The organism is Rhizobium sp. GCM10022189 (assembly GCF_042656325.1).
Classification (GTDB): Bacteria; Pseudomonadota; Alphaproteobacteria; order Rhizobiales; family Rhizobiaceae; genus Rhizobium.
In genome coordinates, this window is the sequence record NZ_JBHSOR010000004.1 from 115,344 (window position 1) to 342,439 (window position 227,096).

Below are 227,096 nucleotides of genomic sequence, written 5' to 3' on the forward strand. Positions count from 1 at the left end.
GATCAAGGCCGCCATTACCGGCCATCAAGTGAACGGTTTGATCACCGACGAAGAGACCGCTGAGTTTTTGCTCAGTAACTGAGCAAAAATATTTCCCTTTATAATCAATGTTATAGAATGCCTTTTCGGCATCGCAGCAACGATTGCCGATTGACAAATTTTCGCCATTGATGAGTAATTGCCCATGAGCAAAGCGAATGCTCACTACTCATCTTCTGGGAGGAAGATATGACATTGAGAACTCTCCTGCTGGGCGCCTGCTCGGCAATGGCGTTTGCCGGCATGGCTTCGGCCGAGACGCTGACAATCGCGACCGTCAACAACGGCGACATGATCCGGATGCAGAAGCTGACGGATGACTTCAAGGCGAAGAATCCCGGCATCGACCTTGAATGGGTAACGCTCGAAGAAAACGTTCTGCGCCAGAAGGTCACGACCGATATCGCGACCAAGGGCGGCCAGTACGACGTTCTGACGATCGGCACCTACGAAGTTCCGATCTGGGCAAAGCAGGGCTGGCTGCTGCCGCTCGACAATCTCGGCGCCAGCTATGACGTGGACGATCTGCTGCCGGCCATCCGCAGCGGCATCAGCCAGGACGGCAAGCTCTATGCGGCTCCGTTCTACGGCGAAAGCTCCATGGTCATGTACCGCAAGGACCTGTTCGACGCTGCCGGCCTGAAGATGCCCGACGCGCCGACCTGGGACTTCATCGCGGATGCCGCGAAGAAGATCACCAACAAGGACAAGGAAATCTACGGCATCTGCCTGCGCGGCAAGGCCGGCTGGGGTGAAAACATGGCCTTCCTGACGGCCATGTCGAACTCCTTCGGCGCCCGCTGGTTCGATGAACAGTGGAAGCCGCAGTTCGATCAGCCCGAGTGGAAGGACACGCTGAACTTCTACGTCAACCTGATGAAGGAAGCCGGCCCTCCCGGCGCTTCTTCCAACGGCTTCAACGAAAACCTGGCGCTCTTCCAGACCGGCAAGTGCGGCATGTGGATCGACGCAACGGTTGCCGCGTCCTTTGTCAGCAACCCGAAGGAATCCACCGTGGCCGACAAGGTCGGCTTCGCGCTGGCTCCGGACAAGGGGCTGGGCAAGCGCGGCAACTGGCTCTGGGCCTGGAACCTCGCCATCCCGGCAGGCTCGCAGAAGTCTGAAGCCGCCGAGAAGTTCATCGCCTGGGCAACGAGCAAGGACTACACCAACCTCGTCGCCGAGAAGGAAGGCTGGCTGAACGCACCTCCCGGCACGCGCAGCTCGCTCTATGCGAATGCCGACTATCAGAAGGCTGCTCCGTTCGCGAAGATGACGCTCGACAGCATCAACTCCGCCGACCCGACCAAGCCGACCGTCAAGCCGGTTCCCTATGTGGGTGTCCAGTTCGTGGCGATCCCGGAATTCCAAGGCATCGGCACGGCCGTCGGCCAGCAGTTCTCCGCAGCCCTTGCCGGCCAGATCTCGGTCGACCAGGCCCTGCAGAGCGCACAGCAGCTGACCACCCGCGAAATGACCAAGGCGGGCTACATCAAGTAAAACCTCCTGAGAATGGACGGAATGCTTGACATTCCGCACCTCTGGGCCGCCGATTGCCCGAACTGCATCGGCGGCCTCTTTTTTCAAAACGTCCTGCAGCCGTTCCCGCTTCAGATCAGACCGGTGATTTGCCATGGCAACGTTACACACCCGCTCCGCAGCCCGCTTGATGATGGCACCCTCCGTGGTGCTGCTCTTTGCGTGGATGATCGTCCCGCTGGCGATGACGATTTACTTCTCCCTGCTGAACTACAATCTGCTCAGCCCGGGCATGGAGAATTTCGTCGGTCTCCTGAATTACGAATATTTCCTCACCGACCCGGCCTTCTTCGCCGCGCTCGTCAATACGCTGGTGCTGGTCGCCGGCGTGCTGCTGATCACCGTCGTCGGCGGCATTCTCTTCGCGCTCCTGCTCGATCAGCCGATCTACGGCCAGGGCATCGTGCGCATTCTGGTCATTGCGCCCTTTTTCGTCATGCCGACGGTGGCGGCCCTTGTCTGGAAGAACATGTTCATGAACCCGGTCAACGGCCTCTTCGCCTATATGGCAAAGGCCGTCGGCCTGCAGCCGATCGACTGGCTGGCGACCGTGCCGCTGTTTTCGGTCATCCTGATCGTCGCCTGGCAGTGGCTGCCGTTTGCCACGCTCATCCTGCTCACCGCGCTGCAGTCGCTTGACGAAGAGCAGAAGGAAGCCGCCGAAATGGACGGCGCCGGCGCGATCTCGAAATTCATCTATATCATCCTGCCGCACATGGCCCGCGCCATCACCGTGGTGATCCTCATCCAGACGATCTTCCTGCTGTCGGTCTTTGCCGAAATCCTCGTCACCACCAATGGCGGGCCGGGCACGCAGAGCACGAACCTCACCTACCTCGTCTATGCGCAGGCTCTGCTGCAGTTCGATATCGGCGGCGCATCGGCGGGCGGTATCGTCGCGGTCGTGCTTGCCAATATCGTTGCGATCTTCCTCGTGCGCCTCGTCGGCAAGAATCTGGAGGCTTGAGATGGCTAGAAAGGTCACTACCCAACGCAAGGTCGTCATGACCGCGATCGCCTGGGCGCTCGGCATCCTGATCTTCTTCCCGATCCTGTGGACGTTCCTGACGAGCTTCAAGTCGGAAGCCGATGCCATCGCCTCGCCGCCGCAGTTCCTGTTCTTCCACTGGACGACGGAAAACTATTCCGAAGTGCAGAGCCGGTCTGACTATCTCAGCCACTTCATGAATTCGGTGGTGATCTCCTTCGGCTCGACGCTGATCGGCCTCATCATCGCCATTCCCGCCGCCTGGGCCATGGCCTTTGCGCCGACCAAGCGGACCAAGGACGTCCTGATGTGGATGCTGTCGACGAAGATGATGCCGCCGGTCGGCGCGCTCATCCCGATCTACCTGATGTTCCGCAATTCCGGCCTGCTCGATACGCGCACCGGCCTCGTCATCGTGCTGACGCTGATCAACCTGCCGATCATCGTGTGGATGCTCTACACCTATTTCAAGGAAATTCCCGGCGAGATCCTGGAGGCCGCCCGCATGGACGGCGCCTCGCTCGTCAAGGAAATCATCTACGTGCTGACGCCGATGGCTGTGCCCGGCATTGCCTCGACGCTTCTCTTGAACATTATCCTCGCCTGGAACGAAGCCTTCTGGACGCTGAACCTGACGGCCTCCAAGGCGGCGCCGCTGACAGCCTTCATCGCCTCCTATTCGAGCCCGGAAGGCCTGTTCTACGCCAAGCTTTCGGCCGCTTCGACCATGGCGATCGCGCCGATCCTCATCCTCGGCTGGTTCAGCCAGAAACAACTTGTCCGCGGCCTGACCTTCGGCGCGGTGAAATAAGATCACAGGGAGAGAAACATGGGCAGCATTACCCTTCAGCAGGTTTCGAAGGTCTTCGGCGAAGCCAAGGTCATCCCTTCGATCGATCTCGATATCAAGGACGGCGAATTCGTCGTCTTCGTCGGCCCGTCCGGCTGCGGCAAGTCCACGCTCTTGCGCCTGATCGCCGGCCTTGAGGATGTCTCCGGCGGCAAGATCGTCATCGACGGCAAGGATGCCACCGAAAAGGCGCCGTCCGAGCGCGGTCTGGCGATGGTGTTCCAGTCCTACGCGCTCTATCCGCATATGAGCGTGCGCAACAACATCGCCTTCCCGCTGAAGATGGCGGGCATGGACAAGGCGGAGATCGACCGCAAGGTCAATGATGCGGCCCGCGTGCTGAACCTCGGCGATTATCTCGACCGCAAGCCGCGCCAGCTTTCGGGCGGCCAGCGCCAGCGTGTCGCGATCGGCCGCGCCATCGTGCGCCAGCCGTCGGCCTTCCTGTTCGATGAGCCGCTGTCGAACCTCGATGCGGCGCTGCGCGTCAACATGCGCATCGAGATCAGCGAGCTGCACCAGCAACTGAAAACGACGATGATCTACGTCACCCACGACCAGGTGGAAGCCATGACCATGGCGGACAAGATCGTCGTGCTGAACAGGGGCAATATCGAGCAGGTCGGCTCGCCGCTGGAACTCTACCGCAGCCCGCGCAACCTCTTCGTCGCAGGCTTCATCGGTTCGCCGCGCATGAATTTCATCAAGGGGCAGAATGCCGCGCAGCTCAATGCGCACACGATCGGCATTCGTCCGGAACATGTGCTGCTGTCGACCGAGAGCGGCGACTGGAAGGGCAGGGTCACCGTCGCCGAGCATCTCGGCTCGGATACGTTCCTGCACGTCGATGTCGAGGGCATCGGCATGGTGACGGCGCGCAGCAACGGCGACTTCGCCTCCAAGGCAGGCGACATCGTCTACCTGACGCCGGACAGGATGCGCATCCATAAATTCAACGAGGGCGGCCTGGCGATCTAGGGCGACCGCCGGCTGGGGGCAGATATGCGGACCGGGCGATCTCGTCCGGCCCGCGCTACCGGAAGGGCCGAAAGCCCTTTCGCAAGACCTTCAAGAGGACTGAAACATGACGTGCAAACTATCGCTGGCAACGCTCGCCGAGGCGGCAAAGACCGCGGCCATTCCGGCTTATGACCGGGCGTCGCTGAAAGCCGGCATCGTGCACTTCGGCGTCGGCAATTTCCATCGCGCCCATCAGGCGATCTATCTCGACGATCTGTTCAACGCTGGCAGCGACCATGACTGGGCCATCATCGGCGCCGGCGTGCTGCCGTCCGACGCTGCGATGCGCGACAAGCTTGCCGCGCAGGATTTCCTGACGACCGTCGTCGAGCAGGACAACAACAGGACGGCGGCGCGCGTCACGGCGCCGATGATCGATATCCTGCCGGTCGGCAATGCTGATGTCATCATCGCCAAGCTTGCCGATCCCGCCATCCGCATCGTCTCGATGACGATCACCGAAGGCGGCTACTTCATCGACGCTTCGGGCAAGTTCAACCCGGCGCATCCGGCGATTGCCGCCGACGGCCAGAATCCGGCTGCGCCGAAGACGGTCTTCGGCCTGATCGTTGCCGGCCTCAAGGCGCGCAAGGAGAAGGGCATCGCGCCCTTCACCGTCATGTCCTGCGACAACATTCCCCACAATGGCGTGGTGACCGCGAATGCCGTCGTCGGCACGGCGAAGCTTTCCGATCCTGCCTTTGCCGACTGGATCAAGGCAAACGTCTCCTTCCCGAACGGCATGGTGGACCGCATCACGCCGGCGACCAGCCAGCGCGAGATCGATTTTCTCAAAGAGAATTTCGATATCGAGGACAATTGGCCGGTCTATTGCGAAGAGTTCAAGCAGTGGGTGCTCGAAGACAAATTCCCGATGGGGCGCCCGGCGCTCGAAAAGGTCGGCGTCACCTTCGTGCCCGATGTCACGCCCTATGAGCACATGAAGATCCGCATCCTCAATGGCGGCCATGCGGCGATCGCCTATCCGGCGGCGCTGATGGACATTCATTTCGTGCATGAGGCGATGGAAAACGATCTGATCCGCGCCTTCCTCGCCAAGCTCGAGAACGAGGAAATCATTCCGATCGTGCCGCCGGTGCCGAACACGTCGCTCGCCGACTATTTCAAGCTGATCGAGCGGCGCTTCCTCAATCCAAAGATCGCCGACACGATCCCGCGGCTGGCACAGGACGGTTCCAACCGTCAGCCGAAATTCATCCTGCCCTCGACGCTCGACAATCTCAGCCAGGGCAAGGATGTCGTCGGTCTCGCGCTCGTCTCCGCGCTCTGGTGCCGCTACTTCTTCGGCAAGAGCGACAGCGGCAAGGATATCGTCTTCAACGATGCCAGCGCCGACCGTCTGCATGCGGCAGCGGTGAAGGCCAAGGACGATCCGGCGGCGTTTCTGGTCTTCGACGATATTTTCGGCGAAGTGGCGAAATCCGAGCTTTTCCGCAAGCGTTTCGCCCATGCGCTGAAAACCCTGTGGGAAAAGGGCACCAGGGAAACCTTGCAGCTCTATCTCGACGGCAAGCTCGCAGTGTAAGAAATTCCGATGGCGGCGTTTCAGCCGCCATTCCGGCCTTGCGGACAAAGCGGGACGGTCTCGTCCGAACTGAACTCAGGTTGGGTCTTCCATGGCTGATGCTGAACCACGGCTGGTCATTTTCGATTGTGACGGCGTACTTGTCGACAGCGAGCCTATTTCGATCAGCGTTCTCGTCAGGGCGATGGCCGATCTCGGCGTGACGATCACTGAAGACGAGGCCTATGAGCGCTTCCTCGGCAAAAGCCTCGCAACGCTGATCGACATTTTGGAGACGGAGTTCAACGTGCATGCCAACGAGGAATTCCTCGAAGGCATCCGCACCAATCTCTATGCCCGTTTCCGCACCGAGCTGAAGGCGATGCCGGGCATCGGCGCGACGATCGACGCGCTCGGCGTTCCCTGTTGCGTCGCTTCGTCCAGCCAGGTCGAGCGGATCAGGCTGTCGCTTTCCGTCACCGGACTTCTGCCGAAGCTGCCGAACATCTTCAGCGCCAGCATGGTCAAGCGCGGCAAACCGGCGCCCGATCTCTTTCTCTACGCGGCCGACCAGATGCATGTGGAACCGCGCGATTGCATCGTGATCGAGGACAGTCCGGCGGGTATTGCGGCGGCAAAAGCGGCGGGCATGACGGTCTTCGCCTTCACCGGCGGTTCGCACGCCAATTTCGCCGGATACCGCGAAGAACTCGACCGGCTTTCGCCGGAAGTCGTGTTTGACGCCATGCCGGAATTGATACACCTTGTCCGCAAACAAAAGCTGGACGGGACTCAGCATTGATGCGTGATCATGTGGTTGCGGTGGATGTCGGCACGAGCAGCGCACGCGCCGGCGTCTTCGATACGCATGGGCGCCTGCTTGCCAAGGCCGAACATCCGATCGTCATGAACCGGCCGCGCGAAAACCATGCCGAGCATGATTCCGAAGATATCTGGGCGGCCGTCTGCATTGCGGTGCGCGCGGCGATGGGCCAGTCCGGCATCGCTGCGGCGGCAGTGGGGGCGATCGGTTTCGACGCGACCTGTTCTCTCGTCGTGCGCGACACCGAAGGCCGGCAGATCAGCGTTTCCACCGGCGGCGAGACGCGGTTCGATACGATCGTCTGGCTCGATCATCGGGCGCTGAGGGAGGCCGATTTCTGCACGGCGACGAAACATGAGGTGCTGGAACATTCCGGCAATGTCATGTCGCCGGAAATGGAAATGCCGAAGCTGATGTGGCTGAAGAAGAACCTGCCGGCGACCTGGGAGAAGGCCGGTTATTTCTTCGACCTTGCCGACTTCCTGACCTGGAAGGCAAGCGGCTCGCTTGCCCGGTCCCGCTGCACGCTGACGGCCAAATGGAACTATCTCGCGCACAGGGAGAGGGGCTGGCGGCAGGATTTCCTGCAGCAGGTCGGTCTTGAGGATCTGTTCGTGCGCGGCAGCCTGCCGGAGGAGACGGCAGCCGTCGGGGAAAGCATCGACAGGCTGACGCCGCAGGCGGCCGAAGCACTGGGCCTGACCGCCGATTGCCACGTTTCGGCCGGGATGATCGATGCCTATGCCGGCGCGCTCGGCACGCTCAGCGGGTATGCCGGCGATCCGGCAGGGCTCGAGCAGCAGCTTGCGCTGATTGCGGGGACATCGAGCTGCATCGTCGCCTTTTCCCGTGAGCGAAAGCCGAGCCAGGGAATGTGGGGCCCTTATTACGAGGCGGTTTTCCCGCAATCGTGGCTCGTCGAGGCCGGCCAATCGGCGGCCGGCGGGCTGCTCGACCATATCGTGCGCATGCACGCGGCCGGTGGCGAACCGAGCGCGGCGCAGCATCAGCGGATCGTCGCCCGTATCGCCGAACTCAGGGCGCAACAGGGGGAAGCGCTCGGTGCGCGGATCTTCGTTCTTCCGGATTTCCACGGCAACCGGTCGCCGCTGGCCGATCCGCATGCGGTCGGCGTCGTAAGCGGGCTGACGCTCGATACGTCCTTCGACGGGCTGTGCGCGCTCTACTGGCGCACTGCGGTCGGGATCGCGCTCGGCATTCGTCACATCCTCGAAAAGATGCGAGATCATGGCTATGTGCCGGATACGCTGCATGTGGCCGGCGGCCATGTGAAGAACCCCATTCTCATGGAGCTTTATTCGGATGTGACGGGCTGCAAGGTCATCGTGCCCGACATGAACGAGGCGGTCCTGCTCGGTACCGCGATCGCCGCGTCGGTTGCCTGCGGTTTGCACAGGGATCTGGCGGCGGCGGGCGCGGCGATGTATCCCGGCGGCTCCGAGCGGCTTCCCGACAGGAGCAGGCAGGCGCTTTACGACCGCGACTATCGCCGCTTCCTTGCCATGTATCGCCATCGGGCCGAGCTGGAAGCGGTGGAATAGTTCAGCGGTTTGCCGTCTCGCCGAGGATCGTTGCAAATTCCACCATGCGCCGCCGGCGCTGGCTCGCCTCCTCGCCGGCGCCCAGAATGACCGCCTCGGAGAGACAATCGAGCAAGGCGATCAGCGGCGGCAGGTTATCGACGTCGGGCGCGCGAGCCGGCGGCAAAGGCAGGACGACGTTCGACTGTTCGGGCAGCCAGTCCGCATGCTGGGCGGAAATCAGGATCACCTTGTACCCGTAGCGGCGGGCAGTGCGCGCAAGCAGCCGCGACCTGGCGAAGCGCCGGCAATCGATGATGACGAGTACGGCGTCCTCGACGAGTGAGCGGGCGAATAGCTCAGCAAAACGGCTGCCGGCGCCGTCGATCGCGCGCACGCCGTCCCGGGCGAGCGTCAGTCGCTGACAGAAATGGTTGGAGAGGCCGGCAAGCCTGGCATGGGTGGCGACGAAGACCTCCTTGGAGGCGCCGATCATCGAGACGGCCTCGCCCCAATGCGGCTGCGCGGTCAGATGATAGATGTGGTGCAGCGCCTGTATCTGCTCGGCCACGAGAACGGCAAGCGGCTTGCCCTCCGACGCGTCCGTCTGCAGCTCCGTCATTGCGCTCTGGAACTGGACGGGCGAGGTCGTTGCCGTCTCCCGGATTTCCACCTTCACGCTGTCCAGGCCCTGGTAGCCGAGCGCCCGCAGGAAACGGCCGACCGTCATCGGCGAAAGATCAAGCCGGTCGGCAACCGATGCGGCGGTTTCGAACGGCAGATCGTTCAGATGTTCGGTGAAATATTTCGCGATGCGTCGTTCGGCCGGCGTGCCGGACTTCGCGTATTGCCTAAGCTTCTCTACAAAGTCTTCCACGTCGCAGCCTCCCCCATTTCCTCAGAGGCCTTCCGTGGATTCCTGTGGAGCCGAATCCCTGTTTTTTAATATTGTCCGGAAGCTCTTCTTAGGCCCATACGTATTTCCAACATCACGAACTATATATTAGCATGTAATTTTCGACAAGTTTTCTATTCAAGCATGTAATTTTCAACCGACTTGCCGGAGGACGGCGGGCTACCTACATCACGCCGCGTAACGGAGACGCCATAGAATGATCCTTGACGCCGCTCGACTTTCGCTTGCCAATCTGTTCGCGCCGGAGACCCGCTCGGCCTTCTGGAAAGTTCTGGGGCTGACGGTGCTGGTGCTGATCGGCTTATGGTTCGCGCTGCGCGGCCTGTTCATCAGTTTCGTATTTCCCTGGGTGGCCGGGTTCTTTCCCGAAATGCCCGACTGGGCCGGCTGGCTCAGCTTCGTTTTTCTTATTGCTGCCGGTATCGGCCTTGCGCTGGCGCTGGCGCTGCTGCTTTCCCCGGTCACGGCGCTGATTGCCGGCCTCTTTCTCGACGATGTCGCCGAGGTGATCGAAAAGCGGGACTATCCGCAGGACGCCGCCGGCAAGGCCATGCCGCTCGGCCCCGCCATGGCGAGCTCGATCAAGTTCCTCGGCGTCGTGATCGTCGGCAATATTGTCGCGCTCCTTCTGCTCTTCATTCCCGGCGTCAATCTCGTGGCCTTCTTCCTGGTGAACGGCTATCTGCTCGGGCGGGAATTCTTCGAGTTCGCGGCCATGCGCTTCCGTTCGCCGCCGCAGGCGCGGCTGTTTCGAGCCAAGCATGGTCCGACCGTCTTTCTTGGCGGGTTGGTAATCGCGCTTTTCCTGGCGATCCCGATCGTCAACCTGCTCACGCCGCTCTTTGCCGCAGGCATGATGGTGCATCTGCACAAGCTGGTCTCGGCACGCGATCCCGAATTCCGAGCCTAGCTTTTCACGCAATTCCCGTAGAGACGACGAGCAGGCGCTCGCCGCCTTATTCGACGGCCTCGCCGATCACCTGGGGCGGTAATTCGACCAGTGGTGCCGGAATATCGCTGCTCTTTTCCGGCGACTTGCAGATATCGGCAATCACGCAGCGTTCGCATTCCGGGCGGCGGGCCTTGCAGGTGTAGCGGCCATGCAGGATGAGCCAGTGATGCGCGTGATAGAGGTAGTGCTTCGGCACGACTTTCATCAGCCGCTCTTCCACCTCGTCGGGCGTCTTGCCGGGTGCGAGCCTGATGCGGTTGGCGATACGGAAGATGTGGGTGTCGACCGCCATCGTGGCCTGGCCGAAGGCCATTGACAGGACGACATTGGCCGTCTTGCGGCCGACGCCCGGCAGGCGCACCAGTTCCTCGCGCGTCTGCGGCACCTTGCCGGCGAAGTCGTCCACCAGCATCTGCGAGAGCGCGATGACGTTCTTCGCCTTGTTGCGGTAGAGACCAATGGTCTTGATGTAGTCGCGCAATCTCTCCTCGCCGAGATCGAGCATTTTCTGCGGCGTATCGGCGACCTTGAAGAGCGCCCGTGTCGCCTTGTTGACGCCGGCATCGGTCGCCTGCGCAGAAAGCGCCACCGCCACGACGAGGGTGAAGGGATTGGTGTGTTCCAGCTCACCCCGCGGCTCGGGCCGCTGGACCGAGAAACGGCGGAAGATCTCTTCGCGTTCGGCAAGCGAATAGGCTGATTTGACCGCTGCCGGCTTGCGGCGGGCGATCACATTCGAGTTTTGCGACGATTGGACAACGGATTTGAGTTTCGGATTCGCCATGGAAAATCTATACTCACCGGCCATGACGGAAAGCAACGCCGACAGCCACGACGATCAGCCTGTTTTCGCAGCCGAGCTCTTTCCCTATCGCTCGCTCGGCCGGAGAGGCTTCAAGGTGATGCTCGCCGTTTCCGGCGCCGTCTGCCTTTTCTACGGCATGTTTTTCATCGTCACCGGCGCCTGGCCGATCGGTTTCTTTTTCGGCCTGGATTTCCTGCTGCTTTACGGCGCCTTCTGGCTGAACTACCGGTCCGGCAGGGTGCGGGAAGAAGTGACCGTTTCGCGCACGGATGTCTCCGTGCGCAAATTCTCTCCATCCGGCCGTATGATCGAGCACCATTTCAACCCGTTCTGGACGCGTTTTCTCGTGCGCAGGCATCAGGAAATCGGCATTCTCTCCATGCATATTTTCGGGCAGGGCAAGCGCACGGATGTCGGCTCCTTCCTCAATCCCGACGACCGCGAGAGTTTCGCCAAGGCCTTCAAGGGCGCGCTGGCAACGGTCAAGCAGCGGATCTGAGAATAACGCAAGAAACGGGTGGTTTGGCCGGCCGCCCTTGATTATCTCCTTGGCAAAGGAGAAAAACGATGAACATGATCGCCAAGCTCGACACAGATATCACCCCTCAGGGCTCGGACTACGATACCGTCCGTCAGGTCATCGAACTCATCAGCGAGGAATATCGCGACCAGCCGTCGCTGGAGGCGATTGCCACAAGGCTGCACCAGTCGCCCACCCAGCTGCAGAAGACCTTTACCCGTTGGGCCGGCCTGTCCCCCAAAGCGTTCCTGCAGGCGGTGACGCTCGACCACGCCAAGCGGCTGCTGCGCCAGGAAGAGATGCCGTTGCTCGAAACGTCCATCGAGGTCGGCCTTTCCGGCCCGAGCCGCCTGCACGACCTGTTCGTGACACATGAAGCCATGTCACCCGGCGAATGGAAGGCAAAGGGGGGCGGGCTCACGATCCGCTACGGGTTCCATGTCTGCCCCTTCGGAACGGCCCTCGTCATGGTAACGGACCGCGGCCTTGCCGGCCTCGCCTTCAGCGATTCCGGCGATGAAAAGGCCTGCCTGGAGGATATGACCTGCCGTTGGCCGAATGCCGAATACGTGGAGGACCATCAGGCGACGGCGCCCTATGCCGAGCGTATCTTCCAGCCGGGCCGCTGGACGTCCGACCAGCCGCTGCGGGTTGTGCTGATCGGGACGGATTTTCAGGTCAGCGTCTGGCAAAGCCTGCTGAAGATTCCGTTCGGCAAGGCCGTGACCTATAGCGACATCGCCAAGGATATCGGCCGGCCGACCGCCATGCGCGCCGTCGGCGCGGCCGTCGGGGCCAACCCGATTTCCTTCGTCGTGCCCTGCCATCGTGCGCTTGGGAAAGACGGCGCACTGACCGGCTACCATTGGGGCCTGACCCGCAAGCGTGCAATGCTTGGCTGGGAATCGGCACATGCCTGACCGTTGGGAGCAGCTGAAGCCGTTCAGGCGGCTTCGGCGAGTTCCAGCAAGGCCCTCGCCGCGCTCTCGTCCGTTATCAGCGTATTGCAGCCGATGCGCCTGATCGTTGCGCGGATCGCGACGGCGCGATGGGCGCCGCCGGAGGACAAAACGATGTGCCGCGCCTTCTTCAGCGTATCGAGATCCACCGACATCACCCGCTGATTGATCGAGTGGTCGACGGAATTGCCGTCCTTGTCCAGAAAATTGAACATGGTGTCGCAGACGCAGCCGGCGTCGATCAGCTGCTGCAGCTCGGCCTTCGAAATCCATCCTTCGGATAGCGAGGTCGAATGCGGGCCGATATCGCCGCAGCTGACGATTGCCAGATCAAGATTTTCCGCCAGCCGGTAGATCGTATCCAGTCCGCATTTTTCGATGAGGTTGCGCTTGGTTTCGGTCGAGTCGACAAGCAGCGGGGCCAGGAACATGTAACATTCCGCTCCGAGCTGGTTTGCAAGCCGCCAAGTATAGTCGATCGGGTTTGTCTGGTGGACGGCGACGATGCCGCCGAGCAGGGAGACGATCTTGCAATTGTCGCGCCGCGGCGGCCGGAAGCTTGCGAGCGAGGCCGTCATGGTGCGGCCCCAGCCGACGCCGATCGTATAATCGTCGGGAATGGCCTCCGACAGGAACTGGCCGAGCGCCAGGCCGACATTTTTTGCCAGTGAATTCGCGTCGCAACTGGCAGGTTCCGGCACGACGATCGCCTCGTCGAGCCCGTAGGCGCGCTCCAGCTTGACCGAAAGCTCGACGCAGTCGCCGATCGAGTCGTTGATCCAGATCTGCACTTCACTGCGTTTCATCGCCTCGTCGAGCAGGCGGATGACGGTCGTGCGGCTAATGCCGAGCTGTTCGGCGACATCCTTCTGGGTCAGGCCTTCGTTGTAATAGAGCCATGCGGCCCGCAGCCGGAGCGAGGAGGCTTCGGAATAGGCCGTATGCGTGCCGCGTTTCAGCTTGACCACATCTCCTCCCGCGCCGATTTCGCCCTGAAGCGTATCGCGATCCTTCAGATTCGCGCGCCACGCTCCAGGCTCTTGTTTTCGCATGTCGTACCGCAAAACCGCTGCACACTTTTGCGCGACATGCCCTATATCTTTGCTGTCGATAGCATAAGCTTGTGGCATCGGCTTTGTTCCCGCGATAATGCCGGGTGTGACACTTATGTCAATTGAAATGCACAAATGTCCTTGACTTTTCGTTGCCGGAGCGGCGATAGTCATGGTCGACAACGTCGTTCTTGTCCGTCCGAGGAGGACAATGTGCGGGCATGCGGAAAGTCACGACCGGCCGATCAGCCGCAGGCGGCAGCGCTTGGAGTGCGCTCGTCGTTCTCCGGCACCTGGAGCAGAGCCCTTGGGAACAGTGCCAATGTCTCTTACGTTTATGAACCAGCCGTGACGGAAGCGCGTCTTTTCGCCTGCAGCATGAAGCCATTCGATCCTTCGATCACCTCTTTGCCGGGCGGAACTCGCGCCGGTCCGCAGCCCAAGTTCAAAAAGGATTTTGACTATGACATCCAAGCTTGACCAACTCCGCGAGATCACAACCGTCGTCGCCGACACCGGCGATATCCAGGCTGTCGCTCGTCTGAAGCCGGTCGATTGCACGACCAACCCTTCCATCGTTCTCAAGGCACTCGGCACGGAGATGTTTGCTGATGACATGAAGGAAGCAATCGCCTGGGGCAAGAAGCTCGGCGGTGATGCCGATGTCGCGGCCGCAGCCGTTGCCGACCGCCTTGCCATTTCCGTCGGTGCGGCGCTCGTAAAGCTCGTTCCCGGCCGCGTTTCGACCGAAGTCGATGCCGACCTGTCCTTCGATACCGAAGCCTCGCTTAAGAAGGCGCGCAGCATCATCGCCGCCTACAAGGAGCGCGGCATCGAGAAGGATCGCATCCTCATCAAGCTCGCTTCCACGTGGGAAGGCATTCGCGCTGCCGAAATCCTGCAGAAGGAAGGCATCGACTGCAACCTGACGCTGCTCTTCTCCAAAGCCCAGGCGATTGCCTGCGCCGATGCCGGCGTGTTCCTGATTTCGCCTTTCGTCGGCCGTATTCTCGACTGGTACAAGAAGTCGACCGGCAAGGATTTCACCGCCGAGGAAGATCCGGGCGTGCTCTCCGTTCGTGACATCTACAATTACTACAAGGCCAACGACATCAAGACGGTGGTCATGGGCGCCTCCTTCCGCAACACCGGCGAAATCGAAGCGCTGGCCGGTTGCGACCGCCTGACGATCGCTCCGAATCTGCTTGACGAGCTGTCGAACGACCAGGGCAAGCTCGAGCGCAAGCTGTCGCCCGTAACCGTCAAGCCGGTTGCGAAGATCGCGGTCGACGAAAAGACCTTCCGCTGGATGATGAACGAAGACGCCATGGCGACCGAAAAGCTTGCCGAAGGCATTCGCGCATTTGCAAAGGATCTCGGTACGCTGCGCAGCCAGGTCCGCAAGGAACTGCAGCTCGCTGCTGCCTGAGGCAGGGCAGGCCGCACATTCACGAAGGGCGCGGGTGCCGCTGGCATCCGCGCCTTTTTCATGTTGATATCAAGAGCATAAGGCGGAGGAAAAGCGGTGGCTGACGAAGACGATGGAAATTCGCTGGTCTCGTTCGCCTATAAGCATGCGAGCTTTATCCTTTCGGCGCTCGGCGGTCTTGTCGTCTTTCTGCTTCTGACCTCGCGGGAGGTCAGCGCCAGCAATATCCTGTTCGGCTGGAATGCCTCGGCGATCGTCTTCATCGGGCTCAGCTGGCGAAAAATGCTGCGGGCCACCGTCGAAAGCATCCGGAAGCGATCCGCCGATCTCGATTTCTCCGACACTTTCCTGCTTTTCCTGTCGATTGCCGCAGCCCTTGCCAGCATTGCCGGCATCGGCATCGAACTTCATTCGATCAAGGATGCGCCGGCCAATATCGCGCTCTGGCGCGCGGCTGCGGCGATCCTGACCATCCTGATCTCCTGGGTTTTCCTGCACACGCTTTTCACCATCCACTACGCCCATTATTTCTATGGCAGCGCGGACAAGTGCGAAGGGCTGAAATTCCCCGATGGAATCGAGGAGCCGGCTTATTGGGATTTCCTCTATTTCTCCTTCACGATCGGCGTGGCGGCGCAGACGGCCGATGTCGCGGTCACTTCGACGACGATGCGCAAATTTACCCTGCTGCATGCGCTGCTCTCGTTCCTGTTCAACACGACCATTCTGGCACTTGCGATCAACGTCGGGGCGAGCCTGCTTTAAAGTCTGGCCGCAGAGCGGAAGAGGCTCTCGAAATCGGCAAGGTCGCCCGCGGCGACATCCGAAATTGCCCAGAAGGTCAATCCGCCCTCCGACCATTGCACCATGTTGTAGCCGTCGTGTTCCGTCGTGGTGTGGCCCGCCGAAGCCGCGGGCCAGACGAACAGCTTGATGACATGGCCGTGGCGTCTGTAGACGAGGGCGGCGACGGTGAGGCCGCCGATATAATCGACGCGTCCGCCCACCAGCGGGAAGCCGTCTTTGGCGAGATCGCTCACCGGCGGCGAACATCGGTGCGGGCCAAGATCGACGCGAAGGACTATGCTGGCGCGCTTGCCGAACTTCGCGATCTTGCGGAAGATAATCAGCAGGCAGACGTCTATAATCTGATGGGCTTCACGCTGCGCAAGACCGGCGACTACCGGACGTCGCTGACCTATTACACCAAGGCGCTGGAACTGCAGCCGGATCACAACGCGGCGCGTGAATATCTCGGCGAACTCTACATCGACACCGGCGACATGGCGAAAGCCGAAGAGCAGGTGTCCGTGCTGAAGCAGCTTTGCCCCGCTGGCTGTGAGGAACTGCAAGACCTTCAGGAAGCGATTGCCGCAAAAGGCGGCAGATAACGGGCGCGTCGACTGCAGGGGCAGGCGGGTTTGCCGCCTGCTTCAAAAAAGGTGGAGGATATGATGGAAAATGCAGCAAGCCGGCCCTCTTTGGCCGATCTCGTTCTTCTTGCGGGCAGGCTTCTCCTGACCCTGATCTTTCTGCATGAAGGTTTTACGCTCGTCGCAGACATTGCCGCGACGCTTGCGATCTTCGAAAAGCTCGGCCTGCCTGCGCTGGTGACATTCTGCGTGATTGCCCTGCAGATCGGCGCCGGCCTTGCCATTGCCGTCGGTTTCCTCAGCCGGATCGGTGCGGTGGCCCTGGGGCTGTTCTGCCTGGCAACCGCCTTTCTGTTTCACACCGATCTTTCAAACCAGAACGAGCTGCTGCATTTCGAGAAGGATCTCGCGATCGCCGGTGGCATGTTCGTCCTGGCGGTCGCCGGCGCAGGGTCGATATCTCTCGGCGGTCTCGTGAAACGGCAGGTCAAGGGACTGCATCCGTGGCTGATGGCCGTGCTGTAGCGCAGCCGCTCAGCAGGGCTCGGCTGCTAGAAGATCGCCTGCCCGGCCATCAGGGCCAGGATAAGGAAGATCAGGAAGACGACGAGGAATATGCCGAAGAGTACGCGGGCAATTGTTGCGGTTGCCGCGGAAATGCCGGAGAAGCCGAAAAAGCCGGCGACGATCGAAATGACCAGAAAAATCAGAGCCCATTTCAGCATGGATATCTTCCTTCCGTGATTGCTGGAAGAAGACGCGCCAAGGCCGATTTGGTTCCAAATCGTTTAAAATGGAACGGCGTTCCTTGAAAGCGTACTGCTTTGGCCCGCAAGGGCTTTTCAAAGGCGTTTCGATCTGTTTCAAGGGATCGTCATCGATTTGCCCCATCGACGAAAGCCCTTCTCCATGCACGCTTTTCTGGACCCCCAGGTCATTTCCGCCTATCTCGAAGTCATCATGATCAACATTATCCTTTCAGGGGATAATGTGATCGTCATCGGCATGGCCGCCGCCGGCCTTTCCACCGATCTGCGGGGGAAGGCAATCGTCACCGGCATTGCCGCTGCCGCAGTCATCCGCATCGTTTTCGCCGTCATTGCCGCTCAACTGCTCGTCATCAAAGGCATCAATCTCGTCGGAGGCCTGCTGCTTCTATGGATCTGCTGGACGATGTTCAAGGAGTTGCGCGAGGCGGAGGAAGAAGAGGCCGGCGACGAAACCAGCCAGCACGCCCACAAGCCGAAGCTTTTCCGCCAGGCGATCGGCCAGATCATCTTTGCGGATCTTTCCATGTCGCTCGACAATGTCCTGGCCGTTGCCGGCGCGGCGAAGTCGAACATGAATGCCTTGATCTTCGGCCTTATCCTGTCCGTCATCCTCATGGGTGTCGCATCAAATTTCGTGGCAAGGCTGCTCAACCGGTTCAAATGGATCGGCTGGATCGGCCTTGCCATCATCGTCTACGTGGCGCTCGAAATGGTATGGGAAGGCGGCTGGGAGCTGCTGGCGCTCTATAATCAGGCCTAGATTTTCAGGCTGGAGAGCAGCGAGATAAGCTGGAACTGGCGCTGCGTGCCGGTCTTGGCGAGAACCTTCTTTACGTAGCCGCGCGTCGTCTCGTAGGTGAGGCCGGATATTTCGGCGATCTGGCGGGGCGACGAGCCTTCCATCAGCAGGCGCGCGACCGCCGTTTCCTGGGGCGTGAGCGAAAAGCGCCGGCGCAGCAGATCGCCGCTCGGGGCTGCGCGTTCGGAGAGGTCCGTGACGATGGCGACGGCGGCGGAATGCGAGAAAAGCTCGGCCGGCGCTCCGTTCAGCCGCTGGGCGCGGATGATCAGCGGCGCCTTTCCGGGGCGTGAAAACAGAACCGGTGTTGAGACGGCCGCATCGGCAAACGGCTCCTTTGAGAGGACCGCCTGCAGATGGCGGCGCAGCAAGCCCGTCTCTTCCTGGCTGAGAGCCGTGAGCTCCCGGTCGACAATCCGGATGTTGCCGTCGAGCAGCTTTTCCGCCCGCTGGTTCAGCCGGGTAATGTGCCCGGCCCGGTCGAAGAAGACGACCGCGGTGCCGGCAAGCTCGAAAGCCTCGCTCATGCTGTCGATCCTGGCGACGTGCAGCGCGCGGACGATCTCTGCTGCGACGGTCAGTTTCGACTGCATCTTAATGAGCAGCTGCTCGTCGTCGCGATCGAAAGGCTGGTCCTGGATGCGGCGCTGCAGGTTGAGGCTCAGCATCGTGTCGCCGGCGGTGAAACCGACCATGGCAGAGTAGCGGAAACCGAAGCGGGCCAGGAATTCCGTATAGAAGACGTGGTGATTGAATTCCTCATCGCCGGCAATGTCGTGTTCGATGATGACACCCTTGGCCATCGCAACGGCCAGGCCGCGTTCGCGAAAGTCGCGCTTGTACCATTCCTCGGCAAAATAGACCTGAAAGGCTTCCAGCAGATTGGGCGTGGTCATGAAGCCGGCGGGGAATTTCCCGCGCACCGGCATGATATGCGTGCCGGTGGCACCGGTGGCGCGGCTGATATGCTCCAGCGTGCGCTCCCAGCTCCCCGGCACCAGCGCAGATTCCAGCAACCCGTCCAGCGCCGTTTCGAGCTCGGAGATATCAATGCCGGTCGCCATGAATAAGTAATGCCTGACTGCTGTCTTTTATTCGATAAGGAATCACACGTATCGCGAGCTGCCATGGAGAGTGAAATGGCAATTCAACGTTTAGAAATAGTATTTGCAGTTGTATTATGACAAGCTGACAAAAGTCACTGATGGCGACAGCGACTTTTGTGGCAGATCAGGCGGTCAGCGTTCAACTATCCGTGATTGATCATCACGTGACGGACGGCGGTATAGTCTTCCAGGGCGTAGACGGACATGTCCTTGCCGTAGCCCGATTGCTTGAGGCCGCCATGCGGCATCTCGTTCACCAGCATGAAATGCGTGTTGATCCAGGTGCAACCGTATTGCAGGCGGGCGGCCGTCTTCATGCCGCGGCCGATATCCTTGGTCCAGACGGAAGAGGCAAGGCCATAATCGCTGTCGTTCGCCCAGGTCACGGCATCGGCCACGTCGGTGAAGCGGGTGACGGAGACGACGGGGCCGAAGACTTCCCGCCGGACGATCTCATCGTCCTGCGTGGCGCCGGCCACGACCGTCGGCGCGTAGAAGAAGCCCTTGTCGCCCGAGACCTTGCCGCCGGTGGTGATCTGCATGTGCTTGTGTTCGGAGGCGCGGGTGACGAAGCTTTCGACGCGGTCGCGCTGGCGCCTGGAAATCAGCGGGCCGATTTCGTTCTCCGTGTCGTCGGCCCGGTTGAAGCGGATGCTGGAGACGGCGGAGGTCAGGTCAGCGACGAAATTGTCGTAAACTTTCGCATCGGCATAGATGCGGCAGGCGGCGGTGCAGTCCTGGCCGGCATTGTAATAGCCGAAGGTGCGGATGCCGGCGACCACGGCCTCGATATCGGCATCGTCGAAGACGATGACGGGCGCCTTGCCGCCGAGTTCCAGATGGGTGCGCTTGACGGTCCTGGCGGCTGCCTGCAGCACCTTCTTGCCGGTCGCGACATCGCCCGTTATCGACACCATGCTGATTTTCGGATGGTTGATCAGTGCGTTGCCGACGCTTTCGCCACGGCCGAGGATGACGTTGACGACGCCCTCGGGAAGGATTTCCGACAGCAGTCTCGCCATCTTCAGGGCCGTCAGCGGCGTCTGTTCGGAGGGCTTGAAGACGACGGTATTGCCGCCGGCGATGGCCGGCGCCAGCTTCCAGGCCATCATCATCAGCGGGTAGTTCCACGGCGCGATCGAGCCGACGATGCCGATCGGGTCACGACGGATCATCGAGGTGTGGCCGGGCAGGTATTCTCCGGCGGCCGGTCCGTGCAGGTTGCGCACGGCGCCGGCAAAGAAGCGGTAGCAGTCGACGATGGCGGGGATTTCGTCGTTCAGCACCGCATTGATCGGCTTGCCGCAGTTCAGCGCCTCAAGCGTCGCAAAGCCCTGTGCGTCCCTTTCGATCGCATCGGCGATTTTCAGGAGATAGGCCGAGCGCTCGGACGGGGTCGTCTGCGACCAGGCGGAGAAGGCCTTTTCGGCGGCGCTGACGGCGGCATCGATCTGGCCGAGCGAGGCTTCGGCAAGGTTCAGCACCGTCTCGCCCGTCTTCGGGTTCAGGATGTGCTCTTCCGTTTCCGTGCCGGTCTCGAAGCGGGAACCGATCAGCATTTGCGTATCCATGGGCGTTCTCCCTTGTGGTTGGTCGAGTGGATGCGAGGGGCTCCGCGTCCGCTCCGGGTTATTTGCCGGCACCGGCGATCTGATCGCCGTCGCGCGTGAGGTAATAGGCTGCCAGGATCGGCAGGAAGGTGACGAGCACGACGGCCATGGCGACCACATTTGTGACCGGGCGCTGGCGCGGGCGGATCAGCTCTTCGAGCATCCAGATGGGCAGGGTGGATTGCTGGCCGCCGGTGAATGTGGTGACGATGACTTCGTCGAAGGACAGGGCGAAGGCGAGCATGCCGCCGGCAAGAAGGGCGGTGCCGATATTCGGCAGGATGACATGGCGGAAGGTCTGGAAGCCGTCGGCGCCGAGATCCATCGAGGCTTCGATCAGCGAGCCCGAGGTGCGGCGGAAGCGGGCGACGGCGTTGTTGTAGACGACAACGACACAGAAGGTGGCATGGCCGAGCACGATCGTCCAGACCGAGAAGGGGATGTCGAACAGGCTGAAGGCGGAACGCAGGGCAATGCCGGTGATGACGCCCGGAAGCGCGATCGGCAGGATGACGAGCAGCGAGATCGCCTCGCGTCCGAAGAATTTCGTCTGGCTGACGGCGGCCGCGCAAAGCGTGCCGAGGATGAGCGCGATCACCGTTGCGATACAGGCAACCTGCAGGGAGAGGCCAAGGGCTGCCCAGACATCCGGGCGGTTCCAGGCAATGGCGAACCATTGCAGCGTCAGGCCCGGCGGCGGCCATTGGTAACTCTTCTCCTCCGTCGTGAAGGCATAGACGAAAATCAGCAGGATCGGCAGATGCAGGAAGAGCAGGCCGCCGGCGGCTGCGATCTTCAGGAAGAACGGCGATTTCTGTCCGCGATCAGAGCGCATCGAAGGCTCCCATGCGTTTGGCGAGCCAGAGATAGATCGCCATGATGACGATCGGCACGACCGAGAAGGCGGCTGCGAGCGGCACGTTGCCGGCCGTTCCCTGCTGCGTATAGACGGCTTGCCCGATGAACAGGCGCGACGAGCCGATGATCTGCGGGATGATATAGTCGCCCAATGTCAGCGAGAAGGTGAAGATCGATCCGGCGACGATTCCGGGCAGGGCGAGCGGGAAAAGCACGGTTCGGAAGGTCTGGCTCGGCGTGGCGCCGAGATCGGCGGAAGCCTCGATCAGGTTGCCGGGTACGCGCTCGAGGGCTGCCTGCGTCGGCAGGATCATGTAGGGCAGCCAGATATAGACGAAGACGATGAAGGTGCCGAGATAGCTGACGGAGAGCGAATTGCCGCCGACGACCGGCAGGGCGAGCACGCCGTCTAGCAGCCAGGAGAGGCGGAGCTTTGCGAAGAACCAGGTGAGGATGCCTTCCTTGGCGAGGATCAGCTTCCAGGCATAGATCTTGACGAGATAGCTCGACCAGAGCGGCAGCATGACGCCGAGATAAAAGAGCGCCTTCCATTTTCCCTGCGCGTAACGGGCGGCGTAATAGGCGATCGGAAAGGCGACGATGGCCGAGGCGACGGTGACGAGCGCCGCCATCAGGACCGTCCTGACAATGATGTCGAAATTGCTCGGGTTCAGGAGCTGGGCATAGGTATCGAGAGTGAACTCGTAATTCACCAGGCCCGAGAAATCGTCGATCGAAAAAAAGCTCTGCAGCAGAAGCGCGATCAGCGAACCGATATAGATGATGCCGAGCCAGAGCAGCGGCGGCGTCAGCATCAGGAAGAGCAGCAGCTTCGGATGTCGCCAGAAACTGTCGGAGAGACGGCCGGAGAAGCCGCCGCGCCGGGGCAGGATCGAGCTTTCCGGTTTGGTCATCGCCAGCGCCGTCATGCCGCGTCATCCATGTAATGGACGTCGCCAGGCTGCCAGGCAAGCCGGACGGGCGTTCCGATGTCGGGGATGTCGCTGCTGGCCGGCAGCATGACATGCAGGCGCGACCCTCTGATGTCGACGGTCAGGCGGGTCGCGGCGCCCAGGAAGCTGGCATTTTCGACCCTGGCTTCGATGCCGTCGGCTGTCAGACGGATTGCCTCCGGCCGCAAGCTCGCCCAGCGCTTCTGGCCGCCGAGGGCTGCCATGATATCGGGGGAGATGACGTTGGACGAACCGACGAAATCGGCGACGAAACGCGTCTTCGGGCAGCGGTAGATATCCTGCGGCGTGCCGTGCTGGACGATCCCGCCATTGTTGAAGACCGCCACGCGGTCGGCCATCGAGAGCGCTTCGCCCTGATCGTGGGTGACGAAGATGAAGGTGATGCCGAGGGCGCGCTGCAGGCTTTTCAGCTCTTCCTGCATCTGCTCGCGCAGCTTCAGGTCCAGCGCGCCGAGCGGTTCGTCGAGCAGGAGCACGCGGGGCTTGTTGACCAGCGCCCGGGCGAGCGCCACGCGCTGCCGCTGGCCGCCGGAGAGCTGGCCAGGGCGGCGGCTGCCATAGCCCGGCAACTTCACCAGCTCCAGCGCTTTCTCGGCCTCCTTGATCCGCTCCGCCTTGCCGACGCCCTTGACCATCAGTCCGTAGGCGACGTTCTCGACAATATCGAGATGCGGGAAAAGCGCGTAATCCTGAAAGACGGTGTTGACGTTGCGGCGATAGGGCGGAACGCCTTCGGCCGTTTCGCCGAAAATCTCGATATGTCCGGAGGACGGCTGTTCGAAGCCGGCGATTAGCCGCAGGCAGGTGGTTTTGCCGGAGCCGGAGGGGCCGAGCATGGCAAAAAACTCGCCGGGCGCGATCTCGAGATCGACGCCGTCGACCGCGCGCACGGCGCCGAAGTGGCGAGAGACCTTCTGGAAACGGACGGCTGATGTCATGGAAGCTCCGGTTCTATTTTGTCTAAGAGCGGTCCTGGGTCTGGTTCAAGGAGCCCGCCCCAAACCCCTCCCCACAAGGGGGAGGGGCTTAATCTGCCGCGCCCACGCTCAAACCCTTCGGCGTTTCGACAGAAATGCGGCGTTGCCGCTCTCGCCCCTCCCCTTGTGGGGAGGGGTTTGGGGAAAGGAATCCGACCGCGCCGGCGAGCGTGGCCCGGCGTCAGCGGCCGCCGATCACGCCGATATAATCCGATACCCAGCGATGATAGGGCACGCATTCGCTCTCGCTTGCGCATTTGGCGACCGGCGTCTTCCAGAACTTGATCTTGTCGAAGTGATCGTAGCCGTTGGTGTTGCAGCCGGCGTCGGTCAGGAGTTCGTTGCCCTTGCAGGCGGCCGGAACCGAGGGGACGGCACCGAACCAGGCGGCGGCATCGCCTTGCACCTTCGCCTTCAGCGAATGTTCCATCCACATGTAGGCGCAGTTCGGATGTTCGCTATCGACATGCAGCATGGTCGTGTCGGCCCATCCGGTCACGCCTTCCTCGGGGAAGGTCGAGGCGATCTTCTGCTTGTCGGCCTGCAGCAGGTTGACTTGGAACGGCCACGAGCCGGAGGCCACGACACCTTCGTTCTTGAAGTCGTCGATCTGGATCATCGCATCGTGCCAGTAGCGCGAGACGATCTTGCGCTGGCCGCGCAGCAGGTCGAGAGTGGCCTTGTACTGGTCCTCGTTGAGTTCGTAGGGATCCTTGATGCCGAGATCGGGCTTGTGCGCCATCAGGTACATGGCCGCATCGGCAATGTAGATCGGGCCGTCATAGGCCTGCACGCGGCCCTTGTTGGACTTGCCGTCCGGCAGGTTCTGTTCCTCGAAGACGATGTTCCAGCTGGTCGGTGCCTTGTCCTTGAACGTGTCGGTATTATACATCAGCACGTTCGGCCCCCAGAGATAGGGTACGCCGTAATGGACGCCGTTCACCGTGTGCCAGGGCGCGTTCTGCAGGCGCTCGTCAACGGTCTTGAAGCTCGGGATAAGGTCGGTATTGATCGGCTGGACGCGCTTGCCGGCGACCAGACGCAGCGAAGCGTCGCCGGAAGCGGTGACGAGGTCGAAACCGCCTTCGTTCATCAGCGCCACCATCTCGTCCGAAGTGGCGGCCGTCTTGACCGAAACCTTGCAGCCGGTTTCCTTCTCGAAGTCCGTCACCCAGTCGTAATTCTTGTCGGTCTCGCCGCGCTCGATATAGCCGGCCCAGGCGACGATGCTGACGGCTCCTTCGCCCTTGCCCAATTCCTTCAGCGGTTCGGCAGCGACAACTTGTGTTGCAAAGCTCAGGCTCGCGAGCGCAGCAGTGCACGATTTCAGAAGATGCTTCATCGTCTGTCTCCCGGTTCGGTGCCGCTTTTGCGGCGTTTTGTTCCCGGAAGAAAGGGTGACGCGGAATTCCCGGTTTCGCAAATTCATTTATCAGAACGGCGATATCGGAAATTCCGATAGTCAACGGGACCGCCCCGAGCGCATGTTCTCGGCGATGGCGACGAAATCGCGTGCCGCCTGCGGCAGGCTGGAACCCTTTCGCCAGACCATGCCGACCTGAACGACGGGCAGGGAGCCGGAGACATCGCGGCTTTCGATGCGGTCGCCTTCCAGCGACCAGGGGCGGTAGACGAGATCGGGCAGCAGCGCGATGCCGGCGCCGGTCGCCACCAGGCTGCGCACAGCCTCCACCGACCGGGTCCTGAATGCGACATGCGGACGGGCGCCGAGCGCGGTCAGCAGTTTGCCGGTATTCTCCTCGATTTCGTCCACAGTCAACATGATCAACGGCTCGCGGGCGATATCGGCAATGGAAATAATGTCGGCCGAGACCAGCGGGTGGCCCATCGGCAGCCAGAGGCGATAGGGCGAGGTTTCCAGAATTTCGGCCTGCAGGGCCATGCGATCACGCATATTTGAAATGACCATGACGGCGACATCCAACTCGCCGCCGACGAGCAGATGTTCGAGATAGCCGCCATTGTCTTCGATGGCGCTGACTTCGACGCCGGGGCAGGCGCGGCGGTAGCGGGCCAGGAGATCGGAGAGAACGTAACCTGCGACAAGCGAGGTGACGCCGATATTCAGCGTGCCGGAGGGAACGTTCTGCTGATCGGAAAAACTGGTGCGCGCGTCGGAGACGGTCGCCAGGATTTTCGTGGCATGACGCAGGAACTGGTGGCCGTTATGGGTAATCGAGAGCCCTCGCGGGTGACGTTCGAACAGAACGACGCCGAGGTCGTTTTCGAGTTCTTTCAGCGCCTCGGTGATCGAGGATTGGGAAATCGACAGATTCTGTGCGGCACGCGTGACCGAGCCCTGTTCGGCAACGGCGACGAAATATTGGATCTGGCGAAGCGTGAAGGCCATGGCATTTTAGAGCATGTGCCCGAGCGGTCTGGCAAGCGCACAAGCGGCCGGACCTTTTTTGGTATTTTGCCAATTCGGGACAAAGTCGGACGGCCCATTTAAAGATTCGGAAACGTCATTTCCCTTAGTTTCACAGTCACTTGTATTGCGTTGGAGTTTTCAGATGGCGGAGCAGTTGGCGTGAAGGCCTTACTGCGCATATTCCGGCCTTCCCGGAAATTGGCTTTGATCATCGGTGGCAGCGCCCTGTTGGCGGGCGTTTCCGGCGGTGCTGCGGTTTATGTCGGCAAGGACAGGCTGCTGGGTGACGAGGAATCCGCCGATGGCGTTGCCTGCACCGACGTCAATCTGGTGACGATCAAGAAGCAGGATCATGTCTGGGTCCGCAAATACATCAAGACCGAACCTGTCGACGGCATGACGCGCATCAAGACGGCGCTGCGCGTCGCCCAGGCGGTCTATGAGGCGCAGAAGCCCGACCTCGTGCAGGTGGTCGTCCTCGACGAGAACGGTCCGACCCTGCGCTCGGATATTCGCGGTCGGGCGATCGGCGCCGACGTCGTCTATATCGCCCATCCCGACAAGATGGTCGAGGGTCTGAACGACAAGCCCTATACGGCCCGTTACTACGACGGCAAGGCGAGCGAGCGCGGCCTCTTTTACGGCGAGCGCATCGAATTGCCGGACGACCAGATCGCGGCACTGAACGCGAGCCTCAAGGATCCGGCCGATTGCATCGACCCGGTTGCCGTTGCCTCCACCAAGGGTGAGGCAAAGCCGGCTGGCGGACATGGCGCCGCGCCGAAGGAGCCCGAGGAACCGTCCGCCGAAGAGCAGGCGGCCAAGGATGCGGCAGCGTCCGCAGAGGCCGCCCCTGCAGAAGAACCACCGGCCAAAAGCGGCCACTGAAGCCAGAAATCTCCAGCCCGCCGGCGATCGCCTGATCTCGGGGGCGTTTACGACAAAACAAAACGGAGCGTCCTTTCGGGCGCTCCGTTTTTAGGTTCAGGCGATGCGTTTCTCAGTCAGCCTTGTTGCGGCGGGCCGGGAAGAGGATGACGTCGCGGATCGACGGCGCGTTGGTGAGCAGCATGATGAGACGGTCGACGCCGATGCCGAGCCCGCCGGCCGGCGGCATGCCCTGGTCGATCGCATCGAGGAATTCCTCGTCGAGCTGCTTTTCCTTCTCGCCGCGGGCATGCGCCTGCTCGAGCTGCTCGACCATGCGGCGGCGCTGCTCTTCCGGGTCGTTGAGTTCGGAGAAGGCATTGCCGAGTTCCCAGGCGTTGCAATAGGTCTCGAAACGCTCGACGAGGCGCGGCTCGCCCGGCACTTCCTTGGCGAAGGGCGAAATGTCCTTCGGGAAATGCGTGACGTGCGAGGGCTGGATCAGCGTCTGCTCGACCTTCTCTTCGAAGATGAAGGCGAGGCATTCGCCCCAGGTCCAATCCTTTTCCACTTCGAAGCCGGCAGCCTTGGCGGCGGCGCGGGCTTCCTCGTCGGTCTTGATCGCCAGGAAGTCGATGCCGGTGACTTCCTTGACGGCGTCAGGCATGGGCACGCGCTTGAACGGTCCCTTGAAGGACATGGTCTTGTCGCCGAAGGGGAATTCCGTCGTGCCGTGGATGGAGAGCGCCAGGGTCTCGAACAGCCGCTCGACGAGGTCCATGATGTCCTCGTAATCGGCATAGGCCCAGTAGCACTCCATCATGGTGAATTCCGGATTGTGCCGGGTGGAGACGCCTTCGTTGCGGAAGTTGCGGTTGATCTCGAAGACCTTGTCGGTGAGGCCCGAGACCAGTGTGCGCTTCAGGAACAGTTCCGGCGCGATGCGCAGGTACATGTCGAGCTTCAGCGTGTTGTGATGCGTCTTGAACGGCTCGGCGGTCGCACCGCCGTAGACCGAATGCAGCATCGGCGTTTCGACTTCCATGAAGCCGTCATTTTCCATGAAGCGGCGGATGCCGGAGAGGATCTTCGAGCGCTGCTGGAAGCGCAGCTTGGATTCCTCGTTGGTCATGATGTCGAGATGGCGCTTGCGGTAGCGCAGCTCGATGTCGGAGAGGCCGTGCCACTTTTCGGGCATCGGCAGCAGCGACTTGGTCAGCATCTCGATCTTCTGGGCATTGATCGTCAGCTCACCACGCTTGGTGCGGCGCACGATGCCGGTCACGCCGATGATGTCGCCGATATCGATCATCGGCAGCAGGGCGCGGGCTTCCTCGCTCGTCACGTCCTTGTGCGAGAAGATCTGGATCTTGCCGGAGGCGTCATGGATATCCATGAACATGCCGGAATTGCGCGAGGAATAGACGCGGCCGGCGACGGTCACGACATCCTGCGTCTCGACATCGGGCTCCAGGCTCTCGTATTTCGCGGCAAGTTCCGCATTGTTCATCGTGCGGTGGAAATGCGCCGGATAGACCTCGCCGATCTGTTCGCGCAGCAGCCTCAGCTTCTGGGCGCGCACTTCCGTTGCGTCGGAAGAAAGGGTGCTTTCTGTCTTGTTGTCAGCCATTGCCGGAATCCTCTGACTGTTCTTACTTTGCGCCGACGAGGGCGGCGACCGCCTGCGAGGCGAGTTTCAGGCGCTGGCGAACGACCGAGCGGCCGAGGATCGCCATGGAATCAAAGAGCGGCAGCGAGCGCGACGAGCCGGAAACGGCAACGAAGAGCGGTGCGACGACGACCTTCAGCTTCTTGCCCATGCGGTCGGCGATGGCGCGCAGCTCGGCTTCGATCGTCTCGACATTCCACTCCAGGATCTTTTCGAGATCCGGCTGGACGGTGTTGAGGATCTCCAGAATCTCTTCCGGCGGCGACTTGATCTTGGCGAAATCGGACGGCTGCAGGCCGAGATCGGACTTCAGCAGGAAGCCGGCGAGATCGGGCAGTTCGCCCAGCTTGGAAATGCGCGTCTGCGACAGGCGCAGGCCAGCCATCAGGCGGTCGTTCTCCATGGCCCAGTTGAACACACGAGAGCGGAATTCCTCTTCCGACAGCTTTTCGCGGATCCAGCGGCCGTTCAGCCAGTCGAGCTTCTGGATGTCGAAGATCGCGCCGGCCTTGGACAGGTTTTCCGGATCGAACTTTTCGGAGAGTTCGTCCATCGTCAGGAGTTCTTCGCCTTCGGCGATCTGGATGAAGAACAGGCCGAGGAAGTTCATCAGCGCTTCGGGGATATAGCCGAGCGCGGAATAGTAAGAGATCGAGGTCGGGTTCTTGCGCTTCGACAGCTTGGACTTGTCGGCATTGCGCATCAGCGACAGATGCATGAACACCGGCTGGTCCCAGCCGAAATAGCGATAGAGCAGGATGTGCTTCGGCACGGAGGCCAGCCATTCCTCGCCGCGCGCGACATGGGTGATCTTCATCAGATGGTCGTCGATGACGTTCGCCATATGATAGGTCGGCATGCCGTCGCCCTTGATGAGCACCTGCATGTCGACGGAATCCCACGGGATCGACACGTCGCCATAAACGCCGTCGGTGAAATCGCAGGAGCCTTCCGTCGGGATCTTCATGCGGATCACAGAGCTTTCGCCGGCGCCCATCTTGGCCGTGACTTCTTCAGCCGTGAGGCTCAGGCAGAGACCGTCATATTTCGGCTGCTTGCCGGCGGCACGCTGGGTCTCGCGCATCTGCTCCAGCCGCTCGGGCGTGCAAAAACAGCGGAAGGCATGGCCCTTGTCCAGGAGTTCCTGGGCATAGGGCTGATACATGTCCTTGCGGTCGGACTGGCGATAGGGGCCGTAGGGGCCGCCGATATCGGGGCCTTCCTTCCATTCCAGCCCGCACCATTTCAGCGCATCCAGCACCTTGGTTTCGAATTCGGGGGTCGAGCGCGTCGCATCGGTGTCCTCGATGCGCAGGATGAACTCGCCGCCGTGCTTCTTGGCAAAGAGATAGTTGAAAAGAGCGATGTAAGCGGTGCCGACATGCGGCTCGCCGGTCGGCGAGGGAGCGATGCGGACGCGGACGCCGGAAGCTGTCATTTTTATGTGCCCGTCAATGAGTGCCGAGCGGCTTTTCGATGAAAGCGACGTCCGGCCTGGAGAATGCAGATATCTTGCAGAAATCGGCTGGAGCAAGGCATATGCCCGCGTAATCGGCCAATTATCCGTGTGGCTGCGCTTAGGCCATATTCAAAAGGGCGCGTCAAGAAAAACCGCTTCCGGCGGGCCTCTTGCGGGTTCTCGGATCGTCCGCTCGTCAGGAATGACGGGCAGGCCCGCAGAAGAACCTCCGCCCTAGCGAGCAGGGCGGGGGCAACAATCAGCTTCTTATGGGTCGGCGGCCTTAGTGGCTGCCCTCACGCTTTCGACGGCGGGCGTTCCTGGCGAACATGTTCAGCACTTCGACCAAGGCCGAGAAGGCCATCGCGGCGTAGACATAGCCCTTCGGCACGTGGAAGCCCATGCCGTCGGCGATCAGCGTCGTGCCGATCATCAGCAGGAAGGCGAGCGCCAGCATGACGATCGTCGGGTTGCGCTCGATGAAATTGGCGAGCGGCGTTGCGGCCACAAGCATGACCGTGACGGCGGCGATGACGGCGATCACCATGATCGGGAGATGCGGCGTCATGCCGACAGCGGTGATGATGCTGTCGACCGAGAAGACGAGATCGAGCAGCAGGATCTGGCCGATCGCGGAGGCGAAGCTCGTGCCTGTCGCGCCTGCGATGAAATTCTCCTGGTGATCCTCCGGATCGACATTGTGGTGGATTTCCTTGGTGGCCTTCCAGACGAGGAAGAGACCACCGGCGATCAGGATCAGGTCCTTCCAGGAGAAGCCGTGGCCGAAAAGCTCGAAAAGAGGTTCGGTCAGCTGGACGATCCAGGCGACCGTGCCGAGCAGGGCAAGACGCATGATGAGGGCAAGGGCGATACCGGTCCTGCGGGCTCTTTCCCGATGCTCCGGCGGCAGCTTGTTGGTGAGGATGGAGATGAAGATCAGGTTGTCGATCCCGAGGACCACTTCCATCACCACGAGCGTAACAAGCGCCACCCAGGCAGCCGGGTCCTGAATGAGCGTCATGATATCCTGCATCGGCGTATTTCCCCCTTGCGTCGCTTACGGACGCGGACAATGTATCGTTGCGGCCCTGCCGGGCAAGCGCCGCAAGGGGGTATACGAAAACGATCAGGCTTTTATTCCTTGATCGGCAGCCAGATTTCCGTCACCCCCATTCCGGTATAGGGATCGAAGCGGTCGTCGTAGCGCTCGAACATGTCGGGCATGCTGCCATGTTCAAGGCCGGACGTCGGCCACCAGTTGCCGAAGATCAGGTCCATCGTGGCCGCTATTCCGGAAACGTGACCGTGGTGGGAGAAGACGGCGTAGCGCTGGGCAGGCAGCTTCAATGTCGCAAAACCTGCCGGGAGATCGTCGGCGTCGGCCACTTCGGCGGCGGCCATATAGCGGAATTTCTCGGCCTCGCCGTCGATATGGGTGCAGATCCCGTAGGCGACGTTGCCTTTCTGGTTGGCGATATGGCCGAAATGCTGGTTGAACCTCTGCCGGAGAGAGGGGATCGCGGCGTTGCCGCCATAGGCATAGGTTTCCTGCAGGCCGGCGAACAGCATCGGCGGCAAGGTTTCGAAACGCGGCGGTTCCATATCGGTGAGGTTTGCGGTTTTCATCCTGGTCGGCTCCATCAAAGCAAGGTTGCGAATGTGCCCCTGTCGCCGCACCGCCTCCGGTGTCATGCCGAACTGGTCGCGGAAGGCACGGGTGAAAGCCTCGTGCGAGCCGTAGCCCGCGCCGAGGGCAACCTCGAGAATGCTGGACGAGCCTGAGATGAGGGATGGCGCGGCATTGCTGAGGCGCCTTGCCCGGATATAGGTGCTGATCGAATGGCCAGTCACCAGACCGAAGACGCGCGAAAGATGGTAGCGCGACAATCCGGCAGCTTCGGCGATGTCGTCGAGGCTTATGTCGGTTTCGAAATGGCTCTCGATGAACCATATCGCCCGTCCGATGGCGCTCATCTCTTCTCCCCTGGTTGCCGCCCTATTCGTAGAGCAAATGCGGCGGCCGGATTTGATCGCTATTGCGCAAATCCGGCGGAAAACCGATCGGGGTTGGGATGCGGATCAGGCGAGTTCGTTCTTGCGGACGCCGTAGGCGGCCATGAAGACATGGATCGCGCCGCGGATGACACGCTCCATCTCGCTGCGCGGCGGCGGGCCGTCGATATTGCCGAAGAGACGCAGCTTGAAGAAGCTGCCGCTTGCAAGATCGAGGAACTGACCGGCGGCGAGATCGATATCGTCGATCTTCAGGGTGCCGGCCTGGACGTGCCGCTCCAGAAAGTCGTGCATGATGGTGCGCAGGTTCTGCGGCCCCTTGAAGAAGCGCTGACAGAGAAGCGGCATGCGTTCGCGCACGCCGAGCACGGTGCGCATGGCGTCGATGACCTTGTCTTCCGTCATGTGCGTGATGAAGGTCATCCCGAATTCGTACAGGCCGGCCTCGACGTCATCATGTTCTGCGAGCACCGAACGTACGGCTGCGACGAAGGCAGCGCGTTCGGTCTCGATCATGGCGTGGAAAAGCTCTTCCTTATTGGCGAAGTAGACATAAAGCGTTCCCTTGGAAACGCCGGCCTCGCGGGTCACGTCGTTCATGCTGGCCGCATCGAAGCCCATCTTCATGAAGACGCGCCGGGCACCGTCCAGGATCTGCTGGCGCTTGGCCGGATCCTCGCCCGCAGCAAAGCGGCCTCCCGGATTGGGTGGGCTGAATACGACGGTGTCCTCGGGCTTCAGTGTCATGTCTCCTTAACCGTCTTTGCGAATTCGGGCTTTCTTTTAAAGAAAGCGAACCGATTGGTTCTATCCATCTTGATATGAAGTCAAAAACCATTTATGTCAACTGAACCGAACCGTTCAGTTCGATTATTTTACTCCAGATCGGTAGCCCTGTTTATGTCGACCAACCAGAAAAGCAACGTCGCGCGCATCGTCAGCGAAAATGCCGGCGCCGAAGAGGTGAAAGCGGAAGCAGCTGCTCCCGCCGAAGCTCCGAAGGCAGAGGCACCGAAGACGGCGCCTGCACAGTCCGCGCCTGCTGTCGCGCCGGCTGCCGCCGCTCCGAAGAAGCGCCGCAGCCTCGTGCTGCCCGTCGTCGTGCTGGCGCTTCTGGCCGGTGCCGGCTGGTACGGATACGACTGGTGGACCAACGGCCGGTTCCTCGTCTCGACCGACGACGCCTATATCGAGGGCGATATCGCGACGATCTCGCCGAAGGTCACCGGCTATGTCGCGAAGGTGAACGTTGTCGCCAACCAGGAAGTCAAGGCGGGCGAGGTTCTCGCGATCCTTGATAACGGCGACTACCAGAACGCCCTCGACCAGGCGAACGCCCAGATCGCGACCGAGCAACTGTCGCTCAGCCGCATCGACGCGCAGATCGAAGGCGCCAAGGCGAGCCTCGTGCAGGCGCAGGCGCAGAAGACTGCGCTTGAAGCCACGGTGCGCGGCGCCGAGATCAAGCAGAAGCGCCAGAGCGACCTGCAGGCGAAGTCGGTCGGCACCACCGCAGACCTCGACGACGCCAATACGGCTCTCGATCAGGCGAAGGCAAACCTTGCCGGCGGCGACGCCAATATCGTCGCAGCCCAGGCCAATATCGCCATCCTCGAGGCACAGCGCAAGGAAGCGGAAGGTTCCGTCCGCACGCTGGAAATCCAGCGCGACAAGGCCGCCCGCGACCTTTCCTTCACGGTGCTGAAGGCTCCCTATGACGGCGTCGTCGGCAACCGGTCGGTTCAGGAAGGCGATCTGGTTTCGCCCGGCCAGCGGCTGATGGCGCTCGTGCCGACCCGCCAGCTCTATATCGACGCCAATTTCAAGGAAACGCAGATCCAGCATCTCGTTCCCGGTTCGAAGGTAAACATCCAGGTGGATGCCTATAGCGATTATCCGATCGTCGGCACCGTCGAATCGATCTCGCCGGCCTCGGGTTCGGTCTTCTCGATGCTGCCGCCGGAAAATGCCACCGGCAACTTCACCAAGATCATCCAGCGCGTGCCGGTTCGCATCGCCCTGCCGCAGGATGCGCTTGACAGCGGCCGCCTGCGCGCCGGTCTCAGCGTCGTCGTCGACGTCGATACCCGCACGGCGCCGGTAAAGTAAGCGCTCGAGGGCGGAGGTAGTTCCATGGCGGGGAGTGCGACAGCAACGGCAGGTTCGATCCCGGCAGCGCCCGCGCATGCCGCCGATCGCATGGACCCGAGAAAGCTCATCGCCTTCTTCGCGATGGTGCTCGGCATGTTCATGTCGATCCTCGACATCCAGATCGTTTCTGCCTCGCTTGCGGAAATCCAGGCCGGCCTTTCCGCCGGCACGGACGAAATCGGCTGGGTGCAGACGGCCTATCTGATCGCCGAAGTCATCATGATCCCGCTGTCGGGCACGCTCGCGCGCATCATTTCGACGCGTTACCTCTTTGCGATTTCGGCCGCCGGCTTCACCATGTCGAGCGCGCTGGCCGCGACGGCGACGAATATCGACCAGATGATCGTCTATCGCGCCATTCAAGGCTTTATCGGCGGCGGCATGATCCCCTCCGTCTTTGCCGCGGCCTTCACGATCTTCCCGCCGTCGAAGCGCGCGATCGTCTCGCCGATCATCGGCCTTATCGCGACGCTGGCGCCGACCATCGGCCCGACGGTCGGCGGTTATCTCAGCCACGCCTTCTCCTGGCACTGGCTGTTCCTGGTCAATATCGTGCCCGGTATCATCGTCACGCTCGTCACCTGGAACTTCATCGATTTCGACAAGCCGGAACTGTCGCTCTTCAGGAAGTTCGACTGGTACGGGCTGCTTGCCATGGGTGTCTTCCTCGGCGCGCTGGAATATGTACTGGAAGAGGGCAATTCGAACGACTGGTTCAACGACAGCTATATTGTCGCGGGCGCCGTCGCATCGACCGTCGCTTGTGTCATCTTCTTCTACAGGGCCTTCACCGTGGAGTTCCCGGTCGTCGACCTGACGGCATTCTCGAACCGGAATTTTTCCTTCGGATCGGTCTTTTCCTTCGTCATGGGCATCGGCCTCTACGGGCTCACCTATATCTATCCCGTCTATCTCGGCCGCATCCGCGGCTACGATTCGCAGATGATCGGCGAGACGATGTTCGTATCGGGCCTTGCGATGTTCTTCACCGCGCCGATCGCCGGCCGGCTGTCGACCAAGCTCGACCTGCGCCTCATGATGGCGATCGGTTTCGTCAGCTTTGCGTCCGGCACCTACATCATGACGCATCTGACGCAGGACTGGGACTTCTACGAGCTTTTCATCCCGCAGATCCTGCGCGGCTTCGGCCTGATGATGTGCATGGTGCCGATCAACAATATCGCGCTTGGCACCCTGCCGCCGGCGCGTATTCGCGGCGCATCCGGCCTCTTCAACCTGACGCGCAACCTCGGCGGCGCTGTCGGCCTTGCGATCATCAATACGGTGCTGACCAGCCGCCAGGACGTGCATTACGAGCGCCTGCGCGAGAATGTGCACTGGGGCAATACCGCCGCGATCGATCAGATGAACAACATGACCGCGAACTTCAACAGCTGGGGCCTGGACGGTGCCAATGTCGCCGTCAAGCAGATGGTTGGCCTGGCTACCAAGCAGGCGATGATCCTTTCCTTCGGTGACATCTTCCTGATGCTCACCGTCCTCTTCCTGGCGATGGTCCTTGGCGTCGTCATGATCAAGAAACCCGCGCCGCAAGGCGGCGGGGGCGGTGGCGGCCACTGACCTCCGGCCGTCATTCGCAAGAAAGGCCCTCTTCGGGGGGCCTTTTTGCTTTTCTGCACGGGCCGGTTTCCGATCCTTGAACGAGGGGTCGTTCAGCTTCCGCATTTTTTGATTTACGTACATCAAAATTGGCGCTAATGGTCTCGTCCAGGAGGAGTGATGAGGCCAACCGTTCATGATATCGCCGCTGCGGCGGGCGTCAGTCTTGCGACTGTGGACCGGGTCCTGAACCAGCGGCCGGGTGTGCGGCATGTGACGCGGGAGAAGGTCGAAACCGCGATCCGCGATCTCGGCTACGTGCGCGACGTGGCCGCCGCCAACCTCGCCAAGGGGCGCGTTTACCCGCTGACCTTCATCCTGCCCGCCAGCGACAATTCCTTCATGCACGGCCTCAACGCGGAAATCCGCGCGGCAATTGCGCGCTCGGCAGCCGAGCGCACCGATATCCGCATCGTCGAAGTGCCGGCTTTCGATCCGCAGGCGCTGGTGCGCGAGCTGGAGACGGTCGCCGCCGAAAAGCCTTCAGGTGTCGCGCTCGTGGCCACCGACGCACCCGATGTGCGCGCGGCTGTGGACCGGCTGGTCCATGACGGCATTCCGGTCGTCACGCTCGTTTCCGATCTGACGGGATCGCTGCGCCATCATTATGCCGGCGTCGACAATATCGCGGCAGGGCGAACTGCCGCGCGCCTGCTCGGCCGGTTCCTCGGCAGTGCCGCGGGCGAGATCGTCGTGCTGGCCGGTTCCATGCTCGTGCGCGACCATCGCGAACGCCTGGAAGGCTTTGCCTCCGTCATGGCGCAGGAGTTTCCGGCGCTGCATCTGCTGCCGGTGCTCGAGGGGCGCGACGACCCTGAAGTCGCCCATATGCTGATTGCGGATGCGCTTCGGAAAAACGGCGGCATCATCGGTATCTACAGCCTTGGCGCCGGCAATCGCGGTCTGATCCGGGCACTGAAGGAGAAGGCAGCCGACAGGACGCTGACGGTGGTCGCCCATGAATTGACGGCGCACACGCGGGCAGCGCTCATCGACGGCACGATCGACGCAATCCTCAATCAGGATGCCGGCCACGAGGTGCGCAGCGCGATCCGTGTTCTCAAGGCAAAAGCAGACGGGCTTGCGGTGATCGACGCGCAGGAGCGCATCCGCCTCGACATATTCCTGAAAGACAACCTGCCGTAACGGCAAAGGGAGAAACATCACATGTATCTGGGTCTCGATCTCGGCACCTCGGGCGTCAAGGCGATGCTGATCGACGGCGATCAGAAGATCGTCGGTTCCGCCAACGGTTCGCTCGACGTTTCGCGTCCGCATTCCGGCTGGTCCGAACAGGAGCCGGCTCATTGGGTGCGCGCCACGGAGGAGGCTGTCGCCGGCCTCAAGGCCAAACATCCGAAGGAGCTTGCCGCGGTCCGGGGTATCGGCCTTTCCGGGCAGATGCACGGCGCAACATTGCTGGACGCTTCCGACAAGGTGCTGCGCCCCTGCATCCTCTGGAACGATACGCGTTCCCATGTCGAGGCTGCGGCACTCGACGCCGATCCGCGCTTCCGCAAGCTGACCGGCAATATCGTTTTCCCCGGCTTTACCGCGCCGAAGCTTGCCTGGGTTGCCAAGAACGAGCCCGCGATCTTCGCCAAGGTCGCCAAGGTTCTGCTGCCGAAGGACTATCTGCGCCTCTGGCTGACCGGCGAGCATATTTCGGAAATGTCGGATTCGGCCGGCACGTCCTGGCTCGATACCGGCAAGCGCGCCTGGTCGTCCGAGCTGCTGGCCGCCACCAATCTCGACGAAAAGCAGATGCCGACACTGATCGAAGGTACGGAGCAGGGCGGCAAGCTGCGCGCCGAACTCGCCTCCGCCTGGGGCATTTCCGGCGAGGCCGTCGTTGCCGGCGGCGCCGGCGACAATGCGGCTTCGGCCTGCGGCATGGGCACGGTCAGCGATGGCGCCGCCTTCGTTTCGCTCGGCACGTCGGGTGTGCTCTTTGCCGCCAACGCCGCCTATCTGCCGAAGCCGGAAAGCGCCGTCCATGCCTTCTGCCATGCACTGCCGAATACCTGGCATCAGATGGGCGTCATCCTGTCGGCCACCGACGCGCTGAACTGGCATTCGTCCGTCACCGGCAAGTCGGCCGCCGATCTGACCGGCGAGCTTGGGGAAAGCCTGAAGGCGCCGACCGGCGTTACCTTCCTGCCCTATCTCTCGGGCGAGCGCACGCCGCATAATGATGCCGTCATTCGCGGCGCCTTCATCGGCCTCGAACATGAAAGCAGCCGTGTGGTGCTCACGCAGGCGGTGCTGGAAGGTGTGTCCTTCGCGATCCGCGACAATCTCGAAGCGCTGCGCTCGGCCGGCACGGATATTTCCCGCGTGACCGCGATCGGCGGCGGTTCGCGTTCGCGCTACTGGCTGGCTTCGATTGCGACCGCGCTCGGCGTTCCGGTCGACCTGCCGGCCGACGGCGATTTCGGTGCGGCCTTCGGTGCCGCCCGCCTCGGCCTGATTGCGGCAACGGGTGCCGATCCGGTTGCCGTCTGCACGCCGCCGGTCACGGCCGGCACGATCGAACCGGTCGCTGCGCTGAGCGGCGCCTATGAAGAAGCCTACAAGCGCTACCGCGCGACCTACCCGGCGATCAAGTCGCTGGCGCATTGATCCATTCATAAGAGCTGAACCCAAGGAGAACCCAAATGAGCACCGGATTTTTCGGCGACATCCAGAAAGTGAAGTACGAAGGCCCAGACAGCACCAACCCGCTGGCCTTCCGCTACTACCAGCCGGACGAAATCGTTCTCGGCAAGCGCATGGAAGACCATCTGCGCTTTGCCGTCGCCTACTGGCACACGTTCACCTGGCCGGGCGGCGACCCCTTCGGCGGCCAGACCTTCCTGCGTCCGTGGTTCGAAGACACGATGAAGGCTGCAAAGCTCAAGGCTGACGTGGCCTTCGAATTCTTCTCGCTGCTCGGCGCGCCCTACTACTGCTTCCATGACGCCGATGTGCGCCCGGAAGGCAAGAATTTTGCCGAGAACACCAGGAACCTGAACGAGATCGTCGATTATTTCGCCGAGAAGCAGGCTGCCACCGGCACCAAGCTGCTCTGGGGTACGGCGAACCTCTTCTCGAACCGCCGCTACATGTCGGGTGCTGCGACCAACCCCGATCCGGATGTCTTTGCCTTCGCCGCCGCGACGGTCAAGACCTGCATCGACGCCACGCAGAAGCTCGGCGGCGAAAACTACGTTCTGTGGGGCGGCCGCGAAGGCTATGAAACCCTGCTCAACACCGATCTCGGCCGCGAGCTCGACCAGCTCGGCCGCTTCCTCAACCTCGTCGTCGAGTACAAGCACAAGATCGGCTTCAAGGGCACGATCCTCATCGAGCCGAAGCCGCAGGAGCCGACCAAGCACCAGTACGACTACGACGTCGCGACCGTCTACGGCTTCCTCAAGAAGCACGGCCTCGAAAACGAAGTGAAGCTCAACATCGAGCAGGGCCACGCAATCCTCGCCGGCCATTCCTTCGAGCACGAGCTGGCGCTTGCAAACGCGCTCGGCATTTTCGGCTCGATCGACATGAACCGCAACGACTACCAGTCCGGTTGGGATACGGACCAGTTCCCGAACAACGTTCCGGAAATGGCGCTTGCCTATTACCACGTCCTGGCGGGCGGCGGCTTCAAGACCGGCGGCACCAACTTCGACGCCAAGCTGCGCCGCCAGTCGCTCGATCCGGCAGACCTGCTCATCGGTCACATCGGCGGCATGGATTGCTGCGCCCGCGGCCTGAAGGCTGCCGCAAAGATGATCGAGGACAAGGCTCTCTCCAAGCCGCTCGCAGACCGCTATGCCGGCTGGGATTCGGCCGAAGGCCAGAAACTCTTCCGCGGCGAATACTCGCTGGAGGAAATCACGCAGTGGGTCGAGAGCAAGGACGTCAACCCGCAGCCGAAGTCCGGCAAGCAGGAACTGCTCGAAAACATCGTCAACCGCTACGTCTGATACGGGTTTGATTTCCGATGGGCCGGGGAACGACAGTTCCCCGGCTTTTTTATGTGCGGGTCGACATTGTTTGGTGCTTTCACCGTCCTAAATTCCAGCCGACGACCTACGGACGGGGATCGTTTCCATGACGGATACCGAGCTTTCAGATCTCTATCGCGGCTATATTGCTTGCCTGAACAGCCAGGACTGGCCGAATCTCAGCAATTTCGTGCATGAGGATGTCAGTTATAACGACAAGCGTATCGGGCTCTCCGGCTATCGTCAGATGCTCGAAGGCGATTTCCGGGCTATCCCGGACCTGTCCTTCGATATCGGCATGCTGGTCTGCGAGCCGCCGCGCGTCGCGAGCCGCCTGCTTTTCGACTGCACGCCGAAAGGGATGCTGTTCGGTCTGCCGGTCAACGGCAAAAGGGTGCGCTTTGCCGAGAATGTCGTCTATGCGTTCATGGACGGCCGGATATTCGAGGTCTGGTCGGTCATCGACAAGGCGGCCATCGAGGCTCAGCTTTAGAAACCAGCCCGGTTATCGCTTCTGCCAGTTGCGTGGCGGCGCCGAGACCGAGTTGCGCACGACGAGATCCGGCCTGAGCAGGATTTCCGTTTCGGCGGGCCGGCCGTCGGAGAGAAGTTCCAGGAGCAGCGCCATGGCCTGTTTGCCGATCGCCGTGCGCGGCTGGCGGATCGTCGTCAGCGACGGGCTCATGAAGACGGCCTGCGGCACGTCGTCGAAGCCGGTGACGGAGAAATCCTGCGGGATGTTGTAGCCACGCGCATTGAGGCCGATCATGACGCCGATCGCCGTCTGGTCGTTGACGCACATGAAGGCGGTGGGCAGCGTATCGCGCATGAAGAGCTGCTCCACCGCATGGCGGCCGCTCTCGATCGTGCCGTCGCCTTCCAGCACGATACGCATGTCCTTCGGAACCTCGGCGGCGTCGAGACCGGCGTCATAGCCTTGCCGGCGACGGCTATAGGCAAGGCGCGTGCGGGAATCGCCGATGAAGGCGATCTTGCGATGGCCTTCCGCCAGAAGCAGGTCGACAGCCTTCCTCGCACCCTCGATATCGTCGACGCCGACATAGGGGATGCCGCCGTTGAAGACAGGTTCGAACACGCCGACGCTCGGCGGCAGCTGCGCCGTCACCATCTGATGGCCGAAGGGCAGGATGCCGGTAAAGAGGATGAGGCCAGCCGCCTGGTTGGAGCTGAAGAATTTCAGATATTCGAGGCCGCGCTGCGCATCGTTCTGCGTATGGCCGATCAGCACGCCATAGCCATGGGCGCGGGCCTCGTTTTCCAGTCCGATCAGGATGTTAGAAAAATTGGGGTCGCCGATATCGGGCGCCACGACCAGAATCATGTTGGAACGGCCAAGCCGCAGGCTGCGCGCCATGGCGTTGGTCGTATAACCGGTGATGGCGATCGCCTGGTTGACCTTCAGCCGCGTGGAATTGGCCACCTTTTCGGGCGTGTGGATTGCCCGCGAAACCGTCGCGATGGAAACCTCGGCGATCCGGGCGACGTCTTCGATCGTTGCGGGCGTGGAATTCGACACGGGGGCTCTGCCTTGGGCTGTCTTCGCCGCACACTACACAGACTCGCCGGGAGGTCAAAGGCAGCCGCCAACAAGTCTGTGTAAATCAATCATGTAAACCTTTACATGCCCCATGTAAAGGTTTACATATGCTTGGCGTAAGCGGATGGGAGCCGCAGGAGGAAGTTATGACCGAGACCGCAGAGGCTGCGCCAGTGGTGTTGTCCGCCAGGCGCATATGCAAGTCTTTCAGCGGCGTGCAGGTTCTTTTCAGCGTCAATTTCGATCTTCGCGCCGGTGAAATCCACGCGCTGATGGGTGAAAACGGCGCCGGCAAGTCGACCCTCGTCAAGATCCTTTCCGGTTTCGAGCAGCCCACATCGGGCGAGATCCTGCTTGACGGCAAGCCCGTGGTTCTGCCGCCGAACGGCGCGGCCGAGGCGCTCGGGATCGTCATCATCCATCAGGAGTTCAATCTTGCCGAACATCTGACGGTGACAGAGAGCCTGTTCCTCGGTCGCGAGGTGACGCATTTCGGCGTGCTCGACCGCAAGTACATGCGGGCGGAAACCCGTCGCGTGCTGGATATGCTCGGCTCCCATGTCGACGAGAATGCGATGATCAGCTCGCTCTCGATCGCCGAGAAGCAGATGGTCGAGATTGCCAAGGCGATCAGCCGCGATGCGCGCGTCGTCTTCATGGACGAGCCGACGGCGGTGCTGTCGCGCGAGGAAACCAACATCCTCTTCAAGCAGGTGCGCAAGCTGCGCGACCAGGGGACGAGCTTCGTCTTCGTTTCCCACAAGCTCGACGAGGTCATGGAGCTGACCGACAAGGTCACTGTCCTGCGCGACGGTCAGTGGGTGAAGACGGCGCCGACCTCCATGCTGGACGGAGAGTCCATCGCGCAGCTGATGGTCGGCCGTGAACTTTCGAGCCTCTATCCCGCCAAGGTGGAGCCCGATGTCGACGAGGAGATCGTTCTTCGCGTCAGCGGGGTGTCGACCGGCTATGTGCAGGATGCGAGCTTCGATGTGCGCAAGGGCGAGGTCATCGGCTTTTCCGGCCTCATCGGATCGGGGCGTACGGAATTGATGGAGGCGATCGCCGGGCTGCGCTCGCGGCTTTCGGGTGAGGTCGTCATCCACGGGGAAAGCGTACATTCGGGCGATGCGCGCGCGGCCAATCGCGCCGGCCTTGCCTATATGACCAAGGATCGCAAGTCGAAGGGACTGCTGCTCGGTTCGGGCATGATCGCCAACCTGACGCTCCAGTCTCTGGAACGGCATGTCAGCCATGGCTATCTAAGCCCGAGCAGCGAGGCGGCGGCCCTTGCCAAGGCCAGGCGGCGTTTCGATATCCGCGTGCGCGACGGCAATATCGTTGCCGGGCGTATGTCCGGCGGCAACCAGCAGAAGCTGCTTCTCGCCAAGGTGATGGAAACCGAGCCGCAGATCATCATCATCGACGAACCGACGCGCGGCATCGATGTCGGCACCAAGCAGCAGATCTACCATTTCATCTCCGCACTCGCCCGCGACGGGCGGTCGATCATCGTCGTGTCTTCGGAAATGCCCGAGGTGATCGGGCTCTGCACGCGGGTCGCCGTCATGCGCGAAGGACGGATCGTCGGCATCCTCGAAGGGGATGAAATTTCGGAACAGGAAATCATGCGTTACGCCGCAGGGCTGAAGCGTCAGGCGGCTGCCTGACGCCGGCAAGGCACGCCAAGGGCTGGGTGCGCAACAGACAAGATGCCCAGCAATAATGGGACGGGAGGTTCGTTTTGGACATGAGTGTTAACGAGGAGACCAGGGAAATCCGGCGCAGATCCTGGCGTGACGTCGATCTGCGCGCGATTGCGCCCTTTGCCGCGCTGGTCTTGCTCCTCATCGTGGGCGCACTGGTCAATCCGAATTTCATCGGCATCACCAACCTGACCAATGTCGCGACGCGTTGCGCCTTCATCGCCATCATCGCCGTCGGCGCAACCTTCGTGATCTCGGCCGGCGACCTCGACCTCTCCGTCGGCTCGATGGTCGCCTTCGTCGCCAGCCTTATGATCCTGCTCATCAATTCCGGCGTCATCGCCGATCCGGTGCTGATGCTGACGGCTGCCGTCGTCTTCGCCGTGGTCGCCGGCGCGCTCTGCGGTCTCGCAAACGGCCTTATCACGACGGTCGGCAAGATCGAGCCTTTCATTGCAACGCTCGGTACGATGGGCATCTATCGCGGCCTGACGACTTGGTTGTCGCAGGGCGGTGCGATCACGCTGCGTTCGGCCGATATCCAGACGCTTTATCGCCCGGCCTATTTCGGCAATATCCTCGGCATCCCCGTGCCGATCGTCGTTATCCTTGTCGTCACCGCCGTTGCGGCCTTCATTCTCTACCGCACGCGCTACGGCCGTCATGTCGTGGCGGTCGGCTCCAACAGCGACGTTGCCCGCTATTCCGGCATTGCGGTCAACCGCGTGCGCACGATCGCCTTCGTCATCCAGGGTCTCTGCGTGGCGATCGCCGTGCTTCTCTACGTTCCGCGCCTTGGCTCGACCTCGGCAACGACCGGCATCCTGTGGGAGCTGCAGGCGATCACGGCTGTGGTCGTCGGCGGTACGGCGCTGAAGGGCGGTGCGGGCCGCGTCTGGGGCACGATCTGCGGCGCCTTCATTCTCGAGCTCGTCGGCAACATCATGCTGCTTTCGAACTTCATCAGCGAATACCTCATCGGCGCGATCCAGGGTGCGATCATCATCATCGCCATGCTGGTCCAGCGGTCGCTGGTGCGCAAATCGTAAGGCGGAGCTGCTTTTGGGATTGGCCGGGTATCCAGGGCACCCGGCCCGGATTGAACAAGTCCCTGATATTTTTGGGAGGAAATAGCATGCGCAAGCTCATGTTGGGTCTGGCGGTTGCGGGGGTGGCTTTTGCCGGCGCAGCCTACGCCCAGGACAAGAACTACACGATCGGCGTGTCCATTCCGGCCGCCGACCACGGCTGGACGTCGGGCGTCGTGTTCCATGCCGAGCGCGTTGCCAAGAAGCTGATGGCCGAACATCCGGGCCTGAACGTGATCGTCAAGACCTCGCCGGATGCGGCGACGCAGGCAAATGCCGTGCAGGACCTCGATACGCAGGGCATCGACGCTCTGGTCATCCTGCCGTCGGATCCGGATCCGCTCGTCAACGCCATCAAGGAAGTCAAGGACAAGGGCAAGTTCGTGGCGCTTGTCGACCGCGCGCCGTCGAACAACGACAATTCCGTGCGTGACCTCTACGTCGCCGGCAACAACCCGGCGCTCGGCGAAGTCGCCGGCAAGTACATTGCCGAAAAGACGCCGGAGGCTCAGGTCGTCGTCATCCGCGGCCTGCCGATCCCGATCGACCAGCAGCGCCAGGACGGTTTCGACAAGGGCATTGCCGGCTCGAAGGTCAAGGTTCTCGATCGCCAGTACGGCAACTGGAACCGCGACGATGCCTTCAAGGTCATGCAGGACTACCTGACCAAGTACCCGAAGATCGACGTCGTATGGTGCCAGGACGACGACATGGCTGTCGGCGTTCTCCAGGCCATCGAGCAGGCCAAGCGCACCGACATCCAGTATGTCGTTGCCGGCGCCGGTTCCAAGGACATGATCAAGAAGGTCATGGACGGCGACAAGCTGATCCCGGTCGACGTTCTCTATCCGCCGGCAATGGTCGGCACGGCCATGGAACTGACGGCTGCCTCGCTCTACGATCAGGTTCCGGTTCACGGCAACTACATCCTCGATGCGACGCTCGTCACCAAGGAGAACGCCAAGAACTTCTACTTCCCGGATTCTCCGTTCTGATATCTGCTTTCATCGATGCGCCCATTCGAAAGGATGGGCGCATTTTTCATGCCTTCAGACAAGTTGCAGCCAAAATGCGCTACGTACCTCTTGCCGATCCGCGGCGAGCGTGATTAGGTCCAGACCGCGTTGATTTTCGGCTCACCCGCTCAAATCCATCGCATTGGCGGGGAGGCGCCTTTTCTTTACCGGACGGCGCACTAAGATTTCTCGAAAACGTTTACGATCGATATTCAGGGAGGAAACTGACATGAAGACGATCAAGGGACCCGGCCTGTTCCTCGGGCAGTTCGCGGGCGATACCGCGCCTTTCAATTCCTGGGACGCGATCACCAAGTGGGCGGCCGATATCGGCTACAAAGGCGTGCAGGTTCCGACCTGGGCAAGCCAGCTCATCGATCTCAAGAAGGCGGCGACTTCTAAGGATTACTGCGACGAGTTCGCAGGCAAGGCGCGCGAAAACGGTGTCGAGATCACCGAGCTTTCCACCCACCTGCAGGGGCAGCTCGTTGCCGTTCATCCTGCCTATGACGAAGCCTTCGACGGTTTTGCCGCACCGGAAGTGCGCGGCAACCCGAAGGCACGTCAGGAATGGGCCGTGCAGCAGGTCAAGTATGCGCTGACGGCTTCCAAGAACCTCGGCCTCAAGGCCCATGCGACCTTCTCGGGTGCGCTTGCCTGGCCCTTCATCTATCCGTGGCCACAGCGTCCAGCCGGTCTCGTCGAGACCGCTTTCGACGAGCTGGCCCGCCGCTGGAAGCCGATCCTCGATCATGCCGATGAAAACGGCATCGATGTCTGCTACGAAATCCATCCGGGCGAAGACCTGCACGATGGCATCACCTACGAGATGTTCCTGGAACGCGTCGGCAACCATCCGCGCGCCAACATGCTCTATGACCCGTCGCACTACGTGCTGCAGTGCCTCGACTATCTCGACAATATCGACATCTACAAAGACCGGATCAAGATGTTCCACGTCAAGGATGCCGAGTTCAACCCGACCGGACGCCAGGGCGTCTATGGCGGCTATCAGGGCTGGGTCGAGCGTGCCGGCCGCTTCCGTTCGCTGGGCGACGGCCAGGTCGATTTCGGCGCCGTCTTCTCCAAGATGACCGCCAACAATTTCGACGGCTGGGCCGTGGTCGAATGGGAATGCGCGCTGAAGCATCCGGAAGACGGTGCCCGTGAAGGCGCCGAATTCGTTGCGGCGCACATCATCCGCGTCACCGAAAAGGCCTTCGACGATTTTGCTGCCGGCGGCACCGATCAGGCCGCCAACCGGCGCATGCTGGGTCTGGCATAAGCCGGTTTCGAGAATCGAGGAGTATACTATGGCAATCGAAGCATCATCCGAACAGACCCGCGAGCCACGCATCCGGCTCGGCATGGTGGGCGGCGGGGCAGGGGCCTTCATCGGCGCCGTTCATCGCATCGCGGCGCGTATCGACGACCAGTACGATCTGATCGCCGGTGCGCTGTCGTCCACGCCGGAAAAGGCCGTTCAGTCTGGTCGCGATCTCGGCCTTGATCCGTCGCGCACCTATTCCAGCTACCGGGAAATGGCGATCCGCGAAGCCAAGCTGAAGAACGGTATCGAAGCCGTTTCCATCGTCACGCCGAACCATGTGCATTATGACGCGGCCAAGGAATTCCTGCGCCGCGGCATCCATGTCATCTGCGACAAGCCGCTGACATCAAACCTTGCCGACGCCAAGAAGCTGAAGAAGGTTGCCGACGAGAGCGGCGCGCTGTTCATCCTGACGCACAACTACACCGGCTATCCGATGGTTCGTCAGGCGCGCGAAATGGTCGCCAACGGCGAACTCGGCGATATCCGCATCGTCCAGGCCGAATATCCGCAGGACTGGCTGACGGAAGCGATCGAACAGTCCGGCCAGAAACAGGCGGCATGGCGCACCGACCCGGCCCAGTCGGGTGTCGGCGGTTCGACCGGCGATATCGGCACGCATGCCTATAACCTGGCTTCGTTCATCACCGGCCTCGAACTCGACAGCCTTGCTGCCGATCTCGACAGTTTCGTGCCGGGCCGTCGTCTTGACGACAACGCCCATGTGATGCTTCGCTTCAAGGCCAAGGGTTCGGAAAAGCCGGCCAAGGGCATGCTCTGGTGCAGCCAGGTAGCACCCGGCCACGAGAACGGCCTCAAGGTGCGCATCTATGGCACCAAGGGCGGTATCGAATGGGTCCAGGCCGATCCAAACTATCTCTGGTACACGCCGTTCGGCGAGCCGAAGCGGCTGATTACCCGCAACGGCGCCGGCTCCGGCGCGGCCGCGGCCCGCGTTTCGCGCATCCCGTCCGGTCATCCGGAAGGCTATCTGGAAGCTTTTGCGACGATCTATACGGAAGCCGCACACGCCATCAACGCCCACAAGAAGGGCAAGGCGGTTGACAAGGCTGTGGTCTACCCGACCGTCGATGACGGTGTGAAGGGCGTGGCTTTCGTCGAGGCTTGCGTCGCCTCGTCCAAGCGCAACGGCGCCTGGGTCAAGGTCTGAGTTTCCGCGCCGAGAGGCATCCATTGCCTGAAACGCCGGGGTGGTCGATATCGCCCCGGCGTTTTCATTTGCGGCGATCAGGCTGCGGCCGGTGTGCGGCCGCGCTTCAGCAGGTTATCGAGGCTGAACGGGCCTGCGCCGGCAGCAAAGATATAGAGGAAGACGAAGCAGAACAGGATTGCGGCAACGCCGCCATTTTGCGCCGGGTAGAGGCTCTTCGACGCATGGCCGATGAAATAGGCGAAGGCCATCAGGCCCGAAAGCACGAAAGCTGCGAGGCGGGTCTGGAAACCGATGAGAACCAGGAAGCCGAGCGTGAGCTCAAGAAGGCCGGCGACCCAGGGCAGCGAGCCGACGGGCGGTACGCTGGCTGCGGCCGGGAAATGCAGGATCTTCTGCGTTCCGTAGCTGAAAAGCACGAGGGACGAGACGATGCGCAGCAGGCTCAGGAAATGCGGCTGCAGCAGATGGATCGAAGAGAGCATTCGGTTCCTTTCATATTGTGATGCTCTTTCCGGTGTAAGGATCGACGTTGTGACCGCAAATCACGACTGCTGACATTGGCGTTACGAGATCGGCCAGGCAGCCGCATGTGGCAGGCTTGCTGCTTTCCAAGGTTTCTTCCTGCAACGTTGCAGTTTTTGGGTTGGCCGGCCTGTACTTTGAGCGCGGGCTTGGCTAAACCCCGCGCAAACGGTCAGTCCACAAGCTGAGAGATGGGATTTACAGATGATCGATCCGAAAACGCTTGCCGAGCGCTTCCCCGGCGATTTCACCTTCGGCGTCGCCACCGCCGCCTTCCAGATCGAAGGCGCCAGCAAGGCCGACGGCCGCAAGCCGTCCATCTGGGACGCCTTCTGCAACATGCCTGGCCGCGTCTACAATCGCGACAACGGTGACGTGGCGTGCGACCACTATAACCGGCTGGAGCAGGATCTCGACCTCATCAAGGAGATGGGCGTCGATGCCTATCGCTTCTCGATCGCCTGGCCGCGCATCATTCCCGACGGCACGGGTCCCGTGAACGAAGCCGGCCTCGACTTCTACGACCGGCTCGTCGACGGCTGCAAGGCGCGCGGCATCAAGACCTTCGCGACGCTCTATCACTGGGACCTGCCGCTGCTGCTCGCCGGCGACGGCGGCTGGACGGCGCGCTCGACGGCTTACGCCTATCAGCGTTATGCCAAGACGGTGATGAACCGCCTCGGCGATCGTCTCGACAGCGTTGCCACCTTCAACGAGCCCTGGTGCATCGTGTGGCTCAGCCACCTCTACGGCATCCATGCGCCGGGCGAGCGCAATATGCAGGCCGCCCTTCACGCCATGCACTACATGAACCTGGCGCACGGTCTCGGCGTCGAGGCGATCCGTTCGGAAGCGCCCAATGTGCCTGTCGGTCTGGTACTCAACGCCTCGTCGATCATTCCGGGCTCCGATAGCCCCGCCGATCTTGCCGCCGGCGAGCGGGCGCACCAGTTCCATAACGGCGCCTTCTTCGACCCGGTCTTCAAGGGCGAGTACCCGAAGGAATTCGTCGAGGCGCTTGGCGATCGCATGCCAGTCATCGAGGAGGGCGATCTCAAGATCATCAGCCAGAAGCTCGACTGGTGGGGCCTCAACTACTACAAGCCGGAACGTGTTGCCGACGATGCAAGCCGCAAGGGCGATTTCCCCTGGACGGTGGAAGCGCCTCCGGCCAGCGACGTGAAGACCGATATCGGCTGGGAAGTCTATTCGCCGGGCCTCAAGCTGCTCGTCGAAGATCTCTATCGCCGTTACGACCTGCCGGAATGCTACATCACCGAGAACGGCGCCTGCGACAATACCGGCGTCGTCAATGGCGAGGTCGATGACGTCATGCGCCTCGACTATGTCAGCGACCATCTCAACGTCGTTGCCGACCTCATCAAGGACGGTTATCCGATGCGCGGCTATTTTGCCTGGAGCCTGATGGACAATTTCGAATGGGCGGAAGGCTATCGCATGCGCTTCGGCCTCGTGCATGTCGATTACGAAACGCAGGTGCGCACCGTCAAGAAGAGCGGGAAGTGGTATCGCGAGCTCGCCAGCCAGTTTCCGAAGGGCAATCACAAGGCCGCCTGAGCCGCCGTATTCGGCAGGGCATTCGTGCCCTGCCGTTTCAGATCGAATTCAGCTTCCGGGCCGCAGCGAGACGTTTTGCCCGTGTCATTTTCCGCCCGTCTCGGAAATTGAGGACAAGCAGCGAAAGCTGGGCGCAGCCGGCCAGCACTTCCAGCGCCTGCAAGGCATAAAAAAGACCGTCGAAAAGACCGGCCGCCGCCCGCAGGTATAGCAGAATTGCCAGCGGCAACAGGATCAGCAGGCCGTTTGCGGCGATGAGCTTCATGCGTCGACGCTTGCGTTCGATAGAAGGCGAATGACGATCGCGGGCAAGCGAAAAGCCGCTGCCGCCAGTGATTGCCAGTGCCGGGATCAGCAGACAGAGGCCGGTCAGGATCGCTTTCTTGACGGCGACAATAGCGGCCTCCTCCAGAAGAAGTTCCGAGATCAGCGTTGCGGCCAGAAAACCGGCAATCAGGATGATGGCAAGAGTGCCTGCGCCGGCGTGAACGATCGTTTTCATAGCAGTTCCTCGTCTTGTGCGGCGTCCTGCGCCAGCCGTTCGTCGAACCTGTTCAGAAGATCGAGCGCTGCCCGCAGTTCCTGTGCGTCCAGTCCATCTGCAAGTGTGTTGGCCCAGCCGGTGTGAAGCGCGGTTATCCGCCGGTAGCTCTCGGCGCCTTGCGCTGTCAGCACGTAGAAAGGCGATCGCTGATGGCGCGGGTTGGCCCGCTTTTCTATGAAGCCGTCCTCCTCGAGCTTGTTCACCTGTTTTTGGGCGCCCTGACGGGTCATGCCCATCATCTCGGCAATTCCGGGTACGGTGACAGGACCGGAAGATAGCGAAATGGCTCCGAGCACCTGCCATCGGGCGCTGGTGAGGTTCAGCGGTGCGCCCAGCCGGTCGCCGCCATCCAGCAGCCGTCCGTTGATGCGGAAGACCATCAGCATGATATCCGTCAGCAAATCGGCTTCGATCGTGCGCTTCAAGATTCCCGATCTCCGTTTCCATTATGGAAACTAGTTACCATAATGGAAAATAGTTGTCAATCTTGGGAGGCGTGAGATCGTCAAGTAATCTGAGCCGGATTCTTGATAGTTGTCATGATTTTAAGCGTTTTTTGACCCTTGGCTGCGAAGATTTCCTGAACGGGGAGTTGTATGAATTGCCGGCAGTCTTGAGGTCTAAAAGCAACGGGTCGGGATTGGGCCGCCATACCACAGTTACTGGCGTGCTTTTTTCCTTCGCAGTCATTGTTGCTGTCGTCACCATCATGGTTTTGACGGCGCTGGAGCGCGTGTCTGAAAATGCCAACGTGCTCGACGACGAGCGCTCGCGCGAGACCACTGTCGGCGCACTCAAGACCTTCGAGGATCAGCTTGCCGCCACGCTCGACGACTATGCCGCCTGGGACGACGCGGCCGCCAATGTCTACCGGGCAGACGGCATGGCATGGACGATCAGCAATTACGGCGAAATGTCCGTCAACAGCCCTCTCTTCGATACGGCAATCGTCGTCGACGATGAGAAGAAGACCGTCATGGCCTATCAGGATGGTCTGCCCATGCAGAAGCCGGTGGGCGATTTCTTTGCGCCTGCTCTCTGGCAGCTTTTGGACAGGGCTCGTGCGCCCGACGCCGGCGACAAGCCGCAGGCGACGGGTTTCGTCCGGACCGAAAGGGGCATTGCCGCCGTCGGCATCGCGCTCGTGCGCGAGAAGTCCGGTGCGCTGGACGTGCCTGCCGGTCAGCATCGCTACCTAATTTTCGCCAGGCATCTCGATGATGCGAAAATTTCCGCTCTCGGCGCCACCTACGTGCTGAACGGGTTGCGGCTCGTGCCTGCGGATTTCGCCTCGGCCTATTCGGTCGAAATCGCAGATCCCACTCGCACGGTTCTTGGCAAGCTTGTCTGGGTGTCGCGCTCGCCGGGAGATATCGGTTATGCGCAGGTGCGGCCCATGGTCATCCAGGCGCTTGGTCTGGTCGGCCTGTTCTTTGCCGTCCTGCTCATTATCGGCTGGCTTGCCGGGCGGCGTCTCAAGGCGGAGGAAAACAGCGCGCGTGAGGAAACGCTCCGCGATCGCCTCAGCGGCCTCTCCAACCGCGATGGCCTGGGCCTTGCCGTCGACAGCTTCGTGGCGCAGGCACGGCAGACGAAGCGGAACGTCCTGCTGCTCTATCTCGATCTCGATGGATTCAAGGAAGTCAACGACAGCTACGGCCACGGCACCGGCGACCAGCTGATCCGCGCGGTCGCGGCGGGACTGGACGTGCTGATCCCGGACGGTGCCGTGCTTGCGCGCATCGGCGGGGATGAATTCGCAATCGCTTTCCTTTCGGAGGCGGAGAATGCGGCCGCGCTGCAGCTTGCCGAGCAGATCCTCGATTTCCTTGCCGAGCCGCTTGAGGTCGGCCGTCGTATCGTCGTGGTCGGCGCCAGCATCGGCATTGCCATGTCGCCGCTGGGCTCGATCGATCGCGAAGAACTGGTCCGCCGCGCCGATCTCGCCATGTACAAGGCGAAGGAAGCCGGCCGCGCCCGCATGACGCTCTACGATCCGGCCATGGATACCGATCGCGCGCAGCGCAACGCGCTGGAGCTCGATCTGCGCATGGCGATCGAAAGCGGCGATCTCACGCTTGCCTATCAGCCACTTGTCGATGCCGCGACGCATGAGATGACGGGCGTCGAAGCGCTGGTGCGCTGGAACAGGCCCGGCCACGGCCCGGTTTCGCCGGAGATTTTCATCCCCATCGCCGAGACCAGCGGGCTCATTGAATCGCTTGGCCTTTTCGTGCTGCGCAAGGCCTGTGAGACGGCAAAACAGTGGCCGGAGCTGAAGATCTCGGTCAACGTTTCACCGGGCCAGTTCCGCAATCCGGCTTTCACCGATTACGTGCGCTACGTGCTGAAGCAGACGGAGATCGAGGCGAGCCGCGTCACGCTGGAAATCACCGAAGGTTATATGATCCAGAACCCGCAGCGCACGCGCCAGTCGATCGAGCGCCTGAAGTCGCTTGGCGTGAAGGTGGCGCTCGACGACTTCGGCTCCGGTTTCTCGTCGATCGGCTATCTGCGCCAGTTCGGCTTCGACCGCATCAAGATCGACCGCTCGCTGGTGACGGATATCACCACCGACGACCGGCAGCGGGAAATGCTGCAGGCGACGGTGGCGCTCGCACGTGCGCTCGATATCCCGGTCACGGCAGAGGGTATCGAAACCGAGGAGCAGGCCGTCGCATTGCGGCTCTTCGGCAGCGACTGCCTGCAGGGGTACTTCTTCGGAAAGCCGATGTCGGCCGAGCAGATCAACGACCTGTTGCAGGAGCGGCGCGAAGCCCGGGTCCTGCGTCGGATCGCGGGCTGAACCGGCGCCTAATCCCTTTGTCGTCACGCAAGTCCGGAGGTGGCGCCGCGCACCTTTGCCGAAGCCGCGTCAGGTGCCGATATGTTTCTGGCCACGCTTCCTGGCGAGCGCGATCTGGTGCTGGCGCTGACGGTAGCGCAGGCGGTCCTCTTCGCTGCGGGTATGATAACAATTGCTGCAGGAAACGCCCTCCTCGTAATAGGGCGAAGTGACCTCTTGCGCCGTGATCGGATTGCGGCAGGCATGGCAGAGTTTGTGCTCGCCTTCCTTCAGCCCATGTTCGACCGAAACGCGCTCGTCGAAGACGAAGCAGGCGCCGTCCCAGAGGCTTTCTTCCTGCGGCACTTCCTCCAGATATTTCAGGATGCCGCCCTTGAGGTGGTAGACCTCATCGAAACCCTGTTCCTTCATGAAGGCCGTCGCCTTCTCGCAACGGATGCCGCCGGTGCAATACATGGCGATCCTCGGCTTGTTGTGCAGGCCGGGATTGTTGCGCACCCAGTCCGGAAACTCGCGGAAGGTCTTGGTCTTCGGATCAACGGCGCCGCGGAAGGTGCCGATCGCCGTCTCGTAGTCGTTGCGCGTGTCGATCACGATCGTATCGGGATCGGAGATCAGGGCATTCCAGTCGCCGGGGTCGACATAGGTGCCAACCACCTTGTTGGGGTCGATATTCTCGACGCCCATCGTGACGATCTCCTTCTTCAGCTTCACCTTCATGCGCAGGAAAGGCATCTTGGAAGCACGGCTTTCCTTATGCTCGAGCGCGGCGAACTCCGGCTGGGCGCGCAGGAAAGCGAGCACGGTGCGGATGCCGGCGTCCGGACCGGCAATCGTGCCGTTGATGCCTTCATGGGCAAGCAGAAGCGTGCCCTTGACGCCATTTTCCTCGCAGAGCGCCTGCAAGGGCTGCTGCAGGCTTTCGTATCGCGGCAGCGAGACGAAATGGTAAAGTGCTGCCACGAGGAAGGGGCTTGTCTGGATCGCGTTTTCGGTCATGCGCGTGGAAATACAGAAGGTGTCGTCCTTGCGCAATAACATTACGCAAGTGCGCTCGCGTTTGACGCCTCAAGGGGCCGGCGGGAAATCGGTCGAGAAGGCGGTTTCCTTCTGCCCCTCGATACTGGCAAGGCGCTCGCCGAGCGCTTTCATGATGGCCGTATAGGAGTCGCTGCCAAGCACGATGCGTTTCGGTGCAGGAGACTGGTCGGCGCTGGAGATGATGATTTCCACCATCCTGGCGGGATCGCCAATCGGCAGCCGCGAGCGATCCTGCAGTATCGTGTGCACCAAACCGGCGGGCGTGCCCTGATAGGCGTCGATCTTCGTTCCGACCTGTGCGTTGCCGAAGCGGAATTCCGTACGGGCGCCGCCGGGCTCGACAATGGTTATGCCGATGTTGAAAGGGGCAAGCTCCTGCACCATTGCTTCGAAGAAGCCCTCCGCTCCCCATTTGCTCGCATGATAGAGCGAGCCGCCGGCCATCGCCGCAAGGCCGCCATAGGTGGATATCTGAACGATGCGCCCGCCGCCCTGGGCACGCAGATGCGGAACGGCCGCCCGCACGAGGTGGATCGGCCCGGCCAGATTGGTTGCGATCTGATGGTCGATCTGTTCGTTCGACAGTTCCTCGGCCGCCCCGAACAGGCCGTAGCCGGCATTGCTGACCACAATGTCGATGCGCCCCAACTCGGCAAAGGCGCGGTTCACCACGGCGCGGATGCCCGCGACATCGATCATGTCCAATTGCGCTATCCAGAGCCGGTCGCCGTAGAGCGCCTTGAGGTCATCGGCTGCAGTGGCCTTGCGGATAGTGCCAGCAACACGCTCGCCGCTCGACAGCAGGCGCTCGGCCATGAGACGACCGAAGCCGCTGGAGATGCCGGTAATAAACCAGGTGCGTTCCATCATTGAGAACCTTTCTAACTAACCAGTTAGACAGTTAACTAGATCTATCTAACCGGTTAGTCAAGTGATAGGGCTGGAGCAGCTGGAAAGGAATCGGATTGCATGCGCAACGCGGAACTGAGCAAGGAGAAGATACTGGCGGCAGCCCTTCGGGAGTTCTCCGATTTCGGCATTGCCGGCGCGCGCGTGGACCGCATCGCCAAAGCCGCGGGATGCAACAAGAATCTCATCTATATCTATTTCGAGAGCAAGGAAGCGCTGTTCGAGACTATCCTGCGCAAGCACCTTACGCGGATCTATGAGGAACTGCATTTCACGCCGGAAGACCTGCCCGATTATGCCGCGCGCATCGTCGATTTTGCCATGGCAAATCCCGATCTCATGCGCCTGCTTGCCTGGTTCGGGCTCGAGCGGAAGGTCGGCAGCCCGGCTGAACGCAGCGCTTCGGCCGGAAAAAAGGTCGCAGCCCTTGCCGAAGCGCAGGCGCAAGGCATAGTGGATGCTCGTTTTCCACCTGCTTTCCTGCTGACAATCATCATGTCGATTTCGACGGCCTGGACGGCCGTCAATCCTTTCGGACCATCCTTCGATCAGGAGGGGGCAGAAGACCTGAGCGCCTTGCGCCGAAGAGTATCCGAAGTCGTGCGGCTCCTGGTCAGACCTCCTGCCAGGTGATGGGGACTACTGTCGGCGTGCCTGCCATAGCGCATGGAAGCGCATGCCGAAAGCGGCGTCGGGCTCCTCGTCAAGCACGCTCAGGAATTCGATGGAATGACCGTCGGGATCGTTGAAATAGAGCGAGAGCGCCGGCACCCAGCCGATGACGATCGGTTCGGTGATCGGCTCGCCGTGGAAGCCGTGCAGTTTCAGCCCCTTGTCGATCAGCAGCGCCGGCGCCCGCATCATTTCGTCCCGCGACAGGCGAAAGGCCATGTGCAGGCGCATCTTCAGGGGGCCGGTGCCGGTTTCCCAGAGGCCGAGCATGCCGTTCTCCCTGCCGTTCACCCAGAAGAAGGCGATGCGGCGCTCGGGAAATTCTGCGGCGAGTTCCAGGCCCAGAATATCGCGGTAGAAGGGAACGGAAACCTTCAGATCGGCGACGGTGAGATGGGTTTCGTAGATCCCGTGGATCTGTGGGGTTGCGGCATTGTCGGCAGACATGTCTTCCTCGGCGGGTTGATTGACCGGTCAAGGCTAGGATCTCAACCAATGTTGAGGTCAACAGATAAAATTCATCAGTTGCGGATCGAGACCCAGAGCAGTTCGAGACGTTGCGCTTCGTCATCCGGATCGTCGCCATAGAGCGTTTCGGCGCTGCGCAGCGCCTCGCTCCGATCCTGCTGCTGGCGGAAGATGATGGCATCCAGCAGATGGGCGAGATCGTCGTTGCGAGTGAAGAGTTGCGGCTCTGCCTCCACGAGACCCGAGAGTACGGAGAGATCGTTTATATGGCCGAGCCGTTCGACGATGTCCTTGGCGAAATCGCGCTTGGCCTTCATGGCGCTTGGCCAGAGGTCGCGCAGAAGCGAGTGATAGAGGCGATAATCGTAAGTGCGCTTGCGCAGCTCATGAAAATCTTCGGCCGCGGCCTCCTCGTGGCAGGCATCGAGCGCCTCTCTGGCGCGCGATGCCGTCCGGCGCCAGCTCTTTGCCAGCATGCGGGCATTCTTGCGGTGGCTGTTGTCGAAGACGACGTCGTCGAGCGCCGCAATCGCCTCCCGCAGGCGGCCGGCAGCGTCGTGCAGCCTTTGTTCCAGGTCGCTTTCGGCCTCCGCCATCCAGTCGCGCCGAGCTTCGAGAATGGCGACGATACGGCCGAGCGCCTCGGCCTCTTCCGGGTTTCGGGCATTTTCCTGCAGGTAACACGCAGTGCCGACGATTGCTGCGGCATCGCGGATCGTGGAGAGCGACCGTGCCGTTTCCCGCAGCCGCGCATTTTCGCGTTTCTGGAATTCCGGCACTTCCCGAGACACCAGACGATAGAGCGAGCGCAGCCGCTTGATATTCTTGCGGAAGGCATGGATCGCCTCATGGGCGCCTTCCGGCCGCTTATCGAGAACGGTGATGGCGCGCGTCAGTTGCTCCTCGGCGGCGCTTCGGAACTCGTCGGTAAAGTCGGCCTCAGGCCGTATGCGATAGCCCATGCCTGTCGTGCTCAAATTCTGTAGCCAGCGCCTGATTGGAATAGCGGAAATCGCCTGTGACCTCGCGGCCAAGCCAGGCGGGCAGGGGAGGATTGTCGGTTTCGGCCTGCATCTCGACTTCGGCGATGACGAGGCCACGATGGGCGCCGGCAAAGACATCGACTTCCCAGACGAAACCTTCATAAGGGACGCGGTAACGCGTCTTTTCGATGACGATACCGATGGCGTTTTCCAGCAGTTCCTCGGCGTCGGCGATGGGGATCTCATACTCGAATTCGTCGCGGGTGAGCGTGCCGCGGCCGATCTTCATCGTCAGCCGCGCGGTCTTCCCATCAAGGATGCGAATACGCACCGAGCGGTCATCCATGGAGGCGACGTAGCCCTGTTTCAGGACCGATTTGGACTCTGCGGCAGAGCGCCATGCTTCGCCACGTACGAGGAACTTCCGTTCGATCTCTTTCGCCATACGAATGAACCTTTTGTGACGATCACGGCACGGTAGCCCAATTTATAGGGATTTAATACCCGTCTTGTCGCATGGGCCGGTTTTATCTCGACAAGCCTCCGTGGGGGCGTTATTCGAAAGCCGATTTCAATCGTTTAAGGGAACCGTGGCCATGGGCGAGAAGACAGAAAAACTCCTTTCCATCCTGAAACTCCAGCCTGTCGTTCCGGTCCTGATCGTCGATGATGCCAAGTCGGCCGTATCGCTTGCCCGCGCGCTCGTTGCGGGCGGCCTGAAGGCGATCGAGATCACCATGCGCACGCCGGCTGCCCTCGACGCTGTGCGTGCAGTCGCCGCTGAAGTGGAAGGCGCGGAAGTCGGCGCCGGCACCATCCTCAACGCCGCCCATTGGGAGGCCGCCGTAAAGGCTGGCTCCAAGTTCATCGTCAGCCCCGGCACGACCCAGGAGCTGCTGGACGCCGCAGCCGATTCTCCGGTGCCGCTGCTGCCGGGGGCTGCCACCGCAAGCGAAGTCATGGCGCTGCGGGAAGAAGGCTACCAGGTTCTCAAGTTCTTTCCGGCCGAGCAGGCCGGCGGTGCGGCCTATCTCAAGGCCCTGTCCTCGCCGCTTGCCGGTACGTTCTTCTGCCCGACCGGCGGCATCTCGCTCAAGAATGCCAATGACTATCTCTCGCTGCCGAACGTCGTCTGCGTCGGCGGCTCGTGGGTCGCGCCGAAGGAACTGGTTGCGGCAGGTGACTGGGCCGGCATCACCAAGCTTGCTTCCGAAGCTTTTGCGCTGAAGGGCTGAGGGGGCCGCGGAATCGGGTCTCAAAACCTAAAGTCTTGAACGAGGGTGGCTTGCCGCCCTCGTTTGTATTTCGGCAGTCGCAAACCTATGTTCTCCTCCAGCCTCTGCAACAGGGAGAAGACGAGGACATGTTCGACGCGAAGAAGCTACTCGACCAGTTTCTGGGATCGCAGGTGCCGGGCGTGGGCGGCAGCGTGCGTGATCGGGCCGGCGATGCGATCCAGATGGCGAAGGACAATCCGCTGAAGACCGGCGCGCTTGCCGCCGTTCTTCTCGGCACCAAGACCGGTCGCAGCATCGCAGGCAATGCCATTACGATCGGCGGGCTCGCGGCCATTGCAGGTCTCGGCTATCAGGCCTGGAAGAATTATCAGGCCGGGCAGGCGCCGGCGGCACCGTCCGACGCGCCGACGGCCAACAATCCCGTGCTTCTGCCGCCGCCTGCCGAATCCGGCTTCGGAACGGCTTCGCCGGCAACCAGCAACGAATTCGTGCTTGTCCTTATCCGCGCCATGATCGCCGCCGCCAAGGCCGACGGCCATATCGACGACGCGGAACGGACGCTCATCATGGACAAAGTCAAGGCCGCCGATGTCAGCGGCGAAGCCGCAAGCTTCATCGAGCGCGAGCTTTCGGAGCCGACGGATATCGATGCGCTTGTCGCAGCCGCCGTGACCGAGGAGCAGAAGGTCGAACTCTACACGGCCTCGCGCCTGACGATCGAGCCCGATTCACGGGCCGAACGCGGTTATCTCGATCTGCTTGCAGGCCGGCTCGGTCTTCCCGATCAGCTTGTCGATCATATCGAAGCGACGGTTTCTTCCGCCAAGACGACGCTGTCGCAATAGGATCGGCGGACAGCCCCCAGGGCCGGTTGCCTTTGCAGGGCGGCTGGCCTATCCACTCCCGGACAAGAGGAGTGACTATCCATGAGCCCGGAAAGCCGTTCGCAGGCAATCGCCGCCGCCATCATCCTTATTTGTGCCGGGCTGGTGATCTATTTCCTGCCGACCATCGTGCTGTGGATCGGCAGTTTTTCGCCGACACTGGCGGTCATCGTCGGCGTCTGCCTGCTGATGTGTTTCTTCGGCATCTTCTGGCTGCGGGCGCGCTATCAGCGCAGGAAGCCTTGACGCTATCCCTGCAGGGAGGCTCCGAGCAGCAGGACGCCCATCAGGATCACGAGAAGTGCGCCCGCTATCTCGATCGCGTTGCCGATCCAGACCGAAGCCGGCGAACCGCGGCCGGAGAGGCGCACCGCCGTGCCCTTGGCAGTGACGGCAAGCGTGGCGAGGATCGCAACGGTGATGGCAGTGCCGAGCGACATGGCGACGACAGAGAGCACGCCGCCGAGATAAAGCCCGTTCAGCAGTGAGAAGGTCATGACCAGCAGGGCGCCGGAACAGGGGCGCAAGCCCACGGCGATGACTGCCGACCAGGCTTCGCGCATGCTGAACCTGTCGCCGCCGACGAGCGACGGATCGGGCAGGTGGGAATTGCCGCAGGTTTCGCAGACCATGCCGGGCACATAGGTGTGGCCAGGATCCACTGCCTGCGCCTTGCCGCTGAAGCGGAAATCTGCGCTCTGGCGTTCTGCCGCATTGTCCTTCCAGTCCAGCATCATGCCGACCGGGCCGGCCGACGTTGCCATCAGCTGACGGCGCGGCAGGTTGCGGGCCATCGAGCGCAGCTTGCGAAAGAGCAGCCAGCCGCCAAAGAGGATGACCATCACGAAACTTGCGATTTCCATGGCCTGAGTGGCCACGGTCAGCGTGATGCCGGTGCCGCGCAGCACCAGCCACGCACCGCCGACGAGAAGGACCGCCATGACGCCCTGCACGAAGGCCGAGATGAAGGAGATCACGACTCCGCGTCGAAGCTCGACCTCGTTGGCGATCATGTAGGACGAGATGACGGCCTTGCCGTGGCCGGGACCGGCAGCGTGGAAGACACCGTAGGCGAAAGAGAGGCCGATCAGCGAAGAAAGCTGCCACGGGTCCTGGCGCATCTCCTTCAGGGCGCCGGTCAGCGCACGGTAGAACGCCTGCTGCTCATAGTTCACGTAGAGGAAGAGAGGCGCCAGCGGCCCGCCCGTCGGCTGGAAGCTCGGCTCCGCCGTGCCGATGCCGAGCGGCGATTGCGCATGGGCGGCGACGGCCATGGCAGCGAGCGCAAGCAGGGCGAGCGACAGGCGTCTTGTCAGCATGTGACCTCCAGCCGCGTGGCAAAGAGCTTCGACATATTGGTGCCGGTCGGATCGTTGAAGAAGGCGTCGGTCAGCGACTGCTTGTTTTCCGAAATCACCTCGTCCGCATCCGGGCGCACGACCGCGTGCTTGCAGGCTTTGAAGCCGTCGCCGACCATGGCAAGCTCGTTGTCGGTTGGGAAGTCGATCGAGGTGTAGAGCGTCGGATCATAGACGCCGAAGGTCAGCTTGCCCTTCAGCGGCATCTTTTCCACTGGCTTGACGGCAAAGAACATCAACAGCTGGCCTTCCTTGTAGTCGACATGAATGATGTCGGGCTTCTGGACGGTGATATTCTTCCCGCTGATCGTCAGGTTCATGTAGTAATCGTAATCGGCAAGCGAATCGCGAACCGTCTTGCCGACTTCGGCGAGTTCGTTCGGCTCCAGCTTCAGATCGGTGTTCTTGTCGAAATCCATGACGACGGAGGAGGAGAAGACCTCGTCGAAGCGCCAGACATTGCGCAGCTCCTCGATGCTGCCATCCGGTGCGGCAACGACCTCCAGCCGCGCTTCCACGAATATATGGGGATGGGCGAAGGCGGTGGCGGGGGCCAGCGAAAGAAGCCCGGTCGTCAGAATTATCGATCGTTTCATGCTTGCCGGCTACCCTGTTCGGTTCGGTGATGTCTCGCCAGAAAATGGGACGGAATTGGGACCGGCCCTGCGACGCTTGGGCGCGTTCGGCCGGTCGCTTCAGGGGTGTTTCTTGAACCAGTTGGAGAGATAATCCACGAAAATCCTGACCTTTGCCGGCAGGTAGCGCCGGTGCGGATAGACCGCATAGATGCCGCGATCGGTCGGGATGTAATCGTTGAACAGCGTGACCAGCCGGCCGTCCTCGATCGGTTTGCGGGCAATGAAATCGGGGATCAGCGCAATGCCGATCCCCGACAGTGCGGCGCGCAGCGTCGCGTGCGGGCTGTTGACCTCGATCGGGCCGGAGACGGCGACGGCAAAGGAGGTGCTGTCGGGATTGTAGAAGCGGATGCTTGCCTGGCTGCGGGAATTGGTATCGACGATGAAGGGGACGTTGGAAATATCCGTCGGATGTTCGAGATCCGGATAGCGCTCGAGGAATTCCGGTGTCGCGCAGATATGCACGCGGAAATCCGAAATCTTGCGGGCGATCATACCGGAATCTTCGAGCTTCGTGACGCGCACGGCCACGTCGAAACCTTCCTCGATCAGATCGACGAAGCGGTCGTCGGCGGCTATCTCGAGCTGCAGGTTCGGGTTTTCCTTGGCGAAGTCGATCAGCGACTGGCCGACATCGGCATCGACGAAGGTGCGGGGCACCGAAACCTTGAGGCGGCCCTTGAGTTGGGCGTTGTTCTCGCGCACGAGATCGGCGAGGTTGTCGATCTCTTTCAGGATGTCGGAGGCGGTGCGATAATAGGTGTGTCCGGCCTCGGTCATGGAGAACTGACGGGTGGTGCGATTGAGCAGCAACGCGCCGAGTTCGTCCTCCAGTTCGCGCACATATTTCGACAGCAGCGCCTTGGAGCGGCCGGTGCGTCGCGCCGCAGCGGAAAAACCTTCTGCTTCAACGACATCGATGAAGGCGCGTATGCGGGTCAAGGTGTCCATGACGATCCCCAAATCTGTTGAACGAGGATGAACAAATTGTTCCCCATCGTTCAATTATTTTTTTGAGCTGGAGCATAAAATTTCTCTTGATTGTGAAGGCGAATATACTTATTTCACGGGCTGCCCAAAGTCGCACGTGCCTGTGGGTGTCCGCCGACCCTCGATTAGGTGAGGTCATCGGTAAGGTACCTGGAACTAACCGCTCCAGTCGCTATTCCGGCCAACCGGGAAATGCGAGGACATCTTGAAGCAACGACGGTGCGGGCCTTTCTGGTGTCTGCCGGCTTTCCATCAGCCGGGGTTACTGAAGAGGCACACCTTCATTGCCGGAAGTGCGGCGGGACTCTCCCACCAATCCAAGGCAGACAAAGCCGAGCCCATGCCATTCTGTGGCGTTGGTTCATTATCTGCGCATCAGGCGCTTGCAAGGTACCGGGGTCTCCACCGGCTGGTTCCTTTGCGGGCGGTTGCTTGCCCTTTGTCCTCCGGGCCGCCCGGAGCCTGGAACTGAGAAGAGGGTTATTGACATGACCACCCAGCGTATTCGCGACTTTCTCGCCGCCCGCCGTCCCGACGGCCCCTGCCTCGTCGTGGATCTCGATGTCGTGCGCGATAACTTCCACGCTTTCCGTCACGCGATGCCGGACAGTGCGATCTATTATGCCGTCAAGGCCAACCCGGCCCCGGAAGTCCTGAAGCTGCTCGCCGGCCTCGGCTCCAATTTCGACTGCGCTTCGGTTGCAGAAATCGAAATGGCGCTTGAGGCCGGTGCGACCGCAGCCCGCATTTCCTACGGCAACACGATCAAGAAGGAACGCGATATCGCCCGTGCCCATGCGCTCGGCGTCAGCCTCTTCGCAGTCGACAGCCATGAAGAAGTCGAGAAGATTTCCCGTGCAGCTCCGGGCGCCGGCGTTTTCTGCCGCGTTCTGACCGATGGCGAAGGCGCCGAATGGCCGCTGTCGCGCAAGTTCGGCTGCGTTCCGCAGATGGCCGTCGACGTTCTCGTCTACGCTCACCAGCTCGGCCTGCAGTCCTACGGCGTCTCGTTCCATGTCGGCTCGCAGATGACCAAGGTCGATGCCTGGGATTCGGCTCTTGCCGATGCCAAGCGCGTCTTCGTCCAGCTTGCCAAGCAGGGCATCCACCTGCAGATGGTCAATATGGGCGGCGGCTTCCCGACCAAGTACCTGCGCGACGTTCCGTCGGCAGAAGCTTACGGCAAGTCGATCTACCAGGCGCTGCGCACGCATTTCGGCAACCAGATCCCGCAGACGATCATCGAACCGGGCCGCGGCATGGTCGGCAACGCAGGCGTCATCAAGGCTGAAGTCGTGCTGATCTCCAAGAAGTCGGACAATGACGCCGCTCGCTGGGTCTTCCTCGACATCGGCAAGTTCGGCGGTCTCGCCGAGACGATGGACGAGGCCATCCGCTACCCGATCCGCACAGAGCGCGACGGCGACGAGATGGAGCCTTGCGTGATCGCTGGCCCGACCTGCGATTCGGCCGACGTGCTTTATGAAAAGAACCTCTATCCGCTGCCGATTTCCCTGACGATTGGCGACGAGGTTCTGATCGAAGGCACCGGCGCCTACACGACGACCTACTCGGCGGTCGCGTTCAACGGCTTCGAGCCGCTGAAGGCCTACGTCATCTAAGGTCCTGTTTCTGCCAGCCCCGTAACCAGCCGGGGCGGCAAATTCACAATTCTCCGAAGTCACCGTCTGAAACGGTTTTGAGTGCGGGAGGCCAAAATGGCCGCTGTTCTTGATTCTGTCCGCGCATTTTTTGCGCCCGTCACCTTCACTATCGACGCGGAAAATCCGTCCGACGTCGTCGCCCGCGAGACCTTGCTCGACCGTGTCATGGGTCCGGACCGCCGCAAGAAATCGTCGGAAATGATCCGCCGCAACCGCATTCCGGCCGAGGGCCTGGCACTGGTGGCGCGCGACCGCGACGGTCGGGTGATCGGCACGGTTCGTCTGTGGAACGTCGAGGCCGGCATCAACCAGGAAGGTACGGCACTCGACGCGCTACTGCTCGGCCCGCTCGCCGTCGACAACAAGCATGGCGGCAAGGGCATCGGCTCGGCGCTGATGCGTGCGGCGCTTCTCGAAGCAAAGAACCGTGGTCACGGCGCAATCCTGCTCGTCGGCGATGCGGAATATTACGAGCGCTTCGGCTTTTCCGCCGAGAAGGCTCGTCACCTCGTCATGCCCGGCCCCTTCGAACGCTCGCGCTTTCTGGCGCTCGAGCTCGTTGAGGGCTGGCTTGGCGGCGCGGCCGGCATGATCGTCCCGTCGGGACGCATGCTGGCCGGCGCGCCGGTCCGGAAGGCGGCCTGACCGGCATCGCCCCTCCCATTTCCGGGAGGGGCTTTTCCGTTTCATGCCCATCGGCGACGGTTCACGGAGCCTTTGCCTCGACGCGGCCATTCTCGATCAGCCAGCGGACGGCTTCCTGCACGGCCTGCAGCGAGCTGTAGCGCGGCGTGAAACCGAGCAGCCGGCGGGCCTTTTCCATCGAGCAGTTGGGGCTGCGGGCGATATGTTCCCAGGTGGCTTTCGCCTCCTCGGGTTTTTGTCTTTCCGCCCAGCTTTCGTAGGGCAGGAATTCCAGTTTCGCCTCCTGGCCGAACCACGCGGCCATAGCCTCGGCGTAACCTCGCAGCGTGATCGCCTTTTCCGACACCGCATGGAAGGCCTCACCAACCGCAGTCTCGGGTTTTGCGATGGCCGCCATGAAGAGTTCGGCAATGTCATCGGCGTGGACGTGATGGACGGTTTCCATGCCAAAATTCGGCAGGGCCAGCGTCTCGCCGCGTGCCAGCGTCGTGAAGACGGCGGGATTGAAGTGGCCGGCCGGGTTCAGCGGGTTCCAACCGGGACCGACGATATGGCCCGGATGGATCAGCGTTGCGGGGAAGTTTCTCTCCCGCGCCATCCTCAAAAGATAGGCTTCGATCGCCGCTTTCTTCACGCCGTAGTCGCCGAATGGCTTCTTCGATGCCTCTTCCGGTGTCGGCACGACGGTGGAGAAACCATGTGTCCAGATCGTGCCGGTATGGAGAAAATGGCGGACACGACCGTCAAGCGCGGCTGCGAGCTGTTCGGCGCTTTCAGGCGTGAAGCAGATCATGTCGATGACGATTTCGCCTTCAAGCGCGCGGATCGCCTCCCCGAAACGGCCTTCGGCCTCAAGTGCCGAGCGGTCCATATGTCTGATATCGACCCGCCTCCATGCGTCATGCGCCTTATAAGGGGCGGCTGCGCCGCGGCTGATCGCCACGACCTGATGGCCGGCCTCGACGAGGCGGGGCACAAGATAGGTGCCGACATGTCCTGTTGCTCCGATGACGATTACGCGGGCCATGCAATCTCCTCCAGATGTGCATTCGGGCTTGTGCTGTGCACTATGTCGTGCCGCCTCACTGAACGGCAAGTGGCCAATGCGCGGATCATAAAGTTTCACGTCCGCGTGAATCGCCGGCCTTCGCTACTGATTTACCAGGCAGCCGCACTAACTCATCGCTCCATGATCAAACGCCTTGTTCTCAGTCTTCTGCTGCTCGTTCCCTTTGACGCTGTCGCCCAGCAGCAGAATGACGCCGTTTCGGCCCTGCTTGACAATCTCGCAAACCGGGACGAGCTGAAGCCGCTGAAAACCGTCATTGTCGCCCGTTACGGACGCATCGTGGCGGAGCACGGCTACCGTGGCCACACGCCATTGGAATCGACCAACATCAAATCCGCTTCGAAATCGATCATTTCGGCGCTGGTCGGTATCGCCATCAGCAAGGGGCTGCTGGAAGGGCCGGATCAGAAGATCGCGCCGATCCTGAAGGCCGATCTGCCGGCGTCTGCGGATCCTCGCCTCAACGAGATCACGATCGGCAACCTTCTTTCCATGCAGGCGGGGCTGGATCGCCTGTCAGGGCCGAACTACGGCCGCTGGGTTTCCTCACGCAACTGGGTCCGCTTTGCACTCTCGCAGCCGTTCGTCGATCAGCCGGGCGGGGCAATGCTCTATTCCACCGCTTCGACGCATATTCTCTCCGCCATTCTCACCAAAGTCGGCGGCAGATCGACGCTGGCGCTGGCGCGGGAATGGCTTGGGCCGGTCGAGGGCTTCCATATCGGCGCGTGGGAGCGGGATCCGCAGGGGATCTATCTCGGTGGCAACCAGATGGCGATGAGCGCCCGATCCTTGCTTGCCTTCGGCGAGCTCTACCGCAATGGCGGGCGCACAACCGATGGCCGACAGGTAGTCCCTGCCGACTGGGTCGGCCAGTCCTGGCAGCGCCGTACCAATTCGCGCTTCTCCGGCGACGACTATGGCTACGGTTGGTTCACGCGGCAGATCGGTGGGGAGGAGGTGCATTTCGCCTGGGGCTATGGGGGCCAGATGCTCTATATCGTGCCGTCACTCGATCTCACCGTCGTCATGACCTCGCAGGAGAGCGGCCCGTCCGCGCGCAACGGCTACAGGGATGCGCTGCATGACCTGCTGGGTGAGATCATCAGCACTGTGCGCGCTGCCTGACGCAGAAAAAGCGTGGATCGTTAGATTTTTAACAAAGCATCCAATCAAACCGCAAATCGCCTCCTGTAGGGTACGCGGCGTGGGACTTCGGGACGAGTTCGATGCTGCTGGATCTGCGGACTATTTATTTCATCGTTGCGGTGAGCTGTATCGTTCTGAGCGCTCTCCAATTTGCCGCCTATGCGACAGGCCGCTTCGAACGCTGGCCGCTCTGGTGGGGTGCCAGCAACCTGCTCGTCGGTATCGGCTCCTTTCTCGTCGCACTGCGGAACTTCGTTCCCTACTCTGTCTCCATCGACGCGGGTAACGTGCTGACCATTGTCGGTTACATGCTGATGTTCTTTGCCGTCCGCGCCTTTGCGGGGCATCCGATCGACCGGCGCCATTCCTGGATCGTGATCGTCTGCGGCAGCCTGCCGGTGGCGCTTTTCATCAGCGACCGGCTGCGGTATCCGAGCGCCTTCTTTATGTCTCGGTGATCTGCTGCCTTTGTGACCTTACCATCGTCAGGGAAGCCGCAGGCATTGCCCGGCGCGAGAAGCTCTATTCGGCGGCACTTCTTTGCGGGCTTTACGTCGCCACTGCGGCCATTTTTGCCGTCCGCAGCTTTCTGGCCGCAACCGGCAATATCGGCGGGCCGGATCCCTTCGGCGCCAGCGTGGTCCATAGCTGGATGGCGGTATCGGCGGTGGCCTTCATCATGCTGCGCAGCATGGCAATGGTGCTGATGGCGGCGGAGCGCAGCCGCAACCAGCTCATCGAGCTTGCCCATCACGATCCGCTCACCGGGGTGCTCAACCGCAGCGGCCTTGCCCAGCGTGTGCCGCAGCTCGCCGGTCAGCCGCTATCGCTTCTCATCATCGATGTCGACAATTTCAAGCAGTTGAACGACCGGCACGGCCATGCCGCAGGCGATGAGGTTCTGCGGCTTTTTTCCACGGTGGCGAAGGGCATCCTGCGTCCCGGCGACCTGCTTGCCCGACAGGGCGGGGACGAATTCCTGGCGGTGCTTGGGACTGTGGATCGGGAAGAGGCCGTGGCGATCGCAAACCGAGTTCGGCTTTCCTTCGCGGCGGCCGTCATGCAGATGCCGGATCTGGCGATCTTTCCGACCTTGAGCATCGGCGTTTCCGTGCGTACGCCCGAGATCGGGGATTTCGAACGACTTGTGCAGAAGGCGGATGAGGCGCTCTACCGCTCGAAACGGGAAGGCCGCAACCGTGTCGAGGTGTCTGGGGAAAGCCAGCAGGCCGCCTGACGGCGCTTCGCCGTCCTCAGATGTTCTGATCCATCGTTTCGGCGGGAATTTCATCGTTGCGGTGAATACGCACCACCGTTGCCGGGACGCCGGCCACCGTGCAATGGGCCGGCACCGGTTTGAGCACGACACTGCCGGCGGCGATCTTGCTGAACGCGCCGATCTCGATATTGCCGAGGATCTTCGCGCCGGCGCCGATCATCACGCCGTGGCGGATTTTCGGGTGGCGGTCTCCCGTCTCCTTGCCGGTGCCGCCGAGCGTGACATTCTGCAGGATCGAGACCTCGTCCTCGATGACGGCCGTCTCGCCGATGACGATGCCCGAGCCGTGGTCCAGCATGATCGACGAGCCGATCCTTGCCGCCGGATGGATATCGGGACCGAAGACCAGCGAGGCGAGGTTGGAAAGCCAGCTGGCAATCTCGAAACGGCCGTCGGTCCAGAGAGCATGGGCAACGCGGTGCGTCTGCAGAGCATGAAACCCCTTGAGGTTCAGCAGCGCGTGCAGATAGGTGGTGCAGGCCGGATCGCGCTCGCGCACGGCCAGCAGATCGGCTTCGATGGCGGTGCGTATATCGGCATGCTCCAGCAACATCCCGTGAAACAGCCGGAAGAGTTCCTCGGCATCGACCTTCGCCACGGCGAGGCGCGCGGAGATCACATGCGCGATGATATCTGCGTCGCTATCGGCGCGGATAATCTGCGTTTCGAGCAAGGTGCGCAATGTCGGCTCACGCGCGGCGAGATCCGTCGCTTCGGCGCGAATTGCCGACCACACGGACGTGAAGGCGCCCAGCTCCTTGGCGGCGGCACTATTCGAAGCGTGCATATTCGGATCCCTGTTCTTGCAATCTGCGCGCGGCCGATTTTCAGCGACGGTATGGAACGGCACTATACACCGGTTCCGCGAGGCGACGCCAATGGTAGAGCATGTCAGGCTCTCCTTCCTCGTTGTCGCTGCCGTCCGTTTCCGCGATGGGCGAGAAGCCACGCGCTTCATAGAAGGCGCGTGCACGGCGATTTTGCTGGAATGTCCACAGGCGAACGTCGTTCATCTCGTCTGTTGCAGAGGAAAGAAGCCTTGTGCCGATCCCCATCCCCTGCACATCGGGCAGAATATAGAGCTGCTCGATCCAGCCATTTCCGTAGGCGATGACGCCGACGAGTCCGGCGTCGACGAAAGCGCCGAGAGCCGTGTATTCCGCCAGCAGATGGCTTCGCCAGTAGGCTTCGTCTTCCTCGGGCGTGTGCACATCGCGAAGATGCGGCAGGGCGTGCCATAGTGCGATCCGCCGCACCATGGCCGCCTGATACGCATGTCCGGCTGTCAGAGGCGCGATCTCGATGGCCATGGGATCAGGCCGCCGCGATATCCACCACGCCGCAATCGCCGGATTCGGAGGCGAAGGCGAGCAGCTTGCCGTTCCTGCTCCAGCTCATGCTCGTGATCGCACCCTTGCCGGGGCGTCGCAGCAGGGCTTCCTTGCTGTCTGCGAGACGGACGGCGAGGATCATGCCGTCGATGAAGCCGATGGCGAGGATATCCTCGGCCGGATGGAATTTCACCGCGGTTGCCATGATGTTTGCGCGGGTTCCGAGTTCCAGCGGCGCCTTGCCCATCGGACCGTCCTTGCCTTGGAAGGGCCAGACGATGGCGGCCGGTGCACCCGAGGAGGCAAGCCATTTGCCCTTGGCCGACCAGGAGAGCGACTTTACCTTGGCCGGATAGCCGGTCATGCGCATGTGGCGGGCCTCCGCGCCCGACTTGCCGTCGAGCTTCCAGCCGTGCAGCGCGTTTTCCTGCATCGAGGTAACGAGAAAATTGCCGTCGGGCGAGAAGGTCACGCCGGTATGGGCGCCCTTCCATTCGAGATCGATCGGCTTGGCGTTCGTGCCGACCCAATGAAGCGAAACGCCGTTATAACGCGCTGCGGCAATGCGCAGGCCCTTCGGCGCGAAGGCGAGGCCTTCGACCGTACGCTCTTCGGGAAATTCCTTGGTCGTGCCGTCGGCCAGACGCACGAGCGTGCTCTTGCCGTAGGAATAGGCGACCGCCCCCTGCGGGCCGGCGGCGACCTGCGAAATCCATTTGCGCGGCGCCGACGCGATCTCGCTGACATTGCCGTCTGCGCCGATGCGCAGCACCTTGCCGTCTTCGCCGCCGGAAATCAGGCTTTCGCTATAGGGATCGCGGATCGCCGTCAGCATGCCCTGGTGGGCTTCGATGACCTTGTCGCTGCCTTCGAGCCGGTGAAAGCTACCGTCGGCACTCGCGAAGAAGGGGACATCACCTAAAAATTCGACGGCTAGAACGTGGCCGTCGAGATCAAGCGGTGCAACTGTCGGCATCAGGCAGTCGCCTCGCACGCCTTGAAGGATTCTTCGAGCTTGGTGCGGTCGAGGTCGCGGCCGATGAAGACGAGACGGCTCTCATGCTTTTCGCCATCCTTCCACGGACGCTGGTGATCGCCTTCGATGATCATGTGCACGCCCTGGACGACATAGCGCTCGGCGTCATCCTTGAAAGCGATGATGCCCTTGAGCCGCAGGATGTTCGGACCCTGCGTCTGGGTGATCTTCTGAATCCAGGGGAAGAAGCGCTCCGGGTTCATCTCGCCGCCGCGCAGCGAAACGGACTGTACCGTGATGTCGTGGATGGCCGACATGTCACCGTGATGGTGGTGATGATGGTCGTGGTCATGATCGTGGTGGTCGTGATGATGGTGATCATGATCGCAATCCGGGCCGCAGACGTGATCGTCATGGCCGTGCTCGAGGAAGTGCGGATCGTTTTCCAGCGCGCGCTCGAGGTTGAAGGCGCCCTGGTCCAGAACGCGGGCGAGATCGACGCCCGAACGGCTGGTCTTGTAGACGCGGGCGGCCGGGTTGATGGCACCGACGATATCCTCGATCTGGGCCAGCTCTTCCGGTGTCACGAGATCGGTCTTGTTGATGATGACGACATCGGCGAAGGCGATCTGATCTTCGGCCTCGCGGCTGTCCTTCAGGCGCAGCGGCAGGTGCTTGGCGTCGACGAGAGCAACGACGGCGTCAAGCTCGGTCTTGGAACGGACGTCGTCATCCATGAAGAAGGTCTGGGCGACGGGAACCGGATCAGCAAGGCCGGTGGTTTCGACGATGATGCCATCGAAACGGCCGGGGCGGCGCATCAGGCCTTCGACGACACGGATCAGGTCGCCGCGGACCGTGCAGCACACACAGCCATTGTTCATTTCGTAGATTTCTTCGTCGGATTCGACGATCAGGTCGTTGTCGATGCCGATCTCGCCGAACTCGTTGACGATAACCGCATATTTCTTGCCGTGATTTTCGGAAAGGATACGGTTGAGCAGCGTCGTCTTGCCCGCGCCGAGATAACCGGTGAGCACGGTAACGGGGATGGGCTTCTGCTGTGTCTGGATCGCGTCGGTCATGAGAACCTCTAGGAATAGGGCTTTGACCCCGAGGCAAAGTCCGGGGCCGGAATTGGTCGGTTTCATATAGGCGCTTGGGAGCGGCAGTTCAAAGGGTTTTGTATGTTATAAGATCACATTGCCTAATCATCGAACCGGCGTTATCGCAGCCGGTCCGCGTCGAAGGCGTCGACATCCTGCAGCAGTTCCACCAAGCCGCCGACGGCATGGGCAATCAGTGCTTCGCCCTTTGCCGCAGTTGCCTTCGCGGCGTTGCCGGCAACGCCCTGCGGATTGAGGTCCGACATCTTCCAGCCGAAGGCGTGCGGGCCGTAGGCGCGCAGGTGTCTGAAGCGCTCGGCAAACTCCGTCTGGCGGGAAGTGAAGTCGGCCGCGCTCGCCATGTCCACGCGCTCCGGATGGAGAGCCAGCATGACGGATGTCTCGATATCGCCGCCGTGGATATCGACCGCCTTTTCTTCGGGAGAGATCACACCGTCGGGAACGCCGAAGCGGGTCCAGCTGGTGGCGATGGCGAGCATGTTGAAACGCACGCGCGCTTCCGTGGCGACGATCGTCATCAGCGGTGAGTTGCCGCCATGGGCGTTCAGCATCACGAACTTGCTGATACCCAGTTTCGACAGTCCTTCGGCGATAGTGAGCCAGCGCTTTATGGCTGTATCAAAAGGAAGCGTCTTCGTTCCTTCAACATCCATGTGCTCTAAGGAGTAGCCGACCGATTCGACAGGGAGTACGGTGACGGGCAAACCGGCCGGCAGGGCGGTTTTCAGCCTGTTGACGATACCTTCGGCGATCAACGTGTCGGTTTCGAAGGGCAGATGCGGACCGTGCTGTTCATGGGCGCCGAGTGGCAGGACAGCTATCCAGCGGCGACGTGCCTCCGGCGCGAGCGCCAGGTCATTGTCCTCGAAACGGAACGACGGAACCAACATCGGGCCTTGCCTCTTGTTTATGACGAGATGATGGGCAATGTCATATCGCAGCCTGGGCAGTGCTTAAAGATCAAAGGGATGGCAATGGGCAAGAAGCATAAGGACGGCAAGAAGCACAAGAAAAGGAAGGACCAGACCGAGTATACGCTCGCCGATCTTTCGCCGGCCCTGACGCAGGCTGCCCGCTCCATGCGCACGGTCCTGTCACGCAACCTGCTGGAAAGCGGTCTCTATGCCGGCCAGGACGGTGTGATCCTTTCGCTTGCCGAAAGCGACGGCATGACGGCCGGCGGGCTTGCCCAGAAGCTCGGCGTCAAGGCACCCACCATGACGCGCACGATCGGCCGCATGGAGGCGCAGGGGTTCCTCGAGCGCAAGCCCGATGCCGAGGATGCCCGGCTCACCAAGGTCTACCTCACCGAACTCGGCCGCGGCAGCGTGCAGGCGATCGAGCTTGCCGCCTCCTCCTGCGACAGGCTCGCGACGCTTGATTTCTCCGAAAAGGAAATCCGCAATCTCGTGCGTCTGCTGAAGGCGATCGATGCCAATCTGCAGGCGGAAGCCATGCATGTCGACGAAGATGAGGAAGATTGAAAATTTCCTCAAAAGGCGAATTGCCTGTATCGCTTAAATCTTTTAATTAAATTTTTTAAGGCTGCCGCTGCACTGCGGCAGTCCTTGACCAGCTTCACGCGTTGCCTGGAGGAGGAGACGTGGCGCAGAAGATCAAGCTTTCGACGATTGCCGAAACGCTCGGCATATCAACGGCGACCGTTTCCCTGGCCTTACGCGACAGTCCCCTTGTAGCCGGCAATACGCGGGAGAAGATCAAGGAACAGGCACGCGCACTGGGCTACATCTACAACCGCCGCGCCGCCAGCCTGCGCACCTCGCGCTCCGGCATTATCGGCGTCGTGGTCCACGACATCATGAACCCGTTCTACGGCGAGATCCTGAAGGCGATCGAAAGCGAGCTCGACCGCAGCCGCCACACCTTCATCCTTTCCAACCATTACGATTCCGTCGAGAAGCAGCGCACCTTCATCGAGACCCTGCTGCAACTCGGCGGCGACGGGGTGATCATGTCGCCGGCAATCGGCACGCCGCCGGAAGATATCCAGCTTGCGGAAGAGAACGGCATGCCGGCCATTCTCGTTGCCCGTTCGATGGACAGCCAGGACGTGCCGACCTATCGCGGCGACGACAGTTACGGCATCTCGCTTGCCACCAACCACCTGATCGGCCTCGGTCATCGCACCATCGCCATGATCGGCGGCACGGATCAGACCTCGACCGGGCGTGACCGCTATCAGGGTTATGTCAACGCGCTGCGCAAGGCCGGCATCGAGGTCGATCCGAACCTGCGCATTCCCGGTCCCCGCTCGAAACAGGGCGGTTTCGAGGCGGCCGTGCATTTCTTGTCGCTGCCGCAGAAGCCGACTGCTGCCGTCTGCTGGAACGATCTGGTGGCCATCGGCCTGATGAACGGCATTGCCCGTGCCGGCCTCGTGCCCGGCAGCGATATCTCGGTCACCGGCTATGACGATCTGGAGGAGGCCTCGATCGCCACGCCGGCGCTGACCACCGTCTGGAACGGCCAGACGGAGGTTGGACGTCTTGCCGCCCGCGCCCTACTTGATCGGCTTGCCGGCAGCCATGAACCCGACGGTATCCATCTCATCAAGCCGGAAATGCGTATCCGCCAGTCCACCAGCCCCTATCGGCCGCGTACCTGACCGCCGAAGCCAAGAGGAAAAGCCATGTCCCGTATTGCCGTTCTCGTTCCCGGGAAGTTGCATGATCGCGTCCTTGCCCAGCTAAAGGATCGCTTCGAGGTCATCAGTGCCGAACGCAAGGAAACGCTCGATCTCGATGCCGAGACGGCGAAACGCATTCGTGGCGTAGCGGTCAGCGGGGCTTTCCCGGCGGCCTGGTTCGAGCAGCTGCCCAATATCGAAATCGTCGCGAGCTTCGGTGTGGGATATGACGGTATCGATGCCAGGCTTGCAGGTTCGAAAGGCATCATCGTCACCAATACGCCCGATGTGCTGAACGATGAAGTGGCCGACACGGCGATCGCGCTTCTGCTCAACACCGTTCGCGAGTTGCCGAAAGCGGAGAACTGGCTGCGGGCCGGCAACTGGAAGCCGGGTGCCGCCTATCCGCTGACGCGCTTTTCGCTGAAGGGCCGGCATGTCGGCCTCTACGGTCTCGGCCGGATTGGCCTGGAGATTGCCAGGCGGCTGGAGCCCTTCAAGGTGAAGATCAGCTATCACACCCGCTCGCGCCACGCCGATGCTCCCTATGATTATCACCCGACCTTGAAGGGGCTCGCGGAGGCTGTCGATACGCTGATTGCGATCGTGCCGAAGACGCCGCAGACGCATAAGACCGTCGATGCGGAGGTTCTGTCTGCGCTCGGCCCCGACGGCATCGTCATCAATATCGGCCGCGGCTGGACGGTGGATGAGGATGCTCTGACCGCCGCGCTGACTGCCGGTACGATCGGTGCGGCCGGGCTCGATGTCTTCTATGACGAGCCGCATGTGCCGGCCGGCCTGCTGGCCGCGCCGAACACGGTGCTGGTGCCGCATGTCGGCTCCGCCTCCATCCCCACACGCAACGCCATGGCGGATCTGGTGGCACGGAATCTCATCGCCTGGTTCGAGCAGAGCGAGCCTGTCACGCCGGTGGCGGAGACACCTGTCAGGAAGTAGATCGAAGCTCCCTCCGCGAAGGCGGAGGAAGCGCTTCGCTTATTCCTATTTTGCCTTTGGTCTTTTTCCCGTTTCCCACTTGGTCGGTCGGGAAGGATTGGCTATGCTTGACCCGGTCGCACCATTCCCGGCGACCGTGATTGTCATCGGCGGCGTCTCGCCGTCTCAAGCTTATACATCGCGATTTGATCGGGGAGCGTCTGCTCCGCCCGGCGCCTTTGTGCGCCGGCAGCCGGCACTTTCTGGAAGGAGGCAGAAATGGATTATCGCAAGCTCGGTCCCAGCGGGGCCGTCGTCACCGCCTATTGCCTGGGTACCATGACGTTCGGGAAGGAGTCCGATGAGGCGGCTTCCTTCAGGATACTCGACGACTACTTCGCCTGGGGCGGCAATTTCATCGATACCGCTGACGTCTACAGCGCCGGTGCATCGGAGGAGATCATCGGCCGCTGGCTGAAGGCCCGCCCGACCGAGGCAAAGCAGGCCGTGATCGCCACCAAAGGCCGCTTCCCGATGGGGGATGGACCGAACGATATCGGCCTTTCCCGCCGTCACCTCAATCAGGCGCTCAACGATTCGCTGCGTCGCCTGGGTGTCGAACATATCGACCTCTACCAGATGCATGCATGGGATGCCCTGACGCCGATCGAGGAAACGCTGCGCTTCCTCGACGATGCCGTGCGTGCCGGCAAGATCGGCTATTACGGCTTCTCCAACTATGTCGCCTGGCACATTGCCAAGGCTTCCGAGATCGCCAAGGCGCAGGGCTATACGCGGCCGGTGACGCTGCAGCCGCAATATAACCTTCTCATGCGCGACATCGAGCTTGAGATCGTCGATGCCTGCCGGGATGCCGGCATGGGCCTGCTGCCCTGGTCGCCGCTGGGCGGCGGCTGGCTGACCGGCAAATACAAGCGCGACGAGATGCCGACGGGGGCAACGCGACTCGGCGAAAATCCCAATCGCGGCGGCGAGGCCTATGCGGCCCGCAATGCGCAGGAGCGGACCTGGGATATTATCAGCGCAGTCGAAGAAATCGCCAAGGCGCGCGGCGTCAGCATGGCTCAGGTGGCGCTGTCCTGGGTGGCGGCGCGGCCGGCCGTGACCTCGGTTATCCTTGGCGCGCGCACATCCGAGCAGCTCGCGGACAATCTCGGGGCTGCCGAATTCGCTCTCACGGCGGAAGAAACGGCAAAACTCAATGAGGTCAGCGCGCCAACGCCGGGGCAATATCCCTATGGCGTCAACGGCACGAACCAGCGTCACCGCAAGATCGAAGGCGGCCGCTGAGCCGGCCTGCCAGAATGGAAGGGCCGCCGGGGCGATCCGGCGGCCGTTCTGTTTCAGGCAATTGCCTGCGCCGGCCGCGTCGGCAGCTTGCTGGCGGCGTAATCCCTGACCGCATCGCCGAAAGCGGTGAAGAGCCTGTTCGAGGGCTTGTCGGTCTCTGCCCAATATTCCGGATGCCACTGCACGCCGACGGCAAAGGCCTTGGCATCGATGACGGAAACGGCTTCGATCGTGCCGTCCTCTGCGGTGGCTTCCACCTGCAGGCGCGGGGCGGTCCTGGCGATCGCCTGGCGATGCAGGGAGTTCACGCGGATTTCGCCGGCGCCGACGATACCGGCAATGCAGGAGCCTTCCCTGATGAAGACGCTCTGGCGGATTGCATACATGCCGTCGCGGTCGCTGACATCGGGTTTGCGGTGATCCCAGATGCCCGGCTGTTCCTGGATTTCGCTGGCAAGCGAGCCGCCGAGCGCAACGTTCAGTTCCTGAATGCCGCGGCAGATGGCGAGAAGCGGGATGGCGCGGTCGATGGCGCGGCGGATCAGCGGCAGGCTGGTGGCGTCGCGAGCGGGATCGAAGGGGCCGTCGGCCTCGGTGGCTTCGATGTCGTAGAGCGAGGGGTGCACATTGCTGGCCGAGCCCGACACCAGCACGCCGTCGACGCGATCAAGGATCGCATCCGTGTCGTATCCTTCTTCGAAGGCCGGGATCATGAAGGCCATGACGCCGGCGGCATTCAGCGCCGCGCGCAGATATTGATGCTGTACGGCATGCCAGGTTGCGCCGTCGAGGCTGCGGATATCGGCAGGAATGGCAACGATCGGTTTCGTCATTTTCACCCCGGAGAAAACACTATCGCACGTTTCTGCGGCCAGAATGGCCGGCAAGTCAACGCCTGGATGCAGGTGGTGGCCAAATTGCGGCGCCTCAAGCCGCCCAAGCAGGCGCCGCCTGGGCTAAGCCGCTGATTCCGATGGATGTGCGGGTTGCGCCACATAAGGGTCGTGATCCCAAAGACTAATAGACTAAAGCTTGAAACGCGTCTTGCGCCATGCTTAGCTTTGCCGTTACTGCGGGTAGGGGTGAGGATCGACCGCGCAGTGCCATCTATACGGGAGGTTTTTGATGGATCGTCGTTCATTTATGAAAAAGGCGGGAACAGCCGGCGCCGGTGCCGTTGCCGCGACTGCTCTGGCAGCGCCTGCAATTGCGCAGGAAAATCCGAAGATTGCCTGGCGCATGACCTCGTCGTTTCCGAAGAGCCTGGACACGATCTACGGCGGCGCCGAAGATATCGCCAAGCACGTTTCCGATGCCACCGACGGCAATTTCACGATCCAGCCTTTCGCAGCCGGCGAGATCGTACCCGGCCTGCAGGCCGTCGATGCGGTGGCGGCGGGCACTGTCGAGGCAGCCCACACCACTTCCTATTATTTCGTCGGCAAGGACCCGACCTATGCCATCGGTACGGCTATTCCGTTCGGCCTGAACAGCCGGTTGACCAATGCCTGGTTCTACGAAGGCAACGGCAATAGCCTGATGAACGAATTCTATGCCACGCAGGGGATGTATGCCCTGCCAGCCGGCAATACCGGCGCCCAGATGGGCGGCTGGTTCCGCAAGGAAATCAATACGCTCGACGATCTCAAGGGCGTCAAGATGCGTATTGCCGGCCTTGCCGGCCGCGTCATGGAGAAGGTTGGCGTCATCCCGCAGCAGATCGCCGGCGGCGATATCTATCCGGCGCTCGAAAAGGGAACGATCGATGCGGCAGAATTCGTCGGCCCCTACGACGATTTGAAACTCGGCTTCCACAAGGTGGCGAAATACTACTATTACCCGGGCTGGTGGGAAGGTGGCCCGACGGTGCATGCGTTCTTCAATCTCGACAAATGGAGCAGCCTGCCGAAGCACTATCAGGCAGCGCTGACCGACGCCTGCGCTTATGCCAACACCAACATGCTGGCAAAATACGACACGAAGAACCCGACTGCGCTGAAGCAGCTTGTCGCCGAGGGCGCGACCCTGCGCCCGTTCAGCCAGGAGATCATGGAAGCCTGCTTCCAGGCCGCGATGGGCATCTACAGCGAAATCTCGGGTACGAACCAGTATTTCAAGAAGATCTACGACGACCAGACGGCCTTCAAGAAGGATGCCTATCTCTGGATGCAGCTCTCGGAATATACGTTCGATACGTTCATGATGATCCAGCAGCGCGCGGGCAAGATCTAGGCATCCTGCCGCTTCTTTACCGAAACCGATCTCGAGAGCCCCGGGTAACAAATCCGGGGCATTTCTTTTTGCACGCGCGGTTCCGTTTTCCTCGAATACGAGGACGGCCTATTGCGCGGGTGGCGGCGGAGGGGTGCTCGGCAGCGCCGGCAAGGTCAGGCCCGGAATCTGCGGCGTGCCGTTGCCGCCGCCCGGTTGCCCCAACGACGGCAAGCCGAGCTGGCCGCCGAAACCCGGTACTTCGATCTTGATGGAATTGGGGTCCACCTTCGGTCCGTGGTCCAGCCAGTAAGTGACCGATTGCGGCCAGAAGATCACGATCGCCACGAGAATGAGCTGCATGCCGACCCAGGGCAGGGCGCCAAGATAGATGTCCCTGGTGCGGACATCGCGGTTGGCGATGGAGCGCAGGTAGAAGAGCGCGAAACCGAAGGGCGGGTGCATGAAACTCGTCTGCATGTTCACGCAGATCAGCACGCCGAACCAGATCAGGTCGATGCCGAGATTGGAGGCGACCGGCGCCAGCATCGGGATGACGATGAAGGCGATCTCGAAGAAGTCGAGGAAGAAGGCGAGGATGAAGATGAAGATGTTGACGAAGATCAGGAAACCGACGGGACCGCCGGGGATGCCCGAGAGCATATGCTCGATCCAGCGCGAACCGTCCATGCCCTGGAAGACCAGGCTGAAGCAGGTCGAGCCGATCAGGATCATCACGACCATGGTGGTGATGTGCATGGTCGAGCTCATGGCTTCGCGGATCAGCGGCCATGTGAGGCGGCGGTGGAGGGCTGCGAGCACCATGGCGCCGACGACGCCAAGGGCGCCTGCTTCCGTCGGCGTGGCGAGCCCCATGAAGATGGTGCCGAGCACCAGAAAGATCAGCACGATCGAGGGGATCATGCCCCAGAGCACCTTCATCAGCAGCGCCCAGTCGAAATCGCCGCGCACTTCCTTCGGCAGCGGCGGCATCGCCTTCGGGTTGACGATGGAAAGAACCAGAATATAGCCGACAAAGATCGCCACCTGCAGGATCGAGGGGCCGATTGCGCCGAGATACATGTCGCCCACCGAACGGCCGAGCTGGTCGGCCAGCACCACCAGCACCAGCGAGGGCGGAATGACCTGGGTGATCGTGCCCGAGGCGGCGATAACGCCGGTTGCAAGCCGGGGGCTGTAGCCGTAGCGCAGCATGACCGGCAGCGAGATGACGCCCATGGTGATGACGGAGGCTGCGACCGTACCGGTGATGGCGCCAAGCACGGCGCCGACCAGGATGACGGCATAGGCAAGGCCGCCGGGAATGGAGCCGAAGAGCTTGCCGGTGCCTTCGAGCAGATCTTCGGCCAGCCCGCAACGTTCCAATATGGCGCCCATGAAGGTGAAGAAGGGGATGGCCAGCAGGAGATCGTTGGAGACGATGCCGAAGAAGCGCAAGGGCAGCGCCTGCAGAAAGACCTCTCCGAAATGGCCGGTCACGATGCCGATGATGCCGAAGAAGAGGCCGACTGCGGCGAGCGAGAAAGCGACGGGGAAGCCGTAGAGCATGAAAATGACCATGCCCAGGAACATCGCCGGCGGGATGATACCGTAGTCAAACAAATCCGTTCCTCCGGGGCCGGGTTACTGCAGCGGCTTTTCGTATTTCGTATCGATCTCGATCGCGCCGGTCAGTGCGGCGATCCTCTTGATCAATTCCGAAACGCCCTGAAGGGTGAGAAGCGCGAAGCCGGCAAAGAGCATCAGCTTCACGGGCCAGCGGATCAGGCCGCCGGCATTGCCGGAAATTTCACCCTGCTGATAGGCGAGCAGGAAATAGGGCCAGCAGAGAATGGAGAGGAAGATGCAGGCGGGGATAAGGAAGACGATGAGGCCGACAATGTCGATCCAGATCTTCGCCGTGTCGGAGACGGAGCCGTATATCAGATCGACGCGCACATGCTCGTTCTTGCGCAGCGCATGCGAGGCGCCGAGCATGACGACGAAGGCGAAGAGATACCACTGGATTTCCAGCCAGCCGTTCGAACTGTAGTTGAAGGCGTAACGCACCATCGCATTGCCGGCGCTGATCAGGCAGCAGGCCAGCACCATATATTCAGCCAGTTTGCCGATGAACTCGCTGATCAAGTCGATCAGTCGACTGGCGGCCAAGAATACCGACATTCGCCTCCCCTTATTGTCTTGCCGCTTTCGGCAGTTCTCCCTTTGGAACCGGTGTAAACCAGGGTTTTTGAAATTGGAAGGATAAATGCCCCGCCTTGGATTATAGTCTTATGCAGCCAAGTGCCTGTGATCGCAGAGAATATTTCGGCAACTCAGGCGTGGATGTTTTTTTCAATAATTTCGCGACAAAGCTGCAATATCCCGTGTCGGATGTGCTGTTCATCCTATGGTTTTAGAAAAATTGACCAAATGTTTGAACTGTTTGAAATCAATTTTTAAAAGGTTCGGATTACATTTCCCGCGCACAGGGAAAGTATGGATGAAGCCACATAACCCGAACAGGGTCCCTAAGGATGTGTATCTGTCGTTTGTGAGTTCCCTGTCCGGGAACCGGATGACGCTTCTTGTTGGCGTGATCGTGCATGTTGCGACGTGCCTTGCCGTGGCTGCCAAGACGCAATACTCCATCTACATCCTGCTGTCGGCCGCCTTCCTCCTGGTTTTCGGCGTTCGCATGGTCATCTTCCGCCAGTTCGATCGTGTTGACAAGCAGAACCTGTCGCATGCTGGAATCGAGCGTTGGGAGCGGATTCTCGTCGCCAGCGGAGCTTGCACCACCGCGCTCCTCGGCATCGCCAGTGGCTACGCCATCTTCGTCGTGCATGATTCCTTTGCGGAGCTTGCCTGCATTTCCGTCACCATGGCGACCATGGTTTCCGTCGTCGGCCGCAACTACGGCTCGCGCTTCGCGGTCGATCTCCAGACGCTCTTCTGTTGCCTGCCGATGATCGTCTGCAGCCTCCTGGCCTTGGATTTCTATCGCGGCGTGCTTTCGATCTTCCTCATTCCGTTCTGGCTGACGACGCGGGCCATGGCGAACGGCGTGCGCGAATTCCTCTATGAGAACGTGATAGCGCGCCGCGAGATTGCCTCGATCGCCGACCGCTTCGATACGGCGCTGAACAACATGCCGCACGGCCTTGTCATGGTCGACGCGGAAAACCGGATCCAGGTCATCAACCGCAAGGCTTGCGAACTCCTGAAGATTGGCGCGCCGGACAGGCTGAAGGATCGCGATCTCGGTGCCGTCCTGCGCTATGGCGCGCGTTACAGCTTCATGGACGCCTCGCAGCCGGAACTGATCCTGCGACAACTGACGCAGGTCGCCGAAGGCAGTCTGTCGCGTACCCTCATTCACTTTCCTGAAGGACTGTCGCTGGAATTCTCTGCGAGCCGGCGCGCGGATGGCGGCGCGGTATTGATCTTCGAAGATGTTTCGAGCCGTGTGAAGGCCGAACAAAAGATCCTGCACATGGTGCGCTTCGACGCGCTGACAGGTCTGCCGAACCGAGAATATTTCGGCAATCTCGTGCAGGATTATCTCGCCAGACATTCGAAGAAGCGGGGTCCGCTCGGCTTCATGATCCTCGATATCGACGAGTTCAAGCATGTCAACGACATGCGAGGCCACGTGACCGGCGACCACCTGCTCTGCGCCATCGCCGTGCGGGTCAAGGAGATGGCCGGCAATGCCATCGTTGGCCGGCTGATGGGCGATCAGTTCATTCTCTTCTTCCCGCATGCGCGCGACAAGCAGGTGCTGGATGCCGACATCCGCAAGCTGCACGCGGCGGTCCAGGGCCAATATGAAGTCGACGAGGTCACGTTCCTCGTCTCGCTCAGCGCCGGTTACGCCGTCCTTGAAAGCGATGCCTTCGCCATGGATGAATGGAGCGTCAAGGCCGACCTTGCGCTGTTCGACAGCAAATCGCGGCTCAAGGGCGGTATCACCGGTTTCGAGCGCGAGATGGACGGCCGCTATATCGAGCAGCAGAAGCTAAAGGCCGATCTGCGCGATGCTGTGGACGCAAAAGCGCTGCACCTCGTCTTTCAGCCGATGTTCAAGGCCGACGGCACGCGTATCGAATGCGCCGAGGCGCTTGCGCGCTGGGTGCATCCGGAAAAGGGCGCCATTCCGCCCGATGTGTTCATCCGTCTTGCCGAAGAGATGGGCATCATCTCGCAGATCACCCGTTTCGTGCTCTTCAAGGCCTGCCAAGAGTGCATGACCTGGCCGGAGCACATCGCCGTTTCGGTCAATCTGTCGGCGCGTGATCTGCGCGATGCCGATATTCTCTCGGTTGTTTCCGAAGCGCTGGCGCAATCCGGGCTTGAGGCTTCGCGCTTGCACCTGGAAATTACCGAAAGCAGCTTGATCGACGAGCCGGCTGTCGTCCGCGCGATCCTGGCCGAGCTGCGCAGCCGCGACATCACCATTGCCATTGACGATTTCGGCACCGGCTTCTCCAGCCTCAGCTATCTCGACACGCTGCCGCTCGATATCGTCAAGATCGACCGATCCTTCGTGCGCAATGTCGTGGAGGATACGCGCCGCCTGAAGCTTCTGCGCGGCACGGTGCATCTTGCCCGCGAGCTCGGACTCAAGATCGTCGTCGAGGGGGTGGAAACCCACGAGCAGCTGGCGCTTCTCAACAAACATCGCAGCACCGACCTGGTGCAGGGTTACGTCTTCTCTCCGCCCGTTCCCTCCAAGGAAATCGGCATCCTTTCCCAGGCCCTTACGCGCCGCACCTCGTCGCGCCGCCGCAGCAAGGTCGCCTGACAAGGCTCTGCCCGATGATGTGGCGGCGAGGGTGGCCGTTAACCTTAATAATTCAAATACGCCCAAAACTTTCGTCAAATCTTGCACTTTAACGAATGAGGCATGATTAATGACCCGTTAACAACGGGGTGCATCATGGCGTCTGTCCCTTTGAATGCGAGCGACTTTTCGAAGAAGGTCCTCGAAATTCTTGATAATGTCGAATATCGCCGCGTCGAAAGCAGCGAAGACATGGAAGAGGTGGAACGGTTGCGCTACAAGGCCTACAAGGCCCACGACGCGCTGTCGCTTGCCCCGGGCGGCCTGTTGGACGATGTCGATTTCGACAGCCATGCCTATATCTTCGGTCTCTACTATTACGGTGAACTGGTCAGTACGATCCGTATTCACCATGTAACGCCCGACCATCGCGTCAGCCGGTCGGGAGAGGCCTTTCCTGAGGCGATGGATGAGCTTCTGGATGCCGGGCTGACCTTGATCGACCCGGCGCGTTTCGCGGCCGATCCGGAGATCACCGCCAACATGCCATGGATCCCCTATCTGACGCTCAGACCCGCCATCGTTGCGGCTGCGTATTTCCGCGCCGACCGCGTTATTCAGTCCGTCCGGCCCCCGCATGCCGCTTTCTACAAACGGGTCTTCTATGCCGATACCATCGTGCCCGGCCGACTGGCGGAAAGTTACGGGGTCGACGTGACGCTGATGGCGACGAATGTGATCGAGGTCGGACGCAAGCTGTTGACGCGCTACCCCTTCTTCATCTCCAGCGCGAGCGAGCAGCGCATGATGTTTTCGCGCAATCCGAACGACACGCTGCCGCCGCTCACCATCATTCCGACGGCGCGTTTCGTGCCGCCAGGCGAACTTGGCACCGATCTGCCGCTGTGATTTCCCCTTCTTCGCGATCGAGAGGCGATGACCGTAAGCGCAGATGAGGCGTGGGCGACAGCCGAAAACCGCCTCTGTCGCGTGACCTCATTTCATCCGGCCGTTGCGGTCGTCTTTTCGTCCGGATGAGGTTGCTGCGGGGCGCGCCTGCGGCATTCTCATGCATTGCGCTTTCGCCTGTCATTGTGTAATCCCTGCGGGTAGGGGATTTGCCTCGCCGAGGCGGGGGAATCAGGTAGCGCTAAGGCATTTCAGGGAGACGATATTCATGGCCGAACATCATACCGGACCGGTCGAGACCGGCGCGCCGATGGACTACAGCGAACATGAAAAGACCTACAACATGTTCATTACCGGCACGAAATACGGAACGATGGTTCTTGTCGCCCTGATGCTTGCCATGACTGCCGGTTTCTTCGGCGGCGCCGGTTTCCTCGGCGGCATCCTCGTCTTCCTCATCATCCTCGTCGCCGGCATCTTCCTGCTCCGCTAGAACGGCTCGCGGGAAGACAAGGTCTTCCGAACTTTGTGATGTAGATGCTTGGCCCGCGCAGGCAAGCAGCCTGCGACGGTCCAGCTGACCCGGAGGAGGGGGCAGTTGGCCAATATCGTTTTCGTAGCAAAGGAAATCACTGGCGATGAGACGCGCGTTGCCGCGTCCGTCGAAACGGTGAAAAAGATAAAGTCGCTAGGCTTCGATGTCGTCGTCGAAGCGGGCGCCGGAACGCTGTCGCGCATTCCGGACAGTGAATTCGAAGCCGCAGGTGCCACAATCGGCACGTTTGCAGATGCGGCGTCCGCCGATGTGATCCTCAAGGTCCGCCGGCCGAACGAAGGAGAAATTTCCGGCTACAAGACCGGTGCTGTCGTCATCGCCATCATGGATCCCTATGGCAATGACGAAGCGGTCGCCGCGATGGCCCGCGCCGGCCTTTCCACCTTCGCCATGGAGCTGATGCCGCGCATTACCCGCGCACAGTCGATGGACGTGCTTTCGTCGCAGGCAAATCTCGCAGGCTATCAGGCGGTTATCGAGGCGGCAGTCGTCTATGACCGCGCCATGCCGATGATGATGACGGCGGCCGGCACCGTTCCTGCCGCCAAGGTTTTCGTCATGGGGGCGGGCGTTGCCGGCCTGCAGGCGATCGCGACGGCGCGTCGTCTCGGTGCTGCCGTTTCGGCAACGGATGTTCGCCCCGCGGCAAAGGAACAGGTTGCATCGCTCGGCGCGAAATTCATCGCCGTCGAGGACGACGAGTTCAAGGCGGCGGAAACGGCCGGCGGTTATGCCAAGGAAATGTCTGCCGACTATCAGGCGAAGCAGGCGGCACTCGTGGCCGAACATATTGCCAAGCAGGATATCGTCATCACCACGGCCCTCATTCCCGGCCGTCCGGCGCCGCGGCTTGTCTCACGCGCCATGCTGGCCGCGATGAGGCCGGGTGCGGTCGCTGTCGATCTCGCGGTCGAGCGCGGCGGCAATATCGAAGGCGTCGTGGCCGGTGAGATCGCCGATGTCGAAGGCGTGAAGGTGATCGGCTTTGCGAACATGGCGGGCCGCGTGGCGGCCAGCGCTTCTGCGCTCTACGCCAAGAACCTCGTCACCTTCCTGGAGACGATGGTGAACAAGGAAACGAAATCGGTCGTGCTCAACCTTGAGGACGAGCTCGTCAAGGCGACGATGCTGACCTATGCGGGCGACGTCGTTCATCCGGCATTCGGCGGCGCCAAGAAGGGGGATAACTGATGGCCAGTGAAGCAATGGACAAGGCGCTGGAGCAGCTCGACCAGGCCGTCACCGCAGTCATCACTGCGGCAGCCCAGGCACCGGAAGCGGCAAGTGCCGCAACCGGCGGGGCGATCGACCCTTTCGTCTTCCAGTTCGCGATCTTCGTGCTGTCGATCTTCGTCGGCTATTATGTCGTCTGGTCGGTGACGCCGGCGCTGCATACGCCGCTGATGGCTGTCACAAACGCGATCTCTTCGGTCATCGTCGTCGGCGCGCTGCTTGCGGTCGGCATTTCGACCAGCGGGCTTGCGACCGGTTTCGGTTTCGTGGCCCTCGTGCTGGTCTCGGTGAATATCTTCGGCGGCTTCCTCGTCACGCAGCGCATGCTGGCGATGTACCGCAAGAAGGACAAGTGAGGCCGCACGCATGACCAATATCGCAGCCTTCCTCTATCTCATCTCCGGCGTCCTCTTCATCCTGGCGCTGCGCGGCCTCTCGCATCCCGCCACCAGCCGCAAGGGCAATCTTTACGGCATGATCGGCATGGGCATCGCGATCCTCACGACGCTGGTGCTGGCGACGCCGAACTTCGGCGGCTTCGTGCTCATCATCTTCGGCCTTGCCATCGGCGGCAGTGCCGGCGCCTATATTGCCCGCACCATCGCCATGACCTCGATGCCGCAGCTCGTCGCCGGCTTTCATTCGCTGGTCGGCCTTGCCGCGGTACTGGTCGCCGCATCGGCGCTCTACACGCCGGGTTCGTTCGGCATTGGCGAGATCGGCCAGATCCATACCGAAGCGCGCATCGAAATGGCGATCGGCGTGGCGATCGGCGCGCTGACCTTCACCGGTTCGATCATCGCCTTCCTGAAGCTCGACGGGCGCATGTCCGGCAAGCCGATCCTGCTGCCCTTCCGGCATCTGATCAATATCGCCCTGCTGGTGCTGATCGTGCTCTTCGTCATTGGGCTTGCTGCGACCGAGAGCCATTTCGATTTCTGGGCGATCGTTGCGCTGTCGCTGGCACTCGGCGTGCTGCTGATCGTGCCGATCGGCGGCGCCGACATGCCCGTCGTCGTGTCGATGCTGAACTCCTATTCGGGCTGGGCTGCTGCCGGCATCGGCTTCACGCTCGGCAATCTGGCGCTCATCATCACCGGTGCGCTGGTCGGCTCGTCGGGCGCCATCCTGTCCTACATCATGTGCAAGGGCATGAACCGTTCCTTCATCTCCGTCATCCTCGGCGGTTTCGGCGGCGAGACGGGTGGCGGCGCGGCGGATAGCTCGGACAAGACGGTCAAGCTCGGTTCGGCCGAGGATGCGGCCTATCTGATGGCGAATGCCTCGAAAGTCATCATCGTGCCCGGTTACGGCATGGCGGTGGCGCAGGCACAACATGCGCTGCGCGAACTCGCCGACAATCTCAAGAAGAACGGCGTGGAAGTGAAATACGCGATCCATCCGGTCGCCGGACGCATGCCGGGCCATATGAACGTGCTGCTTGCAGAGGCCAACGTGCCCTATGACGAAGTCTTCGAGCTTGAGGACATCAACTCGGAATTCGCCCAGGCCGATGTCGCCTATGTCATCGGCGCCAACGACGTCACCAACCCGGCGGCGCGTGACGACAAGACCTCGCCGATCTACGGCATGCCGATCCTTGACGTCGACAAGGCCAAGACCTGCCTCTTCGTCAAGCGCTCGCTCGGCTCGGGCTACGCCGGCATCGACAACACGCTTTTCTACAAGGACGGCACGATGATGCTGCTTGGCGACGCCAAGAAGGTGACGGAAGAGATCAACAAGGCAATCGCCCACTGATGAAAACCCGCTTCGGCGGGTTTTTCATTTATCACCGCGCTGCGGCCGAACCGGCCCAGGCCGCAGCCGAAACGACCGCCGCGGCATTCACGGTTTTCCCGAACATGGTCCTTCTCCTTTCGAACGACCTGCTCGAAACGGGCGGTTGCCGTGATTGTTCCGGCTGGGCTACTCGCGCTCCATCATCCCGCGCTGGGCGGTGAGGATCCAGACGAGACCCTCCGGGCGGAAATCGACATCGACCGTGCCGCGGAAAGCCGAAGCGGCATGCGCCTTGATGACGGTGGTGCCGAAACCGGTGCGTGCCGGCGGTTTGACCGGTGGGCCGCCGCTTTCAGTCCAGGTGAAACGCAGCATGTCATCTTCTATCGGCTGCCATTCGAAGCGCACACGTCCCTGTGGCACGGAGAGCGCGCCGTATTTTACCGAATTGGTGGCGAGCTCGTGCAGCGCCAGGCCGAGATTCTGTACGGCGTCGGGCTTGAGGATAAAGTCGGCGCCATCGATTTCCACCTGCTCGCGGGCCTGCGGGAAAGCCTGGAGATGTATATCGATGACACGATGCAGCGAGACCCCGGACCATTGTTCGCCCGTCAGCAGCTCGATCGAACGTACAAGCCCTTCAAGGCGATGGGCGACCGCCAGCCGGAATGTCTCGACGCTGTTGGATTGTTTGGAAAGTTGGCGCATCATGGCGAGAACGAGCGTCAGCAGGTTCTTGGTGCGATGAACCAGCTCATGCATGACGAAGCGAAGCCGGTCTTCACTCTGGCTGCGATCGAAAGAGGCGTTGGAAAGCGCAATCGCCACCTGATTGGCCTCGATGACGCTGGTTTCGACCGGCGAGACGATATGGCCGTCGCCGAGCCGGTTCGCCATGTCGGCGATCTCGCGGATCGTGGAGCGGACCTGGCGGCCGACCGCATAGGTGGCGAGCACGGCAACCAGCAGCAGCACGAGACCGCCGATCAGCAGGAAGCGCCAGGTGCTGAGGATCGGCGCCTGCGCGGTGGCGATCGGTCCCCATACGACGGTCTTCCAGGACCAGCCGGGAATCTGCGCATAACCCAGCAGGGCATGCGGGAGAATATCGCTGTCTTCGAAGACGCCGCTGGAGGCGACGAGCGAAGGCAGGATGCGCGGGTCGAAAGGTTCGCCCGGCTGCAGATTGGCAGGGCCGCGGCTTGCTACGACATGGCCGCCCTGATCGATCACCGCCGCCGACCAGCCGGAGGCAAGGCCCTCCGTGGTGACGAGTTTGGCGAGGTCGTTCGCATTCTGGGTAATGATCAATGCGGCGACAGGATCTTCGTCTCGCGGCAGGGTGACGTTATAGACCCACATGCCGCTCGTTACGCCCTTGAAGACATCGGAGGCTTCGATACGGCCGGACTTCATCGCCGCTTCGAGGGCCGCGATGTTCGTCGTCTTGCCAAGCGGCGTGCCGAAGGGGCGACGGGTGTTCAGAAACTGCTGCCCGGTCCTGTCGACGGCGATGACATAAAGCGTATCGCCGCGCAGCGCTGTTTCGGTGCGATTGTAGAAAGATTCGTAGTCGCCGCTTTCCAGCTCCGGCGAGGAGGACAGCAGGCGCAGCGTCGTCGCCATATCCTGCAGCTGGCGGTCGATCGTGCGTGAGAGGGCGAGCGCATCCTGCGCGGTTTCGCGCTTGAGCGTAGATCGCTGGTTGTCTTCCAGCTGCATCAGCAGAAGGGCGACGAAAGCGAAGATCGGCAGCGCGATCGCCACGGCCATGGCGACGAGATAGGTTCCGATCGAAGCTTTCGGAAAAAGACGTGCGGCGAACCTCATCGATGCCGCCTCCGGACTGCCGGGCCTTGATGCTGGGGAAGCTCGGTTTCGCAGGGTCTAACGAAAGCAAGAATCCGCATCAATCGCCAACGCCCTCACACTCGTATCGCCCAATAGCCCGCTATCAAAGCAGGGTCATGTTAGGGGCCGGGGCATTGCGTTGCAACCTACTAAAATAGTCAGGTGCAAAATCGTCGATTTTTATGGGTTATCCTGCGTCGGCGAAGCGCTGCAGCCGGAAGGGTCCGAGGCTTTCGTCACTCTGGCCTGACACAAGTTCGTCGGCAGCAAGCAGGCCCGCTAGCGGAGCAAGCGTAACGCCGGAGTGCATCACCGCGGCATAGAGACCGGGCCGGCCGGCATTTCCGATGATGGGAAAATCGTCAGCCGGTGTCGGGCGATAGCCGACGGTGAAGAAATCGAGTTTCAGATCGGCATTGTCGATGAGGGTCGCCTTTACACGGGCGAAGAGGTCCGCCGCACTTGCCCGATGATCTTCGCCGGGATCGCCGCCGGCGAAATCCGAGCCGGCGATGATCCGGCCTTCCGCCGTCTGGCGCATGTGCAGATGCGGCGTCATGACGAGGCCGTTCAAGCGTTTCGAGACGGGGCGGGAATGCACGATCAGGCCGGCCGGGGTGGAGAGCGGCAATGTCACTCCCGCGGAGGCTGCGATCGGAACCGAACCTGCGCCTGCGGCCAGCACGACATGATCGGCTTCAAGTACGCCTTCCGATGTCACGGCGCCGACGATTCGTCCGGCGCTCTGCAGCAGTCCGTTGACCGTGGCATGAACGAACGCGGCGCCGCGCGCTTCGGCATCCGCAAGCAGCAAACGCGCGGCGGCGACAGGCTCGACCGCGCCTTCTTCTGCCACATGGAGGGCGAAATCGGGATATTCGCCAAGGCCGGGTTCGAGCAGCGCGCTTTCTTCCCGGTTCAGCCGGCTGATGCCGTAGCCCCACCGGCCGTACTCATCGGCATAGGTTTCAAGATCGGCTGCCGGCATATCCCAGGAGAGGCTGCCGCACCAGGCGAGCGGCAGGCCGGGCAGTTCGCGGGCCAGCCGCTTCCACTCGGCCATCGCCCGGCGGCGGAAATGGAAATAGAATTCGGGATTGCCCCAGCTGGCGTTGATCCAGGCGAAGGAGCAAGGCGTCGCCACGCCGCCGCGTTCTTCGCCAATGACGGTGACTGCTGCGCCCTTGCGAGCGAGATGCCACGCAATCGAGGCGCCGATGATGCCGGCGCCGACGATGATCACATGCCGTTTCGCTGCCATCGTCGCCGCCTCTTGCCAATCATCCGTCAGCCGGTGGTGCCGCCGACACGGGCAAGTCCATCCCGGGCCGGCTGGTACTTCGGATCGAGGCCGACAGCATGGCGATAGGAGCGGATCGCCTTGTCCTTCTCGCCGCGGCGCTCGTAGACGAGAGCCTGGTTTGCCCAGGATTCGGCGAGGTTGCCGTTGAGTTCGATCGCGTGGTTGAAGTCGGCGAACGCGTTGTCGTCGTCATTCAGGGCGATATAGGAAATACCGCGGCCGTTATAGGGTTCGGGCGAATTCGGCGAGAGCGAGATTGCCTTGGAGAAATCGTCGATCGCCTTATCCTGCTGATTGCGCTTCTGATAGATCAGGCCGCGATTGTGATAGGCGCGACCATCCGTCGTGCCGAGCTGGATCGCGCGTGAGAAATCGTTGAAGGCCTGATCGTCCTGGCCGGCCATGCGGTAGACGTTGCCGCGGCCGATATAGGCGACATCATAACTCGGATTGATCTGCAGGGCGGCATTGTAATCGGCGATCGCCTGCGGCTGCTGGCCCATGTTGCGATAGACCAGCGCACGGTTTGCATAGGCCTGGAAGAAGCGCGGGTTGAGCTGCAGCGCGGTGTTGAAGTCGTCGAGCGCCTTGCGGAATTCGCCGGCGCGGCCGTAAGCCGAGCCACGGACATTGTAGCCCTCGGGATCGCGCGGATTGGCGTTGATGACCGCCGTCAGCGATGCGATGTTTTCCTGGGAGCCCTGCGCCTTGTCGATGCGGATCACGGCATCGGATGTATTGGTCGTTTCGCAGCCGGCAAGGCCAAGCGCAGCGGCAAGCGCCAGCGAGGCAAGTATGACGGATTTCTGCGAACGCAAGGAGCGGGACGGATAGAAGTTCATGACAGCCATTCGGGCTCGCTTTCCCCATGCATCATATCCGGCGAGGCGGATATGCAATCTTCAGCGGCAAACTAAAAAGGCGGCGGCGAAACCTATCGCCCCCGCCACACATGCATCTGAAAACGTCGAAAAAACGACGGCACCGCCTTAGCGTGCAACCAGACCTTCGCGCTGAGCGCGCTTGCGGGCCAGCTTGCGAACACGACGAACAGCCTCAGCCTTTTCGCGAGCACGCTTCTGCGACGGCTTTTCGTAGTAGTCGCGCATCTTCATTTCGCGGAAAATGCCTTCGCGCTGCATCTTCTTCTTGAGAGCGCGGAGAGCCTGGTCGACATTGTTATCGCGGACAAGTACCTGCACGAGAATCACGTTCCTTTGGTTTGGTTGATGCCGAAAGGCGGCGCAGCGCCTGGGGCAAAAAAATAACGTTCGCGCGGCCGCAGCCTTGCGATTGGTGATGCGGGATACCAGATCGACGGAATGAAGTCCATACGGGATATGCGATCGGGCTGAAAAATCCCGTGAATGCCCTTGCGACGCTAGGAATGCGCCGTCTCGGTCCTGGTTTCGTCCAGGGCGGCGATTGCTTCCTTCAGCGCGGCGATGACGCGGGAGCGGTCGGCCGGCTCAAGCCGCGCCATGTCCAGATGCAGGTCGAGGCCCGCCAGGTGTTCGCTCAAGACGCGGCTCTTGTGATCGGCGCCCAGCATCAGCCCGTCCACGGCGTAGGGTACGATCTCCCGCTGGATGCCCTTCATCGTGATCGGCGGCAGGGGGTGGGCATCGACAATATCCTTCACCAGCGCGTAGGTTTCGTAGCTGATGACGATCTCGCCGCCCTGGGCGATCGATTGCAGGCGCGCGGCCAGGTTCGCTTCCGCGCCGATGATCGTATAGTCCATGCGGTCGCTGCTGCCGAAATTGCCGACATTGCAATAGCCGCTGTTGATGCCCATGCGCACCACGAAGGGCTCTTCGGTGCCGTTCCGGCGCCATCTCTCCTTCAATTCGCCGAGCCGGCGCTGCATGTCTACGGCCATGCGCAGGCAGGCCTTGGCATCTTCTTCCGCTCCCTTGGTTTCCGGATCGCCGAAGAAGACGAGCATGGCATCACCGATGAACTTGTCCACCGTGCCGCCGTGTTTGAGCGCAATCGTGGACATTTCGGTCAGATATTCGTTCAGCATTTCGGTCAGCGCTTCCGGCTGCAGGCGCTCGGTCGTGGCAGTGAAATCCTTGATGTCGGAGAAGAAGATCGTCAGGCGCTTTCGCTCGGTATGGACGACCACGTCCTTCTGTCCGCTGAAGATGCTCTTGTAGATCTGCGGCGAGAGATAGCGCGAAATCTTCAGGGAAACGCTGGCGAGGAACTCGTTTGCAGCCTCGAGATCGCGGTTTGCGCTGTGGATGACGCGCGTCTGCTGGCGCTGCAGAACGACGAAGCTGATGCCGATGATGGCGACGAAGAGGAAGTAGCAGAGCAGATATTTGAACGCGAGGACGTTGCTCGCATAGGGCTGGCGGATGATGACTTCCTGGATGCCGCGCACGTCGCCTATCTTCCAGTCCTTTTTCGGGCTTTCAGGGTGCGTATTGTGACAGGCGACGCAGGCCTGGCCCATGATCACGGGCGTGATGAGCCGCAGCGTATCGGTAAACCCGACACGGGTGAGATCGGTCAGAGTCTGGCTCGAATTGGCGCGCAGGGATGCGAGCGAGGCCGTCTCGAAACCGTCGAGATCGTGGGGTGCGCGATTCCTGAAAGGCAGGTCGGAGAGGAAACGATAGGTGATGTTGGCCTGCTGTTCCTTGATAACGTCGCCGAGTTCCAGCGAAAGCGTGGCGGGCAGCGGTATGGCGCCTGGAATATTGGCATAATTGTGCGAGACGACCGTGCTGCTGACGTCGCCCGCCTGATGGGCGGCGAGCACCCGACCGACGACATTTGCCGAATAGTAGGAGCGTATGCTGGTTACGAGCGAACTCATGTCCCGCGCCTGCCGGCGCAGGGCGCTCTCGGACAGATCGCTGATGTCGAGCCAGACGGCGAGCGGCAGCCCGGCCAGCATCGCCAGCACGACGGCGATCAGCCAATAGCCGCTTCTGCGGGCAGCCGAGGCCGCATTTTGCGCAGTTGTTGCCGTGGTTGCTCCTTGCGGATCTGCCATGGCTCATCCCCTCGAGATCGATCGAATTGTTAACGTCCCCAAAGAGACAGAACCATTTCGCCGCACGCGCGGCAAGACCGGTGCTCAACGGTCGAGCCGAAAGCCAGGACCAAATCTGGACGTAATTCCAGCCGTGTTGCAGCTACATCGCAGCGACGATGCCCGGCCGGCGCCGGTCACAGGATTCTGCAGCGCCTCCTTTTTGTTTTTCAGCTTGTGAACATGAGCGAATGGTCTTTGGCTTCAAACAGGCGTAGCCTGCCCGCAACGGGATGGCTCCCGGAGCCGGCTCGAGGGGAGGCGGGACCGCATGACGCGATTGCAGCAGATCGGTGTGCTGATCGGCCTGACCATTGTGGCCGCGCTTACCATGTTCCGGGCAGGCGATCCGCCCGTGCTGAGGCAGGTCCGCGACGTTACCTTCGACGAGTATCAGCGCATCGTGCCGCGCCGCTTCGAGACGATGCCGGTCCGCGTGGTCGATATCGACGAGGCTTCCCTGCGGGAATTCGGGCAGTGGCCGTGGCCGCGCGACAGGCTGGCCATGCTGGTCGATCGTCTCTCCGGGATGGGCGCGGCGGCCATTGCCTTTGACGTCATCTTCGCCGAGCCCGACCGGATGTCCCCACGCAACGTCCTTCGGGAGGTGGAAGGGATCGATCCGTCGCTGGCAGCGCAATTGCCCGACAACGACGCGATCTTTGCACAATCGATCGAAGGAAAGCCCGTGGTTCTCGGCTTCGGCCTTTCCAATGCGGGCAACTACAAGCCGCCGGTAAAGGCGGGCTTCGCCTTTACCGGCGAAAGCCCGCTCAGCGCACCTCCGCATCTTGACGCTTCGACCCCGCTTCGGCCGGGGCTGGAGGCGAATGCCGCAGGGCTTGGCCATGTCAGTCTCAATCCCGGCAGTCCCTCATCCGTCGTGCGCGCGGTGCCGCTCTTCCTCAGCGACGGCGAGCAGTTTTATCCCAATCTTGCGATCGAGGCGTTGCGTGTCGCGCAGGGTGCCTCGACCTATCTACTGGCTGGGGCGCCCGACCGGGCGGGGATCATCACCTCCGCGAAGATCGGCGATTTCATCGTTCCGCTGACGGCTGCCGGGGAGATCTGGCTCTATGTGACGCCGAACCGGGCAGAGCGTTATGTCTCGGCCGGAAAGCTGCTTGCCGCCGGCGGAGTGGCTCCCGATGTCGCCGCGCAGATCGAAGGCAGCATCATCTTCATTGGCACTTCGGCAGTCGGGCTGCAGGATATTCGCACCACCGCGCTCGGCGAAAACGTGCCAGGTGTTTCGCTGCAGGCGCAGACTGTCGAGCAGATCCTTTCCGGCCGCTACCTGTCACGGCCGGACTGGGCCGACGGGCTGGAGATCGTCTCTATTGCCGTGCTCGGCCTCCTGCTCGTCATCATCACCACCTTCGTCAGCCCGGCCGTGGCGCTGGTCTGTGGCCTGGCAATCACCGCGATGGCGCTTGCCGCCTCGTGGTTCTGCTTTCTCTATGCCGGCCTGCTCTTCGATCCGCTGGCGCCGATCGTCAGCGGTTCCATCACGCATTTTGCGGCAACATCTTTCCGCATCCTTGTCATAGACCGGGAGCGGCGGGAGGTGCGGCGCGCTTTCGGCCACTATCTTTCGCCCTCGCTGCTGCACCGGATCGAGCATACGCCCGACGCGCTGAAGCTCGGCGGAGACGAGCGCGAGCTGACCATGATGTTTGTCGACGTGCGCAATTTCACCGAGATCAGCGAAAGACTGACGCCGATTGCCGTCGTCCAGTTCTTGAATACGCTGCTCGATGCGCTCAGCCGTCATGTCGTGGGGAACGAGGGAACGCTCGACAAGTTCATCGGTGATTCCATCATGGCTTTCTGGAATGCCCCGGTCGATGTTTCGGACCACGCGGCCAAGGCGCTCCGGGCGGCGCTTGCCATGCGTGAGACGCTCGCCGAACTCAACGCTCGAGATGCTTTCGGTTTCGGCAGCGGCCGGCAGGTGCGGATCGGCATCGGCATCCATACCGGCCTTGCCTGTGTCGGCAACATGGGCGCGAAGACACGCTTCAACTATTCGGCGGTCGGCGATGCCGTGAATGTCGCGGCGCGCATCGAATCCTGCTGCAAGGACGTCGGGTTCGATATCCTCATCTCCGACAGCACGGCGCGGGCGCAGAACGGGGCGGCGCTTCTGGAGGCTGGCGCTGTTCCGCTCAAGGGAAAGAGCAGCCGGACGCAGATCTTCGCCGTGGTCGGCGACGAGAAGGTCGCGGCCTCGCCGGAATTCGGCGCCCTGCATCTCGTCCATGAGGAGGTGATGGGCGCCTTGCGCGAGCGTTCGAGAAACAGCCGCAAGCTGATCGGCGCAGCCAGGCTCGCCGGGCTACAGGTGCTGCCCGGTCTCACGGAATTCTACGAGAGCATTTCGGGAAGGAACGATCATTTCCGGGAGGAAATCGGCCTGACGGAAAAGCGTGCCGTCGAATAGTCGCTCAGCGACTGCGGTCCCGGCTTCCGTTTCCGCCCCATCCGCGATTTCGGCCCTGATCCCGATCATGGTCGCGATCCCCGCCTCCTGCCACGCCCGGCTTGCCAGGTGCGTCGTGCCGGTCCGGTTTTCCGTAGCCGTCATGGTGGTGGTTTCGGTCGTGCTTATCCTTCCAGCCACGATTGTCATGTTTGTCGTGCCAGCCGCCTTTCGGCTTGTCATGATGCGGCTTGTCATGGTGCGGCTTTTCCGGTCGCTGCTTTGGCGGATCATCCTGTTTCTGGGGCTGCTGCCGGGGCTGTGGGGCGGGCTCCGGTGCCTGTGGTTCCCGGCGCAGACGATCCTTGCGCTCCGGCTCAACCGAGGCCATCCGGCAGCCGCCGAGCAGGCCGAGGCCGCCTGTCAAACTCTGATTGCCGGAGAGGAAGGGAAGGGCGCGCTGATTGCCCAATGTCTGCAGCACCCTGGTGTTGACAGGTCGTGCATCCGTCATGTTGCCGTTCGGCCGTGCAATGACGCAATCGCAACGCTGCTGTAATTGCCGGCAGCCGCCCGGACCGCAGAAACTCGCCGCGCCGTTCAGCAATACGACGGCCGTCGTGCCGTCAGGGCCGACATAAAAATCGAAAGCCGTGCCGCGCACGCCGATCGTGCCGGCCGGGGTCTGGATCTGATAGGCGGAGGATTTCGAATTGCCGCTCACCCAGCGGAACGTGCCTTTGGCGGCCTTGATGGAGAGGCGTCTGACGGAGTCGGAATCGTCGAAGACATATTTGTCGATCACGACCGACGAACCCCAGCCGACGGCAAGCTTGGTGCCGTCACGGAAGATGAACTGGCCGAGCCCCGATTGGGAGGTGCGGATGCGCTCGTCCCGGTGGACCTCGTCATTGACGACGATCGGCCCGCCCTGTCCCGTTACTTCGGTCCTGATGAGGGTGGCCTGGCCGACGGGTTCAGCGGCGAGCGCAGGCCACGCGCCTGACAGCGCGAAGCAGATGCCCGCGATCCATAAACTGCGCCAACCCGACATTTTCCACCCCACATGAGGGGATACTAACATTTACAGCAGGCCCGTTCTGCCTGCCCTGTTGGGTGAGAAAAGGGTTATGCCGCACCTGCGAAAGGCCGATAGCGCAATGGACGCGTCATGCTGCCCGTCGTGTCAAAACAAAAGCTCTTTCACGTCGCAAAAGAACCGTTGTGCCGCAATTCGATTTGCGATTTGTATGGCCACGACGAAAATGCCTTTGCCTGAAGGAGATGATGGCGGATGCGGAAATATTCGGTTTTTGCCGTAGCGCGGGAGGCTCTGCGCGGGCACAGGGGCTGGGAAAAGCAGTGGACCTCGCCGGAGCCGCGACCCGAATATGACGTCGTCATCATCGGCGGGGGCGGCCACGGGCTCGGCGCGGCCTATTACCTCGCCAAGGAGCACGGCATTACCAATGTGGCGGTGTTGGAAAAGGGCTGGCTCGGCGGCGGCAACACCGGCCGCAACACCACCATCATCCGCTCCAACTATCTCTATGAAGAGAGCATGCACATTTACGAGCACTCGATGAAGCTCTGGGAAGGGCTGTCGCAGGAGCTCAACTACAATGTCATGTATTCGCCGCGCGGCGTGATGATGCTGTCGCATAATGTTCACGACATGCAGAGCTTCAAGCGGCATATCCATGCCAACCGGCTCTACGGCATCGACAATGAATGGCTGACGCCGGAACAGGCCAAGGCTTATTGCCCGCCGCTCGATATTTCGGCGACGGCGCGTTACCCGATCAATGGGGCCGCCCTGCAGCGCCGGGGCGGTACGGCGCGCCACGATGCGGTTGCCTGGGGTTATGCGCGTGCGGCGTCCGATCGCGGCGTCCACATTATCCAGAATTGCGAAGTGACCGGTATCCGCCGCGGTCCCGACGGTCGCGTGACCGGCGTGGAGACGAACAGGGGTTTCATCGGCGCGAAGAAGATCGGCGTGTCGGCTGCCGGCCACACGACGACGGTCATGAAGATGGCGGACGTGCGGGTGCCGCTGCAATCAAGCCCGCTGCAGGCGCTGGTTTCCGAGCCGCTGAAGCCGATCTTCCCCTGCGTCGTCATGTCGAACACGGTGCATGCCTATATTTCGCAATCCGACAAGGGTGAACTCGTGATCGGCGCCGGCACGGACCAGTATAATTCCTATTCCCAGACCGGCGGCTTGCAGATCATCACGCATACGCTCGATGCGATCTGCGAGCTCTTCCCGATGTTCCGCCGCGTGAAGATGATGCGCCAATGGGGGGGTATCGTCGACAATACGCCCGACCGTTCGGCCATCCAGTCGAAGACGCCGGTTCCGGGGCTTTACGTCAATTGCGGCTGGGGCACCGGCGGCTTCAAGGCGACACCTGGCTCGGCCAATCTCTTTGCCCATCTGATCGCCCGCGACGAACCGCACAAGTTCAATGCCGGGCTGACGCTGGAGCGCTTCCGCACCGGCCGCCTGATCGACGAGGCAGCTGCCGCTGCCGTTGCGCACTGACACGAGGACATCATGCTGCTGATCTACTGCCCTTACTGTCAGGAAGAGCGTTCGGAGCTCGAATTCCGCGGCGCGGGCGACGCCCACATCGCCCGGCCGGCCAATATCGCTTCGATTTCGGACGAGGAATTCGAGGAATATTTCTTCCTGCGCGATAATCCGAAAGGCCTGATCTTCGAGCGCTGGCGGCACATGCACGGCTGCGGACGCTTCTTCAACGCGGCGCGCGATACCGTGAGCGACAAGTTCATCGTGACCTACAAGGCCGGCGAGCCAAAGCCAAACATCGGGCCGGCGGCGAAGCCGCATGCGCCGGTCGAGACCCATGAAGCTGTCGTTTCTGAAAATGCAGAAGGAGAGGCGCAATGAGCGGCGCGAACCGTATCGCCGGCAAGGGCCGGCTGACGCCCGCAAGGACCGCGCGTTTCACCTTCGACGGCAAGAGCTATACCGCGCTTGAAGGCGATACCGTTGCCTCGGCGCTGATTGCACACGGTGTGCATCTTGTCGGCCGCTCGTTCAAATATCATCGACCGCGCGGCATTCTTTCGGCCGGCGCCGAAGAGCCGAATGCGCTGATCGATGTCGCGCGCGACAGCGCCCGCAAACAGCCCAATGTGCGGGCGACCGTGCAGGAAGTCTTCGATGGCATGATCGTGAAGTCGCAGAACCGCTGGCCGTCGCTTTCCTTCGATGTCGGTGCGGTCAACGACCTCTTCTCGCCCTTCTTCGCAGCAGGCTTCTACTACAAGACCTTCATGTGGCCGCGGGCCGCGTGGAAGCGCATCTACGAGCCGATGATCCGCCGGGCGGCCGGCCTTGGCGTTGCGCCGACGGAAGACGATCCCGACCACTATGCCAACCGTTACGCCCATTGCGACGTGCTGGTCGTCGGCGCCGGCATTGCCGGGGTTTCGGCAGCGCTCGCCGCCGCCGAGGCCGGTGCAAAGGTCATCCTCTGCGACGAGCAAGCGGAGGCGGGTGGTGCGCTGCGCTTCGATACTGGTGTGAAAGTCGACGGGCTCGATGGTTATGCCTGGGTACAGAAGACCCTGGCGCAGCTGAGGGCCATGGAGAATGTCGAGGTTCTGACACGCACGACGGCCTTCGGTTATTACAACCACAATTTCGTCGGCCTCGTCGAACGCGTCACCGACCATCTCGCCCGCCCCGGCCGCGATCTGCCGCGTGAGCGGTTGTGGCAGGTGCGCGCCAAACGCGTCGTGCTGGCGACCGGCGCCATCGAGCGGCATATGGTGTTTCCGAACAACGACCGGCCGGGCATCATGCTCGCCTCGGCCGGGCGGATGTATCTCAATCATTATGGTGTCGCGGTTGGCCGCAAGGTCGGCATCTACACCGCTCACGATTCCGCTTACGAGGCCGCCTTCGATCTGAAGCGGGCAGGTGTTTCGATTGCCGCGATCGTCGATACGAGGCAGACGCCGGGTCAAGCGGTGCTGGCGGAGGCCCGTGCGCTCGGCATCGATGTGCTGACCGGGCAATCGGTGGTCAATACGTCGGGTGCGCTGCGTGTCTCGTCGATGACGGTGGCACGCAATGGTGGCGGTTCGCCCCGCAAGATCAGCATCGACGCGCTGCTCGTCTGCGCCGGCTGGACGCCTTCCGTGCATCTCTTCTCGCAGTCGCGGGGCAAGGTTGCCTTCGATGCCGGGACGCAGCGTTTCCTGCCGGGCACCTATGCGCAGGATTGCCTGTCCGTCGGTGCCTGCAACGGAACGGACGGCCTGCAGCAGACGGTCGAGGAGGCGCTCGCAGCCGGCGAGCTGATGGCGCGAGCCGTCGGCAGGCAAGCCGGCAGCAAGATCGCCGTTGCCGTCGAGCAGGCTTTCGACTGGACCGGCGGCATGATCGGCGCTGCCGAGGGCGCCGGGCCGGAGACGAATGCCAAGGCTTTCATCGATTTCCAGCACGATGTCTGCGCCAAGGATATCCGCCTTGCGGTGCGCGAAGGCATGCATTCGATCGAGCATATCAAGCGCTTCACGACGAACGGCATGGCTTCCGACCAGGGCAAGCTTTCCAACATGCACGGCCTGGCGATTGCCGCCGAAACGCTCGGCAAGGATATTCCGCAGGTGGGCCTCACCACCTTCCGCGCGCCCTATACGCCAGTCACTTACGGTGCGCTGATTTCGCATTCGCGCGGTGCCCTGTTCGACCCCGCGCGCAAGACGCCGCTGCATGCCTGGGAAGAGGCCAGAGGCGCCGTCTTCGAAGACGTCGGCAATTGGAAACGTGCCTGGTTCTACCCCCGCGCCGGCGAAACGATGCATCAGGCCGTTGCCCGCGAATGCCGCACGGCGCGCGAGGTGGCGGGCATTTTCGATGCCTCGACGCTCGGCAAGATCGAGGTCGTCGGGCCTGACGCGGCCGAGTTCATGAACCTCATGTATACGAATGCCTGGGATACGCTGAAACCGGGCAAATGCCGCTATGGCATCATGCTGCGGGAGGACGGTTTTATCTACGATGACGGCGTCGTCGGCCGTCTCGCCGACGATCGCTTCCACGTAACGACCACGACCGGCGGGGCGCCGCGCGTGCTCAACCATATGGAAGATTACCTGCAGACGGAATTCCCGCATCTGAAGGTATGGCTGACCTCCGTGACCGAACAATGGGCCGTGATCGCGGTCCAGGGACCGAAGGCGCGCGAAATCGTGGCGCCCCTGGTCGAGGGGCTCGATATTTCCAACGAGGCCTTCCCGCATATGAGTGTCGCCGAGTGCACGGTGGCAGGCATCCCGGCGCGTCTCTTCCGCGTCTCCTTCACCGGCGAGACGGGCTTCGAAATCAACGTGCCGGCCGATTACGGCCAGTCGGTGCTGGAGGCGGTCTGGGCCAATGCGGAGCCGCTTGGCGCCTGCGTCTACGGCACCGAAACCATGCATGTTCTGCGTGCCGAAAAGGGCTATATCATCGTCGGCCAGGATACGGACGGCACGGTGACGCCCGACGATGCCGGGCTTTCCTGGGCCGTCTCGAAGAAGAAGGCGGATTTCGTCGGCATTCGCGGTCTGAAGCGGCCCGATCTCGTCAAGGAAGGCCGCAAGCAGCTTGTCGGTCTTGCGACCAAGGATGCGAAGCTGGTGCTGGAAGAGGGCGCGCAGATCGTCGCCAACCCGAACCAGCCCAAGCCGATGACGATGCTCGGCCATGTGACCTCGGCTTACTGGTCTGAAAATTGCGGCCGCTCGATTGCCTTTGCACTGGTCGAAGGCGGGCGGAACCTGGTGGGCGAGACGCTTTATGTGCCGATGCCGGACCGGACAATTCCGGTCGAGGTGACGGATCTGGTGTTCTTTGACAAGGAAGGAGGCCGTATCCATGGCTGAGGTCGCAATTCGCAAACCCGCTCTCTCCGGTCTCCTTGCCGGTTCGGCGACGGTGCGCCTGACGGTGGCGCCGGTCGCAAGCCGTCTCTCGCTGCGCGCGCCGGCTGAATCCGTCCCGGCGCTCTCGTCCCTGCTGGGGCTCGCCTTGCCGACGAAGCCGAAGACTTCCGGCCGCGCCGGGGAGCGTTCGGCACTCTGGCTCGGACCGGACGAATGGCTCGTTATTGACGAGGCCGGCTCGGATCTTCCGGCGCTTCTTTCCGGTGCCGGTGTTCTTCATTCGGCTGTCGATGTGTCCCACCGCAATGTCGGCATCATCGTTTCCGGACCGGGCGCGGAGGCGACGCTGTCTGCAGGATGCCCGCAGGACCTTTCGCTGGAGATTTTCCCGGTAGGTGCCTGTTCGCGGACGATCTTCGGCAAGGCCGAGATCGTGCTCTTCCGCACCGAGGACGATACGTTCCGGGTGGAATGCTGGCGGTCGTTCTCGGACTATGTCTTCGGGCTGCTTGCAGAAGGCGCCGAGGACGCGAGCCATTAAGGCCCGTAGAAAACCTTAGGCGTCTTCCGGCCGGTCCTTTGGGTCGAACTGGATGATAGTGATCCAGCGGGCGGTCAGTGCCGGCTTCTTCTCGTTTTCGATTTCGATCGAGACATCGTAGGTCGTCATCAGCATGCCGGCGCCGCGGAAGCGGGCGTCGGAGAGCACGAAATGGCCGCGGATGCGGGTGCCGCTCCTGACCGGCGACATGAAGCGGACCTTGTCGAAGCCGTAATTGATGCCCATCGTCTGCTCACGAACCTTGGGCAGGCAATTGTAGTTCATCGTCGACAGCAGCGAGAGCGTCAGGAAACCGTGGGCAATGGTTCCCCCGAAGGGGCTTTCGGCCGCCGCTCGGACGGGATCGACGTGAATGAACTGGTGGTCGCCGGTTGCCTCGGCAAAGGCATCGATCATCTTCTGATCGACAAGGACCCAGTCAGACAACCCTGTTTCCGTGCCGACCAGCCCCCGGACCTCCGAGAGCGAAATTTCCATGACCATGCATTCCTCGTAAAAAGCCGTAGCCGCAAAGCCTTATCGCGCATTCGTGACGATTGCGATAACGATTCGTATGGGCGGGTTTGGCGGATCAATTTTCCACGAAAAACGTGACCGAACGTGGCTCGACGGTGGCGCGAGCGCCGACTTTTCGAGCGCCATCCGGCAGAAGCTGGAGCCAGTCTGCTGCGCCGGCTGCGGGAAACGTAAAGAGTTGATGCTGTTCGGAGCGGTTGAACAGGATGGCGAGGCGGGTTTTCTTGCGGCTGGAGCGGTCGTCGGTCGCAAGGATCATGCCGAGGGTGGACAGCGAAGGCGTTTCCCATTCGCCTGTCGTCATCGGCGCGCCGGATAGTGAAATCCATTCCACATCTCCGTCACCGGAGAAGAAGGCCAGTTCGGAGAAGACCGAGAAGCGGCGGCGAAGGGCGGCGACGAAGGCGGTGTGGGCGATCAGTTCCTCGTCCAGCCGCTTCCAGTCGACCCAGGTGATCTCGTTGTCCTGGCAATAGGCATTGTTGTTGCCGTGCTGCGTGCGCCCGCCTTCGTCCCCGGCCGTGAGCATGACGCTGCCGCGGCTGGCAAAGAGGGTGGAGAGGAGCGCTTTGACATCGCCCTTGCGGCGCTCCCGGATGACGGGATAGGCGGTTTCGCCTTCGACGCCGTTGTTCCAGGAATGGTTTTCGTTGTGACCGTCGCGATTGTTCTCGCCGTTCGCCTCGTTGTGCTTGCCGCTATAGGAGACGAGATCCAGGAGCGTAAAACCGTCATGGGCTGCGAGGAAATTGACGCTGCGGGTCTCTTTTGCGCCGTTGGCCGAAAAGATGTTCGATGAGCCGGCCAGCACGGTCGCCAGCGAACCTGTCTTCCAGTCGTCGCCACGCCAATAGCATCTGATGTCGTCGCGGGCACGGTCGTTCCATTCCAGGAACGGTGCCGGGAAATTGCCGAGCTGATAGCCGCCGGGGCCGATATCCCAGGGCTCCGCGATCATGATACGATCGGCGAGCAGGTCGTCGGCGAGGATCGCGGCCAGAGTGCCGTTCCGGTCGAAGCCGTTTTCAGTGCGACCGAGAACCGGCGCCAGATCGAAGCGGAAGCCGTCGATGCCGGCATTGCGGACGAAATGGCGCAGGCTGTCGATGACGAGCCGCTGGACGCAGGGCCGGTCGCAGGCAACCGTATTGCCGGTGCCGGTATCGTTGACGAGCACGGATGGCCGATCCGGCATATGGCGATAGTAGCTGAGATTGTCGATGCCGCGCAGCGACAGTGTGGCGCCGTAACGATCGCTTTCGCCCGTATGGTTGAAGACGAGATCGAGGATGACGGCGATGCCTTCCTCATGCAGCTTCGCCACGGTATCGCTAAGCTCCGCGATGCCGCCGGGCACGATACGCGGATCGAGCGCCATGAACGCGACGGGATTGTAGCCCCAGCCATTGCTCAGCCCAAGCGGCGGCAGATGCCGCTCATCGATCCAGGCCGTGATCGGCATCAACTCGACGGCATCGACGCCGATGCGTTTCAGGTGGGCGACGACGGAGGGATGGGCAAGAGCGGCGACCGTGCCGCGCTGAGCTTCCGGCACGTCCGGATGCAGGATGGTGAACGGCTTGACGGCCACCTCGTAAATAAAGCCGCCCGGCTTGAAGAGCGGCTTTCGGATTTTGACAGGCGCGTCCTTGGTGACGACCGCCTTCGGCATCAGGTGCTGCGTATCCTCGCCGAAGATGCCGAGGCGCGGGTCATAGCGGAACGGCCGGTCGACCTCTTTGGCATAGGGATCGACCAGCAGTTTCGAAGGATCGAACCAGAGGCCGTTGTCCGGGGCATAGATACCGTCCGCACGGTAGCCGTAGCGTGCGCCTTCCTTCAGTCCATCGACGAAAAGGCGGAAGACATGGTCGCTGTCGCGGGCCATGGGGAGCCTTGCATATTCCTTGCCGTCATCATCGAAAAGGCAGAGATCGACCTGTGCTGCGTGATGCGACCAGACAGCGAATTCGACGCCCGTTTCAAAGACGATGGCGCCGCCCTGTGCGGAACTGTTGCCCCCCATATGCCCCCCGGGATCAGGTGATCACGGTCGGCTCGTTGCGTCCCGTGCGCTCACGAATGTTGGCGATGCTTTCAGCGGCCGCGATGAGGTCTGCGAGCGCTTCCTGCGTCTCGATATTATGGCGAGTCGAATCCGGCTCATAGCGCTCGATATAGACGCGCAGGGTTGCGCCAGACGTGCCGGTGCCGGACAGGCGGAAGACGACGCGCGAACCGCCCTGGAAGAGGACGCGGATGCCCTGATGTTCGCTGACCGATTTGTCGACCGGATCGTGATAGGCAAAGTCGTCCGCCTTCTCGACGGTCAGGTCGCCGAAGGTCTTGCCGGGAAGGGTGGAAAGCTGGCTGCGCAGATTGTCCACGAGGCCGTTCGCGGCGTCGCTGTCGACGCCTTCATAGTCATGGCGCGAATAGTAGTTGCGGCCGTATGTCTGCCAGTGCTGGGTGACGATTTCCTGGACGCTCTCGCCGCGCACGGCCAGGATGTTCAACCACAGCAGTACGGCCCAGAGGCCGTCCTTTTCACGCACGTGGTTCGAACCGGTGCCGGCACTTTCTTCGCCGCAGATCGTCGCCATGCCGGCGTCAAGCAGATTGCCGAAGAATTTCCAGCCGGTCGGGGTCTCGTAGATGCCGATGCCGCGCTTTTCAGCCACACGGTCGGCCGCGCCCGAGGTCGGCATGGAGCGGGCAATGCCGGCGAGGCCGCCGGAATAGCCGGGCGCCAGGTTGGCGTTGGCGGCAAGGATTGCGAGGCTGTCGGAGGGGGTGACGAAAATGCCGCGGCCGATGATGAGGTTGCGGTCGCCGTCGCCGTCGGAAGCGGCGCCGAAATCCGGTGCGTCGTCACCCATCATCTCGTCATAGAGTTCCTTGGCATGAACGAGGTTGGGGTCGGGATGATGGCCGCCGAAATCCGGAAGCGGCATGAAATTGCGCACCGAGCCGGAGGGAGCGCCGAGGCGGTTTTCGAAGATTTCCTTGGCATAGGGGCCGGTCACGGCGCTCATGGCGTCGAAGGCGATGCGAAAGCCGAGGCTGATGAGATTGCGGATCGCGCCGAAATCGAAGAGCTCTTCCATCAGCGCGGCATAATCCTCGACCGGGTCGATGACCGAGAGGATCATGCCGCCCGGCAGTTCTTCCTTGCCGATGCGGTCGATGTTGACGTCGGCGAAGTCGGCGATCTTGTAGCTTTCGATCACCTTGGAGCGGGCATAGATCGCGTCGGTGATCTTTTCCGGCGCCGGACCGCCATTGTTGACGTTGTACTTGATGCCAAAGTCTTCGGTCGGGCCGCCGGGATTGTGGCTGGCCGAGAGGATGATGCCGCCGAAGGCCTTGTATTTGCGGATGATGTTGGAGGCAGCCGGCGTCGAAAGAATGCCGCCCTTGCCGACCATGACCTTGCCGAAGCCGTTGGCGGCGGCCATCTTGATCGCCTTCTGGATGACCTCGCGATTGTAGTAGCGTCCGTCGCCGCCGATGACCAGGCACTTGCCCTGATAGCCTTCCAGCGAATCGAAGATCGACTGGATGAAATTCTCCGCGTAGTTCGGCTGCTGGAAGACGGGAACCTTCTTGCGCAGGCCCGACGTGCCGGGTTTCTGGTCCTGATAGGGCGTGGTGGGAACAGACTTGATCATTTTAGCTCATGCCTTTCGAGACGAGGCTTGAATACAGGGCAACATAACGTTCGGCGCTCTTCTCCCAAGAGACATCCGACTTCATGCCCTGCTTTTGCAATTGGGTCCAGACTTTTTGATCCGCGTAGAGGTGCATGGCGCGGCGCAGCGCCTGTAGCATGCTTTCTTCGTTTACGGGTGCGAATTGTATGCCTGTCGCCACCTTTGCCGCAAGTGCAGCATGATTGGCGTCGATCACGGTGTCGTTGAGACCGCCGGTGCGCGCGACGATCGGCACGCAGCCGTAACGCAGGCCATAGAGCTGGGTTAAGCCGCAGGGTTCGAAGCGCGAGGGGATGATGATCGCGTCGCAGCCGGCCTGCATGAGGTGCGACATCGGCTCGTTATAGCCGATGGAAACGCCGATGCGGCCGGGGTTGCGGTTGGCGGCAGCCAGCAGCGCGCCTTCAAGGGCCGCCTCGCCGGAACCGAGCACGACGAGCTTGCCGCCGAGGGCTGCGATCCTGTCCGCGGTGCTTGCGACAAGATCCATGCCTTTCTGCCAGGTCAGCCGGCTGATGACGCAGAAGATCGGCGCGTCGTCATGGTCGAGATGGAAGAATTCCTCGATCGACCTGCGGTTCTCCGCGCGGTTCTTCAACGTCGTTGGGCCGTAATGCGTGTGGACGACCGGATCGGTCGCCGGGTTCCAGATATCGGCATCGATTCCGTTGACGATGCCGTGCAGGACGTCGCGGCGGCTGGCGATGACGCCCTCCAGGCCCATGCCGAATTCCGGAGTGAGGATCTCGTCGGCATAAGAGGGGCTGACGGTGGTGATGGCCGTGGCCGTTTGCAGACCGCCCTTCAGGAAGCCGACGGTGCCGTAATATTCGATGCTTTCGGTTGCAAAGGCGTGAGGCGGCAGACGCAGGCCGGGGAAGATATCGGCGCCGAACTGGCCCTGAAAGGCGATGTTGTGGATCGTCAGGATGCTCGGCAGTTCGGGCGTCGGATAGTAGCGCATATAGACCGGCACCATGGCGGCCTGCCAGTCATGGGCATGCACGAGATCCGGCCGCCAGCCGGGCAGAAGGCCGGCGGCAATCTCCGAACCCGCCAGCGACAGGGCAGCAAAACGGCGCCAGTTGTCGGGATGATCCTTGCCGGTCGTATCGAGATAGGGGCCACCCGGGCGGTCGTAATAGGCGGGCGCGTCGAGCACGAGAATATCGAGCCCCTGATGTTCGACCTCCAGCACCCTTGCCGGCTGGCCGAGCAGATCCGGAAATTCCAGCCGGACGACCGGGTTTTGCAGCACCCTCATGACGCTGGGATAGCCGGGCATGAGGGTCTTGGTTTCGACGCCGAAGGATTTGAGGGCTATTGGCAGGGCGCCTGCCACATCGGCAAGGCCCCCTGTCTTGATCAAAGGGAAGACTTCGGACGAAACCGAAAGAACTTTCATAAGTCAGATATCCAGCTTGTCGATCATCGGTTGCGTGATCAGGCAAATGCCGCTTTCCGTCCGCCTGAAGCGCCGTGCGTCCAGGTCGGGATCCTCGCCGACGACAAGACCTTCCGGGATGACGACACCATGGTCGATCACTACGTCCTTGAGCTGCGCGCGCCGACCGATCTTGACGTTCGGCAGAATGACCGCCCCTTCCAGCTTGGAATAGGAGTTGGCCCTGACACCGGTAAAGAGAAGGCTGCGGTTGAGGCTCGCGCCTGAAATGATGCAATCACCGGCAACGACGGAGGAGGTTGCCGATCCGCGGCGGTCTTCGTCGTCATGGACGAATTTCGCCGGCGGGGTGATTTCGGCATAGGTCCAGATCGGCCAGGACTTGTCGTAGATGTCGAGGGCAGGCACGATCGCCGTCAGGTCGATATTGGCCTGCCAATAGGCGTCGATCGTGCCGACGTCGCGCCAATAGGGTTCGTGCTCGAAATCGGAACGGACGCAGGATTTGGCGAAGCGATGGGCGACCGCCTTACCGTTCTTGACGATGTAGGGGATGATATCCTTGCCGAAGTCACGGCTCGAAGTCGGGTCGGCCGCATCGCGGCGCAGGAGATCGAGCAGGAATTTGGTGCGGAAGACATAGATGCCCATGGAGGCGAGCGCGAAATCCGGCTTGTCCGGAATGCCCGGCGGGTCGGCCGGCTTTTCGATGAAGGCGAAGATCTCGTCCTTTTCGTTGACGTGCATGACGCCGAAGCCGGTTGCCTCCATGCGCGGCACTTCCAGGCAGCCGATCGTCACGTCCGCGCCGGAATCGACATGCTGCTGGAGCATGTATTCGTAATCCATCTTGTAGACATGGTCGCCGGCGAGGATGACCATGTATTCGACGCCGTAATCCTCGATGATATCGATGTTCTGATAGACGGCATCGGCGGTGCCTTCATACCATTGCGTTTCGGATACGCGCTGGGAGGCCGGCAGGATGTCGAAACTTTCGTTTCGCTCCGGCCGGAAGAAGTTCCAGCCGCGCTGCATGTGGCGGATCAGCGAATGCGCCTTGTATTGGGTGGCGACGCCGATGCGGCGGATGCCGGAATTGAGCGCGTTGGACAATGCGAAGTCGATGATGCGCGCCTTGCCGCCGAAATAGACGGCCGGTTTGGCGCGTCGGTCAGTCAGTTCCTTGAGGCGGCTTCCCCGGCCGCCGGCGAGAACATAGGCCATTGCATCGCGGGCAAGTGGCTGAATGCGTTTTTCTACCATTTTCTCCTCCCACCAGTCACTAATTCTCGGGTTCAAGCATGATTGTCGCCAGCGGCGGCAGGGTTATCGAGCAGCTTATCTCGCCGCCGGCATCGACGGCCTGCACGCGCCCGCCATTGCCTTTGCCGCTGCCGCCATAGATGTCGGCATCCGTATTGAGGATTTCCCGCCAGCGTCCCGCCGAAGGCAGCCGGATCGAATAGTTTTCGCGGTAGACCGGCGTAAAGTTGCTGATGACGACGACCGGTTTCTGGCCGGGGGTCTTGCGCAGCCAGGCGAAGACCGAGTTCTCGTAATCGTCGGCGATCAGCCATTCGAAGCCGTCGCCTTCGCAGTCGCGGGCATGGAGTGCGGCCTTGCTGCGGTAGGTGAAGTTGAGGTCGCGCACGAGGCGGCGCATGCCCTCGTGCATGCGATATTGCAGCAGGTTCCAGTCGAGCGATTTGCTTTCGCTCCATTCCGCCCATTGGGCAAATTCCTGCCCCATGAAGAGCAGTTTCTTGCCCGGATACCCCCACATGAAGGCGTAATAGGCGCGCAGATTGGCGAATTTCTGCCAGTCGTCGCCGGGCATCTTGGCGATCAGCGAGCCCTTGCCGTGCACCACTTCGTCGTGGGACAGCGGCAGGACGAAATTCTCCGAATAGGCATAGAGCAGACCGAAGGTCAGTTCGTTGTGGTGATGCTTGCGGTGGACCGGATCGCGGCTCATGTAGCTCAGCGTGTCATGCATGAAGCCCATGTTCCACTTGAAGCCGAAGCCGAGGCCGCCTTCGTGAACCGGCTGCGAAACCTTCGGCCAGGAGGTCGATTCCTCGGCGATGGTCATGACGCCGGGATGTTCGCCGTAGATGCGGGTATTGAGGTTCTGCAGGAAGCGCACGGCTTCGAGATTTTCGTTGCCGCCGTATTCGTTCGGGATCCATTCGCCGTGTTTGCGCGAATAGTCGAGATAAAGCATCGAAGCGACCGCATCGACGCGCAGCCCATCGAGATGGAATTTCTCGGCCCAGTAGAGCGCGTTGTTAACGAGGTAGGAGACGACCTCGGTACGGCCGAAATTGTAGATCGCCGTGTTCCAGTCTGGGTGGAAACCCTTTCGCGGGTCTTCGTGCTCGTAAAGCGCGGTGCCGTCGAACCAGCCGAGGCCGTGCTCGTCGGTCGGGAAATGTGCCGGCACCCAGTCGAGAATGACGCCGATGCCGACCTTGTGGCAGCCGTTGACGAAACGGGCAAAACCTTCCGGCTCGCCGAAGCGCGCTGTCGGAGCGTAAAGGCCTGTCGTCTGATAGCCCCAGGAGGGATCGTAGGGGTGTTCGGTGATCGGCAGAAATTCGATATGGGTGAAACCCATGTCCACGCAATAGGGGATGAGACGCGAGGCAAGCTCGTCCCAGGAGAGCATGGAACCGTCCTGGCGGCGCTGCCAGGAGCCGGCATGAACTTCGTAAATGCTGATCGGCTGGCGGCGCTTGTCCGTTTCGCGCCAGTGCTTCAGATGCTGCTCGTCCTGCCATTCCTGCGAAAGTTCGGCGGCGGTGACGGAGGCGGTTTTCGGGCGAAGTTCGCTGCGGCGGGCAAAGGGGTCCGCTTTCAATGGCAGAAGCACACCGTCATGGCCGCGGATCTCGAATTTGTAGGGAACGCCGAGCGGCACGTCAGGCGCGAAGATTTCCCATATGCCGCTGTCGGAGCGGAAGCGCATGACATGGCGGCGTCCATCCCAATTGTTGAAATCGCCGACGACGGAGACGCGCTGCGCGTTCGGCGCCCAGACGGCAAAGTGGATGCCGGTTGTCCCTTCATGTTTGATGCGATGGGCGCCCATCTTGTCGAAAAGCCGCAGATGCGACCCCTGGCGGGCGTAATAATCGTCCATCGGGCCGAGCACCGGGCCGAAACTGTAGGCGTCGGTTACTGCCCATTCGGCATCGGCGCGCCGGGCGCGATAGCGCACCGGCTGCAGTTTGGTGATGGAAAGCTGGCCGCCGAAAATACCGTCGGGATGAATCTGCTGGAGATCGCCGATCAGCGTTCCGTCCAGCGTCATTGCCGTGACGGCTTCCGCGCCCGGAAGGAAGCATCTGGTGATGAAAACCCCGCCGGCCTGGTGAACGCCCAGGACGGCAAAGGGATTGGCATGCGAGCCATTGAGGATTGCCGCGATCTCGTCTGCCGAAATTTCCCAGGGAAGTTTCACTTCAGGGGCGGCTTTCGGCGGCTTCATCAAGCTCTCCAGATCTCGTCGGCATATTGCCGGATCGTGCGGTCGGAAGAGAACCAGCCCATCCGTGCTGTATTGTTGATCGTCTTTTCGTACCAGGAGGACTGGTTGGCCCAGATCTGGTCCACCTCGCGCTGGGCGGCAGCGTAGGCATCGAAATCGCCGGCAACCATGAACCAGTCATGCGAGTAGATGCCGTCGATGAGGCCGGTATAGCGGTTGCGATCGTCGGGAGAGAAGACGCCCGAGCTGATGGCGGAAAGCGCCTGCGACAACTCGCGCGAACCTTCGATGATGGCGCGCGGATTGTGGCCCTCGCTGCGGATCTTGGCGACCTCATCGGCCTGCAGGCCAAAGATGACGATGTTATCTTCGCCGACATTGTCGCGCATTTCGACATTGGCGCCGTCGAGCGTGCCGATCGTCAGCGCGCCGTTGAGGCCGAATTTCATATTGCCGGTTCCCGACGCTTCCATGCCGGCCGTCGAGATCTGCTCGGAAAGGTCGGCGGCCGGAACCATGACTTCTGCGAGCGAGACATTGTAGTTCGGCACGAAGACGACCTTCAGCAGGCCACGCACCGAAGGGTCGTTGTTGATGGTGCGGGCGACATCGTTGATCAGCTTGATGATGAGCTTGGCGTTGTAATAGCTCGGCGCCGCCTTGCCGGCGAAGAGCTTTACGCGCGGCACCCAATCCAGTTCGGGATGCGAGCGGATCTGATCGTAAAGCGCCACGGCCTCGACGATGTTGAGGAGCTGGCGCTTGTATTCGTGGATGCGTTTGATCTGAATGTCGAACATCGCCGACGGATCGAGCTTCACGCCCATGCGGCTGGCGACCAGATTGGAAAGCGCCACTTTGTTGGCACGCTTCACGGCGGCGAATTTCTGCTGGAAGCTCGGGTCGGTCGCAAACTTGTCGAGCGCGCGCAGCTTCTCGGCGTCATCGAGGAATTCGTCGCCGATCGCTTCACGCACCAGACCGGTGAGGCCGGGGTTGCACTGCTGCAGCCAGCGGCGCGGCGTGATGCCGTTGGTCTTGTTGTTGATGCGATCGGGGTAGAGCTTGTGCAGGTCGGCGAAGACCGTGACCTTCATCAGGTCGGTGTGCAGGGCCGAGACGCCGTTGATCGAATGCGAGCCGACGAAAGCGAGGTTGCCCATGCGCACGCGGCGGTCGCCGTTTTCATCGATCAGCGAGATCGAGCGGATTTCTGTGTCGGAGAAGTTGCGGGTCTTGCGCGCCTCGATCAGGATTTTGGCGTTGATCGCATAGATGATCTGCATATGGCGCGGCAGCAGGCGCTCGAACAGCGGAACCGGCCAGCTTTCCAGCGCTTCGGGCAGAAGCGTGTGGTTGGTGTAGGAGAAGGTGCGGCGGGTGATATCCCATGCCGTATCGAAATCCAGGCCATGCACGTCGCAGAGCAGGCGGGTCAGTTCGGCGACGGAAACGGCCGGGTGGGTGTCGTTGAGCTGGATCGCCACCTTGTCCGGCAGCGAGGTAAAGTCGTCATACTGCTGAAGGTGACGGCGCAGGATGTCCTGCAGCGAAGCGGAGGAGAAGAAATATTCCTGGCGCAGGCGCAGTTCCTGGCCGGCAGGTGTCGCGTCCGCCGGGTAGAGGACGCGGGTCAGGCTTTCGGCCTTGTTGCTCTCGCGCAGGGCGCCGATGTGGTCGCCGGCGTTGAAGGCATCGAGCAGGATCGGGTCGATCGGCTGCGCCGACCAGAGGCGGAGCGTATTGACGCGCTTGCCGCGCCAGCCGACGACAGGCGTGTCGAAGGCGGCGGCGATGACGCGCTCGGCCGGCTTCCAGACGTAGCGCGGCTGTTCCTCATGGCTGTTGATGACCTCGATCGAGCCGCCGAAGCCGATTTCATAGGCGCTTTCTCGGCGTTCGAATTCCCAGGGATTGCCGTGCGCAAGCCAGTTTTCCGGCAGTTCGACCTGCCAGCCGTCGGCCATCTGCTGACGGAAGAGGCCGTGAACGTAGCGGATGCCGTAGCCATAGGCGGGCACGTCGACGGTCGCCATCGATTCCATGAAACAGGCGGCAAGACGGCCGAGGCCACCGTTGCCGAGCGCGGCATCGGGCTCCAGGCCGGCAATGACGTTGATATCGACGCCGAGCGAAGCCAGCGCATCGCGAACCTCTTCCATCAGGTTAAGGTTGGAGACGGCATCGCGCATCAGGCGGCCAATCAGGAATTCTAGAGACATATAATAGACGCGCTTGGCGCCGGTCTCGTAAACCTTGCGGGTGGATTCCATCCACTTGTCGATGATGCGGTCACGCACCACGAGGATGGTTGCCGTCAGCCAGTCATGCGGCTTGGCGACCTTGGCATCCTTGCCGATACGGTAGGTCAGGCGCTCGATGATTTCCTCAGCGAGGATTTCTGGTCGGGAACTGCGCGGAGCTGGTGAGGGGATGATCGGCTTCGAAACAGTATTCATGGTCAGGTCTCGCCAATTTTGATTTGGTTACAGTATCTTACGCCTGATTCAATCGATTTGTCGCTTACGCCGACAGGGCAGTTTATGCACCGTTATCACGCACTTGCAACAAGGGAATTGGGCAAACGAAAAATTTGCGGAACCTTCATATTCGACCGGCCCAAGGGACTTGATTTCAATCGCTTTTCCCGATCTGATGGGCCGAATAGGGTTTAAACGAAAGCCGCCCCGGTTTGTTCCGGAGCGGCTTTTTGGCGGGATGAGGGATCTCGGTTTTTAGTTCGTCAGGCGCGTCAGCTGGGCGGAGGTCTTCGCTCCAATCGCCTTGAACGCCGCGAGCAGGTCTTCCATTTTTTCCGCCTTGAAATAATGGGCGTCATCAGAGGCGCAATAATGCAGCAGTGCCTGTCCGCCCGCAGGCGCCATGAAGGCGATGGTGTAGATCTCGATACCCTTGGATTTGGCGTTGTCGCATGTCGTTTTGGTCGAGGTGTCGTAAGAGCGACCGCCCCACTTGTCGTCGTTGTTATCACCATCCGTCATAAAGACGATGTATTTCTTGGGTGTCTGCCCGGTCTTCTGTTGGTGAAGAGCATCCTCGGCGTCGTTCCCGGCAGCGTTCTTGGCGGTCAGGGAGGTGTAGGCCGTATTCATCGCGCCGCTCGAATTCGTGCCGCCGCCGGACTGAAGCGCGTTGACATAACCGCTGACAGCGGCGGTTCCCCAGGCGAGCCGGCTCGCTGCGTATTCGACCAGATCATAGGAGACAGCACCGGTTCGCGCGTATTCCGCATTGGGATCGGCGCTGTTGAGCTCGCCGAAGAGGTTGCCGGCGGCGATCTTGAGAGCCTCTATCTTCGTGTAATAGCGCGTGCGAGTGCCGGTGCAGGTGTCGTAAACCCACTGGTTCCTTCTGTTGTAATGACCGTTGCAGTCATAGGTGTATGTTTCTGTCGGATTATCGACATTGACGGTCGCGGTAGGCTCTCCCATCGATCCCGATTTATCGAGCGCAAGAAACATGGAGATGGAGCCCTGGGTCTGCGAATGGCCGCTGACCGTTGTGCCCGACGTCGAAAGATGCTGCGTCGTGAAGCCGACCGCTCGCATGAGCGGATTGACCGCGAGATCGTAGCTCGGTGAAACCGTTACCTTGTAGGACGTCGCCTTACCTGATGTCGTTGCCTGGATATCGACGTCCGTAGCGTCCTTGATATCCACACCGCTCTGCAGGTAGTTCGCCATTTGTCCGGCGACGAAATTCTGCGCGAAGGCCTCGGCCTCCGAGGTCTGGATGGTGCCATTCGCCAGCGCGGTCGCGGTCGCAAGTGCGGCTGAGTCGGCTGCCTCCTGCAATTGCTGCTTTGAGAGCAGCATGTCGCTGACCTGGACTGCCAAGCCCGCAGCGCCGATAAGCACGGGCAGCAGAATGGCCGTCATGATACCGAAATTGCCGCTGCGGTCGCGCCGCAGCCGATCAAAATGCGAATACAGGGTGTTCATCATGCCCACCGATCCAAAAGGAGCCCTAACTAGGCGCCATTCATGGATCGGATGACTTTAATGGCCGTTAAAGCCAGCCCCTAAAATTGTAAGCAAATGGCTGTTTTTTCCTATTTCGGGATTATTTCAGCGGGATGACGTCCACCGCCTGCACGGAGCGCTGGCTGCCATAGCTCTTGAGCACACCGATGACGGGAGCGACGTCGGAATAGTCACGGCCATAGGCCACGACGATATGGTCGGTTCCGGCAGGGATGTTGTTGGTCGGATCGAGCTCGATCCAGCCGGCGGTCTCGCCGCACCAGACGCGCACCCAGGCATGCATGGCGTCGGCTCCCTCCAGCCGCTCCTTGCCGGGCGGCGGGATGGTGCGCAGGAAGCCGGAGACGTAACCAGCGGGAATGCCGAGGCTGCGGAGCGCCAGGATCATGATATGGGTGAAATCCTGGCAGACGCCGCGCTTCAGCCTGAAGGATTCCACCGGCGTCGTGTCGACGGTCGTCGCTTCCGGATCGTAGGTAAAATCTCTGTTGATGCGGGCACAAAGCGCATAGGCGATCTGCATGACCGTCAGCGAGGGCTGGAGACTGGTCTTTGCATATTCGCTGATCGCCTTGGTTTCCGTCAGGCGCGGACTGTCGCCCAGGAAATGGTGCGGCGATTGCGGATCGAGCGACCAGATTCCGGCGATTTCCTCCGGCAGGTCGGCCAGGAGCGGCGAGAAATCCGCCGATATGACCTGGCTTTCGACCTGCACGCGGGCCTGCATGCGGATATCGAGGGTTTCATGCGGCGAGCGCAACAGAAAGGAGGTCGCCGGATGGTCGAAGAAATCGATGAAGTGCGACTGTTCGTCCGGTTGCGGCGAAATGCTGATCGAACCTGCGATCAGGCGCTGGCGGTTCGCCAGCGACAGCGGCATGAGGCGCATGATGTGGCGCGCGCCGGACGCGGGCGTATCGTAGGCATAGCCCATATGCAAAGTGAGATCGTAGAGCACCGCCGTCATCCGAGGTAGGTCTGCGCCAGGAGATCGGACAGGTGTTCCAGTTCGCGCTCCAGCCGGTGATAGACATCGCCGTTCATCGCTTCTGGCGTCATGACGGCGAGACCGGAATGCAGGCGCATCGCCTCGCGGTAGAAGGGCGACATCTGGCCGTTGATGAGGGCGTTGGGGAGCTGTTCGACCTCGCGGTGGATCTCGTTCATCTGGAAGAGGATCGAACGCGGGTTGAGCGGATCGAGCGCCAGCAGATCGGTCACGGTCAGCCGTGCCGTGTTCACATTGTAGCGACGGCGGTGGGTCATGACGCTGTCGCCGATTTCGAGCAGCATGTCGAGCGCGCCGTCAGGTGCTTCCGGGCCGGACATGTGGCCGAGCAGCCGGGTCATATGCAGGCCGCGTTCGATATAGCGGCCGAGCGAGAGAAAGCGCCAGCCGGTGAAGCGATACATGTTTTCATGCACGAGACCGGCAAAACCTGCGAGCTTGCGCAGCAGGATGGTCATCGCGTGGCTGGCGTCGTCGCCGGCGGTGACGGTGGAATGGAAGCGACGGGCGGTCTTGGCAAGATCGTTCAGCGCCAGCCATCCGTCGGGCGAGAAACGGTCGCGGATGTTGCTCGCCGAATAGACGGCGCTGTCGATATTGCGCAGCAGCGATTCCGGGACAGGCTCGGCCGTGTCGATATCGACGGCGGCGAGATATTGGGTGACGTCGGCGAGAAGCGGCTGGCTGGGGTCGGCGGCTTCTGCATAACGGGCATGCCAGGCACGCAGGATGCGCAGCGCCCCTTCGGCGCGTTCGATATAGCGGCCCAGCCAGAAGAGATTGTCGGCCGCGCGGCTCGGCAGGCTGCCCGGCATGTTACGGGTGAAGCTGCCTTCGGCGGGCAGGAGCGTGTGGCGCTCGACCGGCTTGTCGCTGACGATCCAGACATCGGCTGCCGCGCCGCCGGACTGCATGGCGATAGCGGCGACGTCGTCCCCCGAGCCGATGCGGGCAAAGCCGCCCGGCATGATCTGCCAGCCGTTGGCCGTTCGGGCGGCGAAGACGCGCAACGACATCGGCCGCGGTGTCAGCTTGCCGTTGACCCAGGCAGGCGTGGTTGAGAGAGTGACGACTTCCTGACCGACGAGCTTTGCGCCGTCGCTCGCAAGCCAGTCCGCAATCGAGTTTTTCGCGGTGGCGCGCAACGACGAGCCGAGGACGGATTCACCGTTGTCGTCGAAGAAAGGGGCACGGGAATAGGCCGGGCCGATCACCATCTTCTCGATATTGGCCGCGACATGGTCACGCTCGTCCTTCTGGCCGCACCACCACGTGGCAATGGATGGCAGGTGCAGATCTTCGCCCAAAAGCTTGCGACAGACGGCGGGCATGAAGGCAAGCAGGGCGCGCGTTTCCAGAACGCCGGTGCCGAGCGCGTTGACGATGGTGACGGTTTCGGCGCGGAGCGACTCGACAAGGCCCGGCGTGCCGATATGCGAGTTCTGGTTCAGTTCCAGCGGATCGGCATAGGCGGAATCAAGACGCCGCCAGAGCACGCCGATCGGCTTCAGGCCGGCGACGGTACGCACCATGACGCGGCCGTTGACGACTGTCAGGTCCTCGCCTTCCAGCAGCATGAAGCCGAGGTAGCGGGCAATGTAAGCGTGCTCGAAATAGGTCTCGTTCGCCGGTCCGGGGGTCAGGACCGCAATGCGGTCGTCACCGGAATGTTTCATCGTCTGCAGCGCATCGCGGAAGGCGCCGAAGAAGGAGGCGAGGCGGTGAACCGGCGTTTCGGCATAGATATCGGAAAAGGCGCGGGTCGTCGCCACGCGGTTTTCCAGCGCAAAGCCCGCGCCGGAGGGAGCCTGCGTGCGGTCGGCCAGCACCCACCAGTTGCCGTCGGGGCCGCGGCCGATCTCGAAGGCGCAGAAATGCAGGTAGTGCCCGGTTGCCGGTTTGACGCCAACCAGCGGCCGCTGAAATTCCGGATTGGCGGCGATGAGGGCAGGCGGAACGATGCCCTCCTCGACGAGCTTGTTGTCGCCGTAGATGTCGGCGACCATCGCTTCGAGGAGATTGGCGCGCTGCACCAGGCCTGCCGAAAGGGCCTGCCATTCGCGCTCGTCGATCAGTACCGGAATGTGGGAGAGCGGCCAGGCGCGCTCGCCGCTGCCCTTGGCCCCGTAGGCCCGGTAAAAGACGCCTGCGTCGCGCAGGTAGCGATCGGCGCGGGCGAAACGCTCGGCCAGATCCTTTTCCGGCATGGCGTTCAGATGGGCGAGGAAACGCTGCCAGACCGGGCGGACGGCGCCGTTATTGTCCACCATCTCGTCGGCGATGCCGGGCAAGGGGGCGTAGTCGAAGATCGCATCCGCCCCGGCGCGTTCTTCGATCTCGTCCCTCAGTTCCAGTGCAGGCTTCTTGCCCATAAGTCCCAGTTTCTTCAAATACCAACGGGTCGCCTCAGATCCAGCGTGAGCGGAAATTCAGGCGAAACCGTTTCGGCGCGCGGAATATAACCGCCCGCCGTATGTCCCCACGGCTCGAAGCGGGCGAGGCGGCGCGCTTGCGCCTCGTTGCCGTTGACCGGGAAGGTGTCATAGTTCCGGCCGCCCGGATGGGCAACGTGATAGATGCAGCCGCCGATCGAACGTTTCGACCATGTATCATAAATGTCAAAAGTCAAAGGCGTATTCACCGGCAAAACGGGATGTAATCCGGAAGCCGGCTGCCAGGCCTTGAAACGCACGCCGGCGACCGAGACGCCTGACGTTCCCGTCGGCGTTAGCGGCACGATCCTGCCGTTGCAGGTGACGGTGTAGCGCGACGCGTTGCCGGTTTCGAGACGCACCTGGAGGCGCTCGACGGACGAATCGACATAACGCACCGTGCCGCCGATCGCGCCCTGTTCACCCATGACATGCCAGGGTTCCAGCGCCTGGCGCAGCTCCAGTTTCGAGCCTTCGTATTCGACCTCGCCGCAGAAGGGAAAGCGGAATTCGAGCTGCGCCTTGAACCATTCGGGGCTGAGGTCGAAGCCGTTTTCCCGGAGGTCTGCCAGCACATCGAGGAAATCCTGCCAGACGTAGTGCGGCAGCATGAAACGGTCATGCAGTGCGGTGCCCCAGCGCACGAATTTGCCGTCTGCCGGATTCGCCCAGAAACGGGCGATCAGTGCCCGCACCAGCAATTGCTGGGCAAGCGACATGCGGGCATTCGGCGGCATTTCGAAACCGCGGAATTCGATGAGACCGAGACGGCCCGTCGGGCCATCGGGCGAGAAGAGCTTGTCGATGCAGATCTCGGCGCGATGGGTGTTGCCGGTTACGTCGATCAAGAGGTTGCGGAACAGGCGATCGACCAGCCAGGGCAGGGGCTGCAGGCCGCGGCCGGGGGCCGGAATCTGCGCCAGCGCGATTTCCAGCTCGTAGAGACTGTCGTGCCGGGCCTCGTCGATGCGCGGCGCCTGGCTGGTCGGGCCGATGAAAAGACCCGAGAAGAGGTAGGAGAGCGAGGGGTGGCGCTGCCAGTGCAGCACCAGGCTTTTCAGCAGGTCCGGACGGCGCAGGAACGGGCTGTTGTTCGGATTGCTGCCGCCGACGACGACGTGGTTGCCGCCGCCGGTGCCGGTGTGGCGGCCGTCGATCATGAACTTGTCGGCGCCGAGGCGGCTTTCGCGCGCTTCCTCGTAAATGGCGGTGGTGATGTCGACGGTGTCCTTCCATGTGGAAGAAGGATGGATGTTGACCTCGATGACGCCGGGATCGGGCGCCACGCGGATGACGTTGATGCGCTCGTCCTGCGGCGGCGCATATCCTTCGATATGGACGGCGAAACCGAGAGCGGCGGCTGCGCGCTCGGTCGAGGCAATGAGGTCGAGATAATCCTCCAGCGTTTCGGTCGGTGGCATGAAGACGCAGAGCCGGCCGTCACGCGGCTCGACGGAAATTGCGGTGCGCACGTGGCCGCCGATCTCGCTGACCGACTGCGGCACGGTCGGCTGCTGGCCGGTGAAGGGCTGGAAATGCGCAGCCTGCAGCGCCCGCCCGCTGTCCTGGCCGAAATCCGGCAGTTCGGGCCGCTGCACGAAGGGATCGAGCGGGTTGATATAGGGATATTGCGAGGGCGGGATATAGGCCAGCGAATTGAGCGGCAGGCGATAGCCCACCGGGCTGTCGCCGGGTACGAGGAAGATGCGGCCGCGCCGCGTCGACCATTTCTCGCTCGTCCAGGTGCGGCCGCTGGCACGCGCATTCCAGGCCTGGACGGGCAGCACATAGCCGGTCGGACGCGTCAAGCCGCGGTCGAAGACACGGGCGATGCGCGTGCGCTCCTCCGGATCCTTCAGCCTGGAATTCGACGGATCGACGTTTTCCGGAAGGCCTGCTTCCTTGACCAGCCATTCGGCCGGATCTTCGAAGGCGGGGGCGACATAATCGGGCGAAATATCCAGCTCTTCGGCAATCGCCGTCAGCAGACGGCCGGCATCGTCCTCCGTGACCTGGTAGTTGCGGCCCTCGACAGCGACGAGAGCGTCGTTCGACCAGATCGGCAAGCCGTCCTTGCGCCAATAGAGAGAGAAGGTCCAGCGCGGCAGGCTTTCGCCGGGATACCATTTGCCCTGGCCGTAGTGCAGGAATCCGTCCGGCGCAAAACGGGCGCGCAGTCGCCGGATCAGCGCATCGGCCTTCTCGCGTTTCGTCGGGCCGACGGCCTCGGTGTTCCATTCGGCGGATTCGAAATCGTCGATGGAGACGAAGGTCGGCTCGCCGCCCATGGTCAGGCGCACATCTTCGGCCTCAAGGATGCGGTCGACCTTCTCGCCGAGTTCGTTGAGTTCGTCCCAGGCGTCGTCGGAAAATGGCTTGGTGATGCGGGGGTGTTCGGCAACACGGGCAACCTTCATGTCGAAGGCGAATTTGGTCTCGGCTTCGCCGTAATAGCCCCCCGATATCGGCGCGGCATTGCGAAAATGCGGTGTGGCGGCAAGCGGGATATGGCTTTCGCCGGTCAGGAGGCCGGAAGTCGGATCAAGGCCGATCCAGCCGGCGCCGGGAAGATAGACTTCGGCCCAGGCATGGAGATCGGTGAAATCATACTCGGTGCCGGAGGGGCCATCGAGCGCCTTGAGGTCGGGGGTCAGCTGGATCAGATAGCCGGAGACGAAGCGGGCGGCGAGGCCGAGATGGCGCAGGATCTGCACCAATAGCCAGCTTGTATCGCGGCAGGAGCCTTTGGCGCTTTCCAGCGTCTCTTCGGGTGTCTGCACGCCGGCCTCCATACGGATGACATAGCCGATCTGCTGCTGCAGGCGCATGTTGAGGCCGACGATCATATCGACCGTCTTCTGCTTTGACCGATCGAGCGTTTCGAGGAAGGCCTTCAGGCGCGGGCCGGGCTCTTCCGGCGTCATGTAGATCGACAGGTCTTCGCGGATCGTCTCGGGATAGTCGAAGGGCCACATCGTCGCTTCCTCTTCGACGAAGAAGTCGAAGGGATTGTAGACGGTCATGTCGGCGACGAGATCGACCTCGATCTTGAACTCGCTCACCGGGTCGGGGAAGACGAAGCGGGCGAGATAGTTGCCGTACGGGTCCTGCTGCAGGTTCACGAAATGGTTCGACGGCGTGACCTTCAGCGAATGGCTCAAGACCCGCGTCTTCGAATGCGAGGCCGGTTTCAGGCGGATGATCTGTGGGCCGAGGCGGACCGGTTTGTCATATTGATAATGGGTCAGGTGGTAGATGCTGGCTTTGATCGACATATTGCTCTTTTTGTCCGCGTGCCGTTGATCGGCTTAGCTGTTCCCGAAGCCAGTGTGTGCAATGCAGCGAAAGAATGCAAGGCGGAAAGGTTAACGCCGCGGCGGCTTTCAGGCGGCGCGGTTGAAGGTCACGGAAGCCTTGAGGCCTCTGCCGCCGCGGGCGGGAATGAGGGCGAGCCGCGCGTTGAAAAGATTGGCGATTTCCTCGACGATGGGAAGGCCAAGGCCGGCGCCGGGGGCGCCGGAGTCATTGCCGCGGGAGAAACGTTTTCTGACCGCTTCGAGCTTTTCGGGGGGGATGCCCGGCCCATTGTCCTCGACCTCCAGCCGCACCGTTTCGGCGTCTTCGACAATACGCACGGTCACTTCCGCGCCCTTGCCGGCATAGGCGATGGCGTTGCCGGCAAGATTGCGCAGCATTTCGCCGATCAGCAGCGGCTCGGCGCGGATCATGGCGGGTCCCTCACCTTCGAAGCCGAGATCGATGCCAGCCTCGGCGGCGCGAGGGATCTGCTCGCCGGTGATCTCCTGGGCGATGGCGGAAAGGTCGATGGCCTCGGCCGTCAGCGCCTCCTTGGCGGTTGCGGCATCGATCTTTGCCATCAGCAAAAGCTGGGCAAGGATGCGCTCGGCATGGGCAACCGCCTGATCGCCCTTGAGGGCGGCGTGCTGCGCTTCGTCCAGGGAGCCCGCGCGAGAGGAGAGGGCAAGCTGGGTGCGGATGATGGCGAGCGGCGTGCGCAGCTGATGGCTGGCATTGCCGGTGAAATTGCGCAGCGCGTCGAGGGCCGATTGCAGGCGCACCATGAAGGAATTGACGGTATCGACGAGCGGCTGCACCTCGCTCGGCACCGATTGCTCGATCGGGTGCAGGTCGTCGGGGCTGCGCTCGCCGATGGCGTCGCCAAGCTTGTAGAGCGGCCGCAGCGCCACGGTAACGGAAATCCAGACGATGACGGCGGCCCCGGCAATCATGACGGCAAGGCGAAGCGCGGAGCGGACCAGGATCGCCTGGGCAAGCTGGCGGCGGGCGATGGTCGTTTCGGCGACGGTGACGACGAAAGGCACGGAGCGGATGCCGGTGGAGGCGGAGCGTCCCAGGGTCGCGACCCGGATCGGCTCGCCACGGAAGATATCGTCGGCGAAGGAGGCGGTATCGCCCTGGGTTTCCTTCAATACCGGAAGCGCCTGATAGCCGGTGATGAATGTGCCGGGCGGGCCGTCTACACGGTAGAAGACGCGGTCCTGCGCTGCCGAGGTCAGCATTTCCAGCGCGACGTAGGGAATGTCCACCTCGAGCGTGCCGTCTTCGGCAACGACAACACGCTCGGCGATTGCCAGAGCGGAGCCGGCCAGCACGCGGTCGGACACGATATTCGAAGTCTGCACGGCTTCGCGCCAGGTATCGGCCAGCGCCAGCGTGCCGATGACGGCGGTCGAGACCAGCAACCAGAAAAGCAGTCGGCGCCGGAGCGAGTAGGCGGCCGTCATGAGGCCTCGGGCAATTTGTCGAGATAATAGCCGATACCGCGGGCGGTCCTGACCGTCAGGCCGTGCGGCGAAAGCCTCTTTCGCAGGCGGCTGACATATTGCTCGATGGCATTGGCCGAAATGTCGTCGTCGAAAGCAGTCAGCGACTGCATGATCGCCTCCTTGGCGACGACCTTGCCGGCACGCATGAAGAGGATTTCCAGCAGGCCAAGCTCGCGGGCGGGAATATCGAGCGGCGTGGCGCCGGCCGAGAAGGCGCGGGAATTGAGGTCGAGCGAGATCGCTCCGAAACTGACGGTCGAGGAATGCAGCCCGGCCTGACGGCGAAGAAGCACGCGCACGCGCGCTTCGAATTCGGCAATGTCGAAAGGTTTGATGAGATAGTCGTCGGCGCCGAGATCCAGCCCCTTTACGCGTTCTTCCGGCGAACCCCGCGCCGTCAGGATGAGTACCGCAGCCCGGCTGCCGCGGGAGCGCATGGCGCGCAGCACATCGAGCCCGTCCATTTCCGGAAGGTTCAGATCGAGGATGACGAGATCGAAATTTTCCGCTGCGATGACGGCATTGGCCGAAGCCCCGTCATGGACGACATCCACAGCATGGCCCGTGCCGCGCAAGATCGCCGACAGGCCGTCGGCCAAGGCGACATTGTCTTCGGTAAGCAGGATGCGCAACGGATGTTTCCCCGAGTTTTTCGGAGAGTTTATCAGGGATGGCGGCCCGATGTCACAGCGATTCTGGGAATTGGGTGAACGGGAAAGTAGGCAATTCGTCAAAAGCTCGTTTTGCTTCTTCCGGGTTACAGCGCCGACCATATGGCTGAGCCGATGCCGCCGTGGTAGGATTTACGAGGGTTGGAGGCTGCAAGATGGGTGAACTGTCGGTCGCGCTTGCGGAAAGCCCTGAAGATATCGATGCCGTGCGGCATCTCAGCCGTGCCTTCAGGCAATGGCTTTACGACAATTATCCGGCCGAGCGGGCGCAGGTGGAACTCTACTATAATCCCGAAAAGTTCGAGGCCTTGCTTGCCGAACTGCCCCGCATCCATGCAAGGCCGCAAGGCGCGATGTTTCTGGCGCGTCTCGACGGCGAGACGATAGGCTGCGTGATGCAGCACGAGATTGCTCCCGGCGTCTCGGAGATGAAGCGCCTTTTCGTTTCCGAGCGGGCGCGCGGAAGCGGCGCGGCACGCGCGCTCTGCGAGGCTTCGCTGGCTCGGGCAAAGGAGGACGGCTACCGACTGATGCGGCTCGACACCGGCTTTCGGCAGGTCGCGGCGCAGAAGCTCTACCGCCGCTTGGGTTTTCGCGAGCGTGGTGCCTATTACAGCGTTCCTGACGATCTCAAGCCGATTTTGGTCTTCTTCGAGCGCGAACTCTGAAGCTCCGCTTGTTTCACGCTTTTTGCTCGGGCATTCTCCGGACATGAGAAGCCTTTTCTTTCTGTTCCTGTGCCTGGCACCCGGCCTTGCGGCCGCCGACCAGGTCTTTTATCCGGCGAAGTCCGGCAACGCGGCTGCGCCGGTGCTGACGGTCTATTCCTCGCTCGACGAGCCGCTGGCGCAGCCGATGATCCGCGGCTTTCAGGACGCCAATCCGGATGTGGCGGTCGAATATGAGGACATGCTGACGGGGGACATTTACGACAGGATCGTCCGCGAGACGGATGCCGGTCAAAAGACGGCGGACTTTGCCTTCTCCTCGGCGATGGACCTGCAGGTGAAGCTTTCGAATGACGGTTATGCGCAGGTCAGCAACCTGCCGATGAGCGCCCAGTGGCCGAAATGGGCGAACTGGCGCAACACCGCCTATGCGCTGACCTTCGAACCGGCGGTCTTCGTCTATCACAAGCCGAGCTTTGCCCATGAAACGGTGCCGAGTTCGCGGGCGGAATTCGTCGATTACCTGAAACGCAAAGGCAACGAGGTCTACGGACGGATCGGCACCTACGACATAGAGCGTTCCGGCGTGGGCTTCCTGTTCATGGCGCGCGATCAGGAACAGTTCGGCGATATCTGGTCGGTGATCGGCGCCATGGGAGCGGCGGGCGTAAAACTCTATTCGACCAGCTCGGCGATCCTCGAGCGCGTGGCCGATGGCCGGTTCGTGCTCGGTTACAATATACTCGGATCCTATGCTGCCGACTGGGCCTCGAGCCATCCCGACGTGGGCATTGTTCTGCCGAAGGATTACACGGTCGTGATGTCGCGCATCGGCCTCGTGCCGCAGGCGGCGGCCGAGCCGGAACTGGGGCGCCGCTACCTTGCCTTCTTCATGTCGAAGGAAGGCCAGACCATCATGGCGCGCGAGCTGCAGATCCCGGCCGTCAGCCCGGAAGTGGCAGGCGAGAATACCGCCAATACGTTGCAGGAACTGCTCGGCGCACAGTTGCGCCCGGTGCCGGTCAGCCCGGGTCTGATGGTCTATCTCGACCAGGTGAAACGCGCGCGCCTGATTGCGCATTGGAACGAGGTGTTGCGGACGCAATGAAGGACTGGTTTGCCCAATGGAAAACATGCGGGCTGACCAAAATAAATCTTATGATCTCAATGACTAAGCTGTTTCGATGAGGGCGTGCGCCTGTCTTTCCGTCCAGAAAAATCGTCGCAGGGCAAAATATTTTTTCGACGTTGCAATGTCCCATAATGGACGCCTTCATTGGGATTTTACACCAATAAGTAATACTTATCACCGAATTTCCATATATTTTTGTCCTGTTTATATGACTGAATTTGCAACCTTTGATTTTTTATTGCCGATTCCTAGCGCGGCCATTTAGCGAAAATTAGCAGAATCCAGTGGTTATTTCTGGCGATGAAATCATCGCGGCAGGCTCATTTCCGGGCTGCCGCGCACACGGCATGATGTCGCTAACAATCTTTTCCGGGCCGGGGCGGATGCATCTCGATGCATCTCTCCACATCTAGAGGTTTTATTTTCATGACGCGTCCAAATGTGAAGACGTCGATGATCGGCATATTTTCACTGATTGCCGTTCTGTTCGCACTGTCCGCTTATATTTCCATTCGTGGCCTGAACACTTTCAACGAGAATGCCAACCATTTCGCGACGAGCTTCCTGCCGGGCGTTTCCAAGGCGATGGATATCCAGATCGCGCGTTATTCCCTGCGCGGTTCCTATGGCGATTACGTGATGGGCCGGGCCGAGAACGGTCAGGACAGTTACGAGAAAAAGATCAAGTCGAAGCAGGGGGACCTGCTCAAGGCCGTGGCTGACTACAAGGAGCAGGTCGATACCGATGCCGAGCGTGAGGCATTTGCCAAGATCGACGATGCGGCTTCGAAATATGCCGCGGCCGGCGACCAGCTGATTTCGCTCGTCAAGGCGGGCGACAAGGAAAAGGCGCTCAAGGTCTTCCAGGAAGACATCGGTCCGATCGCCGACGACCTTGCAGCAAGCGTCGACAAGGTTGTGAAGTTCAACAAGTCGGCGGCTGCCGACGCAGCCGAAGAGAACACGGCCGAGTTCAACCAGACGCTGACACTGCTCTCCGTCATCCTTGGTGTCAGCGCGTTGCTGGTCTGCGGCGCAGCCTATTTCGGCATTGCCGGCATTGCCAATGCGATCAGCCGCATCACCGGCTCCATGCGTGCGCTGGCAGGTGGAGACACGCAGGTCAAGGTTGCCGATATGGAGCGCAGCGACGAGATCGGCGAAATGGCCAAAGCCGTCGAAGTCTTCCGTCAGGCCGCCATCGAGAACACGAACCTGCAGGCTGAGGCCGAAAGGAACCGTATGCAGGCGGAAGCCGACCGCGCGCGGCTGACGCGCGAAGCCGAAGCTGCTGCCCAGGCACGCCTCAATGAGGCGACCGCGGGTCTTGCCTCCGGCCTCAAGCGCCTTGCGGGCGGCGACCTGGGCTTCCAGCTGACCGAGGCCTTCGCGCCTGATTTCGAACCGCTCCGTCACGACCTGAATGGCGCTGTCATGCAGCTCGCGGACACGATGAAGTCCATCGCGTCTTCCGCCGGTGCGATCGACAGCGGCACGCGCGAAATCGGCAGCGGTGCGGATGACCTTTCCCGCCGCACCGAGCAGCAGGCAGCCTCGCTCGAAGAGACGGCTGCGGCTCTCGACGAGATCACGGTCAACGTCTCGAATTCGTCGAAGCGCGCTGACGAGGCCCGCCAGGTTGCGATCCAGGCAAACGAAAGCGCCACACGCTCCGGCATGGTCGTCGCCAACGCCATAGACGCGATGCAGAGGATCGAACAGTCGTCGAACCAGATTTCCAACATTATCGGCGTCATCGACGAGATCGCTTTCCAGACCAACCTTTTGGCGCTCAACGCCGGCGTCGAGGCCGCGCGCGCCGGTGAAGCCGGCAAGGGCTTTGCGGTCGTCGCGCAGGAAGTGCGTGAACTTGCCCAGCGCTCCGCGGCAGCTGCCAAGGAGATCAAGGATCTGATCCGCAATTCGTCGGTCGAAGTGCAGGGTGGCGTTCAGCTCGTTCGCGAGACCGGCGATGCGCTGAAGACCATCGAAAACCTGATCGTATCGATCAATCAGCACATGGATGCGATCGCAACTTCGTCCAGAGAACAGTCGACCGGTCTCAGCGAGGTCAACAGCGCCGTCAACCAGATGGACCAGGTGACACAGCAGAACGCCGCGATGGTCGAAGAAACGAATGCCGCGAGCGCGACGCTGGCCGCCGAAGCCGAACGCCTTCGCGACCTTATCGCCAACTTCAAGCTGGCCGGCGATGCCAACCAGGCCTCCGCGGATGCGGCCGCACTTCGCCGCACCGCCTCGGCCATGGCGCGGCCCAGCCAGAAGCAGGCACCAGCCTATCGCAGCAACGGCAACGCCGCTGTCGCGCAGGAATGGTCTGAGTTCTAAGCCGAAACATGAAGGGCGAGGTTCGCCGCCGGCGCGCCTCGCCCTTTTGCATGTGTGCAAGCACGGCTGTCGCGTCAGCCCTTGCGGATCACCACTTCCAGATATTCGGCCGGCACGACCATGGTGCCGTCCTTGGCTCGGTTGAAGCGACCGATCAGCGCCAGAAAATCCTCCTCAAGTGCGGCCTTGCCCGGTTGCGGCAGAGCTTCGAAGGCCTTGTGGACAGGGCCATACCAGGTGCGGAACACTTCCAGCCAATGGGCAGGCGAGCGGTAGCGGAAATTATACATAAGCGACGTCGCTTCGATGCTGGCGCGACCGCCGAACATCTCCTCCAGTCTCGCCTTCGTGCCCCAGAGCGCCGGCGATCTGACGCCCGGCATGGGCGGAATATGCTTGCCTATCGTCTTGAATACCTGCCCGATGAAGCTTTCCGGCGTCCAGTTGGCCATACCGATACGTCCGCCGGAGCGGCAGACGCGCAGCATCTCCTCTGCCGCCTTGTCCTGATCCGGCGTGAACATGACGCCGAAGGTGGAGACCACGACATCGAAGCTTGAGTCCTTGAACGGCAAGGCCTCGGCATCGGCCTGCCGGAAATCCACCGCCAGCCCGTTTGCCATCGCCCGTTCGCGGCCGCGCTCCAGAAGCTCCGGCACGTAGTCGGTCGAGGTCACTTCGGCCCAGCGCCGCGCAGCGGCAAGCGTGGCATTGCCGTTGCCGGCGGCGATATCGAGAACCTTTTCGCCAGACCGCAGGTCCAGGGCTTCGCAAAGGCTCTCGCCGACGATCTGCAGCCGGGCGCCGATGACGGAATAGTCACCCGATGCCCAGGCGACCTGCTGGCGCGATTTCAGCGCCGCGAGATCAGGTGCGGGTTGTGTCACGGCATTCGCTGTGGTTTGCATGGCATGTCTCCTCTCATATCGGCAGGCAAAGGTCAGAGCCGCGGTTGCCCGCCGGTTTTCTACGGATATCCAGATCTATGCGCAGCGTTCGACCCGCCCTCAGGGTGCCCCAGGTCCGCTTGCAGGAGGATCGTGCCTCGGCGTGCGACCGGAGCCTAGTGTAGAAAATGGACCGCTACCGGTACAGAAAACGGATCAGGCGGCGTAGGAGCTGCGCACCATCCAGTTTCCAATGCTTGCGGCGAGCGACATGTCGCCAATGAAGGAGATGCGCTCCCTGGCGATCTCGGTATCGAGGCTGGAATGGCCCATCCAGGCCGACGTCATGGCCTTCAAATCGGCGGTGACAAAAAGATCGACATCGTAACCGGGATCGGTGAGGCAGAGATCAACCGGCGTGCCTGCCCGTGCCACCAGCCAGTAGTGCCGTTCGTCACGCGGCAGTTCGGGATAGGTGAACTGGATCACGCTGCGCTTGCGCAAGGGCAGGGTGGCGGTATTGACCTTGCGGCGCATGTTCCACATCAGCACGCGGGCATCGAGCTTTTCGAGGGTCACGTTGGCATCGATATTGCGGTGCGCCCAGGCGCCGAGCGCATGCACGATCGGTTCCAGCTCGTTGGCGATCTCGGTCGTCCGGTAGACAATCTCGCCGGTCGTGCGGTTTTCCGAGCGAGTGACAAGTCCGTTTGCCTCCATCTCGCGCAGCCGCTTGGCCATGAGGGTCGGCGACATGCCCGGCACGCCGCGCCTGATTTCGTTGAAGCGGGTGGAGCCGGACCACATTTCGCACAGCAATAGCAGGGTCCATCGCGGCTCGAGAAGCTCGCACGCCTTGGAAACCGGACAAAACTGGTTGTAGCCGCCATTTGCCATCGGATCGCCCTCCGCGCCGGGAGTATCCGCCAAGTTGCAGAAAGCGTCCAGTACAGACAATGTATTAGCCCTGCCGCCTTACGGGCGGGCTGGGAAATTGCGGCAAAAAAGTGTCCTTTCGCACTGGATATCCGGCTGATGTCAGCTAAATGACAGCTTCATATGATGGCTTGGGCTACTTCATCTCCGTGGAGGCGGAGATTTGAAGAATTTCCGGGAGGACTCCGCTCGCTATCAGGACAATTGCGTCCACCGATCGGTGATCTCTCCTCATTTTCAAAAATAGCACTAGCGGTTCGCTCAGCCGCAGCACGGAGGACACATCGTGAAGCATACTTTCATCGCAACTCTTTTGGCAGCGGCTATCGCGCTGCCGGCCTACGCGGCCGATTACACCATCATCGCTCCGGCCGCGCCCGGCGGCGGCTGGGACCAGACGGCCCGCTCGCTGCAGACGGTGCTGCAGCAGGAGGGCATCTCCAAGAGCGTTCAGGTTCAAAACGTTCCGGGTGCCGGCGGTTCCATCGGTCTCGCCCAGTTCAGCAGCCAGAGCGCCGGTAATCCGAACGCGCTCATCGTCGGCGGTTACGTCATGGTCGGTGCGCTTCTGACCAACAAGTCGGCCGTCACGCTGAAGGATGTCACCCCGATTGCCCGTCTGACCGGCGAATACGAAGCAATCGTCGTTCCGGCCGCGTCCGACATCAAGACGCTTGCCGATCTCGTCGCCAAGCTGAAGGCCGATCCCGGCGCCGTATCCTGGGGTGGCGGTTCTGCCGGCGGCACCGACCATATCGCCGTCGGCCTGATCGCCAAGGCTTCCGGCGTCGATCCGACGAAGATCAACTACGTTGCCTTCTCGGGCGGCGGCGAAGCGCTCGCCGCCATTCTCGGCGGCCAGGTCACGGCCGGCATTTCGAGCTACAGCGAGTTCGAATCGCAGGTCAAGGCCGGTACGCTGCGCCTGCTCGGCGTTTCCAGCGATGCTCGCATTCCCGGCGTCGATGCGCCGACCTTCAAGGAAGCCGGTACCGACGTCTCCATCCAGAACTGGCGCATGGTCGCTGCCGCTCCCGGCCTGACCGACGAGGAGGTCGCCTCGATCGCTGCGGACTTCGACAAGCTGCACAAGTCCGCCGCATGGCAGGAAACCCTCAAGACCAAGGGCTGGGCCGACACCTATCTCGCAGGCGACGAGTTCAAGGCGCAGCTCGAAAAGGATGTCTCGGCCACCGAGGGTATCCTCAAAGAGATCGGTCTCGTTCAATGAGTGAAGCCGATCACGCATCGGCAACGAAGCGCCGCCCCGATTGGGCGGCGCTGATCATTGCCGTTTTCCTCATCGCCGTGGCCGGCCTTGTGTTCTGGGATGCCACGCATCTGAAGATGATCGCGCAATATGACCGCATCGGCCCGTCCACGGTGCCGAAAGTCATCGCCCTCGGCCTCTTCTGTCTTGGTATCTGGACGGTATTCGAAAGCTGGCGCGGCGAGTTTCCGGAACGCGAGCACCAGGAAGTGGCGCCCGTCATCTGGATCGTCGCGGGCCTTGCCGGGCAGATGCTGCTCTTGCGCAGCGCCGGATTCTCGATTGCGACCGGTGTGCTTTTTGCGCTGACCGCCCGCGGTTTCGGCAAGCGCCAGATCTGGTTCTCGCTGCCGCTCGGCATCGTGCTGAGCTTCATCGTCTGGGCGATCTTCTCGCAGCTCCTGCAGCTCTCGCTGCCGGCCGGCCCGCTCGAACATCTGTTCTTCTGACAGCGCTCGCCTCGCGCCGGGCGCTCTCGGTTCTTTTGCTTTTTGCGCGGATGGTCCTGTGCCCCCTCAGGAACCGCCGCTTGGGACAAAACCATGAGCACATTCGAATTCCTCTGGCAGGGCATTCTGGTTGCTGCGCAGCCGATCAACCTGCTCTACGCCCTCATCGGCGTCACTCTGGGCACCGCCGTCGGCGTGCTGCCGGGCATCGGCCCGGCATTGACCGTGGCGCTGCTTCTGCCCGCCACCTACAAGCTCGATCCGGGCGGCTCGCTGATCATGTTTGCCGGCATCTATTACGGCGGCATGTATGGCGGCTCGACCACGTCGATCCTCTTGAACACGCCGGGTGAAAGCTCCTCGATCGTCACGGCGCTCGAAGGCAACAAGATGGCGCGGGCCGGACGCGGCGGACCGGCGCTCGCAACGGCCGCCATCGGCTCGTTCGTTGCCGGCCTCATTGCCACGCTCGGCCTTGCTTTCGTTGCGCCCTACATCGTCAAGCTGGCGCTGATCTTCGGTCCGCGCGAATATTTCGCGCTGATGGTGCTGGCCTTCGTCACCGTCTCCTCGGCCTTCGGGGATTCGGCCCTGCGTGGCCTCACCTCGCTTTTCATCGGCTTCGCCCTCGCCATGGTCGGCATCGACCAGCAGACGGGGCAGGCGCGCCTCTCCTTCGGCATTCCGGATCTGCTCGACGGTATCGAGGTGACGACGCTTGCCGTTGCGATGTTCGCCATCGGCGAGACGCTCTACATCGCCGCCCAGGGCAACCGCGGCGAGGACAAGGTGGAAGCGGTGCGTGGTTCGCTGTGGATGAATGCGCAGGACTGGGCACGTTCGTGGAAGCCGTGGCTGCGCGGCACGATCATCGGTTTCCCGATCGGCGCCATGCCGGCCGGCGGCGCCGAAATCGGCACCTTCCTTTCCTACGCCACGGAAAAGCGGCTGTCGAAGAACCCCGAGGAATTCGGTCAAGGTGCGATCGAAGGTGTTGCCGGTCCCGAGGCCGCCAATAATGCCTCGGCCGCCGGCACGCTGGTGCCGCTGCTGACGCTCGGCCTGCCGACCTCGGCAACAGCGGCAATCATGCTTGCCGGCTTCCAGCAATATGGCCTGCAGCCCGGGCCGCTGCTTTTTGCGACTAATCCGCAGCTCGTCTGGGGTCTCATCGCCAGCCTGCTCATCGCCAATGCGATGCTGCTGGTGCTGAACCTGCCCATGATCGGCCTCTGGGTTCGCCTGCTGACGGTTCCAAAGCCGTGGCTCTATGCCGGCATCCTGCTGTTTGCCACGCTCGGCACGATCGGCGCCAATCCCTCGGTCTTCGAGCTCGGCATGCTGCTCGCCTTCGGCCTGCTCGGTTATGTCATGCGGATTTTCGGCTATCCGATCGCCCCGGCCGTCGTCGGGCTGATCCTGGGGCCGCTGGCGGAGCAGCAGCTTCGCCGGGCGCTGTCGATCAGCCAGGGTGACGTGACCACGCTCGTCATGTCGCCGATTGCCTGCGGCCTGCTGATCGTCGCGGCTGCGGCCTTCCTCATTCCGCTGATCCTGAGATTGCGTGGCCGCGGCCAGGTTCTCTCCCAGCTCGCGGCAAACGAAGACTAAAACAAAAAGACGACCCTGACCCCTAATTCGGGCCGGCCGTGGCGACACGGTCGGCCGTTTCTTTGATATCTGTCAACTTTTCGACTGACGTGGAGCGACTTCCATTTTTTCAACCATATGAATTTAAAAGGAAAATTCCAAATATCTCCGGCTTTACGGGAGTTCTTTTCGTTTGCCGGCGAAGGAAATATGCGCTTTTTGCATAGCAGCGGTGATTTCTTGCGCGTTGTAGGTGCATTCGGATCTTCCCATCTATGAGTGGTCAATCATAGGGCGAGAGGAAAAGAAGATGTCCGCTATCAGAAAGTCGATCCACAATGGTTTCCTGGCCCGCGCCTTTGCCGCGCTCGGCGCCGCAAACGCCGTCAGCGCCGCTGTCGAAGGCGGCCGCAAGCCGCGCGCCCGTGACCTGCAGGAACTCGGCATCGATCCGGTAAGCTTCGGCCGTGTTATCCGGTAAGCCGCGCCCGAACTGCATGTCGAACGAATGAGCCCGCAACCGTTGGTCGCGGGCTTTGTTTTTGGAATATGCGAACCGCAGCGCCAGACCGCCCCGGTTTTTCAGCTGAAGCCGCGCCTCGTCAGGCGTGCATGCGTTCCCTCTCGGGAACATGTGTTTCGCTCTGCCGCTCCTGCCTGTTGTGGCGGATCGACGACCAGAGCGAGATGCCGATCAGGGCGGCGCCGCCAAGGCCAGTAATGACCTCGGGAATGTGCATCATCGTCTGCACATACATGATTACCGAGAGGATCAGGATGGCGTAGAAGGCGCCGTGTTCCAGGTAGCGGTATTCGGCAAGCGTTCCCTTTTCCACCAGCATGATCGTCATGGAGCGCACATACATGGCGCCGATGCCGAGGCCGATGGCGATGACGAAGAGGTTCTGCGTCAGCGCGAAGGCGCCAATGACGCCGTCGAAGGAGAAGCTGGCGTCCAGCACTTCCAGATAGATGAAGGCGCCGAGGCCGCCCTTTGCCGCCTCGCTCATCGCGCGCTGCGATGCGTCGAGCAGACCGCCGATCACTTCCACCACGAGAAAGGTCACGAGACCGTAGATGGCGCAGTAGACGAAGGTGGTCGCGTCCTGACCTTCCAGCAGGTGGGAGAAGAGCAAGATCAGCAGGAGCACGAAGGCGATTTCGATACCCTTGATCGTCGCCGATCGCGCCATCAGCCGCTCCAGCGAACCGATCCAGTGGACCTCCTTCTCATGGTTGAAGAAGTAGGTGAGGCCGACCATCATCAGGAAGGTGCCGCCGAATGCCGCGATCGGCAGATGCGCATCATTCATGATGCGGGCATATTCGGCCGGTTCGCGCGCCGCCAGCACAAGGGCTTCCCAGGGGCCGATCTTTGCCGCGATGGCGACGATTGCCAGCGGGAAGACGATGCGCATGCCGAAGACGGCGATGACGATGCCCCAGGTCAGGAAGCGATGCTGCCAGACCGGGGTCATCTCCTTCAGTTTGTTGGCATTGACGATCGCATTGTCGAAGGAGAGCGAGATCTCCAGCACGGCCAGCACGGTGCAGATGAAGAAGACGGTGGCCATGCCACCCAATGTGCCGGTCGACTGCCAGCCGAGAAATGCACCGAGCGCAAGGCCCAGTGCGGTGACGACGAAGGCCCAGCGGAAATAGCCGAGCGAGGATTTGTGGGATTGAAGCTGGTTCATGGCCGCACCTCGCAGCCGCAAACCGTTTTTGAAGAGAGCGTGAAAACAGAAAAACGCATACCGCAACGGGCATGCGCGTTTGGCATGGTGAGCTTTTTCATCGATGAAAAATCCGCCGGCTGATTTGCAGGCGGTACCGACATCACGAGAGCGCCGTAAAAACTCTCGCCAGAGGGGCCCGGCACCAAGGTTCCCCCGCAGCCGATGTCTGGATGAGGCGGCGGGTGCCCCACTAGGTAGTGAAGTTGCCGCGCCAGTCAAGACGCGCGACCGGGCAGGCGCGCCGATTTCTTTGGAACCATGCGTACGTTCACCCGTTACAACCTAGCTGAGCCGATGAAAACATCTCAGATACTCTTGAAGGAGGGCGACGATGCATAATTCGACCCATGTTCCCGACAGGCGCACGGAAGCCGCCGACCGCATGAAGCGTGTGAAGCCCAACCGCATGCAGAAAGCGCAGGTCCTGCCTCCGCACCATGTCGACCTGACCCTGACGCCCGGTGTCATCCATGACATTCACGTACCGGCGCATGTAACCGGCAGCGATCTTTCAAAGGGCGGTATCGACATCAAGAGCGACGATGCCCATGTCGCCAAACCCGTCCGCTGACAACCCAGTTCCACAATCGAAAAGACAGGTGAGACACGAATGACGATCAATCTTGTGCCGCGCGATATCTTCGTCCGGCACGAACATGAGTGGCAGGCCGTGCGTGATGCGGCCGAACGCCGGATCGATGTCGGCAAGCGCGAGAAACCAACCGTGGCGGCCGGCGCAGAAGCTGCCAGGCCGGCAAATTCACCTTCGGCAGCGCAAGGCTGCTGAGCCTGCACAAAGTTCGGACAAGACGCCCGGTCCTGCGCCGGGCGTTTTCGTTTCCGCCAGACGCGGCCCTGGAAAAGCGATCTCGGGTCTGCCTCGCCAACCTTTCGGAAAGGATTGGGCGGCGATAATCCGGCCCGTTCAAGGGAATCGGATCGATGGCCAAGACAGCGACACGCGCACGCCGCAAGGCGCCGGCAAAAAGGAAGAGCAGCGCATCCTCCGGCGGCGCAATGCCCTGGCTGGTAATCGGCATCGCCGCCGTGGGGGCGATTGCCGCCTATGACAACTGGAAGAGCATTCGCCCGATGCTCGGCAAGGCGCCCGCGGCCATCGTTCGCGATACCGCCGAAGCCAAACCTCCCGTGGCCAGGGAGACGCCGAAGCGGGTCGCCGTGGCGGCACCTGCCGTCAAGGCGAAGCAGGCGGGCGATCCCGTGCCGCCGGCCGCGATCCCCTCCGCGCCCGTGCCGACGGCGAAGATCGTGCCGGCCTCCATATCCCCCAGCGCTCCCTCCGCCTCGCAGACCGCCAAGGCCGCCTTCGGTTATTGCGGGCAGGGCGAGCATATCAATTGCGTGGGTGACGCCGGCACCTTCTGGTACAAGGGCGAGAAAATCGTCATTGCCGACATGGTGAGCCCTGACGTCGATCGGGCGCGCTGCGAAGATGAACGCAGGATCGCCTTTGCGGCCAAGTCACGGCTGCTGGCGCTGCTCAATGCTGGTCCGTTCAATATGAATGCTGCGGGTGCCTCGGATGCTCGGGGTGCGCCGCGTGTCGTCTCGCGCGACGGTCGCTCTTTCGGCACTCGGCTGATCGATGAAGGCCTGGCGAAGAAACCGGGCGTTGCAGGCGGTTCTTGGTGCGCCTGAGGCGATCGTAGAACCATCGAGGCTCGTTATTTCTTTGCAGGCACCTTGCCGCTGGTGCGGAAGCTGCCGGTGAAGGACGCATCCTTGCTCTCTGCCGTGCATTCGATGGCCGTCGGCTTGCCGGCATAGGGATTGCCAAAGGTGCAGGAGCCGGCAACCTTCACTTCACCCGTCATCTTGTTGCCGACGCCCGTGGTGACGAGGCTAAGCGGCAGGCGGGCATTGCCGTTCGACGCGGGCTTGATACCCTTTCCGTCGCCCTGGAAGCCCAGCAGCTTGCCATCAGAGGTGAAGATGAAGGTGACAGTGCCGTTGACGAGCGTCACGCTTGCCAGCTCGCCCTTGCAGCCCTTCGTGGCATCGAATTTTGCGACGACGAGCTTCTGGCATTTTCCGGCAAGCGCGATGACGCCGGGCGCACCTGGAAAATTGTCATCCGCTTGCGCAACAGCGGCAAAGGCGAGGGTGGAGAGGGCGACGACGGCAAGCGCGGAGAATTTCATTTCGATTCGAATCCCATGTGCTGACGAGGCGAATCAACACCTCGGGCTCCAATATCGCGCATTGCATGGCTCTGTGTCCGAATTTGGTTTCGGACATTAAGCAACGATTTCTAATCGTCTCAGCAAGGATACATTTTCTTCAATGAGGTGAGCAGGATGAGGGGATAAACTTGGAACGTTTCCTCACCGATATCCGGGTGCAACTCGAGATACTTCTCCACGATCGCGACATATTCGGTCTGCGAAATCGAGGCATTCGGCGGCAAGCAATATAGGCGTGGCTTGCCTTCATCGACGAGGTCAGTATTCACCCATTCAAGTGTCCTTCCAGCCCCACCGATCAGCATCGTGATGACGCTTGTCTGCTTGCTCTCCATCAGCGCGCGCAGTGTCATATCTTCTTTTGCGGAAGCCGGGTTCCAGCACAGAGCCAGCAGCAATATCAAGCCGATAAAAATTCTCATTTGCACCTCCAATGATGGAGAACAAAAGAACAATGCAACTCGCCAGTCAAGCCGCATTCCGGTAGAGCTTGCGCGCCTTCTCTGCTGATTGGGCGGTCAACTCGCCCGGTTCTGAGAGGGACTGCCAAACGCAAATCCAAAAAACTAAAAAGGCCTTTCGATTTCTTGAAAGGCCTTGCTTTTCAGCGAATTAGGATGGTGGGCGTGACAAGGATCGAACTTGTGACCCCTACGATGTCAACGTAGTGCTCTCCCGCTGAGCTACACGCCCATCCGATGTCGGCGCATAGACCACAAAACCTCCGGAGCCGTCAATAGGCTTTTTTGAAGTTTTGTGACGAACCGCCAGGACGCCTTATGCGGCAAGCATCTTGTTGACCTCTTCGACGAGGTCGCGCAGGTGGAAAGGCTTGGAAAGGACCTTCGCATCCTTCGGAGCCTTCGAATCAGGGTTCAGCGCAACGGCTGCAAAACCGGTGATGAACATGACCTTCAGGTCGGGATCGAGTTCGGTCGCGCGGCGCGCGAGCTCGATGCCATCCATTTCCGGCATGACGATATCGGTCAGCAGCAGGGAGAAGGGCTCTTCGCGCAGGCGGTCGTAAGCGCTGGCGCCGTTGTCGTAGGAAAGGACCTTGTAGCCGGCCTTTTCGAGCGCCTTCACCAGGAAACGGCGCATATCGTTGTCGTCTTCGGCGAGAAGTATCTTCTGAGTCATTAATCCGGACCGCTGATCACTGATATTTTTATGGGATGCCAGCCGTCTACACTAAACTTCGCCCGGTAAACAACCGGTGAAATCGCCCTAGCCGCGACCGCCATCCCTTCTATGTAGTATGGACTTAAGGGCAGGCAACTGGCAACATGGCCGTCACAGCCACTTGATGACATGGTAAAGAGGGCAGAAAGTGCCGGAAATACGCGAATACGAGCTTTTTGAAGTGCATGAGCCCGTGTCGCAGACCATTCCTTTCGTCTACAACTCCCCCCATAGCGGCCGTATTTATCCACCGGAATTCATCGCCCAGTCGCGGCTGGAGGGGATCTCGATACGCCGGTCCGAAGACCACTATGTCGACGAACTGTTCGGCGCGGCGGTGGAGCTCGGCGCACCGCTCCTGCTGGCGAATTTCCCGCGCGCCTATCTCGACGTCAACCGTGAGCCCTACGAACTCGACCCGCGCATGTTCGACGGGCTTTTGCCGCCTTATGCGAACATCAATTCGCTGAGGGTTGCGGGCGGACTCGGCACCATCCCGCGCATCGTGGCGGAGAACATGGAGATCTACGCCCGCCGGCTGCCCGTGCAGGAGGGCTTGGACCGTGTCGAGAGCGTCTACAAGCCCTATCACTCGACGCTGCGGCGGCTGATTGCGCGCACGCATGTGCAATTTGGCTTCGGCGTCCTTATCGACTGCCATTCCATGCCGGGCAACGTGCGCGTGGCCGGCAGCAATGCACGGCCGGACTTCATCATCGGCGACCGCTACGGCACCAGCGCTTCAGCAGAGCTTTCGCGCACGGCGATCGGCATCCTCGAGGAAATGGGTTTTGCGGCGATCCGCAACAAACCCTATGCCGGCGGCTTCATCACCGAACATTACGGCCGCCCGTCCCGCGGGCTGCATGCCCTGCAGATCGAGGTGAACCGCTCGATCTACGTCGATGAGATCACCTTGGAGAAGCGGCCCGATTTCGACCTGGTTGCAGCGGCCATCACGTCGTTCATGCGGCAGATGGCCGATTATATCGAGAAATTCTCCGGCGACCGGGCGCTCGCCGCCGAGTAGTTTTCTGCCTTCAGGTCAAAAAAAACCGCGCTTTGTCAGCGCGGCTAAGTCTAGGGAGGAAACACCCAAGGAGGGTATTTACAGTCAGAAGACTGTAGCCAGGAAACTACTGCTGCATTGCACAAATGTCAAGCATTATATTGCGCTGCAAAATCTTTAGGCAGTCAGCCGGAAATTGCCTGTTGTGTTTGCATTCCACCGCTTTTTCGCTATGAAAAACGCCATTTCCCGCCAGCCATACGGATGTCTCCATGCTTCCCGACCGTTCGTTCTTCAACCGTCTTGCCGAAGCTGCCAAAGCGGAAACCCTGCCGCGCTTTCGCTCGGGCATCAACGTCACCAACAAGCTGTCTTCCGGCTTCGATCCGGTGACGGAGGGTGACAGGGCGGCGGAGACGGCCATCCGCGCCCTGATCGAGCAGCATTTCCCGGAGCACGGCATTCTGGGCGAAGAGCATGGCAATGTCGGCCTCGACCGTGAGCATGTGTGGGTGATCGATCCGATCGACGGCACGCGCGCCTTCATATCCGGCGTTCCGGTCTGGGGCACGCTGATCGGCCTGCAGAAGAACGGCCGGGCGGTGGCCGGCATGATCGAGCAGCCTTTTACGGGCGAGCGCTATTTCGGCGACGAGAACGGTTCGACCTATAGCGGGCCGGAGGGGGAGCGCCGGCTGCAGGTGCGCGATTGCGGCGCTCTTTCCGACGCGATCCTCTTTACGACCTCCCCGCATCTCTTCGTGGGCGAAGAGATGGAGAAATATCGGGAGATCGAAGGCAAGGTGCGGCTCTTCCGCTACGGCTGCGATTGTTATGCCTATGCGTTGCTGGCGGCGGGCCATATCGATCTTGTTATCGAGAACGGCCTCAAGCCCTACGATGTCGGCGGCATCATTCCTGTCATCGAAGGCGCCGGCGGCATCATGACGACCTGGGATGGCGGCCGGCCCGAAAATGGCGGCTCGATCATCGCTGCCGGCAGCAGGGCGGTTTACGAACAGGCAATCGCCATCCTGCAGCGCTGAGAGATGTCGCGCAGACGCGTTCAGGCGGTTTGCTGCAGCGACATGCGTAAACTCGGAGCCTAGACGCCGATCGCCGTCACGTCGTCGGTTGCCTCGGCATCGCTTCCGGGAATGAAGGCGTGGAAGGCGGCAAGCGCGGCCGTGCGATAGATATCCCTCTCCTGGAATATTTCGTGGCGGGCGCCGTTGATCGGAACGAGCTGGCCGGCGCGGAAATAGCGCGAAAGCCGTTCCTGCGCCGTATAGGGCACCAGCCCGTCGCGCGTCGGAGCGATGACGACAGAGGGAATGGTGATCGAAAAGAGGTGATAGGGCTGCGTCACGCGATCGATCGCCTTCATGCATTCGTACATCCAGCGCGCGGTCGGCGCTCCCAGCGCAAGCTCCGGATGGGCCTTCATCATGGCTATGTTGCGTTCGAAACGCGTTTCGTCCGACGTGAGCGGATTGTCGGGGAATTGCAGTTCCTTCATCTTCCCGAGGGGCAGGCTGCCGAGACCAAGAGCGCAGAGCGTGCCAGATACCGAACGGATGACGCCTTGCGAGGCGGCTTGGCCGATGAGGCCGAGGAACGGGGCCGAAAGCACCATGCGCTCGATGCGCGTGGACAAATAAGGTGCCGCCGAAAGCGCGATCAGCCCGCCGGTCGAATGGGCGAGCATGTAGAAGGGCAGGCGGGTATCCGGCAGCACGACCTTTTCGAGAAAGGTGTCGAGATCACGCTCATAGTCGGAAAAGCGACGGAGGTGGCCGTGATTGCGCTTCCTGATCAGGCGCGGCGAGCCGCCCTGGCCACGCAGGTCGTATGTCGCGACCCAGAGACCCTTGGCGGTGAGATCGCGGATCGTTTCGAAATATTTCTCGATATATTCGCTGCGCCCGTGCAGGAGCACCACGGTTCCATGGGCAACCGCTGTCTGCGACCGGAAGACGGCATAACGCAACCTAAGGCCGTCGTGAGTCTCGAAAAAACCCTCGGCACGGTTCTCCGGCGCCGGATTGTCTGGGGTCGAGTAGAGAACCTGTTCCATGCGGGAATGCTTCTTCGCGTGAGGGATATACTAGGGGATATCGCAGAGGCGGGGAAAATCAATGGCAAAGTTACCGCAGAATATGAGCTGACTGTAATATATTCGGGTTTTTCTATACGGCAAGTTTCGCGAAAGCACAGACACGTTATGGTTAGTGCGAACGAAAGATTTGTCCCGGCATGAAGCCGGTTGTCCGCACGTTCATGACTGAAGATTGGGGCGCCGGGAGGCTGGCCATGAATTCGGTTTCTTCCGTCGGGTCTGTCAATTCCGGCGTCCGCCAATCAACCGGCCCGGAGCGGCCGGAGTCCGTTCTCGACTATCTGCAGTCGGATTATCTCGATATCGATCCGCCGGATGTCCATCTGGCGATCCTCAAGATGTTCAGCGACAATCCCAAGGCGCAGGCAGCCTTTGCGCGCGAATATGCTGCCGTCATGGCAATGCCGCAGAATGCCGGCATCTCGCCGGAAAACGGCCAGTTCCTTGCGATCGAGCAGATGATCATGAACAATCGCGATGCCTTTCCGGCAGAGGGGTTCACGATCACCACGAAGCTGCCGGGCGGCGGCTCGATCGTCGCCGAAGTGCCGCCTTCCAACAGCGGCGGCAAGGACAAGGGCAGCCCTCTTGCCATATTTTCAAGCAGCGATTCGGCGGCACTGTCGCGGATCGTCAGCGCTCTCGTCCTCAGCCATCGGGATGCCGGGACAGACAGGCTGGATGCGACACAGGACCAGCTCGCAGAGCTTTATGCCTGAAGAAAAGAGGCCGGCGGAGCTGAGGGAGCTCTTGGCCGGCCGAATTGAGGCTGAAGAAGAAGGGACGATACACTTCAGCCTTCGGGCCAGTGTCACCCGATGCTTCTATCTCTAGACGGCAGAGCCTGAACCTGCGCCGAACCCTCCGTTCATACAGGGTTCACGCAGCAATGGCGGCTGTGTCGAACGAGGGCTTGAACTCCCAGAAAGCCATCCCCATCTGAACTTTGCGGACGCCGGAAGGGTCCGCGTAACCGTCCCGAAACCGCCAAGAACGGGGTTTCAGGGGCATGATATCGCAACACGTCGCTTCCCTAGGAGGACATCATGCGTCACGTAGACTTCTCTCCCCTCTATCGTTCCACCGTCGGCTTCGACCGCCTCTTCACGATGCTCGACAGCCTTGCCCAGCCGGAGCAGGTTCCGACCTATCCGCCGTACAATATCGAGCGGACCGGTGAGAACACCTATCGCATCACCATGGCCGTTGCCGGCTTCGACGAAACCGAACTCGCCATCGAATCGCATGCTCACGCGCTTACCGTGAAGGGTGAAAAGCGCGAGGAAAATGCCGATGGCAGCGAGTATCTCTATCGCGGCATCGCCAAGCGCGCTTTCGAGCGCCGCTTCCAGCTTGCCGACCATGTCGAAGTGACGGCCGCGTCGCTCAAGAACGGTCTCCTGCATATCGACCTTCTGCGCAGCATTCCGGAGGCTCTGAAGCCCCGCAAGATCGCCATTGCCGCTGAGCCGGTCGAGGCTCCGAAGGCGATCGAAGCGCAGGTCGTCAACAGCTAATCCGCCTTCCTGCGGATCAGGCGGAAACGGCGCCTCGCGGGCGCCGTTTTTCTTTTAAGCCTTCTCAGCCGGTCAGGCGGGGCTCGCCGCTTCCTCAACCTCCCTTTCGGAGGCACGTCGGGCCGCGGCGGCTGCATATTTTTGGGCAATGACGGCGCAGACCATCAGCTGGATCTGGTGGAAGAGCATCAGCGGCAGAACGATCGCGCCGATCGACTGGCCGGCAAAGATGACGTTTGCCATCGGGACGCCGCTTGCCAGGCTCTTCTTCGAGCCGCAGAAAGTGATGGTGATCTCGTCGGCCTTGTTGAAGCCGAGCCAACGGCTGCCGAACATGGTCAGAATGAGGACGAATGCCAGAAGCAGCATGTCGGCGACGATGACGGCGGCAATATCGGTGATCGAGAAAGTGCGCCACAGTCCCTCGACGACAGCCGTCGAAAAGGCCAGATAGACGACCATCAGGATGGAGCCGCGGTCGACCGGCATCAGGATCTTCTTCTTGGAGCGGATCCAGTCGCCGATCCAGGGCTGCAGGATCTGGCCGACGACGAAGGGTGCCAGCAGCTGCAGCAGGATCTGCTCCAGCGCATCGAAGGAAAAGCCGCCATGGCCGCCGACCGAGAAGAGCAGGCCGACGAGCAGCGGCGTCAGGAACATGCCGAAAATATTGGAGGCTGAGGCCGAGCAGATCGCCGCCGGCACATTGCCGCCCGCCATCGACGTGAAGGCGATCGAGGACTGCACGGTCGACGGCAGCACGCAGAGGAAAAGAATGCCGAGATAGAGCGGCTGCGGCAGGATCGAATCCGGGATGAAGCCCATCGCCAGGCCGAGAACCGGAAAGATGCCGAAGGTCGTCAGTAGGATGACGAGATGCAGCCGCCAGTGCAAAAGGCCGGCGATGACGACATCACGCGACAGGCGCGCGCCATGCAGGAAGAACAGAAGCGCGATGGCGAAATCGGTCGCCACGCCGAACCAGTCGGCGAAGGTCCCGCTCGCCGGGAAGACCGAGGCGAGGATGACGGTGCAGACGAGCAGGATCGTGAATGTATCGGGCAGAAAGCGGCGCATGGCAGTCTCGCTGGAACGAATGAGTTATTGTTCTGTCACTCATTATGATCCAGGATGCAAGGAATAACAGTTATCACAGATCAGGATGGCGGTCATGCTCGACCTTTCCCAGCTCCGCAGTTTCGTCACCGTCGAACAGATGGGCAGCTTCACACTGGCGGCCGAGAGGCTGGGCCTCGGGCAGTCGACTGTCAGCCAGCATATTCAACGGCTGGAAACGTCGCTCGGGCGCCGCCTGCTGGAGCGCGATACGCACAAGGTCGTGCTGACGGGTGACGGCGAGGCCCTGCTGTCGCATGCGCGGGCCATGCTGTCGATCGAGGGGCAGGTGCAATCGCTGTTTAGGGGCGGCAGCCTGCGCGGGCGCTTGCGGCTTGGCGTTTCCGAGGATTTCGTGACGAGCCAGCTGCCGGCGGTGCTGGAGGATTTTGTGCGCTCTCATCCCTCCGTCGATCTGGAGCTGACGGTGGCGCTTTCCGGGGTGCTCTACGAGATGCAGGACGCAGGCGCGATCGACCTCGTGCTTGCCAAGCGAAGGCTCGGCGATGAGCACGGAAAACTCGTCTACAGGGAACCGCTGGTGTGGCTGGCGCGCGATCCGGAGCACGTGCTGGCATCCGGCCCGCTGCCGCTTATCGCCTTTCCGCCGCCAAGTGTCACGCGCGCCATCGCACTGGAAGCGCTTGGCCGGCATGGCGTGGCCTGGCGCATTGTCTGCACCTGCGGCAGCCTGAGCGGGCTGACGGCCGCGGCGCGCGCCGGCATGGGCGTGCTCGTGCAGCCGCGCAGCATGGCGCCTTCGGGGTTGAAGGAAATCGCGCCCGCCAGGCTGCCGGCGCTGGAAGATGTCGAATTCGTGCTGGTGCCGCGAAAGGGGGCGGATCAGGCGCTCGTCGCGGCCCTTTCGGACGATATTCTGAGGAAGGTCAGGAGCTTGCGCTCGGCCTGATTGCCTTTCAAAAATCCCGCCGGTGAAGGCGGGATTTTCGTCTTCGAAATCAGATCTTTACGGCGAAACGCACTGGCGGCGCGGACCGTAGTAGGGCTGATAGGTATTGTCGTAGGCACGGTAGGAGCGATAGCGCGAATAGCACCAGCGGGTGTGATAGCTGCCGCCGGAGTAATAGCGCGGCTGGCGCTGCGCATTCAGGATGCTGCCGATGATGACGCCAGCGGCAAGGCCGCCGATAATGGCGCCGGCATTGTTGTGCCGGTGATACCGGCGATGACGCCAGCGGTCGTCGCCGTAGCGATAACGATAACGATCGTAACGATAGCGATCCCCGTGGCGGCGGTAATACTGCACCTGCTCGACATTCGAGACCTGCGGCATATCAGGCCTGGCGATTGCCGGAAACGCCTGAGCCGGTGTTATGCCTGTAAAGGCCGTCGCCACGCTCAGGACGATGATTGCCAATTTCTTCATTTCTTCACCTCTTCATAGGAAACGGGTGACACGGGCCGCCTATGAATTGACGGAGGAATGCCGAAGAAGCGGACTTTGTTCCGCACTGGCCGGAATATGGGTTTTCGAGCCGCCATTCCGGCCTTTCGGAAATCAGGCCGCCAGGCACTTCAGGAAGCCATCGACATCGGCTTCCGTCGTTGCAAAGCTGGTGACGAGGCGCACAAGCGTTTCGCCATCGGAAACGAGGTCCGGCATGCCGGCCGGGATCGGCCACTCGTAGAATTTTGCGCCTCTGTCTTCAGCCGTCTTTGCTGCCGATTTCTGAATGACTGCGAAAACCTCGTTCGATGCGGTCGGCCAGGCCAGCCGGGCCGAATTGCTGGCGCCGATGCCGGCGCGCAGACGTTCCGCCATAGCGTTGGAGTGGCGGGCGAGATCGAGCCAGAGGCCGTTTTCGAAATAGGCATCGAACTGGGCGGAGATGAAGCGCGACTTGGAGAAGAGCTGGGCGGCGCGCTTGCGGATGAAGTGCATTTCCTTCGCCTGTCCGGGATTGAAGAAGACGATGGCTTCCGCGCACCAGCAGCCGTTCTTGGTGCCGCCGAAGGAGAGAATGTCGACACCGCGCTTCCAGGTCATCTCGGCGGGCGTCGCGTTGAGCGCGACGAGGGCATTGGCGAAGCGGGCGCCGTCCATGTGCAGAGGCAGATTGCGCTTCCTGGCAATCGCGGAAATCTCGCCGATTTCCGGCAGGGAGTAGACGGTGCCGATTTCCGTCGCCTGCGTGATCGTGACGGCGCTGGCGCGGCCGTGGTGGACGGCGTCTTCGGGAAAGGCGGCAATCCTTGCCGACAGCGCTGCCGGGTCGATCTTGCCAAAATCGCCGGCGACCGGCATCAGGCGGGAAGCGCCGGAGAAGAATTCGGGGGCGCCGCATTCGTCCTGAGCGACATGGGCCTCCTGGTGGCAGAAGGCGATGCCGCCGGGGCGCTGCACGCTTGCGAGCGAAAGCGAGTTCGCGGCGGTGCCGGTGGCGACGAAGAAGACCGAGACCTCGCGCTCGAAGATTTCCGAGAAGCGGGCTTCCACCTTCCTGTCATAGTCGCTGTTGCCATAGGCGGCGGCAAAACCGGCGGATTGAGCCAGCAGGCGCTCGGCAATGGATTGATGGGCGCCAGCCCAGTTGTCAGATGCAAAAAACATGGAAGAAACCATTGAAAATGATGGGGCGGGAGGTTCGGATGGGGACATTACGCCAAAGCTTCACAGGATCAAGGGCGGAAGCCGGAACGCATCACAAAAATTGAACCGCGCAATCAATAAACAAAATAACGCCATTAATGTGTAATTTTATGTCGCCTCTTTGACTGATCCGGCAATCTTCCGTCGCAAATTGACGTTTTTTTAAGAGCACGCTCTTGCGGAGAGGAATTGTTTCTGGCATTGAACTGATGAACTAGGACAGGGTTGCTGTCCTATTTTGGCCTTCCCGGCCGAAGAGGCGCCGAAAGCCCTGGTAGAGAGCGGCTTTCACGCTATAGTTCCTTCGAGTGCCGAGCCTTCAGATGGCGGCGCGCGGAGGCGAATGGCAGGCGCGGAACGCGGCGGTTTGCTTTCCTTGAAGAGCAGACGTCTGCGACCGGATCTTCACAATGCAACAGCGCTGTCACGCGCCGGACCTATTTTCAAAGGTGCGGTGCGCGACGAAAGGCCGCCCGCAGCCCCGCGGGCTTCGACAGGAGGAAAGACGATGACGAAGATGACGCCATCCACGGGTATTGATCGGTTCGCAGCAGCAGACGTGCGCGCAACGGCCAATACGCGTAAATCTGCTTCCGGCCTGCCGAAAAAGCAGGGGCTCTACGATCCGCGCAACGAACACGACGCCTGCGGTGTCGGCTTCGTCGCGCATATGAAGGGCCAGAAGTCGCATCAAATCGTCCGGGACGGTCTTTTCATCCTCGAAAACCTGACGCATCGCGGTGCCGTCGGCGCCGACCCGCTGATGGGCGACGGAGCCGGCATTCTCGTGCAGATCCCCGACCGTTTCTTCCGCGAGGAAATGGCCCAGCAGGGCATCACCCTGCCGAAGGCCGGCGAATATGGCGTCGGCCATATTTTCATGCCGCGCGACGAAAAGCAGATCGAGCATTTCAAGAAGTTGATCAAGGACGTCATCACCGAGGAAGGCCAGGTCTTCATCGGCTTCCGCGACGTGCCTGTCGACAATTCTTCGCTCTCCAAGGCGCCGGCAATTGCCGCCACCGAACCGCATCACGTCCAGGTCTTCATCGGTGCCGGCAAGGATGCCGCGACGAACAGCGAGTTCGAGCGCCGGCTCTTCACGCTTCGCAAGGTGATCTCCAACCGTATCTATGACGAGTTCGACGGCGAGGAGAGCAATTTCTATCCGGTGTCGCTCTCCAGCACGACCGTCGTCTACAAGGGCATGTTCCTGGCCTATCAGGTCGGCGCCTATTACAAGGACCTGGCGGACCCGCGTTTCGAAAGCGCCGTCGCCCTCGTGCATCAGCGGTTTTCGACCAACACTTTCCCGTCCTGGAAGCTCGCGCACCCCTATCGCATGGTCGCCCACAACGGCGAAATCAACACGCTGCGCGGCAACGTCAACTGGATGGCGGCGCGCCAGGCTTCGGTCTCCTCTCCGCTCTTCGGCGAGGACATCTCCAAGCTCTGGCCGATCTCCTATGAAGGCCAGTCGGATACGGCCTGTTTCGATAACGCGCTCGAATTCCTCGTGCGCGGCGGCTATTCGCTGTCGCATGCCGTCATGATGCTGATCCCGGAGGCCTGGGCCGGAAACCAGTCCATGTCGCCCGAGCGCAAGGCCTTCTACGAATATCATGCCGCTCTCATGGAGCCGTGGGACGGACCGGCCGCGGTCGCCTTCACGGACGGCAAGCAGATCGGGGCCACGCTCGACCGTAACGGCCTGCGCCCGGCCCGCTACCTCGTGACCAACGACGACCGCGTCATCCTGGCGTCCGAGGCCGGCACGCTGCCGGTTGCGGAGGAAAACATCGTCCAGAAGTGGCGCCTGCAGCCAGGCAAGATGCTGCTGATCGACATGGAGGAAGGGCGCATCATCTCCGACGACGAGGTGAAGGCGCAGCTGGCGAACGCGCATCCCTATCGCAGCTGGCTGAACCGCACGCAGCTCATCCTTGAGGACCTGAAGCCGGTCGAGCCGCGCGCGCTGCGCCGCGACGTCTCGCTGCTCGATCGCCAGCAGGCCTTCGGCTATACGACCGAGGACACCAGGATCCTGATGTCGCCGATGGCGACGACGGGTCAGGAAGCGATCGGCTCGATGGGCACGGATACGCCGATCTCGGCCATGTCCGACAAGTCGAAGCTGCTCTACACCTATTTCAAGCAGAATTTCGCGCAGGTCACGAACCCGCCGATCGACCCGATCCGCGAAGAGCTCGTCATGAGCCTCGTCTCCTTCATCGGCCCGCGTCCGAACATTCTCGACCACGAAGGCATGGCGAACGCCAAGCGGCTCGAAGTGCGCCAGCCGATCCTGACCAACGGCGATCTCGAAAAGATCCGCTCGATCGGTCACACGGAAGACCGTTTCGATACGAAGACGCTCGACTTCACCTACGATGTGGAGCGCGGTGCCGAAGGCATGCCGGAAATGCTCGATCGTCTCTGCGAGCGGGCGGAAGCAGCCGTCAAGGGCGGCTACAACATCATCGTGCTCTCCGACCGCCAGATCGGCCCGGACCGTATCGCCATCCCCGCGCTGCTGGCGACCGCTGCCGTGCACCATCACCTGATCCGCAAGGGGCTGCGCACCTCGGTCGGCCTCGTCGTCGAAACCGGCGAGCCGCGCGAAGTGCACCATTTCTGCCTGCTGGCCGGTTACGGCGCGGAAGCGATCAACCCCTATCTCGCCTTCGACACGCTGCTCGACATGCATGCCAAGGGCGAATTCCCGAAGGAAGTCGATGCCAGCGAGGTCGTCTACCGCTATATCAAGGCGGTCGGCAAGGGCATCCTGAAGGTCATGTCGAAGATGGGCATTTCGACCTATCAGTCCTATTGCGGCGCGCAGATCTTCGACGCGATCGGCCTGCAGTCGGAATTCGTCGACAAATACTTCTTCGGTACCGCGACGACGATCGAAGGTGTCGGCCTGGAGGAAATCGCCAGCGAAACGGTTGCCCGCCACAAGGCCGCTTTCGGCCGCGACCCGATCCTGGCGAGCAATCTCGATATCGGCGGCGAATATGCCTACCGCATGCGCGGCGAAAGCCATGCCTGGACCCCGGATGCCGTGGCTGCCCTGCAGCATGCGGTGCGCGGCAATGCCGAGGACCGCTACCGCGAATTCGCCGAGATGGTGAACACGTCGGCACTGCGCATGAACACGATCCGCGGCCTCTTCAAGATCAAGAGCGCGGAGGCCCTCGGCCGCACGCCGGTCCCGCTCGACAGCGTCGAACCGGCCATCGATATCGTCAAGCGCTTCTCCACCGGCGCCATGTCCTTCGGCTCGATCAGCCGCGAGGCGCATACGACGCTTGCCATCGCCATGAACCGGATCGGCGGCAAGTCGAACACCGGCGAAGGCGGCGAGGAGAGCGACCGCTACATGCCGCTCTCGGACGGTTCGTCGAACCCCGAGCGTTCGGCCATCAAGCAGATCGCCTCCGGCCGCTTCGGCGTGACGACGGAATATCTTGTCAATGCCGACGTGCTGCAGATCAAGGTTGCGCAGGGTGCCAAGCCCGGCGAAGGCGGCCAGCTGCCCGGCCACAAGGTCGATGCGGTCGTTGCCAAGACCCGCCACTCGACGCCTGGCGTCGGCCTGATTTCGCCGCCGCCGCACCATGACATCTATTCGATCGAAGATCTGGCGCAGCTGATCTACGACCTGAAGAACGTCAATCCGACCGCGGATGTTTCGGTCAAGCTCGTCTCGGAAGTCGGCGTCGGCACGGTTGCCGCCGGCGTTGCCAAGGCGCGCGCCGACCACATCACGGTTGCCGGTTTCGACGGCGGCACGGGCGCTTCGCCGCTCACCTCGCTGAAGCATGCCGGCAGCCCGTGGGAAATCGGCCTTGCCGAAACCCAGCAGACGCTGGTGCTGAACGGCCTGCGGTCGCGTGTCGCCCTGCAGGTCGACGGTGGTCTGAAGACCGGCCGCGACGTCGTCATCGGCGCGCTGCTTGGCGCCGACGAGTTCGGTTTCGCGACGGCGCCGCTGATCGCAGCCGGCTGTGTGATGATGCGCAAGTGCCATCTCAACACCTGTCCGGTCGGTGTGGCGACGCAGGATCCTGTCCTGCGCAAGCGCTTCAAGGGCACGCCCGAACATGTCATCAATTATTTCTTCTTCGTCGCCAACGAAGTGCGCGAAATTCTGGCTTCCCTCGGTTTCACCAGGCTCGATGAGATCATCGGCGCTTCGGAACTGCTGGAGAAGGACGAGATGCTGGCGCACTGGAAGGCCAAGGGTCTCGACTTCGCGAAGATCTTCCACAAGGTCGATGCGCCGAAGGAAGAGACCTACTGGACGACACGGCAGAAGCATCCGATCGACGACATTCTCGACCGCAAGATGATCGCGGCAGCCGAGCCGGCGCTGGCATCGAAGACGCCCGTCGCCTTCGAAGTCGATATCAAGAATGTCGATCGTTCGGCCGGTGCGATGCTGTCTGGCGAGGTCGCCAAGCGTTACAACCATCGCGGCCTGAAGGAAGACACGATCAACGTCACGCTGAAGGGGACGGCCGGTCAGAGCTTCGGCGCGTTCCTCGCCCGCGGCATTACCTTCAACCTGATCGGCGACGGCAACGACTATGTCGGCAAGGGTCTTTCGGGCGGCAAGATCATCATCCGGCCGCCGGAGAACTCGAAGATTGTCGCCGAGAATTCGATCATCGTCGGCAATACCGTTCTCTACGGTGCGACCGAGGGCGAGTGTTACTTCCGTGGTGTCGCGGGCGAGCGCTTCGCGGTTCGCAACTCCGGTGCTATCGCCGTCGTCGAAGGCGTGGGCGACCATGGCTGCGAATATATGACCGGCGGCGTGGTCGTCGTGCTCGGCGGAACGGGCCGCAACTTCGCGGCCGGCATGTCCGGCGGCGTGGCCTATGTTCTCGATGAGGCCGGCGATTTCGCCAGCCGCTGCAACATGGCCATGGTCGAGCTCGAGCCGGTTCCGGAAGAGGACGACATGCTGGAGAAGCTGCACCATCACGGCGGCGACCTCATGCACAAGGGACGCGTCGATGTCTCCGGTGACATGACGCGCCACGACGAGGAGCGCCTCTACCAGCTCATCTCCAACCATCTGCACTACACGGGCTCCACCCGCGCCAAGGAGATCCTTGAGCACTGGGCCGACTATCGCCCGAAATTCCGCAAGGTCATGCCGGTCGAATACCGCCGTGCGCTTGAGGAAATGGAACGCAGCCGGATGGGCATCGCTGCCGAGTAATTCAGCCGAACAATCCGCCACGCCACACAAGCCTGCGTGGCGGATGACCGAAATATCTCGATGACCCACGACGATCGGCCGCAAGCGTGAAGCTCGCGCCACCGCGTGGATGGTTCTCAGGGGATATGTTCAATGACGGTCGAAACCAACAAGCTGCCTCCGCGATCGAGGCTGAACAGACAACTGGCCGCAGGCGAGGCGGTCATGACGGTAAGGGACGAAAATATGGGTAAGGTTACAGGTTTTCTGGAAATCGACCGGCAGGTAGCAAAGTATCAGCCGGCGTCGGACCGCATCCGGCATTTCCGCGAATTCACGATCCCGATGTCGGACCCGGAAGTACAGAAACAGGCGGCCCGCTGCATGGACTGTGGCATCCCCTATTGCCACGGGCCGACCGGCTGCCCTGTTCATAACCAGATTCCGGACTGGAACGACCTCGTCTACAACAACAATTGGGAAGCGGCGATCCAGAACCTGCACTCGACCAACAACTTCCCGGAGTTCACCGGTCGTGTCTGCCCCGCTCCCTGCGAAGAGGCCTGCACGCTGAACCTCGAAGATGCGCCGGTCGCGATCAAGACGGTCGAGCAGGCGATTGCCGACAAGGCTTACGAACTCGGCTTCATCCGTCCACAGCCGGCGACGATCCATACCGGCAAGAAAGTCGCCATCATCGGCTCCGGCCCCGCCGGCATGGCGGCGGCCCAGCAGCTTGGCCGTGCCGGTCATGACGTGCATGTCTACGAACGCGAGACGAAGCCGGGCGGCCTGCTGCGTTACGGTATCCCGGACTTCAAGATGGAGAAGAACTTCATCGATCGCCGTGTCGAGCAGATGAAGGGCGAGGGCGTGACCTTCCACTGCGGCGTCAATGTCGGCGTGGACATCAAGGTCGAGCAGCTTCTGGCCGATCATGACGCCGTGCTTTACTGCGGCGGCTCCGAGACGCCGCGCGAGGCCGGCATTCCCGGCACCGACCTGTCGGGTGTTCACGATGCGATGCCGTACCTGGTGCAGCAGAACAAGCGCGTCGGCCGCGAGAATATCGACAGCACCGGCTGGCCGTCCGATCCGATCCTTGCCGGCGCCAAACATGTCGTCGTCGTCGGCGGTGGCGACACTGCCTCCGACTGCGTCGGCACGGCTTTCCGTCAGGGTGCGGTCAAGGTGACGCAGCTCGACATCCGCCCGCAGCCGCCGGAAAAGGAAGACAAGCTTGCCGTCTGGCCGTTCTGGGCCACGAAGATGCGTACGTCCTCCTCGCAGGCCGAAGGCGCGGTACGCGAATTCCAGGTCGCGACGCTGGAATTCGTCGGTGAGGACGGGGTGCTGACCGGCGTGAAGTGCTGCGAAGTCGACGAGCGCCGTCGCCCGGTTCCGGGCACCGAATTCGTCATCAAGGCGGATCTCGCTTTCATCGCCATCGGCTTCAGCGGCCCGTTCAAGGACAGCGTCCTGAAGGAGCTCGACGGCAAGCTGACGCTCAATGTCGACAGGCGCGGATCGACCAACGTCGTCGCCAACGACCGTGACTACAAGACCTCGGTCGACAAGCTCTGGACGGCCGGCGATGTGCGCCGCGGCCAGTCGCTGGTGGTCTGGGCGATCCGCGAAGGCCGCCAGGCCGCACGCGCCATCGACGAGGCCTTGATGGGCTCCACCGTCCTGCCGCGCTGATCTGCCTCAAAATACCCGTCGTACAACAAGCTCCGCCGTCATCCGGCGGAGTTTTTTATGGTGCGACCGGTTGACGCGTCGCTGCCTCCGGCAAGCTTCGTACAATTCCGCAACCGCAGGCTCTTTGCGTGCGCAGGCCAGAACCGGCCCTGCGGCGACCGCACGGACATGCCCCCACCGATCGGTCGCGAGGCGTTTCACTGCTGGCGGCGGCGCAAGGGACAAGATCGCCGCCGGCCACGACAAAGGACAAACCATGGTTTCCGCAATCGACAGCACGCGGCTGGTCTCAGCCCAATATGCCCTGAAGAACCTGCGCGGTTCCGATGACGACAACAGTCAGAGCGCCACCGATTCCTCCAGCGCTGCCAGCATCCTCAGCAGTTACGGCCTGGATCCGGACACGTCGTCGCTGCTTTCCAACAATGCGCTTGCCAGCCTGTTCGACACGCTTTCGACGCAGAGCGATCAGACCGACGAAACAACAGAGACATCGGGCGAAAATCCCGACGTGACGAGTTCGCCCTTCATGGCCATGCTCAAAAAGCAGCTTGAAGAGGCGGCCGAGCAGGAGGGCAGCAGCGGCACGGCACATGACATGCTGGCTGCTCTTGAAAACGGCACGCTCACGGTTTCCGATCCTGCGCAGGGCGTCTCGATCACCGCCTGGGACGTTGCAAATCCGGACGAGGCCGACACCGACAGCAAGCCCGGCACCGATATCGACACGAGCGGCTGGAACGATTTCCTCAACGCGCATCTGAAGCGCGGCGATGATGCATCCTTTGTCAAGCAGGGCGATCACTATGTGGATCAGCTCGACAACAGCAATGCCTATTTTGGCCAGATCGGCTCGAATTTCTACTATCTGACCTGGCCGCAGGCGGCGGCCAAGTAGTCCGGGGTGCAGACGAGGGTTGCTGCGTAGATCAAGGCGTCAGAGCGCCCGCGTCCGAACAGACGCGCGGCGCCCGGGCGGCCTTCTCACTTCACGGAAACTTCCGCCGTCGTCTTCAGCGTCGGCATGCGGTAGTCGTCGATGCGGCCTGCGGGCGCCGGCGCCATTTCGCCCTGCTCGACCAGGAGATCGCGCGGCGATTTCGTCAGCGCCACCGGTGCGGCCCTGCCGGCGCCGAGCAGCTCGGCGCCACCATCGAGGTTTGGATCGGACAGGCTGATCGGCTGGGTGTGTTCCACCGGATTGGCGGGCAGCGTCAGCGCCGGCAGGTTGCCGGGATCGAGGCGCACCAGATCGGGGCTTGCCTGAGTACCGAGAATGCGACGTGCCGGCTTTTCCACATAGAATGCGAGCTTGCGACGCCCGGCCTGGGTCAGGTTGATCCCGTCAGCGGTGCGCAGGCGCACCTGCTGGCCGTTGACGTCTGAGCCGGTGACGATGAACTTGCCGTTCTCGTCCACGAAACCGTCCCAGATATCGACGAACTCGCCGCCGACGCTTTCCACCTGGTTGCGATAGAGCTGGTTCATCTGCACGGCATCGGCCGTCATCGAATCGGATTCGAAGGCGGGAAGTCCGACCCAGAGCAGGGGGATCTTGCGGCTTGTGATCTCCTTGCCGAAGGCCAGCACGCGGCGCTCATATTCGCTGAACCAGCCATCGGTGCGAAACTTCTCCTTGCCGGCATCCGTCACCATCTGCTGGCGGTCGTTGGCGCCGATCATGACGACGACCATGGCCGGTTTCAGCTCGTCGATCATCTTCGGCAGTTCACCGGGCCAGTTGTAATAGTCGTCGCGCACGAGACCGGACGAGACATTGCTGCGGGCTTCGACGACGACGCCCGGCGAGGCTTCAAAGGCAGCCGTGAGGCCGTCGCCAAGGCCGCCGGCAAGAAAATCGCCGACGATCAGGATTTTCTGCGCGTTGTCCAGCTTCTGGACCACGGGTTCAGCGGGTGCGACAGGCGCCGTGCGCATCGGCGTCACGGCCTTCTGCGCAGGCGGGCGCTTGCGCTGCTGCTGTTGCCGTCGCGGCTGGGCGCGCATTTCGGGCGGCGGGCTCTCGTCGATGTAGCGACGGCCGAGAAAGAAATCGAGAATAGATCGGCGCTGGTAACGAAGCTCCTGTGCCCCGGCGTCGTAGGCCGGCAGCGTAGCACCCAGGCAAAAAGAAAACGCGGCTGCGGCAAGCGCAAGCCTGCTATTCCATCGGGGCCGGTCTATTGTTTTCGTCATCGGGCAGTTCCGCATCTGCCGGGCATCTTGCATAGGCAGCAGCTTTCCGTCCACTCCACCCTTGTTATTTAGGTCAGGCTTTCCCCGCTTCTACAGTATCGGACTGAAAATCGGATTCGGTTTTCGGAAAGTGCGATACGCAGATTCAAGGAGTTAGAGTGTCCCTGGAGAGAGGACGCCTATCGGCGCAGGGCGTGGAGAAGCGAAAGCGAAGGCTCGCCATCCGGCTGCATGCCGAAGCGCTCCTGAACGGCGGCAATGGCCGCCTTGGAACCCGAGCCGAAATTGCCGTCGACATCGCCGCTATAATAACCAAGCGTCTTCAGGCGCGTCTGCAGTTCGAACTTCTCGGTGATATCGAGTGAGCCTTCCGGACGCGGCCAGCGCTGCTGCATGCCGCCAAAGCCGGCAATCTGGTCTGCCAGCAGGCCAACGGCGAGCGCATAGCTGTCGGAGGCATTGTAGTTCTTGATGGTGAAGAAGTTCGCCGTCATCAGGAAGCCCGGACCGTCGCTGCCTGCCGGCATTTTTAGCATGGCGCGGGTGTCGCCGTCCTTGAAAGGTTTGCCGTTCGGTCGCTTCACGCCGAGTGCGGCCCATTGGGCGAGCGTCCGCGTCTTGCCGACCTGCTGCGCTGCGGATGCCGGGACGGCAACCTCGTAGCCCCAGGTCCTGCCGGTGTCCCAGCCGTTCTTCATGAGGAGGTTTGCCGATGTCGCCAGCGCGTCGGGCACGGAATTCCAGATGTCGCGATGGCCGTTGCCATCGGCGTCGACGGCATAGAGAAGGTAGCTTGTCGGGATGAACTGGGTGTGGCCCATGGCGCCTGCCCAGGAACCGGTCATTTGCCTGGCGGGCACGTCGCCGTTCTGCAGGATCTTCAGGGCTGCGATCAACTGCTTCTTGGCAAATTTGGCGCGCTTGGGATCGGCATAGGCGAGCGTTGCCAAGGCGCGCGGCACATAATGAAGACGATCGTCCTTGGTGAGAACCGCGCCGTAATTCGATTCCATCGACCAGATGGCGAGCAGAATCGATTTGTCGACGCCGAAGCGGCGCTGGATCGCGTCCAGCGTCTTGGCGTGCCTGGCGGCCATCTTGCGGCCGATTTCCACAGTGTAGGGATTGACGCGGGAATCGACATAATCCCAGATTTTCGATGTGAATTCAGGCTGATAGGTTGCCTTTTCCAGCACGGTGGGGTCCGGTTCGCTTACCCCTGAAAAGGCTTTCTGATACGTTGCCTTACTGATGCCACTCTGCGCGGCAGTTTGGTAGAAGTTCGCGATCCACTTCTGGAACCGGACATCCGCTTTTGCATTATTGGGGGCCAGTCCAGCCGCTGTGGCGACAACGATGGCGAGAGCAAGACCACGAAGGGAGTTCACATAGTTCTGGGTCATCGGCAGTCGTATCCGTCATCTTCAGTTTTAGCCTGGGCGGTACGTCATGTCCGTCCTACGCCGAAATTACAGGAACGGAGTCAACAAATTCTTTACCATGGAAGGCCGGTCCAGTCACCATTTGCAAAACCGTAGCAATTCTATACTAGTTCAAATCGATGTAGCGTTTCGTTAAAAGCGGTATAGTCAAAACAGGAGGTCGGTGTGGCTCTGAATAAGAAAGTTCGCAAGGCAGTATTTCCAGTCGCAGGTCTGGGAACGCGATTCCTTCCAGCCACTAAAGCAGTTCCGAAGGAAATGCTGACTGTCGTTGATAAACCAATCATTCAGTATGTTGTCGACGAAGCACTTGAAGCAGGCATTGAACATCTGGTTTTTGTTACTGGTCGTAACAAGCATGTCATCGAAGATTACTTCGATATTCATTTCGAGCTTGAACAGACGCTCAAGGAGCGCGCCAAGAAGGCGGAAATCACCCTGCTGCAGCAGCAGCTTCCCAAGGCAGGCACGGTGAGCTTTACCCGTCAGCAGGAGCCGCTCGGCCTCGGCCATGCCGTCTGGTGCGCCCGCGAGATCGTCGGCGACGAACCTTTCGCGCTTCTTCTGCCCGACATGATCATGAAGGATGAGAAGGGCTGCATGAAGGGCATGATGGAGCTCTACGAACACAGCGGCGGCAATATCATCGCCGTCGAGGAATGCGCTCCCGACCAGGCCCACAAATATGGCATCGTCGGTGTCGGCGAGGCTATCGGCGAGGGCTTCCGCATCACCGGCATGGTCGAAAAGCCGGCCAAGGGCACGGCTCCTTCCAACTTCTTCATCAACGGCCGCTACATCCTGCAGCCGGAAATCTTCAAGATCCTGGAAACCCAGGAACGCGGCGCCGGCAATGAAATCCAGCTTACCGACGGCATGCTGAAGCTGCTGAAGGAGCAGGATTTCGCAGGCTACCATTTCAAGGGTGAAACTTACGACTGCGGCGCCAAGGACGGTTTCATCCTCGCCAACGTCGCTTTCGCTCTTGAGCGCGCGGATATCCGTCCGAGCGTCGAAGACGGCTTCAGGAATCTGCTCGGCCGTTTGAAGTAAGGCTTCTCAGCGTTTCACCTTGAGACCGACGCCGGCTCGCCACTGCTGCGAGTCGTCGCCCTCCTTGCGCGTCGTCAGCTCGTAGCCGAGCGTGCTGGTGAAATCGAGGTAGCGATTGATATTCCAGACAAGACCAGACGAGGCGGTGTAAACCGTCTCGTCGCTTATCGTGCTTCCGCTTGGATAGTCGCGCAGCGTCACGCCACCGATGACCGTTGCCACCAGATTGTCGCGCAGCTGATGATCGACCGTGGTCGTGAGCTGGTGCGAGACATAGCCGCTTTCGCCTGCTGCGGTGGACGGCTGGATGCTGGTCTGGAGATCCAGATTGACATTCGTTCCGCGGATCGGCGACCATAGCAGGCTGGCATCGAGCGTCGCCGTATCGATCGCTTTCAGGCGGCTGTCGTCGAAATCGGCCGTCGCATAACCGACCGCGACCTCGCCTTTCAGTTTTTCGCCCATATCGACCTCGACGCCGCCCTTGGCGCCGTAACTGTCTCCGGAGCGGCGGTAGCCCGAGGAATCGACGCGTTCGTCGTAATTGGTCTTGCCGACCGACGCCTCGATGAAGGGAATGAGAGCCGGCGAGAGCTCGTAGCCGATGCGGCCGCGTATCGTGCCCGTCGTCTCGTTGCGGTCGCTCAGCGAAACCGTCGTCCCGTTTGAAAGCTTCGCATCCGAATAGATCGAACGGGAGAGCGCAACGGCGGTCGTACCGCGGATGATGCCGAAATCATGCTCGATCGAGGCGCCGCCGGTAAACTCCTGCACGTCCGACTGCTGCGTCGCATCGGTGATCGCATCCGGATCATCGGTATCTTCACGATAGAAATTATAGCCGCCGGTAATATGGGCGACGGTGTCGCGCGGCAGGTCAAGCCGCAGATCGCCATCGATCTTGAAGGAGGGCTGCTCTTCTCCTTCGCCGCTGATGTTCTTCTGCCAGGCGCCTTCGGTGGTGACGGTCAGTTGATGCCGGCTCCAGTCGGAGGTCAGCGTCGCACCCATATCGGTTTCGAGGAAGCCACGGCTCTGTTTCGTGCTGCCGTCCTTCGTGGTCTCGCTGTTGATCGTCTGCGTGACGCTCGGGCGCAGCACGAAGCTGCCGACGGGGATTCCGGGCGTCTGCTCGGTGGAAACGCTCTCGGAAAGCGTGCGCGCGGGCGTTTCGTCGAGGCGCGGTTCGCGGGTGTTCAGCCTGCGCATGTCCTCGTCGAGGATCGAACCGGTGGTCTCGTCGTCGGGCTGCGCTGTCGGGGCGAGTGCGGCTGCGCTGTCCACATCCTGCGCCGTCGTGTTGGCGGGGGTGGTCGTATCATCAGCTGCGCCGTCGAAAGCCGGTGCGACACCGTTTGCGCCGTTGCGCTGTGCGGCTGTCGTGGCCGTCGCGGCGGAATTCGTCGTGCCAGCCGGTTGTTGCGACGTCGCCTGCTGGGCGAAAGCCGAGGGCGCAAGCAGCAGGCCGACGGCCGTGACAGAAACGACACGGCTCATGGCGCGGAGCGGCGTCACACTGCTCGTCTGTTTTCCCTGGCCCATTAAAATCCGCGCCTGAAATGCTTCGAAGTCTTACCCAAGCGTAAAGCCTTGTGGTTAACCATTCGTTGCGCTGCCGGCCGTGCGTTCATACATGGGAAACATTGTCGGGTGGACAGGTAAAGTGAAAAGGTCTAACGCATTGCCATGATCAGGAGAGCGGTAAAACTCGTCGAAAACAGCGTGCTGGAATCGGGCAGACGCACCGTCAGCATCGAAAGGCGCGCACTTGAGGCGCTCGAACGTGCTTTCGACGATGGGCTCGCCGGACCTTTTACCCGTGCCGTCGAGATGATTGGCGAGAATACCGGCCGCGTGATCGTCACCGGCGTCGGCAAGAGCGGCCATATCGGCACCAAGATTGCCGCCACCTTCGCCTCGACGGGCACGCCCGCGTTTTTCGTCCATGCGGCGGAAGCCAATCACGGCGATCTCGGCATGATCGCCGGCGACGACGTCGTGCTGGCGATCTCCAAGGGCGGCGAGAGCGCCGAACTGAAGAGCATCATTTCCTATACGCGGCGGTTTTCCATTCCGCTGATCGCCATGACCTGCAGCCCGCAATCCTCACTGGCGACGGCTTCGGATGTCGCGCTGCTGATTCCCAACGAGGAAGAGGCCTGTCCCAACGGGCTGGCGCCAACCACATCGACGATGATGCAGCTTGCGCTCGGCGACGCGCTGGCGATTGCGCTTCTCGACGCGCGCGGCTTCACGGCGACGGATTTCCATGTTTTCCATCCCGGTGGCAAGCTGGGGGCGAGCCTGATGCATGTCGCCGACATCATGCATACCGGTGACCGCGTGCCGCTGGTCGCGAAGGGCACGTCCGTGCCCGATGCGATCAAGGTGCTGTCGCACAAGCATTTCGGCTGCGTCGGCGTGCTCGATGCGGATGGCCGGCTTTGCGGCATCGTGACGGATGGCGACATGTCCCGCAACCTCAGCCGCAACCTGGCGGAGCTGAAGGTCGACGACATCATGACGCGAGCGCCAAAGACAGTCCGACCCACGGTGCTGGCGACGGCGGCCCTGGCGCTGCTCGAGCAGCATAAGATCGGCGCACTCATCGTCATTGACGACGAACAGCGCCCGATCGGGCTCGTTCACTTCCACGATCTCCTGCGGATCGGCGTCGCCTGATCAGGTTGGCTCGACCGTCAGGTCGCGGCCGTTGCTCGAAACCACCTTGACCTGCGTTCCGGCCGGAAGATCCGGCCCAATGACCTGCCACATCGTATCGTCGAGACGAATGCGGCCGCGGCCTTCGCGGATCGGCTCGCGCAGCGTGGCGGTGCGGCCGACGAGGCTCGCACCACGCTGATTGAGGAATGGCTCGTCCGTGGCGTCGTTGCGCAGCGTTATCCGCCGACCAATGAACGTTGCGGCGACGGCGAGGACGGCGAAGAGGATCGCCTGAAGTTCCCAGACCCAGAAGGCGGCGTCCCAGAAAAGCAGCGACAGAATACCGACGGCAAGGGCGGCGAGCCCGATCCAGACCAGGAAGAAGCCCGGTACGACCATTTCGGCGGCAAGCAGTACGAGGCCTGCAACCCACCAGCTCCACGGTCCAAGTTCGCCGACGATCCTGGCCAGCATGGCTTATCGCTCCGAATTGGGATTGAAGGGACTGGGCGGCGGGGCGACCGGAGGCGTCGAGCGCGCCGGACCGGGACGCGGCCGCGGCGGAGGCGGCGGGTTGCTGCCGTCGCCAAAGACTTCGCGGGCAATCGCGCCGATGCCGCCGAGCGAGCCGAGAATGGAGGAAGCCTCCATCGGCATCAGCACGACCTTGGCATTGCTGCCCTGGCCGATCGAAGCCAATGCTTCCGTATATTTCTGCGCCACGAAATAGTTGATTGCCTGTACGTCACCGACGGCAATGGCTTCGGAGACCATGCGCGTCGCCTTGGCTTCGGCCTCGGCCAGTCGTTCGCGGGCCTCGGCTTCGCGGAAAGCCGCCTCGCGCTGACCTTCGGCTTCCAGAATGGCGGACTGCTTGGCGCCTTCGGCCCGCAGGATCTGGGCGTTGCGGAAGCCTTCGGCTTCGAGCACCTGGGCGCGCTTCTCGCGCTCCGCCTTCATCTGCCGGGCCATCGCATCCACGAGATCCGTCGGCGGGCGGATGTCCTTGATTTCGATGCGAGTGACCTTGATGCCCCAGGGTTGCACGGCATCGTCGACAACGCGCAGCAGGCGGTCGTTGATGGCGTCGCGGTTCGAGAGCAGCTCGTCGAGATCCATCGAGCCCATGACCGAGCGGATGTTGGTCATCGTCAGGTTCAGGATGGCGTTTTCGAGATTGGAAACCTGATAGGCGGCCTGCGCGGCGTTCAGCACCTGGTAGAAGGCGACGGCATCGGCGGCAACCGAGGCGTTGTCCTTGGTGATGACCTCCTGCGTCGGCACGTCGAGCACCTGCTCCATGACGTTCATGCGGGCGCCGATGCGCTCGATGAAGGGCGTGATGAGATTGAGGCCGGGTTCCAGCGTGCGCGTATAACGGCCGAAACGCTCGATCGTGTAGCGGTAGCCCTGGGGCACCGTCTTGATGCCTGCAAACAGCACCAAGATGACGAAAATCACCAGTGCGATCACAACGATATCGAAGCCGCCGAGCAGCATGTAGTCCTCCCTGAGCCCGTGTAACTGACGTGGTGAGTTACCATGTTCTTTGCAAGGAAGGAATGACGGTCTTGCCTGTCAAATCAGGGTGATAGGCCGGCGTTGCCGAGATGGCGCTTCCCGATGCGGCCGCCTGTCAGGCAGCGGGTGAGAAAGGGCTGATCGTCCGGCTTCGGTTTGCCCGTGCCGGCGCCGGAACAGCCGGCGTCCGCATCGCTCACGCCCAGCCCTGCAGCTCGCGGCGCACGACCTTTTCCAGCACCTGCATGCCGTCCTCGCTGTCGTTCAGGCAGGGGATGTGCGTGAACTGTTCGCCGCCATTGTGCTTGAAAGAATGAGCGGCCTGTTCGGCAATCTCTTCCAGCGTCTCCAGACAGTCGGAAACGAAGCCGGGGTTCATGACGGCGATGCGTTTGACGCCGTCCTGCGCCAGCTTTTCGACGGTCTTGTCGGTGTAAGGCTGCAGCCATTCCTCCGGCCCGAAACGGGACTGGAAGGTGACCATGAAGTTTTCCTCGGCCAGTCCGAGACGCTCGCGCAGCAGGCGTCCGGTCTTCTGACACTGGCAATAATAGGGATCGCCCTGCTGGAAATAGGAGAGCGGAATGCCGTGGAAGGAGGCCAGCAGCATCTCCGGTTTCCAGTCGAGGGTGGCAAGATGCCGTTCGACGGATTTGGCGAGCGCTTCGATATAGGTCTCGTCGTCATGATAATCCGGCACCGTGCGCAGTGCCGGCTGCCAGCGCATGGTGAGCAGCTTCTGGAAGGCCTTGTCGTTGACCGTTGCGGTGGTGGCAGCCGCATATTGCGGGTAGAGCGGGAAAAGCAGGATGCGGTCGCAGCCTTCGTCCTTCAGCGCCTGGATGCGCGAAGGGATGGAGGGCGTACCATAGCGCATCGCCCAGTCGACCTTGACGTTGGGCAGATCCTTCAGCCGCTCGGCCATGAAATCCGACTGGTTGCGGGTATAGGTGCGCAGCCAGCTTTCGTTCAGGTCCTTGTTCCAGATCGTCTCATAGGCCTTGCCCACCTTCTGCGGGCGCGTGTTGAGCACGATACCGAACAGGATCGGATACCATTTCCACGGCGACCACTCGATGACGCGCTTGTCCGTCAGGAATTCGCGCAGGTAGCGGCGCATGGAGGTGTAGTCGGTGCCATCAGGCGTGCCGAGATTGACCAGCAGGATGCCGACCTTGTCGAATTGGACGGCGGGATGGTCCACCGGGCGGATTGCAGTATCTGTCATTCTGGCCCCAACGCGCTTTCGTGTCTTGCCGGCTCACACGAGCCAGCCGACCACGGTTCACCCTATAAGAAGAAAAGCCGGTCCGGGAAACCCCGGACCGGCTATGATGATCGGGACAAATCGTCTTACTTGGCCGGTACCTGGATTTCCTCGCCGATCCTCAGATGGCGCGGGTTCGGGCTGCCGTTGGCTTCCGACAGTTTGCGCCATTCGGCGCCGTCGCCGTAGAAGGTCCTGGCGAGATCCCAGAACGTGTCGCCGGCCACGATGACATGGGTCGAGGGGGCAGCCGGCGCCGAAGCTGCGGGAGTTGCAGGGGCCGGCGCGGGTTCTGCCGACGGAGCCGGCGTCGCGGGGGCCGGAGCCGGTTGGGCCGAAGGCGCCGGTGCTGCCGGTGCCGGTGCCGGCTCGGCGGAAGGAGCAGGTGCCGCCTGCGCAATTTCGGTAATGCGGCCGTCCGTATAGGGCTTATAGGGCGAGTGCGCGGCAATATATTCAGCCGTCACATCGGCGAGGTCCGGACCGTAGTCATAGGCATTCTGACCGTCCTTGAAGGCGACATAGCCGTCGCCGCCGGCGCGCATGAAGTTGTTGGTGGCGACGCTATAGGTCTTGGCATTGTCGATCGGCACGAACGTGTCGCCATCCTTGACCTGGACGTCGCTGACGCGGCTGCCGACCGGCTTCGACTGGTCGAAGGAGAATTTGAGGCCGGCGACCTGCGGGAAGCGGCCGGCGCCCTGGTCGATCTGGCTGACGCCGTTTTCAAGCGCCTTGACGATATCGGCGCCCGTCAGCTGGAAGGTGGCGAGCGTGTTCTGGAAGGGCAGCACGGTGATGACTTCGCCCTGGGTGACGTCGCCGCCATCGATGGAGGCGCGCAGGCCGCCGCCGTTCTGGATGGCGATGGTCACGCCCTGGTTCTTGCTGCGGTCGAGCATGGCGTCGGCCACGAGATTGCCCATCGAGCATTCCTTGACGCGGCAAACCTTGCGGTCGCCCTCGATCGGGCCTTCGGAGGAGCCGATCACCTTCTTGCGCAGTTCCTCGATCGGTTTTGCCAGTTCGACGATGCGGGCTGTCACGGCCGGATCGGGAGCAAAGGAGGAATCGATCAGGATCGGGTCGCCCTTGGCCTCCTTGACGACTCCGTTGTCATCGAAGTTCACGACGAGATCGCCGAGATATTTGCTGTAGGAGGCTGCCTGCACCACCGGCACCTTGTAGCCGCCGGGATTGTCGACCATCGTCGGGTAGGGGCCTTCGGCCTTCGGGTCGGTGTTCGAGAGCAGGCTGTGCGAATGGCCGCCGACGACCACATCGACATCGGGGATCTTGGCGATCATCGCAAGGTCGCGCGGATAGCCGACATGGGTGAGCGCAATGATCTTGTTGACGCCTTCGCCCTTCAGCTTTTGCACTTCGGCCGTGATGCTCTGGACATCATCGGCGATCGTCACGTTCGGGCCGGGCGAGGAAAGCTCCGGCGTATCGTTGGTGACGGCGCCGACGATGCCGATCTTCTGGCCGCCGACATCGAGTACGAGCGAGGGCTTGACGCGATCGCCGATCTTGGAGGCGGCACTTGCCTTGACGTTGGCGGTGACGACCGGGAACTGCACCTTGTCGAGAAAGGTCGCAAGCCCGTCCTCGCTGTCGTCGAATTCATGGTTGCCGACCGTCATGGCGTCGAACTTCATGAGGTTCAGCATCTCGGCTTCGGCCGCGCCCTTGTAGGTCGTGTAGAACAGCGAGCCCTGGAAGTTGTCGCCGGCATTGAGCAGCAGCGTGTTCTTTCCGTTCAGGGCCTGGCGGCGCTGGTCGATGGCGGTCTTCAGCCGTGCGGCGCCGCCAAAGCACTCGTTCTTGCCTTCTTCCTCGGCAGAGCACGTGGAATCGAACTTGTTGATCGATTCGATGCGCGAGTGGAAATCGTTGATATGCAGAATATTGAGTTCGTAATCCGCAAATGCGGCGCTCGTGCTCAGCGCCAGAATAGACGCGGTCAAAAGACCGAAGCTGAAAGACTTCGTCATCCCTGTTCTCCTGATTAAGGCCAGGCTGTTTACCCCTGATCCTGGCCGTCCCTCACGTGGATCGTCACCGACGATGCCGGCGCACGGATGTTTCCACCTCGGCCGGCCAACCGCAAGAGAGAAGCTGTGCAGGTGGTGTCGCTTTCCAAGGGGCTATCGACAAAAAAGCCGGTGGCGCGGCCGATTCCGGGGATGGCGCGATTTAGCTGCGGCGCGTCAGGACGAACTGTGCGCCGGCATCCGACGTGCAGTTCAGCTGGCTCGTGCTGACAAGGGCACAATTGACCTTGGACTGGGTGTTGCGAACCAGCGAGGTCATGTTGATTTCCACCAGCGACGGTGAGGTGTTGACATAGGTGCCTGAGGCCAGAAGCTGGTTGCTGTCGGTCGTGCGCGTCGTGAAGGTGCCGCCCTGGAAGGTGGAAACGATGCCGTTCGGGTCGGCCCAGGTTCCTTCGACACCCGTCGGAGCGGGCGCGGATGCGACAGGCAGCGGCCGCGGACCGGAAGAAACGCAGGCGGCAAGAGCTGCCGATGCAACCGCAAGAACGAGACCAGTTCTGATTTTCATAAGGCTTCTCCCGGCGAATTCGGAGCGGAAATTATTCGCGAACTTCGCGCAAAACATGGCGCGGGCATCCCGCGAAGGCAAGCCTTCGGGAGAGGCCGGCGGGCATTTAGACAGCAGGCGTTACAAAAATGCCCGCCTTGCAGCGGGCATCCTGGAAAGCGTTATGGCAAGGCTTAGCGAACGAGGATGTTCTTGAACTGCCAAGGATCCTTGGTGTCGATGTCTTCCGGGAACAGGCCCGGGCGACCGTCGAGCGGGGTCCAGTCGGTATAGTGGCCTTCGACCGGGCCAAGGTACTGGAGCTGCACTTCGAGGCAGCGCTTGTAATCCATCTCGTCGGCTTCGACGATGCCGGCCTTCGGATTTTCCAGCGCCCAGACCATGCCGGCGAGAACGGCGGACGTTACCTGCAGGCCGGTTGCATTCTGGTAGGGGGCGATGCGGCGGGTCTCTTCCAGCGACAGGCGCGAACCGTACCAGTAGGCGTTCTTGTCGTGGCCGTAGAGCAGCACGCCGAGTTCGTCGATGCCGTCGACCAGTTCGTTCTCGTCGAGAACGTGGAGGACCGGCTGCGGCTTGCCGCCGTTGCCGAACATCTCATGCAGCGAGAGGACCGCGTCGTTGGCCGGATGATAGGCATAGTGGCAGGTCGGGCGATAGGTGACGTCGCCGTCCTTGTCCCGGACCGTAAAGAAATCGGCGATCGAGATCGATTCGTTGTGGGTGACGAGGAAACCGTATTGCGGGCCGGGCGTCGGGCACCAGGTGCGTACGCGGGTGTTGGCGCCGGGCTGCTCCAGGAAGATGGCGGCCTTGGAGCCCTTCTTGTGCTTCTTGGCGTTCTTCGGCATCCAGTTTTCATGGGTGCCCCAGCCGAGCTCGGCCGGCTGCAGCCCTTCGGAGATGAAGCCTTCGACGGACCAGGTGTTCCAGAAGACGTTGAGCGGCTTCGGATGGATCGTGCGCTGCGTATCGCGCTCGGCGATGTGGATGCCCTTGACGCCGACCTTCTTCATGAGCTTGGCCCATTCCTCGCGGTCGTCCTGGCCCGGTTCGTCGAACTTCAGGCCGATGTCCTTGGCGAGGTTGAGCAGCGCCTGCTTGACGAACCAGGACACCATGCCCGGATTTGCGCCGCAGGTGGAAACGGCGGTCGTGCCGCCCGGGTTCTTGGCCTTTTCCTTGCGAACGGTTTCGCGCAGCGCATAGTTCGTGCGGTCTTCGTTCTTCATGTTCTTGTCGAAATAGAAGCCGAGCCAGGGCTCGACGACGGTATCGATATAGAGCACGTCCAGCTTGCGGCAGAGCTTGATGATGTCGAGCGACGAAGTGTCGACCGAAAGGTTGACGCAGAAGCCCTGTCCTTCGCCTTCGGTCAGGAGCGGCTTCAGCAGTTCCTTGTAATTGTCCTTGGTCACATGCGCCTGGATGTGCTTGACGCCGTGCTTTTCCAGAATGTGGGCATCGTCCGTGCGCGGGTCGATGACAACCATCCGGCTCTTGTCGAACTTGAAATGGCGCTCGATCAGGGGCAGCGTGCCGCGGCCGATGGAGCCAAAGCCGATCATGACGATCGGACCGGTAATTTCGCCATATACCGGATAGTTCTGTTCCGTCATTCTTTTCTCCTGTTGGAAGGGAACGAAGGCGTTCAGCCTAAAGAATTCATGTGAAAGTGCGACGAAGCTCGCGAAGTGACCGGCTCTAATCACAAAATGGCGTCACAATAAAGAGCGTTCCCCTGCAAAGATCAATTATCGGCGCTGCAAATTGCGCGCAATTTCCGCACGAGTTCGGCCCGCTGCAGGCTTAGTCCTTTGTACGCGGCCTGCCGGTCATCCAGCGCTTCCAACTGATCGGCAAAGCCGGCTGCCAGTTTCTGCGCCAGCGGATGGCGGGCAATGGCGGCGAGCGGATCGATATAGATGCGGATGGTGAAGAGAATGTCGCCCGACACAGGCAGCTTGCGGAGCGTCTGGCGCTCGACGCGCACGAAACGCTCCGCAAGCGTGAAGGCTTCGGCGTGAGGTGGCCGGCGATGTTTGGAGACCGGAAGGAAGAGATCCGCCGTGGTGTTGACCGACCAGTTCAGCCGCTCGACCGGCTGGGCGATCTGCAGGCTGTCGAAGATGCGGGTGATCAGTGCGGCATTGCGCGAGCCTTCGCCGAAGCCCGGCACATCCGCATGGATCTCATGCATCGGCCGTCCGAATTTCTCCCGCAACGACCATGAGGAGGGAAAGGCGACATGAGCGGCCACGAGATGCCAGCCGTCGTCCCTGCGGCGCATCAGAACGAGATCGTCCTGGATGAGCGAACCGGCCCTGAAAGAGGGGGCAGATCGGACGTATCCTGCCGGTGCATTGCCGGATGCCGCTCGGCAAGATGCGCGAGGAGAACGTCCAGCGCCTCCTGCTGGGCTGCTTCCGTCCCGTCCTCCGCGACGAAGATATCGTCAAACCGCTCGCCCGCCAGCCGCGCCTTTTCCTTCAGATAGACGTCGAGATCACCGTCAGGCTCGATCCAGCGGGCTGTATCGAGCGGCATCAGGCCGATCGTGAACGGTCGGGCCGAACCGTCATAGGGTGTGTAGGTCGGGCGTTTCATCGCCGCTCCTCGGTTGTGCCCGGCGGTTTGCCGGTTCGGCTTGCGGCTCAGCGTTTCAGAGCCTCCAGCCCTTCCGCCACCGTCGTCAGCGCGACTTCCGTGATCTCGTATTCGGCAACACCATGGACGGTGAAGGGATCGGCCGCCACGTAAGCTTCGATCTCCGCGCGTTCGCCAGCGGCAAGAATGACGCCGCCGGTGCGCGGCACCTTGCGGCCGGAGGCGAGGAACCAGCCTTTGGCATATCCTTCCCTCACCCAGGCCATATGCGGCTCCATGTGCCTGTCGGCCTCTTCGTTGGGCTTCACGTAGGTAAGGGAGAGGATAAACATTGATCAATCCTTTTGCAGCGTGGCGCGGATCAGGCCGCGCAGCGAATTTCCGACGTAAAGCACGCCCTTGTCCAGCTCATCCGATGTGATGCGGCCGACTCGGGCCTTGCGCTGGCAGATAAGCTCGGTGCGCAGCACGCCGGCAAGCAGGCCGCAGGAGATCGGCGGTGCCTTGAGAAAACCAGAGCCGTCATCAAGGAAGATCGAGGTGATCGTTCCTTCGCAGACTTCCTGCCGCTCGTTGAGCAGGATGACCTCATCTGCCTGCTGCGGCGAGAATTCGGCGCGCGCCGCCTCGTAGACAGCGCGGCGTGTGGTCTTGATGCGCAGCAGCCTGTCGCCGGAATCGAGGCGCGTGCCGGCGATGCGGACCTTCCAGACCGTGTCCTGCGGCAGCGGCGTGAAGGGGGCGGTGGCGATATCGATCCGGCCCTGTCCGTCGAAAGTCAGCCTGACGCGGCGCGGCTCCTCACCGTCCTTCACCGCATCCTCCAGCTTCGCGACCACATCGACCGGATCGGGAAAGCCGATGCGGCGGGCGGAACGGGAGAGGCGGGCAAGATGCAGGCGCAGGCGAACGAAACCTTCGTCCGGTTGCCAGCGCAGGGTTTCGATCAGCGAAAAATCCGTCATCGGGCGATCCATTGGTCGCCGACGGCGAAGCGGGCCTTGAGCAGGCATTCCTCATATTCAGCCTCAGCCGTGGAATCGAAGACGATGCCGCCGCCGACATTGAAGACCGCCTTGCCGCCATCGAAGAGGGTCACGGTGCGGATGGCGACGGAAAAGCGCATCGCCCCATCGGGCGAGATCATGCCGATTGCGCCGCAATAGGCATCGCGCGGGCCGTCTTCGAGATCGTGGAGGATTTCCATGGCGCGGATCTTCGGCGCACCGGTGATCGAGCCGCAGGGAAAAAGCGCGGCGAAGATGTCGCCGACGGACAGATCGCGCCGCAGCTTTGCCTGGACGTGGCTGACCATCTGGTGCACGGTCGGATAGGTCTCGATTGCGAAGAGTTTGGGAACGTCGAGCGTTCCGACTTCCGATATGTGCGAAACGTCATTGCGCAGCAGGTCGACGATCATGCGGTTTTCCGCCTGCGTCTTGATGTCGGCCTTCATCGCTTCGATGATCTCTGCGTCCTCTGCGGGCGTTGCGCCGCGCCTGGCGGTGCCCTTCATCGGATGGGTCTCGATCCAGCCATTTTCGTCGGTGCGGAAAAACAGTTCCGGCGAGCGGGAAAGAATGATCGGGCCGCCGAGATCGGCAAAAGCACCGTATTTGACCGGCTGACGGTCGATCAGCGACCAGAAAGCGGCAAGCGGGTCACCGCTCCAGCGCGCCTCGATCGGCATCGTCAGGTTGGCCTGATAGATATCGCCGAGGCGCAGATGCCGGTGGAGGCGTTCGAAACGCTCCTTATATATGGGGAAATCCCAGCCCGCCTTCGGTGCGGTCAGGAATTCCTCGTTTTCGAGGCGCTGTCGTGGTTTCGCAAGAGGATGGCCGTTCGCCTGCGGCGCTTCAAAGACGCCGAACAGCAACAGTGGCGTTTCCCGGTTCTCCTGCGCGAAAGGAGCGAGTTTCGCCTCGAAGAGATGGCCTGCCTCGTAGGCCATGTAACCGGCAAGCCATTTGCCGGCCTTCTGCGCCTCCTCCATCTGTTTCAGCGCCGGCAGAAATTCCGCGCGCGTGCGGGCGACGATCATGTCGTCGGGACCGGCGAAGAGCATGACTTCGCCGGTCGTGTCGTCCCGGAACAGAATGAAGGGTTCGGATACTGCCATGAGCTTTCCAGCGCCGGCGCAGGCTCCCGTGGCTTATGCCTTGTCCAGCGCTTCCAGTTCGTCGATCAGCCCTTCGATCATCGACAGGCCCTTGCTCCAGAAGGAGGGATCGGTCGCATCGAGGCCGAAGGGTTTCAGCAGTTCGGAGTGATGCTTGGTGCCTCCGGCCTTCAGCATCTCGAAATACTTCTCCTGGAAACCTGTCTCAGCCTTCTGGTAGACGGCGTAGAGCGAGTTCACCAGGCAATCGCCGAAAGCGTAGGCATAGACGTAGAAGGGCGAATGGATGAAGTGAGGGATATAGGCCCAGTAGGTTTCATAGCCCTCGGAGATCCTGATCGCTGGGCCGAGGCTTTCCGACTGGACGGAGAGCCAGAGCTCGCCGATGTCGTCAGCGGTCAGTTCGCCGGCCTTGCGGGCAGTATGAACTTTGCGCTCGAATTCGTAGAAGGCGATCTGGCGCACGACCGTGTTGATCATGTCCTCGACCTTCTGGGCGAGCATCGCCTTGCGCTCGCGCTTGTCCGTCGTGCGGTCGAGCAAGGCGCGGAAGGTCAGCATCTCGCCGAAGACGGAGGCGGTTTCGGCGAGCGTCAGCGGCGTCTGGCACATGAGCGCGCCCTGCGCACCGGCAAGAACCTGATGCACGCCGTGGCCCAGTTCGTGGGCGAGCGTCATCACATCGCGCGGCTTGCCCATATAGTTGACGAGCACGTAGGGGTGGGCCGAAGGAACGGTCGGATGGGCGAAGGCGCCGGGCGCCTTGCCGGGGCGAACGGGGGCGTCGATCCACTGCTCGTCGAAGAAACGCCTGGCAATATCAGCCATTTCCGGTGCGAAATTGCCGTAGGCCGACAGAACCGTATCCTTGGCTTCCGACCAGGAAATGATGGCGCTGGAGGTCTCCGGAAGCGGCGCATTGCGATCCCAGAAGTTCATCTGCTCCATGCCGAGCCACTTCGCCTTCATTTTGTAGTAGCGGTGCGACAGGCGCGGATAGGCCTCCTTGACGGCTGCAGCAAGGGCATCGACCACATCGCGCTCGACACGGTTTGCCAGGTGGCGGCTGTCGGCAATGTCTTCGAAGCCGCGCCAGCGGTCGGAAATTTCCTTGTCCTTGGCGAGCGTGTTGGTGATCAGCGTGAAGGTGCGGATATTGGTCTTGAAGGTTTCGGCAAGCGCCATTGCCGCCTTGCGACGCACCTCAGGATCCTTTTCCTGCAGCATGTTCAGCGCCACTTCGAGCGGCAGTTTCTCGCCGTCGATTTCGAAGCGCAGCTCCGCCATCGTCTCATCGAAGAGGCGGTTGAAGGCGGCTGCCGACGTCATCGACTTTTCGAGGAAGAGCTGTTCCAGCTTGTCCTCAAGCTGGTAGGGCTTGTCCTTGCGCAGGTCGACCAGCCAGGGACGATAGTGACCGGCAAGCGGATCGTTTGCCATGCAGGCGTCGATGACGGCGTCGTCGATGCGGTTCAGCTCGAGGGCGAAGAACAGCAGGCGGCCGGAATAGTCGGTCAGCTTGGCCTGGACGTCGCCATAGAGCTTGCCGTTTGCCGGGTTGGACGTATCGGAGAAATAGGTGAGGCCGGCAAACGAGCCGAGCCGGCCCATGATATCGTCAAGCGCCTCATATTCCTTCAGCGCCTGGCCGATGCCTTCCTCGCCTTTCCTGGTCGCCGCTTCGGACAGCTTGCCCTTCCACTTGGTTTCGAAATCGGACGCTGCCTTGCCGGCCTTTTCCATGTCGGAAACAAAGGCGGTGGAGGTGGCGGAAGGATAGAGGTCCTGCAGGCGCCAACCGGGAAGCTCGCCCAGGGCCGGGTCCGCCGCTGCGGCGGCAGCCGTTGCCGAAAGGTAAAGATCGGCGTGCGCAAGCTGATGTCTCATCGGGCTGTTCCTCTTCCTCTTTTATAACAGTTTGTCTGTCTAAGCGCCGGAAGGTTCCGCATCAAGGGTTTTCGGCGCCTGGAAGGCCCTGTGACGGCACGAAAACGGCTCGTCACAATCGTTAAAATGCAATTGTTTCTCAAAACAGGATGTTCAAGCCTTTCTGTCAGAGTGCGCTTCATGGTTTCGCATGAAGTGAGGCGACAATGACCGGTTACAATGAGCTCAAGGGAGCAGGGCAGATCCTTGTGGTCGAGGACGATCCCGTGCAGCGCCGTCTGCTCAAGAACGCGATCGAGCGTAGCGGCCATGTGGTGCATCAGGCCGAGAACGGCCGCATCGGGCTGGAGATGGTGAAGCGCGATCCCGGCCTTTTCAACGTTATCGTGCTCGATCTGATGATGCCGGAAATGACCGGCCTCGAATTCCTCGAAGCGCTGCATGATTTCGGCACCCAGATCCCGGTCATCGTCCAGACGGGCCAAGGCGGCATCGAGACGGTCGTGCAGGCGATGCGCGCCGGTGCCTTCGATTTCGTCGTCAAGCCGGTCTCTCCCGAGCGGATCAACACGTCGATTTCCAATGCCATGAAGCTCGACCAGCGCGAGGTGAAGGCCCGTGCCGGCCGTCGTTCGCGCTCGGGTTCCGTCGGCTTCGACGACATCGTTTCGGCAAGCCCGGCAATGATCCGCGTCATCGATCTGGCGCAGCGCGCCTCGCAGTCCAACATTCCCGTCGTGCTCGAAGGCGAATCGGGCGTCGGCAAGGAGCTGGTGGCACGTGCCATCCAGTCGGCCGGCGATCGCGCCACCAAGCCGTTCGTGACGGTCAATTGCGGTGCCATTCCGCACAATCTCGTGGAAAGCATCCTTTTCGGCCATGAAAAGGGCGCCTTCACGGGGGCGACCGAAAAGCATATCGGCAAGTTCATGGAGGCCGATGGCGGCACCATCTTCCTCGACGAGATCGGCGATCTGCCGCTCGAAGTGCAGGTGAAGCTGCTGCGTGCCGTTCAGCAGGGCGAGATCGAGACCGTCGGTGCGCGTACGGCGCACAAGGTCAATGTCCGCCTGATCTCGGCGACCAACAAGGATCTGATCGAAGAGGTCAAGAACGGCCACTTCCGCGAAGACCTCTACTATCGCCTGAACGTCTTCCCGATCACCATTCCGGCGCTGCGCAAGCGCAAGGAGGACATTCCGCATCTGGTGCGCGTCTTTGCCGACCGCTTCTCCAGCGAGCAGAAGAACGGCCGGCGCATGACGGTCAATGCCGGCGCACTGGCACTGCTGACCGCCTATGACTGGCCGGGCAATATCCGCCAGCTGGAAAACGCGATCTTCCGCGCCGTCGTACTTGCCGAAGGCCAGGAACTGACAGAAGCCGACTTCCCGCAGATCGCGGCCCAGCTTCCGAATTACGACGTCGTGGATCACCTGGCACTCGTTGCCGATAATTCGCACCTCGATCCGGACGCGGAATTTCCGGAAGACTATCCGGCGGAGACGGTTGCCGAGACGATACGTCGCGGGAGCGAAGCCCCCGACAACGCGATATCAAGCGTCAACCAGTCCGGCGACGTTCGACGGCTTGCCGATGTCGAGGAAGAACTGATTCGTTTTGCCCTGAAGTTTTACCGGGGGCAGATGAGTCAAGTGGCAAGAAAGCTAGGTATCGGCCGATCCACACTTTATAGAAAACTCAAGGACTACGGTATCGACCCCGATAATCCTCAGAAAGATGCGGCATAACAGCCTTTTTATTAAGAAAGAGGCAACCACATTTCGTTACCGTCCATAAACCACTTGTTAGCGGCTCGTTCACTATGTAAAGAAAAGGTTGAACATGTGTGGCATTTTTGCCATCGTGTGACCGCAATTGACAGCCATTTGAGACAGCACAGGACATTGACTGTCTGACGGGGACCGAGTTGCCGAATCTGAATGGGAATACCAAGCTTTCGCGCTTGAGTTGGCGCCTGCCATGCGCCAAGATTGGCGGAAAGGCAATTAGGACGGCAGCGGCCGCCCTTCTTGCACTCGCGGTTTCCTCGCCGGTATTCGTCGGCACACCGTCTCAGGCCGCCGGGGATACCCGCAGTCTCAAGCTCTATTTCATCCATACCGGCGAGAAGGCCGTCATCACCTACAAGCGCAACGGCAAGTTCGACCCCAAGGGTCTCGAGCAGCTCAACCGCTTCCTGCGCGACTGGCGCAAGAACCAGCCGACGAAGATGGACCCGCGCCTCTTCGACCTTATCTGGGAAGTCTACCGCCAGTCCGGCTCCAGGGATTATATCAACGTCGTCTGCGGTTTCCGCTCGCCGGCCACCAACGAGATGCTGCGCGGTCGTTCGCGTAATTCCGGTGTCGCCGAAAAGAGCCAGCACATGCTCGGCAAGGCGATGGATTTCTTCATTCCCGACGTGAAGCTCGCCACATTGCGCGCCATCGGCATGAAGATGCAGGTCGGCGGCGTCGGCTTCTATCCGAAGTCCGGTTCGCCCTTCGTGCATATGGATGTCGGCGGCGTTCGCGCCTGGCCGCGCATGAGCCGCGACGAGCTGGTCCGGCTCTTCCCTGACGGCAATACCATTCATATTCCCGCCGACGGCAAGCCGTTGCCGGGCTACCAGCAGGCCATGGCCGATTACAAGCGCCGCATGGCGAATGGCAGCCAGATCATGATGGCGAGCGCTGCCGATGTCGCGTCGGACGAACCTCGCAAGCAGAAGACGCTGTTTGCGGTCCTCTTTGGCGGCGGTGCCGACGAGGAAGAGGATAATTCCGAGGATAGCACGCCGGTGGCCGTCGCCAAGGCGACACCGCCCAAGGCCGAGGCCGTTCCGGCCGCCGAGCCGCAGCAGCAGACCGAAGTGGCAAGCGTGAATGCGCCGGTGCCGCAGGTTCGCCCGGCCTTCAGCAACCAGCTTGCCGGCAACGAGGTTGCCAATGCCCTGGTGCCGCCGTCCGCGGGTAACGCCGCCCAGCAGGCGCTTGCCGCCATGCCGGCGGGGCAGCCGCAGGAACCGGAGCATTTTGCCGATCTCAGCGGTTACAGCATTCCGGTCCCCTCGCTCCTCGGTCAGCGTCGTGCCCCGGGTGATGCCGAACTTGCCTCTGTCGATCCGAATCTGATGTCGACCGGTGTTCCGACCCCGTCCGAACGTCCGGCCCTTGCCGAAAACCTGCTTGCCGCGCAGAACGCCGACCCGGAAGCGGAGGAAGACGAGGCCGATCAGGATATGCTTTCGCCCGCCATGGCGGCGGCGCTTGCAAAGCAGCAGGATGAGAGCGGCAATGCCGAGCTTGCCATGAACGCGCCTTCCGAGCCGCAGACCGTCGAACAGGCGATCAATGCGGCGGCGCCGACAAATCCGCCGGCGCTCGACAAGCCGCCGATGCAGCTTGCAGCCCTTGCTCCGATGACCAAATCTGCAAGCTTTGCCGCGCCTGCCGCAGCACCGAAGCCTGTCGCGGTCGACAGTCCGATCGCGCAGGGCGTTCCGACCAAGGGCGGTCGTCCGACGAAGCAGGAGGCGGTTGCCGCCGACGAAAGCCGCCAGACGGTGCGGACCGAGCCGAAGCTGACCCAGAAGATGATTTCGCAGTGGGCGCTGACCAACGCTCGCCTGGAAATGGCCTCCAAGAAGGTGCAGGCGCCGCGCTTCGTCAGCCAGACGCTGCGCGCCCAGCCGACCGCGGTCTATGCCGAAGGTTTCGTGAAGACGGCGTCGGTCGATCCCGCCCGCTTCAGCGGCACGGCCGTCAACTTCATGGAAGTGCGCAAGTTCAACGCGCGCTGATCCTGTCCGTATCCCAAATGGACAAGGCCGCCGGATCGTCTCCGGCGGCCTTCGTTCTTGTGGTGGCGGCACGGCGAATATCGCGGCCGGTCTTTCGATGGGGCAAAAGAAAAGCCGCCGAAACGGCGGCTCCCTGAAAATGCGGTTGGGCCGCCCTCAGCCTTCGGGCGGCGATTCGATCATGCCGAGGGCATGCAGGTAGGTGTCGAGGATCGCATCTTCTTCCATGCGCTCCTGTTCGTCCTTCTTGCGCAGCGCAACGACCTTCTTGAGGATCTTGGTGTCGAAGCCCATGCCCTTGGCTTCGCCATAGACGTCCTTGATGTCGTCGGCGATGGTCTTCTTTTCTTCTTCCAGGCGTTCAATGCGCTCGACAAAAGCGCGAAGCTGATCGCGGGCGACGCCATGTGCATCAGACATCCGTGTTCTCCTGATTTCGGGATATGAATGCGAGTTGCCAGTGACTGCCGCGAAGTGCCGCCAGCGTCAAGGCGCTTTCAGGACGGATGGCTTATTTGTGCGGGTTGTTCACCTCAAAAGCCGCCTTTTGCACAGGCGATGCTTCCGTCTGGTGAAGGTTCTTCCAGTCCTCATAGGGCATGCCGTAGACGATCTCGCGCGATTCGTCCTTCGTCATCGCGACGCCTTCGGCTTCCGCGGCCTCGCGATACCAGTTGGACAGGCAGTTGCGGCAGAAGCCGGCAAGGTTCATCAGATCGATGTTCTGCACGTCGGTCCGTTCGCGAAGATGCGCGACGAGACGGCGGAAGGCTGCGGCCTCGAATTCCGTCTGCTGTTTCTTGCTGAGCGTGGTCATGGGGCAAGTCCTTTCACTCAATAGGGGCCGGTGCGCGAGGCATGCACGCTGTATGCATGAAGGGCCGGATCTGCGTTCATCGCCGCAAAGATGGGGTCCAGGCGCGCCGCCCATTCCTCGACGCCGGCCTCGTCGCCGATAAGGTCCTGCCGCACTTCGAGAAGCGCATGCGGGATGCCCGTTATCATGCAATGACGATACATGGTGTCGCCCTTCAGGGCGCCGTCATAGGGTTCGTTGTCTCCGACGACGAGATCGGGATCGGCCCGCAGTTTTTCAAGCAAGGGGACGACGGCGCGGTGGTCGCTGTCCCAGAGCACGGCAGCGTGCCAAGGGCGGGGAATGCCCTTCCAGGCCGGCGTGAAGGAGTGGAGAGACAGCACCAGCGGGGCCTTGCCCGCCGCATTCGTCACCCTGTCGATCGTCTCCGACACGGCATTGTGATAGGGTCTGTGGAAAGTCTCGATCCGATAGTTCCACTCTTCCTCACTGATTGGATGGTTGCCGGGGACGATGGCACCGTCGGAGATTTTCATGATCAGCGTCGGATCGTCCTCGCCCCGGTTGGGATCGATCAGCAGGCGCGAAAAACCGCCGAGCACACCCGGCACGCCCAGTCGGGCACACAGCTTGCGGGCCAGGCGCTCGATGCCGATGTCGTAGGCGATGTGCCTGGCGAAAGCGCTTTCCGGCAGGCCAAGCCGGCCATATCGTTCGGGCAGGCGGTTCATGGCGTGATCGCCGAGGATCACCATGCCTTTGTCATGTTGGCCGGGTAGGATTTCAAAAGATTGGAAGTGGTCCATCAGGAAATTGCCAATTGTCATTTCGCGTGTTCGCCCAGTGATTGCATGCGCGTTCGGCCGGTTCAAGCGCGATGGGCGGGCCAGCGCGACAAGATGCGCCCGATGGCCGGTTATGAAAGGAAATATAATCGATTAGCATTGCGTTGACTTTCGCTTGACGGCGGCGCAAGAAGACACGGACAACGAATAACCGTGGAGCTATTTGGGAGCCGTGTTGATCCAAGCCGCGCCAAGTTTCCTCACGCGGTCCGGACCGCTGGTCCGTCTCGCATTGTTCGCTCTTGCAGCCGTTTCGCCGTTTTTCATCGCCGATGCCGCGCGTGCGGATTTCCGTGTATGCAACGGCACGCAAAATCTGGTTGGAGTCGCGATCGGATACCGCGCGAAGGAGGGCTGGGTCACGGAGGGTTGGTGGCAGGTGCCGGCAACGACCTGCGCCACGCTGATCGAGGGAGAATTACAGTCGCGCTATTATTACCTCTACGCAGAAGACGCCGCCCGGGGAGGCCGATGGACGGGTGACGTGCAGATGTGCGTGGCGGAAAACGAATTCAAGATCACGGGTGTGCAGGACTGCTATGCCCGGGGTTATCAGAAAATGGGATTCAAGGAATACGATACAGGCCGCCAGGGAAGCTGGATGGTTCAACTCTCCGACACCCCAGGGACGCAAGAAAGCCAGAATTGATGAAGCGTAACCGCAAAGTTAAAATCCTCGCCACCCTCGGACCAGCCTCCTCCGAGGAATCGATGATCGAGAAGCTGCACCAGGCGGGTGCGGATATTTTCCGCATCAACATGAGCCATGCGAGCCATGACCTGATGCGCACGCTCGTGCAGCGTATCCGCGCCGTCGAAGCCCGCTCGGGCCGACCGATCGGCATTCTGGCCGACCTCCAGGGTCCGAAGCTGCGCGTCGGCAAGTTTGCCGATGTCAAGGTGGAACTGAAGCCGGGCCAGACTTTCACGCTCGACAACAACGACACCCCCGGCGACAATACCCGCGTATACCTGCCGCATCCCGAAATCCTCGAAGCCGTCCAGCCGGGCCACCGCCTGCTGATCGACGACGGCAAGCTCGCGCTGCGCGCCGAAAAGTGCGACGGCAAGAGCATCGTGACGACGGTTATCGCCGGCACCAGCATTTCCGACCGCAAGGGCGTCAGCCTGCCGGATACGCTGCTCGGCGTTGGCGCGCTGACCGACAAGGACCGCGCCGACCTCGACGCGGTTCTGGCGACCGACGATGTCGACTGGGTGGCGCTCTCCTTCGTCCAGCGCCCCGACGACCTCGCCGAAGTGCGCAAGATCGCCCGCGGCCGCGTCGGCCTGATGTCGAAAATCGAGAAGCCGCAGGCTCTGGAGCGTATCGAGGAAATCATCGAGCTTTCCGACGCGCTGATGGTCGCGCGTGGCGACCTCGGCGTCGAAATGCCGCTCGAAGCCGTTCCGGGTATCCAGAAGCAGCTCATCCGCGCCTGCCGTCGCTCGGGCAAGCCCGTCGTCGTTGCCACGCAGATGCTGGAATCGATGATTTCCTCGCCGGTTCCGACGCGCGCCGAAGTCTCTGACGTTTCCATCGCCGTCTTCGAAGGCGCCGACGCGATCATGCTGTCGGCCGAATCGGCGTCCGGTGCCTATCCGGTCGAAGCCGTCTCGATGATGGCCTCGATCGCGAGCACGGTGGAGAAGGACCCGCATTATCCGGGCATCATCTATGCGCAGCGCGCCCAGCCGGAAGCGACCGGTGCCGACGCCATCTCGCTTGCCGCCCGCCAGATCGCCGAAACGCTGAAACTGTCGGCCATCGTCTGTTACACCTCGTCCGGCACGACGGGTCTGCGCGCCTCGCGCGAGCGTCCGCAGGTGCCGATCATTGCGCTCTCGCCGATCATCAAGACGGCACGCCGCCTGTCCGTGGTCTGGGGCATGCATTGCGTCGTCACGCATGATGCGACCGATCTCGACGATATGGTCAACCGCGCCTGCCGTATCGTGGCCTCGGAAGGCTTCGGCAAGCCGGGCGACCGTATCATCATCTCGGCCGGTGTTCCGCTCGGTACGCCGGGCGCGACCAATATGCTGCGCATCGCCTATATCGGCTCGGACGGCCAGAGCGGCATCTGATCGCTTTCAGGTCTTTTCCATGCAAAAGCGCTCCTCGAAAGAGGGGCGCTTTTCGGTTTGACGGTTTCGATCTGCGCGCCTCAGCCGCGGGAGAGGTGTCCGACACGATAGACCTGCTTGCCGTCCGAGGCGGGCGGGGCCTCTGCGTAGAGGCCGAAGCGCACCATCGTCCAATCATGCGGATCGAAGGCGGCAATACGGGCGAGAACATGTTTGCCGCCGGCTTCCTGTTCTGCCAGGTCCATCTCCTGCTGACGCAAGTCGGGCAGGGAGGTACGCGGCGCAATGGAGAGCAATTCACTCTGCGCAAAGCGGGCCTCCGCAAGGTCCGGCAAGACATGCGCCTGCCAGACGATCCAGCAGCGAATGCGCGGTCGGCCAAAGGCTTGCTCCAGCGCGGCAAAGCCGGGGCCGCAGATGAAGTCGCCGGCGCCTTCCGGCCGATCCCAGAGATAGAAGGGCGCATACAGGTTTTCCCGGCTGCCGAATTCGCCCCGACGGGCGCTCAGAAAGGCCTTGAAACCGAGATGCGGAAAGCCGTCCATCGCCGGCCCCTTGTCGCGGATACGGCGATCGATGATGTCCATGTCGTAGTCTGCGGGCAGCGTGAAGGAATATTGCATAGCCATCATGGCTGCTGTTCCTTTCCGTCGTGCCAGTCGACGAAGCGTCCCTTCTCAATGCCCTGGATGCTGAGATAGCTGAACGGACTGTCGGCAGTCGCTCCGTGCCGGTGAAGCTCGTCGGGAGCGAACCAAACTGCGTCGCCGGCCCTGACTTCCTCAGCCGGCTCATGCTTTCGCTGGACGAGACCGACGCCGGAGAGGACATAGAGGAGTTGGCCGCGTGGATGCGTATGCCAGTTCGTAACCGTGCCGGGCTCCAGGGTTGCGCGCATGGCGGTGTTTTCGCCTTCGATCTGGCTATCGAGCAGCATTTCGACCCAGAAAGGTGTATTCGAAATGCCTTCGGGAGAGCGAATAGCGTTGCCGGCGCGGCGGACCGTCATTGTCTCCGGATTGGCCGCGCTCATGCCTGATGGCTCCGGGCACGCGCTTCCCAGCCGGGCTCCGCCATTTGCGCCAGGCCGTCTCCGAAGGACCATTCGTCCGGCTCGCTGGTCGAGATGACGATCATCACGTCTTCCGGGCGCAGACCCGGGGACTGCCGCAACAGCTCAACTGCCCGGCGGAAGAAGGCCTTGCGCGTTTCGGTCGTGCGCGGCTTGCCGGCGGTGATCGCAATCAGCACGAAATCATCCGAGCGCGGACCGGCCAGGTAGTTGCGATCGAAGATCAGTTCGCCCGGTTCATGTTGGTGAATGATCTGGAAACGGTCGGCCGGCGGTACGTTGAAGGTCTCGACCATGGCCTGGTGAATGCCGTTCGAAAGGGCACTGAGATAGTCCGGCGACTTGCCTTTCAGAAGCGAGATGCGAGCGAAGGGCATTGGATGCCTCCTTGTTGGATGTCTTGACAGGGGAGCATGTCACGTCACGATAGTCCATAAAATCAGAATTTTATGGACTTATGGTTCCGAAAATCAGGATTATCAGATGCGGCGGATTACCTTCGATCTGGATGTGCTGAGAACATTCGTGACAGGCATGGACCTCGGCAATTTCGCCAAGGCAGCGGACCGCCTGGGGCGTTCGACCTCTGCCGTCAGCGCCCAGCTCAAGAAGCTGGAGGAGCAGGCGGGCACGCCGATCTTCCGCAAATCGGGGCGCGGGCTGGCGTTGACCGAACCGGGCGAGACGATGCTTGCCTATGCCCGGCGGCTGCTGGAACTGAATGACGAGGCGGCGGCGGCCGTTCACAGCATCGAGCTGGAAGGCTGGGTGCGGCTCGGCCTGCAGGAGGATTTCGGCGAGAACCTGTTGCCCGAGGTGCTCGGACGTTTCGCGCGGGCGCACCCGAAGGTGCGGATCGAAGCGCGGGTGGTGCGCAATGCCGAGCTTCTGGAGCGGGTGACCACCGGCAAGCTCGATCTGGCACTCGCCTGGAGCGGCGGCGCGCTGACCGCCCATTGCGAGCATATTGCCGATGTGCCGATGCGCTGGATCGGCCCGGCCAATGGCCCGACGACGTGGACCGCAGCAAGCGGCGAACCGATGCCGCTTGCCTCGCTGGAGGCGCCCTGCCTGCTCAGGAATGCCGCGACCAGAGTGTTGGACGAGGCCGGTATTTCCTGGCGGCTCTCGTTCGTCAGCCCGAGCCTTGGCGGGCTCTGGGCGGCGACGGCTGCCGGACTGGGCATCACGGTGCGCACGCCGATCGGACTGCCTGCCAAGGTGCGGATGCTGGCGCCTGAAGAAGCGGGCCTGCCGGAACTGCCGAAATTGGGGCTGGTCCTGCATCGGGCGGAGGCGGAGCCGGACGCGGCAACGGCGCGACTGGCGGAACTGGTGCTGCAGTCGGTGCATGAGGCAGTGCGGGATATTTCCATATCGTCCGATCCGGAGAAGGCATCGCTGCGGATTGGGTGAGGTGTTGACCCTCCCGGTGCGACCCGCTAGCTTTTGGGTGCCATGAAAATGATCGCTCTCAACATCGCTACGGCCTTCTTCTTGAGCCTCTAAGGCTTCGCCTCCGGGCACAAGACGATGCGGCCGCTCCACCAGCCTGTCGGCTGGCGTGTTGCCGTGGACTGTAACCACCCTGCGTCAGGCGAATGGACAATGCCGGCAGGGTCTGGCGATAGAGAGATAATTCATGACATCTGTTGGCTATCCGCCGGCGCTCAGCGCCGCGCAGATCGAGCAATTCATCGAAGACGGCTTCGTGCGGATCTATGATGCCTTTCCCCGAGATGTGGCCGAGGAAGCTCGCGCCATCATGTGGCGGGACATTCCGTTCAATGCCGATGATCCGAAAACCTGGGTGCGGCCGGTCGTTCGGCTCGCCGGTTATGGCGGCGGGCCGTTCAAAACGGCGGTCAATACGCCCGTGCTGCATTCGGCTTTCGATCAACTCGTGGGCCCGGGACGCTGGGAGCCGCGCAACGGTCTCGGCAGTTTTCCGGTGCGCTTTCCGCATCCGGACGATCCCGGCGATGCCGGCTGGCATGTGGACCTGAGCTTTCCGGGGGAAGACGGAAACCCTGGCGAGCAGCGGGATTTTTCCGCCTGGCGGGTCAATGTCAACTCGCGCGGACGGGCGCTCCTGATGCTCTTCCTGTTCTCGGATGTCGGCGAAGAAGACGCGCCGACGCGGATCCGGGTCGGATCGCACAAGGATATGGCAAGGATGCTCGCGCCAGCTGGCGAGGCGGGCATGGCGCATCTGTGGCTGGAGCATGTCGGCGAAGACAGGCCGCTTGCTCTGGCGACGGGGCAGGCGGGCACCGTCTATCTGTGCCATCCGTTCCTCATCCATGCAGCACAGATGCATCGCGGCAAGGAGCCGCGCTTCATGGCCCAACCTGGCCTTGCGCCTTCCGAGCCATTGAATCTTGTGCGTGAGGACGGTGCCTATTCGCCTGTCGAAATCGCCATCCGCAGGGCGCTCGAGCAAAGCTAAGCGTGGGGCAAAACCGCTGCGCAGCTCTGCGCGGCATGGCAGGTGTGGAGGAGGCCGCTTGGTATCGGAACCTCCTCCACTTCAAGCAACCTCCTCCACAAGTTGCCCGAATTCACGAAGGGCGCGCCTTCTTGCTTCCAGACGGTCACTCGATGCTCTCGGTGGCGGAGGCTGTTTGGTCGAACTTGCCGGAAGTCACTTATAGAGGCGGTACGGCAACGCTTGCGGCTACTCCCGGAAAATACGCTTTCAGCCTCAGCACCTCCTCCACCCCGCCGCGGCCGGAGAGGACGGATTGAGCTTTGCCGGGCGCGTCACGCCTGCATTTCCTGCTGTGCTGCCCGGCGGATCGCCTGTGGCGGCTGGCCGAAGGCGCGCAGGAAGGCGCGGCGCATACGTTCGCGATCGGCAAAGCCGGTTTCGCGCGCAACGACATCGATCGGATGGCGGCCCTGCTCCATCATCAGGCGGGCCGCTTCGAGCCGCAGGTTCTCGACAGCCTTTGCCGGCGACTGGCCTGTTTCGGCGCGAAAGGTGCGGCTGAACTGGCGGGGGCTCAGATGTGCGGCTTCGGCCAGTTCCTCGACCGAGAGCGTTGATTTCAGATTGCTGCGTGCATGCGCAAGTGCCTTCTGGATGCGGTCGGATTTCGGCTCCAGTTCCAGAAGGGCGGAGAATTGCGACTGACCGCCGGCGCGACGATGATAGACGACGAGCTTGCGGGCAACGGCCCGCGCAATCTCCAGCCCGTGATCCTTCTCGACCATTGCGAGCGCCAGATCGACGCCGGCCGTCATGCCGGCGGAGGTCCATACCGAGCCGTCGATGATATAGATGCGGTCTTCCTCCATCCTGATTTGCGGATAGCGGCTTTGCAGTTCGCGGGCGAGGTACCAGTGGGTCGTGGCACGCCGACCGTCGAGAACACCGGCATCGGCAAGCAGGAAGGCGCCGGTGCAGATCGAGGCGAGGCGCCGGGTAGCGGGAAGGGCAGCGCGGATGAAATCCGCCTCGGCCTTGTTGGGCAGCCTGATGTCGGGAGCGCCGGCGACGATCAATGTGTCGAAGGCGGGATCTGCGAAGGCTTCCGTTTCGATGATCATGCCGAGCGAATTGGCCGTCGGGCCGCCGGTCTCCGACAGATAACGGATATCGTAGACCTTTTCGCCGAGTTCGAGATTGGCAAATTCGAAGGCCGAGACGGCAGCAAGGCTCATGATCTGAAAGCCGGGAAAGAGCAGGAAAGCGATTTGCTGCATGGTCGTCATGTCCTGAAAAGAGGATGTCCTAAAAGGTGGTATATATGACATTCAGGACGTCGGCAATTGATCGTAAGACTCTCCTCAAGCGCAAGGCAATCGGGCCGGCGCAGCAAACGGAGAGACGATCATGGCACAGGAAAACAAGGGTACGGCGCTCGTCACCGGCGCGTCCTCGGGCATAGGCGCGATTTATGCGCATCGCCTGGCACGGCAGGGCTACAACCTCATTCTCGTTGCGCGTAACGGCGAGCGGCTGAAGGCGCTGGCAAGCCGACTTGCTGACGAGACGGGCCGCACGGTCGAAACGCTGTCTGCCGATCTCGGCAGGAAGGACGATCTCGCCAAGGTCGAGAATGTGCTGAAGGAAGACCGCAGCATCACCATGCTGGTCAACAATGCCGGCTTTGGCGGTACCGCGCCGCTGCTTGCCTCCGACGTGGACAGGATGCAGGAGATGATCGAACTCAACGTGACGGCGCTGACGCGGCTGACCTATGCGGCGGTGCCCGGTCTCGTTGCCCGCGGCGGCGGCACGATCATCAATATCGCCTCGATCGTGGCTATCGCGCCCGAGATCCTGAACGGCGTCTATGGCGGAACGAAAGCCTTCGTACTCGCCTTCAGCCAGTCGCTGAAACACGAACTCAGCGACAAGAATATCCGCGTCCAGGCCGTGCTGCCGGGCGCCACGGCCACCGAGTTCTGGGGTATTGCCGGCACGCCGGTCGAACATCTGCCGGGCGAGATCGTCATGTCGGCGGAAAACATGGTCGATGCCTCGCTGGCAGGTCTTGCCGAGGGTGAATTTGCAACGATCCCGGCGCTCGAAGATGCCGGCTTGCTTGCCGCCTACGAGCAGGCGCGCCAGGCGCTGATGCCGAACCTGTCGCGGTCGGTGCCGGCCCCGCGCTACAGGGTCGCGTGAGGACAGGAATTGAAGGAATGATATCGTCCGTGGCAGGTGCCTCGGACGATATTGCTACAGCGAGAGATCCGCGCGCAAGGCGGCTGCGACCATTTCTGCCAGGCGATCATGGACGGCCGCGCGGTTCGTTCCCTCGGGATCGTCGCAGAGAGGCTCTTCGCCCTCCTCGCGAAGGATGGCGGCGCCTGCCGGTTTGCACTCGCTGAAGGCGCTGTATTGCGTTGCACCCGTCAGGAGATCGTAGCGCGCACCGGGTATTGCATCTTTCAGGCCCGATGCGCTGAGGCCGGGCCAGACGGTCTGCGCAGTGCCGAGATTGATAAGCCGCACCGGGTTCGACATGCGCGCAAGGCTTTCGGGCGCGAAGCTCGTGGCGAATTCGGGATCGATGACGACGGCCGCCTTCACCCGCGGGTCGAGATGGGAGCGGGTCAGCTTCTGCCTGCCGATGGAATGCAGATCGATGCCGGCGCTGGCGAATTCGCGGCAATCTATGCCGGTACCGCCGGCATCGCAGGATCGTGCGAAGCGTTCCGGATCGAGCTTACCGCCCATGATCGAAAGCGCGGATGTCCCGCCGACAAGGAAGCCCAGCACCCCGATGCGGTTGCGGTCGATCTCCGCTGGCAGCGTGCCGTCCGTTTCGATTGCCGACAGGGCCGCGGAGAGATCGGCCGGCCGGAGCCATATTTCGCGGAGGCTCTCCTCGCTCGTCATGGTTTGCGGATCCGGCTGGCGCATCATTGCCACCACGAAGCCCTTGGAGGCGAGGCGCGATGCCATCCAGGCGCCGACGAACGGACCGGATTTCAGGCCGCCATGAGAAAGCAGGATCAGGGGACGGCTGCCGGCTGCGGCAGGCGCACCTTGATATGCGGCCTCACCCTTGAAGAGCGGACTGTCTCCGATCAGCACCGGAGTACCGCCCGCTGTGGCCGGATACCAGAGCGTGACGTCCGTTGTGCCGCGGCGTTCCGGCACGGGAACCGAAAGGAAGGAAAGACCGACGACATCGGCTTCACCTGCTGGCGTATTGGCGGCAAGCAGGCAGGCCGAAAGCAGCAGGGCGAGAAGATGCATCATGAAAACCTCGCAATGAAGACCGCCACATGGCGGCGAGGCGAGATTTCGCTGCTTTCCGGATGAGAGAGACCCCAATCACGATCGAGGTCGTCGCCGATCGCGATCAGGGTCTTCTGTTGCCGAGCTCCGCGTATGGCTGGAGAATTTCCGACGAGGACTGTATCGCCTTAAATGCCTATCTCTTTGTTTCCAAGCAATTCCGGACGCAAAACCGCTTTACACTTTTGCTGGAATTGCTCTTTGTTTCCACGCAATCCTGGACGCAAAACCGTTTCACACTTTTGCTGGAATTGCTTTAGCCGAAGCGCTCCAGGGCCGTGGTGAATACGTCGGCGTCGATATTGCCGCCCGAGGTGACGACGACAGCCGTATCGCTGTTCAACTGGTCGCCATGGAAGAGCGCCGCGGCAAGGGCGACGGCCCCGCCGGGCTCGACGACGATCTTGAGGCGGGTGAAGGCAAGGGCGACGGCGCGCAGCGCCTCGTCGTCCGTTACGACGATGCCCTGTCCGGCAAGACGCTTCAGGATCGGGAAGGTGATGTTGCCCGGCTGCGGCGTGATGATCGCGTCGCAGATCGAGCCGGTCAGGGCGGCGTTGCGCTCGATCTTGCCCGATGCGAGCGATCGCGTCGTGTCGTCGAAGTTTTCCGGCTCGCAGGGGCGGACGCGAAAGCCCGGCGCGCTTGCTTCCAGCGCAAGGGCAATGCCCGAGCTCAGGCCGCCGCCGCCGCAGGGAACGAGGACTTCGGCGTTCCTGACGCCCTCCTCTTCGGCCTGTTCGGCAATCTCCAGTCCGGTCGTGCCCTGGCCTGCGATGACCAGCGGCTCGTCGAAGGGCTTGATCAGCGTGAGCCCGCGCTCGGACGAGAGCTTCGCGCCGATCTCGTCGCGGTCCTCATTGGCGCGGTCGTAGAGCACCACTTCGGCGCCGAAGGCCCGCGTATTGGCGATCTTCAGCTTCGGCGCGTCGCTCGGCATGATGATGACGGAGGGGACACCGTGCATGCGCGCGGCAAGGGCGACGCCCTGTGCGTGGTTGCCGGAGGAAAAGGCGATGACGCCCTTCCTGCGGCTTTCCGGATCGATGCCCGAGACGGCCGACCAGCCGCCGCGAAACTTGAAGGAGCCGGAATGCTGCAGGCATTCGGCCTTCACGAACAGCCGCCGGCCGGCGATTTCATCAAGGAAGGGGGAGGAGAGAAGCGGCGTGCGCCGCGCATGGCCGCGCAGGCGGGCCCTGGCGGCAACAATCATTTCAATGGAAGCCATGGGAATCTCTTCTGCTCTAATACCGCTCATGCATAGAGCGCGCATCCTTGCTTGTGAACGGCGACTTTGTCACGGTGACATGAATATGACATTGGACGCAGCGCCACCCGATTTCTGCGGGACGCGCCGTTTCCTGAACTGTGTCGGGTTTTCGCCGTTCATACGCGCAAATTCGCGGTTGAAGTTGGACTTGCTGATGAAGCCCGAGTCGAACATGACCTGCGTTATCGGATGATCGGTGCTGACCAGCTGCTCGCAGGCGGCACGGATGCGGAAGTCGTTCACATATTGCGAGACGCTCATGCCATGGATGCGGTTGACGGCGGTGGAGACGCGCCGGGCGGGCAGGTTCATCTTGCGGGCAATGCGGGTCAGGTTGAGGTCGGGGTCGCGATAGAGCTGGCGGGCGCGCATCAGCGTATCGAGAGCGTCGGCGACGGCCCCATCCTCTTCCGTTGCCGGTGGCGGCGGAGGCGGCTCTGCGGAGAACGCCTCCGTGCCGCTGCCGCCGCTTGCCACGGAGGCGGCAGTGCCGAGGACCAGAAGCGCGATGACGTTGCCGAGCGCGACGATGGCGCCCGCGTGCGTGCCGCCGGTCCTGCTGAAATCGAAGCTGATGATGACGTCGGTGACGGCAGAAGCGATGAGCGCGAAGCCGGTGATCTGCAGCGACCGGTAGGAAAGCATCGCGCCGTCGAGGCGGGTGGCGACGAGCGCGTCCGGGCCACCCCAGGCAAGCCGGAGCAGGGCGGCGCCGTAGCCGAGGAAGATCAGGATAATGGCGAGGCTGATGGGCTCGGGATAGAGGGCGATGAAGACGGCGATTGTCGCCGTCGGCAGAAGATGCGGCCAGAAACGGGACAGGGCCGGCTGCTCCTCCATCGCCAGCCCCTTGAAGCAGACCCAGGCAAGCGCTGCGATTGTCGTCGCGATCAGGGACTGGATCGGCATGATCCCGACGACGTCGTAACCCCAGCGGATGCCGATCACGACGGACTGCAGACCATAGAGGCCGATCAGCAGCAGAAAGGGCTGCTTTTCGGCAAACGAGCCGTCCCCCTGCCGCAGCATGCGGACAAGCAGGATGGCGAGCAGCAGGGCGACGACAAAGGGTAGGGGAACGAAGATCATCGGCGTTATCCGGTAGCGGTGATGATTGCAGAATGAACCCGATTGCGTTCGGGGTCGACCCGGATCGTGATCGAGGTCTCGAATCGAAGCCGGAACCGCGATCGTGATGATGCCCTCGACGGGAGGGTTTCATTCACGGGTGGCTTTCAATGCTCATTCTCCTTGTCATGCCGGTGATGCTGGCAGCGTCGGCTCTGCCGGACGGGATATCTTCAACCGCGATCCCCGATCTTTCCGGCGTGAGGGCGGTTGCCATCAGCGGCGACGCCAACTCGATCAACATCACCACACGCAGCGACCGGCCCTATGGCGCGTCGCTCAGCGGGCGACGGAGGGGCTGGTTCTCGTCATGGTATTCGAGCTGGTACTTTGCCGATTGCCGCGGCAATAGCGAAATGCGGGTCGACGGCTCCGTTCTGCATATCAATATTGCCGCATCATCCTGGCTGGATCCGTCCGACTGCGTCATCGAACTCAATGCAAACGTGCCCACCGGCGCGGCAATCGGGATTGAGCAGAGTGCTTTCACAGCAAGGCTTGATGGCCATTTCTCCGATCTTGCCATCACCGCGAAAGCGGCTGACATCCGCTTTGACGGCCATGCCAGCGGCATCGATATCCGGGGCGAAGCGGTGCGCGCCTCCATCGTTTTCGACAGGGTGGAAGCGGATGAGAACATCGTAATCCGCGCTCGCGCGCTCGATGCCGACCTCGGCTTCGGAGGCGATATCCCGGTCGATTACCAGGTGACGGCAAGGGCCTCCTGGGTCGATGCCCGGCAACCCGGCGTGCGGGGCGCAAAACCGCGCGTCGAGATCGACGGCGATTTCGTCCGGGTCAGGATTCGCTGAGGCCCGTTTCAATAACCGTTTGCCGAGCCTTCGGTCGCGCGATCATCCATCGCACCATTATAGCGGGCGCCGCCGCCTTTCTCGATTGCCGCAAGGCTCTTGCCGCCGACGAGAATGCCGGCCGCCTGACCCCAGACAGGCCCATCATTGCCGCCGTCGAGCCTGTAGCCCATCGCGGCAAGCGCCTTTTCGGTATCCGGAGACAGGGCATAGGGCTCCAGATAAACGGTGTCCGGCTGCCACTGATGATGGATACGCGGGGCGTTGACCGCCTGACTGATGTCCATGCCGAAATCGACGACATTGAGGATCGCCTCCAGCGTGATGGTGATGATTCTTGAGCCGCCGGGGCTGCCGATCACCATGAAGGGCTTGCCGTCCTTGGTGACGATCGTCGGGCTCATGGAAGAAAGCGGTGTTTTCTTCGGCGCGATGGCATTGGCCTCGCCCTGCACGAGACCATAGAGGTTCGGCACGCCGGGCTTGGAGGTGAAGTCGTCCATCTCGTTGTTGAGCAGGACACCGGTACCCGGCGCCACCACGCCAGCACCGAACGAGCCGTTCAGGGTATAGGTGACAGCGACCGCGTTGCCCTCGTCGTCGATGATGGAATAATGCGTCGTCTCGGTGCTTTCCTTGCCGCCGAGCGGCTTCAGACCGGCGGAGGTGCCGGCCTTGTAGGGATCGATCTTGGCGCGGATTTCAGCCGCGTATTTCTTGTCGAGCAGCTTGGACACCGGATTGTCGACGAAGTCGGGGTCGCCGAGCGCGGCGTTGCGGTCCACATAGGCATAACGCATGGCCTCGGCCATGATGTGGACGGCCTCGGCCGATCCGTAGCCGAGGTAAGAGAGCGGATAGGCTTCGAGCACGTTCAGGATCTCGCAGATGATGACGCCGCCGGAGGAAGGCGGAGGCGAGGAAATGATGTCGTAGCCGCGGTAATTGCACTCGATCGGCTTCAGTTCCCGAACCTTGTATTGCTCGAAATCCTCACGCGCGAGAATGCCGCCCTTGGCCTGGCTTGCCTTGACGATCGCATCGGCCGGCGCGCCCTTGTAGAAGGCGTCGGGGCCTTTCTCCGAGATCGACTGCAGGACGGCGGCAAGATCCGGCTGCACCAGCCTTTCACCGGATGAATAGGGGACACCACCCGCCTTCAGGAAAATTTTCGCCGCCTCCTCGTCTCGGGCAAGCCGTTTGGCACCGCTGGCGAAAGTGGCCGCATCGCCCTGCTCCAGCGTGAAACCTTCCTTCGCATATTGCAGAGCCGGGGCGATCAGCTCTTCGCGCGTCTTGGTGCCGTATTTCTCGCGGGCTGTCTCGAAGCCCATGACCGAACCCGGCGTGCCGATGGCCAGATAGCCATCAAGGCTGGCGCGCGGGACGATGTCGCCTTTGGTATCGAGATACATGGTCTTGGTGGCGGCAAGGGGCGCACGTTCGCGGAAATCGAGGAAGGTCGTTTTTCCATCCTTCAGGCGGATCGTCATGAAGCCGCCGCCACCGAGATTGCCGGCTGTCGGATAGACGACGGCCAGCGCGTAACCGACCGCGACCGCGGCATCGACGGCGTTGCCGCCGTTTTTCAGCACTTCGACGCCGACATCGGTTGCCAGATGCTGGGCGGTGACGACCATGCCATGCTGCGCTTCAACAGGCGCCGGCGAAGCGGCAAGAGCCGGCAACGGGGCAAGGCAAAGCGAAATGGCGGCGAGAATGCTAACGGATTGTCGCGAAAAACGGTCCATGATTTTCCCCTCCAAGGACGGCGATCACGAAAATATGGCGTCGATTTCGCCTCAGACAATGATCGGGCTCGGCGCGTTTCATCTCCCCTCCGAACAGGTCAGGAAGAGGCATCGATCGATAGTTCCGGGCTGAAAACCATGCCGGTCAGATCCTTGTCCTTCAGGGCAGCCCACTTCAACAGGGCATCCAGGGCGGGACAAAGGGCCTGTCCCCAGTCGGTCAGCCGATATTCCACTTTGGGCGGCACCTGATGATGGACGATGCGCAGCACGATGCCGTCATTCTCCATCTGGCGCAGCTGCTGGATGAGCATCTTCTGCGAGATGGCGGGGATGGCGCGTTCGAGATCGGAAAAGCGCAGGACCTTGCCGCCGAAGAGGTGGAAAAGGATGATGAGCTTCCAGCGTCCTTCCAGAATCTTCAGCACGTTTTCGACGCCGGTGGCAGCAGAATAGGGTGTCATCGCAGTACCTTACTTTCAGGTAAGTACCTGACTTTCTTGTAGGTTCTTGTCATTCGGTAAGCCTATGCCCATTCTTTTCGCGAAGCAACCGAAGAGGAGTTTGCGAATGCGTATCGAGCTTCCGAAACCGCTGGCCGCCTATTACGCCGCCAAGAACCAGAAGGACGTGGCGGGCATGCTTGCCTGCTTTGCCGCCGATGCGAGCGTGCATGACGAGGGACAGGATCGGCGCGGGCATGCCGAAATCCGCGAATGGATGGAGGAGACGACGCGCAAATATGGTGTGACGGTCGATCCCAGGGAGATTTCCGGCGGGGCCGATAAGCCGGTGGTGGCGGCGCTCGTCGCAGGCAATTTTCCGGGCAGTCCGGTCACTCTATCCTATCACTTCACGCTCGCGGACGGTGCGATCTCGCATCTGGAGATCAATGCATGACGGCCGTCCCGGACTTTCCGTTCGATCCGAGCGAGTTCATCGGCAAGCGGGCGCTTGTTACCGGCGGCACCAAGGGCATGGGCCAGGCGATCGTGAGGCGGCTTTCGGCCGCCGGCGCGAAAGTGGCAACGACGGCACGCTCGCCGCTTCCCGAAGGGCAGGCACCTGCACTTTTCGTCCAGGCCGATATCAGCACGGCGCAGGGCGTGAACAGGGTCGCCTCGGCAGTGCTCGACGCTTTCGGCGGTCTCGATATCCTTATCAACAATGTCGGCGGCTCATCGGCGCCGAGCGGTGGTTTTGCGGCATTGAGCGACGAGCACTGGCAAGCGGATATCAATGCCAACTTGCTGGCGCCGGTACGGCTCGACAGGGCCTTCCTGCCCGGCATGATCGAGCGCGGGCAAGGTGTCGTCATCCATATTTCCTCGATCCAGAGGCGGTTGCCGCTCTATGAAGCCACGCTTGCCTACGCGGCGGCAAAGGCCGGATTGTCGAATTACAGCAAGGGGCTGTCGAAGGAGGTCGGGCCGAAGGGTATTCGTGTGAACAGCATTGCGCCGGGTTTCATCGAGACGACGGCTGCCACGGCGCTGATCCGGCGGATCGCTGCAGAAGCCGGCACCGACGAGGAAGGCGGTCGCAAGCTGCTGATGGAATCCCTCGGGGGCATATCGATCGGCCGGCCCGGACGGCCGGAAGAGGTGGCCGAACTCGTGGCCTTCCTCGCCTCGCCCCGCGCCGCTTCCATTCATGGTGCGGAATACACGATCGACGGTGGCACCGTTCCGACCGTCTGATCGAGGGAGGCGCCGGCCAGCCGCTCTTCCGCCTTGCGGGCGATTGCGGCAAGGTCGCGCGGCTGGCCGGCAATCTTCTCCATCGCGGCAATGGCGACATCGGTCGCAAGATAGTCGGGCTTGTGGCCGAGGCCCCTGACCACGACGAGTTCAGATCCCCTGATATCGCGCGCCAATCCACGCGAATGCAGATGCTCCCAGACGATCTCATCCCTGTCGCCGGTGATGATGACGGTTGGCGCCGATATCTCGGAATAATGCGGCGCGTTGGCCGTCAGATATTCGTGGAGCCTCTTGAAATCGGTGGCGTTGTTGTAGAAAGCGCGCGGCCGCAGCACCAACGACGGGCCGGTCTTGGCGACATAATCGCGGGGCCGGGGATTGGGGTGGAAGACGTTCAGCGTGCTGCGCTCCAACCGCCGCAGGCCGAGCGGCACGACGATCGCGTGATTGAAGAGCCAGCCGACGACCGGTGTCGTCGCGACATGGTAATACCAGTCGATGCCGCCGGGCCATGGATGAGAGGCCGGGGCGAGAAACAGCAGGCCGGCTGTCTTCTCGGGATGGCGGACGCCGAAGGCCGCGGCAATCGCGCCGCCGAAGGAATGGCCGACGATGACGGCCTTTTCGATGCCGCGCTTTTCCATCAGTTTGGCAATGGCGTCGGCCTGGCCCGACGGCAGCGCGTTTTCCGGCCCGCCACGCTCCGAGTAGCCGTGTCCGGGACGGTCGACGAAGAGCATTTCGGCGCGAGCCTGCAAGGGTTCGCGAAAGGCGCCGATCTGGTCGAGCAGATTGCCGCTCGCGCCGTGAATGAAGACCAGGGGCGGAAGATCGGCAGCATCAGGACACGGAACATGCACCGCATTCATGCGATAGCCACCGATATCCGTCAGTTCGCCGATATTGGGATAGACATGCTCGAACTGCCGGGCCTTGTAGGAGGAATAGCCGATGGCGGCGGCGATGGGGGCGAGCAGAGCAGAAATTTCGGCAAGCATGGCTTCAACGGCACAGTGACGGTAGCATCGGGCTAAGATTGTGCGTCCTGTTACGCCGTCAAGTGCGCGCCGGATCTGTCAGGTGCGGCTGCCGGCAAGCTTTTCCGAGAGCGTGCTGACCTGCTCCTGCGCGGTGCGATCGGCGGGATAGACATCCAGAACGCGCTCCCAGGCCTTGAGCGTGATCTGGTCGTTGCCGGTGGTGGCGAGGATTGCCGCCATGCCCGACAGCGCACCGAAATGGCGCGGCTCGATCTTCAGTACCTGTTCGATATCGGCCATGGACTTGCGATAGTTGCCGAGCACGAAATTGAGCGTCGCCCGCCGGTTCCAGCTTTCGGCATAGGTGGGTTTCAGGGCAATGGCTTCGTCGAGAAAATCGAGCGCCGCCGGATTGCGTTTCTCCTCGATCGCCTTGTCGGCCCACTGCATCAGGAGATTGATCGTCGCGCTGTCGGAATCGTTCCATTCCATGCGGATCTGATTGGCGATGCTGCTTGCCTTGTCCGGGTCGCGCTCGCGCTTCAACTGCGCATAGAGCTGGTCAAGGCGCTGCCGGGGCGAGGAGCCGGTATCGGCAGGCTGTTCGACAATAACATCCTTCTGCTGCGCGGCAGCGGGAAGGGCAGGGGCGAACAGGGTGAGGACGAGCGGCAGCGCCGCTGAGGTCATAGCAAAAAAGCGCATGGCGGACATATTAGCCCGCCACTGCCGAAGATCAAACAAATTTGACGTGATCACCGAAGCGACCCACCGATATGCCCGCCCATCAGCAGGCAATCGGATATGCGCAATCAGCCCTGACGAGCCTTATAGCGCGGGTTCTGCTTGTTGATGATGTAGATGCGGCCCTTGCGGCGAACGAGACGGTTGTCACGATGACGCGCCTTGAGCGACTTGAGCGAATTCTTGATCTTCATTTTTCTGATCCGCGATGTTTCTGGGGGAATTCACATTCGCCCGTGTCTTTTAACAATCAAAAGCGCGCCGGCTGGGCGCGCTCTTTAGGTGGGGGAGCAGATAACCCGACCTCTGCCTTGTGTCAACCACATGAAGGCTTTTTTCCGCGGGTTTCAGGCGCTCGCCACGCCTGCTCAGGAGGCCCTGCCCGTCAGCGTGGTCACATGGCCCATCTTCCGGCCGGGGCGAGACTCGGTCTTGCCGTAGAGATGCACAAGCGTGTCGTCGCGCTTCAGCCAGTCCGGCACGGCAAGGATATCGTCGCCGATCAGGTTCTGCATCACGCAATCGGAATGGCGGCGAGGATTGCCGAGCGGCAGGCCGGCGACGGCGCGGATATGCTGTTCGAACTGCGAGACGACGCAGGCCGCTTCCGTCCAGTGGCCGGAATTGTGGACGCGCGGGGCCATCTCGTTGGCGATAAGGCTGCCGTCTGCCAGCACGAAGAATTCGATGCCGATGACGCCGACATAATCGAGCGCGGCCAGGATCCGCTCGGCCGCCTTGCGCGCCGCATCGGCCGTGGCATCGAGGATCGTCGCCGGTATGGTCGAGGTGTGGAGGATGCCGTTGCGGTGGACGTTTTCGGCGGGGTCGAAACAGAGGACGGCGCCGTCGCCAGCGCGGGCGGCGATGATCGAGATTTCGCGTTCGAAGGCGACGAAGCTTTCGAGGATGAGCGGCACGGCGCCCAGTTGCGCATAGACACCGTCGGAAGTGTCGGCCGGCGAGCGGAATACTTTCTGGCCCTTTCCGTCATAGCCGAGGCGGCGGGTCTTCAGCACGCCCTGGCCGCCGAAATCCTTCAGGGCCGATTCGAGATCGGCCTGGCTGTCGACGGCATGGAAACGCGCGGTCGGGATGCCGCAACCATTGATGAAGCGCTTTTCGACCAGTCGGTCCTGGGCCGCTTCCAGTGCCCTTGGCGGCGGGTAGACCGGCACGCTTCTGGCCAGCATTTCGGCCGCGGCGACAGGCACGTTCTCGAATTCGTAGGTGACGACATCGCAGAGCCCGGCCAGTTCGGCGAGTGCTGAAGGGTCGTCATAGGCGGCGACGATCTGGCGGTTGGCGAGCTGGGCGGCGGGGCTATCGGCCTGCGGTTCCAGGATCACCGTGCGGAAATTCAGCCGGGCTGCGGCCATGGCAAGCATGCGGCCGAGCTGGCCGCCGCCGATAATGCCTATCGTGCCGACCATCAGAGATCGTCCATCGGGTATTCGGCGACGGAAGCGCTCTGGCGCTCGCGCCATTCGTCGAGACGGTCGGCGATCTCGTCGTCCGAGAGAGCAAGGACGGCAGCGGCAAGAAGGGCCGCATTGATGGCACCCGCCTTGCCGATCGCAAGGGTGCCGACGGGAATGCCGCCCGGCATCTGGACGATGGACAGCAGGCTGTCCTGGCCCGACATGGTCTTGGACTGGACCGGCACGCCGAAGACCGGCAGCGGCGTCATGGCCGCCGTCATGCCCGGAAGGTGGGCCGCGCCGCCAGCGCCGGCGATGATGACCTTGAAGCCCTCGGCGCGCGCGCCCTTGGCGAAGCTTACGAGCCGGTCGGGTGTGCGATGAGCCGAAATGATGCGGGCATCATACTCGATCTCCAGCGCCTCCAGCGTATCGGCAGCATTCTTCATGGTTTCCCAGTCGGACTGGCTGCCCATGATAATGGCGACTGGCGGTCTGTCTGTTATCGTCACAATCGTTCCTTCAGGCGATGATGTCAGGGATGATCTGGTCTTCCAGCTTGGAGAGCTTGTCCTTGATGACCAGCTTCTTCTTCTTCATGCGCTGGATGCGCAGGGCATCGCAGCCCGTCTCAATCATGGCGTTGATCGCGGCGTCGTAATCCTCGTGCTCCTGGCGCAGACGCGCCACCATGAGCCTGATTTCCGCCTGTTCCTGATCGGCCATTTGCATTCCCCATAATCGTCTTCGGACCTTGTCCGGTCTGCCGATAATTTCCGCAAGCTCCTATCACCAAATAGAGGTAACGGGAAGTTAGTGTTGATCATGAATTTGCCGCTTAGTCTTCATCTTTTGGCCTTCGACAAGCCTTCAAAAATGTGTCACAGTCCGCTGGTTGACACCTTGGATCCTCAGCGATGGATGGCTGGGGAGAGGTAAGAGGAAGGAAGGGTCAAATGACTGTTCAAGCTCATCTTGAATCGCTCCAGAAAAAGCATGTTGCTCTCGAGGAGGAGTTGCATGCCCTGAGAACATCTCCCTCTATTTCCGATACTGAACTTGCCGAATGCAAGCGCCGCAAGCTGCGCATCAAGGACGAGATCGAGCGTCTCAAGTCATCCGTCCATTGATCTTTCCAGGATATCGCCGGACAACGGTCTTGCGCAAGAAAAGGTAAAATTCCCAATTTTCCAGACAATCTCGTAAGACCCGGTGATTAACCGAGAGCAAGCGCCAGTCCCATGCATACGGCATCGGGCTGGCGTTTTTACGAGAGGGGGCGCCTTTACGCCCAGAACTGATCCAGCCAGAGATTAAGCTTGTCGAAGCCGCGGTTGTTGACCGTGTAGATACGCTTCGTTCCTTCCGAGGTCACGGAAACAAGGTTGCTTTCGAGCAAAGCCTTCAGGTGTTGCGACACGGCCGGCCGGCTGATCGGCAGGCCCTCGGCAAGCTCGTTGACCGTCTTCGGTGCGCGCCGTAATTCCTCCAGCAAGAACCGCCGGTTCGGATCGGCAATCGCAGCGAAGGGGTCCGTGTTCGACATTTAAAAAAGCTACGTCAAACAGGGCTTTCCAGCAAGGAAATTGTGCATCGCAACGGAACGCAACCCTATTCGAGCATGCCTTCGCGCAGGATCAGGAAAGCAGCAATCAGCGCCATGGCATACATGAACGGATAGAAGATCTGCGGCCGCATGCGCCGTACGCACCATGCGCCGGCAACGGTTGCCAGCGGGGCGAAAGGCAGGAGCGTGGCGGAGGTCAGAAGATTGCGGGTGTCGAGCTGGCCGAGCGCGAAATACGGAACAAGCTTAACGGCGTTCAGGATGGCGAAGAAGCGAACGCTGGTGCCGGTGAATTCGCGCGGCGGCAGCTGGAGCGGCAGAGCGTAGATCTGAAAGGGCGCGCCGCCAGCGTGGGCGACGAAGCTGCCGTAGCCGGAAAACGTGCCCCAGAGGCTTGCCAGCAGCGGGCGCTGTGGTCGCGGCGGGATGACCCTTCCCTTGCCGGGGCCGAAATTGTTCCAGAAATAACGCAGGCAGAAGGCGATGGTGACGGCGCCGATGACGATGCGCAGCACATGGCCGGGCACGAGCGCCGACGTCGCCCAGCCGAGCGCGATGCCGAAGATGGCGCCCGGCAGCATGATCCTGAGCGTGGTCCAATCGCCGTGCTGGCGCCAGATGACCAGCGATATCATGTCCATGAAGACGAGGATGGGAAGCAGGATCGCGGCGGCTTCGACCGGGGCGACGACGAGGGCGAGGAAGGGAAGGCCGATCAGCGACAAGGCGTCGCCCATGCCGCCTTTGGCAAGCCCGACAAGGATGACAGCCGGGATTGCGGCGTAGTAGAATGACAGGTCCTGCAGCATGCTTTTGAAGTTCCTCCCCTTGCAAGCCCCCTCTATCGGAATTACTCACTCAAAACGAGTGCGGATCCGCCATAGAGCGGGAAAAACCGCCGCAGATGGAAAGACTTCATGACCGAACCCGAAAACCGCTGCCGTCTTGTCCTTGTTGTGCCCGATATCGCCGATGCCGACGAACGGGCCAGGATCGTTGCCGATGCGTTGAAGGGCGGCGATGTCGCCTCCGTCATTCTGCCGCAATACGGTCTCGATGACGGCAGCTTCCAGAAACACGCCGAAAAGCTTGTGCCCGTTATCCAGAGTGCCGGTGCTGCGGCGCTGATTGCCGGCGACAGCCGTGTCGTCGGCCGGGCCAAGGCCGACGGCCTGCACATCACCGGGCCGGCAAGTGAGATTGCCGATGCGATCGATCGTTATGCGGACAAGCTGATCGTCGGCGGCGGCAACGCGGCCGACCGGCACACGGCGCTGGAAGTCGGTGAGGAGCGGCCCGACTACATCTTCTTCGGCAAGCTCGACGGCGACATCAAACCTGAAGCGCATCCGAAGAACCTGGCGCTTGGCGAATGGTGGGCATCGATGATCGAAATCCCGTGCATCGTCATGGGCGGCACCGATCCGGCATCGGCGCTTGCCGTCGCCGAGACCGGCGCCGAGTTCGTGGCCATGCGCATGGGCGTATTTGCCGAGCCGGCTCGGGCGCCCTCGATCGTCGCCCAGATCAATGCCTTGCTTGACGAAAAAGCGCCACGGTTTGAGGATTGATATCGCGCTTATGCCGATCCCCGCCCGCCTTTCGAGATGCGCTCTCCTTTTCACGGCCGCTTTATTGGCGGTGCGGCCGGAACTCGCGCTGGCACAAGCGAACGAGGCGATTGCCGAACCCTCGGCGACGCCCAGCCAGACATTCCGCACCGACCGGCCGCAGCCGCAGGGCGTGGTGCCCTCCGACGGTGTCGGGGTTTTCGATCGCATGGGGGCGAAGCTGCCCGACCTGCCGCCGGAGAAGGAATATAAGGGGCCGATCGACGAGGCGTTCGGCGCCTATCAGCGCGGCTATTATCTGACCGCCATGGACAAGGCGCTGCCGCGCGCGCAGCTCGGCGATCCGGCGGCCCAGACCCTGATCGCCGAGATCCTGTCGCAGGGGCTCGGCGTCAAGCGGGACATGAAGAATGCCGCCTTCTGGTACGGCAAGGCGGCGGAGGGCGGCGATCCGGCCGCCATGTTCAAATATGCGTTGCTCCTGATGGAGGGCAACAATGTCACGCGCGACAAGGCCAAGGCCGACGAATATATGCACAAGGCGGCCGACGCCGGAAATTCATCCGCCGAATTCAATTGGGCGCAGACGCTTGTTGCCGACAATCCCGGCGACAAGGGACTGAAGCTTGCCCTGCCTTACTATGAAAAGGCGGGAGAGCAGGGCGTCGCAGACGCGCAATATGCCGTGGCGCAGATCTATCAGCAGGTGCCGGACCTGCCCGAAGACAAGAAGCGGCTGGCCCGCGACTGGATGGCGCGCGCGGCGCGCGCCGGCTTCGATACGGCTCAGCTGGACATGGGTATCTGGCTGGTCAACGGCGTCGGCGGGCCGAAGGACTACGTGCGCGGCTTCGAATGGCTGAAGCTTGCCGCCAACAGGGGCAATGTCGTTGCGCAGAACAAGCTCGCGCATCTCTACATCAATGCGATCGGTACGGCGCCGGATCCGATCGAAGCCGCCAAATGGTATGTCCTGTCGCGGCGCGCAGGCTTGAGCGATCCCTCGCTCGAGGATTTCTATCTCGGCATCGAGGACGACCAGCAGAAGGCGGCGATTGAGGCGGCGAACAAGTTCCGCCGCCTCAACTGAGGGTCTTTTCTAGAAGAGAGCGTCTTCGAACAGATCCTCGTCGCTCTGGGCCTTGGCAGGCTCGGCAGGGGCCGATGCCGCCGTTGCCTCGGTGGCGGGAATGATATCGCGATGGACATTGCGTTCCTGCACCATGGTGTAGAGCTTGAAGATCCTGTGGTCGAGCGGGGCGATCGTTTCGGCCATGTCGGAAATATCGGCAATCTGGTCGCCGGCCACGGTTTCCAGCACGTCGGCGCAGCGGGCGAGCACGTCGCCGAGATCATGCTGGAAATCGAGCTTGCCGATCAGGAGGCTGATTTTGGTCGCGACCTCGCGTCCATGTTCGGCCAGCACCTTGAGCTCGTCTTCCATCAGGTTGGCGGCGGCGCGGATGGTGCCGACGGCCGACGTGAGGCTTTCGGCAAGGCCGCCATTGCTGGTGCCGGCGGCAGGGGCAACGCGTCCGGCCGAGGCCTCGAGCGCCGGCAGTCCATTGACGATGGCATCGGCTGAATCGTCGAGCTTGCCGGCAAAGATGCGCAGCTCTGCGGTGACGACGTTGATCGACTTGCCCTCTTCGCCGAGGCGGCTACAGCGCAGGTTGGTGTTCAGCGCCATATAGTGAATGTCGGTCTTGACCGCGCGGATCGCCTCGATGGACTGCAGGAGCGTTGCGGCGGTGCCGAGGGTCGACTGGCTGACCTGATCGGCCTGACGGCTTGCTGTATCGACCTGCTTGACGATTTCGTGGGCGGCGGAGACGCTGGATTCCAGCGCGCGCATGAAGTTGCCGCCGCTGTCGTCGCCTTGACCGCTCATCTGGTCGCGCAATCTCAGAATTTCCTGCGTATCCTGGCTGAAGCTCGCGATGGTTTGCACGACATTGCGCGACTCCCGCTGGAAGTCCGTGCACATGTCTGCCATCTGTGCGGCCGTCAGGTGATGGATGACGTTGTGCAGCCGCTTGCGCGCGTCGGCATCGAGTTTGGCGCCGTCTTCGCTCGCGAGGAAATCTTCGAGCAGCGAGAAGGTGCTCTGCACGTGCTCGATGCGCTGGCGGGTGATGTCGCCGATCTGCAGCGCCGAAAGCGTGGAGGCGACCTTGCCCTGCACGCCGCGGGCGATGGCGCCTACGTCACGGGCGATGGCGCCGAGGTTCTGGCGGTGATCGGCAATCTTCTTCGCGTCATCCTTGAGCGCCCTGGCGACGTCAGGCACGGTGTCCGCATAGCTTTTGGAGAGGCTGTTGCCGAAGGAGAGGGCAAGTTTCACCTCCTTCTGCAGGCTGTCGAGATGGGCGGCGAAGCGATTGACTTCGTCCGTTCCCGAATAGATGCGCTCGAGAATTTCCTGAGCGAAGCCGGCAAATTCGGCAAGACCTGCGCCGGTTATCTTGACCGTGACCGCGAAGGTGCGCAGATAGCGCATCGTCTCCTGCATATCCGCGACATGCCGGTGCAGTTCCGAACCGGTCTGGGCAAGTGCAGCGAGAGCCTGCTGGCGGTTTTCCTCGGCACCCGGAAGCTCGATCAGGTTCTGGACGGTCGCATTGAGATCGGCGCTGGTATCGCTCGCCTCATTGCTGTCGAGCGCCTTGGTGATCTGGTCCAGCGACGTCAGCAGACGATTGAGGACATCCATCACCGAAAGCAGAACGGTGCCGCCTTCGAGGAAGCGTTCCTCGACCTGGGTGCGGGCCGATTCCAGGGTCTGGCTGATATCCGAACCCGATGCGTAGAGCGCAGTCTGTACCGATGCCGTCGCGTTTGTCACATTAGTACCTTTACTTATAAACACAGGCAATTTGACTCTATTTTTACGGGCAGGATGGAAACGGCAGGTAAACGCCGCAGACTCGTAAACGTTGTGATTAACAACCCATAAAAGAGTTCGGCTAAATTTGAGACTTTTTGTCCTGTAATAGTGTTATCTATATGATTTCTCATCATAAATTTTGATGTCGCGGGGCATCGGTACAAGATATCCTGGATGAGAAATCAGGGAGTCCGGACTCGCGCTAATTGCAGTTTCCTACAACCGGCGTTTACCCGCTGTTAAGCCTGTCATGAGAGTCCTTTTAAGGTCGTTAAGTATTTCTCCGACCATGGAGGCCGCATTGGATACTCAGGCACAATATTGCGAATCTATATCCCTTCCGGAAGCTCTGAGCATTCGTAATGCTTCGGAAGTATATACGAAGATTATCAATCAATTTCGAGACAGTAATAACGTTACCTTAAGTCTTCCCGAAAACGCGGAAGCGGATCTGAGTTTCCTTCAGCTCATCGAAGCCGCCCGCCGTCAGGCAAAGGCCACAGGCAAGACTTTTACCCTTTTGGCTCCGGCAAGCGGCTCGCTTCTCAGGGTTCTCGAGCGCGCCGGATTTACGGAAGCGTTCGATCAAGAAGACAAGAAATTCTGGTTGCATAAAGAGGTGACGTTATGAGCGCAAACATTCTGACCGTAGACGATTCCGCCAGCATCCGGCTGACCACCAAGGTGACGCTGACCAATGCCGGCTACACCGTCACCGAAGCCGTCAATGGCGCCGAAGGCCTGGCAACGGCCAAGAGCGGCAATTTCGACCTGATCGTCACCGACCTCAACATGCCGGTCATGGATGGGCTGACGATGATCGAGGAATTGCGCAAGCTGCCCGCCCAGGCCGGCGTGCCGATCATCTTCCTGACGACGGAATCCGATGCCGACCTCAAGGCCCGGGCCAAGGCCGCCGGTGCGACGGGCTGGCTGACCAAGCCGTTCGATCCGGAAAACCTCGTCAAGATCGTGAAGAAGGTTCTCGGCAGATGAGCGGGCTTGATCCAGTCGCAGTCTTCCGCATGGAAGCGGCCGAATGCCTCGAGGCAATCGAAGCCGGCCTTCTCGACCTTACCCACGACCTTGAAAACAAGGACCTCGTAGATGCCGTGTTCCGCGGCCTTCACACGTTGAAGGGCTCGGGCGCGATGTTCGGCTTCGAGGCGCTTGCGGCTTTCACGCATCATTGCGAGACGGCCTTCGACCGTGTCCGCAAGGGTGAAGTTCCGGCGACCGCCGAACTGGTCGCGGCCGTCCTTGCCGCGCAGGACCATATGCGGGCGCTGGTCGAACAGCCCGATGCCGATCACGGCGATACCGGCCAAAAGCTGCTTGCCCAGCTTCAGGCTGCCGTTGGCGGCAAGGCCGAGGCCAAGGAGACCGCCGCGCCTGCCGCTGCAGCACCTGCCGTCGCCGCTCCCGCCAGGAAGAAGACCACCTGGCGCATCCGCTTCAGCCTGCCGGCGAATTCCATGGCCAACGGCACCAATCCGCTCGGCCTTCTGGACGAGCTGCGCGATCTCGGCGAATGCACCGTCCGCGCAAATACCGCCGGCATTCCGCCGCTTGCCGATCTGGTGCCGACCGAACTTTACGTGTCCTGGGAAGTCGTGCTGACGAGCGAGCAGGACCGTTCCGCCATCGACGACGTCTTCATCTTCGTCATGGACGACATGGAGCTCGATGTTCAGGAACTCACCGGCCCGCAGGCTGATCCGGCCGAGGCAAAGAAGGACGCCGCTCCGGTTGCCGCGGCATCCGTCGCGCCGGTGCCTGCCGCTGCCCCGGAATTCCGCCCGGTCGAGGCTGTTCCGGTAAAGCGCGAAACGCCGGCGCCCGCTCAGGCGGCGGCCCAGGCAAAGGCGCAGGAAAACGTCCGCGTTCCGGCCGAACGTCTCGACGAGCTGATGGACCGTGTCGGCGAACTCGTCATCGCCCAGTCGCGCCTCAGCCAGCTGGCAAGCTCCAGCTCGGACATCGCCCTCCGATCGGTTTCGGAAGAAATCGAGCGTCTCTCCGGCGAATTGCGCGACACGATGATGGTGTTGCGCATGGTGCCGGTCGGAACGCTTTTCTCGCGCTTCCGCCGCCTCGTCCACGATCTCGCGCGCGAAACCGGCAAGGTCATCGAACTCGTCACGGAAGGCGAAACCACCGAGGTCGACAAGACCGTCATCGAGCGCCTTGCCGATCCGCTGGTTCACCTTGTCCGCAACTCGATCGACCACGGCCTGGAGCCGCCGGCCGAACGCCTTGCCGCCGGCAAGGCGGAAGCCGGGACGGTGACGCTTGCCGCCCGCCAGTCCGGCGGCGAAGTCATCATCTCCATCAAGGATGACGGCCGCGGCATCAACCGCGATCGGGTTCGCGCCAAGGCGGAATCCTCCGGCCTGATCGCACCCGGACAGCCGCTTTCGGATCAGGAACTGCTGCAGCTCATCTTCGCTCCCGGTTTCTCGACCGCCGCGCAGATCACCAATCTCTCGGGCCGTGGCGTCGGCATGGACGTGGTCAAGAAGACGGTCGAGGCGCTGCGTGGCGCCATCGATATCGTCAGCCTGCCGGGGCAGGGTTCGGAAGTCTCGCTGCGCATTCCGCTGACGCTCGCCATCATCGACGGTCTGCTGGTGCGCGTCGGTTCCGGCCGCTACGTCATCCCGCTCTCGGCGGTGGAGGAATGCCTCGAACTTTCGCTGGAAGAGGATCTTCGTTCGCGCGGGCGCTCGTTCATCTCGCTGCGCGACAGCCTGGTGCCGTTCCTGCGGCTGCGCGATCTCTTCCGCACCGGCACCAAGCCGGACGTGCACCAGAAGGTGGTCGTCATCTCGACGGGCACCGAACGTGTCGGCCTCGTGGTCGATCAGATCATCGGCGACCATCAGACGGTCATCAAGTCGATGTCGAAACTGCACAACGACGTGGCGACCTTCTCCGGCGCCACCATTCTCGGCGACGGCAGCGTCGCCCTCATTCTTGACGTCGGGCACCTTGTCGCCGCGGGTCAGCAACAGGAGGCGCAATTGCGCGTGGCAGGATGAGCACAGCAGCAACAGCCGAAAAGTTCGACAACCACTGGAATTACGCCGAGGAAGTCGAAGTCCTGACCTTCGATCTCAACGGCGAGACTTTCGCTCTGGAAGCGGTCATCGTCCAGGAAATCCTGGACCTGCTTCCCGAGACCGCGGTGCCGGGCGCCCAGCCTTTCGTCGCCAGCGTCATCAATTTCCGCGGCAAGGTCATTCCGCTTGCCGATCTTCGTCTCGCCTTCGGGATGGAAGCGTCGGAAGCGACGATCGACAGCCGCATCATCGTCATCGAGGTCGATCTGCAGGGGGAGCAGACGCTCGTCGGTATTCGCACCGACAAGGTGAACGAAGTGACGACGCTGACGAAAAACGCCAGCGAACCGCCGCCGAGCGTGGGTATGCGCTGGCGCGCTGATTATATCAACTGCCTGGTCAAACGGGGCGGGGAATTCATCATCCTCCCGAATTTGCAGGCGATTTTCTCATCGAGGCATGAGACGGCCGGAGCCGTCAACTAGCCGGGGCCAATCATTGAGGGGTTAAGACGATGCGATTGACGATCAAGACCAAACTGGTGAGCGCGTTCACCTTCATCATTCTCATGCTGATGGGCACCGCCGCCTACGGCATTTTCAGCCTCGGTTCGCTGAACGACACGATCGGCAATCTCCTTGCCGGTCCTGCCGCGCGTCTCGACCTGGCGCAGCAGATCAACATCGCCCAGCTCGAAGCGATCCGCCAGCAGAAGAACCTCATGACGGCACGCAATGCCGACGATGCTTCCGGCGCCATCCAGAAGGGCGACGAGGCCCGCAAGGACTTCGCCGAAGCATTTGCAGCCGTGACGAAGATTTCGACCGAGGAGGGCAAGGCGCGCTGGGAACGGGTCGCCGAACTCTCCAAGGCATTCAATCAGGCCGACGATCAGATCCGCGAGTTCATCAAGGCCGGCAACATGGACGCCGCCAACAATATCTCGGTGACGACGGCTCGCCAGTCGGCCAATGATATCGACTCGACGCTCGACGACATTCTGGCGCTCGAGAAGCAGCGCATGCAGGATGCCGACGACAGCGCCGAACAGCAATACGGCACGACGCGCACGATGATGATCGCGGTCGCGGCCGCCGCGCTGCTGATCGCGGTGCTGACCGCCTTCTGGATCGCAAACACCATCAGCAAGGGCCTTACTCGCGCCAACACGGTTGTCCGTGAAGTTTCCGAGGGCGACCTGACGAAGATGGCCGAAATCACCACGCATGACGAAATCGGCGAACTGCTCGCCAACGTCAACGTAATGATCGAACGCCTGCGCGGCGTCGTCGCCGATGCCCTGTCTGCCGCCGACAACGTTTCGTCGGGAAGCCAGGAACTGTCCGCGAGCTCCGAGCAGGTTTCGCAGGGCGCCACCGAACAGGCGGCCTCCGCTGAAGAAGCCTCTGCCTCGATGGAGCAGATGGCTGCCAACATCAAGCAGAACGCCGACAATGCGGCCCAGACCGAAAAGATCGCCCGCCAGTCCGCAAAGGATGCGGAAGCTTCCGGCGAAGCCGTCAACCGCGCTGTCGACGCGATGCGCACGATCGCCGAAAAGATCGGCATCGTTCAGGAAATCGCCCGCCAGACCGACCTGCTGGCACTCAACGCCGCTGTCGAAGCCGCACGTGCCGGCGAACACGGCAAGGGCTTTGCTGTCGTCGCCTCGGAAGTGCGCAAGCTCGCCGAACGCAGCCAGTCCGCCGCCGCTGAAATCTCCTCCATGTCGAGCGACACGGTGAAGGCTGCCCGCGACGCCGGTGAAATGCTCGGCCGTCTGGTTCCGGACATCCGCAAGACCGCCGAACTGGTTTCCGAGATCAGTGCCGCCTGCCGCGAACAGGATATCGGTGCGGCGCAGATCAACGAAGCGATCCAGCAGCTCGACAAGGTCACGCAGCAGAATGCCGGCGCTTCGGAAGAAATGTCGGCTACCTCGGAAGAGCTTGCCGCCCAGGCCGAGGAACTGCAGGCTTCGATCGCCTTCTTCAAGGTCGATACGGCCGGCGCGACCCGCGCTGGCGTGCAGAAGACCGCTGCCAAGACGGTTGCCAAGGTGGTCAAGGCTCCGGCCGCTGCTCCGCGCAAGCCGGCTCCGGCTTCCGCCGCGCATAGCCACAATCACAGCCAGACCGTCTCTGCTCAGCAGGCGCGCGCCAAGGGCTTTGCCCTGGACATGTCGATGGGCGGCCCGGATGCCGGCGACGACGATTTCCGCGAGAGCGCCTGAGCGGCTTCGCTGATGTGAGAACCGCCGCGGACCCCGGCCCGCGGCACAAGGAAATGCCCAACGTGTGAATGCGTTGGGATCGATCGGCAGATGTCCGCCTGCCGGCATGTAAAGCAGGCGGAACATCGGGGCTTCCTTCCGAAAGGGCGGGAACTTCCGCAGTCAGACGCGCTGCGGTTTCGCGTGCCGATCGTGAATTCCGGCAGGGTCCGTGACGACGGGCCTGCGGAACAAGCGACGATGATCTCCATGAGCGAAAGATTCCGCCGTCCGGGCCGCGCAACACGGTTGAACGACGGCTACGCCTGCAGCCCTGTCGGGTTGCTTTGAGGAAATGTCAGATGCGCTTCACTCTCAAACTCGAACTGGGTCTCGCCTTCGGCTTGATACCGCTCGAAAGCCGGTAGGCGCTTCCCGCGTAATGCGTCAGGAGCCGGTTATGGCCCCTGACGGACAAGCTCCGGCGCCCAGGAACGCCGGAGGCCAGGTCGCAGATCCGTTCAGTGACCTGTCTTCGACTGCCGGAATGTTCTGCAGCATGACGCCGCAACAGGAAACCATCGGTTCACTTTCATTACGTCGCTTTCAAATAGGGGTATTTGCGATGCGCATTACGATCAAGCTCAAGCTCGCGGCCGCGTTCGGCTTCGTCATACTGCTGCTGGTGGCGAGCGCAATATACGGAATTATCAGTCTCAGTTCACTGAACGACTCTGTCGGCGATCTGATTGCGGGCCCCGCAAAGAGCCTGGAACTGGCCCTCGAAGCGAAGGCTTCAGAACTCGACGCCATCCGGTGGCAGAAGAACGCGCTTCTGGAAATGGACCCCGAAGCGGCCCGGAAGAACTACGAGAGTTCTGCAAAGAGCATGGACGAAATGCTGGCATTCGCGGCAGGTGGTGAACAGCTTGCGACCGCCGAAACGAAACCCACCTGGGACAGGCTGGTAGAACTCAGCAAACGCTTCGTCGAAGGCTCCGCCAAAGTCGCCTCCATCCAGGAAAGCGGCGACAGGGCAGGGGCCACCGCCTATTCCGGCGGCGAGGTTCGCGGGATCGTAACGGAATTGGATGACGTCTTTTCGGCGCTTGTCATGCATCAGCAGAAGGCGATGACGCAGGCGGACGACGATACGGAACTTCTTTACGGCAACACCAGGAACCTGCTGATCGGCATGGCAGTCGGCGCTTCCGTCATCGCTTTCGCAGCCGCATTGTGGATCGGAGTCGGCATCAATAGCGGCCTGCGCAAGATCATGAACGTCGCCAATGCCGTCGCCATCGGTGATCTCAACCAGAAGGTCGAGATCAGGAGCAACGACGAGATCAGGGATCTGGTCGATACGATCAACGTCATGACCGACAATCTGCGCAATACCGCCGGTATCGCGAACGAGATTTCGAATGGCGATCTCAGTGTTGCTCCGAAGCCGCTCTCGGACAAGGATACGCTCGGCATTGCCATGCTCGGCATGGTGACCAATCTGCGCGCGACCGCCGACGTTGCCAACCTGATCGCCGAGGGCGATCTCGCAGTCGAGGTCAAGCCGCTTTCGGACAAGGACACGCTCGGCATCGCCATGCAGAGCATGGTCGCCAACCTTCGCGCCACGGCCGAGATTGCCACCCAGATTGCCGCCGGCGATCTGACGGTGTCTCCGAAGCCGCTTTCGGCCAGGGACACACTCGGCACCGCGCTGGAGCAGATGGTGGAGCGCCTGCGCGATGTGGTCGCCGACGCAATTGCCGCGGCCGAGAATGTTTCGGCCGGCAGCCAGGAACTTTCGGCAAGTTCCGAGCAGGTGTCGCAAGGCGCCTCGGAACAGGCTTCCGCCGCCGAAGAGGCCTCTTCCTCGATGGAGGAAATGGCCGCCAACATCAAGCAGAATGCCGACAACGCGGCCCAGACCGAAAAGATCGCCCGCCAGTCCGCAAAGGACGCGGAGATGAGCGGCAATGCCGTCAACCGCGCCGTCGAAGCCATGCAGACGATCGCCGTGAAGATCGGCATCGTGCAGGAAATCGCCCGCCAGACCGACCTGCTGGCGCTCAACGCTGCCGTCGAAGCCGCTCGTGCCGGCGAGCACGGGAAGGGCTTTGCCGTGGTTGCCTCGGAAGTGCGCAAGCTTGCCGAACGCAGCCAGTCGGCCGCCGCGGAGATCTCCTCGATGTCGAGCGATACGGTCAAGGCCGCACAGGAGGCCGGCGATATGCTCGGCCGTCTGGTGCCCGATATCAGGAAGACGGCGGAACTTGTGGCGGAAATCAGTTCGGCATGCCGCGAGCAGGATGTCGGCGCCTCCCAGATCAACGAGGCGATCCAGCAGCTCGACAAGGTGACGCAGCAGAATGCCGGTGCCTCCGAAGAGATGTCGGCGACATCGGAAGAACTCGCCGCCCAGGCCGAAGAACTGCAGGCGTCGATCGCCTTCTTCAAGGTGGAGGCGTCGGGCGGCAAGGCAGCGGCAACCGGCGGCCGTCAGGGCCGCACGGCAGCCGCCAAGATGACGACGCGCAGCCCGTCACCGGCGACAGGCCGCAAGCCGGCCGGCAAGGCGGCGCCTGCAAACAGCGTCGCCGGCCAGCAGGCCCGCGCCAAGGGTTTTGCCCTGGATATGTCCATGGGCGGACCGGATACGACGGACGACGATTTCCGGGAAAGCGCGTGACGGAGCATTCACTCAATGAAACAAAAAGATAGCCTAGCGAGGAAACACCCATGACCATCAGCCGCAGAAAGGGGCTCTTTCGCTCCATCGGCGCCAAGATTCTTGCAATCCAGATATCGTCGAGCATTGCGATCGCCGGTGTCATCGGAGGCGGTGCCTATTACGGCATGAACGCCATGACGGAATCGATGAAGTCCATCTATGACGACCGGGTCGTTCCGCTGCAGCAGCTGAAGCTGGTATCGGACGCCTATGCGGTCAGCATCGTCGATACGACCCACAAGCTGCATGCCGACAAGCTGGACTGGCAGCAGGCGGCGGCCAGCATCGAAGGCGCCAAGCGCACGATTTCCGACCAGTGGTCGGCCTACCTCTCGACGCAGCTTACGCCCGAAGAGACCGTGATCGCGGAGAAGGTCAAGACCGATATGGCCCGCTCCGACGTGAAGGTCGCCGAGTTGCAGGCCATTCTGCAGGCGCACGATGCGGCGCGGCTCGATACGTTCGCCAGGAACGATCTTTATCCGGCCATCGATCCCACGACGGAAGGGATCGGCAAACTGACGGAATACCAGCTCAAAGCCGCGAAGGAACTGAGAGAGCAGGGCATCGAGCTTTTCCACTCTCTCATCCAGCTGACGGTGATCACGGGTCTTCTGATCACGCTTGCCGCCATCGGTGTCGTCGTCTTTGTGACGAATGCCATCAAACGCAACCTTGCCATGGCCACGGAACTCGCAAGCGCCGTCGCGCAGGGTGACGTCTCCGCCACGGCTGCGGTCAATTCGAACGACGAGGTCAAGGATCTTGTCGATGCTCTCAATACGATGACCGCCAACCTTCGCAATACGGCCGATATTGCCGACAAGATTGCCAACGGCGATCTGACGGTCACGCCGAAACCTCTCTCCGACAAGGACGTGCTCGGCCTGTCGCTGGAGAGCATGGTCGAGCGCCTGCGCGGCGTCGTGGCCGACGCGATCGCGGCTGCGGAAAACGTCTCCGCAGGCAGCCAGGAATTGTCGGCCAGTGCCGAACAGGTCTCGCAGGGAGCGACCGAACAGGCAGCTTCCGCTGAAGAAGCCTCCGCCTCGATGGAAGAGATGGCCTCCAACATCAAGCAGAACGCCGACAATGCGGCCCAGACCGAGAAGATCGCCCGTCAGTCGGCCAAGGACGCCGAAGTTTCCGGCGAAGCGGTTGCCCGCGCCGTTCAGGCGATGCGCACGATCGCCGAAAAGATCGGCATCGTTCAGGAGATCGCCCGCCAGACCGACCTGCTGGCGCTCAACGCCGCGGTCGAAGCAGCACGTGCCGGCGAACACGGCAAGGGCTTTGCGGTCGTGGCCTCGGAAGTGCGCAAGCTTGCCGAACGCAGCCAATCGGCCGCCGCTGAAATCAGCGCCATGTCGGGCGACACGGTGAAGGCTGCGCAGGAAGCCGGCGACATGCTCGGCAGACTGGTTCCAGACATCCGCAAGACCGCCGAACTCGTCTCGGAGATCAGTGCCGCCTGCCGCGAACAGGATATCGGTGCGGCGCAGATCAACGAAGCGATCCAGCAGCTCGACAAGGTCACCCAGCAGAATTCGGGTGCTTCGGAAGAAATGTCGGCGACCTCCGAAGAACTGGCAACCCAGGCGGAGGAACTGCAGGCTTCGATCGCCTTCTTCAAGGTCGATACGGCCGGCAATCGCCAGTCGCGCGCGGCCGCTGCCAAGATCACGGTTCGCACGCCGGCTCCTGTTGCCGGCCGCAAACCGGCCGCCAGGAAAGCCGCGCCTGCCAACACGGTTGCCGCCCAGCAGGCGCGCGCCAAGGGCTTTGCCCTGGATATGTCGATGGGCGGGCCTGATGAAAGCGACGCCGATTTCCGGGAAAGCGCCTGAGTATCAGGCCCTTCCAATATATTAACAGGCGTCCCCGATAATGGGGGCGCCCGATTCCAACGAAAGCGCTTGATATGGCAACAACATCTCTGGAAGCTCAATTCGTGACCTTCAGCCTGGGCGAGGAGATCTTCGCCGTTCCGGTGGAGGTGGTGCGCGAAATCCTCGACTATGCGGAAGCCTTCAAGATTCCGAACGGTCCCGACTATCTGCTTGGCCTGCGCGATGTGCGCGGCCAGGGTGTTCCGACGATCGATCTGCGCCTGAAGCTCGGCATGTCGAAGACGGTGCCGACGCCGCATACGCGCGTGCTGGTTCTCGACGTTCCCATGGAGAGTCGCGTTCTGACGCTTGGCCTGGTTGCCGACCGGGTTTTCGAAGTGACGCCCTTCCGCCGCGACCAGATCGAGGCCGCTCCCGATATCGGCGTGCGCTGGCGTTCGGATTATATCGCCGGCGTCGTGCGCCGCGAGAACGGCTTCGTCGTCATCGTCGACCTTGCCCGGCTGTTGTCGCGCGAGGATGCCTCTGTCCTGCAATCGGCCGCCTAAGGCCCCCGGTATCTGTTCGGAGCGTCGCGTCTCATGAGTATGGCAGCGGTAGAAACCCAATTGCCGGGTGACAGGATCAGCAAGCGCAACTTCGACAAGCTTGCCCGGTTCATCTACGACTATAGCGGCATCAAGATGCCGCCGACGAAGCTGACGATGCTGGAAGGCCGGTTGCGCCGCCGCCTGCGCGCCACGCGCCATACGAGCTTCGACGACTATTGCGATTTCCTGTTCAACGAGGGCGGGCTCGAGCAGGAGTCGGTCTACCTGATCGACGTCGTGACCACCAACAAGACCGACTTCTTCCGGGAAGCCAAGCATTTCGAATATATGCAGATGGTCGCCCTGCCGGCGCTCGCCGACAGCGGCCTGCGGACGATCCGCACGTGGAGTTCTGCCTGCTCGACGGGTGCTGAGCCCTATACGATGGCCATGGTGCTCAACGAATTTGCCGAGGGGCGCAACGACGTCTCCTACAGCATATTGGCAACGGACCTCTCGACCGACGTTCTTCAGACCGCGCGCAGGGGCATCTACGCCGAAGATCTGGTCGCTCCGGTGCCGCGCGACCTGCAGAAGAAATATGTCATGGTCGCCAAGCAGCAGGGTCGGCGCGAGGTTCGCATTTCGCCGAAGCTGCGCAGCCGTGTCGGTTTCGCCCGCATGAACCTGATGGACGAGAAATATCCTGTCGGCGACCAGATGCACATCATCTTCTGCCGCAACGTGCTGATCTACTTCGACAAACAGACGCAGGCGGGTGTGCTCGGCCGCCTCTGCGACTGCCTTGCCAAGGGTGGCTACATGTTTATCGGCCACTCGGAATCGATCACCGGTTTCGATCTTCCCTTGAAGCAGGTTTCGAATACGGTGTTTCAGCGCATCTGAGAGGGTCTCATGGCCAAAAAAGTCCGCGTCCTCATTATCGACGATTCAGCCAGCGTCCGGCAGACGCTGACACGGGTTCTGGAGGAAGATCCGGATATCGAGATCATGGGCGTCGCCTCCGATCCCTTTATGGCGGCACGCAAGATCCAGGAAGAAATTCCCGACGTCATCACGCTCGATGTCGAGATGCCGCGCATGGACGGCATCACCTTCCTGCGCAAGCTCATGTCGCAGCGGCCGATTCCCGTCGTCATGTGCTCGTCGCTGACCGAGGCCGGGTCGGAAACGCTGATCCAGGCGCTGGAAGCGGGCGCGGTCGATGTCATCCTGAAATCGAAGATCGGCGCGGCAGACAGTCTGGCCGATGACGCGATGCGTATCCGCGAAGTGGTCAAGAGCGCTTCGCATGCACGGCTTTCAAACGTGCGCCGTGCGGCCGGCAGCATCCGCTCGGCCTCTGCGGAGGGGCCGGCCAAGAAGCTGACCGCCGATGCCATGCTGCCGCCGCCGACCGGCCGGGCCATGGCGAAGACGACGGAGATGGTCGTCTGCGTCGGCGCCTCAACCGGCGGGACGGAAGCGCTGCGCGAATTTCTGGAGGCTCTTCCGGCCAATGCGCCGGGCATGGTCATCGTCCAGCATATGCCGGAAAAATTCACGGCGGCATTCGCCAAGCGGCTCAACGGTCTTTGCGAAGTCGAGGTCAAGGAGGCGGCCGACGGCGATCCGGTGCTGCGCGGTCACGTGCTGATCGCGCCCGGCGACAAGCATATGCTTTTGGAACGGCAGGGTGCGCGCTATTACGTTTCGGTCAAACCCGGGCCGCTGGTTTCGCGTCACCGCCCGTCCGTCGATGTGCTTTTCCGTTCCGCGGCGCGTTCGGCCGGATCGAACGCGATGGGTGTCATCATGACCGGGATGGGTGACGACGGTGCGCGCGGCATGCTGGAAATGCATCAGGCCGGCGCCTATACGGTCGCACAGGACGAGGCGACGTCCGTCGTTTTCGGGATGCCGAAGGAGGCCATTGCCAAGGGTGGCGTCGATCGCGTCCTGCCGCTCGACCAGATCGCCCGCGAAGTGCTCATTACGCAGCAGAAATCCTGAATTTCGGATGCTGAACAAGGAAACGGCGGCGCATCTGTGCTGCCGTTTCCTTGTTCAGCGTCAGGCGAGATGACCGCCGTCGATCGTCAGGCTGGCGCGACGACACTGCCGATGAGGGCGCCCGCCTTCATATGGCGAGCGGCCGCCTGCGTGGCGGCAAAGACGGCGCGGAATCTGTCCAGAGTAATTTGGGAACCATCCTTTCGTGCTGCAGGCCTGCCATGCGGCATTCCCCTTGAAATTTCCCTGATTTTGTGGTCTTGAGGCCGCCAATCTATGCAGCGCTGTCGCTTCCGGCGTTCAGGGACATATCCCGCCCCTGACAGCGCGTCCCGTATTATCCAAGGAAAATGCCCACATGGCCCGTTCAGCTCTTCTCAATGTCATGGTTCAGGCTGCCATCAAGGCAGGCAAGTCGCTGGGGCGTGATTTCGGGGAAGTGCAGAACCTGCAGGTATCGGTCAAGGGACCGGGCGACTTCGTTTCGAATGCCGACCGCAAGGCCGAGAAGATCGTCAAGGAAGAGCTTCTCAAGGCTCGCCCGACCTATGGTTTCCTCGGCGAAGAGAGCGAAGAGATCAAGGGCACGGACGGCGCGCATCGCTGGATCGTCGATCCGCTCGACGGAACGACCAATTTCCTGCACGGCATTCCCGCTTTTGCAGTTTCCATCGCGCTTGAGCGCAACAACGAGATTGTCGCAGGGGTGATCTTCAATCCGGCGACGGACGAACTTTACACTGCCGAGCGCGGCGGTGGCGCGTTCCTCAACGATCGCCGTCTGCGTGTCGCCTCGCGCCGGGTGCTCTCCGACAGCGTCATCGGCTGCGGCGTGCCGCATCTCGGTCGCGGCAATCACGGCAAGTTCCTGATCGAGCTGCGCCATGTCATGGGCGAAGTCGCCGGCATCCGCCGCATGGGCGCCGTCTCGCTCGATCTCGCCTATGTGGCGGCGGGCCGTTTCGACGGTTTCTGGGAAACGGCGCTCTCCCCGTGGGACATGGCGGCCGGCATTTTGCTCATCCGCGAAGCCGGCGGCTTTGCGACCGATTGGGATGGCGGCACCGCGATCCTGGAGACGGGTTCGATCATCGCCGGTAACGAGCACATCCAGAAGGCCCTGATGGAAGTGGTCAAGCGGCCCGTTCCGACCCGCTGAGGGCAATCGGAAACAGGCTGTTGTAAAGTCCGGCTTTTCGGCGCCGCATACTTCAATTCGGCACAATGTTGATCTAGTCTCCGGTGCAATGAATCCGGAGGCCGAGGAACCTATGGAAAATGTGAATGTGGCCGAGTTCGGCTCGACCGAGAAGACCACGGGTGGCTACGCCTACAAACTCTCCAGTCCCATGTCGTTCTTCTGGACGATGGTGTTGTTCCTCATCATCGTCGGCTTCATAGCAGCGATCCTGTTCCGTCAGACGCAGACCGCCTTCATGCACAATCCGGGCCTCAACGGCCTCATCCTCGGCGTTCTTGCCGTTGGAATCATTCTCGTTTTCAACCATGTCCTGTCGCTTCGCCCGGAAGTGCGCTGGTTCAATTCCTTCCGCGCCGCAGGCAGCGTCGAGAAGGTGAACCGCAATCCGCGGCTGCTTGCGCCGATGCGGGCGCTGATCGGCAATCGCAAGTCCGGTGTTGCGCTGTCGACCACCGCGCTGCGCTCCATCCTGGATTCCATCGCCAACCGTCTCGACGAATCGCGCGATGTTTCGCGCTATCTCATCGGCTTGCTCGTCTTCCTCGGCCTGCTCGGCACCTTCTGGGGCCTCATCGGCACGATCGGCTCGATCAGCTCCGTCATCCAGTCGCTCGATGCGGGCTCGAACGGCACGGGCGACGTGCTTTCGACGCTGAAGGAAGGACTTGCGACACCGCTTTCCGGCATGGGGCAGGCGTTTTCGTCCTCGCTGCTCGGTCTCTCGGGTTCGCTGATCCTCGGTTTCCTCGATCTGCAGGCCGGCCGTGCGCAGAACCGTTTCTATATGGAACTGGAAAACTGGCTCTCCTCCGTCACCGATGTCGGCTCTGACGTTCCGGTGCAGGCGTTCGACGCCGTCTCCGGTGGCTCTTCGGAAGATATGAAGGCGTTGTCGGAATATCTGCGCAAGGTCGCCGAAGAGGGCGGTCCCGCCAGCCAGCGGTCGGTCGCCGCCATGGCGAGCCTCGCGGAAGGCATTCAGGGTCTCGTCAAGAACATGCGCAACGAGCAGCAGATGCTGCGCGACTGGATAGAAGTGCAGCAGGACGAGGCAAAGGCGATGCGCCGCACGCTCGATCGTCTGGCCGAGCGCATCGGTGTCCAGGGTGGCAGTCGCGAGCGCAGCAACCTGATAGAGAAGAGCGAGGGCAAGTAGACCATGCCTCTTGCCCGCAACCGCCGTCACCAGCGCGCGGTGGATTACTGGCCCGGCTTCGTCGATGCCCTGTCGACGCTGCTCATCGCCATCATGTTCATCCTCACGGTCTTCGTTGTCGGCCAGTTCATTCTGAGCCGCGAAATCTCCGGTCGTGACGAGGTGCTGACGCGCCTCAACAGCCAGATCAACGAGCTGACGCAATTGCTGGCGCTCGAAAAGGGCAGCAATCAGGACCTTCAGGATTCCGTCGCCAACCTGCAGGCCTCGCTTGCAAGCGCCGAGGGCGAACGTTCGCGGCTGCAGGCGCTGCTCAGTGCCGGAGCAGGCGGGCAGGACGCGGCCAAGCAGCAGATCGGGACGCTGACGCAGCAGCTCGACGAGCAGAAGCAGGTGAGCGACCGGGCGCTCAGCCAGGTCGAGCTTCTCAATCAGCAGATTGCCGCGTTGCGCAGCCAGATTGCAGCGGTCGAGGCGGCGCTGCAGGCTTCGGAAGAGAAGGACCAGACCTCGCAGGCAAAGATCGCCGATCTCGGCCGCCGCCTGAACGTGGCGCTGGCAGCGCGCGTACAGGAACTCAACCGTTACCGCTCGGATTTCTTCGGCCGCCTGCGCGAGATCCTGTCCGATCGCGAGAATATCCGCATCGTCGGCGACCGTTTCGTCTTCCAGTCGGAAGTGCTGTTCCCGTCCGGTGGCGCCGATCTCAATCCGGAGGGGCAGGCGGAAATGGCAAAGCTTGCAGCCGCGCTGCTCGATCTCGCCAAGGAGATCCCGCCGGAGATCAACTGGGTTCTGCGTGTCGACGGGCATACGGACAATGTCGCGCTGTCGGGGTCTGGCCGCTATCGCGACAACTGGGAGCTTTCATCCGCCCGCGCGATTTCGGTCGTAAAGTTCCTGATCGCGCAGGGCGTGCCTGCCGACCGTCTGGTGGCGGCAGGCTTCGGCGAGTTCCAGCCGATTGCGCCGGGCGATACGCCCGAGGCGCGCGCCACCAACCGTCGCATCGAACTCAAGCTGACCGAGAAATAATCGCCCGGAGCCTGTCCGTCAGGAAGCTGCTGACGGCCGGGCTGTCGCTGAGGCCGATCGCAATCCTGTAGGCCGTCGCACCGGCCTCGCTTTCGCCGAGTTCCGAGAGCAGGTGCGCGCGCACCGCCCAATAGGGCTGGTAGCTGGCAACGCTCCTCTGCTCCAGAGCGTCCAGCAGCGCGAGAGCGGGAGCTGCGCCTTCCAGCCTGCCGATAACGGCGGCAAGGGCGACTTTTGCGCCCAGTGAGGGCTTCATTGCGATCAGCGCCCGGTAGAGCGTGGCGAGGGCTTCCCAGTCCGTCGTGCCCGTTCGGCGGCGTGTGGCGTGAACGGACTGTATGGCGGCCTGGCACTGGAACGGACCGAAGCGATTGAAACTTCCCGCCTTGCGCAGCAAGGCATCGGCCTCCGCCATCATGATTTCATTCCAGAGGCCAGTATCCTGTTCTTCGAGCGGGATGTAGACGCCGCCGCTGCGCCGCGCGTGCCCTCTGGCCTCGCAATAGAGCATCAGCGACAGCAGTCCCATGACCTCGGGCTCGTCGGAAAGGATTGTCGTCAGCGTGCGGCCGAGCCAGATCGCCTCGCCCGTCAGGCCGGTGCGGCTATCTTGCTCGCCGTCGAGCCCGTCCCAGCCTATGCCGTAGGCGGCGTAGATCGCCGCGAGCACACCAGCCAGCCGTTCCGGCAGCAGGGGCCGCTCGGGAATGGCGAAGGGAATGCCGGCATCGCGAATCTTCACCTTGGCCCGCACCAGGCGCTGGCTCATCGCATCCGGCGAGACGACGAAAGCCCGCGCCATGGTTTTCGCGTCAATGCCAAGCACGGTCTGGAGCATCAGCGGTGTGTGGACCGATTTGTCGATTGCCGGGTGAGTACAGGCAAAGAGCAGCTTCAGCCGTTCGTCCGGGAAGACCGCATCATGGACATCGTTCATGCGCTCCTCGGCTTCCTTGAAAGCCATCGCAACCGTGCTGCGGGCATTGTCGCGCACGGTCTGGCGGCGGGCCGCCTGCAGGAGATTGCGGCGGGCCACGGTGAGCAGCCAGGCTTCCGGATTGTCGGGAACGCCGCGCTCGGGCCAGGTTCGCAGGGCAGCCGCCAGCGCATCGCATAGCGCATCTTCCGCCGCCGGCACATCGCGCGAGCGGGCAGCAAGAAAGGCGATGAGCTTGCCGTAGGACTGCCGCGCCACCTTCTCGGCGGCGCGGCCTGCATCTGATTTCACCAAAGCCTCACGCAACCTGCAGGCGCGGCCGTATCTCGACCGAACCCTGTTCGGAGACGGGAACGCGTGTCGCCCATTCAAGCGCGGTATCGAGATCGGGCACCTCGATGACGTAGAAACCGCCGAGCGATTCCTTGCCTTCCGGATAGGGACCATCCTGCACGTCATGGTCGTCGCCCTTGCGGCGCACGATGGTGGCGGTTTCGGGCGGGGTCAGACCGGCACCGGCAGTCAAGATCCCGGCCTGCATCAGGGCCTTGGTATAGGCAGTCCAGCCGTCGCGATAGGCGGGGTCGCCGCGGCGGACAAAGTCTTCTGCGGATTCACGGATGATAAGCGCATATTGCATCGGAAACTCCTGATCCTCTGATGGCGTTTGACCGGCAGGCAGCATGTAAGGCCGAAATGGCCGAGGCTGCAACGCACCGGTGGCGCGGCTTGGAACCGTTCCGAAACAATGAGGTTTCAGCAGCAGCCATTTCGACATGGCTGTCGAAAATAGTTCACGCTGCAAACGCGCACCAGAAATGCGCCGATAAGGAGATGCTGGAGGCGACTGATGCCGCCTCCGCTTCCGGTCAGGCTTCCGCCTTTGTCTGATCCACCACTTCCGCGCCGGGCGAATTTTTCTTGATGGACTCGATGGCGTTCACTGCGGATGCCTTCGCCTTGTAGCCTTCGGACGAGAACATGGTTTCGCCGTTCGATGCCTTGAAGCGGAAGCGGAATTCACCGGCCTTATCCTTGTAAACTTCAAATCTGTACATGGATCCCTCCTGGTAAGCTGAAATCGTGCTTCAGCCTCCCGAACGTTAGCCCAGAATCGTGAGCTTTTCCACTACCTTAATTAGAATTCAATTGCGGAGCGTCCAATTGCCGCCGCTTGGATCGGGCGCGAGAAAAGAGGCATAACGTCGCCTCCCGCTGCGCTCATTCCATCTGGATATGGGCGCCGTCGACGACCGGTTTCCATTTCGCAAGCTCGGCCTTCACATGGGCGCCGAGTTCTTCCGGCGTGGAGCCGACGACCGTTGCGCTGAATTCCTTCATCCGCTCGGCCACGGCCGGATCGCCCAGCGCCTTGTTGGCGGAAATGTTGAGGCGGGCAACCACATCGGCGGGCGTGTTGGCCGGCGCAAAGAGCGCATTCCACGTATAGGTCTCGTAGCCGGGAATGCCGGATTCCGCGATGGTCGGGATATCGGGGAAGGAGGGCGCGCGTTTGGCGGTCGTCACGGCGAGCGCCCTCAGTGTGCCGGCCTTGATGTGGCTCGACGAGGAGGGCAGGTTGTCGAACATGATCGGGACCTGATTGCCGATGACGTCGTTCAATGCCGGTCCGGCGCCTTTATAGGGGATATGCTGCATGTCGACGCCCGCCATGCTTTTGAAAAGTTCACCGGAAAGATGCAGCGGCGTGCCGTTGCCGGAAGAGGCGTAGCTGTACTTGTCCGGATCGGCTTTCAGGAGGGCAACCAGTTCCTCAACGTTCTTGGCGGGCAATTCCGGATTGACGACCAGCACGTTGGGCACGACCACGAGCAGCGAGATCGGCGAGAAATCCTTCTCGGCATCATAAGGCGTCGATTTCAGGATCAGCGGATTGAGCGCGTGGGTGGCGACGGTACCCATCAGGATCGTGTACCCGCCCGGTGCGGCGCGCGCGACGTTGCCGGCGCCGAGATTGCCGCCGGCTCCCGCAACATTCTGCACGATGACCTGCTGGCCGAGATCTTCGGACATTTTCTGCGCGACGATGCGCGCGACGACGTCGGTCGAGCCCCCGGCGGCGAAGGGCACGATCATCGTTATGGAGCGATCGGGAAAAGTCTCGGCCGATGCGGCCGTAGCCGTGGCGGCTGCGAGCAGGCCAAGGCCAAACGCCAGGCTCATGCGACGGGTCATGTCAGAAAACGCCATTCGAATCTCCTCCCACAGATTTCAACAGCAAAGGCCCCTACCTCGGGCATAGGGAGGTTAGGGCAGGTTGCCACAAAGGCAACCGCATGCGAGGGCCGAAGAGATCAGACTTTAGTCGCGATGGTGCATGAAGCCGCTATTTGGCGGCAGCCAGCACATCCTCGTTGGCTGCATCGAATTGCAGACGGGCGAGCTTCGCATAGATGCCGCCGTGCCGGATCAGGCTTTGATGCGTGCCTTCCTCGACGACGCGGCCCTGGTCCATGACGAGAATGCGATCGGCCTTCAGAACGGTGGCGAGGCGGTGGGCGATGACAATGGTCGTGCGGCCATGCATGAGCCCGTCAAGCGCCGTCTGCACCAGCGTCTCGCTCTCGGCGTCGAGGGCCGAAGTCGCTTCATCCAGAAGCAGGATCGGCGCGTTCTTCAGAATCGCACGGGCAATGGCGATGCGTTGACGCTGGCCGCCCGAGAGCGTGACGCCGCGTTCGCCGACCTGAGTGTCGTAACCTTTCTCCAGCCGATTGATGAACTCATCGGCCTGGGCCGCGATTGCGGCGGCGCGAACCTGCTCGCGCGTCGCCCCCTGGAAGCCGAAGGCGATATTGTCATGGATCGAGGCCGCGAAGATGGTGACGTCCTGCGGCACGATGGCGATGCGCTGCCGCACGGCGTCCGGGTCTGCCTGTCGGGCATCGACGCCGTCGATTTTCACGCTGCCCTGCTGCGGATCGTAAAAGCGCAGCAGGAGCGAGAAGACCGTGCTCTTGCCGGCGCCGGACGGGCCGACGATCGCGACCGTCTCTCCCGGCAGCACGGCAAAACCGAGGCCGTGCAGGGCCGATTTGCCGGGACGGGAGGGATAGGCGAAATGTACGCCGTCGAATTCCACCCGGCCCTGGGCAGGCGAGGGGAGCGGCAGCGGATGCGCGGGGGCGGCGATCGGCGAGACTTCGTCGAGAAGCTCGGTCAGACGGTCGGCGGCACCTGCTGCCTGCGAGAGCTCGCCCCAGACTTCCGAAAGCGCACCGAGCGAGCCGGCCGCGATGACCGCATAAAGCAGGAACTGGCCGAGCGTGCCGGCCGAGAGCGTGCCGGCGAGAACGCTGTGGGCGCCAAACCAGAGAATGGCGACCACGCTGCCGAAGATCAGGGTGATGGCAATACCCGTCAGCAGGGCTCGGGAAGAGACGGCCGAACGCGCGGCGTGATAGGCGGATTCGACGGCCGAACCGTAGCGGTCTGCGGCAATGGTTTCGGCGTTGAAGGCCTGCACGGTGCGGGTTGCAGCGATCGTCTCGCTGGCGAAGGCCGAGGCTTCCGCCAGCGTGTCCTGCGCAGCGCGCGAACGCTTGCGTACCGATCGGCCGCCGGCGACCAGCGGAAAGACGATAACCGGGATTGCGACGATGACGAGGCTCGACAGCTTTGGCGAGGTCACGATCATCATGCCGAGAGCGCCGAGACAGAGGATCAGGTTGCGCAGCGCCACGGAAGCTGTGGCGCCAACGGCGGATTTGATCTGCGTCGTATCGGCCGTCAGCCGCGAGAGGATCTCACCCGACTGGTTGACGTCGAAGAAGGAGGGCGACAGGCGCGTGACATGGGAGAAGACATCGCGGCGCAGATCCGAGACGATGCGCTCGCCGATGGTGATGACGAAATAGTAGCGGAGCGCACTGGCAACAGCGAGCACGATGGCCATGACCATCAGCATCGCGAAATAGCTGTTGATGAAGGTGCCGTCGGCCTGCGTGAAGCCGTGGTCGATCATGCGGCGCACGGCGAGCGGTATGGCAAGAGAGGTGACGGCGGCAAGGGCCAGCGCAATCAAGGCGCCCGCGACCATGCCGCGATAGCGTGCCACGTAAGGTGCCAGCCTGCCGAGCGGCCTTAGCGAACGCGACTTCTTCTCCCCAAGCTCTGCCTGCTCTGCCAAATCGTCTCCGATCGCCCTCAAAGACCGCGTATTGCGGCTCCTTGGCCCTTGTTATCCCGGCGCCCTTCATGTATAGGCACCGCATCCTAATGGGAAGCCGTAGCCTTCACGACTGCGGCTTCATTTATTCAATCGGTTCTTTCCCCGCAACTGTCTGCGGCAAATTGAACCCCGGCATCGCAGGAAGATTGTCATGAAGGAAGGCATCCATCCCGACTACCACATCATCAAGGTAGTCATGACCGATGGCACCGAGTACGAAACCCGCTCGACCTGGGGTTCGGAAGGCGCTGTCATGAACCTCGAAATCGACTCCAAGTCGCATCCGGCCTGGACGGGCGGCAACCAGCAGCTCATGGACCGTGGCGGCCGTGTTTCGAAGTTCAACAAGCGTTTCGGCGGCCTCGGCCTCTAACTCGCTTCCGCCCGACGGACCATACAAAGCCCGGCCTCGCGCTGGGCTTTTTTGTTTCCGGTCTGAGCCGGAGAACAAGCAAAAACCGGCCGCGTCGCCGCAGCCGGTTTCGAGAAATCGCTAATGCCAGATCAGTTGTTGCCGAAGGCGGTCTGCAGCAGGGAAAGCTGGGCCTGGACGCTGTTCTGGTTGTCCGGAACGATCGCCGCTTCTGCCGGGCGATAGATTTCGCGGTCGAGCAAGGCGATGCGGTTCTGCAGGCGAAGCGAACGTTCAACGAGGTCGCGGAAGGATTCCGGCAGGTCGCCCCAGCCCGGAGCGTTGCGGTCGACGTTGAAGCCGTCGAGACGAACCTTGTTCTTTTCGGCCAGAACCTGATCGCGCGACATTTCGCCATTGTTGACGGCGCGCTGCAGCAGCAGCCAGGAGGCCATCTGCATCAGCCGGGTGGTCAGGCGCATCGATTCAGCCGCGTAGAGTACCGAAGCCATGCGCGGCAGTACCTTGGAGGCTGCGCGGCCCTGGCCGTCGAGGTAGGATGCGGTTTCTTCGACCAGCGACATGCCCTCTGCATACAGCGTCTTGAACTGCGAGGATGCGGCAGCGCGGCCCGCAAAACTGATTGTATTCAATCCAAGTTCCGACATCTAAAGAATCCCTGTTGCACGCATCTACTATCAGGTAACGCCGGTTTCCGCGGAAAAGTTTCCCGGCCGGTCTTTATGATTTCAAGATGGTATCTTTAGCCCAATTGCGCAAGCCGTTTCTTAAGAAAAGGTTAATCTCCACAGTTTCGTGGAAACATCTAAGGCAGCGCAAAAAAGAAGAGCCGCAAAAGCGGCTCTCAAGGTAAAACAGGGAGAAAAATCAGACCAATTCACCGCTTGGAAAACTGTCTGAGGTTCAGAAGGATCTGAACAGCATGAGTAATATCTTATAAAGCTTAATTTTTTATTAATGCCGTCTCAATTTAAGACTTAACGAAAGTAATTACGAAGCAATATTTGCGCGTTCACAGTCTTATGAACGGAACAGGCTTTCAGCAGCCAGGCGGCCCGAAGCCTTGCTGGCGGCCTCGGCCTCGAGCCGCGCGATCTCGGCCTTCAAGAGTTCCACACGCGCTTTCAGCTCGTCCACCGAAAGCATGGAAAGATCGCAGCCGATCTCGTGCGCGGTCTTCTTCTGCGGCCGGTCGTCATCGATGAAGCTCATTGTCATTCCTCCTTAAGCGTGTCGCGATCCTGCAGATCTGTTTCCATGCGCAGTCTTGCGCGACACCTTCCACTCGTCAGCCGAACTTTACAGCAGGATCGACGCTTTCGGGAGGCTTGCTGGAACCGCGATCGGCAAGCGACATGCTTTGCGGCGTGAGCGTGGGAGACGTGGCCGTCGGGATCGTCGTGTAGGCGTCGCGGTCGCTTGCCGGAATGGCTGCGCGAATGCGGCTTCTGACGATGGCGTAGCCGGTGATCAGAAGATGGGCGAGCGCCGTCACCAGGAAGAGCGCATGCGGGCTGATGACCGACATGACCGGACCTCCGATCGTCGGGCCGATGACGGTGCCGATCCCGTAAAGCAATAACAAGCCGCCCGATACCTTCACGAAATCCTCCGATGCGGCAAAGTCGTTCGCATGGGCGACGGCGATCGGATAGAGCGTATTGGCGACGGCGCCGTAGAGGATGACGAGGCCGATCAGGAAGGCAGGGGAGGAGGGGTGCAGCAGGAAGATCAGGAGGCCGGCGAGCGCTGCGAT

General features: G+C 61.7%; 207 protein-coding genes, 1 tRNA gene and 8 pseudogenes (2 of these 216 cut by a window edge). 105 read left to right on the forward strand and 111 right to left on the reverse strand.

Going from position 1 to position 227,096, the window contains the following annotated elements:
- From ACFPWW_RS04970 to ACFPWW_RS05005, 8 genes are all read left to right on the forward strand, one after another.
- On the forward strand, positions 1-82 hold the end of the coding sequence (locus ACFPWW_RS04970; RefSeq protein ID WP_112703792.1) for a sugar-binding transcriptional regulator. The gene continues 872 nt to the left of window position 1, outside the view; the window shows 82 of its 954 coding nt (coding positions 873-954); its start codon lies off the left edge, out of view; its stop codon occupies positions 80-82.
- Positions 83-228: 146 nt separating this feature from the next.
- Positions 229-1,539 carry an ABC transporter substrate-binding protein gene (locus ACFPWW_RS04975; protein ID WP_112563528.1) on the forward strand — a complete coding sequence of 437 codons (1,311 nt, stop codon included), beginning with the start codon at positions 229-231 and terminating at the stop codon, positions 1,537-1,539.
- A gap of 133 nt (positions 1,540-1,672) precedes the next feature.
- Complete coding sequence (locus tag ACFPWW_RS04980) at positions 1,673-2,545, forward strand: carbohydrate ABC transporter permease (RefSeq protein WP_112563530.1); 873 nt, start codon at positions 1,673-1,675, stop codon at positions 2,543-2,545.
- Position 2,546: 1 nt separating this feature from the next.
- Complete coding sequence (locus ACFPWW_RS04985) at positions 2,547-3,377, forward strand: carbohydrate ABC transporter permease (RefSeq protein WP_112563532.1); 831 nt, start codon at positions 2,547-2,549, stop codon at positions 3,375-3,377.
- A gap of 18 nt (positions 3,378-3,395) precedes the next feature.
- A complete protein-coding gene (locus ACFPWW_RS04990; protein WP_377310777.1) occupies positions 3,396-4,394 on the forward strand; it encodes an ABC transporter ATP-binding protein in 999 nt (332 codons plus the stop codon).
- A gap of 106 nt (positions 4,395-4,500) precedes the next feature.
- The gene (locus ACFPWW_RS04995) at positions 4,501-5,982 is read left to right on the forward strand and encodes a mannitol dehydrogenase family protein (protein WP_377310779.1); all 1,482 of its coding nucleotides are present in this window, start codon (positions 4,501-4,503) and stop codon (positions 5,980-5,982) included.
- A gap of 91 nt (positions 5,983-6,073) precedes the next feature.
- Positions 6,074-6,763: an HAD family hydrolase gene (locus ACFPWW_RS05000; protein ID WP_112563538.1), complete on the forward strand. Its 690-nt coding sequence runs from the start codon at positions 6,074-6,076 to the stop codon at positions 6,761-6,763.
- Positions 6,763-8,346 carry an FGGY-family carbohydrate kinase gene (locus tag ACFPWW_RS05005; RefSeq protein WP_377310782.1) on the forward strand — a complete coding sequence of 528 codons (1,584 nt, stop codon included), beginning with the start codon at positions 6,763-6,765 and terminating at the stop codon, positions 8,344-8,346. Before ACFPWW_RS05000 ends, ACFPWW_RS05005 begins: the two co-directional genes overlap by 1 nt.
- A gap of 1 nt (position 8,347) precedes the next feature.
- Here the strand turns inward: ACFPWW_RS05005 and ACFPWW_RS05010 are convergent, their stop codons facing one another.
- The gene (locus tag ACFPWW_RS05010) at positions 8,348-9,202 is read right to left on the reverse strand and encodes a MurR/RpiR family transcriptional regulator (protein WP_112563542.1); all 855 of its coding nucleotides are present in this window, start codon (positions 9,200-9,202) and stop codon (positions 8,348-8,350) included.
- Positions 9,203-9,437: 235 nt separating this feature from the next.
- Here ACFPWW_RS05010 and ACFPWW_RS05015 point away from each other — a divergent pair, with 235 nt between their 5' ends.
- Positions 9,438-10,151, forward strand: a complete 714-nt coding sequence (locus tag ACFPWW_RS05015; RefSeq protein WP_112563545.1) for a sulfate transporter family protein — start codon at positions 9,438-9,440, stop codon at positions 10,149-10,151.
- A 46-nt stretch (positions 10,152-10,197) separates the two neighbouring features.
- Here ACFPWW_RS05015 and nth read toward each other — a convergent pair whose 3' ends face one another.
- Positions 10,198-10,977: an endonuclease III gene (gene nth / locus ACFPWW_RS05020; RefSeq protein ID WP_112563547.1), complete on the reverse strand. Its 780-nt coding sequence runs from the start codon at positions 10,975-10,977 to the stop codon at positions 10,198-10,200.
- A gap of 22 nt (positions 10,978-10,999) precedes the next feature.
- Here nth and ACFPWW_RS05025 point away from each other — a divergent pair, with 22 nt between their 5' ends.
- Together ACFPWW_RS05025 and ACFPWW_RS05030 are read left to right on the forward strand one after the other, a co-directional pair.
- On the forward strand, positions 11,000-11,497 hold the full coding sequence (locus ACFPWW_RS05025; protein ID WP_377311080.1) for a DUF2244 domain-containing protein: 498 nt from the start codon (positions 11,000-11,002) through the stop codon (positions 11,495-11,497).
- A gap of 68 nt (positions 11,498-11,565) precedes the next feature.
- On the forward strand, positions 11,566-12,438 hold the full coding sequence (locus ACFPWW_RS05030; RefSeq protein WP_112703786.1) for a methylated-DNA--[protein]-cysteine S-methyltransferase: 873 nt from the start codon (positions 11,566-11,568) through the stop codon (positions 12,436-12,438).
- Between the two features lie 23 nt (positions 12,439-12,461).
- Here the strand turns inward: ACFPWW_RS05030 and ACFPWW_RS05035 are convergent, their stop codons facing one another.
- On the reverse strand, positions 12,462-13,445 hold the full coding sequence (locus ACFPWW_RS05035) for a sugar-binding transcriptional regulator (protein WP_112703867.1): 984 nt from the start codon (positions 13,443-13,445) through the stop codon (positions 12,462-12,464).
- Between the two features lie 547 nt (positions 13,446-13,992).
- Between ACFPWW_RS05035 and tal the strand changes: the two genes are divergently transcribed.
- A complete protein-coding gene (gene tal, locus ACFPWW_RS05040) occupies positions 13,993-14,958 on the forward strand; it encodes a transaldolase (protein WP_377310786.1) in 966 nt (321 codons plus the stop codon).
- A gap of 96 nt (positions 14,959-15,054) precedes the next feature.
- Positions 15,055-15,723: a DUF1345 domain-containing protein gene (locus tag ACFPWW_RS05045; RefSeq protein WP_112703785.1), complete on the forward strand. Its 669-nt coding sequence runs from the start codon at positions 15,055-15,057 to the stop codon at positions 15,721-15,723.
- Here the strand turns inward: ACFPWW_RS05045 and ACFPWW_RS05050 are convergent.
- Positions 15,720-16,007: pseudogene (locus ACFPWW_RS05050) on the reverse strand (anti-sigma factor family protein); the annotation flags it as partial. The gene ACFPWW_RS05045 and the pseudogene ACFPWW_RS05050 overlap by 4 nt on opposite strands.
- Here ACFPWW_RS05050 and ACFPWW_RS05055 point away from each other — a divergent pair.
- Positions 16,008-16,349 (forward strand): annotated as a pseudogene (locus tag ACFPWW_RS05055) (tetratricopeptide repeat protein); the annotation flags it as partial. It abuts the pseudogene before it with no gap.
- Positions 16,350-16,409: 60 nt separating this feature from the next.
- On the forward strand, positions 16,410-16,856 hold the full coding sequence (locus tag ACFPWW_RS05060) for a DoxX family protein (RefSeq protein WP_377310788.1): 447 nt from the start codon (positions 16,410-16,412) through the stop codon (positions 16,854-16,856).
- A gap of 26 nt (positions 16,857-16,882) precedes the next feature.
- On the opposite strand, the gene ACFPWW_RS05065 is transcribed toward ACFPWW_RS05060, so the two are convergent.
- A complete protein-coding gene (locus ACFPWW_RS05065; RefSeq protein ID WP_007817547.1) occupies positions 16,883-17,056 on the reverse strand; it encodes a DUF1328 domain-containing protein in 174 nt (57 codons plus the stop codon).
- A gap of 184 nt (positions 17,057-17,240) precedes the next feature.
- On the opposite strand from ACFPWW_RS05065, the gene ACFPWW_RS05070 reads away from it, so the two are divergent.
- Positions 17,241-17,861: a TerC family protein gene (locus tag ACFPWW_RS05070; RefSeq protein WP_112563559.1), complete on the forward strand. Its 621-nt coding sequence runs from the start codon at positions 17,241-17,243 to the stop codon at positions 17,859-17,861.
- Here ACFPWW_RS05070 and ACFPWW_RS05075 read toward each other — a convergent pair.
- From ACFPWW_RS05075 to ACFPWW_RS05105, 7 genes are all read right to left on the reverse strand, one after another.
- On the reverse strand, positions 17,858-18,964 hold the full coding sequence (locus tag ACFPWW_RS05075; protein ID WP_377310791.1) for a helix-turn-helix transcriptional regulator: 1,107 nt from the start codon (positions 18,962-18,964) through the stop codon (positions 17,858-17,860). The two genes, ACFPWW_RS05070 and ACFPWW_RS05075, sit on opposite strands and share 4 nt — an antisense overlap.
- Before the next feature lie 185 nt (positions 18,965-19,149).
- Complete coding sequence (locus ACFPWW_RS05080) at positions 19,150-20,577, reverse strand: gamma-aminobutyraldehyde dehydrogenase (RefSeq protein ID WP_113412861.1); 1,428 nt, start codon at positions 20,575-20,577, stop codon at positions 19,150-19,152.
- Positions 20,578-20,635: 58 nt separating this feature from the next.
- Positions 20,636-21,451 (reverse strand): ABC transporter permease, encoded by an 816-nt coding sequence (locus ACFPWW_RS05085; RefSeq protein ID WP_112703781.1) that lies wholly within the window; start codon positions 21,449-21,451, stop codon positions 20,636-20,638.
- Positions 21,441-22,403 (reverse strand): ABC transporter permease, encoded by a 963-nt coding sequence (locus ACFPWW_RS05090; RefSeq protein WP_112703780.1) that lies wholly within the window; start codon positions 22,401-22,403, stop codon positions 21,441-21,443. Before ACFPWW_RS05090 ends, ACFPWW_RS05085 begins: the two co-directional genes overlap by 11 nt.
- Positions 22,400-23,386, reverse strand: coding sequence for an ABC transporter ATP-binding protein (locus ACFPWW_RS05095; protein ID WP_377310794.1), 987 nt, complete (start codon positions 23,384-23,386; stop codon positions 22,400-22,402). The genes ACFPWW_RS05090 and ACFPWW_RS05095 overlap by 4 nt, the downstream gene beginning before the upstream one ends.
- Before the next feature lie 220 nt (positions 23,387-23,606).
- The gene (locus ACFPWW_RS05100; RefSeq protein WP_112563571.1) at positions 23,607-24,767 is read right to left on the reverse strand and encodes an ABC transporter substrate-binding protein; all 1,161 of its coding nucleotides are present in this window, start codon (positions 24,765-24,767) and stop codon (positions 23,607-23,609) included.
- 120 nt (positions 24,768-24,887) lie between these two features.
- Positions 24,888-25,796: a LysR family transcriptional regulator gene (locus ACFPWW_RS05105; RefSeq protein WP_377310796.1), complete on the reverse strand. Its 909-nt coding sequence runs from the start codon at positions 25,794-25,796 to the stop codon at positions 24,888-24,890.
- A gap of 180 nt (positions 25,797-25,976) precedes the next feature.
- Between ACFPWW_RS05105 and ACFPWW_RS05110 the strand changes: the two genes are divergently transcribed.
- Positions 25,977-26,705 (forward strand): hypothetical protein, encoded by a 729-nt coding sequence (locus ACFPWW_RS05110; protein WP_112563575.1) that lies wholly within the window; start codon positions 25,977-25,979, stop codon positions 26,703-26,705.
- Between the two features lie 112 nt (positions 26,706-26,817).
- On the opposite strand, the gene lysS is transcribed toward ACFPWW_RS05110, so the two are convergent.
- From lysS to ACFPWW_RS05135, 5 genes are all read right to left on the reverse strand, one after another.
- Entirely contained in the window at positions 26,818-28,314 is a 1,497-nt protein-coding gene (gene lysS / locus ACFPWW_RS05115; protein ID WP_377310799.1) for a lysine--tRNA ligase, read from the reverse strand.
- Between the two features lie 22 nt (positions 28,315-28,336).
- Positions 28,337-29,791: a glutamate--tRNA ligase gene (gltX, locus tag ACFPWW_RS05120; protein WP_112703777.1), complete on the reverse strand. Its 1,455-nt coding sequence runs from the start codon at positions 29,789-29,791 to the stop codon at positions 28,337-28,339.
- A 304-nt stretch (positions 29,792-30,095) separates the two neighbouring features.
- A complete protein-coding gene (locus ACFPWW_RS05125; RefSeq protein WP_112703776.1) occupies positions 30,096-30,845 on the reverse strand; it encodes a TerC family protein in 750 nt (249 codons plus the stop codon).
- 101 nt (positions 30,846-30,946) lie between these two features.
- Positions 30,947-31,786, reverse strand: a complete 840-nt coding sequence (locus ACFPWW_RS05130; protein WP_377310801.1) for an AraC family transcriptional regulator — start codon at positions 31,784-31,786, stop codon at positions 30,947-30,949.
- Positions 31,787-31,891: 105 nt separating this feature from the next.
- Positions 31,892-32,572: a TetR/AcrR family transcriptional regulator gene (locus tag ACFPWW_RS05135; RefSeq protein ID WP_377310803.1), complete on the reverse strand. Its 681-nt coding sequence runs from the start codon at positions 32,570-32,572 to the stop codon at positions 31,892-31,894.
- A gap of 153 nt (positions 32,573-32,725) precedes the next feature.
- Between ACFPWW_RS05135 and ACFPWW_RS05140 the strand changes: the two genes are divergently transcribed.
- The 6 genes from ACFPWW_RS05140 (at position 32,726) to ACFPWW_RS05165 (ending at position 40,078) form a co-directional block, all read left to right on the forward strand.
- Positions 32,726-33,934: an HlyD family secretion protein gene (locus ACFPWW_RS05140; protein ID WP_112703774.1), complete on the forward strand. Its 1,209-nt coding sequence runs from the start codon at positions 32,726-32,728 to the stop codon at positions 33,932-33,934.
- 24 nt (positions 33,935-33,958) lie between these two features.
- Complete coding sequence (locus ACFPWW_RS05145) at positions 33,959-35,557, forward strand: DHA2 family efflux MFS transporter permease subunit (RefSeq protein ID WP_112754787.1); 1,599 nt, start codon at positions 33,959-33,961, stop codon at positions 35,555-35,557.
- A gap of 159 nt (positions 35,558-35,716) precedes the next feature.
- Entirely contained in the window at positions 35,717-36,742 is a 1,026-nt protein-coding gene (locus ACFPWW_RS05150) for a LacI family DNA-binding transcriptional regulator (protein WP_112703772.1), read from the forward strand.
- 21 nt (positions 36,743-36,763) lie between these two features.
- Positions 36,764-38,218, forward strand: coding sequence for a xylulokinase (gene xylB / locus ACFPWW_RS05155; RefSeq protein ID WP_377310806.1), 1,455 nt, complete (start codon positions 36,764-36,766; stop codon positions 38,216-38,218).
- A gap of 35 nt (positions 38,219-38,253) precedes the next feature.
- Positions 38,254-39,564 carry a xylose isomerase gene (gene xylA, locus ACFPWW_RS05160; RefSeq protein ID WP_112703771.1) on the forward strand — a complete coding sequence of 437 codons (1,311 nt, stop codon included), beginning with the start codon at positions 38,254-38,256 and terminating at the stop codon, positions 39,562-39,564.
- A gap of 127 nt (positions 39,565-39,691) precedes the next feature.
- Complete coding sequence (locus ACFPWW_RS05165; protein WP_377310809.1) at positions 39,692-40,078, forward strand: ester cyclase; 387 nt, start codon at positions 39,692-39,694, stop codon at positions 40,076-40,078.
- Between the two features lie 12 nt (positions 40,079-40,090).
- On the opposite strand, the gene ACFPWW_RS05170 is transcribed toward ACFPWW_RS05165, so the two are convergent.
- Positions 40,091-41,122 (reverse strand): LacI family DNA-binding transcriptional regulator, encoded by a 1,032-nt coding sequence (locus tag ACFPWW_RS05170; RefSeq protein WP_112563599.1) that lies wholly within the window; start codon positions 41,120-41,122, stop codon positions 40,091-40,093.
- Between the two features lie 167 nt (positions 41,123-41,289).
- Between ACFPWW_RS05170 and ACFPWW_RS05175 the strand changes: the two genes are divergently transcribed.
- From ACFPWW_RS05175 to ACFPWW_RS05195, 5 genes are all read left to right on the forward strand, one after another.
- Complete coding sequence (locus ACFPWW_RS05175) at positions 41,290-42,813, forward strand: sugar ABC transporter ATP-binding protein (RefSeq protein WP_377310811.1); 1,524 nt, start codon at positions 41,290-41,292, stop codon at positions 42,811-42,813.
- A gap of 80 nt (positions 42,814-42,893) precedes the next feature.
- Positions 42,894-43,898 (forward strand): ABC transporter permease, encoded by a 1,005-nt coding sequence (locus ACFPWW_RS05180; RefSeq protein ID WP_112563603.1) that lies wholly within the window; start codon positions 42,894-42,896, stop codon positions 43,896-43,898.
- Positions 43,899-43,984: 86 nt separating this feature from the next.
- Positions 43,985-44,932 (forward strand): substrate-binding domain-containing protein, encoded by a 948-nt coding sequence (locus ACFPWW_RS05185; RefSeq protein ID WP_112563605.1) that lies wholly within the window; start codon positions 43,985-43,987, stop codon positions 44,930-44,932.
- 250 nt (positions 44,933-45,182) lie between these two features.
- Complete coding sequence (locus ACFPWW_RS05190; RefSeq protein ID WP_112703768.1) at positions 45,183-46,238, forward strand: sugar phosphate isomerase/epimerase family protein; 1,056 nt, start codon at positions 45,183-45,185, stop codon at positions 46,236-46,238.
- 28 nt (positions 46,239-46,266) lie between these two features.
- A complete protein-coding gene (locus ACFPWW_RS05195) occupies positions 46,267-47,454 on the forward strand; it encodes a Gfo/Idh/MocA family protein (RefSeq protein WP_112563609.1) in 1,188 nt (395 codons plus the stop codon).
- 77 nt (positions 47,455-47,531) lie between these two features.
- Here ACFPWW_RS05195 and ACFPWW_RS05200 read toward each other — a convergent pair whose 3' ends face one another.
- A complete protein-coding gene (locus ACFPWW_RS05200) occupies positions 47,532-47,939 on the reverse strand; it encodes a DoxX family protein (RefSeq protein WP_112563611.1) in 408 nt (135 codons plus the stop codon).
- 244 nt (positions 47,940-48,183) lie between these two features.
- Here ACFPWW_RS05200 and ACFPWW_RS05205 point away from each other — a divergent pair, with 244 nt between their 5' ends.
- Complete coding sequence (locus ACFPWW_RS05205) at positions 48,184-49,557, forward strand: GH1 family beta-glucosidase (RefSeq protein WP_377310815.1); 1,374 nt, start codon at positions 48,184-48,186, stop codon at positions 49,555-49,557.
- 37 nt (positions 49,558-49,594) lie between these two features.
- On the opposite strand, the gene ACFPWW_RS05210 is transcribed toward ACFPWW_RS05205, so the two are convergent.
- Positions 49,595-50,059: a hypothetical protein gene (locus ACFPWW_RS05210; protein WP_377310817.1), complete on the reverse strand. Its 465-nt coding sequence runs from the start codon at positions 50,057-50,059 to the stop codon at positions 49,595-49,597.
- On the reverse strand, positions 50,056-50,526 hold the full coding sequence (locus ACFPWW_RS05215; RefSeq protein WP_112754778.1) for a MarR family winged helix-turn-helix transcriptional regulator: 471 nt from the start codon (positions 50,524-50,526) through the stop codon (positions 50,056-50,058). The genes ACFPWW_RS05210 and ACFPWW_RS05215 overlap by 4 nt, the downstream gene beginning before the upstream one ends.
- Positions 50,527-50,702: 176 nt before the next feature.
- On the opposite strand from ACFPWW_RS05215, the gene ACFPWW_RS05220 reads away from it, so the two are divergent.
- Entirely contained in the window at positions 50,703-52,907 is a 2,205-nt protein-coding gene (locus tag ACFPWW_RS05220) for a putative bifunctional diguanylate cyclase/phosphodiesterase (protein ID WP_377310820.1), read from the forward strand.
- A 69-nt stretch (positions 52,908-52,976) separates the two neighbouring features.
- Here ACFPWW_RS05220 and ACFPWW_RS05225 read toward each other — a convergent pair whose 3' ends face one another.
- A complete protein-coding gene (locus ACFPWW_RS05225) occupies positions 52,977-53,906 on the reverse strand; it encodes a rhodanese-related sulfurtransferase (RefSeq protein ID WP_112754897.1) in 930 nt (309 codons plus the stop codon).
- A gap of 69 nt (positions 53,907-53,975) precedes the next feature.
- Positions 53,976-54,818 (reverse strand): SDR family oxidoreductase, encoded by an 843-nt coding sequence (locus ACFPWW_RS05230; protein WP_377310822.1) that lies wholly within the window; start codon positions 54,816-54,818, stop codon positions 53,976-53,978.
- A gap of 99 nt (positions 54,819-54,917) precedes the next feature.
- Between ACFPWW_RS05230 and ACFPWW_RS05235 the strand changes: the two genes are divergently transcribed.
- On the forward strand, positions 54,918-55,490 hold the full coding sequence (locus ACFPWW_RS05235; protein WP_112754776.1) for a TetR family transcriptional regulator: 573 nt from the start codon (positions 54,918-54,920) through the stop codon (positions 55,488-55,490).
- Positions 55,491-55,496: 6 nt separating this feature from the next.
- On the opposite strand, the gene ACFPWW_RS05240 is transcribed toward ACFPWW_RS05235, so the two are convergent.
- From ACFPWW_RS05240 to ACFPWW_RS05250, 3 genes are all read right to left on the reverse strand, one after another.
- Positions 55,497-55,976, reverse strand: coding sequence for a VOC family protein (locus tag ACFPWW_RS05240; protein ID WP_377310825.1), 480 nt, complete (start codon positions 55,974-55,976; stop codon positions 55,497-55,499).
- A gap of 74 nt (positions 55,977-56,050) precedes the next feature.
- Positions 56,051-56,959 carry a CHAD domain-containing protein gene (locus ACFPWW_RS05245; RefSeq protein ID WP_112754772.1) on the reverse strand — a complete coding sequence of 303 codons (909 nt, stop codon included), beginning with the start codon at positions 56,957-56,959 and terminating at the stop codon, positions 56,051-56,053.
- Positions 56,937-57,425, reverse strand: coding sequence for a CYTH domain-containing protein (locus tag ACFPWW_RS05250; protein WP_377310827.1), 489 nt, complete (start codon positions 57,423-57,425; stop codon positions 56,937-56,939). Before ACFPWW_RS05250 ends, ACFPWW_RS05245 begins: the two co-directional genes overlap by 23 nt.
- 151 nt (positions 57,426-57,576) lie before the next feature.
- Between ACFPWW_RS05250 and ACFPWW_RS05255 the strand changes: the two genes are divergently transcribed.
- From ACFPWW_RS05255 to ACFPWW_RS05265, 3 genes are all read left to right on the forward strand, one after another.
- Positions 57,577-58,215 carry a 2-dehydro-3-deoxy-phosphogluconate aldolase gene (locus tag ACFPWW_RS05255; RefSeq protein WP_112563627.1) on the forward strand — a complete coding sequence of 213 codons (639 nt, stop codon included), beginning with the start codon at positions 57,577-57,579 and terminating at the stop codon, positions 58,213-58,215.
- A gap of 128 nt (positions 58,216-58,343) precedes the next feature.
- The gene (locus ACFPWW_RS05260) at positions 58,344-59,063 is read left to right on the forward strand and encodes a tellurite resistance TerB family protein (RefSeq protein ID WP_112563629.1); all 720 of its coding nucleotides are present in this window, start codon (positions 58,344-58,346) and stop codon (positions 59,061-59,063) included.
- Between the two features lie 81 nt (positions 59,064-59,144).
- Positions 59,145-59,348, forward strand: a complete 204-nt coding sequence (locus tag ACFPWW_RS05265; protein ID WP_377310830.1) for a hypothetical protein — start codon at positions 59,145-59,147, stop codon at positions 59,346-59,348.
- 2 nt (positions 59,349-59,350) lie between these two features.
- On the opposite strand, the gene ACFPWW_RS05270 is transcribed toward ACFPWW_RS05265, so the two are convergent.
- From ACFPWW_RS05270 to ACFPWW_RS05280, 3 genes are all read right to left on the reverse strand, one after another.
- Complete coding sequence (locus ACFPWW_RS05270) at positions 59,351-60,421, reverse strand: nickel/cobalt transporter (protein WP_377310832.1); 1,071 nt, start codon at positions 60,419-60,421, stop codon at positions 59,351-59,353.
- Positions 60,415-61,056: a DUF1007 family protein gene (locus ACFPWW_RS05275; RefSeq protein WP_377310834.1), complete on the reverse strand. Its 642-nt coding sequence runs from the start codon at positions 61,054-61,056 to the stop codon at positions 60,415-60,417. The genes ACFPWW_RS05270 and ACFPWW_RS05275 overlap by 7 nt, the downstream gene beginning before the upstream one ends.
- Before the next feature lie 99 nt (positions 61,057-61,155).
- Entirely contained in the window at positions 61,156-62,049 is an 894-nt protein-coding gene (locus tag ACFPWW_RS05280; protein WP_112564106.1) for a LysR family transcriptional regulator, read from the reverse strand.
- A 527-nt stretch (positions 62,050-62,576) separates the two neighbouring features.
- Here ACFPWW_RS05280 and odc2 point away from each other — a divergent pair.
- Both odc2 and ACFPWW_RS05290 read left to right on the forward strand, forming a co-directional pair.
- A complete protein-coding gene (odc2, locus tag ACFPWW_RS05285; protein WP_377310837.1) occupies positions 62,577-63,710 on the forward strand; it encodes an ornithine/lysine decarboxylase in 1,134 nt (377 codons plus the stop codon).
- Between the two features lie 96 nt (positions 63,711-63,806).
- A complete protein-coding gene (locus ACFPWW_RS05290) occupies positions 63,807-64,397 on the forward strand; it encodes a GNAT family N-acetyltransferase (protein ID WP_377310839.1) in 591 nt (196 codons plus the stop codon).
- A gap of 61 nt (positions 64,398-64,458) precedes the next feature.
- On the opposite strand, the gene ACFPWW_RS05295 is transcribed toward ACFPWW_RS05290, so the two are convergent.
- Entirely contained in the window at positions 64,459-65,424 is a 966-nt protein-coding gene (locus tag ACFPWW_RS05295) for an NAD-dependent epimerase/dehydratase family protein (RefSeq protein ID WP_377310840.1), read from the reverse strand.
- A gap of 162 nt (positions 65,425-65,586) precedes the next feature.
- Between ACFPWW_RS05295 and ACFPWW_RS05300 the strand changes: the two genes are divergently transcribed.
- Both ACFPWW_RS05300 and ACFPWW_RS05305 read left to right on the forward strand, forming a co-directional pair.
- Positions 65,587-66,594 carry a serine hydrolase domain-containing protein gene (locus ACFPWW_RS05300; RefSeq protein ID WP_377310842.1) on the forward strand — a complete coding sequence of 336 codons (1,008 nt, stop codon included), beginning with the start codon at positions 65,587-65,589 and terminating at the stop codon, positions 66,592-66,594.
- Positions 66,595-66,695: 101 nt separating this feature from the next.
- Positions 66,696-67,852: pseudogene (locus ACFPWW_RS05305) on the forward strand (GGDEF domain-containing protein).
- 16 nt (positions 67,853-67,868) lie between these two features.
- Here the strand turns inward: ACFPWW_RS05305 and cysE are convergent.
- The 5 genes from cysE to ACFPWW_RS05330 all read right to left on the reverse strand — a co-directional run bounded on the left by cysE (position 67,869) and on the right by ACFPWW_RS05330 (position 72,218).
- A complete protein-coding gene (gene cysE / locus ACFPWW_RS05310) occupies positions 67,869-68,681 on the reverse strand; it encodes a serine O-acetyltransferase (protein WP_377310844.1) in 813 nt (270 codons plus the stop codon).
- 40 nt (positions 68,682-68,721) lie between these two features.
- Positions 68,722-69,204 (reverse strand): GNAT family N-acetyltransferase, encoded by a 483-nt coding sequence (locus tag ACFPWW_RS05315; RefSeq protein ID WP_112563649.1) that lies wholly within the window; start codon positions 69,202-69,204, stop codon positions 68,722-68,724.
- Positions 69,205-69,208: 4 nt separating this feature from the next.
- Entirely contained in the window at positions 69,209-70,201 is a 993-nt protein-coding gene (locus ACFPWW_RS05320; RefSeq protein WP_377310847.1) for a WD40 repeat domain-containing protein, read from the reverse strand.
- Positions 70,201-71,286, reverse strand: a complete 1,086-nt coding sequence (locus tag ACFPWW_RS05325) for a CobW family GTP-binding protein (protein ID WP_112563653.1) — start codon at positions 71,284-71,286, stop codon at positions 70,201-70,203. The genes ACFPWW_RS05320 and ACFPWW_RS05325 overlap by 1 nt, the downstream gene beginning before the upstream one ends.
- 140 nt (positions 71,287-71,426) lie before the next feature.
- Positions 71,427-72,218: a creatininase family protein gene (locus tag ACFPWW_RS05330; RefSeq protein WP_112703755.1), complete on the reverse strand. Its 792-nt coding sequence runs from the start codon at positions 72,216-72,218 to the stop codon at positions 71,427-71,429.
- Positions 72,219-72,302: 84 nt separating this feature from the next.
- On the opposite strand from ACFPWW_RS05330, the gene ACFPWW_RS05335 reads away from it, so the two are divergent.
- The 4 genes from ACFPWW_RS05335 to ACFPWW_RS05350 all read left to right on the forward strand — a co-directional run bounded on the left by ACFPWW_RS05335 (position 72,303) and on the right by ACFPWW_RS05350 (position 76,225).
- Positions 72,303-72,812, forward strand: coding sequence for a MarR family winged helix-turn-helix transcriptional regulator (locus ACFPWW_RS05335; RefSeq protein WP_112563657.1), 510 nt, complete (start codon positions 72,303-72,305; stop codon positions 72,810-72,812).
- A gap of 119 nt (positions 72,813-72,931) precedes the next feature.
- The gene (locus tag ACFPWW_RS05340; RefSeq protein WP_112563659.1) at positions 72,932-73,954 is read left to right on the forward strand and encodes a LacI family DNA-binding transcriptional regulator; all 1,023 of its coding nucleotides are present in this window, start codon (positions 72,932-72,934) and stop codon (positions 73,952-73,954) included.
- 24 nt (positions 73,955-73,978) lie between these two features.
- Positions 73,979-74,935, forward strand: a complete 957-nt coding sequence (locus ACFPWW_RS05345; protein ID WP_377310850.1) for a 2-hydroxyacid dehydrogenase — start codon at positions 73,979-73,981, stop codon at positions 74,933-74,935.
- A gap of 258 nt (positions 74,936-75,193) precedes the next feature.
- Entirely contained in the window at positions 75,194-76,225 is a 1,032-nt protein-coding gene (locus tag ACFPWW_RS05350; RefSeq protein WP_377310852.1) for an aldo/keto reductase, read from the forward strand.
- A gap of 53 nt (positions 76,226-76,278) precedes the next feature.
- Here ACFPWW_RS05350 and ACFPWW_RS05355 read toward each other — a convergent pair whose 3' ends face one another.
- Positions 76,279-77,058, reverse strand: coding sequence for a gamma-glutamyl-gamma-aminobutyrate hydrolase family protein (locus tag ACFPWW_RS05355; RefSeq protein ID WP_377310854.1), 780 nt, complete (start codon positions 77,056-77,058; stop codon positions 76,279-76,281).
- Positions 77,059-77,350: 292 nt separating this feature from the next.
- Here ACFPWW_RS05355 and ACFPWW_RS05360 point away from each other — a divergent pair, with 292 nt between their 5' ends.
- Positions 77,351-78,457, forward strand: coding sequence for a TRAP transporter substrate-binding protein (locus ACFPWW_RS05360; protein WP_112563667.1), 1,107 nt, complete (start codon positions 77,351-77,353; stop codon positions 78,455-78,457).
- Between the two features lie 108 nt (positions 78,458-78,565).
- On the opposite strand, the gene ACFPWW_RS05365 is transcribed toward ACFPWW_RS05360, so the two are convergent.
- The gene (locus tag ACFPWW_RS05365) at positions 78,566-80,059 is read right to left on the reverse strand and encodes a TRAP transporter large permease (RefSeq protein ID WP_112563669.1); all 1,494 of its coding nucleotides are present in this window, start codon (positions 80,057-80,059) and stop codon (positions 78,566-78,568) included.
- A gap of 21 nt (positions 80,060-80,080) precedes the next feature.
- Positions 80,081-80,620, reverse strand: a complete 540-nt coding sequence (locus ACFPWW_RS05370) for a TRAP transporter small permease subunit (protein ID WP_112563671.1) — start codon at positions 80,618-80,620, stop codon at positions 80,081-80,083.
- Between the two features lie 319 nt (positions 80,621-80,939).
- Between ACFPWW_RS05370 and ACFPWW_RS05375 the strand changes: the two genes are divergently transcribed.
- From ACFPWW_RS05375 to ACFPWW_RS05400, 6 genes are all read left to right on the forward strand, one after another.
- Positions 80,940-83,243 (forward strand): putative bifunctional diguanylate cyclase/phosphodiesterase, encoded by a 2,304-nt coding sequence (locus tag ACFPWW_RS05375; RefSeq protein ID WP_377310858.1) that lies wholly within the window; start codon positions 80,940-80,942, stop codon positions 83,241-83,243.
- A 135-nt stretch (positions 83,244-83,378) separates the two neighbouring features.
- Positions 83,379-84,131, forward strand: coding sequence for an N-acyl amino acid synthase FeeM domain-containing protein (locus tag ACFPWW_RS05380; RefSeq protein WP_112563676.1), 753 nt, complete (start codon positions 83,379-83,381; stop codon positions 84,129-84,131).
- A 268-nt stretch (positions 84,132-84,399) separates the two neighbouring features.
- A complete protein-coding gene (locus ACFPWW_RS05385) occupies positions 84,400-84,624 on the forward strand; it encodes an aa3-type cytochrome c oxidase subunit IV (RefSeq protein ID WP_112563679.1) in 225 nt (74 codons plus the stop codon).
- A gap of 105 nt (positions 84,625-84,729) precedes the next feature.
- On the forward strand, positions 84,730-85,878 hold the full coding sequence (locus ACFPWW_RS05390) for a Re/Si-specific NAD(P)(+) transhydrogenase subunit alpha (RefSeq protein WP_112754746.1): 1,149 nt from the start codon (positions 84,730-84,732) through the stop codon (positions 85,876-85,878).
- The gene (locus tag ACFPWW_RS05395; RefSeq protein ID WP_007817406.1) at positions 85,878-86,276 is read left to right on the forward strand and encodes a proton-translocating transhydrogenase family protein; all 399 of its coding nucleotides are present in this window, start codon (positions 85,878-85,880) and stop codon (positions 86,274-86,276) included. The genes ACFPWW_RS05390 and ACFPWW_RS05395 overlap by 1 nt, the downstream gene beginning before the upstream one ends.
- A 10-nt stretch (positions 86,277-86,286) precedes the next feature.
- On the forward strand, positions 86,287-87,681 hold the full coding sequence (locus ACFPWW_RS05400) for an NAD(P)(+) transhydrogenase (Re/Si-specific) subunit beta (protein WP_113412891.1): 1,395 nt from the start codon (positions 86,287-86,289) through the stop codon (positions 87,679-87,681).
- Positions 87,682-87,849: 168 nt separating this feature from the next.
- On the opposite strand, the gene ACFPWW_RS05405 is transcribed toward ACFPWW_RS05400, so the two are convergent.
- The 5 genes from ACFPWW_RS05405 to ACFPWW_RS05425 all read right to left on the reverse strand — a co-directional run bounded on the left by ACFPWW_RS05405 (position 87,850) and on the right by ACFPWW_RS05425 (position 93,827).
- Positions 87,850-89,493, reverse strand: a complete 1,644-nt coding sequence (locus ACFPWW_RS05405; protein WP_377310861.1) for a sensor histidine kinase — start codon at positions 89,491-89,493, stop codon at positions 87,850-87,852.
- A 208-nt stretch (positions 89,494-89,701) separates the two neighbouring features.
- Entirely contained in the window at positions 89,702-90,775 is a 1,074-nt protein-coding gene (locus ACFPWW_RS05410) for an NAD(P)/FAD-dependent oxidoreductase (protein ID WP_377310863.1), read from the reverse strand.
- A gap of 26 nt (positions 90,776-90,801) precedes the next feature.
- The gene (locus ACFPWW_RS05415; protein WP_112703745.1) at positions 90,802-91,668 is read right to left on the reverse strand and encodes a tetratricopeptide repeat protein; all 867 of its coding nucleotides are present in this window, start codon (positions 91,666-91,668) and stop codon (positions 90,802-90,804) included.
- Positions 91,669-91,806: 138 nt separating this feature from the next.
- Positions 91,807-92,019, reverse strand: coding sequence for a 30S ribosomal protein S21 (gene rpsU, locus ACFPWW_RS05420; RefSeq protein ID WP_003585885.1), 213 nt, complete (start codon positions 92,017-92,019; stop codon positions 91,807-91,809).
- Positions 92,020-92,198: 179 nt separating this feature from the next.
- Entirely contained in the window at positions 92,199-93,827 is a 1,629-nt protein-coding gene (locus ACFPWW_RS05425) for an adenylate/guanylate cyclase domain-containing protein (protein WP_377310865.1), read from the reverse strand.
- A 310-nt stretch (positions 93,828-94,137) separates the two neighbouring features.
- Here ACFPWW_RS05425 and ACFPWW_RS05430 point away from each other — a divergent pair, with 310 nt between their 5' ends.
- A complete protein-coding gene (locus tag ACFPWW_RS05430) occupies positions 94,138-96,309 on the forward strand; it encodes a CHASE2 domain-containing protein (RefSeq protein WP_377310867.1) in 2,172 nt (723 codons plus the stop codon).
- Between the two features lie 4 nt (positions 96,310-96,313).
- Here the strand turns inward: ACFPWW_RS05430 and ACFPWW_RS05435 are convergent, their stop codons facing one another.
- Positions 96,314-97,342: a FecR family protein gene (locus ACFPWW_RS05435; protein ID WP_377310868.1), complete on the reverse strand. Its 1,029-nt coding sequence runs from the start codon at positions 97,340-97,342 to the stop codon at positions 96,314-96,316.
- Positions 97,343-97,582: 240 nt separating this feature from the next.
- Here ACFPWW_RS05435 and ACFPWW_RS05440 point away from each other — a divergent pair, with 240 nt between their 5' ends.
- From ACFPWW_RS05440 to ACFPWW_RS05455, 4 genes are read left to right on the forward strand one after another with little or no spacing between them, the layout of a single operon-like run.
- A complete protein-coding gene (locus ACFPWW_RS05440) occupies positions 97,583-98,836 on the forward strand; it encodes a sarcosine oxidase subunit beta family protein (protein ID WP_112563695.1) in 1,254 nt (417 codons plus the stop codon).
- A 12-nt stretch (positions 98,837-98,848) separates the two neighbouring features.
- Positions 98,849-99,205 carry a sarcosine oxidase subunit delta gene (locus tag ACFPWW_RS05445; protein ID WP_112755849.1) on the forward strand — a complete coding sequence of 119 codons (357 nt, stop codon included), beginning with the start codon at positions 98,849-98,851 and terminating at the stop codon, positions 99,203-99,205.
- Entirely contained in the window at positions 99,202-102,195 is a 2,994-nt protein-coding gene (locus tag ACFPWW_RS05450) for a sarcosine oxidase subunit alpha (protein ID WP_377310870.1), read from the forward strand. Before ACFPWW_RS05445 ends, ACFPWW_RS05450 begins: the two co-directional genes overlap by 4 nt.
- Positions 102,188-102,736, forward strand: coding sequence for a sarcosine oxidase subunit gamma (locus tag ACFPWW_RS05455; protein WP_112563701.1), 549 nt, complete (start codon positions 102,188-102,190; stop codon positions 102,734-102,736). Before ACFPWW_RS05450 ends, ACFPWW_RS05455 begins: the two co-directional genes overlap by 8 nt.
- 15 nt (positions 102,737-102,751) lie before the next feature.
- Here the strand turns inward: ACFPWW_RS05455 and ACFPWW_RS05460 are convergent, their stop codons facing one another.
- The 13 genes from ACFPWW_RS05460 to ACFPWW_RS05520 form a co-directional block, all read right to left on the reverse strand.
- Positions 102,752-103,240 (reverse strand): MaoC family dehydratase, encoded by a 489-nt coding sequence (locus tag ACFPWW_RS05460; protein ID WP_112563703.1) that lies wholly within the window; start codon positions 103,238-103,240, stop codon positions 102,752-102,754.
- Positions 103,241-103,328: 88 nt separating this feature from the next.
- Positions 103,329-105,299 carry a glycogen debranching protein GlgX gene (gene glgX, locus ACFPWW_RS05465; RefSeq protein WP_377310872.1) on the reverse strand — a complete coding sequence of 657 codons (1,971 nt, stop codon included), beginning with the start codon at positions 105,297-105,299 and terminating at the stop codon, positions 103,329-103,331.
- A gap of 13 nt (positions 105,300-105,312) precedes the next feature.
- Positions 105,313-106,944, reverse strand: coding sequence for an alpha-D-glucose phosphate-specific phosphoglucomutase (locus ACFPWW_RS05470; protein ID WP_112563707.1), 1,632 nt, complete (start codon positions 106,942-106,944; stop codon positions 105,313-105,315).
- A 1-nt stretch (position 106,945) separates the two neighbouring features.
- On the reverse strand, positions 106,946-108,391 hold the full coding sequence (gene glgA / locus ACFPWW_RS05475; RefSeq protein ID WP_112754729.1) for a glycogen synthase GlgA: 1,446 nt from the start codon (positions 108,389-108,391) through the stop codon (positions 106,946-106,948).
- 3 nt (positions 108,392-108,394) lie between these two features.
- A complete protein-coding gene (gene glgC, locus ACFPWW_RS05480) occupies positions 108,395-109,657 on the reverse strand; it encodes a glucose-1-phosphate adenylyltransferase (RefSeq protein ID WP_112563711.1) in 1,263 nt (420 codons plus the stop codon).
- Between the two features lie 19 nt (positions 109,658-109,676).
- On the reverse strand, positions 109,677-111,884 hold the full coding sequence (glgB, locus tag ACFPWW_RS05485) for a 1,4-alpha-glucan branching protein GlgB (protein WP_377310874.1): 2,208 nt from the start codon (positions 111,882-111,884) through the stop codon (positions 109,677-109,679).
- Complete coding sequence (locus ACFPWW_RS05490; protein WP_112703736.1) at positions 111,884-114,343, reverse strand: glycogen/starch/alpha-glucan phosphorylase; 2,460 nt, start codon at positions 114,341-114,343, stop codon at positions 111,884-111,886. The genes glgB and ACFPWW_RS05490 overlap by 1 nt, the downstream gene beginning before the upstream one ends.
- 276 nt (positions 114,344-114,619) lie before the next feature.
- Positions 114,620-115,849, reverse strand: coding sequence for a TadE/TadG family type IV pilus assembly protein (locus tag ACFPWW_RS05495; RefSeq protein WP_377310876.1), 1,230 nt, complete (start codon positions 115,847-115,849; stop codon positions 114,620-114,622).
- 118 nt (positions 115,850-115,967) lie between these two features.
- Complete coding sequence (locus tag ACFPWW_RS05500; RefSeq protein ID WP_377310878.1) at positions 115,968-116,855, reverse strand: transglutaminase family protein; 888 nt, start codon at positions 116,853-116,855, stop codon at positions 115,968-115,970.
- On the reverse strand, positions 116,852-119,269 hold the full coding sequence (locus ACFPWW_RS05505) for a circularly permuted type 2 ATP-grasp protein (RefSeq protein WP_377310880.1): 2,418 nt from the start codon (positions 119,267-119,269) through the stop codon (positions 116,852-116,854). Before ACFPWW_RS05505 ends, ACFPWW_RS05500 begins: the two co-directional genes overlap by 4 nt.
- Positions 119,270-119,283: 14 nt before the next feature.
- Entirely contained in the window at positions 119,284-122,604 is a 3,321-nt protein-coding gene (locus ACFPWW_RS05510; RefSeq protein WP_377310882.1) for a DUF2126 domain-containing protein, read from the reverse strand.
- Between the two features lie 108 nt (positions 122,605-122,712).
- Complete coding sequence (locus ACFPWW_RS05515; RefSeq protein ID WP_377310884.1) at positions 122,713-124,095, reverse strand: sensor histidine kinase; 1,383 nt, start codon at positions 124,093-124,095, stop codon at positions 122,713-122,715.
- Complete coding sequence (locus ACFPWW_RS05520; RefSeq protein ID WP_377310885.1) at positions 124,092-124,769, reverse strand: response regulator; 678 nt, start codon at positions 124,767-124,769, stop codon at positions 124,092-124,094. The genes ACFPWW_RS05515 and ACFPWW_RS05520 overlap by 4 nt, the downstream gene beginning before the upstream one ends.
- A gap of 194 nt (positions 124,770-124,963) precedes the next feature.
- On the opposite strand from ACFPWW_RS05520, the gene ACFPWW_RS05525 reads away from it, so the two are divergent.
- The 3 genes from ACFPWW_RS05525 to ACFPWW_RS05535 all read left to right on the forward strand — a co-directional run bounded on the left by ACFPWW_RS05525 (position 124,964) and on the right by ACFPWW_RS05535 (position 128,957).
- Entirely contained in the window at positions 124,964-125,476 is a 513-nt protein-coding gene (locus ACFPWW_RS05525; RefSeq protein ID WP_112563729.1) for a GNAT family N-acetyltransferase, read from the forward strand.
- Positions 125,477-125,519: 43 nt separating this feature from the next.
- A complete protein-coding gene (locus ACFPWW_RS05530; protein ID WP_113412903.1) occupies positions 125,520-126,584 on the forward strand; it encodes an ABC transporter substrate-binding protein in 1,065 nt (354 codons plus the stop codon).
- 450 nt (positions 126,585-127,034) lie between these two features.
- Positions 127,035-128,957 (forward strand): methyl-accepting chemotaxis protein, encoded by a 1,923-nt coding sequence (locus ACFPWW_RS05535; RefSeq protein ID WP_377310887.1) that lies wholly within the window; start codon positions 127,035-127,037, stop codon positions 128,955-128,957.
- A gap of 74 nt (positions 128,958-129,031) precedes the next feature.
- On the opposite strand, the gene ACFPWW_RS05540 is transcribed toward ACFPWW_RS05535, so the two are convergent.
- Both ACFPWW_RS05540 and ACFPWW_RS05545 read right to left on the reverse strand, forming a co-directional pair.
- A complete protein-coding gene (locus ACFPWW_RS05540; protein ID WP_112754714.1) occupies positions 129,032-129,865 on the reverse strand; it encodes a class I SAM-dependent methyltransferase in 834 nt (277 codons plus the stop codon).
- 195 nt (positions 129,866-130,060) lie between these two features.
- Positions 130,061-130,774 (reverse strand): winged helix-turn-helix transcriptional regulator, encoded by a 714-nt coding sequence (locus ACFPWW_RS05545; RefSeq protein ID WP_377310889.1) that lies wholly within the window; start codon positions 130,772-130,774, stop codon positions 130,061-130,063.
- 292 nt (positions 130,775-131,066) lie between these two features.
- Here ACFPWW_RS05545 and ACFPWW_RS05550 point away from each other — a divergent pair, with 292 nt between their 5' ends.
- The 4 genes from ACFPWW_RS05550 to ACFPWW_RS05565 all read left to right on the forward strand — a co-directional run bounded on the left by ACFPWW_RS05550 (position 131,067) and on the right by ACFPWW_RS05565 (position 134,570).
- On the forward strand, positions 131,067-132,011 hold the full coding sequence (locus ACFPWW_RS05550; protein ID WP_112563739.1) for a Bug family tripartite tricarboxylate transporter substrate binding protein: 945 nt from the start codon (positions 131,067-131,069) through the stop codon (positions 132,009-132,011).
- Entirely contained in the window at positions 132,008-132,499 is a 492-nt protein-coding gene (locus ACFPWW_RS05555) for a tripartite tricarboxylate transporter TctB family protein (RefSeq protein ID WP_377310891.1), read from the forward strand. Before ACFPWW_RS05550 ends, ACFPWW_RS05555 begins: the two co-directional genes overlap by 4 nt.
- A 93-nt stretch (positions 132,500-132,592) precedes the next feature.
- Positions 132,593-134,110 carry a tripartite tricarboxylate transporter permease gene (locus tag ACFPWW_RS05560; RefSeq protein WP_112563743.1) on the forward strand — a complete coding sequence of 506 codons (1,518 nt, stop codon included), beginning with the start codon at positions 132,593-132,595 and terminating at the stop codon, positions 134,108-134,110.
- A 289-nt stretch (positions 134,111-134,399) separates the two neighbouring features.
- A complete protein-coding gene (locus ACFPWW_RS05565) occupies positions 134,400-134,570 on the forward strand; it encodes a hypothetical protein (RefSeq protein WP_183829544.1) in 171 nt (56 codons plus the stop codon).
- Between the two features lie 121 nt (positions 134,571-134,691).
- Here ACFPWW_RS05565 and ACFPWW_RS05570 read toward each other — a convergent pair whose 3' ends face one another.
- Positions 134,692-135,786 carry a DUF475 domain-containing protein gene (locus ACFPWW_RS05570; RefSeq protein ID WP_113412904.1) on the reverse strand — a complete coding sequence of 365 codons (1,095 nt, stop codon included), beginning with the start codon at positions 135,784-135,786 and terminating at the stop codon, positions 134,692-134,694.
- Between ACFPWW_RS05570 and ACFPWW_RS05575 the strand changes: the two genes are divergently transcribed.
- From ACFPWW_RS05575 to ACFPWW_RS05590, 4 genes are all read left to right on the forward strand, one after another.
- Positions 135,772-135,909: a hypothetical protein gene (locus ACFPWW_RS05575; protein WP_162702887.1), complete on the forward strand. Its 138-nt coding sequence runs from the start codon at positions 135,772-135,774 to the stop codon at positions 135,907-135,909. The genes ACFPWW_RS05570 and ACFPWW_RS05575 overlap by 15 nt on opposite strands.
- Positions 135,910-136,159: 250 nt before the next feature.
- Positions 136,160-136,399, forward strand: a complete 240-nt coding sequence (locus ACFPWW_RS05580; protein ID WP_112703724.1) for a hypothetical protein — start codon at positions 136,160-136,162, stop codon at positions 136,397-136,399.
- A gap of 39 nt (positions 136,400-136,438) precedes the next feature.
- Positions 136,439-136,615, forward strand: a complete 177-nt coding sequence (locus ACFPWW_RS05585) for a hypothetical protein (RefSeq protein WP_377310895.1) — start codon at positions 136,439-136,441, stop codon at positions 136,613-136,615.
- A gap of 155 nt (positions 136,616-136,770) precedes the next feature.
- Positions 136,771-137,487 (forward strand): hypothetical protein, encoded by a 717-nt coding sequence (locus tag ACFPWW_RS05590; RefSeq protein ID WP_377310897.1) that lies wholly within the window; start codon positions 136,771-136,773, stop codon positions 137,485-137,487.
- A gap of 26 nt (positions 137,488-137,513) precedes the next feature.
- Here the strand turns inward: ACFPWW_RS05590 and ACFPWW_RS05595 are convergent, their stop codons facing one another.
- The 4 genes from ACFPWW_RS05595 to cpdR1 all read right to left on the reverse strand — a co-directional run bounded on the left by ACFPWW_RS05595 (position 137,514) and on the right by cpdR1 (position 139,172).
- Positions 137,514-137,990, reverse strand: coding sequence for a hypothetical protein (locus tag ACFPWW_RS05595; protein WP_377310899.1), 477 nt, complete (start codon positions 137,988-137,990; stop codon positions 137,514-137,516).
- Positions 137,991-138,109: 119 nt separating this feature from the next.
- Positions 138,110-138,454: a hypothetical protein gene (locus ACFPWW_RS05600; protein WP_377310901.1), complete on the reverse strand. Its 345-nt coding sequence runs from the start codon at positions 138,452-138,454 to the stop codon at positions 138,110-138,112.
- A gap of 196 nt (positions 138,455-138,650) precedes the next feature.
- Positions 138,651-138,725 (reverse strand) — tRNA-Val (locus ACFPWW_RS05605).
- Positions 138,726-138,809: 84 nt separating this feature from the next.
- Positions 138,810-139,172 (reverse strand): response regulator CpdR1, encoded by a 363-nt coding sequence (gene cpdR1, locus ACFPWW_RS05610; protein ID WP_007527565.1) that lies wholly within the window; start codon positions 139,170-139,172, stop codon positions 138,810-138,812.
- Positions 139,173-139,362: 190 nt separating this feature from the next.
- Between cpdR1 and ACFPWW_RS05615 the strand changes: the two genes are divergently transcribed.
- Both ACFPWW_RS05615 and hisN read left to right on the forward strand, forming a co-directional pair.
- The gene (locus ACFPWW_RS05615; protein WP_112563755.1) at positions 139,363-140,244 is read left to right on the forward strand and encodes an N-formylglutamate amidohydrolase; all 882 of its coding nucleotides are present in this window, start codon (positions 139,363-139,365) and stop codon (positions 140,242-140,244) included.
- 251 nt (positions 140,245-140,495) lie between these two features.
- A complete protein-coding gene (gene hisN, locus ACFPWW_RS05620) occupies positions 140,496-141,269 on the forward strand; it encodes a histidinol-phosphatase (RefSeq protein ID WP_112703720.1) in 774 nt (257 codons plus the stop codon).
- A gap of 59 nt (positions 141,270-141,328) precedes the next feature.
- Here the strand turns inward: hisN and ACFPWW_RS05625 are convergent, their stop codons facing one another.
- A complete protein-coding gene (locus ACFPWW_RS05625) occupies positions 141,329-142,300 on the reverse strand; it encodes an alpha/beta fold hydrolase (protein WP_112563759.1) in 972 nt (323 codons plus the stop codon).
- Between the two features lie 236 nt (positions 142,301-142,536).
- Here ACFPWW_RS05625 and ACFPWW_RS05630 point away from each other — a divergent pair, with 236 nt between their 5' ends.
- Together ACFPWW_RS05630 and ACFPWW_RS05635 are read left to right on the forward strand one after the other, a co-directional pair.
- A complete protein-coding gene (locus ACFPWW_RS05630; RefSeq protein WP_377310905.1) occupies positions 142,537-143,061 on the forward strand; it encodes a hypothetical protein in 525 nt (174 codons plus the stop codon).
- Between the two features lie 327 nt (positions 143,062-143,388).
- Positions 143,389-143,859 (forward strand): Hsp20 family protein, encoded by a 471-nt coding sequence (locus ACFPWW_RS05635; protein WP_112563763.1) that lies wholly within the window; start codon positions 143,389-143,391, stop codon positions 143,857-143,859.
- A gap of 72 nt (positions 143,860-143,931) precedes the next feature.
- Here the strand turns inward: ACFPWW_RS05635 and ACFPWW_RS05640 are convergent, their stop codons facing one another.
- The gene (locus ACFPWW_RS05640) at positions 143,932-144,936 is read right to left on the reverse strand and encodes a bile acid:sodium symporter family protein (RefSeq protein WP_377310907.1); all 1,005 of its coding nucleotides are present in this window, start codon (positions 144,934-144,936) and stop codon (positions 143,932-143,934) included.
- Positions 144,937-145,030: 94 nt separating this feature from the next.
- Here ACFPWW_RS05640 and ACFPWW_RS05645 point away from each other — a divergent pair, with 94 nt between their 5' ends.
- Complete coding sequence (locus ACFPWW_RS05645; RefSeq protein WP_112703863.1) at positions 145,031-145,885, forward strand: LysR family transcriptional regulator; 855 nt, start codon at positions 145,031-145,033, stop codon at positions 145,883-145,885.
- Between the two features lie 57 nt (positions 145,886-145,942).
- Here the strand turns inward: ACFPWW_RS05645 and ACFPWW_RS05650 are convergent, their stop codons facing one another.
- Together ACFPWW_RS05650 and ACFPWW_RS05655 are read right to left on the reverse strand one after the other, a co-directional pair.
- A complete protein-coding gene (locus ACFPWW_RS05650; protein WP_112703717.1) occupies positions 145,943-146,362 on the reverse strand; it encodes a BA14K family protein in 420 nt (139 codons plus the stop codon).
- A 132-nt stretch (positions 146,363-146,494) separates the two neighbouring features.
- Positions 146,495-147,547: a threonine aldolase family protein gene (locus tag ACFPWW_RS05655; protein ID WP_112563769.1), complete on the reverse strand. Its 1,053-nt coding sequence runs from the start codon at positions 147,545-147,547 to the stop codon at positions 146,495-146,497.
- A gap of 547 nt (positions 147,548-148,094) precedes the next feature.
- Here ACFPWW_RS05655 and gltB point away from each other — a divergent pair.
- The 3 genes from gltB (at position 148,095) to ACFPWW_RS05670 (ending at position 155,397) form a co-directional block, all read left to right on the forward strand.
- Complete coding sequence (gltB, locus tag ACFPWW_RS05660; RefSeq protein ID WP_377310911.1) at positions 148,095-152,819, forward strand: glutamate synthase large subunit; 4,725 nt, start codon at positions 148,095-148,097, stop codon at positions 152,817-152,819.
- 225 nt (positions 152,820-153,044) lie between these two features.
- The gene (locus ACFPWW_RS05665; protein ID WP_377311081.1) at positions 153,045-154,499 is read left to right on the forward strand and encodes a glutamate synthase subunit beta; all 1,455 of its coding nucleotides are present in this window, start codon (positions 153,045-153,047) and stop codon (positions 154,497-154,499) included.
- A 256-nt stretch (positions 154,500-154,755) separates the two neighbouring features.
- Positions 154,756-155,397 carry a hypothetical protein gene (locus ACFPWW_RS05670; protein WP_377310912.1) on the forward strand — a complete coding sequence of 214 codons (642 nt, stop codon included), beginning with the start codon at positions 154,756-154,758 and terminating at the stop codon, positions 155,395-155,397.
- Positions 155,398-155,483: 86 nt separating this feature from the next.
- Here the strand turns inward: ACFPWW_RS05670 and ACFPWW_RS05675 are convergent, their stop codons facing one another.
- Positions 155,484-156,695 carry an SGNH family hydrolase gene (locus tag ACFPWW_RS05675; protein WP_377310914.1) on the reverse strand — a complete coding sequence of 404 codons (1,212 nt, stop codon included), beginning with the start codon at positions 156,693-156,695 and terminating at the stop codon, positions 155,484-155,486.
- Between the two features lie 179 nt (positions 156,696-156,874).
- Complete coding sequence (locus tag ACFPWW_RS05680; RefSeq protein WP_112703713.1) at positions 156,875-158,098, reverse strand: lytic murein transglycosylase; 1,224 nt, start codon at positions 158,096-158,098, stop codon at positions 156,875-156,877.
- A 204-nt stretch (positions 158,099-158,302) separates the two neighbouring features.
- Here ACFPWW_RS05680 and galU point away from each other — a divergent pair, with 204 nt between their 5' ends.
- Complete coding sequence (galU, locus tag ACFPWW_RS05685) at positions 158,303-159,190, forward strand: UTP--glucose-1-phosphate uridylyltransferase GalU (RefSeq protein WP_112563777.1); 888 nt, start codon at positions 158,303-158,305, stop codon at positions 159,188-159,190.
- 6 nt (positions 159,191-159,196) lie between these two features.
- Here the strand turns inward: galU and ACFPWW_RS05690 are convergent, their stop codons facing one another.
- The gene (locus ACFPWW_RS05690) at positions 159,197-160,732 is read right to left on the reverse strand and encodes an outer membrane beta-barrel protein (protein WP_377310917.1); all 1,536 of its coding nucleotides are present in this window, start codon (positions 160,730-160,732) and stop codon (positions 159,197-159,199) included.
- A gap of 144 nt (positions 160,733-160,876) precedes the next feature.
- On the opposite strand from ACFPWW_RS05690, the gene ACFPWW_RS05695 reads away from it, so the two are divergent.
- A complete protein-coding gene (locus tag ACFPWW_RS05695) occupies positions 160,877-161,872 on the forward strand; it encodes a KpsF/GutQ family sugar-phosphate isomerase (protein WP_112563781.1) in 996 nt (331 codons plus the stop codon).
- Here the strand turns inward: ACFPWW_RS05695 and ACFPWW_RS05700 are convergent, their stop codons facing one another.
- From ACFPWW_RS05700 to ACFPWW_RS05750, 11 genes and pseudogenes are all read right to left on the reverse strand, one after another.
- Positions 161,873-162,328, reverse strand: a complete 456-nt coding sequence (locus ACFPWW_RS05700; RefSeq protein ID WP_112563782.1) for an NfeD family protein — start codon at positions 162,326-162,328, stop codon at positions 161,873-161,875.
- A gap of 3 nt (positions 162,329-162,331) precedes the next feature.
- On the reverse strand, positions 162,332-163,354 hold the full coding sequence (locus ACFPWW_RS05705) for an SPFH domain-containing protein (protein ID WP_112563784.1): 1,023 nt from the start codon (positions 163,352-163,354) through the stop codon (positions 162,332-162,334).
- Positions 163,355-163,571: 217 nt separating this feature from the next.
- A complete protein-coding gene (gene hemH / locus ACFPWW_RS05710; RefSeq protein ID WP_377310919.1) occupies positions 163,572-164,603 on the reverse strand; it encodes a ferrochelatase in 1,032 nt (343 codons plus the stop codon).
- A gap of 125 nt (positions 164,604-164,728) precedes the next feature.
- A complete protein-coding gene (locus ACFPWW_RS05715; RefSeq protein ID WP_377310920.1) occupies positions 164,729-166,639 on the reverse strand; it encodes a 5'-nucleotidase C-terminal domain-containing protein in 1,911 nt (636 codons plus the stop codon).
- A 202-nt stretch (positions 166,640-166,841) separates the two neighbouring features.
- On the reverse strand, positions 166,842-167,210 hold the full coding sequence (omp10, locus tag ACFPWW_RS05720) for an outer membrane lipoprotein Omp10 (protein ID WP_112563790.1): 369 nt from the start codon (positions 167,208-167,210) through the stop codon (positions 166,842-166,844).
- A 173-nt stretch (positions 167,211-167,383) separates the two neighbouring features.
- Positions 167,384-168,829, reverse strand: coding sequence for a homospermidine synthase (locus ACFPWW_RS05725; protein ID WP_112563792.1), 1,446 nt, complete (start codon positions 168,827-168,829; stop codon positions 167,384-167,386).
- Between the two features lie 131 nt (positions 168,830-168,960).
- A pseudogene (locus ACFPWW_RS05730) lies at positions 168,961-169,817 on the reverse strand (heme-dependent oxidative N-demethylase family protein).
- 47 nt (positions 169,818-169,864) lie between these two features.
- The gene (locus ACFPWW_RS05735; protein WP_112563796.1) at positions 169,865-170,149 is read right to left on the reverse strand and encodes a YciI family protein; all 285 of its coding nucleotides are present in this window, start codon (positions 170,147-170,149) and stop codon (positions 169,865-169,867) included.
- 3 nt (positions 170,150-170,152) lie between these two features.
- Entirely contained in the window at positions 170,153-170,782 is a 630-nt protein-coding gene (locus ACFPWW_RS05740; protein WP_377310923.1) for an aminotransferase class IV family protein, read from the reverse strand.
- Positions 170,779-171,939: an aminodeoxychorismate synthase component I gene (locus tag ACFPWW_RS05745; RefSeq protein ID WP_377310925.1), complete on the reverse strand. Its 1,161-nt coding sequence runs from the start codon at positions 171,937-171,939 to the stop codon at positions 170,779-170,781. Before ACFPWW_RS05745 ends, ACFPWW_RS05740 begins: the two co-directional genes overlap by 4 nt.
- Before the next feature lie 33 nt (positions 171,940-171,972).
- Positions 171,973-173,826, reverse strand: a complete 1,854-nt coding sequence (locus ACFPWW_RS05750) for a M3 family oligoendopeptidase (RefSeq protein WP_113412916.1) — start codon at positions 173,824-173,826, stop codon at positions 171,973-171,975.
- A gap of 206 nt (positions 173,827-174,032) precedes the next feature.
- On the opposite strand from ACFPWW_RS05750, the gene ACFPWW_RS05755 reads away from it, so the two are divergent.
- A complete protein-coding gene (locus ACFPWW_RS05755; RefSeq protein WP_112563802.1) occupies positions 174,033-175,577 on the forward strand; it encodes a sigma-54-dependent transcriptional regulator in 1,545 nt (514 codons plus the stop codon).
- 179 nt (positions 175,578-175,756) lie between these two features.
- A complete protein-coding gene (locus ACFPWW_RS05760) occupies positions 175,757-177,631 on the forward strand; it encodes a DUF882 domain-containing protein (RefSeq protein WP_112563804.1) in 1,875 nt (624 codons plus the stop codon).
- 156 nt (positions 177,632-177,787) lie between these two features.
- Here ACFPWW_RS05760 and ACFPWW_RS05765 read toward each other — a convergent pair whose 3' ends face one another.
- The 3 genes from ACFPWW_RS05765 to ACFPWW_RS05775 all read right to left on the reverse strand — a co-directional run bounded on the left by ACFPWW_RS05765 (position 177,788) and on the right by ACFPWW_RS05775 (position 179,254).
- Entirely contained in the window at positions 177,788-178,051 is a 264-nt protein-coding gene (locus tag ACFPWW_RS05765; protein WP_007822869.1) for a DUF2312 domain-containing protein, read from the reverse strand.
- A gap of 91 nt (positions 178,052-178,142) precedes the next feature.
- A complete protein-coding gene (locus ACFPWW_RS05770) occupies positions 178,143-178,448 on the reverse strand; it encodes a DUF1244 domain-containing protein (RefSeq protein ID WP_112563806.1) in 306 nt (101 codons plus the stop codon).
- A 17-nt stretch (positions 178,449-178,465) separates the two neighbouring features.
- Positions 178,466-179,254, reverse strand: coding sequence for an N-formylglutamate amidohydrolase (locus tag ACFPWW_RS05775; protein WP_377311082.1), 789 nt, complete (start codon positions 179,252-179,254; stop codon positions 178,466-178,468).
- 214 nt (positions 179,255-179,468) lie between these two features.
- Here ACFPWW_RS05775 and ACFPWW_RS05780 point away from each other — a divergent pair, with 214 nt between their 5' ends.
- On the forward strand, positions 179,469-179,942 hold the full coding sequence (locus ACFPWW_RS05780) for a DUF1036 domain-containing protein (RefSeq protein ID WP_377310929.1): 474 nt from the start codon (positions 179,469-179,471) through the stop codon (positions 179,940-179,942).
- Positions 179,942-181,381 (forward strand): pyruvate kinase, encoded by a 1,440-nt coding sequence (pyk, locus tag ACFPWW_RS05785; RefSeq protein ID WP_112563810.1) that lies wholly within the window; start codon positions 179,942-179,944, stop codon positions 181,379-181,381. The genes ACFPWW_RS05780 and pyk overlap by 1 nt, the downstream gene beginning before the upstream one ends.
- A gap of 80 nt (positions 181,382-181,461) precedes the next feature.
- On the opposite strand, the gene ACFPWW_RS05790 is transcribed toward pyk, so the two are convergent.
- The 3 genes from ACFPWW_RS05790 to ACFPWW_RS05800 are packed head-to-tail and all read right to left on the reverse strand — an operon-like array spanning position 181,462 to position 182,830.
- A complete protein-coding gene (locus ACFPWW_RS05790) occupies positions 181,462-182,013 on the reverse strand; it encodes a DUF4865 family protein (RefSeq protein ID WP_377310931.1) in 552 nt (183 codons plus the stop codon).
- Positions 182,010-182,414, reverse strand: coding sequence for a cupin domain-containing protein (locus ACFPWW_RS05795; protein WP_377310933.1), 405 nt, complete (start codon positions 182,412-182,414; stop codon positions 182,010-182,012). Before ACFPWW_RS05795 ends, ACFPWW_RS05790 begins: the two co-directional genes overlap by 4 nt.
- Positions 182,411-182,830 (reverse strand): tautomerase family protein, encoded by a 420-nt coding sequence (locus ACFPWW_RS05800; RefSeq protein ID WP_112703700.1) that lies wholly within the window; start codon positions 182,828-182,830, stop codon positions 182,411-182,413. Before ACFPWW_RS05800 ends, ACFPWW_RS05795 begins: the two co-directional genes overlap by 4 nt.
- A gap of 106 nt (positions 182,831-182,936) precedes the next feature.
- On the opposite strand from ACFPWW_RS05800, the gene ACFPWW_RS05805 reads away from it, so the two are divergent.
- Together ACFPWW_RS05805 and ACFPWW_RS05810 are read left to right on the forward strand one after the other, a co-directional pair.
- Entirely contained in the window at positions 182,937-183,869 is a 933-nt protein-coding gene (locus tag ACFPWW_RS05805; protein ID WP_377310934.1) for a LysR substrate-binding domain-containing protein, read from the forward strand.
- 226 nt (positions 183,870-184,095) lie between these two features.
- Positions 184,096-184,902, forward strand: a complete 807-nt coding sequence (locus ACFPWW_RS05810; protein WP_377310936.1) for a phytanoyl-CoA dioxygenase family protein — start codon at positions 184,096-184,098, stop codon at positions 184,900-184,902.
- Positions 184,903-185,216: 314 nt separating this feature from the next.
- On the opposite strand, the gene ACFPWW_RS05815 is transcribed toward ACFPWW_RS05810, so the two are convergent.
- Positions 185,217-186,161, reverse strand: a complete 945-nt coding sequence (locus tag ACFPWW_RS05815) for a GlxA family transcriptional regulator (protein ID WP_112703858.1) — start codon at positions 186,159-186,161, stop codon at positions 185,217-185,219.
- Between the two features lie 130 nt (positions 186,162-186,291).
- Between ACFPWW_RS05815 and ACFPWW_RS05820 the strand changes: the two genes are divergently transcribed.
- On the forward strand, positions 186,292-187,089 hold the full coding sequence (locus tag ACFPWW_RS05820; RefSeq protein WP_377310939.1) for an SDR family NAD(P)-dependent oxidoreductase: 798 nt from the start codon (positions 186,292-186,294) through the stop codon (positions 187,087-187,089).
- A gap of 54 nt (positions 187,090-187,143) precedes the next feature.
- Here the strand turns inward: ACFPWW_RS05820 and ACFPWW_RS05825 are convergent, their stop codons facing one another.
- Positions 187,144-188,172 carry an alpha/beta hydrolase family protein gene (locus ACFPWW_RS05825; protein ID WP_377310941.1) on the reverse strand — a complete coding sequence of 343 codons (1,029 nt, stop codon included), beginning with the start codon at positions 188,170-188,172 and terminating at the stop codon, positions 187,144-187,146.
- A gap of 26 nt (positions 188,173-188,198) precedes the next feature.
- On the opposite strand from ACFPWW_RS05825, the gene ACFPWW_RS05830 reads away from it, so the two are divergent.
- Positions 188,199-188,471, forward strand: coding sequence for a hypothetical protein (locus ACFPWW_RS05830; protein WP_377310943.1), 273 nt, complete (start codon positions 188,199-188,201; stop codon positions 188,469-188,471).
- Here ACFPWW_RS05830 and ACFPWW_RS05835 read toward each other — a convergent pair.
- Both ACFPWW_RS05835 and ACFPWW_RS05840 read right to left on the reverse strand, forming a co-directional pair.
- Positions 188,468-189,442 (reverse strand): threonine ammonia-lyase, encoded by a 975-nt coding sequence (locus ACFPWW_RS05835; RefSeq protein WP_112703694.1) that lies wholly within the window; start codon positions 189,440-189,442, stop codon positions 188,468-188,470. The two genes, ACFPWW_RS05830 and ACFPWW_RS05835, sit on opposite strands and share 4 nt — an antisense overlap.
- 69 nt (positions 189,443-189,511) lie before the next feature.
- Positions 189,512-190,573 (reverse strand): helix-turn-helix domain-containing protein, encoded by a 1,062-nt coding sequence (locus tag ACFPWW_RS05840; protein WP_377310945.1) that lies wholly within the window; start codon positions 190,571-190,573, stop codon positions 189,512-189,514.
- A 149-nt stretch (positions 190,574-190,722) separates the two neighbouring features.
- On the opposite strand from ACFPWW_RS05840, the gene ACFPWW_RS05845 reads away from it, so the two are divergent.
- Positions 190,723-191,424 (forward strand): hypothetical protein, encoded by a 702-nt coding sequence (locus tag ACFPWW_RS05845; protein WP_377310947.1) that lies wholly within the window; start codon positions 190,723-190,725, stop codon positions 191,422-191,424.
- Positions 191,425-191,432: 8 nt separating this feature from the next.
- Here ACFPWW_RS05845 and ggt read toward each other — a convergent pair whose 3' ends face one another.
- The gene (ggt, locus tag ACFPWW_RS05850; RefSeq protein ID WP_377310949.1) at positions 191,433-193,175 is read right to left on the reverse strand and encodes a gamma-glutamyltransferase; all 1,743 of its coding nucleotides are present in this window, start codon (positions 193,173-193,175) and stop codon (positions 191,433-191,435) included.
- A 98-nt stretch (positions 193,176-193,273) separates the two neighbouring features.
- Positions 193,274-193,639, reverse strand: a complete 366-nt coding sequence (locus tag ACFPWW_RS05855; protein ID WP_112754661.1) for a winged helix-turn-helix transcriptional regulator — start codon at positions 193,637-193,639, stop codon at positions 193,274-193,276.
- 106 nt (positions 193,640-193,745) lie between these two features.
- Here ACFPWW_RS05855 and ACFPWW_RS05860 point away from each other — a divergent pair, with 106 nt between their 5' ends.
- Positions 193,746-194,075, forward strand: coding sequence for a nuclear transport factor 2 family protein (locus tag ACFPWW_RS05860; RefSeq protein ID WP_112563836.1), 330 nt, complete (start codon positions 193,746-193,748; stop codon positions 194,073-194,075).
- Positions 194,072-194,875, forward strand: coding sequence for an SDR family oxidoreductase (locus ACFPWW_RS05865; RefSeq protein WP_377310951.1), 804 nt, complete (start codon positions 194,072-194,074; stop codon positions 194,873-194,875). Before ACFPWW_RS05860 ends, ACFPWW_RS05865 begins: the two co-directional genes overlap by 4 nt.
- Here ACFPWW_RS05865 and ACFPWW_RS05870 read toward each other — a convergent pair.
- From ACFPWW_RS05870 to ACFPWW_RS05895, 6 genes are all read right to left on the reverse strand, one after another.
- Positions 194,827-195,876: an alpha/beta fold hydrolase gene (locus ACFPWW_RS05870; protein ID WP_377310953.1), complete on the reverse strand. Its 1,050-nt coding sequence runs from the start codon at positions 195,874-195,876 to the stop codon at positions 194,827-194,829. The genes ACFPWW_RS05865 and ACFPWW_RS05870 overlap by 49 nt on opposite strands.
- A 78-nt stretch (positions 195,877-195,954) precedes the next feature.
- Positions 195,955-196,572 (reverse strand): tetratricopeptide repeat protein, encoded by a 618-nt coding sequence (locus ACFPWW_RS05875; protein ID WP_377310954.1) that lies wholly within the window; start codon positions 196,570-196,572, stop codon positions 195,955-195,957.
- Between the two features lie 98 nt (positions 196,573-196,670).
- The gene (ykgO, locus tag ACFPWW_RS05880) at positions 196,671-196,796 is read right to left on the reverse strand and encodes a type B 50S ribosomal protein L36 (RefSeq protein WP_007826467.1); all 126 of its coding nucleotides are present in this window, start codon (positions 196,794-196,796) and stop codon (positions 196,671-196,673) included.
- Between the two features lie 174 nt (positions 196,797-196,970).
- Positions 196,971-198,038, reverse strand: coding sequence for a 5-(carboxyamino)imidazole ribonucleotide synthase (locus ACFPWW_RS05885; protein WP_112703857.1), 1,068 nt, complete (start codon positions 198,036-198,038; stop codon positions 196,971-196,973).
- Positions 198,035-198,529, reverse strand: a complete 495-nt coding sequence (gene purE / locus ACFPWW_RS05890) for a 5-(carboxyamino)imidazole ribonucleotide mutase (RefSeq protein WP_112564123.1) — start codon at positions 198,527-198,529, stop codon at positions 198,035-198,037. The genes ACFPWW_RS05885 and purE overlap by 4 nt, the downstream gene beginning before the upstream one ends.
- Positions 198,530-198,545: 16 nt before the next feature.
- Positions 198,546-198,749, reverse strand: a complete 204-nt coding sequence (locus tag ACFPWW_RS05895) for a YdcH family protein (RefSeq protein WP_007826473.1) — start codon at positions 198,747-198,749, stop codon at positions 198,546-198,548.
- Between the two features lie 230 nt (positions 198,750-198,979).
- On the opposite strand from ACFPWW_RS05895, the gene ACFPWW_RS05900 reads away from it, so the two are divergent.
- On the forward strand, positions 198,980-199,153 hold the full coding sequence (locus ACFPWW_RS05900; protein ID WP_007826474.1) for a YdcH family protein: 174 nt from the start codon (positions 198,980-198,982) through the stop codon (positions 199,151-199,153).
- A gap of 155 nt (positions 199,154-199,308) precedes the next feature.
- On the opposite strand, the gene ACFPWW_RS05905 is transcribed toward ACFPWW_RS05900, so the two are convergent.
- Both ACFPWW_RS05905 and ACFPWW_RS05910 read right to left on the reverse strand, forming a co-directional pair.
- Entirely contained in the window at positions 199,309-199,569 is a 261-nt protein-coding gene (locus ACFPWW_RS05905; protein WP_025669780.1) for an ArsR/SmtB family transcription factor, read from the reverse strand.
- 65 nt (positions 199,570-199,634) lie between these two features.
- Positions 199,635-200,399, reverse strand: coding sequence for a sulfite exporter TauE/SafE family protein (locus ACFPWW_RS05910; protein WP_377310956.1), 765 nt, complete (start codon positions 200,397-200,399; stop codon positions 199,635-199,637).
- A 108-nt stretch (positions 200,400-200,507) separates the two neighbouring features.
- Between ACFPWW_RS05910 and ACFPWW_RS05915 the strand changes: the two genes are divergently transcribed.
- Together ACFPWW_RS05915 and ACFPWW_RS05920 are read left to right on the forward strand one after the other, a co-directional pair.
- Positions 200,508-201,161: a thiamine phosphate synthase gene (locus ACFPWW_RS05915; protein ID WP_112754652.1), complete on the forward strand. Its 654-nt coding sequence runs from the start codon at positions 200,508-200,510 to the stop codon at positions 201,159-201,161.
- Positions 201,162-201,171: 10 nt separating this feature from the next.
- A complete protein-coding gene (locus tag ACFPWW_RS05920; RefSeq protein ID WP_112754650.1) occupies positions 201,172-202,251 on the forward strand; it encodes a tetratricopeptide repeat protein in 1,080 nt (359 codons plus the stop codon).
- 9 nt (positions 202,252-202,260) lie between these two features.
- On the opposite strand, the gene ACFPWW_RS05925 is transcribed toward ACFPWW_RS05920, so the two are convergent.
- Positions 202,261-204,006: a chemotaxis protein gene (locus tag ACFPWW_RS05925; RefSeq protein WP_377310959.1), complete on the reverse strand. Its 1,746-nt coding sequence runs from the start codon at positions 204,004-204,006 to the stop codon at positions 202,261-202,263.
- Between the two features lie 343 nt (positions 204,007-204,349).
- Here ACFPWW_RS05925 and ACFPWW_RS05930 point away from each other — a divergent pair, with 343 nt between their 5' ends.
- The 15 genes and pseudogenes from ACFPWW_RS05930 (at position 204,350) to ACFPWW_RS06000 (ending at position 219,838) form a co-directional block, all read left to right on the forward strand.
- Positions 204,350-204,679, forward strand: coding sequence for an STAS domain-containing protein (locus tag ACFPWW_RS05930; RefSeq protein WP_377310960.1), 330 nt, complete (start codon positions 204,350-204,352; stop codon positions 204,677-204,679).
- Complete coding sequence (locus ACFPWW_RS05935; protein ID WP_112544064.1) at positions 204,676-205,044, forward strand: response regulator; 369 nt, start codon at positions 204,676-204,678, stop codon at positions 205,042-205,044. The genes ACFPWW_RS05930 and ACFPWW_RS05935 overlap by 4 nt, the downstream gene beginning before the upstream one ends.
- Positions 205,041-207,089 (forward strand): chemotaxis protein CheA, encoded by a 2,049-nt coding sequence (locus ACFPWW_RS05940; RefSeq protein WP_112754648.1) that lies wholly within the window; start codon positions 205,041-205,043, stop codon positions 207,087-207,089. Before ACFPWW_RS05935 ends, ACFPWW_RS05940 begins: the two co-directional genes overlap by 4 nt.
- Positions 207,086-207,595 carry a chemotaxis protein CheW gene (locus tag ACFPWW_RS05945; protein WP_112754646.1) on the forward strand — a complete coding sequence of 170 codons (510 nt, stop codon included), beginning with the start codon at positions 207,086-207,088 and terminating at the stop codon, positions 207,593-207,595. Before ACFPWW_RS05940 ends, ACFPWW_RS05945 begins: the two co-directional genes overlap by 4 nt.
- Positions 207,596-207,624: 29 nt before the next feature.
- Positions 207,625-209,343 carry a methyl-accepting chemotaxis protein gene (locus ACFPWW_RS05950; RefSeq protein ID WP_112563857.1) on the forward strand — a complete coding sequence of 573 codons (1,719 nt, stop codon included), beginning with the start codon at positions 207,625-207,627 and terminating at the stop codon, positions 209,341-209,343.
- A gap of 1,174 nt (positions 209,344-210,517) precedes the next feature.
- A pseudogene (locus ACFPWW_RS05955) lies at positions 210,518-210,703 on the forward strand (HAMP domain-containing protein); the annotation flags it as partial.
- A 120-nt stretch (positions 210,704-210,823) separates the two neighbouring features.
- Positions 210,824-212,011 (forward strand): annotated as a pseudogene (locus ACFPWW_RS05960) (methyl-accepting chemotaxis protein); the annotation flags it as partial.
- Between the two features lie 50 nt (positions 212,012-212,061).
- Positions 212,062-212,607, forward strand: a pseudogene (locus tag ACFPWW_RS05965) (MCP four helix bundle domain-containing protein); the annotation flags it as partial.
- Between the two features lie 138 nt (positions 212,608-212,745).
- Positions 212,746-213,900, forward strand: a pseudogene (locus ACFPWW_RS05970) (methyl-accepting chemotaxis protein); the annotation flags it as partial.
- A gap of 74 nt (positions 213,901-213,974) precedes the next feature.
- Positions 213,975-214,451: a chemotaxis protein CheW gene (locus ACFPWW_RS05975; RefSeq protein ID WP_112563863.1), complete on the forward strand. Its 477-nt coding sequence runs from the start codon at positions 213,975-213,977 to the stop codon at positions 214,449-214,451.
- Positions 214,452-214,484: 33 nt separating this feature from the next.
- Positions 214,485-215,339 carry a CheR family methyltransferase gene (locus ACFPWW_RS05980; RefSeq protein WP_112563865.1) on the forward strand — a complete coding sequence of 285 codons (855 nt, stop codon included), beginning with the start codon at positions 214,485-214,487 and terminating at the stop codon, positions 215,337-215,339.
- A gap of 9 nt (positions 215,340-215,348) precedes the next feature.
- Entirely contained in the window at positions 215,349-216,446 is a 1,098-nt protein-coding gene (locus ACFPWW_RS05985) for a protein-glutamate methylesterase/protein-glutamine glutaminase (protein ID WP_112563867.1), read from the forward strand.
- 358 nt (positions 216,447-216,804) lie between these two features.
- Positions 216,805-217,605 carry an inositol monophosphatase family protein gene (locus tag ACFPWW_RS05990; RefSeq protein ID WP_112563869.1) on the forward strand — a complete coding sequence of 267 codons (801 nt, stop codon included), beginning with the start codon at positions 216,805-216,807 and terminating at the stop codon, positions 217,603-217,605.
- A gap of 112 nt (positions 217,606-217,717) precedes the next feature.
- A complete protein-coding gene (locus ACFPWW_RS05995) occupies positions 217,718-218,803 on the forward strand; it encodes a MotA/TolQ/ExbB proton channel family protein (protein ID WP_112754640.1) in 1,086 nt (361 codons plus the stop codon).
- 3 nt (positions 218,804-218,806) lie between these two features.
- Positions 218,807-219,838, forward strand: coding sequence for a peptidoglycan -binding protein (locus ACFPWW_RS06000; protein WP_112563873.1), 1,032 nt, complete (start codon positions 218,807-218,809; stop codon positions 219,836-219,838).
- On the opposite strand, the gene ACFPWW_RS06005 is transcribed toward ACFPWW_RS06000, so the two are convergent.
- The 5 genes from ACFPWW_RS06005 to ACFPWW_RS06025 form a co-directional block, all read right to left on the reverse strand.
- A complete protein-coding gene (locus ACFPWW_RS06005; protein WP_377310964.1) occupies positions 219,819-221,066 on the reverse strand; it encodes an RNA polymerase sigma factor in 1,248 nt (415 codons plus the stop codon). The two genes, ACFPWW_RS06000 and ACFPWW_RS06005, sit on opposite strands and share 20 nt — an antisense overlap.
- A 7-nt stretch (positions 221,067-221,073) precedes the next feature.
- A complete protein-coding gene (locus ACFPWW_RS06010; protein WP_112563877.1) occupies positions 221,074-221,415 on the reverse strand; it encodes a YciI family protein in 342 nt (113 codons plus the stop codon).
- Between the two features lie 229 nt (positions 221,416-221,644).
- Positions 221,645-221,833, reverse strand: coding sequence for a YegP family protein (locus ACFPWW_RS06015; protein ID WP_112563881.1), 189 nt, complete (start codon positions 221,831-221,833; stop codon positions 221,645-221,647).
- A gap of 163 nt (positions 221,834-221,996) precedes the next feature.
- Positions 221,997-222,986, reverse strand: a complete 990-nt coding sequence (locus tag ACFPWW_RS06020) for a Bug family tripartite tricarboxylate transporter substrate binding protein (protein ID WP_377310966.1) — start codon at positions 222,984-222,986, stop codon at positions 221,997-221,999.
- A gap of 136 nt (positions 222,987-223,122) precedes the next feature.
- Positions 223,123-224,925, reverse strand: a complete 1,803-nt coding sequence (locus tag ACFPWW_RS06025; RefSeq protein WP_377310968.1) for an ABC transporter transmembrane domain-containing protein — start codon at positions 224,923-224,925, stop codon at positions 223,123-223,125.
- A 193-nt stretch (positions 224,926-225,118) separates the two neighbouring features.
- Here ACFPWW_RS06025 and rpmE point away from each other — a divergent pair, with 193 nt between their 5' ends.
- The gene (rpmE, locus tag ACFPWW_RS06030) at positions 225,119-225,340 is read left to right on the forward strand and encodes a 50S ribosomal protein L31 (protein ID WP_112563887.1); all 222 of its coding nucleotides are present in this window, start codon (positions 225,119-225,121) and stop codon (positions 225,338-225,340) included.
- Between the two features lie 131 nt (positions 225,341-225,471).
- On the opposite strand, the gene ACFPWW_RS06035 is transcribed toward rpmE, so the two are convergent.
- From ACFPWW_RS06035 to ACFPWW_RS06045, 3 genes are all read right to left on the reverse strand, one after another.
- Positions 225,472-225,987: a DUF1465 family protein gene (locus tag ACFPWW_RS06035; protein ID WP_112545041.1), complete on the reverse strand. Its 516-nt coding sequence runs from the start codon at positions 225,985-225,987 to the stop codon at positions 225,472-225,474.
- 373 nt (positions 225,988-226,360) lie between these two features.
- A complete protein-coding gene (locus tag ACFPWW_RS06040; protein ID WP_377310970.1) occupies positions 226,361-226,552 on the reverse strand; it encodes a DUF1192 domain-containing protein in 192 nt (63 codons plus the stop codon).
- Positions 226,553-226,628: 76 nt separating this feature from the next.
- On the reverse strand, positions 226,629-227,096 hold the 3' end of the coding sequence (locus tag ACFPWW_RS06045) for an MFS transporter (RefSeq protein ID WP_112563891.1). 813 nt of this gene lie beyond the right edge of the window; 468 of the gene's 1,281 nt are visible here — the last part of the coding sequence; its start codon lies off the right edge, out of view; its stop codon occupies positions 226,629-226,631.

Coding starts and splice junctions, on each gene's coding strand:
- ACFPWW_RS05210 (WP_377310817.1), bottom strand. CDS start 50,059: ATGAAAACGATCGTTCACGCCGGCGCAGGCACTCTTGCCATCATCCTG.
- ACFPWW_RS05985 (WP_112563867.1), top strand. CDS start 215,349: ATGGCCAAAAAAGTCCGCGTCCTCATTATCGACGATTCAGCCAGCGTC.
- ACFPWW_RS05745 (WP_377310925.1), bottom strand. CDS start 171,939: ATGGCAGTATCCGAACCCTTCATTCTGTTCCGGGACGACACGACCGGC.
- ACFPWW_RS05830 (WP_377310943.1), top strand. CDS start 188,199: ATGGCGGCGAGGCGAGATTTCGCTGCTTTCCGGATGAGAGAGACCCCA.
- ACFPWW_RS05090 (WP_112703780.1), bottom strand. CDS start 22,403: ATGACGGCGCTGGCGATGACCAAACCGGAAAGCTCGATCCTGCCCCGG.
- ACFPWW_RS05380 (WP_112563676.1), top strand. CDS start 83,379: ATGGCGTCTGTCCCTTTGAATGCGAGCGACTTTTCGAAGAAGGTCCTC.
- ggt (WP_377310949.1), bottom strand. CDS start 193,175: ATGGACCGTTTTTCGCGACAATCCGTTAGCATTCTCGCCGCCATTTCG.
- ACFPWW_RS05295 (WP_377310840.1), bottom strand. CDS start 65,424: ATGGCCCGCGTAATCGTCATCGGAGCAACAGGACATGTCGGCACCTAT.
- ACFPWW_RS05360 (WP_112563667.1), top strand. CDS start 77,351: ATGGATCGTCGTTCATTTATGAAAAAGGCGGGAACAGCCGGCGCCGGT.
- ACFPWW_RS05070 (WP_112563559.1), top strand. CDS start 17,241: ATGCACGCTTTTCTGGACCCCCAGGTCATTTCCGCCTATCTCGAAGTC.
- ACFPWW_RS05150 (WP_112703772.1), top strand. CDS start 35,717: ATGAGGCCAACCGTTCATGATATCGCCGCTGCGGCGGGCGTCAGTCTT.
- ACFPWW_RS05100 (WP_112563571.1), bottom strand. CDS start 24,767: ATGAAGCATCTTCTGAAATCGTGCACTGCTGCGCTCGCGAGCCTGAGC.
- ACFPWW_RS05535 (WP_377310887.1), top strand. CDS start 127,035: ATGACGCGTCCAAATGTGAAGACGTCGATGATCGGCATATTTTCACTG.
- ACFPWW_RS05375 (WP_377310858.1), top strand. CDS start 80,940: ATGAAGCCACATAACCCGAACAGGGTCCCTAAGGATGTGTATCTGTCG.
- ACFPWW_RS06020 (WP_377310966.1), bottom strand. CDS start 222,986: ATGGCGTTTTCTGACATGACCCGTCGCATGAGCCTGGCGTTTGGCCTT.
- ACFPWW_RS05585 (WP_377310895.1), top strand. CDS start 136,439: ATGACGATCAATCTTGTGCCGCGCGATATCTTCGTCCGGCACGAACAT.
- ACFPWW_RS05235 (WP_112754776.1), top strand. CDS start 54,918: ATGCGCAACGCGGAACTGAGCAAGGAGAAGATACTGGCGGCAGCCCTT.
- ACFPWW_RS06035 (WP_112545041.1), bottom strand. CDS start 225,987: ATGTCGGAACTTGGATTGAATACAATCAGTTTTGCGGGCCGCGCTGCC.
- ACFPWW_RS05695 (WP_112563781.1), top strand. CDS start 160,877: ATGATCAGGAGAGCGGTAAAACTCGTCGAAAACAGCGTGCTGGAATCG.
- ACFPWW_RS05790 (WP_377310931.1), bottom strand. CDS start 182,013: ATGATGGCTATGCAATATTCCTTCACGCTGCCCGCAGACTACGACATG.
- ACFPWW_RS05670 (WP_377310912.1), top strand. CDS start 154,756: ATGGTTTCCGCAATCGACAGCACGCGGCTGGTCTCAGCCCAATATGCC.
- ACFPWW_RS05325 (WP_112563653.1), bottom strand. CDS start 71,286: ATGACCGACGCGATCCAGACACAGCAGAAGCCCATCCCCGTTACCGTG.
- ACFPWW_RS05590 (WP_377310897.1), top strand. CDS start 136,771: ATGGCCAAGACAGCGACACGCGCACGCCGCAAGGCGCCGGCAAAAAGG.
- ACFPWW_RS05415 (WP_112703745.1), bottom strand. CDS start 91,668: ATGGCTGTCATGAACTTCTATCCGTCCCGCTCCTTGCGTTCGCAGAAA.
- ACFPWW_RS05130 (WP_377310801.1), bottom strand. CDS start 31,786: ATGAGCGCCATCGGACGGGCGATATGGTTCATCGAGAGCCATTTCGAA.
- ACFPWW_RS05335 (WP_112563657.1), top strand. CDS start 72,303: ATGGGCAAGAAGCATAAGGACGGCAAGAAGCACAAGAAAAGGAAGGAC.
- ACFPWW_RS05315 (WP_112563649.1), bottom strand. CDS start 69,204: ATGGCCATCGAGATCGCGCCTCTGACAGCCGGACATGCGTATCAGGCG.
- ACFPWW_RS05265 (WP_377310830.1), top strand. CDS start 59,145: ATGAGCCCGGAAAGCCGTTCGCAGGCAATCGCCGCCGCCATCATCCTT.
- ACFPWW_RS05125 (WP_112703776.1), bottom strand. CDS start 30,845: ATGCAGGATATCATGACGCTCATTCAGGACCCGGCTGCCTGGGTGGCG.
- ACFPWW_RS05680 (WP_112703713.1), bottom strand. CDS start 158,098: ATGACCCAGAACTATGTGAACTCCCTTCGTGGTCTTGCTCTCGCCATC.
- ACFPWW_RS05560 (WP_112563743.1), top strand. CDS start 132,593: ATGAGCACATTCGAATTCCTCTGGCAGGGCATTCTGGTTGCTGCGCAG.
- cpdR1 (WP_007527565.1), bottom strand. CDS start 139,172: ATGACTCAGAAGATACTTCTCGCCGAAGACGACAACGATATGCGCCGT.
- ACFPWW_RS05740 (WP_377310923.1), bottom strand. CDS start 170,782: ATGACGGATTTTTCGCTGATCGAAACCCTGCGCTGGCAACCGGACGAA.
- ACFPWW_RS05625 (WP_112563759.1), bottom strand. CDS start 142,300: ATGGAACAGGTTCTCTACTCGACCCCAGACAATCCGGCGCCGGAGAAC.
- ACFPWW_RS05500 (WP_377310878.1), bottom strand. CDS start 116,855: ATGACGGCGGTGCTCTACGATCTCACTTTGCATATGGGCTATGCCTAC.
- ACFPWW_RS05440 (WP_112563695.1), top strand. CDS start 97,583: ATGCGGAAATATTCGGTTTTTGCCGTAGCGCGGGAGGCTCTGCGCGGG.
- ACFPWW_RS05105 (WP_377310796.1), bottom strand. CDS start 25,796: ATGGCCTTCACGCTTCGCCAGATCCAATATTTCGTCGCCGTTGCCGAA.
- tal (WP_377310786.1), top strand. CDS start 13,993: ATGACATCCAAGCTTGACCAACTCCGCGAGATCACAACCGTCGTCGCC.
- ACFPWW_RS05400 (WP_113412891.1), top strand. CDS start 86,287: ATGACCAATATCGCAGCCTTCCTCTATCTCATCTCCGGCGTCCTCTTC.
- ACFPWW_RS06015 (WP_112563881.1), bottom strand. CDS start 221,833: ATGTACAGATTTGAAGTTTACAAGGATAAGGCCGGTGAATTCCGCTTC.
- ACFPWW_RS05870 (WP_377310953.1), bottom strand. CDS start 195,876: ATGCTTGCCGAAATTTCTGCTCTGCTCGCCCCCATCGCCGCCGCCATC.
- ACFPWW_RS05655 (WP_112563769.1), bottom strand. CDS start 147,547: ATGTTTTTTGCATCTGACAACTGGGCTGGCGCCCATCAATCCATTGCC.
- ACFPWW_RS05175 (WP_377310811.1), top strand. CDS start 41,290: ATGACCGAGACCGCAGAGGCTGCGCCAGTGGTGTTGTCCGCCAGGCGC.
- ACFPWW_RS05860 (WP_112563836.1), top strand. CDS start 193,746: ATGCGTATCGAGCTTCCGAAACCGCTGGCCGCCTATTACGCCGCCAAG.
- ACFPWW_RS05515 (WP_377310884.1), bottom strand. CDS start 124,095: ATGACGGCCGCCTACTCGCTCCGGCGCCGACTGCTTTTCTGGTTGCTG.
- ykgO (WP_007826467.1), bottom strand. CDS start 196,796: ATGAAGATCAAGAATTCGCTCAAGTCGCTCAAGGCGCGTCATCGTGAC.
- ACFPWW_RS05765 (WP_007822869.1), bottom strand. CDS start 178,051: ATGTCTGATGCACATGGCGTCGCCCGCGATCAGCTTCGCGCTTTTGTC.
- ACFPWW_RS05015 (WP_112563545.1), top strand. CDS start 9,438: ATGATCCTTGACGCCGCTCGACTTTCGCTTGCCAATCTGTTCGCGCCG.
- ACFPWW_RS06040 (WP_377310970.1), bottom strand. CDS start 226,552: ATGAGCTTCATCGATGACGACCGGCCGCAGAAGAAGACCGCGCACGAG.
- ACFPWW_RS05915 (WP_112754652.1), top strand. CDS start 200,508: ATGACCGAACCCGAAAACCGCTGCCGTCTTGTCCTTGTTGTGCCCGAT.
- ACFPWW_RS05975 (WP_112563863.1), top strand. CDS start 213,975: ATGGCAACAACATCTCTGGAAGCTCAATTCGTGACCTTCAGCCTGGGC.
- ACFPWW_RS05250 (WP_377310827.1), bottom strand. CDS start 57,425: ATGGCGAAAGAGATCGAACGGAAGTTCCTCGTACGTGGCGAAGCATGG.
- ACFPWW_RS05525 (WP_112563729.1), top strand. CDS start 124,964: ATGGGTGAACTGTCGGTCGCGCTTGCGGAAAGCCCTGAAGATATCGAT.
- ACFPWW_RS05460 (WP_112563703.1), bottom strand. CDS start 103,240: ATGGTCATGGAAATTTCGCTCTCGGAGGTCCGGGGGCTGGTCGGCACG.
- ACFPWW_RS05425 (WP_377310865.1), bottom strand. CDS start 93,827: ATGGCAGATCCGCAAGGAGCAACCACGGCAACAACTGCGCAAAATGCG.
- ACFPWW_RS05530 (WP_113412903.1), top strand. CDS start 125,520: ATGAGAAGCCTTTTCTTTCTGTTCCTGTGCCTGGCACCCGGCCTTGCG.
- ACFPWW_RS05140 (WP_112703774.1), top strand. CDS start 32,726: ATGTCGACCAACCAGAAAAGCAACGTCGCGCGCATCGTCAGCGAAAAT.
- ACFPWW_RS05280 (WP_112564106.1), bottom strand. CDS start 62,049: ATGGACACCTTGACCCGCATACGCGCCTTCATCGATGTCGTTGAAGCA.
- ACFPWW_RS05920 (WP_112754650.1), top strand. CDS start 201,172: ATGCCGATCCCCGCCCGCCTTTCGAGATGCGCTCTCCTTTTCACGGCC.
- ACFPWW_RS05940 (WP_112754648.1), top strand. CDS start 205,041: ATGAGCGGGCTTGATCCAGTCGCAGTCTTCCGCATGGAAGCGGCCGAA.
- glgA (WP_112754729.1), bottom strand. CDS start 108,391: ATGAAAGTTCTTTCGGTTTCGTCCGAAGTCTTCCCTTTGATCAAGACA.
- ACFPWW_RS05145 (WP_112754787.1), top strand. CDS start 33,959: ATGGCGGGGAGTGCGACAGCAACGGCAGGTTCGATCCCGGCAGCGCCC.
- ACFPWW_RS05505 (WP_377310880.1), bottom strand. CDS start 119,269: ATGGGCAAGAAGCCTGCACTGGAACTGAGGGACGAGATCGAAGAACGC.
- ACFPWW_RS05805 (WP_377310934.1), top strand. CDS start 182,937: ATGCGGCGGATTACCTTCGATCTGGATGTGCTGAGAACATTCGTGACA.
- ACFPWW_RS05000 (WP_112563538.1), top strand. CDS start 6,074: ATGGCTGATGCTGAACCACGGCTGGTCATTTTCGATTGTGACGGCGTA.
- ACFPWW_RS05190 (WP_112703768.1), top strand. CDS start 45,183: ATGAAGACGATCAAGGGACCCGGCCTGTTCCTCGGGCAGTTCGCGGGC.
- ACFPWW_RS05845 (WP_377310947.1), top strand. CDS start 190,723: ATGCTCATTCTCCTTGTCATGCCGGTGATGCTGGCAGCGTCGGCTCTG.
- ACFPWW_RS05715 (WP_377310920.1), bottom strand. CDS start 166,639: ATGACGAAGTCTTTCAGCTTCGGTCTTTTGACCGCGTCTATTCTGGCG.
- ACFPWW_RS05260 (WP_112563629.1), top strand. CDS start 58,344: ATGTTCGACGCGAAGAAGCTACTCGACCAGTTTCTGGGATCGCAGGTG.
- ACFPWW_RS05645 (WP_112703863.1), top strand. CDS start 145,031: ATGCTCGACCTTTCCCAGCTCCGCAGTTTCGTCACCGTCGAACAGATG.
- ACFPWW_RS05725 (WP_112563792.1), bottom strand. CDS start 168,829: ATGACGGAACAGAACTATCCGGTATATGGCGAAATTACCGGTCCGATC.
- ACFPWW_RS05665 (WP_377311081.1), top strand. CDS start 153,045: ATGGGTAAGGTTACAGGTTTTCTGGAAATCGACCGGCAGGTAGCAAAG.
- ACFPWW_RS05330 (WP_112703755.1), bottom strand. CDS start 72,218: ATGTTGGTTCCGTCGTTCCGTTTCGAGGACAATGACCTGGCGCTCGCG.
- ACFPWW_RS05005 (WP_377310782.1), top strand. CDS start 6,763: ATGCGTGATCATGTGGTTGCGGTGGATGTCGGCACGAGCAGCGCACGC.
- ACFPWW_RS05225 (WP_112754897.1), bottom strand. CDS start 53,906: ATGACCGAAAACGCGATCCAGACAAGCCCCTTCCTCGTGGCAGCACTT.
- ACFPWW_RS05370 (WP_112563671.1), bottom strand. CDS start 80,620: ATGTCGGTATTCTTGGCCGCCAGTCGACTGATCGACTTGATCAGCGAG.
- ACFPWW_RS05700 (WP_112563782.1), bottom strand. CDS start 162,328: ATGCTGGCCAGGATCGTCGGCGAACTTGGACCGTGGAGCTGGTGGGTT.
- ACFPWW_RS05650 (WP_112703717.1), bottom strand. CDS start 146,362: ATGAAGAAATTGGCAATCATCGTCCTGAGCGTGGCGACGGCCTTTACA.
- ACFPWW_RS05630 (WP_377310905.1), top strand. CDS start 142,537: ATGAATTCGGTTTCTTCCGTCGGGTCTGTCAATTCCGGCGTCCGCCAA.
- ACFPWW_RS05245 (WP_112754772.1), bottom strand. CDS start 56,959: ATGGGCTATCGCATACGGCCTGAGGCCGACTTTACCGACGAGTTCCGA.
- ACFPWW_RS05200 (WP_112563611.1), bottom strand. CDS start 47,939: ATGCTCTCTTCGATCCATCTGCTGCAGCCGCATTTCCTGAGCCTGCTG.
- ACFPWW_RS05185 (WP_112563605.1), top strand. CDS start 43,985: ATGCGCAAGCTCATGTTGGGTCTGGCGGTTGCGGGGGTGGCTTTTGCC.
- ACFPWW_RS05540 (WP_112754714.1), bottom strand. CDS start 129,865: ATGCAAACCACAGCGAATGCCGTGACACAACCCGCACCTGATCTCGCG.
- ACFPWW_RS05675 (WP_377310914.1), bottom strand. CDS start 156,695: ATGACGAAAACAATAGACCGGCCCCGATGGAATAGCAGGCTTGCGCTT.
- ACFPWW_RS05600 (WP_377310901.1), bottom strand. CDS start 138,454: ATGAGAATTTTTATCGGCTTGATATTGCTGCTGGCTCTGTGCTGGAAC.
- ACFPWW_RS05990 (WP_112563869.1), top strand. CDS start 216,805: ATGGCCCGTTCAGCTCTTCTCAATGTCATGGTTCAGGCTGCCATCAAG.
- ACFPWW_RS05565 (WP_183829544.1), top strand. CDS start 134,400: ATGTCCGCTATCAGAAAGTCGATCCACAATGGTTTCCTGGCCCGCGCC.
- glgX (WP_377310872.1), bottom strand. CDS start 105,299: ATGGGGGGCAACAGTTCCGCACAGGGCGGCGCCATCGTCTTTGAAACG.
- ACFPWW_RS05820 (WP_377310939.1), top strand. CDS start 186,292: ATGGCACAGGAAAACAAGGGTACGGCGCTCGTCACCGGCGCGTCCTCG.
- ACFPWW_RS05640 (WP_377310907.1), bottom strand. CDS start 144,936: ATGCGCCGCTTTCTGCCCGATACATTCACGATCCTGCTCGTCTGCACC.
- ACFPWW_RS05410 (WP_377310863.1), bottom strand. CDS start 90,775: ATGGCAGCGAAACGGCATGTGATCATCGTCGGCGCCGGCATCATCGGC.
- ACFPWW_RS05195 (WP_112563609.1), top strand. CDS start 46,267: ATGGCAATCGAAGCATCATCCGAACAGACCCGCGAGCCACGCATCCGG.
- ACFPWW_RS05935 (WP_112544064.1), top strand. CDS start 204,676: ATGAGCGCAAACATTCTGACCGTAGACGATTCCGCCAGCATCCGGCTG.
- ACFPWW_RS05835 (WP_112703694.1), bottom strand. CDS start 189,442: ATGGCTTCCATTGAAATGATTGTTGCCGCCAGGGCCCGCCTGCGCGGC.
- ACFPWW_RS05750 (WP_113412916.1), bottom strand. CDS start 173,826: ATGAGACATCAGCTTGCGCACGCCGATCTTTACCTTTCGGCAACGGCT.
- ACFPWW_RS05470 (WP_112563707.1), bottom strand. CDS start 106,944: ATGATCAAGTCTGTTCCCACCACGCCCTATCAGGACCAGAAACCCGGC.
- ACFPWW_RS05735 (WP_112563796.1), bottom strand. CDS start 170,149: ATGTTTATCCTCTCCCTTACCTACGTGAAGCCCAACGAAGAGGCCGAC.
- ACFPWW_RS05135 (WP_377310803.1), bottom strand. CDS start 32,572: ATGACACTGAAGCCCGAGGACACCGTCGTATTCAGCCCACCCAATCCG.
- ACFPWW_RS05995 (WP_112754640.1), top strand. CDS start 217,718: ATGGAAAATGTGAATGTGGCCGAGTTCGGCTCGACCGAGAAGACCACG.
- ACFPWW_RS05510 (WP_377310882.1), bottom strand. CDS start 122,604: ATGTCGATCAAAGCCAGCATCTACCACCTGACCCATTATCAATATGAC.
- ACFPWW_RS05320 (WP_377310847.1), bottom strand. CDS start 70,201: ATGCCGACAGTTGCACCGCTTGATCTCGACGGCCACGTTCTAGCCGTC.
- ACFPWW_RS05080 (WP_113412861.1), bottom strand. CDS start 20,577: ATGGATACGCAAATGCTGATCGGTTCCCGCTTCGAGACCGGCACGGAA.
- omp10 (WP_112563790.1), bottom strand. CDS start 167,210: ATGAAAATCAGAACTGGTCTCGTTCTTGCGGTTGCATCGGCAGCTCTT.
- odc2 (WP_377310837.1), top strand. CDS start 62,577: ATGACCACCCAGCGTATTCGCGACTTTCTCGCCGCCCGCCGTCCCGAC.
- ACFPWW_RS05385 (WP_112563679.1), top strand. CDS start 84,400: ATGGCCGAACATCATACCGGACCGGTCGAGACCGGCGCGCCGATGGAC.
- ACFPWW_RS05085 (WP_112703781.1), bottom strand. CDS start 21,451: ATGCGCTCTGATCGCGGACAGAAATCGCCGTTCTTCCTGAAGATCGCA.
- ACFPWW_RS05825 (WP_377310941.1), bottom strand. CDS start 188,172: ATGATGCATCTTCTCGCCCTGCTGCTTTCGGCCTGCCTGCTTGCCGCC.
- ACFPWW_RS05395 (WP_007817406.1), top strand. CDS start 85,878: ATGGCCAGTGAAGCAATGGACAAGGCGCTGGAGCAGCTCGACCAGGCC.
- ACFPWW_RS05595 (WP_377310899.1), bottom strand. CDS start 137,990: ATGAAATTCTCCGCGCTTGCCGTCGTCGCCCTCTCCACCCTCGCCTTT.
- hemH (WP_377310919.1), bottom strand. CDS start 164,603: ATGACAGATACTGCAATCCGCCCGGTGGACCATCCCGCCGTCCAATTC.
- ACFPWW_RS05980 (WP_112563865.1), top strand. CDS start 214,485: ATGAGTATGGCAGCGGTAGAAACCCAATTGCCGGGTGACAGGATCAGC.
- ACFPWW_RS05450 (WP_377310870.1), top strand. CDS start 99,202: ATGAGCGGCGCGAACCGTATCGCCGGCAAGGGCCGGCTGACGCCCGCA.
- ACFPWW_RS05755 (WP_112563802.1), top strand. CDS start 174,033: ATGACCGGTTACAATGAGCTCAAGGGAGCAGGGCAGATCCTTGTGGTC.
- nth (WP_112563547.1), bottom strand. CDS start 10,977: ATGGCGAATCCGAAACTCAAATCCGTTGTCCAATCGTCGCAAAACTCG.
- ACFPWW_RS05910 (WP_377310956.1), bottom strand. CDS start 200,399: ATGCTGCAGGACCTGTCATTCTACTACGCCGCAATCCCGGCTGTCATC.
- ACFPWW_RS05770 (WP_112563806.1), bottom strand. CDS start 178,448: ATGACCACGCTCAGCAAGAAACAGCAGACGGAATTCGAGGCCGCAGCC.
- ACFPWW_RS05795 (WP_377310933.1), bottom strand. CDS start 182,414: ATGAGCGCGGCCAATCCGGAGACAATGACGGTCCGCCGCGCCGGCAAC.
- ACFPWW_RS05095 (WP_377310794.1), bottom strand. CDS start 23,386: ATGACATCAGCCGTCCGTTTCCAGAAGGTCTCTCGCCACTTCGGCGCC.
- ACFPWW_RS05030 (WP_112703786.1), top strand. CDS start 11,566: ATGAACATGATCGCCAAGCTCGACACAGATATCACCCCTCAGGGCTCG.
- ACFPWW_RS04975 (WP_112563528.1), top strand. CDS start 229: ATGACATTGAGAACTCTCCTGCTGGGCGCCTGCTCGGCAATGGCGTTT.
- ACFPWW_RS05230 (WP_377310822.1), bottom strand. CDS start 54,818: ATGATGGAACGCACCTGGTTTATTACCGGCATCTCCAGCGGCTTCGGT.
- ACFPWW_RS05255 (WP_112563627.1), top strand. CDS start 57,577: ATGGGCGAGAAGACAGAAAAACTCCTTTCCATCCTGAAACTCCAGCCT.
- ACFPWW_RS05495 (WP_377310876.1), bottom strand. CDS start 115,849: ATGATGAACACCCTGTATTCGCATTTTGATCGGCTGCGGCGCGACCGC.
- ACFPWW_RS05490 (WP_112703736.1), bottom strand. CDS start 114,343: ATGAATACTGTTTCGAAGCCGATCATCCCCTCACCAGCTCCGCGCAGT.
- ACFPWW_RS05815 (WP_112703858.1), bottom strand. CDS start 186,161: ATGCAGCAAATCGCTTTCCTGCTCTTTCCCGGCTTTCAGATCATGAGC.
- ACFPWW_RS05065 (WP_007817547.1), bottom strand. CDS start 17,056: ATGCTGAAATGGGCTCTGATTTTTCTGGTCATTTCGATCGTCGCCGGC.
- ACFPWW_RS05705 (WP_112563784.1), bottom strand. CDS start 163,354: ATGCTGCTCGGCGGCTTCGATATCGTTGTGATCGCACTGGTGATTTTC.
- ACFPWW_RS05875 (WP_377310954.1), bottom strand. CDS start 196,572: ATGTCCGCCATGCGCTTTTTTGCTATGACCTCAGCGGCGCTGCCGCTC.
- ACFPWW_RS04980 (WP_112563530.1), top strand. CDS start 1,673: ATGGCAACGTTACACACCCGCTCCGCAGCCCGCTTGATGATGGCACCC.
- ACFPWW_RS05555 (WP_377310891.1), top strand. CDS start 132,008: ATGAGTGAAGCCGATCACGCATCGGCAACGAAGCGCCGCCCCGATTGG.
- ACFPWW_RS05800 (WP_112703700.1), bottom strand. CDS start 182,830: ATGCCCTTCGCTCGCATCTCGCTTCTGAAAGGCAAGTCGCCGGACTAT.
- ACFPWW_RS05865 (WP_377310951.1), top strand. CDS start 194,072: ATGACGGCCGTCCCGGACTTTCCGTTCGATCCGAGCGAGTTCATCGGC.
- ACFPWW_RS05690 (WP_377310917.1), bottom strand. CDS start 160,732: ATGGGCCAGGGAAAACAGACGAGCAGTGTGACGCCGCTCCGCGCCATG.
- ACFPWW_RS05300 (WP_377310842.1), top strand. CDS start 65,587: ATGATCAAACGCCTTGTTCTCAGTCTTCTGCTGCTCGTTCCCTTTGAC.
- ACFPWW_RS05900 (WP_007826474.1), top strand. CDS start 198,980: ATGACTGTTCAAGCTCATCTTGAATCGCTCCAGAAAAAGCATGTTGCT.
- ACFPWW_RS05445 (WP_112755849.1), top strand. CDS start 98,849: ATGCTGCTGATCTACTGCCCTTACTGTCAGGAAGAGCGTTCGGAGCTC.
- ACFPWW_RS05060 (WP_377310788.1), top strand. CDS start 16,410: ATGATGGAAAATGCAGCAAGCCGGCCCTCTTTGGCCGATCTCGTTCTT.
- ACFPWW_RS05855 (WP_112754661.1), bottom strand. CDS start 193,639: ATGACACCCTATTCTGCTGCCACCGGCGTCGAAAACGTGCTGAAGATT.
- ACFPWW_RS04995 (WP_377310779.1), top strand. CDS start 4,501: ATGACGTGCAAACTATCGCTGGCAACGCTCGCCGAGGCGGCAAAGACC.
- ACFPWW_RS05580 (WP_112703724.1), top strand. CDS start 136,160: ATGCATAATTCGACCCATGTTCCCGACAGGCGCACGGAAGCCGCCGAC.
- ACFPWW_RS05950 (WP_112563857.1), top strand. CDS start 207,625: ATGCGATTGACGATCAAGACCAAACTGGTGAGCGCGTTCACCTTCATC.
- gltX (WP_112703777.1), bottom strand. CDS start 29,791: ATGACAGCTTCCGGCGTCCGCGTCCGCATCGCTCCCTCGCCGACCGGC.
- ACFPWW_RS05435 (WP_377310868.1), bottom strand. CDS start 97,342: ATGTCGGGTTGGCGCAGTTTATGGATCGCGGGCATCTGCTTCGCGCTG.
- ACFPWW_RS05355 (WP_377310854.1), bottom strand. CDS start 77,058: ATGACGAAACCGATCGTTGCCATTCCTGCCGATATCCGCAGCCTCGAC.
- ACFPWW_RS06000 (WP_112563873.1), top strand. CDS start 218,807: ATGCCTCTTGCCCGCAACCGCCGTCACCAGCGCGCGGTGGATTACTGG.
- ACFPWW_RS05895 (WP_007826473.1), bottom strand. CDS start 198,749: ATGGCCGATCAGGAACAGGCGGAAATCAGGCTCATGGTGGCGCGTCTG.
- ACFPWW_RS05840 (WP_377310945.1), bottom strand. CDS start 190,573: ATGATCTTCGTTCCCCTACCCTTTGTCGTCGCCCTGCTGCTCGCCATC.
- ACFPWW_RS05240 (WP_377310825.1), bottom strand. CDS start 55,976: ATGTCTGCCGACAATGCCGCAACCCCACAGATCCACGGGATCTACGAA.
- ACFPWW_RS04990 (WP_377310777.1), top strand. CDS start 3,396: ATGGGCAGCATTACCCTTCAGCAGGTTTCGAAGGTCTTCGGCGAAGCC.
- ACFPWW_RS05905 (WP_025669780.1), bottom strand. CDS start 199,569: ATGTCGAACACGGACCCCTTCGCTGCGATTGCCGATCCGAACCGGCGG.
- ACFPWW_RS05025 (WP_377311080.1), top strand. CDS start 11,000: ATGACGGAAAGCAACGCCGACAGCCACGACGATCAGCCTGTTTTCGCA.
- ACFPWW_RS05635 (WP_112563763.1), top strand. CDS start 143,389: ATGCGTCACGTAGACTTCTCTCCCCTCTATCGTTCCACCGTCGGCTTC.
- ACFPWW_RS05275 (WP_377310834.1), bottom strand. CDS start 61,056: ATGAAACGATCGATAATTCTGACGACCGGGCTTCTTTCGCTGGCCCCC.
- ACFPWW_RS05775 (WP_377311082.1), bottom strand. CDS start 179,254: ATGGACCACTTCCAATCTTTTGAAATCCTACCCGGCCAACATGACAAA.
- ACFPWW_RS05405 (WP_377310861.1), bottom strand. CDS start 89,493: ATGAGGTTCGCCGCACGTCTTTTTCCGAAAGCTTCGATCGGAACCTAT.
- xylB (WP_377310806.1), top strand. CDS start 36,764: ATGTATCTGGGTCTCGATCTCGGCACCTCGGGCGTCAAGGCGATGCTG.
- ACFPWW_RS05345 (WP_377310850.1), top strand. CDS start 73,979: ATGTCCCGTATTGCCGTTCTCGTTCCCGGGAAGTTGCATGATCGCGTC.
- ACFPWW_RS05455 (WP_112563701.1), top strand. CDS start 102,188: ATGGCTGAGGTCGCAATTCGCAAACCCGCTCTCTCCGGTCTCCTTGCC.
- ACFPWW_RS06010 (WP_112563877.1), bottom strand. CDS start 221,415: ATGCAATATGCGCTTATCATCCGTGAATCCGCAGAAGACTTTGTCCGC.
- ACFPWW_RS05205 (WP_377310815.1), top strand. CDS start 48,184: ATGATCGATCCGAAAACGCTTGCCGAGCGCTTCCCCGGCGATTTCACC.
- ACFPWW_RS04985 (WP_112563532.1), top strand. CDS start 2,547: ATGGCTAGAAAGGTCACTACCCAACGCAAGGTCGTCATGACCGCGATC.
- ACFPWW_RS05075 (WP_377310791.1), bottom strand. CDS start 18,964: ATGGCGACCGGCATTGATATCTCCGAGCTCGAAACGGCGCTGGACGGG.
- pyk (WP_112563810.1), top strand. CDS start 179,942: ATGAAGCGTAACCGCAAAGTTAAAATCCTCGCCACCCTCGGACCAGCC.
- ACFPWW_RS05810 (WP_377310936.1), top strand. CDS start 184,096: ATGACATCTGTTGGCTATCCGCCGGCGCTCAGCGCCGCGCAGATCGAG.
- glgB (WP_377310874.1), bottom strand. CDS start 111,884: ATGAAGCCGCCGAAAGCCGCCCCTGAAGTGAAACTTCCCTGGGAAATT.
- ACFPWW_RS05165 (WP_377310809.1), top strand. CDS start 39,692: ATGACGGATACCGAGCTTTCAGATCTCTATCGCGGCTATATTGCTTGC.
- rpmE (WP_112563887.1), top strand. CDS start 225,119: ATGAAGGAAGGCATCCATCCCGACTACCACATCATCAAGGTAGTCATG.
- ACFPWW_RS05350 (WP_377310852.1), top strand. CDS start 75,194: ATGGATTATCGCAAGCTCGGTCCCAGCGGGGCCGTCGTCACCGCCTAT.
- lysS (WP_377310799.1), bottom strand. CDS start 28,314: ATGGCTGACAACAAGACAGAAAGCACCCTTTCTTCCGACGCAACGGAA.
- xylA (WP_112703771.1), top strand. CDS start 38,254: ATGAGCACCGGATTTTTCGGCGACATCCAGAAAGTGAAGTACGAAGGC.
- hisN (WP_112703720.1), top strand. CDS start 140,496: ATGCTTCCCGACCGTTCGTTCTTCAACCGTCTTGCCGAAGCTGCCAAA.
- gltB (WP_377310911.1), top strand. CDS start 148,095: ATGACGAAGATGACGCCATCCACGGGTATTGATCGGTTCGCAGCAGCA.
- glgC (WP_112563711.1), bottom strand. CDS start 109,657: ATGGTAGAAAAACGCATTCAGCCACTTGCCCGCGATGCAATGGCCTAT.
- ACFPWW_RS05270 (WP_377310832.1), bottom strand. CDS start 60,421: ATGCTGACAAGACGCCTGTCGCTCGCCCTGCTTGCGCTCGCTGCCATG.
- ACFPWW_RS05945 (WP_112754646.1), top strand. CDS start 207,086: ATGAGCACAGCAGCAACAGCCGAAAAGTTCGACAACCACTGGAATTAC.
- cysE (WP_377310844.1), bottom strand. CDS start 68,681: ATGCACGCTTCGAATAGTGCCGCCGCCAAGGAGCTGGGCGCCTTCACG.
- ACFPWW_RS05430 (WP_377310867.1), top strand. CDS start 94,138: ATGACGCGATTGCAGCAGATCGGTGTGCTGATCGGCCTGACCATTGTG.
- ACFPWW_RS05570 (WP_113412904.1), bottom strand. CDS start 135,786: ATGAACCAGCTTCAATCCCACAAATCCTCGCTCGGCTATTTCCGCTGG.
- ACFPWW_RS05290 (WP_377310839.1), top strand. CDS start 63,807: ATGGCCGCTGTTCTTGATTCTGTCCGCGCATTTTTTGCGCCCGTCACC.
- ACFPWW_RS05180 (WP_112563603.1), top strand. CDS start 42,894: ATGAGTGTTAACGAGGAGACCAGGGAAATCCGGCGCAGATCCTGGCGT.